We start from the raw sequence: 230,686 nt of genomic DNA on the forward strand, positions 1-230,686 counted from the left end.
TTGCCTGTACAGAAAGAGCTGCCATTAAATAGAGCCACCATTACAGGGATGTTTGCCTGCCTACCGTGGATAGGGGCTTTGATGGGTGCAACTGTAGCCGTTGTTCTTTACGGTCTAACACAGTGGACGGCAAGCAGTGATATACTGCTAGCCTTTATTGTGCTGGGGCTCTTTGCCTTATGGACAGGTGGCTTGCATTTAGATGGCTTTATTGATATGGGGGATGCTTATTTTTCGTATCGGGATCGTGAGAAGCGGCTGGAAATTTTAGATGACCCACGGGTGGGGGCATTTGGTGTATTAGCTGTGCTATTTTTATTATTAGGGAAGTTTGTTATTTTGCATGAGCTTTTTGTCCAACAGCAATTTGCTCTATGGATGGCTGTATTCGTACCTTTTTTAACAAGGATTGGGATGAGCCTTTATTTTTTATCGCTGAAATGTGCGAAGGATAAAGGGCTTGCCTATTATTTTCAATCACATATTCATGCAAAGGCATTAACAGGCTGGATGCTAGTATCTCTTATACTGGGGCTAGCGCTTGTACTCGTGATCACAAAGCTGTCAATCGTGCCTGTTATACTTGTAGTGGTGCTAGCGCTGGCCTTGCTGCTATTTCGCCAGTTTACTGTGCGTAATTTTGGCGGTGTATCAGGTGATTTACTGGGCGCTTCAATTGAAGGAATGGAGGTTGTGCTATGGGTGACATTGTTACTGTGCGCTTAATTCGGCATGCACCAACAACTGCCAATATAGAAAAACGCTATCTTGGCTGGACGGATGCACCATTGGCTAATCCAATGGCACTCACTGTAATTGATGATACCGTTCAACAAGTGTATGGCAGTGATTTACAGCGCTGTCAAACAACAGCGTCGTATTATTTTCCAAATGCCAGCTATTGTGCAGATGCAAGATTGCGAGAAATGCATTTTGGGGCATTTGAAGGCAAGACCTATACGGATTTACAGGCACAGCCCCAGTATCGTGCATGGCTCGATGACCCTGACCAGACGCCACCGCCGCAGGGCGAGCGCTTTAAGGCATTTACCGCGCGTGTACTAGATGGCTTTTATGCTTTGCCAAAGGATGAGGATCACTATTATCTTGTCGTTCATGGTGGAGTGATTCGTGCCTTGCTTGTAGCATTTGCTCCAACGGAACAGCCCTTTTGGTCGTATCAGGTGTCGCATGACCAGCAATTTATTTTAACATTTACGCGTAAGGCTTGGGAGGAGGGAGCAAGATGCATATCTTTATTGGTGGAGCCTATAATGGCAAAACCGACTATGTAATGCGTTACTATCAACAGCAGCACGTTGTACTGGTGGATGGTGCAATACCAAAGGAAGCGCCAGCGTGTGACGTGCTGGTGCTGAAAAATTTAGAAAAATGGCTGGTAACACAGTCGTTAGAGGATGATTCGCCACTTATTCAAACGATGCTGACAGAGCTACGGCAGCTAGCGCAGCAATGTACATTGGCGGTGATTGTGACAGATATGGGGCGTGGCGTTGTGCCAATGGACAAGCAGGCACGGCTATTACGGGATACCTGTGGTCGCTTCTATCAGGCTTTATTTGCGGAAGCGGAGCAGGTTGTTCGCATTTGGTATGGCATTGGTGAGTCTATTAAGGAAAAGAGGGAATGACATGGAGCGACAAAAGCTGGTGAAATGGGTACTGGCAGCAATGGTTGCAGCAATTTGTGCGGTGGGGGCAATGATTAAAATTCCATTATTTATCATGCCAACGGTTGCGCTTGACTCAGCGCCTGCCTTTTTAAGTGTTGTTTTTTTATCGCCTGTGCTAGCGGGAGCGGCAGGACTAATTGGGCATTTTATAACAGCATTAACAGCAGGCTTTCCACTAGGTCCGTTGCATCTTATTATTGCTGCTGAAATGTTTGGTGTTGTGTGGCTTTTTGGGGTGATGCATAGAAGGGGGATGCATGTTTGGAAATGGCCTGTTGCCTTTCTGCTAAACGGTGTAGCTGCACCATTGCCGTTTTACTTTATCATTAGCCCAGCATTTTTCTGGGGAGCGCTTGCCAGCATTTGTGCGGCAACAGCGATTAATTTAGTGATAGCTGCTATCGTTATGCCTGTATTAACAAAGGTTTTAGTGCGCAAGGAAGGTAGCCTATTATGAGAAATGCCATACAGGTAGGAAGCCTTATTGCGACAATGGATAATGCGGCAGCCATCGGGCAAAAGCCACAGGATATTGTAGCAGCATCAGATACATTGACAGCCTATATGACAGCGCGTGTTACCTTTTTAGAGCAGCTTGCCGCACAGGCTTTGCCTACGCATATTTTGCTGGCGAATTTTTCGGGAGATGCCGCATGGTCACGTTATCTAGCAGGGATACAGCAAGTTTTTGAGGAAGCAGGGCTTGCCTGCCCTACCATTGCTGGGAGCACAGAATCCAATATGCCAACTAGTCAATCAGGCTTAGCTATTACAATGCTTGGGGAGCCACAGCAGCGTGCAGCCTTTCAGCGTGAACGGCTGAGCTGGTATACATATGGCTTACCGCTTGTGGGGGCAGAGGTACTAGCACAGCCTGAGGATGTTGCACAGCTTCAGCCGATTTTTCAAGCATGGCAGTCAGAAATTGTGCAGCAAGTATGGCCTGTTGGGTCAAAGGGGCTACAGGGGGAATATAGCCGTCTTTTTGGACAGATGGTTGTGGACAGTCCGTTGGATGCAACTAAATCAGCAGGCCCATGCACCGTTCTTTTACTTGGTATAGACCCAGCAAAAGAGCAGCAGGCACAAAAATTTTTCCCTAGAAATTTTGCAAAACTGCATTGCCATCGGGCTTGAGTTGAGCCAAAGCATAACAAGGGGCAAAACACCTATTGCAACCCTAAACACAATATGTTAGATTTGTTTAGGAATCAAAACACTATATATAGTATGTTGGACAAACGGTACCAAGATGGTTTAAAAGGGAATTCGGAGCAAGTATGCTTGTAAGCCGAAGCTGTCCCCGCAACTGTACGTGCTGACAAATAATCAAGGAGCCACTGTTTTTTTAATGGGAAGGCGATTATTTGGAGGAAGCATAAGCCAGGAGACCTGCCGCATTGTTCAAGACAGCAACACATTCTTCGGGGATTGAGAAGTGGAGGCGAGAGATTTGCACACGGCTTTTGTGTGCTTGTCCTTCATTTCCATTTCCGATTGTACAGCGATTATGCAGCCGATTAATGTTGCGTAATCGCTTTTTTATGTTGCTGGAGGAAAGGGAGAGAATAGATGACAACGCAAATTGAACAGCAAATAGCTAAGCTACAACAACGTTACACGGAGGATGAACTGGAAAGCTTTGTGAGATTATCGGATCGCTGGCTACGCAAAAATGATAATGCTACATTTGACGCATGGGCGGATGCAATGATTTTACAGGCGCTTAGCTTGATAGATGAGGAGGAGCCCTACTGGACATTTGTGGCTGCACATCTTTACTTAGAAAAATTATACAATCAATTTGCAGCACAGCGTGGTGTTGCACCAACGGATGTGTATCAAGCATTCCCAGCACAGCTTGCACGATATACAGAGGCTGGCTTGTATCATAACAGCTTAACAGCTAAATATAGTGCACAGGAGCTACAGCAATTAACAAGCTATTTAGACGCTAGTCGTGACGAGCTATTTACATATATCGGCTTAAAAACATTAATGGATCGCTATGTTGTGCGTGATTATACGAAAACGCCTGTGGAGCTTCCTCAGGAGCGCTGGATGGTCATTGCCATGACATTAATGCAGGATGAAACAGAGGACCGTTTAGCAAAGGTGCAAGAGGCTTATTGGGCGATGAGTAATTTATATATGACAGTCGCAACACCAACATTATCGAATGCTGGGAAAACACATGGTCAGCTTTCTAGCTGCTTTATTGACACAGTCGATGATAGCCTGCAAAGCATTTATGATACTAATACCGATGTGGCGACATTATCAAAATATGGCGGTGGTATCGGTGTTTATATGGGAAAAATTCGTAGCCGTGGCTCAGCCATTAAAGGCTTTAAGGGCGCATCCAGTGGTGTGCTACCGTGGATTAAGCAGCTCAATAATACAGCCGTTTCAGTTGACCAGCTTGGACAACGCCAAGGAGCTATCGCTGTTTATTTAGATGTTTGGCATAAGGATGTTTTTACATTTTTAGATTTACGCCTAAACAATGGGGATGAGCGTTTACGTGCCCATGATATTTTTACAGGGCTATGCATACCAGATATTTTTATGGAAGCAGTGGAGGCACGTGAGGATTGGCATTTATTTGACCCGCATGAAGTACGTGAGGTGATGGGCTTCTCCTTAGAGGATTCCTACGATGAAGCAAAGGGAAATGGCTCCTTCCGCACGAACTATGCTGCATGTGTGGCAAATCCATTATTAAGCCGTGAAGTCGTACCAGCCATTGATATTATGAAGCGAATTATGCGCTCACAGCTCGAAACAGGTGTGCCGTTTATGTTCTACCGTGATGAAGTGAACCGCATGAATCCGAATCAGCATGAAGGCATGATTTACAGTTCGAATTTGTGTTAATTGTAGCACCTTCAATCAGAAATGGTTGTCGAAAACTCCGTTAAACGGGGAAAGTCACTCAGTGATAACCCACCGTGCTAAATCTTTTGATTAAATATTTGGAGTTTTATATAATAGAACAAATATTCTGTTTTAGGAGTGATTGATATTTCTAAAGAATATGGGTTCATATATGTAACAACAAATAAATTAAATGGTAAAAAATATATTGGGAAATGTATTTATGATCGAGTAAATAACTGGGAAAATTACTTAGGATCAGGAGTATATTTGAAAAGAGCCATAAAAAAATACGGTAAAGAAAATTTTGAGAGAGAAATTATTTGTAATGCTTATTCTGAAGAAGAATTAAATCAATTAGAAGAGTTTTACTTGAATTACTTTGATGTTGTTAATTCTACTGAATATTATAATATTAAACTTACTTCAATTGGTGGAGATATCTTTACTTTTAACCCAAATAAGGAAGCTATAAGAAAGCAAAGAACTGAGCAAATGACTGGCAAAGGCAATCATCAATTTGGCAAGCCTAAAACAAAAAAAATGATTGAATCAGTGAAAAAGGCCAACTCAAAGTGTGTCATAATTGATAGTGTTGAATATGAATCAGTCACACTGGCTTCACACCAATTAGGAATAGGTATTAGTACAATTAATTACAGATTAAATTCGGATAATTTTCCATCATATACACGAGTAATGCCAAAAAGGGAAGTTAAAATTAATGGCTATCCGTGTAAAGTTGGTAATCAGGTATTTGATTCAATAACAGAAGCAGCTAAGTTTTATGGTATTTCAACACATGCCATGAGATATAGAATGAATTCTCAAAATTTCCCTGACCATATTTTACTTAATCAAAAGTAAATGCCTAACGACTATCGAAAGTATAGCTCATTGAAAAACATGGGTGAAGAAGCGAGTAGAGTACCCCTCAAGCGAGGCCCTATTAAGGGATAATTCATAAAGGGAAAAGCGGAGCATCCTACAGGTAGAGCTGAGGATGATGATATAGTCTCCTCTGCATAGTGATATGCAGCAGTTCATAAAAGAACGGATTAGGCTTAGCGAACCTAATTGAAGAAAAGGACTGAAATTTTTCAAAATATGTCACCAACTGAATTTGAATCGATTACACTTGAGGACGATGTGATTGTCACGCGTCGTAAGCCTGGCGATTTTGTTGTTTGTAACTTGTCTTCTATTAATCTAGGAAGAGCTGTACCTGCTAACGTCTTAGAGCGTTTAATTCCGATTCAGGTACGTATGCTTGATAATGTTATTGCGTTAAATACGATTCCTGTAAAGCAGGCAGAGCGCACCAATTTACGCTACCGCGGCATTGGACTTGGCACATTTGGCTGGCATCATTTATTAGCGCTGAAGGAAATTCAATGGGAGTCCGAGGAAGCAGTCGAATACGCGGATAAGCTGTATGAGGACATTGCCTATTTAACAATTCGTGCCTCCAATGCGTTAGCAAGTGAAAAAGGAGCGTATCCATTATTCGAGGGCTCTGATTGGCAAACAGGAGCCTACTTTGACAAGCGTGACTATAATAGCGACAAATGGAATGCTTTACGCAAGGCAGTGGCGAAAGAAGGAATGCGCAATGGCTATGTGATGGCGATTGCTCCGAATTCCTCGACATCCATTTTAGCAGGCAGTACAGCAACAATTGACCCGATTTTCCAAAAGAGCTACTCAGAGGAGAAGAAGGACTATAAAATCCCTGTGACTGTGCCTGATTTATCGCCAGTAACAACTTGGTACTATAAATCTGCTTATTTCATCGATCAAAATTGGACAATTAAGCAAAATGCAGCCCGTGCCCGCCATATCGACCAAGGCATTTCATTGAATTTATATGTTCAAAATACTATTAAGGCGAAGGATTTACTGGCACTGCATATGAACGCTTGGGCAAGTGGTGTGAAAACAACCTATTATGTACGCTCCACATCTGTCGAATTATTAGAATGTGAGTCTTGTGCAAGCTAGGAGGAATAAAACGATGACAACAATTACGAAACGACAAATTATGGATAAGGAAGCACCTAACCGCTCTACAGGTATTGTGAACGGGCGCTCCTCTAATATTTTAAATTGGGATGACGTGCGCTTTAGCTGGGCGTATCCTAAGTATAAAAAAATGCTTGGCAACTTCTGGACACCCTTTGAAATTAATATGAGCAATGATGTTAAGCAGTTTCCAGAGCTAACAAAGGATGAACAAGAATCATTTTTAAAAATTATTGGCTTATTGGCACTATTGGATAGTGTGCAAACGGATTTTGCTGGCAAGGTGGCAGACTATTTAACCGATTCGAGCTTAAATGCGTTAATGATTATTCTAGCACAGCAGGAGGTTATTCATAATCACTCCTATTCCTATGTGCTGTCAAGTATTGTTAATAAAGCTGAGCAGGATCGTACCTTTGATTTTTGGCGTACGGAGCCCGTGCTAGAGCGTCGCAATGATTTTGTCATTAAAGGCTACCATGCTTTTTCCGAGGAGCCAACGGTTGAAAATATGCTAGAAGCCATTATTTATGATGTCATTTTAGAGGGCTTATTTTTCTATTCGGGCTTTGCCTTCTTCTATCATTTAGCGCGCAATCAAAAAATGGTCGCTACGTCTACGATGATCAATTATATTAATCGCGATGAGCAGCTCCATGTCGATTTATTTGTGAAAATTTATCAGGAGCTATTAGCGGAATATCCAGAGTACGATACACCTGAGCGTAAAGAGAAGGTGCAGGATATCTTCCGCGAAGCCGTTCAACTGGAAATCGATTGGGCAAATGAAGTGATCGGCGATAAAATTGAAGGGCTTGATGTTGAGGATGTCCATGATTATGTCCACTTCTATGCCAATGTGCGCTGTAATCAGCTTGGCGTTGACCGCCCATTTGACGGCTATCGCAAAAATCCATTGAAATGGATTAAGGCATATGAGGATGTGGACCAAGGCAAAACAGACTTCTTTGAGCAGCGTTCCCGCCAATATGTCAAAGTGAATGTAGAAGATAATGGTTTTGATGATTTATAATATTTGCTTGCTTTGTTCGCGGGTATTGCCTTTGCCTCCGCGGGTATTTACTCCAGCTTCGCGGATAGCCCTGATAAAACACTCCACTATGTGAAGTGACCCTTAAAAGTTAGACATGGTTATTTCATTAGGCAGCGGTTTGGGCATGGGTTCGATACTGTATCGGACTCATGCCTTTTATTTTGCCTTAATTCATTTTGTATTGTAATACGTAATGTAGGTTTCTAACTCGATTTTAAAATGCTCTATACTTTCAAACTCTTTATGGTTAAATCAATATTTTTTAAGACCTGTGTTTTACCATAAGATTTTGATAGATTTTTTGTTTCAATAATAATTGTCATATAGTTGACCTCCTTTACCACCATACTAGACAGGAACAGCCTCGCCAACCATAGATGTAACATGATTTAATGTGACATTTTTGTCATCCTTGTGCAACCAACTATTACGTGACTCGAAAAACATTGCCAATTGCGAATGATTTTCAGTTATAATGGAAAGCGAATGGGATTTGAACAGAACGGAGCGACAGTATGCAAGCAATTAAACAATTAGGGCAGTATTTAGCGCCCTACAAATTTTTAACCATTATTGCACCACTGCTAATGGTGCTAGAGGTGACAATGGATTTGCTACAGCCAACCATTATGCAGCATATGATTGATACAGGCATTGCCAATGAAGATCATCCATATGTGCTGAAAATGTTTGGCTGGATGCTGATAAGCGCGGTGCTTGGGCTAGTAGGCGGTATCGGCTGCTCGTATTACAGCTCAAAGGCAGCGATTCATTTTGCCTCAGATATTCGGCAGGCACTTTATGAAAAAATGATGAGCTATTCAGCAAGAGAGCGTGATGCCTTGACAACAGGCAAGCTGATTACGATTTTAACAAGTGATGTAGAAAGCATTCAGCGCGCATTTATGATGACATTACGTATTTTTGTGCGTGGGCCATTGCTATTTATTGGAGCAGTTATTATTGTTTTTATCACAGCGCGGGAGCTTTTTTCCATTCTGCTGATTATCGTACCCATTTTAATTATTGCCATGTACTTTTTTACAAAGTATTCAGGCATGCTTTATCGCCGTGTGCAGGAGGCAATTGATGCGGTCAATACAAAGCTACAGGAAAATCTTGCTGGAATTCGCGTGGTGAAGGCCTTTCGACGTGAACAGCAGCAAATTTCGCAATTTAGTAGCTTGAATCATGCGCTGACAAAGCGTTTTATGACCGCCGAGCAAATTGTTGGGGTGCTTGTGCCTTTTACCATGTTTGTGGTTAATCTTGGCATTGTGGCAGCGCTCTGGCTTGGCGCGATCAAGGTGGAGGCAGGCACTTTACAGGTTGGGGTTATTCTTGCCTTTATTAACTATTTAACAATGATTTTAAATGGCTTAATGTCCTCCAGCATGGTGCTGATGCAAATTGCGCGCGCACTGCCCTCAGGAGAACGTATTGTCGATGTATTACATAAGGATGTTGCGGTGAAGGAAGCCGCCAATGCGCTTGCTGAGCCGCTAGCAGGAGCAATTGATTTTGACCATGTAAGCTATCGCTACTACGATACCGCAGAGGATGTCTTGAAAAATATTTCATTTTCGGTGCAGCCTGGGCAAACGGTGGGCATTATTGGGAAAACAGGCAGCGGTAAATCGACGCTCGTCAAGCTATTGCCACGTCTATTTGACCCAACAGGCGGGGAAATCCGTGTAGATGGCAAGCCACTTAAATCCTATGCATTGGCTACATTACGAGCATATATTGGCTTTACACCACAAAGAGCATTGCTATTTTCAGGGACAATTGACAGCAATGTTCGTCTTGGCAAGGACGAGGCAAGCGCAGAGGAGCTACAGCAGGCTTTAGATGCGGCTTGTGCCAGTGAATTTGTGGAGCGGCTTGAGCAGGGCTTGGCATATCCATTAGCACAGGGGGCTACCAATCTTTCCGGTGGGCAAAAGCAGCGGCTTGCGTTAAGTCGAGCGCTTATTCGCAAGCCTGCCATTTTAGTGCTGGATGATACAACCTCGGCACTTGATAGTGGCTCTGAGAAGCATGTACAGCAGGCGATTGCTGCAAATTATGCGGATACAACAACATTTATCGTAGCATCGAAAATTACCTCGATTCAGCAGGCGGATATGATTCTTGTCTTAGCGGATGGTGAAATTGTTGGGCAGGGCACACATCAGGAGCTTCTACAAACAAATCCGCACTATCAAGCAATTTATGCATCACAGCAAAAGGCTGGTGAACAAGCATGAGTCAACAGCAGCAACCAAAGCAAATAAATTTTGGACGTGGGCCTCGTGTGGCAGGACCCGCTGAAAAAGCGAAAAATCAGCAAGCCACACTCATTAGAATAGGGCACTATGTGAAGCAGCAAAAAATCGGGCTGTTTTTTGCCATCTTTTTTGTGCTAGCATCGACCTTTTTAAGCTTGGCAGGCCCCTATATGATTGGGCATATCATTGATGAATATATTTTAACAAAGGATATTGCAGGAGCAATTCGCCAAAGCATTGTGCTCGCTATTATTTTTAGTGCGGCATCCATTTTTACATGGCTGCAAACCTATGTCATGATTCGTGTGGCCATGACAACGATTCGCACATTGCGCTTAGCGCTCTTTCAAAAGCTGCAAGCATTAACATTACGCTTTTTTGACCAGCGTGCATTGGGCGATTTAATGAGTCGTGTAACGAATGATATTGATAACCTCAATACAGCACTTGCCCAAAGCGTGACACAAATTGTATCGTCCATTTTAACGGTGATTGGTGTCAGCATTGCGATGTTTGCCTTAAGCTGGCAATTGGCGCTTGTGACACTCATTATTATTCCGCTTATTGTTTTCTCAACAAAGCAAATTGTCAAGCGCAGCAGTAAAAATTATGCGGCACGTCAGCGTGATCTTGGTAAGCTAAACGGCTATATTGAGGAGATGATTACAGGCGCGGAGGTAGTAACGCTTTTTGGTAAGGAGCAGCAAACAATTGCTATGTTCCGTCAGCAAAATGAAGCGTTGCGTCACTCTGCCCAGCGCGCAGAAATTACCTCTGGCTTATTAGGACCGATTAATAACTTTATGAATAACCTTGGCTTAGCCATTGTGATTGGCACAGGGGCATTGCTGGCGGTGAACGGCATTGTATCTGTCGGTATTATTGCAGCCTTTGTAACATACACACGCCAATTTTTCCGTCCGCTTAACCAGCTCTCGAATTTGCTGAATACATTTCAATCCGCTATTGCTGGTGCGGAGCGTGTGTTTGAAATACTTGATGAGCCATCAGAGGTAGCTGACCGACCACATGCCATTGCTGTCCCCGCATTCCGAGGAGATGTGGCTTTTAACAATGTATCATTTAGCTATACACCCGATAAGCCTGTGCTTAAAAACATTTGCTTCCATGCTAAGGCAGGGGAAACCATTGCCCTTGTTGGTCCAACAGGCTCAGGCAAAACAACGATTATTAATTTACTAACACGTTTTTATGATGTTGACCAAGGAACAATTCTAATTGATGGGCAGCCGATTGAGCATTATCAAATGGCAACCATTCGGCAAAAAGTTGGCGTTGTATTGCAGGATACGTATTTGTTCTCTGGCACAGTTCGAGAAAATATTCGCTTCGGTCGGCTCGATGCAACAGATGCAGAGGTCGAGGAGGCGGCAAAAATTGCTAATGCCCATCACTTTATTAAATATTTGCCAGCCCAGTACGATACACATGTGCAGGCTGGTGGTGCTAACTTAAGTCAGGGACAACGCCAGCTAATTGCCATTGCTCGTGCCATTTTAGAAAATGCGGATATTTTAATTTTAGATGAAGCAACATCAAGCGTGGATACACAAACAGAGGTCGATATTCAAAAGGGCCTACAGCATTTAATGCAGGGGCGCACAAGCTTTGTGATTGCCCATCGCTTAAAAACGATTGAAAATGCCGATAAAATCCTTGTGATTCAGCAGGGGGAAATTGTGGAGCAAGGCAATCATCAAGCATTAATGCAGCAGCAGGGCATTTATTACGAACTGCAACAAAAGCTATTGTTAGAGCAGGTAGAATAGGGAATAATAGATATACATCTTTCAGAAGGCGAGGGGTTTATATGTATGAATTAAAAACAACAGAAACGGATGCCAGTGTTATTGAATTTATTGAAAGCGTAGACCATCCAAAAAAGCGCGAGGATGCATATCAGCTTGTTGATATTTTTACGGAAGTGTCAGGCTATGAGGCAAAAATGTGGGGTCCAAGCATTATTGGTTTTGGGAAATACCATTATAAATATCAAACAGGGCATGAAGGGGATGCACCGCTTGTAAGCTTTTCCCCTCGCAAAGCAAAAATTAGTCTATACTTTGCACCGGGCGATCCAGAGCGTGAGCAGCTACTCCAGCAATTTGGCAAGCATACAACTGGAAAAGCGTGTGTCTATATTAATAAGCTAGCGGATATTGATATTGACGTGTTAAAGGCTCTGATCCAGCAATCTATAGCCTTTCTACAAAAAACCTATCCATCAGAAGAGGCATAAGACATTTGGCTGTTGAGAATATTGTTCTCGGCAGCCTTTTCTCTATGTAACACTTTCAGCTATCATACGTCTAAGCGGTTAGAAGGAGGATGACAATGAGGCAAATACTTACGCTATGCATAGTTATACTAGCTACGCTATTGATTGGAAGCGAAGCACTAGCTATAGATGACCAAGCAAAAATTGAAGGACGCAAAGCATATGGCTTATCAACAGACCCTGAGCTTATCCAGTCATTGCCATACTCGGCAGTGTACAATATGTACTTATCACCAGAGGAGGAGGCTGTACTAGAGCAGCGGTTTCAAACACAAAGCAGCGTCATTCCTCAAATCCAGCAGACGCTAGCAATGATGCTAGATGCTAAGGATTATCTAGGGATGTATATTGATCAGGCAAATGGTGGTGTGGTGAATATTGGCATACGACACGGGGCAGCGGTAACAGAGGTAGAGCAAGCTATTTTAGCAGCCTATGGTGAGGCATTGCCGATTCAATTTTATCAAGCCCATTATTCTGAGGCAGATTTGAATAAGGTTATGGCAACGATTCATGCCAATCAGGCAGCACTCAATATCCAATATGCAAGCGTTGATTTTAGCCATCAAAAAATCATGGTAGGTATAACGAGAAAACACTCAATAGCGGAAGCATCGACCAACCTACGTAATCTAACAAAGCAAGATGCAGCATTATTTCAAATCCATTATGTAGATAAAGCAGCAGAGGCTTTAGCCATAAAAGCGTCAGGCTGTGCCACAGGGCTTTCTGCTATAACATTTTATACCATGCCGTATCCCATTGGCACTGCCCAGTGCTGGAGCGCTCTAACAATGGGGATGTTTTATGCAGATCACACGGCGGATGCAGAGGGAATTGTTATTGACAAAACAGTTAAAACGCTAACGATTATTTGGAATGTGTCAGCACAAGACATTGCGGCGAAAACAAAACAAGAAATTTTAGCAATCGCCAAGCCAAATGCGTTAACAGTATCCTATCCAGATACAAGCCCCTTTGCGGTTGGTGATCGAGTGGCTATATGGACAACAGGCGCTTACAATGAATCCTACCCCGCTCAGGGCGTTGCTACAAATATTAGGCATCGTGAAAAGTAGAAACTACTAAAAGAAGTTTTATAATTTACTATTTTAGGATAATTAAATCCTAGAATAATAAAAAATTGGCTATTTCTTATTTAAATATTTGCGATTATGCAATGTATGATCTATTAATTTCTATAAATACCATAATAATTGAGTAATCCATCTATAAAGGTCATAGTAGCAAATTAGCCATCAATTACGAGCTATGGTAAAAAGTCAACTTTAGAAAAAACGATAAAGAATTCACCTTCACTTATACAGTCGAATAGCTTGTTTTTATAGATAATCAACAGCTATATCGAAAAAATATAGATAATATAGAGATAAATAGCGAAATTAGTAAATATTTTTCTAAAATTATTAATTACCTTAAATAGCATAAACAAAATATTACAAGGAGGAACACAATGAAGAAAACCATTATGGCACTATTGATAGTTGTGTTATTCTTTGGAGCTACTAACTATACAGCATCTGCGGAAAATCTTACAGACTACTATACGGATGTGACAGAGAAAGACTTGAAAAATAGTATGATTCTATCACCTGATAGCAAAAAGGCATTTATCAATGGAGAGCTAACAACTGCGGTACAACCAATCATTAAAGATGGCAGAACACTTGTACCACTGCGTTTTATTGCAGAAGGCTTTGGAGCAAAGGTGGATTACAATGCTAAAAACCAGATGATTACGATTAAATATGTGAACCAAACGATCACACTAAAAATAGGAAATAAGGCGCTCACTGTTAATGGCAAAACAATGCAAATGGATGTTGCTGCCAATATTGATAACAATACAACCTATATTCCTTTACGTGCTATTGGTGAGGCATTGCATAAAAAGGTTGTCTATTTAGATTATACAGTCCTTCGAAACGCTCGCTTTATGGTTATTCGGGATGCTGATGGGACAGCGCTAGAAAATACGAATCTAATCCGCACTTGTGAATTGCTATATGGCGGAAAGTCTGTTGTCTACAGTGACCGTTTTATGGTTATGGTCAAAGAAAATGGTCGATTATTCTCGAGTGATAATTTCTATGATTTCGAGCCTTTTCACTATCAAGAATTTGCGGAGGATAAAAATACAGTCCGACTAGGGGATATATGGTTTAAGACGGCTATGGGTAATTTCTATCTACATTATGCCCATGCCACAACACAGGAATTTATTTTATACCATGTTGATGGTGAAAAGCTGACAAGGGTAGCGATTGAACAAGCACCTATTAAAGCTGTAAAAACGTATGGCAACAATGTTTATTATGTAACGCAATATATGCGTGGCATTGTAAATGCTCATGAAACAAGCAACCTAAAAGTAGCAACGTTGAAAGATGGACAATGGGTATCAGATTATTTAGGTAAGCATGGCTTCTATTATGTCTTTGATACAGAGGGCAATGCACATGATTGGACAATTAGCGAGCAGGGTATCAAAACATTTGGCTATCAACGCTTTGGCGATAGTGCAGAGGAGCGAAAAGCAACATTTGGGCATTATCGAATTGATTTGAATGGACATAGCCATGAACTTATACAGCATGAAAATTAAATCTATCAAAGTCGTATCGAATTTCGCTCAAGACAAACGATAAAATCGACATGAAACTCACATTTTAATATGTGGGTTTCGTTTTTTGTTTATTTTTCATAAGTTCGGTAAAATAATGGAAACTGATAAGTGGAGGGATTGTGTGTGACGAGTTCGATTTGGATTGATGCAGCGATTGAGCAGGTATGGCAGGCAATGACAGAGGAGGAGCCATTATCAAAATGGTATGCGCCGGGGTCTACTTGGGCGATTCCACGCTTGGCAGCGGGCGAAAAGATGATATTTACATTAATGCCAAGCGAGCATAATCAGCTAACAGAGCCACTGCCCATGGAGCTAACGATTGAGCGTGTTAGTAAACATCAGGAATTTGCATTTTACTTGGAGGTTCCCGAAACCGTAATTGCCATATCGATAGCAGAGGAGCCGCAGGGTGGTACAATGGTTCGCTTTAATATGGCTGGTTATGATGTTTCCCTTGCTTATTTAAAGGCATTACTAGAGGGTGCTACGTCTTAGGTCTGAGAGAATTTTCAAACGTAGGGACGTATTGGTGATAGCAGTGTTCCTGCTATACTATATTTATTAGATAGCGGGAGGAATTCAATTATGAAAAAAGTAGCGGGTTTAGCGGCTGTGATGGGGACGTCAGCATTGCTGTTAGCGGGGTGCTTTTCCTTTATTCCGAGCAAAATGCAGGAGGAAGCCATTGTGGTGGAGAAGGATCAGGCAAAAGCTTTAGCGGTAGATATTGATTTTGGCATTGGCGAAATGTCGCTTACAGGTGGTGCAGAGGAATGGGTAGAGGGCAGCGCTAGCTATAATATGGAAAGGCTTGCACCACAAGTCAGCTACAATGTAAGGAAGGATAAAGGAGAAATTGTCATTGAGCATAAAAATGGCTCAAAGCCAAAGCTATCCAAGGTGAAAAATAGTTGGACGATGCAGCTTAATAATGATGTACCAATGGATTTAACGGTTGAAACAGGTGCTTCGAAAGCACATCTTGATTTACAAGGGTTACAGCTTGAAAATTTAGAGATTGAAACGGGTGTAGGCGATGTAACAGTCGATTTAGGTGGCGATTGGCATAACAGCTTTACAACAACGCTTGAAACAGGTGTTGGGCAAACAACGGTGATTTTACCCTCTGCAGTTGGGGTGAAGCTAACGCTGGAAAAGGGCATTGGCTCCTCCACTATTGAAGGCTTTACCGCACAGGGCGATGGTGTCTATGTCAATGAAGCCTATGAAAGCGCAGATGTTGTAGTAGAGGTGAACGCTGAAATGGGCATCGGGGAAATTACATTTACAGTAGATCAATAACTAAAAAAGTTGAAAGACAGATGACGTCTTTCAACTTTTTTTATATGGCAACTCTTTTGGAATCGGTCCAAAGGCAATCCAATGATAGTTAACATATTTTCCAATGATATAGACCACCAACCAAGTGCCAAATAAGGCAATCACAAAGCCACCTACACTCCATAAATGGAATACTAGACTATTGCCGCTAATAGGAAGTTGTCGATAAAGGAACAGGAAAAATGGATGCAATAGATAAATACCAAAGGATAGTGCTCCTAGATTAATCAAGCTATTGACAATGGCTCTATGCCACTGGTGATAAATCCAGAACGACAGCTGTAATAGCACAATGCTTGCTGTAATGGCTTGCAGCTCAAAAGCAAGCTCAAAGACAATGCTGTTTGCTAAATAGGTTTGTGCTGAAAACACAAAATAATATAAATAAATATTATAGCAAGTAGCAAATAGCCATAGCAGCCAAATGAGCACAATAGCAAGTGAGAAATTTCCCTTTTTTAGCTGAAGCCACTTTTTATATTTTTCAAAATAAATACCTAAAAATCCGCCTGCTAGAAAATAAAAAAGATACGAGAATGCAATACTTCCTCGATAGGGATATTGCCAAAACTCAGCATTCAATACAATAAATGCCCACTGTAGGACGAAGCCAATCCAAATAAGGTGGGGCAATACGGCTGGTTTTTTCTTCATAATATAGAGCATAAGCGGGAACATTACATAAAATTGCACCATAATAAAAATATAATATAAATGCGTATAGGCTTTGCCAATTAATAGCTTTTCCAAAAATTCGGTGCTAAATAATGCCTGCCATGTAAGGGCTAGATCATGCGTCAGAAAAAGTCGCGTGGCGGCATAATAAAAGATGGAAAAAAAGAGATATGGAATAACAATTTGCGTGACTCTTTTTTGGTAAAAGCGAGCGATTAGCTCTTTTGTCAAATCCTTTTGTATATAGTTGTAAAATAACACAAAGCCACTTAAAAAAATAAACACAGGCACAGCAAATTTTGGGAAAATATTTAACACAACATATAGCGGATAGAGCTTTGAGTCACTGGTTAGCACGGTTACAGGTGTACTCGTTGCATGGATCAGCAGCACCGCTAAAATAGCCAATGCACGTGTAACATCCAATTCATAAATATGGGCTCGTTTCATACAATCATCTCCAAAAATAATTTCGCTAGCTTAGTATAAAAAACTTTTATGTCAGCTAGATGTCAGTTTATGATTAGAAGAGCTTCCAGTAAATTTAAAATATTATAACATATTGTACGAATCATAGAGGGAAAATAAACAAAAGGCTTATGGGGATGTTCATAAACGGACATTCCTTGCTCTTGTTATGTCTTTATTCTTCTTCAAACATGAGCGGCTAGTGCAAGGGAGCACCTTGGCTAGTCTATTTTTATGGTAGTATGATAATGGAAGGAAAGTGATGGTACGAAGGAGCGAGGGTCGTGAAAATATATACATACAAGCAGCCAGCAGCAATCGAGTCAACAGAGGTGATTGCTATCTTGAATGAAGCGGGGCAGGTGTCGTCCACGGTGCAGCGTGTTTATAGTAATGCGCTGAAAAAAGCATTTGACCGTACAATGGACTATCGTTATTTTGTGCGCTTTGATGTCAAGGATAGGCAAGAGCAGCCTCTTTTTACGTGTAAAAAAGTGACGCGCCGTGGTCGTGTGCATTTTCAAGGGAAGGACTTTGTGACAGGCAAGGACTATACGATTGCCTATGATGGCTGGCAAATTATGATTCCTGATTTATTGATTACAGATGGGGAGCAGCAAATTCAGCTGAATAAGGAAATGAAGGGCTGGTCTGTTTTTTCCATAAATGACGAGCCGATTGCACGCTGGCAGGCGACTTTTTATGAAACCTATTTTGCGATTACACTCGAAATCGAGGATTATAGCCCAATTCAACACGAGGCATTTTTTATTGCGATTGGACAGGCTGTGCTATTTATTGGGGCATAGCTCAATAATAACCTTATTCAATACTAAAACAGCCACCTCCAACAAGCAGAGGCGGCTGTTTTTATTAGATTTCTATCATTTCCTTCGTTAACTTTTGACGGCTAATCCAGTAGCCTTGTAAGGTAAAGACCATCAGTGTCGCTCCGAGAAAGACGATGCTGGTGATGCCTAATGTCAGGAAGTCATAGGATATTGGGGAGCCTTCATCAATAAAGCTTAGCATCCTCGTCAAAACTAATCCTAAAAATATGCCGACAGCAAGGCTATAGAGTACAAATGATAGGACTTGCGTCAGGATAAGCTTGATTAAGCCGTTTGGTGATAGACCAATCAATCGTTGAATGGCATAATCGGCACGCTTGCCATAAATAGCATGTAGCAATGTTTGCAAAACACCAAGGCAGGTTGCCGCGATTAATATAACAAAGACGCCAACAAATAGGCTCCAGCGCTGGAAGAACATTTCATTGGATTGCTCAAGCATCGTTGCTTTATCTGTCAACTTCAGGGCTGGCCAGCGCTCCTCTAAAAAAGCTAAATCAGCTAATGCTTTATCAGGGCTAGCTGTTTCAACCATAATGTCCTCGATGATTGTGTGATCCTGAGCCGTGAGGAAGGATGACCAATCAACAATTAAATCCGCACGGTGAATAGGTGCATCAATAATGCCGATAATTTGTAATTCACCAGTAGGTCTATCCTGCTGTGCAGCCACATCATAGGAGCCAACCGTGACACGATCACCAACCGATAAATGATAACGCTCTGCAAAGCTCTGGGTCACTAAAAGCCCATTCTGCAAATTGCCCTCAACTTTTGACAGCTTCCCCATTTGTACTAATTTCTCAATATTGGTAGTTGTATAATTCTCTGGTAGCCACTCTTGACCGAGCTGTAGCGCAATATACGCATTATTGCCCTGTGCATAAGCATACTGCACGCTTGGTAACGCTTCAATTTCCGCTAACACTGCGGGCGTAAAGGTTGGATCATTTAATTCATTATTGATTTTTATAGCTGTTTCGTATTGTGCTGCGGTGTAGGCAAGGTCGTTGTGCTGTAAGGTTTTCATTAATGAGCTGCCAAAGGTTAAAATGACCATTAAGCCAATAATACTGAGCACAATCGGCATGTTTTTGCGTACCTGTGGCATAAGCTGCTGGCACGCTAAATAGGCTTCTTTGCCAAGCACCTTCCGAATCGGCTTTAAAGCCATATGAAGGATGGCTGTAAACAGATAGGGAATCAATAGCAGTAAAATCCCGCAAACGAGTAGTGTACCGATTAAAATAAATAAAGCGCCTTGCCCATCTCCTGTGCCTACTAGCTGTGCCTGCAGGAATAATAGGAGGGCAATCACACCTGCTATACTGACCACGATTGTTTTCCATTTTGTCCAACGTAGCTGTAAATTTTCGTTATCTGACGTGATTTGTAATGGCAATAGTCTGGAGCTTTTGGCTACTTGCCATTGTGTCATCACCTGAAGAATCAAGAAGCTCGACAGTGCAATTAATAGTATAACTAGAATGGGAAGCTCTGTGTTAGCATCTGGTAAATGTAGCAGGCTAATTAATTGTGGTAGCCAAAGCTTGATAATTAGAAGGCTCAGTGTCGTCCCCAGCATAACGCCAAAGGCAATCATACATGATAATTGGAGCCTAACAATACGCCCAACTTGCTTCACGGATGCTCCGAGCGCACGTAAAATCATTAGCTGCTCTTTGATTTTATAGAATAAGAGCTGGAAGGTGGACAGCAACAGAACACTTGAAATAAGTAAAATAAAGACCGATAGTACAATCATAAAAACCATTAAGCTTTGTAAATTTCTTTTAAACACATCATAATCACTCATAATATCTACACGCAATGTGTGATCGAGCTGCTTCAGCTCTGCGCCTACTAGCTTGGCACGGTCCTCATCTGTTTTAATAAGCGCAAACATTCCTGCTGTTTGAGGCTGACTATCCTTCATCCATGCTTTGACAATATCATTGGGCAATAGGATGAAACTCGGACTATCAGTGCCTTTGATCGCCGGTAAAATTTCTCGAACGATAAAATCCTGCCCTTGAATATGAATAGGGTCCCCAACTTGCTTATTGAAAATACGGGCAACATTTTCCGAAAGAATAGCATCATTCGAGCCAAGATTCACCTCAAAATGGTAGCGGCTTTTTACAAGGTCGTCATTTTCGACACCAACAGTATAAAAGGCTGTGTTTGTTGCTTGCTCAACCGTTGTATAAGCTAACGATATACTGGACACTTGTGTAACACCTGCTAGGGTGGAAAATGCCTCAATTTGCTGTGTTGTTAATAGCTTAGCTTGATTAGGATTATAGCCAACCATGACATCCATTTCCCCATATAATGCTTGAATATCAGCCTTCATTTGCCCATGGGCATTCCAAATATAGACGGTCATGGTCAGCACAAGGCAGATTGAGATCGTAATAATACTAATACTTGTCAGGACATTTGCCCAAGCAGCACGAAAAAGCTTCAGGGCAATGTTGCGCATTGTAAACATTAGCGATCCCCCCTCGTAATATGCTTGAATTTCGTTAAAATACAATCTAAATCCTCTTCATTTTGCTGATTTTGATAGGAATCCACAATCGCACCATCATGGAAGAACAATACCCGATTGGCATAGGTCGCTACATAAGGGTCGTGGGTAACAAGCAAAATCGTTTGCTGGTTCTTTTTTTGTAAATCGACGAGCAGCGCTAAAATTTCATCTGTTGTTTGAACATCTAGCGCACCTGTTGGCTCATCTGCCAGTAAAATAGGCGGGTTCGCAATAATGGCACGCGCAATGGCGACACGCTGCTTTTGCCCGCCAGATAGCTCATGTGGTCGATGCTTTGCCCAAGCGGCGATGTTTAATGCTTCCATCATGTGCTGCACACGCACCTTAATGTCCTTGCTCGGCACATCATTTAAAATAAGAGGCAGCGCAATATTATCCTCCACGGATAAATCCTTTAATAAGTGAAACGATTGAAAAATAAAGCCGATATTTTCTTTGCGAAATTGCGATGCTTTTGGCTCCTGATAAATATCGTAGGCTTCCTTACCAAATAAAAATAATGCCCCGTCCGTTGGCTCATCAATGGCGCTAATCATATTAAGCAGGGTGCTTTTCCCTGAGCCGCTTGTCCCCATAATCGCCACCATTTCCCCCTGATAAATGGTGCAATGGATATTTTTTAAGGCGTTTACAGTATGCTGCTTTTGCTGATAAATTTTGGACATCCCTTCCACACGTAAAACCTCCGTTAAACGTCCTTCAGGGATGGGTATTGCATTAATGACTTCTTTCAATGGATTGAACCCATTCATCGAGATATGCCCCCTTTAACTGTTGTCGCAATGCTTGTAAACCACGGCGAATATGCGTTTTGACAGTGCCCTCAGGACATTGCAAAATAGCTGCAATATCCTTAACGGAATAATCCTGATAAAAGCGTAGCAGCAGCACCGTCTTATACTTTTCCTCAAGCTGACAAAGTGCCTGCCATAAATCTAGCTCTTCCTCGATATATGTAGGGGATGTACTGTTTAAATCTACTAAAGCCTGTGGTTCAACAGGCTGCACCCGCTTGTTCTTCGCAATATACGTTTTACAGCAATTAATAATAATGCGCGTAAGCCATGTTGAAAAATAGTGTGGCTCCTTGAGCTGTGGCAGCCCCTCATAGGCGCGAATAATGGTTTGCTGAAAAACTTCTACGGCGTCGTTTTCATTTTGTACATAGACATATGCCATGCGATAGAGCTTATGCTGCTCCTGCTCAATGAGCTGATAAAATGCTTGTTCATCGCCATGCTGAGCAAGAATTACTAATGATTGCTGCGCTGTCGTAATGAAAATCGCCTCCTTTACAACTATTAGACTTAGCAAGCTGTTATTTCGATTCAAGTTTTTTTAAATGGCTGGCAAAATCGTCGAAATTTTATTTACTGTTATAGTGGAGTTTTAGGATATTTTTGATTGATTTAGGCTGATAGTTATACGTGGTTTCCGCTTTTGATTAATAACTAAGAAGCTCCGTCAGTATTGTTACTGACAGAGCTTCTTCTAGTTTTCATATTTTCATAATATCAATTGGATTTTCGATCCACGCAGTTGAACCTGCGACTTTTTAATAATAACATACATCTAATTGATTTGAAAATTCAGAAAATATATTTTAAAATAAAATTAAGAAATTTTAGTGTGCTAAATAATTATAAAGATTCTCCAAATGATAATATAAAGAGGAGTTGAAATTGAATGTGTAAAAAAGAATATATTATTTATCAAGCTTTTAAATCAGGAAAATCTATTAAATTCCTGAGCAAGAAATATAATGTACCAAAAAATGAGATTGAGAAGATAATACGCTACCATTTAATTGTCCCTTTTAGTTATAAGATATTTATTTTTTTATTAATCTTCTTCTATTTTAACTGCCTTTAAAAAACTCTGGGATTTTTAAAGGAAATTTACTAGTATTATGTTAATTTATTCTAAAAATACATTGCTTTCCTAAAATAGCTATAGTATTCTAAAGAAAAGGAGTGGAACATATGTTTTTAGCACATATTCGAGAGGCGGATTATGCTGAGCAAACAGTGCAACATCATTTAGAGGAAGTGGCACTTTTAGCCAGAGCATATGGAGAGCCAGCAGGTGTAGGAGCACATGCAGAGCTTGCTGGGCTTTTACATGACTTAGGGAAGTTTACCGAGGAATTTACTATTTATTTAAAGAATGCTGTTTTACATAATGAAGTGGCTAGCAAGAAAATTGATCATTCTACAGCTGGTGCAAAATATTTATATGAACGATTTTATACTGGTGATGGTCCGCAAAAGCTTGTTGTGGAAACGGTGGGAATGGCTATTTTATCACACCATTCAGGGTTACAAAACTTTGCCCAGTTAGATTTAGAAATATCTGATTATATAAAACGAGTCGTAAAAAAAGATTTACCTTATTATAATAACGTCGTTCAAAATTTTGAAGCGATTGAGGGCAATAAGGAGCGTGTACAACGTTTAGTAAACGAAGCAACAGAGGAATGTCGTACGTTTTTTGAAAAAATAAAAACGAAAGCGCATTATAGTATTTATTTTAGCTATTTACAAAAGCTTGTTTTTAGTTGTTTGATTGATGCTGACCGCACAAATACTAGGTGTTTTGAAGAAAATACATCGACAACAGTAGCAGATTATACAAGCGTATTTTTAAAAGGTTATGAACACCTCATGGAGCAAGTTAAAGAATGGAAAAAGAATAAGGAGCCGATTAATCAACTACGCACCTTGATGTCTGAAAATTGCGACTTATTAGCGATGCAACCCTCGTCAATTTATACTCTTTCGATTCCAACAGGTGGTGGCAAAACATTTGCTAGTTTGCGCTATGCTTTAAAACATGCCAAACAATATCAAAAAGCACGAATTATTTATATTGTACCTTACACAACGATTTTAGAGCAGAATGCACAAGCAGTGAAAAAAATCATCCAACAGCCACAAGCAGTTTTAGAACATCATGCAAATGTAGTAGATGATAAGGATATTAATGAAAAACTTGATAAGGAGCAAGATTTTTATGGAGTCCCTTATCACAAAAAAATGCAATTAGGGCGAGATAATTGGGATTATCCTATTATATTTACAACAATGGTACAGTTTTTAGATACTTTCTTTCAAAAAGGAACAAGGAAATCAAGAAGATTACATAATTTAACGAATGCCGTCATTATTTTTGATGAAGTACAATCGGTTCCATATAAACATTTTAGTTTATTTAATACAGCACTGAATTTTTTGCATCATATCGGAAATAGCAGTGTAGTTTTATGTACAGCTACACAGCCAACTGTTGGCACAATGAAATATGCTATTGAATTGCGGGACAATGCTGAAATGGTTCCACAACTTACAGATACAGTAAAAGCCTTTGAACGTGTGACCATCCATAATCATGTTACAACTGAGGGATATGACTCAAAAGAGCTGGCAATGTTTGTACAAAATATAATGGAAAAAAGACAATCTACATTAATCATTTTGAACACAAAAACTGCTGTACGTAAATTATATGAGGAACTAACATGTATACAAGAATATAAAGTGTATCACTTGAGCACATCCATGTGTCCTGCACATAGAAGCAAAATATTAAAAGAAATTAATGATTGTTTAGGGAAGGAACGAGTGATTTGTGTTAGTAGTCAATTGATTGAGGCTGGAGTAGATATTAGCTTTGAGGCAGTTGTTCGCTCTTTAGCAGGTTTAGATTCTATTGCACAGGCAGCGGGACGTTGTAATCGTCATAATGAGCAAGAAAGGGGCGATGTATATATTGTACGAGCCAAAGATGAAAGCTTAAAAAATCTCCCTGAAATCGCAGTAGGTGGGGAAGTGACAGCAAACTATATTTTGCGAAACGACGAGTATGCTACAGATATACTTAGTCCACAAGCAATCTCTCATTATTTTAGCCATTACGATAATTATGTAAAAACTAAAATAACATTAACCCCACCTAAATTAAAATATGAATTGATTAAGTTACTTGAAAAAGATATACAATCGCCAGCAAGAGAGAATTTATCTTATGCATTATTTAAGACGTTAGAGCAACATTTTCAAGCGATTGATTCACCTACAAAGGCTGTTATTGTGCCTTTTGAGAAAGGGAATGATGTGATAGCTGCTTTAAATGAACCACAACTGAATTTAGTCAAATTTAATGAATTGTTGAAGGAAGCACAGCAGTTTACTGTGAATTTATATGACACAGAATACAAATTGCTTCATCAACAAGGCTTATTAAAACCGCTATATTATGATTCGTTTTATTATTTAGATGATAAGGCATATAGCACAGCTTTCGGCGTTTCAATTAAAGGAGAAGAAAAAATGGAAGATTATTCAGTTTATTAAAGAGGTGAGAGGATGCGCAATCAAATTGAATTTAAAGTATATGGTAAATATGCTTTATTTACAGACCCTGTTACACGTATTGGCGGTGAGAAATTTACCTATCAGATTCCAACATATCAAGCATTAAAGGGAATTACAGAATCTATATATTGGAAGCCAACAATTACTTGGTATATTGATGAAGTACGTGTTATGAATGCGATTCAAACAGAAGTAAAAGGGGTTCGCCCAATAAAGTATCAAGATGATTCCAATGATTTAGCTTACTATACGTATTTAAGAGAGCCAGTATATCATGTACGAGCTCACTTTGAATTCAATGAAAACCGCCCTGATTTAGCATATGATCGAAACGAAGAGAAGCATCATAATATTGCTAAACGCTGTGTAAAACGAGGGGGGCGGCGTGATATTTACTTGGGAACGCGTGAATGTCAAGGTTATGTAGAATATTGCGAGTTTGACAGTGGTAGCGGGTTTTATGATAACTATGGGGAAATTAGCTTTGGACCAATGTTCCATGGCTTTACATACCCTGATGAAAATAGTACGGAAGAGCTTCAAGCTAGAATTTGGAGTCCTACAATGAGAGATGGGAAAGTTCAGTTTGTTCGACCAGAAGATTGTGAAATTATACGTTTGATTAGAAAAGGCTCTGTGAAGCCTTTTGAGGAAAATGTCAACCTTAAAAGTGTCGATGATGAATATGAAGAGATTTTTAAGGAGGTGAATCGATGAACTGGATGCAACAATTAGAACAAGTCTATAGTAATAACGAAAAATATGTTGGGGAATTTGAAGAAAGATACCAACAACGTATTACATTATTACCTGTATCTCATATGATGCAAAACGCACAAATTGAAATTCTTCTTAGTCCAGAAGGTAACTTTATTGAGGCAAAGGTTGTTCATAAAGAGCATGCAAGAACAATAGTCCCCGTTACACTAGCCTCTGCTAATCGAACAAGCGCGAGTGCACCGCATTTCTTACATGATAAGTTAGCTTATGTTGCTGGAGATTATGTAGCATTTGGCGGCAATGAGAAGCGTGCTGCTTATTACAACGATTATATTAATCAAATGCAGCTATGGGTGAATGATAGGCATGTGCCACAGCGTGTACAAGCAATTTATGATTATGTGAAAAAGGGCACAGTAATAGCAGACTTAGTACGAGAAAAAGTATTGCTTGTAGATAATCAAAATAAAATTATGACGAAATGGACAGATAAAGAAAAGCCATTAATTTTTCAAGTAGTGGCTGGTGATGTACTTGATGCCTTTGTTCGTTTTGATGTGCTACATACAACATATGATGAGCCTGCTGTATGGGAAGATAAAAAGCTTTTTGATGCCTATATTGCATTTTTCAATCAACATTATTTAGAAGAACAAGACGTTTGTTATATTACTGGTCGACAAGTAGCTTTAACCTCTCAACATGGCGCACGTATAAGAAATGCAGGAGATATGTCAAAATTAATATCTTCTAATGACAGTGTAGGGTACACATATAGGGGTCGTTTTGCGAAACCAAGTGAAGCTGTTCAAATAGGTTATGAGGTTTCTCAAAAGGCACATCATGCATTACGATGGTTGATGCAAAGGCAGAGCATGTATATAGATTCGCGCTATTTCATCACTTTTGGTATTGAAAATCCTACTATTATTGATCCGTTTGAAAGTTCAATTGGTTTAATTTCATCTAGTACAAATAAAAAATATACCGCTGAAATAGAAGCGGATGCCCTACATCAAGCCATTAAGGGTTACAAAAATCAATTAACGAAAGACAAGGTAAAAAATATTATTGTAATAGCAATGGACGCCGCTACATCAGGACGTTTAGCGATTGTTTATTACCAACAGTTTCATACAGATTTATTTTTAGACAATATAGAGCATTGGCACAACACATGCAAATGGCTTCAGTTTATAAAAGATGAAGAAACAAAGAAGGTATTGCGCATTGAAGGAACGCCCTCTACTTACCGAATTGTAGAGGCTGTTTATGGAAGTAAAGCAGATCCGAGAATTAAAAAACAACTGTATACACGTTTATTGCCATGTATTGTAGAAAAAAAGCCTATACCTATGGATATAATTCGATTGATTTTTAATCGCATTAAAAATCCTGCTAGCTTTAAAAATTTAACAGAATCTTGGGAAGGGGTACTTAATGTTGCCTGTGCATTAGTATTGAAATTACATGAAGGGGAGGGATACACAATGGCATTACAAAAGGACAATGTAACACGTGACTATTTATTCGGTCGCCTATTAGGAGTAGCAGAAGTGATGGAGAAGCGAATTTTAGAAGATCGTGAGAAAGGCAAAAAAGATAAGGATAGAAGATCTACGAATGCAACGCGTTATTTCAATGCATTTATACAAAATCCTGCTCGCACTTGGTTGGTAATACGTCGCCAGCTACAACCTTATTTTATGAGACAAGCAATTGATGTCGAGTATTATGCCATGTTACTCCAACAAATTGAAGATCAAATTACACCTGAGCGAATGAATAATCAACAACTAAGTCCATTATTTATACTTGGCTATAGCAGTCAAATCCAAGATATGTACAAAAAAAAGGAGGATGTATCAAATGACAATATTGAAGAATAAAATTGATTTTGCAGTGGTATTTACAGTAAATAAAGCAAATCCAAATGGCGATCCTTTAAATGGAAACCAGCCAAGACAGGATTTTAACGGTCACGGTGAAGTATCAGATGTTGCCATTAAGCGAAAGTTACGTAATCGCTTACAGGATGAAGAGGAATCTATTCTGGTACAATCGGATGAACGACGAACAGATAATCATCGTAGTATCCGTGATCGAGTAGCTGCAGTGGAAGAGTTAAATAAAATCTTAACAAAAGGGAAGGGAACAAGTGAAGAAGAAGCATCTGCTGAAAAACTTGCTTGTGAACATTGGTATGATGTGCGCGCATTTGGACAAGTATTTGCATTCAAAGGCGATAAGCTGTCCTTAAGCGTTCGGGGTCCTGTATCTATTCATGCTGCAACAAGCATTGAACCAGTAGATATTACAAGCATGCAGATTACAAAAAGCGTAAACTCCATTACCAATACAAAAGATCCAAGTCAAAAAACTTCTGACACAATGGGTATGAAACATCGAGTTGACTTTGGTGTATATGTATTTTATGGCAGCATTAATCCACAATTAGCAGAGCGTACAGGCTTTACATATGAGGATGCACAAAAATTGAAAGAAGCGCTTCGAACCCTGTTTGCAAATGACGCTTCTTCTGCACGTCCAGATGGTAGTATGGAAGTAAATAAATTATTTTGGTGGGAGCACAATTGTAAACTAGGACAATATTCATCTGCTAAGGTACATCGATCCGTGAAAATTGAGCGCATACAAGATAGTGATAAACCTTCGATTAAGGATTACTCAATTAAGGCTGACGACACTGAGTTATCAGGGCTAGTTGCAGAAGAGTATGATGGCTTATAATGAAGAACAATTTTTAATGTTGTCAGGCTTACAACATTTTGTCTTTTGTCGAAGACAATGGGCACTGATTCATATTGAACAAGTATGGGAAGATAATGTGCTTACTGTTGAAGGTAATACTTTACATGAAAAAGCAGATGATCCTTTTGTACGTGAGAAACGTGGGGATACAATCTATGTTCGAGCACTACCTATTCACTCATACACGTTAGGCATCAATGGTATTTGTGATATGGTAGAGTTTACAAAAACAACAAAAGGTATTACTTTAGCCAATGAAGATGGGCAATTTGCGGTGAAGCCGATTGAATATAAGAGGGGAGCGCCAAAAAAGCATGATGCTGATATTGCGCAGCTCGTGGCTCAAGTGCTTTGTCTGGAGGAGATGCTTCAAACAACGATAGATGAAGCTGCACTATACTATCATGAAACAAGACGACGAGAAATAGTGGAAATTACTGAAGAATGGCGTGATAAAGTAACAGCGATGATAAAAGAGATGCATCAATATTATGAACGCAAGTACACACCACGTGTAAAGACAGGAAAGCATTGTAAAAGTTGTTCTTTACAGCATATTTGTTTACCAGAGCTATTAAATAAAGAATCTGTACTTGCCTATATAGATAGGATGACACGAGAATGAAGCGATTATTAAATATAGTTTATGTATCTCAGTCTGATGTATACCTTGCACTAAATGGAAAAAATCTTGTTTTACTAAAAGAAGGAGAAGAGCTTGGAAAAATACCAATACTAAATCTTGAGGGTATTTGTACGTTTGGTCATCAAGGTGCGAGTCCTGCTTTAATGGCTACATGTATGGAACAAAATATAAGTCTAACTTTCTTTTCAAGTAGTGGACGTTTTCGTGGAAGATTGACAGGTGCTATTAATGGCAATGTAACATTACGTAAAAAACAGTATGAAGTATCAATGGACGAGTTAGAAAGTGCAGCAATAGCACGTCATATGATTGTTGGAAAGATTTATAATGCTGAGCAAAATTTGAAGCGTACGATACGTGACCATGCTTTACGTGTAAATACTGAACGTCTAACGCAAGTTGTTGAACGTTTAAAGCAGGCAAGAAAGTTGGCTTTTTCAATAACTAGTTTAGAAGAATTACGCGGTATAGAAGGTAATGCTGCTAGTGCCTATTTTAGTGTTTTTGATGAATGTATTTTACAACAAAAAGAGGACTTTTATTACAAAGGTAGAAGTAGACGCCCTCCTCTGGATCGAGTAAATGCATTGTTATCATTAGCGTATTCTTTGCTTGCCTCTGAAACGGCTGCTGCGCTGGAAGGTGTAGGCTTAGATGCCTATGTAGGATTTTTACATCGAGATCGCCCAGGACGAACATCACTTGCTTTAGATATAATGGAGGAATTGCGCCCTGTTATTGCTGAACGCTTTGTTTTAAAGCTTATTAATCGTAAACAAATACAAGCTAGCGATTTTATTGTGAAAGAAAATGGTGCGGTTTTACTAAAGGATGATGCAAGAAGAAGCTTTTTTAAATTATGGCAAGAGGCTAAACAAGAACAGGTAACACATCCTTATTTAAAAGAAAAAATCCAATGGGGACTAGTCCCACATGTACAAGCCCTGTTGTTAGCCCGTTTTTTACGAGGGGATTTAGATGCATACCCTCCATTTTTAATAAGGTAGGTAGATTTCTATGTTAGTTTTAGTAACTTATGATGTGCAAACAAGCACATCTGGTGGAGCAAAGCGTTTACGTCAAGTTGCCAAAAAATGTGGGGAATATGGCATACGTGTTCAAAATTCTGTGTTCGAGTGTGTTGTTGATGCTACGCAATACAAGCAACTTCAGCTTGCACTTGAAGACATTATTGACCCAGAACGAGATAGTCTTCGATTCTATAACCTAGGCAATAAATATAACTCAAAGGTCATCCATATAGGTGCAAAAGAAACAATAGATGTAGCAGCACCACTTATATTTTAATTACGCGAACCTCTAGTGCCCATAAAAACACTAAGAGGTTCGCGCAAAATTTTAGTACATTCAATGGATTTTAGGATAAACTCTTCCTAAGATTTTTGTAATATGTTTTAATAATATCAATATATAGTTTGTAAAAAGATACTTTTAACTATATATTGCGGTCTTTCTCTGTATAGAGAAAGTGGATTGAAATTTGATATTTACATCGCTTAATACATACTCATAAAGTCTTTCTCTGTATAGAGAAAGTGGATTGAAATGAATCAAAGTTATCCACCTAATAAACAGGGACAGTCTTTCTCTGTATAGAGAAAGTGGATTGAAATCGTGCGCTTATACGCCCCAATCGGTGGTCCATCTGTCTTTCTCTGTATAGAGAAAGTGGATTGAAATAACAAAAAGATGATATTGATGAAGTTATATTGTTGTCTTTCTCTGTATAGAGAAAGTGGATTGAAATCAAAGGTGAAACACGAGGAAGCGCTAAGGTTTATGTCTTTCTCTGTATAGAGAAAGTGGATTGAAATACCTTTATCTAAATCATCTAAAATTTCATCAATGTCTTTCTCTGTATAGAGAAAGTGGATTGAAATACAACCAACTTTTCGTATTACCTAGCCAATCATTGTCTTTCTCTGTATAGAGAAAGTGGATTGAAATACTCATAGCGTCTCCGGTAGCCTTAGAACCATCGTCTTTCTCTGTATAGAGAAAGTGGATTGAAATCGCTTTTTAATGCAGCAATAACACCCGCCATCCCACGTCTTTCTCTGTATAGAGAAAGTGGATTGAAATTTGAACGGGAAAGACATGCCGACAATTGTAATGGTCTTTCTCTGTATAGAGAAAGTGGATTGAAATCCAAGCTTTGAAATTAGTTAAAATTTGATCAGTGTCTTTCTCTGTATAGAGAAAGTGGATTGAAATAAGTTCTTCTAAGCCCTTACCACCATTTGCTTTTAGTCTTTCTCTGTATAGAGAAAGTGGATTGAAATCTTTATTATCGATATGCAAGAACTCTTCTTCTACTGTCTTTCTCTGTATAGAGAAAGTGGATTGAAATAAGACCAGGTACCGCAAGACAATCTGACATGGGGTGCTCGTGTCTTTCTCTGTATAGAGAAAGTGGATTGAAATAGTAGGTTGCTCCGCTTGGTCTAGTAAACTTTGAGTCTTTCTCTGTATAGAGAAAGTGGATTGAAATGAATTAATGAGTGAACAATCGAAAGAAGAAGCGGAACGTCTTTCTCTGTATAGAGAAAGTGGATTGAAATGAATTACCGACATCCATTGTACCTCCGGTAGTATCGTCTTTCTCTGTATAGAGAAAGTGGATTGAAATTTGGTGGTCACATTGAGTTCGTAGAAGAAGAAAGTCTTTCTCTGTATAGAGAAAGTGGATTGAAATGTAACGAAGTCACACCAGCGAGTAACAGGTTTCAGTCTTTCTCTGTATAGAGAAAGTGGATTGAAATATTTTCTGCGTCAATTAAGTTTGCTAAACTCGCGTCTTTCTCTGTATAGAGAAAGTGGATTGAAATACCCCTCACTCCCACTCGAAGTTGCGCTTTATTGTCTTTCTCTGTATAGAGAAAGTGGATTGAAATTTTTAATTGGTCTAATTTCAATGCCATAAACATTGTCTTTCTCTGTATAGAGAAAGTGGATTGAAATAAGAGGAAGGAGATGAGTGATAAATGACGGAAATGTCTTTCTCTGTATAGAGAAAGTGGATTGAAATAAGCAACTTCAAGCAATGGAAGAAGGCGAAAAGTGTCTTTCTCTGTATAGAGAAAGTGGATTGAAATGCCTTTAATACAGCTGCAACTAACGGGTTAGTCGTCTTTCTCTGTATAGAGAAAGTGGATTGAAATAAATACCTTTTGTTTTTTACTTTTCATAGCATCGTCTTTCTCTGTATAGAGAAAGTGGATTGAAATGCTTTCCAAATATGACCGGTTCGAATAGTAGGCGTCGTCTTTCTCTGTATAGAGAAAGTGGATTGAAATTAGTAAGCGACATACAAGATTTCTTAAAAACCAGGTCTTTCTCTGTATAGAGAAAGTGGATTGAAATCAGTGGATCTAGTTTCATATTTTGAGCATTTATTTGTCTTTCTCTGTATAGAGAAAGTGGATTGAAATTCTACTGACATACCGACACGTAATGCCAATCCGTGTCTTTCTCTGTATAGAGAAAGTGGATTGAAATCATATTTTGAGCATTTATTTCGAAGGTTTCTCTTGTCTTTCTCTGTATAGAGAAAGTGGATTGAAATCCTACTAAAAACGGGGTGAATGCGTACGGCTTCAGTCTTTCTCTGTATAGAGAAAGTGGATTGAAATTCTTCGATAGCCTTGGCAATGAATTTGCAATGTTGTCTTTCTCTGTATAGAGAAAGTGGATTGAAATTAGTCGAGTTGGTAGGTCCTGCTCTACCTCGTCGGTCTTTCTCTGTATAGAGAAAGTGGATTGAAATCTCCTCCATAGTTTCCCCCGACTCGGGGAAAGCTGTCTTTCTCTGTATAGAGAAAGTGGATTGAAATGAAGCATATTCCGGCAGAAACGCTCGAACTTATGGTCTTTCTCTGTATAGAGAAAGTGGATTGAAATAAGACGAGCGATTTACCGAAGTTCAAAACTTAAGTCTTTCTCTGTATAGAGAAAGTGGATTGAAATCACAATGTCAATAAGCGGTTGCTCCTCCTCGTTGTCTTTCTCTGTATAGAGAAAGTGGATTGAAATATGCTCGCTCCTTTACTCTTGGAATGCACCGGAGTCTTTCTCTGTATAGAGAAAGTGGATTGAAATCGAAACGTCTTGAGTCGGACTGTTGCCAACTCATGTCTTTCTCTGTATAGAGAAAGTGGATTGAAATACCTTTACGGCAAGCGTAATTGTCGTAAATTAAGTCTTTCTCTGTATAGAGAAAGTGGATTGAAATGTTGCAGCATAAGCTCGATATAAATTACCAAAAGTCTTTCTCTGTATAGAGAAAGTGGATTGAAATTGGAGGTACAACTTTCATACACCAATAGCAAGTTCGTCTTTCTCTGTATAGAGAAAGTGGATTGAAATAAAACAAGTGAAGAGGCTTATTTCAGAACAAAGTCTTTCTCTGTATAGAGAAAGTGGATTGAAATGCGGAATCATGGTTCATAGCACAGGTGCAAATAACGTCTTTCTCTGTATAGAGAAAGTGGATTGAAATAAGTGGGGCACCGCCAAATATTTCTGTTGTTAAGTCTTTCTCTGTATAGAGAAAGTGGATTGAAATCACTCTCTACCTGTAGGCGTTTTTGAAATTTTGTGTCTTTCTCTGTATAGAGAAAGTGGATTGAAATACGGCGTATGGATCATGGAAATGGGGGAGCTTGGTCTTTCTCTGTATAGAGAAAGTGGATTGAAATTAGCGTCAGTGTATTGCAATGCCACACAGTACCGTCTTTCTCTGTATAGAGAAAGTGGATTGAAATCGGTCGGCTCAATTAAAAAACTTGCCTCCGAAGGTAAGGTCTTTCTCTGTATAGAGAAAGTGGATTGAAATGTCAATAAAGAAATGCGAATACGTCCAATTATCCGGTCTTTCTCTGTATAGAGAAAGTGGATTGAAATATGGACGGAGAAGAAAAAATAATCGTTAAGGGAGGTCTTTCTCTGTATAGAGAAAGTGGATTGAAATAGCCATGCAATCGCTCCTTTACAAATACGTACATGTCTTTCTCTGTATAGAGAAAGTGGATTGAAATTAAGAAATCCTCAAACACTCGATGTATGTCATGGTCTTTCTCTGTATAGAGAAAGTGGATTGAAATTACGAAACGCTAGAAGATATCCACGATCAACTTGTCTTTCTCTGTATAGAGAAAGTGGATTGAAATATCACCAAAAACATACAAAACTTTGACGTCGATGTCTTTCTCTGTATAGAGAAAGTGGATTGAAATGCTACATTGGCTACATTGTTGTAAATGTAAGTGGTCTTTCTCTGTATAGAGAAAGTGGATTGAAATGTAAAGCGATCACTTGAATTTTGATAGTAACGGGTCTTTCTCTGTATAGAGAAAGTGGATTGAAATCCCTAGCAGCGAGTCAAGCATATTAGTTAGATACGTCTTTCTCTGTATAGAGAAAGTGGATTGAAATGACTTTCGTATATATAATATAGATTAGGCATATTGTCTTTCTCTGTATAGAGAAAGTGGATTGAAATCTCAACATACTGCGGTAAATGATTGGTCGGTACGCGTCTTTCTCTGTATAGAGAAAGTGGATTGAAATATTAAACAAGTAAGGCTTGAGAGGAGGCGAGTCGTCTTTCTCTGTATAGAGAAAGTGGATTGAAATGTGTCGCCGGCAGAAGTAACAGTAATTAGCGAAAGTCTTTCTCTGTATAGAGAAAGTGGATTGAAATATCTTTAGCAGGTCTTACGGAAGTCGACTCTATCGTCTTTCTCTGTATAGAGAAAGTGGATTGAAATGTCCTCATTATCCGCAAGCTCGCAAAACTGTTTGTCTTTCTCTGTATAGAGAAAGTGGATTGAAATAAGAAAAACTCTGAAATAGAAGTAGCGCCGATGGTCTTTCTCTGTATAGAGAAAGTGGATTGAAATTCAAGTTTACTAATGGGAAACTTTTAGACGAGGGTCTTTCTCTGTATAGAGAAAGTGGATTGAAATACTCCTGCTAAAAACCAAGACTTCCGCAAAGGTGTCGTAAGCCCGTAATCAAATAACGCATATAAATGACCTGGCACCTCCGGTACGATAAACGTATCATTCAAAGGAGGTGCCATTCCTATGCCAACGGACAAATTAACCATTGTTCCCGTCAAACTCGACCCTCTTCCAGTTGAAACTTCTTCGTTCCATTCTAGCCAATACACTACTGAGCCAAGTTGTGTAATTAAAACCGCTACGGCTGAAATTTCCCTCTTTAATGGCGTAGATGAGCGCATTATCCAAACCATTATGAAGGAGCTGAATGGTTGATGAAACAGGATTTTACGAGCGTGCAAAACATCTACATAATATGCGGTAAGACTGATATGCGTAAAGGCATTGACGGTCTCGCAACGCTCATTCAAGATTCTTTCGAATTGGATCCGTATAGTGATTCTATCTTTCTGTTTTCTGGATGGAGCAAGGACCGTTATAAATGTTTGTATTTCGATGGAGATGGCTTCGCTATGCTTTATAAACGATTAGATAATGGAAAATTACAATGGCCAAAAGATGAAAATGAAGTGCGTAACCTTTCGCAACAAGAACTTCGCTGGTTATTAGAAGGATTATCCCTACAACAGCCAAAGGCAATTGCAAAATCTGTAAAAGGTATCTTTTAATCGCAGTATAAAAAATGGTATAATCATCCACAACTTATACTGAACGAAACGTGGTGAATGATTTGGGAAACGCTTCAAATGAAAAAGTAATTCAATTATTGGAAGAACAACTATCCTACACGAAAGAACAAAATAAAAGTTTAAACAAACAAATTGAAGCATTAACTGAACAGGTTCGCCAATTAACAAAAGCTTTATATGGCTCTAAATCAGAGAAATCTAAGTATCAAGCGCCCGATGGACAAGGCTCTTTATTTGAAGACGATCCGTCTTTTAGCGAACCTGAGCAGACAGAAGAAAAAAGCACGGAAACGGTTAGTTATACTGTTACTCGTAAAAAGACAAATAAAAAACGAAATGATTCATTTCGTGAGGATATTGAAGTTGAAGAAATTCATCATCATCCAGCTAACTTAGCTTGTGATTGTTGTCTTGGTGAAATGGTAGAATTCAGTTCAACGATGGTACGTGAAGAAGCTAAATTTATTCCAGCGACGATGAAGCGTGTACAACATTTCGAACATACTTATGAGTGCAAAGCGTGTAAAAAAGATGCCCTACAAAAAGCACAAATCAAACGTGGTAAAGCACCACAAGGTGTTATCCAAAGAAGCATTGCTGGACCCACTGTTTTAGCAAAGCTTATCTACGATAAGTTTATCCAGTACTTGCCACTTTACCGTCAGGTAAATGAATGGGAGAGACATGGCCTACATACCAACGATAAGAATTTATCCAATTGGGTAATACGTGTATCAGAAGATTGGCTTCAGCCGCTTTATGATTTGATGAAGCAACTATTGACGGCGAAATCTGTGCTGCATGTGGATGAAACATATGCACAGATACTTAAACGTTCGGATGGAAAACCGGCTCAATCGAACGCCTATAATTGGGTATGTCGTAGTGTACAAAGTGAAGGTCCTATTATCGTTTTATTTAAGAGCGCACTCTCACGAGGGCGAGCTATATTAGAAAATTTACTTGCGGGATTCAATGGGACTGTGATTTGTGACGGCTATTCGGCTTATGGTCAATTGCCTAATGTTCAGTTCGCGAACTGTTGGGCGCACGTACGACGTTATTGGCTGAAAGCTGATAGTAAAAACGGACGAATAGGCGTTGAATATTGCGATCGTTTATTTTACATCGAACGTAAAATTAAACACCTTTCACCGGAAGAACGTGTACGAGTTCGTCAACAAGAAGCAAAGCCTATCATAGCTGAATTTTTCGATTGGATAGACCGTTCTCCTTTCTTTGGTAAAAACGCGATTGCGAAAGCAGCGGAATATACATTGAGCCGAGCGGATGAGTTAAAAGTCTTTCTTGAAAACGGCCACATCGCAATTGACAATAATCCCGCTGAAAATGCGATTCGCCCAAATGTGATTGGCCGAAAAAACTGGCTTTTCTCTGTGAGCGAAGCAGGTGCCAATGCGAATGCCATCTGTTTAAGTTTGGCTGAAACGGCCAAAGCAAACGGGATTGATTTTTATCAGTACCTGGTGAAGCTGATGACGGAGTTACCAAATTTACCGTTCCATCAACAACCTGAAATTTTACATAATTACATGCCTTGGTCAGATAATATTCAAGCCACATGTGCAAAATAGCCAACTATCCGAAAAAAATCTAGGATAGTTGGCCATTCGTCGTGCGTACCGTAAAGGTGCGCTATTTTTTATATTTCGGGCTTACAAGGTGTCTTTCTCTGTATAGAGAAAGTGGATTGAAATCAATTGGTCGGGCAAAGAGTTCTCAAAGCGTATTGTCTTTCTCTGTATAGAGAAAGTGGATTGAAATTCCATTGCAGGGACGAGCGTTATCGGTATGGAGGTCTTTCTCTGTATAGAGAAAGTGGATTGAAATCCGTCTTTAAAGTTAAGGATCACCGTATAGATACCGTCTTTCTCTGTATAGAGAAAGTGGATTGAAATTTCGTCCATTGGAAGTACGTCGAAGTCGTCCGTGTCTTTCTCTGTATAGAGAAAGTGGATTGAAATTTAATCGTACTTTCATAAGCTGCTCCTCCTTCTAGTCTTTCTCTGTATAGAGAAAGTGGATTGAAATTCAACTTGCTATTTTGGTTGGCAGACGCCGTTGGTCTTTCTCTGTATAGAGAAAGTGGATTGAAATTATGAAGCGGTATAGGTCCTCGTCCTCCCAAAGAGTCTTTCTCTGTATAGAGAAAGTGGATTGAAATGCAAGTAGTGGCTAAAGATTGGGAGAAAATCGACGTCTTTCTCTGTATAGAGAAAGTGGATTGAAATTCCAAGCTTAAAAAATTAGCTTTTTAAGCTTGGTCTTTCTCTGTATAGAGAAAGTGGATTGAAATTGCGGTCGTCGTATAAGTTGATATTGAGTCAAGTCGTCTTTCTCTGTATAGAGAAAGTGGATTGAAATGGCGCTGTCTATTGGGCTGTAGGTGCACAAGCAGTCTTTCTCTGTATAGAGAAAGTGGATTGAAATCATGTAACCGCACGTACAAAGACAGATCGGAGGGTCTTTCTCTGTATAGAGAAAGTGGATTGAAATTTCAAAAAGGCAAGGTCTGTAGGGGAGGGATATAAGTCTTTCTCTGTATAGAGAAAGTGGATTGAAATATAAAAAAAGACTTGTTCAAAATCTGTCGTTAGGTCTTTCTCTGTATAGAGAAAGTGGATTGAAATTTTAGCAGTAACTACAATTTCCTCTGCTTCTTCACGTCTTTCTCTGTATAGAGAAAGTGGATTGAAATTCCAGTTCGAACACTCGGAAAAGATGGAGCCATGTCTTTCTCTGTATAGAGAAAGTGGATTGAAATGTTGATACGATACGTCCTTTTTTATTTGTGCTTTGTCTTTCTCTGTATAGAGAAAGTGGATTGAAATTAGTAATCATTTTGATTTTCCTATCTATGAAAATGTCTTTCTCTGTATAGAGAAAGTGGATTGAAATCTGCAGAACTGGAACAACAAGAAACACAGAATCGGTCTTTCTCTGTATAGAGAAAGTGGATTGAAATCACCTTCAAGGTTTACCATACAAACACCCATTTCAGTCTTTCTCTGTATAGAGAAAGTGGATTGAAATATAAACGTTCAACTGTTGGCCATGCATCGCATAACGTCTTTCTCTGTATAGAGAAAGTGGATTGAAATATTGTGGATGATGTTGATTATACAGCTCGCTTAGTCTTTCTCTGTATAGAGAAAGTGGATTGAAATTACGTATTAAGTCGATAAATTGTAAGGCTCGAATAGTCTTTCTCTGTATAGAGAAAGTGGATTGAAATCCATGAAGTTTTAAAAGATACCGATAGCCGAGGGTCTTTCTCTGTATAGAGAAAGTGGATTGAAATCTTTTTATGTATTTTATTTTTTAAGGGGGTTAAGTCTTTCTCTGTATAGAGAAAGTGGATTGAAATTCTACGTTTTGTATCAGTCCATCTTTCACCATCAACGTCTTTCTCTGTATAGAGAAAGTGGATTGAAATTCATTTCAGTTTTTGTGTAAGAAGAACATAAAGGTCTTTCTCTGTATAGAGAAAGTGGATTGAAATTCCAAATGATGAAGGAGGAGAAAGTAAATCGCCGTCTTTCTCTGTATAGAGAAAGTGGATTGAAATGGTCCATCAATGACAGCAACCGAAAAAGCGATTAGTCTTTCTCTGTATAGAGAAAGTGGATTGAAATGCCAATCCTCGTACAGCTCTTTCCAGCCATTGAGGTCTTTCTCTGTATAGAGAAAGTGGATTGAAATAGCAATTGGTGCGTTAAATGATATAGGTATTTCAGTCTTTCTCTGTATAGAGAAAGTGGATTGAAATAACTTACCAATATGGCACTCCTAAAGAAGTTATGGTCTTTCTCTGTATAGAGAAAGTGGATTGAAATAACCATCATTTCGGGCTTAATGTGGGTCTGAAAGTCTTTCTCTGTATAGAGAAAGTGGATTGAAATTGTTAAGGCGTAGTCTTTTAAAGCTTTGACCCAGTCTTTCTCTGTATAGAGAAAGTGGATTGAAATACCTACCCATGCAAGTGTAGGAGCTGAAACCACGTCTTTCTCTGTATAGAGAAAGTGGATTGAAATATTGAAGGGCCTAAAATTAAGCCTGGTAAACGAGGTCTTTCTCTGTATAGAGAAAGTGGATTGAAATCCCTCCGACACGTTATGTATAACGCTGTTTTATGTCTTTCTCTGTATAGAGAAAGTGGATTGAAATCTCGAGGAGGTGCCGTTTGCTTCACTACTTGATTAGGTCTTTCTCTGTATAGAGAAAGTGGATTGAAATCTTCGTTCTTACGATCAACGCATTCAATAGGTCATCGTCTTTCTCTGTATAGAGAAAGTGGATTGAAATCTGCTTGTACTAATTGTGTTGTGTCAAAAAAAATGTCTTTCTCTGTATAGAGAAAGTGGATTGAAATCGCCACTTTATACCAATCTGTGTAATCTAGCATTGTCTTTCTCTGTATAGAGAAAGTGGATTGAAATATTAAAATATGTTTGCGAATCCATCGATAATTTTGTCTTTCTCTGTATAGAGAAAGTGGATTGAAATTTAGCTTACGTGTGTACATAGCAACCTCTGTAGGTCTTTCTCTGTATAGAGAAAGTGGATTGAAATTGGAATTAAAGTTTACTATAGTAAAGTAAATAGTAGTCTTTCTCTGTATAGAGAAAGTGGATTGAAATTCCAACCTGTAGACGCATTAATATCCCTCCAAACGTCTTTCTCTGTATAGAGAGAATGGATTGAAATCTTTATAACACGGGCAGGTATGTATATTGGGAGTTTCTCTCTGTATAGAGAAAGTGGATTGAAATGTATTAGTATTGGCTTGAGCATATGAGAATACGGTCTTTCCCTAGATAAAAACCATTGTAAATCCTATATTCGACTTTTCTGAAGCCTTACGCTGAAACAGGGAAAGATCGTGTGAATGTATTTTTAGTAATAACTAAATGAACGCTCTAGCTTACCATCAGGACTAAAAATGGTTCGGTAGGATGCGGTAGGTAGTAGGCGCTCGCAAAAGAGCTGCGCCGTATCCTCAACTGCCATTCCCCGCACTGCCCCGTATAAGCTGCTTTATAAGAAAACCTCCTCCGCAAGCAAACCTCCTCCGCAAGCAAACCTCCTCTAGCCATTTCTTTAAATCATCTTAATACTGCCTTTACATTTATTTTGTATGATACGAGAGATTACGTTATTTTAGTTGGAGGTTTACGATGAAATTTAAAAATTTAGCCGCATTCACAGCAGGAATGACCATTGCACTCACGAGCTTTCACACACCGTCAAGGGCTGAAGCATTGTTAAATATGGATGTTACGTCCCGCTATGATTCAGGTGTACAAAATGAGGATGGCGGTGCGACAGAGATTGTTGCTTATAATGCTGACAATCAAAAATACTATGTTATTAATGGTACAACGAAGCAAATTGAGGTAGTATCTTTCCCAAATAGCACAGCATACAGTGCCTTAAAGGCTGACAAAAGCATTAATCTTGAGGAAGGGCTGAAAAAAATGAACCCTGCCTTTACATATGGTGATGTAACAAGCATTAGCATCAACACAGAGCTTAAGACAATTGTAGCAGCAGTACAAGCTGCAGGTACAAACGACAATGGCTTAGCCGTATTTTTAACTTATGACGGTACGATTCAGCATGTCGTCGAAGCAGGTAAGCAGCCAGATATGATTACCTTTACATCTGATGGCAAAAAAGCGCTTGTCGCAAACGAGGGTGAGCCGCGTGAAGGCTATAACAATGCCATTGATCCAGAAGGAAGTATAACGGTCATTGATTTAGCAGATGGTGTCACAAATGCGACAGCCCAAACCGTAACATTTAAGGCGCTAGATGAGCAACGTGAGAAATTAGTAGCACAAGGGGTAATCATTAAGAAAAATACCCTTCCTTCCGTTGATTTTGAGCCAGAATATATTGCGGTCGATCAAGCAAGCGATAAAGCATATGTCACATTGCAGGAAGCAAATGCCATTGCGATATTTGATTTAACCACAAACGAATGGCTTGATGTAAAATCGCTTGGGGTAAAGGATCATAGCTTAGCTAAAAATGCACTAGATTTTAGAAAAGATAAGAAAATCGCTATTCAGCCTGAACATATATTTGGGCTTTATATGCCAGATGGAATTGCTAGCTATGAGGTAAATGGTCAAACGTATTTAGTAACCGCCAATGAAGGCGATTCACGTGATTGGGACGGCTATCTTAACGAAATTGAAACGGAATTAGATGGCAATGAAGTCGTTTTAGTTGACGCATCTGATTATGATGGTCTAGATACAACGAAAGCCTATAGCTTTGGTGCGCGTTCGTTTTCCATTTATGAGGCAGATACAATGAAGCAAGTATACGATAGCGGCAGTGATTTTGAAAAAATAACAGCAGAAGCTTTCCCGGAATATTTCAATGCCTCCAACAATAATACAAAGCTGGATAATCGCAGTGGCAAAAAGGGACCTGAGCCAGAGGATGTAAAGATTGGACAAATTGGCGACCGCTTCTATGCCTTTGTTGGGCTTGAACGTATCGGTGGCATAATGATGTATGATATTACAAACCCACATGCTCCAACATTTGTGCAATATGTCAATAAGCGTGATTTTAGTGAGGATATAAAGGGCGATGTATCACCAGAGGGGCTAGCATTTATTGCGGCAGAAAAAAGTCCAACAGGCTTGCCAACTTTACTGGCTGCACATGAAGTAAGCGGAACAGTAGCAACCTATACAATTGGTGTGCCAGTAACATTTACTGATATTCAAGGTCACTGGGCACAAGCAGCTATTGAGCAGGTAGCAAGAGCGGGGATGTTCAATGGTGTGACAAAGGAGCAATTTGCGCCAAACAAGCCAATAACAAAAGCCCAATTTATTACAGCTCTCAGTCGCACACAAGAGCTAGCACCATCTGCACAAGCACCGTTTACAGATGTAAAGGCAACACACTATTTTGCAGCTGCTGTTGCATGGGCATACAATAATAGATTGGTTGATACAACAAGCAAGCAATTCAAGCCAAGCAATGCCATTACACGTGAGGAAGCAGCACAAATACTCTATCGCTACCTACAGCATACAGGCTATGAATTGTCACAACAGCAAGCACAGCAAACTTATGCAGATGATCCAGCTATCTCACCAGCAGCAAAAGAAGCGATCTATGCATTACAGCAAGCTGGCATTATGACAGGCAATCAGCAGCAATTCAACCCACAAGCCACTTTAACAAGAGCGGAAGTAGCCAACATTTTACACATCCTATTTTCATAATGGATACATTCGTAAGCCCTGAAGTATTTTCGGGGCTTTTTACTATTTGGTAGGAAGCATTCAATAAATTTTTTATGTAGCTTGGAACTTAATGCAAATTGATGCAGTCTAATACTATAAAGTTTATGGTTTATCGATATAAACTTATTGATAAACAATAAATAGGTTGTCGATATTGAATGCTATCGTTTTGCACTAGATGAATAATGATAGCCGTACGATGAAAAGGAACTTTGAGGTGAAGCAATTTGGCAAATAGGATTGAACGTAACAGAATGCTAGCAGTATTGGGGAAGGCTCGTATCACAATGACGAGGGCGACAGCTATTAGAAGGTGGGGAATAAAATATGAAGCATAAGTTAAAGCAATTGCTCTATTTTGGGCGAGAGCAAGCATTATCCTGTCTTTTTCCAGTCGTTATTTTTGCGTCATTAGCCTTAACAAAATTTATTCCACTACCATTTCTTGCAAGATACGATTGGCTCCTTATGATATGCATTGTAATGCAATGGTGGATGGTGCGCTCTGGTCTTGAAACAAAGGATGAGCTCAAGGTAATTACATTATTTCATTTAATTGGGCTAGCTCTTGAAATTTTTAAAGTGCATATGGGCTCATGGGCATATCCAGAACACGGCTTTTTCAAAGTTTTCGGTGTACCACTCTACAGCGGCTTTATGTATGCTAGTGTCGCCAGCTATTTATGCCAAGCATGGCGTCGCTTACATGTCGAGCTTGTTAACTGGCCGCCATATTTTGCAGTTATGCCGCTTGCCTCAGCGATTTATCTAAACTTTTTCTGGCATCATTTTTGGCTGGATTTACGCTGGTGGCTAGGATTATGCGTTATTATCGTATTTTGGCGTGCCTCTGTTCGCTATAAAGTAAATGGTATTACCTATCGTATGCCGATTGTGCTTAGCTTCGCCTTGATTGGCTTCTTCATTTGGGTTGCAGAAAACATCGCCACCTTCTTTGGTGCATGGCAATATCCAAACCAAACACATACATGGAGCCTAGTGCATTTAGGAAAAATCAGCTCTTGGCTGCTCCTAGTCATTGTAAGCTTTTTAATTGTAGCAGAGCTGAAGAGAGTAAAGGGCCGAGAGGGAAATTACGTCCGTTAATCAACAAAGAGCCTACCTAATTCAGGTAGGTTCTTTGGTAGTTTGACTATACATAACCTATCGTAATTTGATAAGGATAGTATGCTTTATGTTGCTTTAGGAAAATTTATATTCCACTTAGTTAATAGAAAACAAGCATTATAATGTTATATAGATATATCACAAGAATACACAGAAACACAACGACTACAGATAACCCTAAAAGAAGCGGATAATAAAACAGCGTTGTCCAGTCCATTCAGGACGTGAAATCAAATTCAGGATCATCGAAAAACCTATACCGATCGTTATTTACTCTGGCATTAAACATAAAATTAAGTCCAAAACCAAAGAACAAAACAACAAGTAAAACACAAGCACTAATCATCCAAGCATTAATCATTTCTACTCCTCCCTTGTATAAAAGTCATCAAATCACTAATCCTAACGAATATAATCAGCTATTGTGATCATTGCTACTACAGAAAAGACTATTCCGATCATCATAACTGTCTTTAGAAGCACATCATAAAATTCATACTTATCCAATTTTCATCCCCACAATCTGTATACAAAAAGACAACCTCTATAAATATTTTAGAAGTTGTCCTTCAAGGATTAACTCGATATTAGTAAATACTATAAATCAATTTATGCTGACTCATTTTTAATTGTAGGTACGAATTCCTGATAGATAGATCAAGCCATTCTCGTAATTAAAGTATACAGAGAACGTCTTACCATCATAAACTTCACCAGTATCAATTGCCCAATTGATTGCTTCTACAAAAGTTTCATATGTTGCTTCAACTACTTCAGCTTTAGAACGCAACATAGCCTCAAATTCTTCAGGAGAAGAATAGTATGATGAGTTCGATTCGATTGTGAATGATGAAGTAAAACCGTGTTTGTTTTCTTCTATAATTCCTTTAACAATTTCAGCATTTTTCTTCTCGTGCTCTCCTGCTACATAGCCTTTTGGACGTGGAATTTTAGTCTTTATATCATCTCGACTCCAATCACTGTACTTAATCGGACTATCACTTGTTGGACTGGATGGTTCTGGCTTCGGTGTTGGCGTTGGCTTTGGATCAGGTTTTGGCGTTGGCGTAGGAATCGGCTCCGCTACAAAATCATTATCCAGGTTCATCGCTCGGTGCATAAACAGTACGTAATGAACGCGAGTTAGCGAATTATCCAACTTAAATGTGTAATCTTCATAGCCTGTCGTTACTCCGTTGGAGTAAAGGGCCTTTACATATTCCTCATACTCTGAACCTTTTACATCCTGGAATACGTAATCTGCCTTCACTTCAAGGTTAAAGGCCACGGCAAGGATCTTCGCCATTTCGCCACGCTTCAGCTCTACCTTCGGATTGATATTGCCCTTTGCGTCTGTTTTTAGTAGTCCCGCTTCGATCAACATCTTAATATCGTCATAGTAAGGACTTGAAGTGCTTAAATCCTTTGGTTGTTTGAATTCTACTTTCTTGTCGAGCGTTAAATCATTAATCGTTAATGCACGGCTCACAAGAGCCGCCGCGTGTTCACGACTGATCGTTGTGTTAGGACGGAAAGTGCCGTCCTCATAGCCACGAATAATACCGGCATCTCGCATTTCATGAATCATCTGATAATAAGGATTGCTAATCTTAACGTCTTTGAAGGCATCCGTAGCAATAACCACAGCTCCTTTAGATTGAGCAGCTTGAGCATGTTCTGCAGGAACCTGAGCTGTCATTACTGGAATAGCTACAGCAGCAGCCAGGACCGTTAAATATAGATTTCGTTTTTTAATTTTTTTCATCATAATTCCTCCCCATCACTATTTTTTATCGTCATAGTGGTCTTTTAATTAATTTACATTCTACACAGCTCTTGACAATCAGACAATTTAAATCCATCCACTCAGTTAATGTAAAACGATAAAGTAAAGGAATATTTCGGGGAGGCTCTTAAAAATTTATATTCCACTTAGTTAATGTAAAACTTTAAAGTGTGATTACTACCATTAAAATTTATATAATTTATATTCCACTTAGTTAATGTAAAACCCACCTTTATCATAATCAAAAACCCTTATTTTTCAATACTTGATCAACTTGTAACTCGTCATCTTTTGGGATGGTTTGCAGTGAATCGGGAGTTTGGTAATGGCGTTTTTACACCAATAGGCCTTACAGCTAGTGGTGGTATGCTTTGGAGGCATTGTGTGCTGTTAAATGATTCACTGCAATTTTGTTATCATACATAGTCGTGTTGTAGTTTTCTACCTACTTATGTGTACAAAAAACAAACCGTTATTTAGAGATTTATTAAAAATAGCAAATAATTTTGTTCCGAAGAGGAATGTAATGAAGTTTTAGATAAAAGTAAATAAAGTTAAAGAGCCTTCCTATACATCAAATGGTAGGAAGGCTCTTCTTTTACATGTTAAAAATTAAAATAGTTTGTGATTAAACATTCCACATAGTTAATAAAAAAAGATAATTTTCAAATCAATTAAAATTTACTTGGAAATATACATTTACATTCCACATAGTTAAGGTGAACAGTATTTTTCTATCTTATCAAAGTGAATAAAGAAAATAAATAAAAATAAAATATAATTTCTATAAGTTATAAAAGTATAACCAGTATAATTACATGTTAATTTAATTTTAAGAAAATTATTGACTAAGAATAAAATATTTATTACTATAGAGGTAAGCTTTTTAAGAAATTATCTACATTATTAACTTCAACTAAGCTTACATTTGATAGTAGGAGGTGAAACCATGAAATTACAAATTATCTTCGAAACTAAAAAAATCCCAAGGCACTATAATTTTTTAGGTGTCAGTGTTGTTAAAGCTGGTTTAACTGCTGCTAATTCGGAATTAAAAGAAAGTCTATATCACTTGGATGATAAACGAGCGAATAAGGCGATGCGTCCTTTTACAGGGGCAATTTATTTGAATGGTTACACGCTAGAAAATGATGAGTTTTTGATTCATCAAGATATCCGAATGACAATTTCCTCTCCTGATATTGGATTTATGCTCAACCTTTACAACGGCTTGCTTGAACAAGAACAAATCCAATACAAGACCTATACATTAATGATTAAAGACATTAAGTTTTTACCCGAAAAATTACCAACAAAATCCCAAGCTTTGTTTAAAACGAATAGCGCGATTGTTGTGAAGAATCGCAACAATCGATACTTAAATATTGGTGATTCGAACTATGAGAAAGAATTAAATTATGCAGCAAATGAATGCTTGAAATCTATAGCTGGACGACCATTATATCAATCGCTTGTATTTACGCCTGTAGCGATGAAGAAGAAAGTAGTACAGCTAAAGCATGAAAAATTTAAAAATTTAAATGCAAAAGGCTTACTCTATTTAAATGCATTTGAAGGAACATTTGTATTAGGTGGGCATCCTGAGGATTTAGCAATTCTAGCACAAGCAGGTTTGGGCTTTAGAAGATCACAAATGCTTGGCTGTATCGAGATGATAAATGAATAGGAGGTGAGAAAATGATTGAATTGCAATTGGAGGAAACGATTTACAATGCTAGTATACTTGGGCTTTGTCGTATTTTGGAATATGCAAATTTGGATTACGAAAAAGATGGTCAAACCATTCGCTTTCCAGAAAGTTATTTGGAAAACTTTCACGAACACTATTTTGCCTACTTAGCGAATGAGTATGGACATGAAACAAACTACTATCGAATGACGAATGGTGTTATAAGCGATTTTTTGCAAAAGGCAAGGAAAGATATTGTAGATGCTAAAAATTTAACGCGTTTAAATGACCATATTGACAAAGTAAAGTATTGGTTATCATCCAATAGCTATAAAAATGTGTATCCATTTTTATCTGCCATTCCTTTTGATTTTTTAGAAGCAGGGAAGAGTTTGAAAAAGGTGACACACAAAAAAAGTGAGACACTTGAGCAAATACAGCCACAAATTGTCAAGGCTGTAGATGCATTATTAGAAATTATGAAGCATTTAAAGCATGCGGATGCGAAACGCTATATTGTACCGCGCGTTCTTTCGTATCAAATTATTCAAAGTTTTTGGTCAAATGTTTCATTTTTGAATAGTACAGCGAGCAAAAAGGATTTATATGAGGAATATTTTAACTATTTCATCCAGCCCGCAAAAGATTTTTTAGCTGCGAAAGAGGATGTTAAAAAATATGAAAAGAACAAGCTGACATGTGCGTGTTGTGATCATAAAATGAAATCAGTTTCAAAGGCATTTGATTTGACATGGGTACAAAATTTAGGTGTCGATGGTGCAAGGAAATCTTCGCATTACTGGAATCACCAGCGTAATTTGTTTATCTGCCCAATCTGTAATATTGTGTACAGTTGCTTACCATTAGGGTTTACATTGAAAAATGGAGTAGGGCTATTTATTAACAGCAATCAATCCATTGAGAAATTAATAGCTTATAATAAGATTCAGCTGCGAGATGCTAAAGGAGAAGAATATTCGCGAGATAAGCTTGAGGCAATGGCCTATTCAAAGATTGTTGATGAAATGTACCAACATGTTGAAAATAAGAAAAACTTTGAAATCGACAATATTCAAATTGTTAAGTACGACCGAAATCATGCCACAAGACCATACACATTTAATATGTTATCACGTGAAAAAGCACAACAGCTTTATGATAGACGAAAAGATTTTCACTATTTAACGGGGAAATTTGCACAAGAGAGAGGCGAATATATCAGTCTGTATCAAGAAGTTCTTCGACGATTTTATAATGGACAAAGCTTGCATGATTTATTGTACTGTCTGCTTCGATTGAAAGTAGAAAAAGAGTATCAAGATATTTTTTCTATCTATAGAATTTTGAAAATTTCGAATTCAGGAGGGAAGCATAAGATGTCAGACCAAGAATTAAGAAACATTCGTATTAGTGGCTATAAGCTAAGAGAATTGTATAGGGGACAAGAACCAAAATTAAATGCGATTTCACACCGCTTGTTAAATGCTTTAAAAGTGAAAAATCCAAATAAATTTATGGAAACGATTGTACAAGCCTATAGCTATAAACGCCATGAAAAATTAGGTATACCGCTATTTTTTACAAAAGCATTAAATAATCCAGAAAAGTTTCAAACGATTGGCTATGCATTTTTAATTGGATTAAACGGGGCAGAATTTGAGCAAAAGGATAAAGTGAAGGAGGAGAAAGAAAATGAATAAAAAGGGACTAACAATTAGCATTATATTCGAAGCGGAAAGTGCGAACTATGGGGAAGGTGTAGGGAATGTGGCTTCGTTGAAAAAGATTTCGCGCGGAGATCATGAAGTTTACACGTACATTTCTCGACAAGCATTGCGCTATAACATTGTTGATCAAATGGGCGTGAATAATACGCCATTAGGAGTGGATGGCTCAGTTATTCAATTTCACCCAGAGGCAACAATTGTAGACTATCCAGAAATTGATTTATTTGGCTATATGAAAACAGTAAAGCCGACGAAAACACGTGCTGCAGTTGCACGTTTATCGAATGCAGTTGCGCTTGAAAGCTATAATACAGATTTAGAGTTTTTAACAAATAAAGGATTATTTGATCGCCATCAAAGTGCCACTACAGGGGAGGAATTAAGAGGAGGCAATATTGCACAAAGTGAAATTCATAAATCCTTCTATGCTTATACATTGACAATTGATTTAGATAAAGTGGGAATTGATGCGAACGATAACATTGAAATTCCATTGGAAGAACGAGCAAATCGCGTAATTTCATTGCTCCGTACATTGAAGTTCCTATATCGAGATATTAAAGGGCGTCGTGAAAACTTAGCACCGATTTTTGCGATTGGTGGCGTCTACGATTTGAAAAATCCATTCTTTGAAAATCGCTTAAAACTTCAGAATAATAGGCTTGCGGTATCGACGGTTGAAGGGATTTTAGCATTGGATGCTCATATTCAAGAAAATACACATGTTGGCTTAGTGAAAGGATTATTGGCGAACGACGATGAAATTGAGCATAATTTACAGGCAAAGCTAATGGCAGATTTTTTCGCACAGCTTGAGCAAGCAGTTGCAGACTATTATAAGTAGGTGAACATATGAAGGGGATTCGGATTGAGGCTTATCAAAATTTAGTGAACTATAAGAAGCCAACGAGTTTTCAATTAAAAGAATCGTATCCATTACCCCCATACTCGACTGTCATTGGCATGGTGCATGCGGCATGTGGCTTTACAAGCTATGTGCCAATGCAGGTGAGCATTCAGGGGAAATATCATTCAAAGGTCAATGATTTATGGACACGCTATGAGTTTGCGGGGAGTTCCTATGAGCAAGGACGTCACCAATTAAAGATCGAATTATCAGATGGTAAAGCACACGGGATTACACGAGGCGTTTCTACAACAGAGCTATTAGTCGATGTTGAGCTCATTTTGCATGTTGTGCCAGAGGACGAGCAGTATATTCCAATAATTGTCGAGGCACTAAAATCACCTGAGGAATATTTGTCTTTAGGTAGACGTGAGGATTTATTACAGGTGAATTTGGTGAAAGAGGTGGAGATAACATCAGAAAGAACAAAGCGACGGCAGCCAGTTCCTTACGATATATTTATGCCACATGCAATTGCGGAAGAGAAAGGTATCTATAAAAAGAATGGAACATCATATCGTTTAAATAAGACCTATGAGTTAATTGAAATTGCTAAAGGAAAGCAAATTCGCCAATGGGAAAAAGTGAATGTATTCCACGTTCCTGCGACATTAACAAATATAATGTATGGGCGTAAAGAATTAGAGTTTGACGAAGATGGTTTTACTGTATTGTTAGCATAAGAATGGAGAAGAATCTCCATTCTTTTTTGTAAAGGAGGATAGTATATGTTCAAAACATTATTAGCAAAATCAGCAAAAAAAGACAAGCCCGCACAAACAATTGCGGAGCATACAAGTGAGCTGATTAAACAATGGGATTTATTTTGTAAAATATACCCTCGTGCATTGTCCGAGAAAGATAAGGAAATTTTATTACTCGCAGTAAAGTATCATGATGTAGGAAAAGCAAACACTAAATTTCAAAATAAAGTACGTGATATAACAGAAAGGATTAAAGACTTGCTCCCTGAAATTGCTGAAATCCCTCATGGCTATTTAAGTTGTGCATTCATACCAATAGATGATTTATTGGAACAATATAGTGAAGAAGAGGTTACTATATTGATTTTAGCTGTTTATTATCATCATGAACGTGCAGAACAAAATTTTGATGATAGCCCTGAAGAGCTCGAAAAGGAATTAGAGCAATATATCCCGATGTTGATTAAGGATTTTGACACATTTAATACAACAAAGGATATCGTTATTCGTGAAGAGCCTGTATTTGATTATGAGGAATTCACTGAACGCGAGTATCTCGAAAATAGTAACCACCTCTACCATTTCGTACGAATCAAAGGGTTGTTAAACAAAATAGACTATGCAGCGAGTGGGGGCTATGAGGTTGAAATCCCACCTGGTAATTTGCCGAAAAAGATGGAAAAATATTTTGATGATAATAACCATACAAGGAATGAGCTACAGGAACATTTATATGCTCATCAACAGAAGAACCACATCGTTATTGCTTCGACAGGAATTGGAAAAACAGAAGCAGCTCTTTGGTGGCTCGGCGATGATAAAGGCATTTTCACACTACCACTAAAAGTGTCTATCAATGCGATTTATGACCGATTAATTGAGAAGATTGGCTGTGAGAAAAAGAATACAGGGTTACTTCACAGTGATATGCATGCGGAGTATGTGAAACGTGCAGATGACCAAGACTTAGATTTAATCACCGTCACACATGCCAAAAATTTATCAATGCCATTAACTGTAACGACTATTGACCAAATTATTGATTTTGTCGGTTTGTATCCAGGTTTTGAAATAAAGCTTGCTACATTGTCCTACAGTAAACTGATTATTGATGAAATTCAAATGTATAGTCCACGATTAGCTGCCTTTATTGTACTAGGGCTGAAATATATTACGGATATGGGTGGCAAGTTTTTAATTATGACGGCGACATTACCACCAATTTTTGTAGAAGCGTTGGAGGAGTTAAAAGTCCCGTTTGTTAAGCCAGAAAAACCATTTTTAAAATATAATAAAAATAATGAAATGATCAAACGCCACTATATGCAAATTGTCGAAAGGGATTTAACAATTGAGGAAATTGTTAAGCATTCATTGAATCGAAAAGTGCTGATTATTGTCAATACCGTTATGAAGGCACAGCAACTATATCAGGAGTTTCGACATGCCAAAATAAAAGCCTCTTTATTACACAGTCGCTTTATAAGCAAACATCGTCAGAAAAAAGAAAAAGAAATTTTGAGATTGGGAGATAGAGATTGCTCTGATACAGGTATATGGATTACGACACAGCTAGTAGAAGCCAGTGTTGATATTGATTTTGATATTTTGTTTACAGAGCTTTCAGATGCATCAGGATTATTTCAGCGAATGGGGCGTATTTATCGTGAACGGGATTACGTAGAAAATAGCCCGAATATTTATGTGTTTACAGGGGATGAGCTGCCATCGGGGATTGCCAATCATACCAAATCAGTTGTAGATTATGATATTTATATGCAATCAAAGAAAGTGCTATTGCAATATAACAATCAATTGATTGATGAGCAAACCAAAATGGATATTGTTGAGCAAGTGTATAACAGAGAAGCGCTAGGTGAAGAGTGCAAATATATGAAAATATTCGATGAAACATTAAAGTGGTATAAAGATTTAATCCCCTATCAAGAAGAGCAAAAGCCAACACTGCGCGATATTCAAAATCAATTAGTGATCCCTTATACAGTATATAAAGATAATGAAACTGAAATAGAAGATATAAAAGATAGACTGTCAGAAAAATTACAATTGGAAGAACGAACTAATGCATTAATCAAGCTACAAAAATTTACTGTACCCATTGCGACTTGGGCATACGAAAATGCTAGGAAACGAAAAAATGGAGAGATTTTTTCAACCATTAAAGTTGATTGCTATACAGAATATCCGATTATCACTTATAAATATACAGAGGAACTTGGTTTAATTTTTGAACATGATTACGATGCGCTGTTCCAATAACCATTCATGAAGGGGTGAAAGCATATGCAATTTGAAGATTTGAAGGCAACTGGCTTGCAAGTTCAATATTTAAAAGTATGCGAACGGAAGTTATGGTTACATGCCCATCAGCTCGGCTTTGAGGAGGAAGATGATCGTGTACAACAAGGGAAAGTGCTGCACGACACGTCCTATCAGCGTCAAAAATCGAAGGAAGTATTAATTGATAATTTGATTCGTATTGATATGATGGACAAGCATTATGTCGGAGAAGTGAAATCAAGCAGTAAAATGGAAGAGGCAGATAGGGCACAGCTTCTATACTATTTATTTGTTTTAGAACAAATGGGGATTTATCGAAAGGGGAAAATACACTATCCGAAAGAAAAGCGGGTAGACGAAATTGAATTAACAGATAAAAATCGAGAAGAAATTCCACAATGGTTAGCTCAAATTCAACAAATTATTCAGCTAGACAAGCCACCAAAGAAGAAAAAATTTAGGTATTGTACTAAATGTGCTTATTATTCTTTCTGTTGGGTAGGTGAAGAGGAATGAAAAATGTCTATTTATTTAATAATGGAAGAATCCAGAGAAAAGATTCTACGATTTCTTTAGTGCTAGAGGATGGCACAAAAAAAGCATTACCAATCGAAAATACAGAAAACCTTCATGTATTTGCGGAGATGGACTTTAATACCTCTTTCTTTAACTTGATGAATCAAAAAGATGTTAACATTCATTTTTATAATTACTATGGCTACTATTCTGGTAGCTATACACCTCGAAGAAAAAAAGTGGCGGGCTTTCTTGATGTCCAGCAGGCTGCACATGTGCTTGATTTGGATAAACGATTATATATCGCACAGCAGTTTATCTATAGTGGCGTTCACCATATATTGCGCAATGTTCGGCGATACAAAGAGGAAGTCGAGCCATTCATCAATGAAATTGAGCAATTAAAGAGCCAAGTCGCTGAGGCTTGTGACATCCAAACTTTAATGGGAATTGAGGGGAAAATTCGCTTTACTTATTACCAATGCTTTAATTCGGTTATTAAAAATCCTGATTTCCAATTTACAAAACGAGAAAAACGTCCACCAACCAACCCTATCAATGCACTTATTTCATTTGGTAATAGTTTGATGTATACAGCTGTACTATCTGAAATGTATAAAACACAACTTAATCCAACAATTAGCTATTTGCATGAGCCAGGTTCACGAAGATATTCGTTGTCACTAGACTTAGCAGAAATTTTCAAACCATTAATAATGGATAATTTGATTTTTATGTTAATTAATAAAAAGATGATTCGTGCGGAACATTTTGAATATGTTGAAGAGCATATTTGCCTGTTAAATGAAATGGGGCGTAAAATTTTTATCGCCGAATTTGAAAAACGCATGAACACAACAGTTAAACATCGAAAATTAAACAGACAAACGTCATATCGTTTTTTAATTCGATTAGAATGTTATAAGCTCATTAAGCATCTAATTGGAGATGAAGATTATAAAGCATTGAAGGCGTGGTGGTAGGATGTATGTACTAATCGCTTATGATGTGGATGTAAAGCGTGTAGGAAAAGTTCATAAAGTCTTGAAAAAGTATTTAACATGGACACAAAATTCCTTATTTGAAGGCGAAATTACAGAAGGGCTTTTAAAGCAATGCTTAGCTGAGCTCGCCACAAAAGCCAATCCCAATGTCGATTCTATTTATGTCTATCGAATTGCTAATCCAAAAAATATGAAAAAAACGGTCTACGGTGTAGAAAAAGATTTTGAAAGCATGTTTTTATAGAGAGTGCATAAGACATAGAGAATCTATTGGATTCAACCGATGCTTATCAAAGTGGAATCCAATAGATTCTCTTTTTTAGAAGATTGCAGTGAATCATTTTTTAACACAAAACCACTTCAAAGCACACCATATCTAGCTTTACGGCACATTAATGTCAAGGACGAATTTTTCAATTACCGATTGACTGCAAATTACTTAAATTCACGGCTACCCCCACCCCGCCAAACCATTGAAAAATAAGGGTTTTTTCATTATGATTAAGGTGGGTTTTCTATTAACTATGTGGAATGTAAATGGTAAAGTAAATCACGCAAAATGGCGCAAGAGTCATAGTTTTCTATTAACTATGTGGAATGTAAATTTTTTTTTGGGAACGCAAAAAAGCGCGTGCATCGTAGTTTTCTATTAACTATGTGGAATGTAAATAAATTCGTGCCCGTCAGGTCTGTCATAAAATTCTGTGTTTTCTATTAACTATGTGGAATGTAAATCTTCCTCAACTGTGGAGGGCAACGAGGAATTAATGCGTTTTCTATTAACTATGTGGAATGTAAATATTGCTACTGATAGTTGATATGCAGGATCAGATTCCGTTTTCTATTAACTATGTGGAATGTAAATGTTTATCTAAAGGAGTGCAATCGCACACCTGAAACAGTTTTCTATTAACTATGTGGAATGTAAATGTCGGTCTTGTTCATTGGCTGTATCAGCCATTTGGCGTTTTCTATTAACTATGTGGAATGTAAATCATTATTATGCATAACCGTACTCGGCGTGAGAAATGTTTTCTATTAACTATGTGGAATGTAAATCCTACGTCCGCGACTGTCGATAATCGCAACGTCTGTGTTTTCTATTAACTATGTGGAATGTAAATGCGGTAAAGATAAGGACGGAGAAAGCGAAGGCGACCGCGTTTTCTATTAACTATGTGGAATGTAAATTGGGATAAAGCCTGGAAGTGGCATAAAGACCAATCGCGTTTTCTATTAACTATGTGGAATGTAAATTTTCGAATCGTTCAACATCTAGCCCAAGCGCACGGCGTTTTCTATTAACTATGTGGAATGTAAATTTTGCTCGATGAATTGCGCTGCTAATTCTGCGCCTGTTTTCTATTAACTATGTGGAATGTAAATTTCTATTACAGGAAAGATGGTTTAGGAAATGTTTGGGTTTTCTATTAACTATGTGGAATGTAAATTGTAATGGCTCGATAATATCTAGTATTGGAAATTCGTTTTCTATTAACTATGTGGAATGTAAATCGTACGTTGCTTTGTCGCAAGCTTCATACGGTGCTGTTTTCTATTAACTATGTGGAATGTAAATTTTCGTTTAAATACGAGAACTGGCGCGCTAGTAATCGTTTTCTATTAACTATGTGGAATGTAAATAAAGCAAAGGAGAAAACTCATAACATTCCGTGGGGGTTTTCTATTAACTATGTGGAATGTAAATTGTAATAGGTTGGATCCACTACAACGAAATCTGCGTGTTTTCTATTAACTATGTGGAATGTAAATTTCGTCACGCGGTAATTAATAATCGTATGCAAGTCGGTTTTCTATTAACTATGTGGAATGTAAATTCGACCGGCATTGTTTCCGAATGTCTTGCCGATACAGTTTTCTATTAACTATGTGGAATGTAAATCACCATTAGGATTACTACCTGAGTTGCCCGCACGCCCGTTTTCTATTAACTATGTGGAATGTAAATAATCAAAAAGGTTGGTATGCTACTGATTCGGATTTAGGTTTTCTATTAACTATGTGGAATGTAAATACTTAGCACTCGCAGAGTTAGCGCGTGACTTTAGCGGTTTTCTATTAACTATGTGGAATGTAAATTATTATCCTTTGGCGTAATTCTATTAGATTGCGATTGTTTTCTATTAACTATGTGGAATGTAAATTTAGTCATTCCTTGTATGATACGGTTGCAGAACCAGTTTTCTATTAACTATGTGGAATGTAAATAATACAGAAAAACAAGCAGATGAATTTTGGGAAAAGTTTTCTATTAACTATGTGGAATGTAAATCGGCAACGGTGAAAGGCTCAAGTCAAAACGTTCATAAGTTTTCTATTAACTATGTGGAATGTAAATCTTGATGTTTTATCAGTAACCGCACCTGTCGTTGAGTTTTCTATTAACTATGTGGAATGTAAATCTCGTTTGAGTGACTTAATTGTTTATTGAATTTCTACGTTTTCTATTAACTATGTGGAATGTAAATATTTTTATGATAAAAAAGGCGAAGCGGGCTATATAGTTTTCTATTAACTATGTGGAATGTAAATGTAACAGTAATCCAAGCGCGATACCGCAACTCTTTGCGTTTTCTATTAACTATGTGGAATGTAAATATTACTTCCAAAATGTTAACATACCCCCCTATCCAGTTTTCTATTAACTATGTGGAATGTAAATCTAGGCAACGTAACCGTTAAAAAGTCCAATCCGTTTGTTTTCTATTAACTATATATACGGTGAAAGAAAATTAGAGTTTCAAGCACAGCCTATTCACCGTATTTTCAGGTGTTTGATTAATCATTTGGATAAAGCCTTGGACAGCACGTTGAATCTTTCCGACATTTGAGTAAAAGACATTGTGGATCACCGTTGTCTTCATCCATTTCCACAGTCCTTCGATTAAATTTAAATTGGGACTGTACGGCGGAAGGAACAGAAATTCAAAGAAATCTTGATACTTTTCTAAAAATGGTTGAATCAATTTCGCATGGTGTATGCGCGCATTGTCTAATACCATCACGATGCGTTCATTCGGATAACGAGCGATGACTTTTTCTAAAAAACTTAGGAATTCAACAGCGGTATATTGTTCTTCTTGCACGCAAAATACATCGCCCGTTTCGTAATCCAATGTACCAATTAGCTTAACCCCTTGATGTCGGCCATATGTTGGAATGATTTTTTGTTGACCTTTAAGAAACCACGTGTTGGAAATCGCTTGGTAATCACGGATCATTGACTCGTCTTCAAATAAAATACGATCAATTTGACCATGAATTAGTTTTTTTTCGCCTGTTCAAATTTTTCAAGGAAAACTGCTTGTTTGAGGGGGTCTGCTTTTTCCAATGTATACGTTGGTTTCGTATAACTTAAACCAAGACGGTACAATAAATCACGTGTCCCACGTACAGAAAAAGACACACCAAATGTTCGCTCAATCCAATCGCGAAGAAGAGGCGCTGTCCAGTTCATTTCAACGGGAAAACCAGCATCTTTAGGCGTTTGGTTGACAATTGTCGCGACGACTCGTGCTTCTTGTTCAGCCGTTAAATGACGCTTTCGACCAGGTTGTTTTTTACGTCCAAGTCCAGCGATCCCTTTTTCACAATAAGCTTTGCGATAATTGAACAGCGTCGCTAAAGAAAGACCTGTATAGTCGACAATTTTTTCATACGATTCGCCGGAAAGTAACATATAAATCACTTGGTAGCGAACGAACATTTTATGATTGTTTTCTTCTTTCATGACAAGCTTTAATTCTTCTAAAGCAGCAGGAATTTGTTCTTCAGGAATTAGGACAATTTTACGCATCATTTTTCTCCGTTTCATATCTATTAAGAATAGTATACAGGAAAACGAAGAAAAAGAGTGTAAGTCTAAAAGTTAATCACCTTATATATATGTGGAATGTAAATACATTTATTGAAACGTGACCACTTGAAACCGTTTGAGTTTTCTATTAACTATGTGGAATGTAAATTTTTATCTTCATATTTATCGAACATTCCTAAACATTCGTTTTCTATTAACTATGTGGAATGTAAATCAATGCTATCAGCGTTATCCTTATCAATTAAGCTAGGTTTTCTATTAACTATGTGGAATGTAAATTTTAGGTAGCTCTTTTTATTGTGTTGATAAGATATGTTTTCTATTAACTATGTGGAATGTAAATCTAGTTACATTCGCTGAAAAGTGTATTAAGACAAATGTTTTCTATTAACTATGTGGAATGTAAATCTAAATTCTGCACCTTTACTCATGTCATCATTATCAGTTTTCTATTAACTATGTGGAATGTAAATAATCTTTTAGCTGTTTCGTCGATTAATGCGTTACGCGTTTTCTATTAACTATGTGGAATGTAAATATTTTTGCTCAACTTCATCTTCCGATTGTCCTAATTGTTTTCTATTAACTATGTGGAATGTAAATGCCTGAACCGCAGCCTGATCGTTCTTTATTGTAATTCGTTTTCTATTAACTATGTGGAATGTAAATGTGTCATTCAGTAACTCATTTCCTCTATCCATCATCCGTTTTCTATTAACTATGTGGAATGTAAATAATCAGAATTTAGACTTAAATACTGGTTCAATCATGTTTTCTATTAACTATGTGGAATGTAAATTCTTTTAATACTTCCACTGTTGATTTATGCCCTAGGTTTTCTATTAACTATGTGGAATGTAAATTGTTCTTACCTACTAAAATATTCTCAATGCTATAAGGTTTTCTATTAACTATGTGGAATGTAAATCTTAAAGATGACTTAGCATCACTTGCAGATGTAATTCGTTTTCTATTAACTATGTGGAATGTAAATCTTTTAATTTATGGAAAGCCACCCTTGTCCTAGAACGTTTTCTATTAACTATGTGGAATGTAAATTTTTCAATCTATTGACACATCATTATCATCAAGTGCAGTTTTCTATTAACTATGTGGAATGTAAATATAAATTATTTTTTTCAAATGCAGAAAGAGTATCAGTTTTCTATTAACTATGTGGAATGTAAATGATACTTATTGGTTACTTGTGCTGAATCATCCAAAGGTTTTCTATTAACTATGTGGAATGTAAATTCTTTGGGCTTGATTCATATAAAAATAATCTACATAGTTTTCTATTAACTATGTGGAATGTAAATGACAACATATGTGTCTGCCACTCCATATTCGCATAGGTTTTCTATTAACTATGTGGAATGTAAATCAAAATCGTGAGCGCTACTTCATGGTAGGGATACGCGTTTTCTATTAACTATGTGGAATGTAAATCATTAACAAAAATAGACAAGTTTTAGGGTTGGAACCAGTTTTCTATTAACTATGTGGAATGTAAATCGCTTAGGCTTATCTGTAGCATCTGCGCCCGGTACGTTTTCTATTAACTATGTGGAATGTAAATTTTGAAAAACAACTTAATGAATATTTACGCATGGAGTTTTCTATTAACTATGTGGAATGTAAATTTTAATCGAAATGCTTGGCATTGTGGGGACGGTGGAGTTTTCTATTAACTATGTGGAATGTAAATAGCGTAATACTTGCGGGTATGCCTGTTTCTTTTTGTGTTTTCTATTAACTATGTGGAATGTAAATAATTGAGTTTCGCTTTCTTTAATACTCAGGTTCAATGTTTTCTATTAACTATGTGGAATGTAAATTAAGCATCTTTTAAGCGTTGTGCATTTCCAGTATCAGTTTTCTATTAACTATGTGGAATGTAAATCGAATATCACATTGTGGAAGGCAAATGCATATGCCGTTTTCTATTAACTATGTGGAATGTAAATCCTTTCTGAATCTATAATAACATTGTTTCGGAAGTGTTTTCTATTAACTATGTAGAATGTAATAGCGAGGCGGCAATTATTGTGTTTGAAGCTTCCAACGGTTTTAAAGGAAATGTAAATGCCAACGGGCGACACAGCGATGGTTATTGGTATGTGGTTTTCAATTATCCAAGTGGAATGTAAATCATTGAATAATTATCAGTGTGTTCGGTATATAAATAGGGTATGACTATTTTTATGCTGAAGGAGCGTGTGTATGGCAACACTTGTGGTGAAGAGGAGCATTATGCATCGGTATCAGAGTATCGGGCAGGCGATTGAAGAGGCAGCGCCGGGCGATACGATTGAAATTCGGGATGGTATTTATGAGGAAAGCTTGGATATTGCGAAGCGGCTGACGTTTTATGGGGTAGGCAATGTGACGATTAAAGGTGGCGTGTTTATTCGCTATCAAACACATGTCAGTATGCGTAATTTGCGTTTTCGTCAGGGGCAGGGTATCTATGTTAAAGGCGATTTACAGCTAGAAAATTGTGTGATTGAGGAGCAATTGATTCGCACACAAATTATGGTTAGCTATGGCAGCTTGTTAATGCGAAATTGTGCTGTGCTGGCAACACCGCTTAATCATTTTGGGCTAAAGGTGGCAAATGGCTCAAGCGTGATCTTGGTCGATACAACCTTTGAGCATCATGAGAAGGCACAGATTATTGCGCAAAACTGTGAGCTGACCTTAACGAATTGTATGCTGCTGGAGGGGAAAAAGCATGGAATTTTTGCGATACGTCATGTTCAGCTAACAATGAATGAATGTGAGCTTCATGGGCATCAGCAGGCACAGGTTATGGCAGCCTCCAGCCAGCTTACTATCACCAATAGTCTAATTCATCAAGGGCAAGGAGTGGGGATACAGCTTTTTGATAGTGCCACCTTGCGAATGGATGGCTGTGAGCTAAAGGAGCATCTTGACACCACGCTCATGGTGCATCGCAGTGAGCTGATGTTATCGGATTGTACATTTGCGGATGGGCAGGGGCACGGGCTATACCTTGGCGAAAAGGCAGAGGCAAAGCTTTATGATTGTCAGTTTTACCGTCATGTAAAGGCACAAATATTGGTGGAAAATAGTCAGGCTGAGCTGCGGAAATGTCGCGTGCAAAATGGCATGGCAGTGGGTGTGATGATTGTGGAGGAGTCGGATGTGACGATGACGGAATGCCAAATTCAACATCATCAGCAATTCCATATCATTGTGGATGCAAGCGGGCTTCAGCTACAGCGATCCACCCTACAATTTGGACAGTCAGGTGGTATTTATGGCAATGAGCATGCTAAAATTACCTTGCAGCATACCGTGATGCGTGAGCTGAAAAGTCATCATGTTTACATTAATCAGGCACGCTTATTTACACAGCATTGCACCTTTGAGCAAATGCAAGAAAATGGGATTACGTGTATTGATGCTATTTTTGAGGTAGCCCATAGCCATTTCAAAAACGGGATAACAAGCCCCTATGCCATTGTCTGGTCTGATCGCTCAATGGGGCGAATTGAATATTGCCAGGTGGATCAGGCAGCACGTCCATTTTTAGCCTTGTCGAATCAATCATTATTGGAAATGCGCCATACGGATGTTCATGCGCTGAAAATACCCGCGGTTGTGCAGGAGCGTAGTCAATTATATGTGCAGGGCTGTGACAATACGGCGACATGGCAAAAGGATACAACCTCTCGTATAACAACAAAATATGTGCAATAAAAAGTAGTTTCAAATTTGAAATTACTTTTTTTATGGATATAATAGACGAAAAATACTAAAATTCGACATAGAATGGTATAGACAGCCTATTTAAAATGTAGGTAATATTCCGAAATATTATAAGAAAGTCAAAAAAATTATAATACAAATAATAAAATTTTTTAATGAATGTAAAAATTTTATTAAATAAACCTCCACCATCGATTGATTATTTTCCATGTTTTAGCCTATAATTAGTAAAAATGGTTCATAATTAAGGTGTTGTTTCGTTCGTTAAAAAGTATATGTCATGATTTTACAATAATAAACAACAAGAGAGGATGCGGTGACAAAATATGTTTGGGCTGACAAAAGAAGAAATTATGCTGCTATTGGAGGAAAGTGATTTAGCAGAAAAGCAAAAAAGTATCATTGCTGATATTTTTCATCTTAATAATATGCGCATCGAACAGCAGCTTGCATTTATCGTGCATGTAATTATGGAAGAACGCGAACAAAATATTTCTAATAATACATATTTAAATTAAATCTAGACATAATGAAAAATCACAAATGTGTCCATGTAAACATTTGTGATTTTTTGCTGTATAACGAAACAAAATTCCTGTAAAAACGTACAAACTAGTAAGGGCTGATTGGCAAAAAAATGCATATCTCACATTACTTTTTAAAGCGAGGGAATTTTATCATGTCATTATTACAAACATTTATTGAGCAGGCAAAAACCCCCACTGGCAAGGTAGGTGCATGGATGCTGCGTATCATGAATCGGGCACATCAAGGTATGTATGCTTGGTTTATGAGGCAGGGGGCAATCAATAATGGTGATTGTGTATTAGATATTGGCTGTGGTGGAGGGAGGATGCTGCAAATTTTATCGAACCTAAACCCAAATGGTATAATTTATGGGATTGATATTTCCGAGCAGGCTGTCAAGGAATCGCTAAGGCTGAACAGGGGGAATGAACGTATTATCGTGACAAAGGCATGTGCGTCCCATATCCCATATCAGGATCACTTTTTCGATACAATTACAGCGATTCAAACACATTATTTTTGGCCGTCACTCGAGCAAGCAATGAAAGAAATTAAGCGCGTGCTGAAAAATGGCGGGAAATTGATTGTAATGGCAGAGCATTATAAAATGCAAACGCATATGGAAGTCTATCAAACACCTGATGCTGTCAAGCAATTATTGGAGCAACTAGGCTTTCGAACCGTATATATTACTGAAAAAGCTAGTAAAGGATGGCTATGTATTACAGCCATTAAATAATGGGAGGAATCACAATGACAAGATGTGCATGGGTAAAGCTGGATGAGCCATTATATGTCGAATACCACGATAAGGAATGGGGTGTGCCTGTTTATGATGACCAGCAGCTATTTGAAATGCTTTGCTTAGAGGGGGCACAGGCTGGCTTAAGCTGGTGGACAATTTTACAAAAGCGTGAGGGCTACCGAGAGGCCTTTGACCAATTTGATGCTGAAAAGGTTGTTAACTATACAGAGGATAAGCTCGCAGCATTACAGCAGGATACACGCATTGTCCGCAATAAATTAAAAATTGCGAGCGTGGTGTCAAATGCTAAAGCCTTTTTACATATACAAGAAAAGCATGGCTCTTTCTCCGATTATATTTGGGCATTTGTTGAGCATCAGCCGATAATTAATGAATGGTCATCCATTGTGGAAGTGCCTGCTACCACAGCACTTAGCGAGCGTATGAGTAAGCAGCTAAAGAAGGATGGCTTTAAATTTGTGGGGAGCACTATTTGCTATTCATTTATGCAGGCTGTAGGGATGGTAAACGATCATACAATGGATTGCTGCTGCCGTCGCACGGAGGCTACAGATGACCATTAAGAGCATCCAGACACAGCTTGCTAAGCAGGCGACGATTTTTCAAACAGGTGGTATACGACCAACACACCAGCTCTTGGAAAGCTGGCTTGGCTATGTCGGTTGGTCCTTACCAGAGGAGCAGCAGCCAGCAGCGTTTCAGCCGCTTGCCACCTTCTTTTTAAAGGATTTACCCTATCGCCCTCAAGCGTTACAGTCACTGGAATTAATAACGCTATTTGTGCATAAGGATATTGTTGATTATTTAGTGGAGGATGATTTAAGCGCTTATTTTGTGATTCGTGCATATCCAGCATTGGATGGCTTAGTGAGGCGTGAATGGCAGCACCCCGCTATCCGTGCCTTTCCACTTGTACCGCAAAAAGTGACAAATGATTATCCAGTATGGGGTGGAGGCGGTATACCATCACAGCTGGAGGATAAGATTTTACAACTGGAGCAGGAGGGCAAGCTCGATTATTTTGATGATATTGTCGAGTCGCTCTATCCACTGCATAAAATCGGTGGCTATCCAACCTTCTGCCAAAGTGGCTATGATTTTGGTGAGGATTATCCGTTTGTGCTGCAGGTTGCCTCAGATGCTAAGGCAAATTTCAATATTGTTGATCATGGCAATTTTTATTTTTTCTACAATCCAAACAAGCGGCTGTGGCGTGTGCATTGCGATTTTTACTAGAACTAGCGCTGTTTGGAGCGACAAGGAACAGGGTATAGAGCAGTAGCGTTCATAATTTTAGAGCGATTAGCATAAATAACAAAGTGCTCTTTTCACAAGAAGTATGAACGTAGAAGAAAGGTTGATAGAATGACACATCAAGTAACTGCTTTAAATTATGTAAATGGCAATGCTACAGGCGTGGATGGTATTTTGCAAAATGTAGCATTTATTTTATCGACATTTGCCCTACCTTGTTATAGCATGAGAAAAATTAATACTAAACGCCTCATTGAATGTATTCAGCGCTTTGAGCCAAGAGCCATTGTGGTGGAGGTTGCTTATTTGGGTGACATGTATAGAGGAAAGCTAGAGCCGACTGTAAAAGTAATTGTCAATGAATCTTAAAAAGGAAATGGAGCGTATGGATGAAGAAGATGATGCAAGGCTTCTTCCTGCTGTTATGCTTATTGATGGTTATCTTTGTGTGGACGGGACAGCAACAGCCAACAGCCGCACCGAAAAATACACACACATCTGCTCTCTATGCCGAGGAGCTAAGTAAAAAATTACAGGCAACCAATTTTACCCAGCAAGTGATAGAGGCATTGCGAGAAGCGGGCTATTCTCCTGACAGTACGATTGGCTATTTAATTGATTCACCAAACTATCAAATTATTACAATTCAACTGCACGATGGCGCAGAAATTGATAAAAGCACGGAAGGCAAAATTCAATCCATTATTAATAAACTAACAGCTACACATCACATGCATCCATTTATTGTGAATATAGAATTACTAGAAATCAATTAAACAACGGGGCTGTGTAAAAAGGGATCATCTTTTTGCACAGCCTCTTTCCAAGAGGTGGCAATCATGAATATTTTAATAGTAGGGGCTACAGGACGTGTTGGCAGGCAGCTTGTCACACGAGCCTTAAAGGAGCAGCACCATGTCACAGCCCTTGTGCGTAACCCAAGCCAGATGCCAGTCCATCATCCACAGTTACGCATTGTTCAAGGCAATGTATTAGATAAACAGGCACTTGAGCAGGCGATGCTGCACATAGATGTAGTGGTAAGCGCACTTAATACCGATGGCAGCACAACACTATCCGCCAGCATCCCACTTATTCTAGAGGCAATGACTGAGCATAATGTGACACGCATTATTACAATTGGTACAGCAGGCATATTGCAAAGCCGTGTAACACCAACGCTGCTGCGCTATCAATCCAGTGAATCAAAGCGCAAATCTACCTTTGCCGCGCAGGAGCATCAATATGTGTTTGAGCAATTACAGCAATCAACAATGAATTGGACAATTGTTTGCCCCACTTATTTACCTGATGGCGACCTCACAGGTAGCTACCGCGTTGAACGCAACTTTTTGCCAGAGGGCGGCACACATATTTCAGTCGCCGACACAGCCGACTTTGCCTACGAGCAAATTTTTAGTAAGAAATTCCTTAATACGCGTGTAGGTATTGCGTATTAAAAAGAAGGGGATATGGCAATTATGTGAACTTAATTACCTAATTTAAACACTATATTCATAAGAGTGAAAAATATATAGAAATTTTCCTTTTTATAGAAGGTTTGCTATACTTTACGTTGAATATAGTATGTAGAGGTGATTGTATGGACAAAGAGATCATAAATAATTGCCAATATCCTCACCACCTAACAAGTCACCATGAAAATGACACAACAGAGTTATATACGATAAAAATTACAAAGGAGCATGTGGATCGGTTAATTGAGGATATTGATCAAACATTAAAGGCGTCAACGTGACGTCTTTTTTTTCTGGAAAAAAGGCCACTTTCTCTATTGGAAAGTGACCTCAAAACAGGAGTGTTTCAGTAAAGCTAGATTCACTTTACATTACTATATATATGACAATATAGTTTATTACGCTAGCCATTTGTCTACAGGCTAGATAAAAATTTCTTATTGATTCTATTAAGCTTTTATGTACAGCTACTAGTCCCTTTGACATGAAAAGGAGTAATTCAGTGCCAAGTAATCTCTAATAATGGTTGGCTGTCCTCCATGTTCCAGACATAGCTTGCTAGCAATTTGTATTTCCTTTTGATTGTAGTACGATTGCATCCCAATTAAAAACATGCCAGACAGTATCAATAAAGCACCGATTGCGATGCCCCGCTTCAATCACCTTACCTCCCTTATCCTTAAAATCCTTACACTCCTATTCTATGTTTCACTATAAAAGCAATATGTTTGATTGACAAAATGTATACCTTTGTATACAATTATCTTAATTAATGTATGCGTATGTATACAAAAGGAGGAGTTTTATAATGAGAGGCGAAGGATTTAGAGAAGGGCATCATCGCAGAGGTCGTCATCGAGGCATGGAGGGCGGCGCTCCACAACGCGGTGCTAAAACATTCCGTCGTGGCAAAGCAATTACTTTTTTAGAAATGCTGCATGTCAAGCGTGCCACAATTAAACAGCAATTAGAGCAACCAGAGTTTCAAGCCATTCAGCAGCTTCTAGTCGGTGAATTAAAAGCCATTGATATGGTTATTCAGGAATTTAGCCAGCTCTTTGATATTCAAGAAAATGAAATCGAAGAACAGCAAGCACATGAACCAACCGAATAATGTTCTATCCGTCAATTCGAGCATCCTATCCGCCAGTTCAAGCGTTCTATCCACTTAAAGAAAGAATTTTGTGGTAGAATAAGGGTATAACGGGAGGAGATGGCTATGAAATATGCAGTGATTGGCACGATTGTGGCGGTGTTAAGTGTTGTCGTTTCGATGATGCTATTGGGTGCAGAAAGAGCTTATTTTCTGCCAGGTATACTAGGCTTTATATTCCTTGCCGTATCGATGCTCTTGTCTGGTACGCTAGTAAGCGGAGATCGAATGCGTGCGAACTTTGCCACAGAAACAACAGCAAGCCGATATACACGTCATGGCGTGATGACAAGTGCATTACTGCTTGCTATGCCGAATCTTATCGTTGCTATAATTGCGTATACGCTCTATCCATGAAAATCATGTAAAAGGGTCACATCTAACTAGGTGTGTCCTTTTTAGTTGCATTTACTAACAATAAGTACATTTGCAATAGAGAGGTGGTACAATGCAACTAACAGATGGCACATGGCTATTTGATACAGAGGCGATTGATGAAGCAGCGAAAAAAGTACAGCGTGATGAGCAGGAGCGGGAAATGCTTAATGCGTTTGCACGCTATGCCTATACGCGCTATAAGCAAATTCGAGATAAGGTCAATCCGCGGAAATGCAAATATATGTTTATCCATCAAGTACGCCAGCAATTAGCCTCACCCGCTAGATTACAGCGTGTTTGTAGGCTATTAACGATGACGGAGGAAGAAGTTTTATATATTGTGGAATTTGTACGCAAATATTTAAAGTACGTGAAATAAAGGTGATTATTTTTCAACGACCCACGCTTATAGTATGATAGATGTGGATAAAGGAGTGTGAGCCGTTGAGAATACTAAAATTTCTAGTTGTTTTGGTGATTTTTCTTGGTATTGCTGGCTATGGCGTACTTCATTTCGGTACAAAATTTGCCTCTGAAAAAATCGTGGATACGCTCTCAACAGAATTAGAGAATAGCGGGCAAATGGAAGAGATTAAGCAAACGATTGAAAATGATCCAGAGCTAAAGGCATTTATGGAGGAGGCTCAAACGGTCGATAGCAGCACATTGCCATTTACGACAAAGGAAGAGGCAACGAAGGTCTTAATTCAAAAGGTAGGCATTACAGAGCTAAATGATATTCGTGTGAAATTGCAGGATGGCTCGATGACCAAAGAGGAAGCGCTGCAGCAAGTACAAGGAAAATTATCAGCAGAAGAAATCGCTGCGTTAAAAGTGATTGTCTATAAGGAACTTTATGAGTAAGGACATACTGCCAAGGTATGTCTTTTTTTATGCCCTTAAAATGTCCTTTTTCCTGCATTTTTTTGTATATAACAAATAAAGCGGAAAGAGGGAATGGCGATGGCTATTTATCGAGTGCCGAAAAAGGGCAATTTTGTTGTGTTAGATAAGGGCTTTTTAAATGATCCACGCTTAAGCTGGAAGGCAAAGGGGCTGCTTGCGTATATGCTGTCATTGCCCGATGATTGGTCATTTTGCATGGCAGATTTAGCAACGCGCAGTAAATGCGGACGGGAGGCAACCACCAATATTGTGAAAGAGCTTATGCAGGCAGGCTATTTGCAAAAGGAGCAGTCAAGGACGGCGAAGGGAAAGTTTAGCAGGGTGGAGCTTTTTGTGTTTGAAGCACCGCCTCATGCTGCCATTCCGTTAACGGGAAAACCATCCACGGCATTACCACCAATGGAAAAGCCGCCACTACTAAATAATCAATTACTAACTAACCAGTTACTAAAAAAGATAGATAATCAGCAAGCACCTACTGCTGTTTATCAATTTTATGAGCAGCAGGGCTTTGGCTTTCGTTCAGCCCATATTACAACCCAAATGCATCACTGGCTAACGATTTTTTCAGAGGAGATCATGATCTATGCGATGCAGCTTGCTGTGGAAAATAATGTGCTACGCTGGCGCTATGTCGAAAAAATTTTGCAAAACTGGCATGCGAAAAAGCTAAAAAATATGGCGGACATTCAAGCAGATAGACAGCAATTTCAAGCATCTAGGAGAGGGCAAAGGCGTGAGGTGGTGCCAGAGTGGTTTTACCAGCGTCATCAGCAGCAGGAGGAACAGCCATCCACCATTGATTTTGCAGCAGAGCGTCAAAAAATATTGGCGATGCTAGAGGATGTAAAAGAAAGGAGCGAAAGCACAATTAACTAGAAAATATAGATTTACGTGCATTTATTAAAAGTAAGTGAATAGCTTTGTATTCACGAAAAATAAAGGAAAGGAGGGACGGAGATTGAGCTATATTATTGAAAAGCAGTTGATGTCTGGCTTGCCGAATCTACCGCTCACCGCGATTAAATATATTGTCGCCCATGAATCAGGCAATCCTAGTAATACAGGGCCAAATGCATTAGAAAATGAGATTGCGTATATGAGGCGCAATAAAGCGAATGCCTTTGTGTCCCACTGGGTTGGCGATGGTGGGCGGATTGTCCAAGTCGCACCTGTTAATCGCGTGCAATATGGCTGTGGTCCAAAGGGAAATCCTTATAGCTATGCACAGGTGGAACTGGCACGAACATCTGACAAGGAGCAGTTTCAAAAGGATTATGCGGCATATATTTGGCTCTTACGCAAGCTGGCGATAGAGGCAGGCGTTCCGACGATATTAGATGGCAATGGGAATGGCATTAAATCACATCGCTGGATTACTGACAATTTAGGTGGTACAACGCACCGTGATCCATTTAGTTACTTAGGGAGCATGGGGATTTCTGAGGCGCAGTTCCGACAAGATATTCAATATGGACTTGAGGGGGGATTAACATTGTCACAGTACAATGAGCTAAAGCAGGAAATCGCAGCCTTAAAAAGCTTACTTGTAGAAAAAGCGAGCATCCAGTCAAATCAAAATGTAGGTGCATCGCATAAAGAGGCATGGGAATGGGCAGTGAAGGAAGGATTGATTCGAGGAGATGGTAGTAAAAATATGAATCCAGCAGGCGTGTTAACGCGCGAACAAATGGCAACGATTCTTAAACGTTATTACGATAAATTTATTGCCGATTAATCGAAGAAGGATAAAGCTTGTTAGAATCGTAAGCTTTATCCTTTTTTTAATAAATAAAGGTCTTTGAAAATTTTTGTCGAATAAGGTATAAGAGAGGAGATGTTTCGATGTTAACCAAAATTAAAAAGGTAAAGTTGGAACAAGCAAGAAAAAAACCATTATATCAAGTTGTGATGGAGTGTCCCAATGGCAAACAGCTTTATGTAAAGTTTGATTACACGTATGCAACAAAAAATTTCTGGCCGCTAAAGGTGAATTATAATCGCAAAAACTACGGAGCTAAGCTAGCATGGTATACCAATGAAGTTGAAAATATGACAGTCGCCCTATTTTTAGAAACAATCGCGCAAAAAATTAATAAGCAATACCAATTTGACTTAAAGCAGCATCCATAAAAGGACGCTGCTTTTTTTGATCGCGGGTAAGGCTATTTTGTTGCAATATGAACTGTTAATGTTGCTTCATCAAATGTGACATTTGCACCGAGTGCTTGGCTGACAAAGCGTAGTGGCACCATTGTTGTTCCTTGATAAATTTCAGCAGGATGATTAAGTGTAATGGTAGATGTTGCGCCATTTGTATCAACATATGCGACTTTATTGCCAACGCCAATGACAATTTTTTTATTGTCCTTGATGGCAGTTACTTTTTTTGTTGCATTTTCATAAGAAACTGTTGCGCCAAGTGATTGAAAAATAGCTTTCATTGGTACTAATGTTGTGCCATTTTTCATATAAGCGCCAGGTGCATAGTTTTGCTTTGTGTTATTTAGGTAAACGGCAACCTTTGTAAGTGCTGGAGCTGGCGTCGCCTTTGGTGGCTGCGGATTGTGGCTATGACTATTTCCAGCATCACCGTTATGGTAATGGTAGCCAGAGCAAAGCCCCTTTGCCTTGGATTTGTCGGAGCAGTTGTGACCGCCATTGCTGTCTAAACGTCCTGGATGCGCCTCAGCAATAGAGGCTGTTGTCAAAAATACTGTAAGCATTGCCATCAATAAAACCAATTTTTTCATAGTTATCCTCCAATTTTTAAAATATGTAAGCATTATACTATTAAAAAATGGAATTTGATATATTTTTATTGTAAATAAATGAATATGCAGCTATCTAGACAATAAATTGATTGTCAATGGTTTGTTGGAATAGCCGCTGAAGCACCGTGGCAAAGGCTGCGACAATGCTTGTTGCCAAAATGCTGATAAGCGCCAGCATCACAATAGCTGTCATATCTTCTTTGCCATAAAAGACAATGAGCGATGTCACAATGCCTGCTACAAGAAGTAGCACGATGCTGAGTGCACAATGTTTAATTTTGACTAAAGCCTTTATAGAGGAGGCAGAAAATGTTTGATTGCGACTAATATTTGTGAATAGCAGATAGACTTGATACAGTGCTATCAAAAATGGCACACAGAGCATATATGCATACAGTAAAAAAAGATAGGATATATAGGTTGTATCAGGATGTGCTGCGGCATCTTTCCTTGCTATTTCTGGTAATCCAAATAGCGCTACAGCCAAAGCAGCCACACCTAGCATGATCACAACACCCTTTAAGAACAGAAGCGCTCCTTGTTGACGTTTCATCATAACACCTCGTTTATTTTGTGATAGATTGATTTTAAAACAAAATTTATCGTTTATCAATAAAAAAATATTGCAAAACAAAAAGGCATCAATCCATTACGGATCAATGCCTGTCGTTTAACATCTTACATATTTGCGTTTAAAGCCAACTCTGCCTCGTTCTATATCCTTTTGAATCGTTTCATAGGCATGGAGAGTGGCATTTTTTTTATTGTCACGCTTCATTTCCACTGGTCCGATTGCTTGTGCTGTTGCGACAGCCTGCTTATGAAGCGGCACATAGGAAATAGCAACCGTATAGAGGAACGTATTCATGGCTGACTGTGTACGTGGAGGCGCCTCAGTAATCGTATTTTTCACCGTTTCCAGCATAGCGGCAAGCTTGCTTTCGGAAAATTCATGGTCTTTGCGATTGCCAATTAGCCAGCAGTAGCAGCTCCAGCCCGCTGACATGCGCAGCTCATCACCGCTTGCAATCCATGCATCCGCAACCTCCTGTGCAATAGGTGCTTCCGCCAATGTAACGGCTACCACATAGTCCGACAGCATATAAAAATAAGCCCCGTCCATCCAACGGTCAAAATCTGCCGCTGTCATTGCCTTCGGGTCTGCAATTACCCCTGCAAAGTACATAGCATCATAATTGCCTGTTGCATAAAGCTCCTCTGCTAAAGCTTGATTAATCTTTATTTGCTTTGCGAGAGGCTTCATTGCACCTGTTGCTACACCAAATAATGGCTCCTGCGCCCATTTGATAGATACATTTTTTTCGTGCGCTCCTTGCCCAGAGCCTCTAGCTCCTGCATCACTGTTGCTGCGTCCATTGATTCACACATCCTTTTTATTATTACTACTAATTATCCTATAAGAAGTACCTATTTGTCATGGCTTGCGCTTTATTTGAATAGTAAGCTTATGGTAGTGTTAGAGAAAAAGCAGAAGGAGTGATAGTATGACAATTCCATCAATTACATTAAATGATGGGCTACAAATTCCGAGTATAGGACTCGGCACATATGCATTAAATGGCGCACAAGGTGTAGCGGCTATCCAAAGTGCCTTAGACAATGGCTATCGCCTGCTTGATACGGCCTTTAATTATGAAAATGAAGGAGCAGTTGGTGAGGCGATTCGCAGAAGCTCTGTTGCTAGAGAGGAAATTATTGTAACATCTAAGCTGCCTGGCAGACATCATCGCTATGATCGGGCATTAAAAACCATTCAGGAATCATTGTATCGCTTACATGTCGATTATGTAGATATGTATTTAATTCATTGGCCAAATCCAAAGCAGGATTTGTATGTCGAGGCTTGGCAAGCATTGATTGACGCCAAAAAATGGGGCTTAGTGCGCTCCATCGGCGTCTGTAATTTTAATGCGGAGCATATTGATCGTTTAGTACAGGAAACAGGTGTCGCCCCAAGCATCAATCAAATTGAATTACATCCGCGCTTTTCGCAGGTCGAGCAGCTTGCCTATAACCAATCACACGGCATTGTGACAGAGGCATGGAGCCCGCTGGAGCGCTCAGGCACTGTGCTACAAGACGAAAAACTACTCCAGCTTGCCCATCAACACGGCAAAACACCTGGTCAAATTATTTTACGCTGGCATATTCAACTAGGCACTGTGCCATTACCAAAATCAGCTTCACCAAAACGCCAGCTTGAAAATCTCCAAGTTTTTGATTTTGCATTAAATGAACAGGAGATGCAAGTAATCTCCTCCCTGACAAGCGCAGCAGGTCGCATTAACAATCAAGACCCTGCCGAATACGAGGAGTTTTAAAAACAGCCTTCTCACTCAATAGCTTTGAGTGGGGAGGCTGCTTACTTAATATTATCTATATAATAATATATTCAGAAAATAAAATATATTTTAAATATTATATATCAACACTTTTGTTTTTTTAGAAAATACAGTTGTATTATTGTGATATACATTGTATGATTATTTTACAATAAAATAATTATACATCTAAGGATTGTGGAGGAAGGAAATGAAGGCATTATTTCAAACATGGAACCGTATCAATCTCGTTAGTCGCATTGTGGTGGGGATTATTGTCGGTATACTTTTAGCAGTAACGGTTCCAGAGGCAGTAAGTGGCGTGTCCATTTTAGGAACGCTATTTGTAGGGGCATTAAAGGCTGTTGCGCCTGTCCTTGTATTTATTTTAGTGATTAATGCACTGGCATCCCATGTGAGTGGCAAGGCAACAAATATGAAGATGGTGATTGCGCTCTATTTAGCAAGTACATTTTTAGCAGGATTAGTAGCGGTTATTGTCAGCTTTTTATTCCCAACAACGCTCACATTAAAAACAGGTGCGGAGGAAGTTGCTCCACCAAGTGGGATTACAGAAGTATTAGAGTCACTTTTATTTAATATTGTATCCAACCCTGTTAGTGCCATTATGGATGCGAATTATCTTGGTATTTTAGCATGGGCAGTGTTATTTGGGATTGCATTAAAGGCAGCTAGTGACACAACCAAAACAATGCTTAGCAATGTATCAGATGCTGTAACAAAAATTGTGCAATGGATTATTAGCTTAGCACCTATTGGGGTTATGGGAATTGTTTTTGATATTATTTCATCAACAGGCTTATCGGCATTGGCAGAGTATGGACGATTAATTATTATTTTAGTGGCAACAATGTTCTTTATCGCTTTAGTGGTCAATCCATTGATGGTTTTTGTGGTGGCACGTCGCAACCCATATCCACTTGTATTAACATGCTTAAAGGAAAGCGGCACAATGGCATTCTTTACACGTAGCTCGGCTGCCAATATTCCAGTCAATATGGCGTTAGCTGAAAAGCTAAAGCTCAATAAAGATACATATGCAGTATCCATTCCATTAGGCGCAACAATTAATATGGCGGGAGCGGCTGTGACGATTTCGATGTTAACAATGGCAACAGCACATACGCTCGGCATTGAAGTAGATATTTTAACAGCGGTAATTTTAATGGTACTAGCAGCGGTATCAGCGGCTGGTGCATCAGGTGTGCCGGGCGGCTCCTTATTATTAATTCCGCTTGCTTGTAGCTTATTAGGCATTTCGGATGATATTGCGATGCAGGTTGTAGCAATTGGCTTTATTATCGGCGTTGTACAGGATTCCTGTGAAACAGCGTTGAACTCATCATCAGACATTGTCTTTACAGCGGCTGCGGAGTATGCAAAGGAACGACAACAATAATATAATGACAAACATCTTTGCTGATGGTAGCTAAAAGGAATTGAGAAGTTCTCAATTCCTTTTAGCATTTTTTCTCCTTTTATAAAGAAAAAAGCCCACAGACAAACACTACACTAAAATAGTTGCAACAGCAATCCATTATAGCATTTTACTGTAATGTTAAATTTTACTTGAAATGGATAGTTTATCGCAGTAAGCAGGCTGACAGAGCGTTGACAAACGAAATTCGCAAAGCAACCCAATGTAACAACGAAAATTGGGAATAGATGAGCGCAAATCGGGCAAGGTAATACTACTTGGAGGTGATGATGTGACAAAGGGAAAGCAATATAAGCGTGAGTCGGAGCTGGCAGAATTGGCGATGGATTTAAGTCCAGATGATCTAGATGTGCGTGAAGATAATGCGTTAACACAGGAGCAAAAGAACAATGCAGATAACCATAACGATTCGAAAAAATCCTCAGCACGTAAAAAATAAATATAACGTAAAAGGCTATGGAGAACGTCGCAACCTTCTCGATAGCCTAATTTTATTGAGCGAGTAGCCAAAAATCAGCTATCATGACATTTTCCTCATCATGTGGCTAGCGATTCTGATGCCAGCAATCCATACATACACAAAGCCTATCATAGCAAAAAGAATCGATATTTGCTGACAGATAGCGTAAGATGAAAAAATAGAGAGAAATGCTGGAGGGAATAACGATGATACGATTTGATAATGATTATGCAGAGGGCGCACACCCACAAATTTTACAGCGTTTAGTTGCCACAAATGAGGAGCAATCACCAGGCTATGGTATGGATGAGCATAGCGAAAAAGCGAGAGCCTATATTCAGCAAGCAATTGGGGCAGAGCATGCGGCTGTTCATTTTTTAGTTGGAGGCACACAAACTAATACGACTGTGATTGCCTCAATTTTGCGACCTTATCAGGGGGTGATCGCTGCTAATACAGGTCATATTGCCGTGCATGAAACAGGGGCTATTGAAGCAGCAGGTCATAAGGTTTTAACCATTGCTAGCGATGATGGCAAAATTACCGCTGCACAGGTAAAAGCCCTTTATGATGGGCATTGGCAGGACAGCACACATGAGCATATGGTACAGCCAGGCTTAGTCTATATATCGCATCCTACAGAAAATGGCACAACCTATAGCAAGGCAGAGCTAACAGCCCTTAGCGAAATGTGTCGTGCTTGCGGCTTGCCATTATTTTTAGATGGCGCACGCTTGGGCTACGGGCTTGTTGCGCAGGGAAATGATTTATCTTTAGCGGATATTGCTCGGCTTTGTGATGTTTTTTATATTGGAGGCACAAAGCTGGGCGCAATGTTTGGTGAGGCTGTTGTGATTATGAATCCTACCTATCAAGCACATTTTCGCTATATGATGAAGCAACGAGGCGGGCTGCTTGCCAAAGGTCGCCTGCTAGGCATTCAATTTGAAGCATTATTTGAAGATACGCTATATTTGGATATTGCTCATCATGCTGTAGCAATGGCCATGCAAATACGTCAGGCATTTGTTGCTAAAGGCTTTACATTGCGCTATGATTCCAAGACAAATCAGCAATTTCCGATTTTGCCAAAGCCGATTTTAGAAAAATTAAGTGAAGCATACTCCTTCGCAATATGGGAGCCGTATAGTGATACACATACTGTTGTGCGCTTTTGTACAAGCTGGGCAACAAAGCAGGAGCATGTGGATCAGCTTATCGCGGAGATTGAGCAGCTATGACTACATATATCGCACTGTTAAGAGGCATTAATGTAGGTGGGCATAATAAAATAAAAATGGCTGCATTACGAGAGGCATTGCAAACATTGGCACTCCATAATATTCAAACCTATATACAAAGCGGCAATATACTGTTTGAATCAAGCGAAAGTGAAGCTGTGCTGCAACAGCAAATTCACGCTACGATTCAGGAGGTGTTTGCTATTACAAGCACCGTCATTATTAGAACGGCTGAGGAATTTCAAGCAATTGTGAAGGAATGTCCTTTTTCAGCGGAGGAAATAGCAGCGGCAGGTGCTACCGCTATAGGAGAGTGCCTTCATGTTGCATTCCTGCCAGCGCCGCCAACAGCGGTAAGTGCTGAAACCTTTTTAGCCTATGCCAATGATAAGGAACGCTGCGTGATAGCGGGAAGAAATATTTATTTATTATTTTATGAAAGCGTCCGCAATGCCAAACTCAGTCAAAAGCTCCATCAGCTAGAGCTTCCAGCAACTGTTCGTAATTGGAAGACAATCACAAAGCTGGCGGCGATGGCTGATGGCATTTAAGTAGCAAGTGAAGCGCGGGTATTTGACATCAAAGTGCGGGTATTTACTATTCAAACGCGGGTAACAGTTCAACAATCGCGGGTAACGATAGCCACTAGTTCATATAGAAAAAAGCTGTAGCGTCAACATAGACACTACAGCTTCAGAATTGGTTGATGCCCTTTGAGGTTCTCAAATGCATTATAACATATTAACAATGGTTCTACCAAGGTGCTGCCCATTTTTGATAGCATCAATTGTTTGAGGTACTTCTTCCAGTGTAATTTCCTCTGTTAAGGCATTGTGAGCAATATTCCAATCGTTTGCCATTTTTGCCCACACATCTGCTCGTTGTTCAATTGGTACATTAACCGAATCAATGCCTAGAAGCTGAATGCCTCGTAAAATAAATGGTAAGACATTCGTTGATAACTGAATCCCACCAGCATTGCCACACATGCTAATGCTACCGCCATAAGCAATTTGTGGAATAACTGTAGCAGCAACATCTCCGCCTACTGTATCCAATACATAATCATATTTTTGCTGTTGTAATGGCTTTTTCAGATCACCAAGCTCACTAGCAAAAATAATATCCGTTGCGCCTAAAGACTGTGCCACAGCCACTTGATGCTCTTTTCTCACCAATGCCGCAATATTGCTATAGCCGATTGTTGTCAGCATCTGCACAGCAAGGCTACCAACACCGCCTGTTGAGCCTGTTACAAGGATGCGTGGATTATCCTCTACCTTCATGCCATGCTGCTCTAGGGCGATAATCGACAATGCCGCCGTATAGCCTGCTGTGCCAAAAACCATCGCCTCTCGTAAATCTAAATTCGCTGGTAACGGCACAATCCACTCAGCAGGCACACGCGCATATTTGGCAAATCCACCTGTATGCGTCATACCCATCGCAAAGCCTGTAACAATTACTTGCTGACCTGCTGTAAAGCGCCCATCTGCCGATTGAACGACTGTCCCACTTAAATCAATACCGGGAATCATTGGGTAGTTGCGAATCACACCGCCATTTTTCTGAACCGCCAGCATATCCTTGTAGTTAATGGAGGAGTATGCCACTTGAATTAGCACATCACCTGCTGATAAATCGTCCAAAGTAACAGTATCTACCTCATATATAATTTGCTCGTCCTGCTCTTTGACAACTAGTGCTTGAAAAGAATCCATAGTAATCGTCTCCTTTAATTTTAGTGCAAAATAGTTTTGATGCAGAAATATTTCCAATCAAAAGTTATCATGATAAGATAGGTATTGTCAAGATGGAGGAGATTACATGGAATTACAGGAATGTATAAACTTTTTATTAAGCACAAGTCAAAATAAGGTGTTTAAACATTTTAGCAAGCTATTAGAGGCGTATGAGGTAACACCAGCCCAGTACGGTGTATTAAATTGCTTATGGCATGAGGGGCAGCTGCTTCCTAAGCAAATTGGGGAAATGCTGTATTTAGAAGCGCCAACGGTTTCTGGTATTTTAGATAAAATGCAAAAGGCGGGCTTCATTGAGCGCTCGGTTGACCCTGAAAACCGCCGAACGGTATTAGTCGTTGCCACACCAAAGGCAAACGAGCTAAAGGAAAAAATCGACAAGGCAACAGAGGCATTGAATGCAACAGCTTTCCAGCATTTATCAAGCCATGAGCAGGAGGTGCTAAAAAAGGCTTTAGTAACAATGATTAATACGGAATTTTAATTGAAGATATTTAATTTATACTGCAGAGTGATTGTTTATAATATATTTTAGAAATTTTCAATAAATAAATAGATAATCAGTTCTCATTAAATCAGTGTTATAATTATGGTGCATAGTAAATGTACAGAAGGAGTTATACTGATGTTAAAAATTGAAGAACGTGGTAGAGGTAGATTTAAACCAGCCCCAAATTATAATATTGATGATGTAAAAAAAATACTCTTGGAAAAAATAGAAGAAGAAGTGCGAAACCAGTCTACGATAAATGATTATGATGCAGGTGAATTAGTTTACAAAACAGATAAAGTTAACGTTATTGGTTTATTTGCTGGTGCTGGGGGATTAGATTTAGGTGTGGAGCTAGCTGGATTAGATGTAGTTATAGGCAAAAATAAAACAGACTCTGTTCTATCAAATTATGCTGATTTTAACAGAGTAAGAGAAAAAAGTATTTTCCATCATCTTTATGTTAACGATATTTTTAAGGAAGCGTTAGAAACATACAGACATAACTTTCCTAATGGTGTATTAATACATTTACAAGATATTCGCAAGGTAAAAGATTTTCCAACTGCTGATGTTGTATTAGGGGGACCACCTTGCCCTGGATTTAGTGAGGCAGGACCAAGATTAGTAGATGACCCAAGGAATTTTTTATACATTCACTATATTCGTTGTTTAATGCAAGTACAGCCTAAATTCTTCATTATGGAGAATGTAAAAGGCATGCTGACACTTGGAAAAGGTGAAGTGTTTAGACAAATCAAACAAGACTTTGAGGCAGCAGGATATCGTGTGTATCATAAATTAGTTAATGCAAGAGATTATGGGGCACCACAAATACGTGAGAGAGTTTTTTTAGTTGGGGTGCGTAATGATATTAACTATGAATATGAATTTCCTGAAGCGACTCATGGAGAGGGATTAAAGCCGTTCGTGACCTTAAAAGAAGCCATTGGTGACTTAGAATCTAACCCAGGACCTTACTTTACAGGTTCTTATTCCACTATTTTTCTAAGTCGTAACCGTAAAAAGAAGTGGCATGAACAAAGCTTTACTATTCAAGCTAGTGGTCGACAAGCACCTATTCATCCAGCAGGCTTACCAATGGAGAAAGTAAAAAAAGATAAATGGATTTTTTCAGATGGAGAAGAAAATAATCGTCGGTTATCAATTAAAGAAATTTCTCGAATCCAAACATTCCCTGACTGGTTTACTTTTAGTGATGGGGATAACCTGAAAATGTCTGAAAATGGTAGATTGGATAAAATCTATAAACAAATAGGGAATGCTGTACCTGTTGTATTGGCAAGAGCAATTGCAACTCCAATAGCGGAGTGGTTTTACCAACAAGATAAAGGAGAGAACAAATGTCATTCAGACCAACTACAAATGTTTTAATTGCATTAGCTAATATTTTAAAAAGACAACAAAATACAATGCCGATTGTTCTTGACCACGTTAATCAAAATCGAATTAACAGTACAGGAGATCTGCTTGAATATTATGTAAAAGATGCGTTTTGTAATGAAGCTGCAGAAACAGAATTAACGAATGAAAAGTTAAAAGCTTATCAAAATACATTTAGTTATCTTGGAAATTCAAACAATCCTCCTGACTTTGTGGTAAGGTATGGACCAGCTATAGAGGTAAAAAAATTTGAAGGTAAAGGAACAAATGGGATTGCCTTAAACAGTTCTTTTCCTAAAGATTATTTATATGCGAATGATATTAGAATAAAAAAAGAATGTGTGAGTTGTGAGGATGAATTTGGCGGCTGGAAAAAGAAGGATATGATTTATGCTATTGGTAATGTTAGCAAAAATCATTTACATAGCTTGTGGTTAATCTATGGAGATTGTTATGCAGCTAGCAAAGATACTTATGAGCGAATCACTAATACAATTAAAGAAGGCGTATCTAGTATTCCAGGTGTCGAGTTTGGGATAACAAAAGAACTTGGTAGAGTTAATCGTGTAGATCCATTAGGCATTACTTATTTACGTATAAGAGGTATGTGGGGCATAGAACATCCATCTGCTGTGTACCGTCCGTATATCAAAACAGATACAGAAAAAACAAATATCTATGTATTGATGAACAAAGAAACATATAGAGAAATACATGATAAACCTAATTTAGAACCATATTTATCGAAAAATATTTTAACAATGGAAGGTATACAAATTCCTAATCCAAATAATCCAGCTAAAAATATAGATGCAATCCTATTTTCAGCATCATTCTAAAGGCATGTGTATAAAGAGAATGAAAAAATAGTTTTATTAAAAGGAAAGCCGAACCATCTGAAAAAATTCTCTAATGAAGAGTCCATGATAGTTCGGTTTTTTCTTGTTTTGTTTATGCATAGAAATGTTTATAAAAATACTTACTCACAACCAACCCCATCACCATCTCGGTCAAGATGACGAGCATAGCCCGGTTCACCGCTGTAAATAGGAGCGGCTCCTGCTGCACGCACTTGGCTACAGTTTTTATAGAAGACATGTTGGGAAGAGCTTGAGGATACTTCCTCTGTTTGGCTTGTTGTTGATGTGCTGCTATTTGTATTGGCTGCTTGAGCACTTGCAAGCTGTGTAGTAAGTGCTTCGTTATCTTTTTGTAATGCTGTCACCTGCTCTTGGAGTTGCTGTTGCTTCTCCTGCAACATTTTTTTCTCTTCCTCGAATGCTTGAAGCTGCATGTCTTCCGCTTCCTTTATTTTTTGACTAGCTGTGGAAGCCTGCGCTAGCTCCTCTTTAACACCCTTCAGTTCACTCGTTAATGTATCCACCTGTGCTTGTAAATCTTTATTTAAACCGGGTATTCGGATTATCGTGTGGAATACCATAATGGTTAGATAATTTTTATCATATTATAAAACGGATAATAGTGTGGAATTTAAAAACTATCATAATTATATTGTATGGCATAAAACCAAGTAGTCCTTTTTAGTAAAACTTATTTACTTTAAAATACTATTGTATTATACTCTGTTATGCAGAGTACTCTGGAGGAGGGAATTATATTGGGAAAAAATCAAAATGATAAAGAAGAAATTATAGAAAATTTATCCCATATAAAAACTTTAATAAATCACAAACAAGATTATGGAAAACAAGCAGCACCATACTTTATTGTTTGGGGCTGTGTATGGATTATTGGCTTTTTAATTAGTTCTACTGGATCAATATCGGTAATTAATATGACTTGGATTTTACTTGCAATAGTTGGTTGGTTGTTCTCTGGCATAACCTTTTTAAGACAAAAAAGGAACTATCCTATGCCCAAATTCCTGAACAATCAATTCAAAATGTTATGGATTGGATTCTTGTTTATCTTTTATATATTTGTCTTTCTTATTGGCTCTAAATTATTGCCACTTTCATTTCATCATCTTGCATTGTACAGTTTTTTATTAATTTCTATTTTGTATATATTATTGGGTATTGTTTTAACAAGGACAATCTTCTTTATGGGCTTATGGTTGATTGTCCTTGGAACAGCTACTTACTCATTTTTATCAGATTATATGTATATAATCTTTGCAATATTAGGTGGAGGATGCCTACTATTAACTGGAATTTTGCTGAATAGAAAAGGGATTAAAAATGAGTAAGCCAAAACATTTGAATGATTTAATTCATGCAAAAGTAAGGCTTGGAATTATGAGTCTTCTGATGACATATGGAGAGTGCAATTTTACTTTTCTAAAGAAAACATTAGAAATCACTGATGGCAATTTAGGTTCTCATTTACAAAAGTTAGAAGACGCAAATTATATAGAAATCAAAAAAACATTCGTAAAGAAAAAACCTAAAACAATTGTAACCGTTACAGACATAGGTACAGACGCTTATAGAGAATATATTAAATCACTGGAATCAATTTTATATATAGATAAGTAGCATGGGAGTTGTTATATATGTATAACCGAAAAGATGAAAGAATTACAGGTTTGTTTTTAGGGATTCCATCCATTGCTTTAACCGTGCATGTTTTCTTTTGGTATTTAGGGAACCCTCAACAATTTATCGAGCATAGATTAGGAATTAATTCCGATGCGTTTAATAACCCTATAGTTTGGATATTTACTTTTGTAATTGCAATTGGCTATATTATGTACACTGCTAAAGTTATTCCCTTTGTTCGTAAGCACTTGTTTACATTTTCGTGGCTTAAAGTGATTGGTATATGGGCTGCATTAATTTTTAGTACTTTAGAAGAGGTTTTATTCAGGCAAATACTAATGGATTGGCTAATGAGTTTAGACTATTCAATAACCATACAAGTGTTAGCCTCAGCCATTATCTTCGGTTTAGCACATGGTGCATGGGTTCTTCTTAGAGGGGAGTTTAAAATTGGTCTTCCAGTGATATTGTCAACTACAGTTCTTGGTGGGTTACTTGCCGTTTTGTACATTATAGCTGATCGTAATATACTTGCACCAATTGTGGCTCATATATTAATTAATTTATTTATTGAACCATGGCTTATACTTTCCGCCATATCAGGAAAGTGGAATAGCGGAGTAAAAGAAAGCGGAAATCATGACAACTAATATGCTCAATCTGCCAAACATTAAGATTCTGGATATGAAAGAAAGTGAACATGATTATAGATTCTTAGTTGAGTCTACTACTCTATCTCCTTCTCATTGTCCAAAATGTGGTACCGTTGCAAATTTATATAAACATGGTAAGAAACAACAGCTATTTTTCGACTTGCCAATGCATGCAAAACGTGTCGGAATTTATGTCAATCGCCAACGATATAAATGTAGGGAATGTAATGAAACGTTTTTTGAAAATTTACCAGATATGGATGTCAATCGTTCTGTTACTAATAGACTAATAAATTGGATTCAAGAAGCAAGTCTCGAAAAAACGTTTACCAGTGTTGCGGAGGAGATTGGCGTTGATGAAAAGACTGTACGAAACATCTTTAATGACTACGTTGCTAAACTTGAGGTTCAAACTGATTTTAGAACTCCTAAATGGCTTGGAATTGATGAAGTCCACTTGCTTAAAAGCTATCGTTGTGTCATCACAGATGTTGAAAACAAGTCAGTAATTGATATTTTACGAAAACGTAATAAGGATATGGTTATCAGTTACCTATCAAAACTTCAAGATATTGATAAAATTGAACTTGTAGCAATGGATATGTGGAGGCCTTACAAAGATGCAGTTAACATAGTAGCTCCACACGCCAAAATAATTATCGACAAGTTTCACGTTGTTAAATTGGCAAATGAAGCCTTAGAGAAGATACGAAAGGCTAATCGTCAAAATGTATCAGCCAAAGAACGTAGGCAACTTATGAGAGACCGTTATGTGCTTCTGACAAGGCGTAAAGACCTTAACGACTTTGATGACCAAATAAAACTGCAAGTATGGACTGATATGTTCCCATTGCTTGGTCAAGCCTATGAACTCAAAGAACAGTTCTTTGACATTTATGAAGCTAAAACAGTCGATGAAGCATATAAACTTTATCAAGAATGGCTTTCAAATGTACCTAAAGAGTTAATGACCTACTTCGAGGATCTCATTAAGGCTATGACCAATTGGGAAGAAGAGATATTCAACTATTTTACTTCACCTATCACAAATGCCTATACAGAATCCTTAAATCGCTTAATTAAGACCATAAATCATATTGGTCGTGGTTACTCTTTTGAAGCCCTCAGAGCCAAGATTTTGTTTACACAGGGTTATCGTAAAGTCAAAAGGAAAAAGAAATTCAAAGAAGTTGAAGTTACTTTCGGAAAAATGTTGCCTGATCAAATGCCAAATTGGTTAAAACCAGAATATGAATGGGTGTATGAAGAAATCTATGGTGCTGACTTTTCCACACTGATCAAGGCTATAGATGAGGGTTCTTTTTAACCCTCTTTCCACACTATTTTCCGATTACCCTTTAAACCTACTTGCTCCTGATATTGTGCACCAGAAACAGTATCAAACTGCATGGAAATTGCTATTAATACTAAACTACCAACAAATGTTGAGAAAAAGAGCTTTTTTGAAAAAGTACGATGCTTTTTAAGCACCCTCATCATCATAAAATAAATAAGATAGCCTATCGCAAAAAGCAGTGCAAGGCTTCCTAATACATCTAAGACAACCATTTTACATTTCTCCTTTTTATAAAGATGACCTATTTACATTGTCCTGCGTCAATATAACTACAAGTGAGGTAAAAAAATTTACCTATTAAAAATATTTTAACAATGAAAATATAAAATAGGCTCTTTCTTATAGTAGGATGGAAATAGAGGATTGTCCATACATGATAGGGAAATTTTTCATAATTAAAAAGAGCTTTTTTATTGATGGCATTAAATTACTATGATATTTAGTGATTTATTAATAAAAACAATTAAATGTAAAAGCTATTACATCGTAGGTGGTATGTAGAGATTTAAGAAGGTTAAGACCGTTAGATTCCCGATATCTACAATAAAGTGAGATAAAATAATAGCCCGTAAGCTTTGCGTTTTGAGATAAGTTATTGCCCAGACAATACCTGCTACTGATAAATAAATATATAAATGATAGGATCGACTTGCATACGAAAATACGCCCCACATCAATGGATGGCTGATAACAAAAAGTGCGGTTGTATAGAAAATAACAAACCATTTTGGATATTTCGTTAATAAGCGATCAAACAAAACCCCGCGCCAATAGTATTCCTCAAACCAAGGATTAATAAGGGCAAATACGAGCCAATAAAAAATTAACCAAGCCGACTCAAACAAATGATAATTCATCATAAGAATCGTTAAGGGAAACATACCAATAAGCATAGTAATGGTTATCCAAAATGGAGATTTCCTTGATTTTTGAAACCAATCGCCTAGATTTCTTGTATCCTTGAAAAAATAAATAGCGAATCCTAATAAACTCCAATAAACAATGGCTAATGGAATCCAAGCCCATCCACCAATAAAAGAATGACAAACTGTAGCGGTTAAAAAACCTAGTAGTATAATAAGAAATGGGGAGGCGAATAAACACCAAAATTTCACGTTTGGATGATGGCTTGTCATAATAGACCTCTTTTCCTCGGCATTATTTAAAAATTTTCATAATAGATGCAGCTTCTGGAAGGGGACATTGCGCCCACTGTAGCTTATTAATCGCAAAGCCTTGAATAAAGGCATAGTAACTAACCGCTAGCTGCAATGGATTTTCTGAAATAATGTCATGGTGTTGCTGACCTTCCATAATTAAGGGTATTAAGCAATGGACAGGTGATTTAAATTCCTTAGAAGTGAACAACTGCTTTACTTCTTCAGGTACAGCATCCGATGTGCTTGCTTGAATCATAATTAAAAATAATAAAATTTGCTGTCCCTCTGCTAAGCTATGGAGGATTTGCTCTGTCATCCATGTAATTTTTTCAAAAGGTGTACCTGCTTGAAGATAGGCTTGTTCGATAATTTGTACAGAGCTATCCGCAGCACGTTGCACTAAGAGGGTAAAAATTTCTTCTTTTGATTGAAAATAGTGATACACTAAGCCATGACTTAAATTTGCTTCCTTTGCGATATCACTAATCTTTGTCGCCACCATTCCTCGTCTAGCAAATACTTTTAGAGCAGCCTGTAATATTTCTTCCCGTCGTTGTTCTCGTAAAGCTAAGTTTTGAATATCTGTCCTTGGCATAAGCTCAACTCCTTTTCGGTTGACTAATCAGTCAATATAAAAATAAAATAAAAAACAGATATTGTCAAATTATTTGGTAATTTTAATCGTATTGCTATCAGTGTGGTATTAACATTAGAGATAGCAAAATTTAACATCTTATTTATACTTTCAGCATTTTCACCATGGTAAAATAAATTAGATAGCCACAAGCGTAGGGCCTCTTAAAAAATCAAGATTGTCCATACATATTAGGGGCATATTCCTTTGTAAATTAGCAACATGAGATATTTAGTTGTATAATGAAACGTTAGCAAATGTGCAAATTAGAAAGAAGGTCCTTAGATTGTTAGAAAAACTGAATCGCTTTTTCCAAAAATGGATGCCTGTATTAACGCCATTAAGCTTAGTCATAGGTGTGCTTCTTGAACAGATAGGCGAGCATTTATTATTTATGGTATCCTGGCTATTTGCCTTTATGACATTGGTGAGTAGCTTAAGCATGAATCTAAAAGACGTCAAAGTATTTGTGAAATACCCAAAAACCATCCTTTTTAGCATTGCTTTTTTACATATTATTATGCCTGTTTGGGTTTATTTTTTATCCACGATTATTTTTCATGATCATCTCTTAACGATTGGTTTTATTCTCGCTGTTGCTGTGCCAACAGGGGTGACGAGCGTCATTTGGATTACCATTTCAAAGGGGAATTTACCGCTTGGTTTATCCATTATTTTAATTGATACATTCATTGCGCCCATTGTTATGCCTGCATTGCTACATGTCATTGTCGGTGAATCCATCACGATTGATAGCACCGCACTGATTTTAGATTTAGTATGGATGATTGTATTGCCATCAATTGTAGGAATCATCTGCAATGAACTGTCGAAGGGTGCGATTCATCAAAAGTATGGTAAGAAGCTTGCACCTTTTTCCAAGCTTAGCCTTTTTGGCATTGTGATGATTAATAGTAGTGCCATTGCACCATATTTACGAAATATCACATGGGAATTAGTCGGCGTCATTGCGCTTGTCTTTTTCATTGCTGTTTCAGGCTATATGTTTACGATGCTATTAGGGCGGCTGATTTGGAAAGACCAAAGCATCACGACGACATTTGTTTTTATTGGGGGCATGCGCAATATTGCGGTAGGCGTAATTATTGCTACCACGTATTTCCCATCGAAAGTAGCGATGCCTGTTGTGTTCGGGATGCTCTTCCAGCAAGTATTAGCATCTGTCTTTAGTAAAATCATCGAGAAAAAACAGGAGAAGGAGAGTGTGTATTGTTAAAAATTTTATTTTGGTTTAGTAGAGTTCAAACGCTCACTGAATCAAAATAAAAGCCTCGGCAGATGTTGAGGAGCTTTTCGAGGGAGCTCGAAAAATCCGAACGCATTAGCGTCAGGGACAATTACGCTGGAGTGTAATGGATATATGATATTTGTGATCATCAGCAGGCTATTGCTTGGTGATGAAGGACTTCCAGTTGAATTTTTTAATGCTTCTCTTTATGGGACTGGCACTGCTTGTTTTAGCAATTAGAGAATTTCAACAACAACGTAAATTGTATGTTTATTTTCAATATTTGTTGCCATTCAAAGTCTTGCCCTAACATGAAACAGTATGTAGAGGGCATTCTTTGAAAAAGTAATGATAGAATTTCCGCTATGCGCCATGTATAGTTAAGGAGAAGGGAGATTTATCGATGAAAAAAATTTTACTAGTATTACTAACAGTTATGCTAGGGGTTATACTTGCTGCATGTAGTGAAGATAAAAAATCTGATGAGCTGGCAGAGGTTACGATTCCTGCAACATTCTTTGAAGGACAGGATATTGATGCGGCGATTGCAAGTGCCAAACAAAGCGGCATAAAAGAGGTTAGCAAGAACGATGATGGTTCTGTCACATATAAAATGACGACAGCTGAACATGAGGAAATGCTCAATGGTATTAAGGAAGGCATTAAAGCAACGATTGAGGATATGAAAACGGGTGAGGATTTTCAATCTATTAAAGATGTAACCTATAATGATACCTTCTCAGAGTTTACGCTAGCGGTAAATAAAGAAGAGTTTGACAAGGGTCTTGATTCCATTGCATCCTTTGGGCTTGGGATAGCAGGCATGTACTACCAATTATTTAATGGTGTTGCTGTCGAGGATTATCAAGTAACAGTGAGCTTTACAGACGAAGCAACAGATGAAGTCATTAAAAAAATCGTTTATCCAGATGAATATAAAGAGTAATAAATGTAATGGGGCTATGCAAAAGGCGAAAATCTTTTTGCGTAGCCCTTTCTTTTATTTATAGCTAATTGGTAAATTTGTTTATTAGTGGCCCAGTTGCACAATCGTCAATGAACGATTGGTATAGCCAGCAAGTGGTGAGTTTGAGGATACACTAACGCCCACTTGATCACCCGCAGCCAATTCTGCCTGTACAACAAATGTGGAACTACTTCTATTGAGAACGTTAAAAAGCGCTAAGCCTTGGAGAAAAATAGGTGCGCCATTCACGGTAATACTAGCTGTAAAAAAAGATTGCGTTGGGTCAGGCTCGGATGTAGCGACGGCATTCAGTGATACTGTAATTTGATAGACACCGCTTTCCATCACGACTAATTCATTACCTGTACCGCTAACGCTCACATTACGCAAAGGTCCAGCGACTGAAAATGGTACAGGTGTTGCTGTAGGAAAAACAATTTCAGCCGTTTCACCTCTTAATGAACCAAAGCCAAGAACATCAGCAGCAGGAGGCATCTCAGGATTGGACGTCGCAATAATTTTTGCATAATAATTTTTCGCACCGTCACAGCAACATTCATTTTTACGGGTAAATGACATATGTCAACCCTCCTTCCTATCATCTATAGTATGTATAGGCATAGAAAGAGGAAATGGTTATTCACCCTACACTTGTTACTTTTATTATGGAAATAACATTACTATTGCAATAAATAACAAAATAGGGGTGATGCTTGTGAAAGGTATAAATTTTCACTACTATTCGTGCTGCTTCTTGGGACAATTAGATAAAAGATTTCATCTTCAACCAGCTACAGAAATTCTTGGAGGTGTTGTTCAACTCAATTGAAGAGGCAGCTATTTATTTCGAATGAAGGCATAGTGCTGCTAATGGTCAAGCTTCACCATGAGCAATTACTAGAACAGCTAACTGTAGAACAACAAAAGAGGACAGTCACTGCCTTTGTAAAATTACCGAATAGCTCTTCATGTATCAGCTCGTATTGCTGGAAATGCGTCTTAGGGTTGGTCGCATAACTCTTATACAATGAAAAGACTAGATAGGGTAGAGCATTAGGGAGCTATATGAAAGAAACGTTAAGCAATAGCATTATTCTGGAAATATGTATGTTGACATTTAAAGCACTCTAAGCTAAGCCGAAAGCTCTTGTGACCGTAAAATATGTTAAAATAGGCTATAGTATAAATAGGGAGGAATGGTTTTGGTAACCGAAAAAAGCTTAAGAACTTGTGACAAAGGTCATCAGTATTATAAAAGCACGGACTGTCCAAGCTGTCCTGTTTGCGACAAAGAAAATAAACCAAAAGATGGCTTTCTATCAAAGCTTAGTGCACCTGCAAGAAATGCACTGCTCCATGAGGGGATTGCTACCTTGGAAAAGCTATCCACGTATACAGAAAAGGCTATTTTACAATTGCATGGGATTGGTCCAGCTTCCTTACCCGTGATGAGGGCGTCACTAGAAGCAGAAGGATTATCATTTCAACCAGCTACTGCAAGGAGGAAAAACAAGATGACAAACAGCAAAGAGCTATCAGCACAGCAGCACGAGCAATTACTGCAAACCTTACAGGCACGCTTTGAGAAACATACAAGCCGTCATGAGGGGCTTGAGTGGGCAAAGGTGCAGGCAAAGCTTGAGGCGAATGAGGACAAGCTAAGGTCGCTTTATCAAATGGAGGAAACGGGCGGCGAGCCTGATGTTATCGGCTATGATGAGGGAGCGGATGCTTATATTTTTTATGATTGTGCAGCAGAAAGCCCTAAAGGTCGCCGCAGTGTTTGTTATGACCATAAAGCATTGGAGGCACGCAAAAAGCATAAGCCTGAAAACAGCGCAGTTAGCATGGCAGCCGATATGGGCATCGAGCTATTAACAGAGGAGCAATACCGAGCATTACAGCAGCTTGGTGAGTTCGATTTAAAAACATCAAGCTGGGTGCAAACACCTGATTCGATTCGAAAGCACGGAGGAGCTATCTTTTGTGATCGCCGCTATGATACGGTTTTTGTTTATCACAATGGCGCAGATTCCTACTATGCTGCACGAGGCTTCCGCGGCTCACTCTACGTATAGCAATAGTTTGGTGGCATTTTAATGGAACCACGGCAGGAGCTACAAGGATGGCTATAGAAGTAAGGGCTGTCTGTCTATTCAGACAGCCTCTTTTAAGTGCTATGCTGCAAGTATGAAATATGAATTTGCGATGAAAGAGGAGTTACGATGAATGTAAAGTTCGAATTTAAGGATTTTCCTACATTAGCAACAGAACGTCTTATCCTACGAAAAGGAATAGTTGATGATTGCCAAGATATTTTGGCGCTTTATGCTGATGAAAATGTAGTAAAGTATCTTCCATTAACATTATTTACTGCAACGGAAGATGCAATAGCTGAGTTAAACTGGTATGATAAAATTTTTCGGGAGCAGACTGGTTTAAGGTGGGTCATTGAAGAGGCTAAGACCAAAAAGGTTATTGGGACATGTGGCTATTTGAATTATGAAAAAGTGCATAACCGTATAGAAATCGGCTATGATTTAAACCCTGAATACTGGGGGAAAGGGCTAATGCAAGAGGCTTTAAGCAATATTATACATTTTGCCTTTACAGCAATGGAAATAAATAAAATCGAAGCAAAAATAGAGCCAGAAAATATAGCATCGATAAAATTATTGGAAAAGTTAAGGTTTGCTAAAGAGGGTGTTTTAAGACAGCATGAATTTGAAAAAGGGAAATATGTAGACCTCGCCATCTTTTCAATATTGAAAAATGAATACTAGAAGGCTTATCAAAAAATTCTCCCAGCAATAAAAACAGCGGTCGCTATGGGCTACACGAAATAATTGTTGTAGGCTTCTAGACATATACATAAGAGCATTTTCGCACACAACTACTTTTTCAAAATCCTGAAACTACTGAAAATCGAAACATTATACTTTCATACAAAACCTTGCTATAATAGGCGTTGCGAATACATATGAAAGAGGGCGAAGAGATGAACGCTTATGATGAATATATGAAGCAGGTCGTGAAGCCGATGCGTGAGGAGCTGGTGGAGGCTGGATTTACGGAGCTAACAACGGCTGATGCGGTGAATGACTTTATGGCGGAGGCAAAGGGTACGGCGTTAGTGGTGATTAACTCGGTGTGTGGCTGTGCGGCAGGGCTTGCGCGTCCAGCAGCGCGTGAGGCGATTGCGGCGGTAAAGCCAGATCATCTTGTGACAGTGTTTGCGGGGCAGGACCCTGAGGCAACGGCGGCAATGCGTGGTTATTTTGAGGATGTGCCACCAAGCTCACCATCGATGGCGATTTTAAAGGATGGGGAGTTAGCGTACTTTATTCCACGCGAGCAAATTGAAGGATTCCCTGTGGAGCAAATTGTGGCGCATTTAACAGGTGTGCTAGAGCAAACATGCGCGAAATAATAACGATTGTGACGACAGCGGGCAGACCAGACGAGGAATCAATGGCGCTCGCTGCTTTTGCATGCAAAGAATTAGGTGCTGCGTTTGAGCCACGCAAAAAGCGCTCCATTCGTAAGATGTCGCAGGAATTACAGGCACATGTAATCGTTGCGGGAAAAAATCGCTATGATTACTATGCCTATGGTGCACAGGAGCCGTTTTTCTTTCATCCTAATTCGGCTGCGTTTCGCTTAAAGCGAGTAGCGCGTGGGGAGCGTGAGCCATTTTTAGCGGCGGCACAGCTTCAGCAGGGTGATACGGTGCTGGATTGCACGCTGGGACTAGCAGCGGATGCCATGCTGGCAGCTTATGCGGTTGGTGCAGCGGGGCGTGTTGTCGGGCTAGAGGCAAATGCAAATGTGGCGTTTATCGTCAAGCAGGGGATGCAAAGCTATGATATTTCGGAGTTGCCATTAACTGCCTGTATGCGACGGATTGAAGTTGTGCAAAAAGAGGCAGTGCATTATTTACAAGCATTGCCTGATCAATCGTTTGACGTTGTTTATATGGATCCGATGTTTGAGGAAACGATTGAAGAGGCGAATAATTTTCAGGCATTACGACAGGCTGGGGAGCATGTTACATTGACGGATAAATGGGTTGCGGAAGCGAGGCGTGTAGCGAGAAAGCGTGTAGTATTAAAGGCACATTTTCGCTCGGAATGGTTTGCGAACTATCATTTTCGGCAATATAAACGAGCAACGGCGAAATTTCATTACGGTGTTTTAGAACTTTCGAGGGGGAATTAGATGGCAAAGCATGAGATAAGAACCTCTTTTGAGCTGGGCTTACTTGCGAAAGCACAGTCATTAAACTGTACGAAGCCCCCTAGTCCTTGGGTGTATGAAACGATTATTCCAGCCGCTGGGGTATTTGCCTGTGGATGGGATCAGGATGAAAATGTAGTGTTAATTAGTGGGTCAGGCTATAGTGTGACAGCGCCAATAACAGGTAAACGTCTTGATCGGGAGCGGGATGCAGATTTCACCAATAGCTGCATTAGTAACGATTATTTATTTTTTCAGCTACCATCATCACAGCAACGAATTTCAATTTTTGGCTTTGAGGCAGGAGATGGCATTCATCTAACGGCAGATGGCTGGCAGGTTGAGGTGATTTACCCTTGGTGGCCGCGTGCAACAGTTGTGCTTGATTATCTTTTTACAACGCATTATCAATATTTACAGCAGGCAACAGCGATTGACCTTCAGCGCTTGGATGGAGCCATTAAATGTGGCTTTTCGCCATCAGGCAATCACCTTATGCTGATGGGTTCAGGAGGAGCCTTGATTTATTCGAGAAAGGAATGAGGCGATGTATTATAACAAGGATGGCTATGTGTCCATATGGGCGGGCAAGGTTCATAGTGAAGTACAGCTTTATACATATTTAACAACTGTTTATCAGGGCAGGGAGGAAACAGATCAGGCTTTTGCTGAAAAGCTTGGGCAGCTTTTTTTGCCTGAACATCAATGTCGGGCTTACGAGAGCGACTTGAAAGCTCTTTTTGATGACTATTATCATCAATTTACCTATGATTTTGGCATAGTATTTGATGAAGATTTTTGTGAGGCACTCTATTATAAAGCGCCCTCCAATGAGCTTTCACAATTAATTCATCCTGATTTTTCCTATGTCGAGCACTTTACAGCTAATTTCATCGCTAAAATGGGCAATAAGCTACCTGAGTCATATAATGCGGTGATTATCTTATACGATTGTCACTATGATGGGCATATTGCATCTGTTCGACATGAAGCCTATCAAATTGATTTTCTTGGTGCTGTGGAAATGTCTTTACCTTTATAAAAAATAATGCTATAATAACAAACGTGCTATTTTAGGTAGCATATTTCCGTAATCTGGCATTCTGCTTTTTGTTTTTGTAGATACTTATTCACACTGGCGCATGCTTTGGGGCTGCAAGGACGCAAAAGAAGGTAGGGTTTGCGTTGCTTAAGTTAGAAGGCATACAGTGGAATTTTACCGCGGTGATGAAACAAGGTTGTTTCAAGATAATATTCCCCAGACGATTGGGTTGAGACGTTAATAATTTACGAAAATGTTACCTATTAAATACTAAAGGGGTGGCTTCGCAATAGCGAGGCTACCCCTTGTCTAATATGAGGGCTTCCAATATTTAGTTGGTATGCATTGCCGTTTACGCCACTCGTTAAATACGTAATAATAAAGACAAACAATGAAAAGGCGAGGGATTTTTATGGCAACAACTATTTTGACACAATTAACGGCAATGGCGGAGGCACAGCAAAAAAGCTTAACACAATTGCTGACAGCCTATTGTCAGGAGAGGCTGCTATATCGTTTATCAGTATCCTCCTACAATGACCAATTTTATTTAGAGAACATAGCCTTACAAGAGATTGCATTATTAACAACCGCAAATGCCCAGCAAGCTACGATTGCCAAGCATGCTTTTCAGGAAATATGTGCAATGGAAGGCTTAGAGGATGAACTTATATTTTTAGGAAGCGAATTAGCAAGTAGTGTTACGGCTAACTGTATACGGCTGAAGATTCCAGCCAAAATCGCTGACAAAACCATATACATAGAAGTAATGATTTATTGTCAGGAACGCACTCGCATCACACCAAAGCTTAGCAGTGTGCCAGCCTTACTTGACATGGAACCTGCTATGCTGTATACATATCCAGTAGAATTTGTGCTAGCACAAAAAATCGTAGCACAGGATGATAGAGCCATTGTTCAGCTTATGGCAGCTCATCCTATCGAGGGGCGTGCATTGCAGGGCTATGTTGAGGAGCTGCTTGATCAGCAACGACTGACAATGGAAGCCTGCCAATCACTTACCGTTCATCGGCAACTACAGCCATTTTTGGCAGCCATCTTAACAGAAAATGAATATTTCCAGCAGTGGTACGCTAATAATCAGGCTTGGCAATAGAGTGAACTAACAGTAAGCTGCTTTAATAAGATTATCTCGATTGAGGTAATCTTATTTTTTGTCTAGAGCATTGGATAATCTCTTTAAAATAATCGAAAAACTACGAACTGCATATGCCCTTTTGCCCCAAAATCATGTCCTCCATCATTATCACCTGAGTTACGCTTTGAAGTATAAATAAAATCGAAATGGATAATTTAATATTTAGAGATAGCAGTAACTTTAGGCGTTATAGCTTGCGCGATAGCGTTAAAGATTATGGATGAAAGAAGGTAGAGGATGGACAAGAATTTGCATTATGGTGAAGATTATAAATTTATTCCTGCTACTTCTGTTCGGAGTGGTGTAGGCATAGAAGTGTTGCCTGATTTATATCAATATACGATTCAAATTGTAAACATTGTGCTTTATGGCGACCCAAGCACGAAGGAATTTGTGCTTATTGATGCAGGGATGCCAAAAAGTGCAGAGGCCATTATTTCAGTAGTTGAAGACCGCTTTGGACGTGATTCTCGACCGAAAGCAATTATTTTAACTCATGGTCATTTTGATCATGTTGGAGGCATTATTGAATTACTGGAGCATTGGAATGTTCCTGCCTATGCCCATCCTTTGGAAATGCCGTATTTAACAGGAAAAGAAAGCTATCCACAACCTGATCCTACTGTAAGTGCTGGCATGGTGGCAAAAATGTCACCTATTTTTCCAAATGAGGCGATCAATTTAGGTGAGCGTATTACAGCAATTCCTTCGGATGGGAGCATCCCATATATGCCAGACTTTCGCTGGATTCACACCCCAGGACATACCCCAGGACATATATCTTTGTTTCGTGAGCAGGATCGGGCACTGATTGCAGGAGATGCATTTGTGACGGTTAAACAGGAATCTCTTTATAAAGTTTTTACCCAAACAAAGGAAATCAGTGGTCCCCCTCAATATTTAACAACGAATTGGCAAGCTGCTCAAGCATCTATTGAAAAATTAGCTGCATTAAAACCGTCCGCTGCTATCACGGGGCACGGATTACCAATGCAAGGTGAAGAGCTTACAAGGGAACTGAGGAAGCTTGTCGATCATTTTGAACAGATCGCTTTACCAAAGCAAGGCAAATATTTAAACTAAAGTATCGAACAGTTGCCTAGAACTCGAAAACGTATGATTCTAGCCTGCGAAAAAATATTTGATATTGCTAGTGATGTAGTCAGAAATCATAAAGGGTCACTCTGGCACAGTGACCCTAAGCCCCACAATAGTAGGAATCAGCTATTTGTTGACCAGCATTAAACTTGTGTTACTAATTCTACAGCCTCTACTACTAATGGTGTTCCTGCTGTGATTGTACCAGTCACATCGTTAAATGTTAACTCCGTTGCAGAGATTGTATAGGACCCCCCTTCCTGTAAGACGCCATTAATATAGAAATTATAATAACCATTTGCTACTACAGGAAAAGCGGTTGCGGCATTGCCACTGTCATCTAAAAAGGCAGTTGCAGCAATGGTAGTCCCGTCTGTGACAGCTAAATTGGCTGCTAAAATATTAAAGAATCTAGTCGAAGAGCCTGTAACATTTACATGAATATTGATAATCGAAAGCGCCATTTTCTTCACCTCCTTTCAAGAACAGCAATATTTATTGGAAGCCTAAGGATTCGATAATAATTGGCGTTCCAGCAAAAATAGTGGCATTAAATGGGTTAAGGGTTAATGCATCTGGGGTTACATTATAGGCGCCGCCCTCTTGCATAACGGCATTAATATAAAGATTGACGTAGCCGTTAGGGTGAAAAAGCGTAAATTCGGTGATAGGAGCGCCATGATCATCTGTAAATAAATGAGCTAGAAGGGTTGCTCCATTTGTTAAATTAATAGCCTCTGTCACAATATAGAAATATCGATTGATAATGGGCATAATCGTTCCTGCAGGGATAACGGCTGGAGGAGGTTGAATAGCACCTATGTCAATAGCCTTTATACGGGACCAAAAAACGCGATTATTGTCACAGCAACTGTCACAAGCCAACTTTTGGAGGTCCAATTTCTTCATGATTTTTCTCACCTCTCTTTTCAATATGTTTTTGCCCCCGAAAGTGATAGGCATTTGTTACAGAAAAAGATGTTTAAAGAATCTATCTTACTGTTACTAATAGTCTATGAATTAAAATGGGAGGGTGATTGGTACTATGTCTATTTAATCGAGAGTATTTATAAAGAAGTAGCGTAGCCATTGTTATTGTGCAGTAGCTAGTAAAAGGTTCCGATATATTCCGTATCGTAAATATCGAGTAAACCATCATTTTTATCGCTAAGATGTAGTTGTAAAGGAGGGAAATGAATGCTACAACAATTTAATCATTTAATGGACTACATTGAAAACCATTTAACGGAAGAAATCTCTGGCAAAGAAATATCAAAAATTGTAGGGTTATCTGATTATCATTTTAAAAGAATGTTTTCGTATATGGCGGGCATGTCATTGAATGACTATATCAAAAACAGAAGATTATCAGTTGCCAATGTTGAATTAATTAACGGTGCAAAAGTAACCGATATTGCCTATAAATATGGCTATCAATCGATCGAAGGGTTTTCAAGAGCCTTTCGTGAATGGAGCGGTTTTTTACCGTCAGAAGTAGCGAAAAATAAAATTCAAAAATCATTTCCCAAATTTTCATTTTTTATCGATATAAGAGGAGGGATATCAATGGAATTTAAAATTGAGAGGAAAGAGAAGTTTCATATCGTAGGTGTATCGAAAAGAGTACCCATTCAATTCGAGGGTGAAAATAAGGCTATCATAGAGCTAGCCCAGTCCATTACCGAACAGCAAAGACATGAAATGCATCAATTAGCTGATGTATATCCACATCAAGTCTTGAATGTATCCTATGATTTTGATGATGGTTTCTTAGAAGAAAAAGGATATTTAACGCATATGATTGGTTTTGCAACGACAAAAGAAAACCGATTCGATGATTTAGAGCAGCTTTCGATTGAAGAAAGCTTATGGGCAATTTTCCCTAATCGAGGGCCATTTCCTGCTACACTGCAAGAAACTCATGCTAAAATCTATGCTGAATGGCTACCTTCGTCCGATTATGAGGTAGTGGATATGCCTGGGATTTCCTTTACAGAGCACAATGGTACTTCGGAAAATGTCTATAGCGAAATTTGGATGCCTGTGAAGGAAAAAAATAGCGGGCGATAAACGCGAATAATTATTATAGGGCAATACTAGACCAGTGAGGAAAAACCCTGCTGGTCTTGTTGAAATGGTTGTGTAATCGAAAAGCTTATTACTGACACGGAATTCTCAATACACATCCTAGTTCGTTGAAGTTTGACTTGTGTTCAGCAGTTAGCTCATAATATGGAATCATAAAGCTCTATTTACTTGGAATGAAGGGGGGGAATGTCAAGATGGAGGTAGTATATTTTGCAGGTGGATGTTTATGGGGCGTACAAGCCTTTATAAAAACCTTACCTGGCGTTCAGCTTACAGAAGCAGGAAGAGCGAATGGCACAAGCCAGACACTGGAGGGGGATTATGATGGGTACGCCGAATGTGTAAAAACAGAATTTGACCCAACCGTTGTCACAATCAAGGAATTAATGGGCTATTTCTTTGAAATCATTGATCCATACAGCTTGAACAAACAAGGACAGGATGTTGGGGAGAAATACAGAACAGGCGTCTATAGTGAAAACCCTAAGCACTTACAGGAGGCGAGGGCATTTATTGATAAGCGAAATGATGCCAACCTTATCGTTGTTGAAGTATTACCACTGACAAACTACATAAGAAGCGCAGAGGAGCATCAAGACAGACTAACTAGATGTCCAAATGATTACTGTCATATTCCAGAAGAACTATTAAATAAGTATAAGTAGGAGAAATTGCTGAAAAATAAGTTGACATAGCGAATTCAAAGGTAACTGTCCTTGTTGCAAAAAAGGTCAAATGATTGATCGTAAAACGTTCATTGGCTGTAGTGAGTACAAAAATGGCTGTAAGTTTTCTATTAATAAAACAGTTGCATTTAAAAAGCTCACTGAGAAAAACATCCTAAAGCAAGGGGTTACAGCTGTCATTAACGGTTTTAAATCCAAAGCGGGTAAATCGTTTGATGCAAGATTGAAAATTTTGGATGGAAAAGTGACTTTTGATTTTTCCGAATAAATTGTTTTGAGGATTCACCAAAATATGTTTCAATAAGTAAATATAATTCTCCTTATTTAAGCAAGGAACGTAACCTAAGATAAGTATAATTGTCGTATGTTAATAAATTTGATATGATTATTTCGTTGTAAATGAAAGGAGCATTAGATATGTGTTGCTCATGTTGTCCAGTGGTAGATATGCAAAAGTTTCTATAATTTTAAAAAATATAGGAGGTTATTTTGTATATGCTATTACAGGAAAAATTAATTAATATAATTAAAGAGAAGTGTGAAAAGGATCCTCGTATTTCTGCGTGTATGATGTATGGATCGTTTACAAAAGGTGAAGGGGATCAATATTCGGATGTTGAGTTCTACATCTTTTTAAAGACTACAGAAATTGAACAATTTGAGTCTTCTGACTGGATTAGAGATATTGCTCCATATGATCTACACTTCATTAACGAATATGGGTCAGAAGTTGTCGTGTTTTCCAATTTAATTAGAGGAGAGTTTCATTTTCTGTCTGAATCTGAGATTGAAGTTATTAAGACATTTAAAGAAACAGGTGTTTTCCCTGACACAGAATCCATGTTTATTTATGATATAACAGGTAAATTAAAAGTATGTTTAGATTATCTAAAGGGTGAAGGACCAGAAAGAATGACAAATGATAATGTCAATTCTGCCTTTAATAACTTTGTTAACGCATGGATAATGGGTATAAATGTTTTGAAAAGAGGGGAAATTGCACGTTCGTTGGAATGTCTAACATATGTTCAAAAATACGTTTTACAATTGATTAGAATTCGTGAAAAAAGCGTAGAACGTTGGCTAAATGCTACAAAAAATTTGGAAGATGATCTTTCAGAAAAGGCATACAGTGAATATACTTCAATTACGTCAAAGTTGGATAAAGAAGAATTATATCATGCTTATTCAAATGCACTGCATGTAGTTGAGGGATTGGCTTGTTTACTTGTTGATGATTATAAATTTGACATTAATTTAGCATTTCTAAAGAAATTACATTCTTATTTAACGAATCGTCCTTAAATTGTAAAGGGATAGTTAATAAATAGGAGAGGGTACCAAAAATTTGGATACCCTCTCTATTTTTTGATTAGGTATGTGAAAAGCAGGTGGTCGGATATTCCTTTATCTTTAAAAGCTCAAGCTTTATTGAGTACAATAGAAGAAGAGTACCTTGATAGTAATGGAGTTTGTCTAACAAATGAAATTGTTGGAACAGGTGTATTTATATATGGCAATACAATGTTATCTCCATCACCTTTAATAACAGAAGTATCCTTCTAAAGGTAAGCCATTCAAGAGCATTACTTTAGACAGCCATTAATGGGTAGGTGGCTATGTGAAAAAACATTGATAGATAGTTTAGTTTTCGATTAAACTTTATTCCAAAGCTACAAATGTTATATAAAGTATTTTGCAATTAACACCGTAGTTCACATATGCAATATATATGGATTTTTATAGTGAAAAGATTCGCCAAAGCCAAAGCTGGCGAATCCTTTTTATTTTATATTATAAATACTATTCTGCATTTTCAATAATACAGCAATGTGTATAGGTGGAAAAGATAAGTCGAAAACTATTTTATGAAATGTCTAACTATTAATGTACATTCAAAGACTTCGTGCATTGTTGCACTAAGTTCTCATACATATATATAATCTCGTTGGTTAATTTCTTCATCAGTTTTTTTCATTCTGTTTTTAACACCCTCTATCTTTTCTGATAATTGTCGTTGGCGCTGTTCTAGTTTGTGTAAAGCCGTTCTTTATTCAGTTTTTCTCGTAAAGCTACTTTTAGTTCTGATCGGTATAGATACTCAATCGGGTTTATGTCTTTCTTATGGTGAAAGGCTCTCTTAATCTTATATTCTAATTGTTGTATGTCCAACTCTAATTGATATTGTCGTTGTTTAAGTAGATGTAAAGCTTGTTCTATATCAGCCATGTTATGCCTCCTTTTTAATGGAGTTAATACTCATGATTAATGATGCAGGTAATTTTAAGTTAGCTTTTCAAAATTTTTTAAAACTCAATCGCTGGTACTAAGTTTGTTAATACCATCTGTTCAGTTTTAATTCTATAACTTACACGCTGCCAAGCAATTTTTTTAGCCCCAACTCCGTGCATTGTTTTGCACTAAAATGCAATGTAAAGAAAAATGGAAAAACCCCAGAAAACCTTTCAGATCAAGGTAACTGGGGCATAAAAGAGTGTTTATTGCAAAATAATAAAATTAGTCCGTGAAGCATAAAGATGATAAGTAACCTAACATTAATAAAAGACCAATACCGATTGCGATATCCATGCTTGTACCTCCTTTAAAAAACCGACACATTATTCATAAATATTGTACAATGAATTATAGAAATATGAAACCTTTTAATGGCGAGAACGTATATAATAATAAGGAGAATTACCAATTTGTACATAAAGAGTAGGTGTGAGTAAATGAAAACGTGGGTGAAAAAAAGTATTGTTATCATGGTGGCGTTTTTAACATTTGGTTTAATTACGCCGACACATGAAATTTGGGATGCATTTGATCAAGGCTCTTCTAACCGCGCATCTATCGGTTCTGCATCGGGGACAGGCACGGCGGTTGCAGCAGAAACAGCGACTAGCTGGGAAGAAGAGAGCCAAATACAGGAGGAAGCGGTTGATTATAACGCCCTGCTTCTCGATGCAGCAAGGGAGCAATCGTACATAAAGTTTGGTACAAAAATCGGTCCGAAAATTAGCCATGAATTCGATAATATTATCTTCCCAAAAATCGAAGAAGCTATTGCAATGACCGTAGCTAGCTTGGACGAGCAATCACTAGCATCCTTAACAATCTCTGAAAAGCCAAGCGGTCATTATGGTGAAAAAATTTTTAATGTGATCAATCATGCAACAGGCACAGATGTCATTCGCTTCCATGTACGTACGGAAAAAAGACCGTTGGAAGGCTACTACTACAACTTCCATTACCACAGTGCCGAGGACAACTTTATGGCACATCACAACCTAGGCGATATCTATTGGAACAAAAACACACCACCGAAATGGTTATCATAAACGACCAAAAACACTCGTTGAACATGCGAGTGTTTTTATTTTGATAAACATTACTTGGAAGAGTGACGGATAGAAGTCCAAATGTGGTGGATAGAAATGCAACTATGACGGATAGAAGCCAAAATTTGCAGGATAGCTTGTAATAAAGGCTCCCAGTTAAACAGAAAAGGCAGAGGTGTTGTTTTTACACAACATCTCTGCCTTTTTGATTGATTATTTTTGTGTAATGCGCTCGAAAAATGCGATGGTTTTATCTATGTCTGTTACATGAGCATTGCACGTTTGGCTATCTGCACAAATGTAATTGCTGTGGTTGGTATAGGTCCCTACAGCTTGCCCTTTAACGGAAGTGGTAAAGAGCCCTACATCTGAATGGCGATTACAGACAGCACAAATCCCACGAATTGTATTGTTGGAGAATGTGCCTTTAATGGCTTTAAACTGTCCATCCTGCTCAAGCACCACATATTTACGATGTGTGCCAGGGTCATCCCAAGCTAAATAGCAAATTTGAGAGAAGTCAAGCTCCTCCAGCTTTGGTAGCTTGAGCTTTTTCTCTTTTTTAAATAAGCTTTTTAGCGTGCTGACTGTAAGAGGCGTGAACGGCATAACGTAGGGCTTAATCTGCGCTAAAAATGCCTCACCTTGTGCGCGATCTGTCACGGTAAATAGCTGTTCAATAAGCTTTGTTTCCTCTGTGGAAAGGGCTAATTTTGTCGTAATTTCATGGTCCACAAGACCACGTACAGCTAAAATTACGTTTTGATCCTTTGTCGTTGTTAATGCATGTAAAATTTTATTTAATTGCTGCTCAAGTAAATGATAGTTAGCAACCGTTAAGAACGGCTGAATTGTTTGGTTGTCCATTTGAAATCTCTCCTGTAATGTAGGCTTTTTTGTGCATTTGGCCTAAAGAGATCCTTCAATGTATATTTTATAGACCTCTTTGACCAGAAGAGGTAGTTCTAGAGCAGGCATTACAAGTGAATGCGTTCAAATTGATTCCTCCTTAAAAGAAAACGATTGGTATAGATACCTATAGATATATTAACATGAAAAAAACGATGCTGTGCGGAAAAAGACATAAAAAAATATATCTAAGCAAAGTAAATTCTAGCTTGCTTATTTTTTTATGAATTTTAATAACTGAAAATAACAAATATGAAGGCTTATTCTAATAAATAGGTCTTATTATTTTAGTTAATTTGTAATAAAAGTAATTATATAGTATTATAATACTGGTTTATTTTTTGAATTTTATGTGAAAGGTTTGATAATATTGCCATTTGTTGAAACGGAGTATTTAGGAAAACCAGGAGAATCTGGTGAAAAAAAAGTTTGGGATTCAATTAAACAAGCTTATCGTGAGAAAGAAAAGGTTGATAAATGTCTAGCTTACTGGCGCTATCCTTTATTCACAAATGTTGGTCAAACACGTAAAGAGCCTGATATCTTGATTGCAGATAAAGATAATGGAATTATAATTATTGAGGTAAAATCAATAACTATTCATCAACTTGTGGCAGTTAACGGTCATTTATGGGAATATAAAGATTTTTATGAACATACAGGAAATCCTTATCAGCAAGCAGAAAATCAATTATTTTCCCTTCTTGGTATCTTTGATCGTGAAGCAGCGATTCGTAGGAAAATTAGTGGTAAAGTTTTGATTGCACTGCCTAATATTTCTGAAGAGGAATGGATTTCTCATGGTTTTGACCGTCTGCCTAGTGTGCCTCCTATTATTTTTAATAATGACTTAGGGCGTGCTACACTTCTAGCAAAAATAGAAAATACTATTAATATTCAAAAAGGTGAAGAAATTAATGATGAGCACTGGAAAATGATACTATCCATTTTAAGTGGCTCACCAATTTATAGAAAAGAAATTACTGTAGCACAAAGTGATATTACAACTCGTTTGGGTGTTGTGAATTCACTTAGTGAAAAACTTTCTGAAATGGATATTCAACAAGAAAATATTGGGAAAACTATTCCGTCTGGACCACAACGTATCCGTGGAATTGCAGGGTCTGGTAAATCCGTTCTACTTTGTCAAAAAGCAGCGCATATGCATTTAAAGCATCCAGATTGGGATATTGCACTTGTATTCTATTCAAGAAGTTTATACGAAGAAGTTGTGAGTCAAGTGGATAAGTGGTTAAGACACTTTAGTAATGGTGATGTATGTTATAACAAAGAAGTAGGAAAAAAATTGAAAATTCTTCATTCGTGGGGAGGAAAAAGTAAACAGGGGTTCTATAGTTATATTTGCGACGTGCACGGTGAAAGAAAATTAACTGTAAACGATGCTAAGGATCAGGGAATCAGAGGAACGGGAGATTCCTTAGGCTATATATGTACACAATTTTTAAAAAGTGTGCCAGAAGTTACACCTTTATTTGATGCAGTTTTAATTGACGAAGGTCAAGATTTTATGGTGAGCGATGCCTATAAGTTTGAAGATAAACAACCATTCTATTGGCTTGCATATCAAGTATTACGTCCAGTTGATAAAACTGATCCTACCAATCGTAGACTTATTTGGGCATATGACGAAAGTCAAAGTCTTGATAATCTAGTTGTTCCAACAGCTCGTGAGCTCTTTGGAAATGCTCCTGAGTTTAAGCAGTTTGTTTCTGGTATACATAAAGGTGGTATTAGAAAAAGTGAAATTATGCATCGCTGCTATCGTACACCGGGACCTATTCTAACAGCTGCACATGCTATTGGTATGGGTCTATTACGTCCAGATGGTATGCTGCGAGGTATTACAAATAAAGATGATTGGAAAAATATTGGTTATGAAGTATTAGAAGGGAACTTCCGTCAAGGAGAAAAAATAGTGTTACAACGCCCTAGTAAAAACTCTCCTAATCTTGTTCCAAAGGTTTGGAATAATCCGGTATTGGAATTTAAAACGTATATCTCAAGAAATGAAGAACTTCAAGCTCTTGCGACAGAAATTAAAAATAATTTACAAAAAGATTATTTAAAGGCTTCAAAAAATATTTTAGTCATTGTATTAGGCGAAGCTTGGGAAGCATCTGATCTCCAAAAAGAGGTAGCAAAAGTATTAATGCAACATCAAATTGATATTTATATACCTGCTGAAAGTGGTAAAAATATTTTGGACACTTTGAATTGGAAGAATAAAAAGCCAGATCAATTTTGGGAAGAAGGGGCTGTAACGATTTCACTTGTCCCACGTGCTAAAGGAAATGAAGCACATATGGTTTATGTAGTAGGTGCTGATTTAGTGGCTAGTAATGAAGGAAATATACAATTACGCAATCAACTGTTTGTTGGCTTGACACGCTCAAAAGGTTGGGCTAAATTATCGGGTATTAGTCATTATGATATGTATGATGAAATAAATCATGTAATCGACAGCGGTGATACATTTGAATTTACCTTTAAACGTGCACCGTTACAAAATATTAATGAAGATATTGAGGAAACTGTATTTGCATAAAAACCGTAACAGTGACCTTTAAATACAATAGAAACAGGTTTTAGCAAGCAAAATATGCAATGTTATTGCGAACTAGCAGCTTGAAAAAATTTAACGAACCTACTCTTAAAGAAGCTTTAACGAGTAGGTTCTTTTAGTTACCTAAAAATAAAGGCTTTAAATATATCGTTATTTACGATATAATCGCTTGGAGCGATATATTAAAGGAGCTAAAGCGATGATTAATGAGATTAATAGTTATTTTACGACGATATTTTATCATCTCCATACAACACATGAGGATGTGATTTCCCACCAAAGTGTGCGTATTTTACAGATGATTCAAAAGGAAGATGAGGTGACGGTGCGTGCGATTGCGGGGTTATTAAATATTTCACACAATACAGCGTCTGAGCATGTCAAAAAGCTAGAGCGTCATGGCTGGGTGCAGAAGGAGCGCGCCGCCGAGGACCAACGCAAGGTGCTGCTTTATTTAACAGCAGAGGGGCAGCGGGTGCTGAAGAAAAATACTGAATTGGATGATACGAAGCTACAGGCTGCTCTTGATCGTTTAACGGAGCAGGAGCAACAGGCAATTTTGCAGGCATTTCAGCGTCTAAGCGAGGTGGCAAAATAATGTATATGCTAGTGAAAATTATCAGCTCGGCAGCCATTATTGGGGTTGTAACAGAGATTGCGCGTAGATTTCCGACCTACGGAGGCATTATTGCTGCATTGCCATTAGTGAGTATTTTAAGTATTATTTGGCTGACGGTGCAAAGTGAGTCGAGCGAGCATATTCAACGCTTTACAGTAGGCGTTATTGTTGGTTTACCAGCTACGATGTTTATGCTGTTTGTAATCTATATGGCAATGAAGTCCTCCATGCATCTTGTGTTCGCCATTGGCTTAGGTATTTTATCGTGGGCAGTGTTTTTAGGCATTCAAAAAGTGATTGCAGGGGTTTTTCATATTTCAATGTAAGGAGCTAACGGATGACAATACAAACAATTCAACAAGTTCCTCAGCAAAAGGTGCTACAGTTTTTTACAACCCATTGGGGAAGTAGTGAAATGGTTATTTCTACGGGCATCTATGACTGTAGTCAGCTTGAGGGCTTTATTTATAGTAATGAACAGCAAGAGATTATTGGCTTAGTCACGTATAGCATTTGCGAAAAGGATTGTGAGATTATTTCGCTGGATAGTGTAGAAGCGGGTAAGGGAATTGGTGCTATGCTTGTGCAGGCTGTTGAGCGACAGGCGTTAAAGCAGGGCTGTACAAGCGTATCACTTATTACAACGAATGATAATTTACATGCGCTAAAATTTTATCAAAAGCGTGGCTATTATCTTGTCGAAATTTTGCCGAATGCAGTCGAGCGGGCAAGAGCCAATAAGCCCTCCATCCCGCTTATTGGCAATGATGGTATTCCGATACGAGATGAACTACGTTTACAAAAACAGCTTGACTTGCGATAAGTTGGGCTGTTTTTTTGTTATACTGAACAAGAGGAGGTTGCTATGAAAAAAATAGTATTTGCATTATTATTAAGTGTGCTTATCGCTGGGGTGTTATTTTTATTTTATTTAAAAAGTAATCCACCGCTGAAGCTGGAAAGCTATATGACAAGGCAGGACAATGAGGCAGTCACGATTATTGCGCTAGATAATAAAGGCTTGCGTGATATTCAACTGAAGCAGGTGCTTGTTAATGATAAGCCACCTGAACGCGTGGAGCTTGTGATTAGTAAGGCTGAGCCATTTGAGGTCGAAACAAAGCTGGAGGGGAATCAACATATCTCCTTTCGGAAATTAACGCAAGTTGCGCTATTGCCGCGACAATACATAGACCCCAAAGCTCTTGGTCAACAGCCACAGCATTATGCGATTCAAGTCACAGCTTCGCATATGAAGAAAATCACTATTCAATATGAGTATTTACATATACCATTTACATTAACAGCCGAGCTTCAACCTGCCCAGCAGGATTGAAAGTAATGATACAAGATTAGGAGGGACTATCCAATGAAAAAATGGATTTTTCCAATTGTGCTGCTGCTGATGCTAGCAGCTTGCCAAAGCCCTCAGCAGGAAGTGCATTATATCGCTAAAAGCAAACATTGGAAGGCGGTATACCATAGTAATACAGAGGAAGGCTTACGCTTATTTTATCTTGGCGATCACCATAATTTAGGTCCTTTAGTGATTACGGTGGAAGGAACGAAGGAAGCGATCAATGTGGCGGATGTTCAAGTAAATCAAGAGGGCTATTATGCTTTTACGAAAAAGGAAAGTGCTAAGCTGTTTAAACATGATGCCAAGCCAACGATTGAGATCGAGTGGCAATCCAATCGTGAAACATTAGAAGTGAAAAATCAATCGTAAAAAAAGAAAGCTTGCTTTGAACAATTAATTGTCAAGGCAAGCTTTTTAAGTTATTAAAAATACAGCTACTAAAATGAATGACATACACATACAGTAAATTAAGATGCCTTTGAATATTTATTTAATAGGACATCCAGTTCCTGGCTATAATCTACCACAGTAGGGTGGGTGAAACCAAGGTCTTTTGCTTTTTTATACATAATTCTTCGTTTGATTTCGATTTCTGCCTTCAAGAATTTTTTTAGTAATAAGTTTACCACAATATTTTCCTCCTATATTTTCCCGATACTCTTGCACGAAATTCCCTTGACCTCGATTCAACTTTTTCATTGTATCTCAATGTTCGTGAAAAAAATGTCACATTGTGTACGGCAGGTGAATTTCGTCATATAGTCTTAGATAAGAATATAGACCCTTATTAGGCATAAGGAGGAAAGTGAATAATAGCGCAAGATACAGCCATATTTTGACTATTTTGAGTATGTAGAATAGTCAAAAAAATTGTATCTTTTTTACTATGAAGAAAATAGTTAGGAATGATTAGAATTATGAATCGCGCTAGTGTTTTGTCATATTTTATCAAATTAGCTTCGATTATGTTTAGAAATAGAGGATTTTATTTGCTAAAGTATAAGAAATCGAAAGTTTACGAGAAGGGGAGAGGCTAATGCGTACAACCTATTTTCAGCAATTACAACAGCACTTACCAGAAGAGGAGCAGCTACAATTACAGCGAGCGCTTGGGGCAACAGCTCAACAACTTCAAAGCTTGCTTGCTATTTTTCCAAATTGCCCACAATCCTTGCTGGAGCTGTTACAGGATGTGAACGGTACATACTATTGCAAGCATGGCGACGAAACGCTTTGTGTCCTTGTGCTAGGCTCTGACTTAGGGGACTATCCGTATTATTTAAAGTCAGTTGAGCAAATCGTGGCAGATTATCATAATGAGCATGAAAGCATTGCTGAGCGCTATCAAGATTATTTAGAATATGTGGAAGTAGATGATAAAATCGCTATGGATGTGCCATTGAATAAGCGCTTATGCTTTGCGGACTGCATGAATAATGGTGGCACGTCGAGCCTGTATATTGATTTTTCGCCGAATAAAGGTGGGCAAATGGGGCAAGTCATACGCTATGTCCATGACCCTGATAGCTTTGAGGTCATTGCTTCGTCCTTTGAAGAATACTTACAGCAGCTAATGGCAGAGGATTATGAATTTGCAGCTATTTACGAGGAGGAATTCGAATGACCATGCTGCTCATGTTCTATAACCTCCAGCTTGTTGGGGCATAACGGTATGTTATTTGTGCGCACTATGATTGTCCCATGGTAGCGCAAAAAGAAATAGACTTTTATTGAAATTTTTAGTAGGATGTAGGTAGAGGCATGTCAAAATGCACTTTATGCAACAATCACAATCCACATCTATGCAAAAAAGACATTCTGCAATGAGAATGTCTTTTAATGTTGCACGTCTATGTTAGGTAAAGATTATAGTTTCACTACATTCGTTGCTTGAGGTCCACGGCTACCTTCTTCTACACCGAATTCAACCTTTTGGCCTTCTTCTAATGTTTTGAAGCCATCTGCTTGGATTGCTGAGAAATGTACGAATACATCGTTGCCACCTTCCACTGCGATGAAGCCGAAGCCTTTTTCTGCGTTAAACCATTTTACTGTTCCTTGTGTCATTTGTAAACACCCTCCCAAAAAAATTCAACAATCAATTACTTCAATAGCAATTTGAATCTGTGTTTCTTCATCGTAGCACTTGAAGGAATATAATCATTTCCTCTATTATAATACATCTTCACTAATATATCCAGTAAATTCCGCTTTTAGTAAGAAAAATATATACTGCTACATGCTGACTAGTGAATCCAAGCCTTTTCCTTCGCGACAATAACAGCCTCTGCACGTGATTCCACATTCAGCTTAATAAAGAGCTTCGATAAATAGTTTTCCACCGTGCGCTGTGTAACGCCTAGTGCTGAGGCAATGGCTTTATTTGTACAGCCTTGCGCAACAAGCTGTAAAATTTCCTGCTCCTTATCGCTTAATAGCACCTCCTGCTGCACATTTGGTAAATGCGTGCGCCGCTGGATAAAATCTAAAAAATCGGCTGATAGTAAAATTTCACCACGAAAGGCTGCCTGAATCGTTTGAATAACCTGCTCCTTTGTGGCAAGCTTGGACAATAAGCCATCAATTTTTTTCTCAATTAATAGCTCATAATAATCCGATAGCTCATAGCCTGTATAAAGGATAATTAATGCCTCTGGCTGCTTTTTCTTAATCATTTCGGATAGCTGGATGCCATTGATTGGCTTCATATTAATATCAATTAAAAATAGCTGAAAGGCTTCTGATTCCATTCTTGTTAGCACCGCACCGCTATCCTGCTCCGTCTTAATATGGACATTTGTTAAATCCTGTAACAATGTTTTTGTACCATCTAACACGACAGGATGGTCATCGATAATCAGTATATTCATCATATAAATCCTCGTCCTCCTGTATTTGAATAAAAATATGCATTCCTTCATTGCGATTGGATTCAATCGTGATCGTCCCGTTAAAAGCACGAACACGCTCCCGAATACCGTTAATGCCCATTGAGGCAGAGGATTGCATTAAATGCTCAATATCGCAGCCAACACCATTATCATCATACTGCAATGTAAAGCCATGTGGGATTGCTTGTAATTGCAAGGACACCTCTGTTGCTTCGGCATGCTTAATCGCATTATTAAGTAGCTCCTGCACAAGTCGGTAAACAACTAAATGCAATGTGGCATCCTGAAAGTGTACACGCTCTATTTGCGTAGTTAATAAAAAATCAGCACGTATTTTTACTTTTTGAATTAATTTTTTTAATGCCATTTGTAGCCCAAATGTATCCAAAAGAGGGGGGCTTAAGTTTTCACAATACTCCCGCAAGTCCTTCGAGGCATTTAATAGCTGCTCCCGAATTGCCAGCACGCGTTCCTTTTTAATGGTAGCGGATTCTGCCAGCATATCTAGCTCTCTTGCCAAATGAAGCTGCTCCTGCAAAATGGTATCGTGTAATTCCTGTGCCAAAATGCTTTTTTCCTTCTCAATAATATTCCATAGCAATTTATCAAGCCAAGGCAGTGTAGTGTCATTGGTATTTTTCATATGCTGAATTTCACGCACTAAATCTTCAATTAACTGTAAATTATTAATAAACATAGATACATACAGTGCCAGCAGCTCTAACCATAGCAGCTCTTCTCTTTGTAATGTGTGCCGAATTTCAAGCACAATTTTTTCGTCGCCTGCATCATGTAGCAGTATCTGTGTATAGTTGTCTAGCTGCTGGAAAGAGGCATTGCCCTCTGTAACGGTTAAAATATGAAAGGCGGTTGTGCCAAGCTTTTCGGTGATTTCATATTGAAAGCATTCCAGTAGCTCTTGCTGCGTTTTTGCCTTGCCCATCCGCTGCACGGCTGCATATAAATTATGTACATAATTGCCAGTAGAGGAGAAAATAATTTTCCGATATTTAAAATCAATGCGTTCCTTCATATAAAAGCTTGCCAATATCACCATAAACACTAGCAAAAAAATACTTGTGAGATGGACAATGGATAGCTGCCCCATAAATAAGAGCGCAATGCCCGCTGTAAGCAACAATGCACTAAAAAATGCCAATGTCGAATAATAGCGCAAGCGAGATAATTGGTATTCAATATCAAACAGTCGCTCATTCACCTGAATAAACAAAAAGGAGAAAGGAATAAACAATAAAAACAATGCTGCCACCTCTGCATGTAGCCATGGCTTATGCCCTAAAATTTCAGGTGTCACAAAGAATAATAGAAATGGTAAAAAAGGAACAATAAAGGCAATGGCAATTAAACGCAGCTTTGCCAATTTAGTGCGTAAATAGCTTGTCACTAAAATATAAGTAGCGTAGAGCACAAGCACGGCAAATAAACTTAAGTTTAACAGTGGTATGACTTCTCGCAATGCAGGTATAAATGCTTCTATCAAGTAACAGCAAGGAATAATAGGTGTTAGGAAATAGAGCCATTTACTATGGATAGCCCGCCATTGGATGTTTTGATAACGGAAAAAATGCTGTAAAAAGTGGATAAAAAGCACCATACATAACACAATGCAAATGCCAATAACAAAGCCCCCAACTAAATTGCCTCTGGCTGAAGCACCTGTACTAATATAGGCTAACGAGCATGTTAATAAAAACAAGGTCAATAAAAACATTGGCACATTATTTTTATTGCGCGCATCTAAATACACAGCTACAGCAAAAGCTAAAAGAAAATAAAAGATGGGGAATAAAATTTGTAAATACAATTCTTCTGGAATATCGCGATGCCTTGCTGTCACAGTATGTGTTGTGCCATCAGCCTTTTGAATGGTTAAGGTACGTGCCCCTCGAATAACGCTAGAAAGCTGCACAGATTGATTTTCTAAGGCTGGCTTACCATCAATCATCACCACAATATCGCCTTGTTCAATACGCTGCTGCTGTGCCCATTGTGAATAGTAGGTGTTCTCAATAACAGGCTGTCCACTTGTGGTATCAAGCAGAATACTAACAAAAGGTGTGTGAATCGTAATGCCTAATACATAGATGCCCAGCACTAAATAGAGCGTAAAAATACTATATTTCAATGTTTTCATTGCTAAATCCCCATTTCATTGCCTAACTTATTTCTATTATCGCTAATTCTTGCTAATTTTGGAATACCGAAATGGCGAGTTTCGGAAAACCACTATTGCTTTTTCGGAATAACGAAATAGTTTTTTCGGACAAGGCTATGATAGTGTAAAACAAAGAGCTGTGACGAAAAGGAGGAGTATTGCGTGAAAAATGGCAGTTTAACACTTATTTTGTTATGCTTCATCGCCATTATTGCCAGTCCATTGACCGCAATCGCTAGCACTACAGATCAGGAGAAGGTAAAAGTCGAAATTTGTATGATTGGTAGTGATAATTATTTTGTCTATAAAATCCCAAAGCAGTTACATAAAGATGTGCCCTATCACGAAATGAGCAACAGTATTCAGGCAACCTTAGCCAGCCAGTGGCATATTAAGGATGCACATTATAAAGCAGAGCAGTCAGATGTTGCCTATACGTTTTATATTCAGGATTTATTTCAAAAAAAGCAGGATGGTCAGTTAAAGGTTGCGATTCCCTATCGCATTTTAGTAGGAATGTTTGGCGAGCAGGACCCGATTCAATTGCGAATTTTAGCGAGCAAGCTATCCGATTGGACGGTCAATACGAAGGATTGGGCAACGCTTGGCTTTACGGAGCCGCTCACATCTTTTAGTGAACGTGAATATATTTATGAGGGAGCTGTGCATGAGCTGCTACATCAACGTGTCGGTCATTTTGATGGGAAAATTCAAAAACAGCAATTTCTCACATATAGTTTTCTATACTTTAGCTTTATAGGGCTACAGCTATTAGCCTGCTTTTTCTTATCGAGAAAATTAAAGCACAAGGTGATTCATAATCCAGAAACAATGCATCATTTCCGCAGGCTGAATTATATGTATCAAATTGTGCCTATCATTATTATTGTAGGACAGGTGATTTTTCTTGTCTTTTCAGGCTTGATTACCGCCTTTAGCCTTTATTTTAGCGCAGGCGTTGATTTACTAATGATGGTTGGGCCGATCTTACTGAATATTATTTTACTGCCAACCTTTTTCGTCACAGCAGAGAGTGAGATTTCACGAGAGCTGAATAATCTTTAACAATGACGTACGAAAAAACGCAATGAAATGGTATAATGGTCAACAGCAAACTTGAGGGAGCTGTTGACAAACAATGACACATCCAGAAATGGCGTACTTACATTTACTACAACATATATTGGAGCATGGTACAAAAAAAGAGGATCGTACAGGCACAGGCACGTACAGCATCTTCGGCTATCAAATGCGCTTTGATTTAAGCAAGGGCTTTCCACTCTTAACAACAAAGCGCGTGCCCTTTAAGCTTGTTGCCAGTGAATTATTATGGTTTATTAAAGGCGATACAAATATTCGTTATTTATTGCAGCATAATAATCATATATGGGACGAATGGGCGTTTAAAAAATGGGTGGAATCTGACGAATATTCAGGGCCTGATATGACGGATTTTGGTCGTCGCTGTTTAGTGGACGAGTCCTTTAATGCCTTATATCAGCAAGAGCTTGCAGCATTTTGTGAGCGCATTTTAACAGACGATGCTTTTGCCGAAAAATATGGTGATCTTGGCAATGTCTATGGCAAGCAATGGCGTCGTTGGACAGATTCAGAGGGGCAGGAAATTGACCAATTACAAGATGTGATTAACCAAATCAAAACAAATCCCGACTCTCGTAGATTAATTGTAAATGCATGGAATCCTGAGGATGTTATCAATGCAGGTGCAAAGGGCAGCAAAGCAGCGCTACCACCATGTCATGTGATGTTCCAATTTTATGTGGCAGATGGTAAGCTAAGCTGTCAATTAATGCAACGTAGCTTAGATACACTTTTAGGTTGTCCGTTTAATATTGCCTCTTATGCCTTATTAACACATCTTATTGCCCACGAATGTGGCTTAGAGGTGGGCGAGTTTATTCATAGCATTGGGGATGCACATATTTATGCCAATCATCTAGAGCAAGTGAAGGAGCAGCTTTCACGCACGCCGAAAGATTTCCCAACATTGCATATTAATCCAGCAAAAACATCTATTTTTGAAATGGAGCTGGAGGATTTATCGATTGAGGGCTATGATCCGCATCCTGCGATTAAAGCACCCATCGCCGTTTAACAGAAGCAGCAGCCAAAGCGGTTGCTGTTTTTTCAAAAATGCCAAGCCATCAGTAATTGACATAAAAAGTAATAAATGCTTAGATGGATAGTGGGGTTATTTGGAATAATAATAGAGGTGAGAGCTGTGAAAAAAACAATCGTATCTCAGGTAGATCAGCATACAAAACAGCCTTGTCAGCAAATGATTGACCAACGGCAAACGCTTTCTGCCAATACATTCAAATTGTCGCAACAGCAAATTCACGAAATGATGCAAGTGATTGAGGAAATTCGATTAAAAGGCTTTAAAGAAACACTATAAATGAAAGCGCCTTCTAAGCTATAATAGCTGAGGAGGTGTTTTTGGTGAACGTTGTTTTTGTGGATTCTCTTTCTGGACAGGAGCTGCTGCAAATGGTATCACAAGATGTAGCAGGCATTTTAGCGGCAGTTCAAGGGGAAAGTATAACCTTCCCTGTAGGTCATTTTAAATATGAATTTCATAATGTAGATTTTTATGAGGAGGAAGGGCAAATCTGCCAAGAGTTAGTCATTTATGTGAAGCAAATATAACAGGATGGTCGCACTGTAAGGCGACCATCCTGTTCACTTTATTATGGCTGAACGAGTAGTTGCTCGCTTTTTTCTGTGCCGATATAAAGAGCTTGCTTGCTAAAGGATGCGCTTGGGAAATGCAGTATACCTGAGCCATCATCCTCATGTGTGGCGGAATCCCAAGTGTAGCGCTCACCATTTTTGTCAAATAGCGCGAAATCAGGCTTTTGCGAAGCGTTGCTATAGTAGATGGTTGTTGAAATAGGGGTTGTAACGATGCGTTCAACTGTCAAGCTTTGTCCATCAGCTAGTGTTATAGGCTGCTGAATTGGGTATTCTTTTGTTTGCTGTTGAACGGCTGCCTGTGTTGCCACAACATTGAATGTCCAAGGCTCCTCCAATAGCTGTCCAAACGGCTGTGTACCATTTGGCAACAGCATACGGTTATAGCTTAATTGTATAGATACTTGTGCGGCGTCTACTGGCTGCGGCAGCTTGATTTCACTATAGATGGTAAACATCGCATCATTTTGCTCAATGGACTGTGCGCTATAGCCTACATCGTCAATTGGCTGTCCATCGATAGAAATCGTTGGCAAAAGCTGATGGCGATAGGAAAATGCTTGCTTATCAGCTGGCTGTAATGTTGCGCTGACAAGGATTTTATCGTAGTCAAGCAGTACCTCATTGACCGTTAAAGCACCAAATTGTGTTGTGACGGTTTGACCTACAACATTTTTATAGTCACCCCAATCGACGGCTTTGTCCTGTTTCCATTCCTCCAATAAACTAGCGACAAATGGCATATTGGCAATGGTTTGATGCTGAAAGATAACAATACTAAGCGCTAAAATAGCGACAGTGCCAATGCGATAGCCAAGACGGCGGCGCTTTTTAGGCAATTGCTTAATAATACGGCGCTTTAGTCTTTTGTGCTCTAGCTTTGTCAGGGACTGCTCCTCAAATTCAGTGACATCTATTGTTATATCATTAAAATCCTTATACATACTCATTGCTACACCTCGTCCCTTAAAAATAATGTGCGTAATTTATGACGACTACGTGATAATTTATTATGCACCCATGATGCTTTAGTCTGATAATGCTGGGCAATTTCCTTCGCTGCTAATCCTTCAAAATAGTATTTGTGAAAAATTTCCTGCTCCTTTTGTGGCAATTGCTGAAGGATAGCTTGCCAATCTAGCTCCATGTTTTGCGTTGTTGCAAGCTGCTCAGGTAATTCAACGGTTGGCTGCTGTCGTTCAATTTTTCGTAAGGCATCAATCGCTTTAAATTTAGCAATGACCGCAATCCAGTTTTTAAAGGAATTTTTCGTTGCATCAAAATCGTCAATATGATACCAAATGGCAACAACAATATCAGCCAAACATTCCTCAATTTCCTGTGGTCTGCCGCCAATATATTTGCGTACAATGGCATTTAATAAGCCACCATATTGCTCCAGCAACAATGTCACACCTTGCTCTTGCTTTTGCTGAATTGCTTGAAGTATTTGTTTGTCCATGCTCCACCTCTCTAAACGTTTTCACGAAAATTCCGTTCATAGTTATATTCGTTGCGTGTGCCGAAATCTATCATACTTTCTTTAAAAATAAATAAAGCGTGTTGTCCCAATTTTCTGAAATATCCTCATTTTTTAGCAGATTTCTCACCTTTTCAAGAAAGAATATAAAATGACTGTTTACAATACCTCATTAATTAGCTACTATCAAGGGTGAGTATTACATAAAAGGAGACGACATAATGTCAACACAACGTATAGAAAAAGATTTTTTAGGTGAACGCGTATTACCAGCAGAGGCGTATTATGGGATTCAAACATTACGTGCAACAGAAAACTTCCCAATTACAGGCTACACAATCCATCCAGCATTAATTAAAGCAATGGGTATTGTAAAGAAGGCGGCTGCGCTGAGTAATATGGAGGTTCATCTATTATCAAAGGATATTGGTGAGGCAATTGTCGAAGCAGCACAAGAAGTAATTGATGGCAAATGGAATGCCCAATTTATTGTAGACCCAATCCAAGGTGGGGCAGGCACGTCCATTAATATGAATGCTAATGAAGTGATTGCAAATCGCGCGCTAGAAATTTTAGGGAAAGAAAAGGGCGACTATCAGGCAATTAGCCCAAATAGTCATGTCAATATGTCCCAATCGACAAACGATGCATTTCCAACAGCTATTCATATCGCTGTCTTACATTTAATAGATGAATTACTAGTAACGATGGAAACAATGCAAGCGGTGTTCCATCAAAAAGCAGAGCAATTTGCCCATGTCATTAAAATGGGACGTACCCATTTACAGGATGCTGTGCCTATTCGCCTAGGGCAAGAGTTTGAAGCATATTGCCGTGTGATTAACCGCGATATTGTACGTATTCGTCAAACACGTCCAAACTTATATGATGTGAATATGGGAGCAACGGCTGTTGGTACAGGCTTAAATGCCTTCCCAGATTATATTAAAACAGTGGATGAGCACCTTGCGGAAATTTCTGATTTACCATTAAAAGGGGCGACACATTTAGTGGATGCCACACAAAATACCGATGCCTATACAGAGGTATCAGGGGCATTAAAAATTTGTATGATTAATATGTCTAAAATCGCTAATGACTTACGCTTAATGGCTTCAGGTCCACGCGCAGGCTTGGCAGAAATTATTTTACCAGCACGTCAGCCAGGCTCATCCATTATGCCAGGGAAGGTTAACCCTGTAATGCCAGAGGTGCTGAACCAAGTAGCATTCCAAGTGATTGGCAATGACCATACAATTTCCCTAGCCTCTGAGGCTGGTCAACTAGAGCTAAATGTGATGGAGCCTGTCTTAGTCTTTAATCTTATTCAATCCATTAGCATTATGAACAATGTGTTCCATGCGTTTACAGAAAATTGCTTAAAGGATATTGAGGCAAATGAAGAGCGCATGAAGGAATATGTTGAGAAAAGTGTAGGGGTGCTCACAGCCGTTAACCCACATATCGGCTATGAGGTGGCTGCTCGTCTTGCACGTGAGGCAATTTTAACAGGTCGCTCTATTCGTGAGCTTTGTATTGAAGCAAATGTGTTAACGAGCGAGCAACTGGACTTAATTTTAGACCCATATGAAATGACACACCCAGGCATTGCGGGTTCTAGCATGATGCAACTTAAATAATTTAGCTAGACTGTAGATAGGTCTTTTAGACAATCTACAGTCTTTTTTCTAGCCTATAAATTTTGTCCAGTAGTTTCTTTTGTTTCCTGAGAAAGCAGTGTACGTAGTGATACTGCGGCTTCTTCTGTAAGGGTATAGAGCGTATGTGTATCTGCTGCCGCCATTAAGCTACCTTTTTGCCCCTCTTGCCCTAACCATAGATAATAATGGGATTTCTGCCCCTTTGCCTTGACAAGCTGTAAATCAAATTCAGGTTCCGCAACATCCACAACTCCCTCCTGCTGCACCGCAGTTGTGATGGCATGTTGGAAGACATCCAATGCTGCTTTGTCTGTATAGATTGCAAAAAAATCATCATTCATTTCGCCAAATCCTTGGCTTTTTGAAATGCTCACTTTAGTAAGCTGTCCCTGACCGCAGCCCGTAACGATCACTAGAAGCAGTAATAATAAAAGGATACGCCCCATTGTAGTCATCACCTCACCTTATTATACAATAAACCAGCTGATGCTGTCGTAGGCTTCGTTCCTTTGTAATATAGTAGAAAAAAGGAGGGGACAGATGGGGTTATTTGATAGATTAATCGGCAATGCCAGTGAGGTAAACCTGGAGAAATTACAGGGAGAGGTGGGGGAGCTATTAATCACCAACGAAACAATTCAAAATGCCTATAAAATTATTCGAGATATTTTTATTTTTACAAATAAGCGCTTGATTTTAATTGATAAGCAGGGCGTAACAGGCAAAAAAATTGAATACCATTCGATTCCCTATAAAAACATTCTGCATTTTTCTGTGGAAACAGCAGGCACATTCGATGTAGATGCAGAGCTAAAAATTTGGATTTCAGGCAGCCCACAGCCGCTACAGCGTAGCTTTAATAAGTCCACAAATATTTACAAAGTCCAAAGCGTTTTAGCAGAGTATGTGCTAGGATAGCCTTCTCATAAGTTTAGAAGAGGGCGTTATGGAAAAATTGACTTCTAAATTCCACTCCTCTACAATAAATGCTAATAGGACGAGAATTCCTTCACAACTAAATAGCGTGTAGTAATAGGTGTAAATTGTGTGCAATTTGCTTAAAAGGGAAGTCGGTGTGAGTCCGACACTGTCCCGCAACTGTAAATGTGAGCAACCTTTCAGCAACCACTGTCCTTGGACGGGAAGGAGAAAGGGAGCGATGACCATAAGTCGGGAGACCTGCCTATTACGAGTACACACCGGTAGCCTATGTAGAAAAAGAGCTAGACATGAGCCTGCTCTTTTCCCGTTTTAATGCTTAACGTTAAGCATTAATAATCAATACCAAAAATACAGTTGTCATATGTCCAACGGATGATTTTTTCATCATTGTTCGTTTCATAGAATTGTGATAAAAGTTCATTCCATTTTTCTAGTTTGCTTTCTTCGATGTGCAATACACCGTTGCCATTTAGTAGCATAATATAGTTTGCGGAAATAAGTGCTGTGCGTTTGTTGCCATCCCAGAAAATTTGTGTACGCATAGCATAATACATATACTTTAATGCACGATAAGTAGTAGTCGAAACGCTATCATCCGCTAAAATAGTTTGAATATGTGCTGCCACTTCATCCTCTACAGGGATACTAGGCTGATAATTCACACCATGGATACCTACGTTCCCGTTTCGTACAACTCCCCACGCGAGAGATTCATTGTAAGAAACAAAAGAATTAATCTTTTTTGCCACCTCTAATGTAAAGGGAGCTGTTTCTTTTAAGATGTATTGATAGGCGTTTTTGAGATTTAAAATGACTTGAATGTCGTCTATGCTTACACCGCTAACACTCATACCTTCCACAATGGTCTTTGTTTGGGGGAACGTTGTATTTACTTTTTCTAATCGTGAATTTGCATGTATCAGTTCAACTAACGATTTCTTTAATAGAAACCTTGACTCACGTTCATTTAGATTATATTTGTTATCTATTGAATGCATTATTTTCTATTCAACCCCTTCCTATTTCTGATAGATTTTTTTAGCCTGTTTCGTGCTTTTGTGAGGCTGATAACATTCTTGCTTTTTTCTCGTCTATTAATTCCTGCCGTATAAGAGCCAGTTCTTTGTCTACTTCTGCTTCAATAGATTCCTCCACTGTAACAGCCGTTTCAGCGTGCTTTGCAAAAAGCTGCTGTGCTGTTTCGAGGATAGCTTGACGTACATCCTTATTCAAATCCATATAGCTTTTAATGATGTCCAGCTCCAATTCGGTGAGCTGGTTTTTTTGTGCGTATTCATCAAGTGAAAAAGTAGCAGGCTTAATAAACATTTCACCTTCACCAGTGCGTAGCCAGTTTTCATTGACATTAAAGGCATTAACAAGAAGTCTAATATGTTGTTCCGTGACATTACGAAGCCCCTTTTCAATGTTTGAAACACTAGATTTCGTTAGACCAATACGTTCTCCGAAATCTTCTTGATTTAAGGATAATATCTTTCGTAATTCCTTAATTCGTTCGTTGCTATTCATCTATTTCCCTCCTCTCGTACTTAATATAGCACATCTAAGTTGTGTATGAAAACTTTTTCGTTAGAAAATGATTGACTAAGTTATGTATATATACTGTTGTATATTCATAAGAAACTTATTGAAGCGGAAGGAGTGAGAAGTTGGAGGTAAGAAAAACCATCATCTTTAATCCGATGATGGTATGAGTGATTGGATAAAGGATTGAAGGGTAAGGCGATTTTCTGGTGGGAGCTTGATAAATTTCTCAATGAAGGTTTTATCAAAGTCGATTAGTTTGTATTCGATAGTAAGTTGTTCTAATAGGCTATCATCGCTTTCCACGAACATTTCGCCTGTACGCAACCATTGTTCATTAACATCGAATTCTCGACAAATATCAGAAATTATTCTATCTGTTGCCTCCCTAGCTCCATTTTCTAAAGAAGAATAGGAGGTGGCATGTTGACAAAACAGAATGCTCTGTTCGTCACAGTACGTCAAACGCCCAAAGAAAATGAGAGATTATTCATTTTTAAACGGGATTTTTTGGCGTTGTGTGAACAAGGACGATAAAGCAAAGGATTTCCTCGATATGTAGGGAATCCTTTTTGTTTTGCAAATATGTACGCAAAGGGGATAAAGTATTATATGGATATAGAAATTTGTAAGCAGCCACGGACAGAAACAACTAAAAAGGTGAAAACACGAATGGCTGTAGAGTCGCTGATTGATCAATTATTAGCAACAAAGCTTATTCGCAATGACCGATTTTTTGAGCAAATTTTATATAATAAAGAAATTATATGGCTGCAGAATGGCGATGTGGATGGACATCTTTTTGCAAAGGCAGCGCTAGCAGACCAGCTAAAAACAAAGACAAACGGCTTTATGATGTATATGCCAACAAATCCAATTGTTTATAAGGTGAATGGAGAGCCGTACCATTTACTGACACGCATTGATTCAACGCGCGCCAAGCCGAATCTTGCGCGCCTTTCGCAGGAGCCAAAGCCAGTGCTAAGTGCCGCGCGTGTTAATGATTTATTATGCACGATTGTCATGCGCTTTTATGAAACCTATATTCATGATTTAGCGACAATTCCTTATACCGATCAATTAGTTGCATTTGTGCAGCAGGAGTATAGAGGATTTTTACAAGCCGTTCAAGCGTTGAATGATGTTCATTTTAATTGGCATCCTCGTGGCAACGGCCATAACAAGCTGTTGCAATTAATTGCAGACCTACAAATGATTAAAAGTCATCCGGGCAAGCTCTTAATTGATTTTGCTAATACGCATGACTATGTTGTCGTCAAGCCTGCTTATTTGCCAGCAAAGCCAGCACAGCAAGCGCTATAAGCCCAAGCCCTCCAAAAAGCGGAGGGCTTGTTTTCCTATTAGGGAGCGCAGAGGCGAAATACCCGAGCAAGACTATAAAATACCCGCGGAGCAGGAGCGAATACCCGTGTAAGGAGTTAAAATACTCGCGACCAGATGAATATCCGCGAAATCAGAGCAAATACCCGCAGAGCAGGAGCGAATACCCGTGTAAGGAGTTAAAATACTCGCGACCAGATGAATACCCGCGAAATCAGAGCAAATACCTGCGCCAACAGCTAAAATACTTGCGAATCCAGAACAGTCGCCTGTACTACTGGCAATGCATGGCTGCTTGGGCTTGGTCCCATGGCACGGAATAGCCCTTGCCCTTGGCACAAAAAATGCTTGAGGATGTATAGTCAGGGTCAGCGTTTTTATCGTAGCCTATTTGAGCGATAACTTCCTCTGCATTATGGCAAACATCATAGCCATCAAACTGAAGCGACAAGGCTCCTTTGCCATTTGTATAGGCAGCAAAAGTAGTGCTATAGCCCATCAAGGTGGCAACGGGTGCACGTCCTGTTAAAATAGCATCTGTTTCTGTTAAAATAGGGTCATGAAATGTACCAGCCATTTGTTGGATATCTGTCATCATACGACCGATGAAATCCTTGGAAGCCTTCATTTTAAAGCGATAGTAAGGCTCCAGCAAAATATTGTGTGCTTGCTCTAGCCCTTGACGCAATGCCCGGAAGGTTGCCTCGCGAAAATCGCCACCAGATGTATGTTCATTGTGCCCGCGACCTGTTAACAGCGTGAAATGAATATCTGTAACAGGAAAGCCCGTTAATAAGCCGTGATGGTCACGCTCAAATAAATGCTTTTCTACAAGGCGCTGGTTGCCTACCGATAAAGCATCCGCATGGCAGGCATTGCTAAAGGTATTGCCTGTGCCACGCGCATTGGGCTCCATCAATACATGCACCTCTGCATAATGCTTTAATGGCTCAAAATGCCCATAGCCTGTTACTGTATTTGCAATGGTTTCCATATATAAAATTTGCGGAGCGCCAAAGGACACCTCCAGCGAGAAGCGCCTTATCAATACATCAACAAGCACCTCCAACTGAATAATGCCCATAATATGGACATGAATTTCTTGAAATTTTTCCTGCCACACAACACGTAAAGATGGCTCCTCAGCTTCCAGCAGACGAAAAATCTTTAGTACCTCCTTTATATGCTGATCGCCCTTATACTGAACCTTCGCCTGTAAAGTAGGCATAAGCTCATAAGGCTGTGTATATGCCGTACTGCCGATTTGCTCACCAATTGTAGCGGCACTCAGCCCTTTGACAGCGAAAATTTCGCCAGCCTCGACCTGCTGAACCGTATCAAAGCGACTGCCGTTATAAAGACGAATCTCCGTAATTTTTTCGGTAACCTCTCCAACTGTCAATTCATCACGAATATGTAGTGATCCCTGTAAAGCTTTTAGAAAGGTTAAACGCTGATGCCCGTCATGACGAATTTTAAAAACCTCTCCTTGAAACGGTGCATCCTGCTTAAAGTGAGTAGCCGTTAATAGCGGAAGCTGTGCCAATAATTCCTGAATGCCTCTATCCTTTAAGGCAGAGCCTATAAAGCACGGAAAGGCACACTCGTCTTGAATCATCGCCTGTAGCTGTACAAGGCATTGCTCACAATCCAGCGTGTCCTGTAAAAAGGCATCCAGCAATTGCTCATCACGCTCAGCAAGCCACTCCATTATGCTGCTTGATACATAATTGGCTTGCAGCGGTTCATCCACCAAGAGGACATGCTCAGAGCAATCCTTACGAAGCTGTGCCATTACTGCCGCTACATCTGCGCCTTCACGGTCAATTTTATTGATAAAAAAGAAGGTTGGCACATGGTACTTGCGCAGAAGCTGCCAGACGGTTTCGGTATGTCCCTGTACGCCCTCCACAGCGCTGACAATAATAATGGCATAGTCCATCACACGAATGGCACGCTCCATTTCAGGGGAAAAATCGACATGCCCTGGTGTATCAATGAGCGTATATGTATCCTCGCCTAGCGTGAAGCGACCTTGCTCAGCAAATATGGTAATACCGCGCTGTCGCTCCAGCTCGTGATTATCTAAAAAGGTGTCCTGATGATCGACACGCCCTCGTGCTTGAATACTATTTGTATGAAAAAGCACTTGCTCAGAAAGAGGGCACTGAAAAAGTCCCTCAGGCACAAGTGAGAGAGTACAGGAACGAATATTCGTTCCTGTACTCTCTTTTTCTTCGATGCCGTTGATTTCCATTGCGGCGGACGCGTTTCGCGGGCACGGCTCCAGCCTTCTCCCTCGCTTTGCTCAGTCCGGGTGCTTCCGCTCGTGCTGTTCCCGCAGAAGTCGCCGCCTCCATTCCAATCAACTGGGACCACTTTCATCACTAGAAGGGTTTTCCTCTCGTATAATCTCACAAATTTCCTGTATAATTAAAGGACTAATAAAAGGTGGTGCGACCATGATTTCTAAACAGGAAACATTCAATTTAAGCCCGTACATGGCGTTGTACGATTTAATTATTCCAAAGGACAATATGCTTCGCCAAATCAATGAACTTGTGGATTTCTCATTTATTCTAGACGAACTAAAATCGAAATACTGTTTAGTTAATGGCCGTAACGCGATTCCACCGATTCGCATGTTTAAATATTTACTGTTAAAAGCGATTCATGACCTGTCGGATGCCGACCTTATCGAACGTTCAAAATTCGATATGTCCTTTAAATATTTTTTAGATATGGCACCAGAAGAGGAAGTGATCGACCCCAGTTCCCTGACAAAATTCCGTCGACTCCGTCTTCAAGATATGAATTTATTAGATTTACTGATTCAGAAAACTGTTGAAATTGCTTTAGAGAAAGGACTACTCCTTAGTAAAATGGTGATTGTCGACGCTACCCATACAAAAGCGCGATATAACCAGAAAACGCCCAAAGAATTTTTACAGGAAAAATCCAAAAATGTACGTAAAGCCGTGTATCAACTAGACGAAAACATGGTCGGAAAATTCCCTGAGAAGCCTGCGTCAAATGAAGTCACAGAAGAATTAGATTACTGTCGTCAAGTAGTTGAAGCAGTCGAAACACAATCAAAGGTTGCACAAATCCCGGCTGTGAAAGAAAAATTAAATGTTTTAAAAGAAGTGATAGATGATTATGAGAATCATTTAAGCTATTCAAATGATCCGGATGCACGTGTTGGCCATAAGTCAGCAGATTCTTCTTTCTTTGGTTTTAAAACGCATATTGCGATGAGTGATGAACGTATTATTACAGCAGCGGTTGTGACGACGGGTGAAAAAAGTGATGGGCACTATTTACAAGAGTTGGTAGAGAAAAGTAGAACTGCCGGCATGGAAATTGACACGGTGATTGGTGATGCCGCCTATTCCTGGAAAGAGAATTTAGTGTATGCAAAATCGGAGCAGTTTCAGTTAATTTCAAAGTTAAATCCAGTAATCACAAATGGCAGCGGACAACGGAAAATTGAATTTGATTATAACAAGGATGCGGGTATGTTTGTTTGTCCAGCGGGGCACATGGCAACTCACAAAAGACGTACGGGCAGGAAAACCCTGAATCAAAGTTTAACGTTTCATTTTGATATTGAAAAATGTAAAGTTTGCCCGATGCGAGAGGGCTGTTATAAGGAAGGGGCGAAAAGTAAAACGTATAGTGTAACGATTCAATCCGATACACATCAAGAACAAGCAGCATTCCAGGAAACAGCCGAATTCAAAGCACTTGCCAGCAAACGCTATAAAATCGAAGCGAAAAATAGTGAATTAAAGAACCCACACGGCTTTAAAACAGCAAAATCGGCGGGTTTATTTGGCATGGAAATTCAAGGAGCCACGACGATCTTTGCGGTCAATCTGAAACGGATACTCAAACTACTGAGTGAAAAAGAGTAGGAAAAAAGAAAGAAATAAGGCACCTTCCATTCAAAAACGAATGGAAAGTGCCTTATTTTTGTTTGAAAAACTAATTCATCGTAAAAAATGTAAGTTTTTCAGTGCCCTAGCTCAGAAAAGGTAGTTTTCCCTGCATCTACATGTGCAAGCACGCCAATTGTTTTATACATGATAAATCCTCGTTTCCATTGCTTTTTTCGTTTTGTAATCAAATACTATCATATAATATTCTGCCCTTATGTCGAAATAGTGCTAAGATAAGTATGATTATTTATTTATGCATTGCCATAAAAATATTCTTCTGCTAGTCTATCAATAGTATGAATAATCATAAAACATATTGGTGCAAATAGCATTTGTTATTTGCTTAAAAGGGAAATCGGTGCAATTCCGATGCTGTCCCGCAACTGTAAATGGGGAGTCTATACAATATGCCACTGTAGCATTGAGCTATGGGAAGGCGTATAGATGATGAACCTAAGCCAGGATACCTGCCAATATGGATGGATGAACTACGAACCACGAGGATGGGGATAGTGATAAAGGTTGACGAACCATTTTTTCACTATGCTACTCTCTTGGTGACAAGAGGGGTTTTTTTATGCCTTCTTGCCATTTTTATAGCAAAGGAGAACAGGAACATGACAAAATGGAAAAGTAGTTGGCTTGTGTTAGTCATTGCCCTTGTAGCGATGTTAGCAGCATGTAATACGGAGTCAGCAGAGCAGGAAGAACAAACAGAGCCAGCAGAAGCAGCGGCAACGGAAGTAACGATTGACAATAATGATACAACGCAAACCTATAAGGAAGCACCAACAAAAGCGATTAGCTTAAATCAGCATGTGACAGAAATTATGCTAGCGCTAGGCTTAGAGGATGCTATGGTAGGTACGGCTTACTTAGATGATAAAATTTATGAGCCATTGCAGGAGGCATACGAGAAAGTGCCTGTTCTATCAGACCAATATCCAACAAAGGAGCAGGTCATTGATGCAGAGGCAGACTTTTTATATGGCGGCTGGAAAAGTGCCTTTGGCGAAAAGGGAGTTGGCACACCTGAGGAGCTGGAGGAGCTAGGCATTCATACGTATTTACATACATCTTCGAATATGACAAAGCCAACATTGGAGGATATTTTCACAGATATTCGCAATGTGGCGAAGATTTTCCGTGTGGAGGAGCGCGGAGAGGCATTGATTGAGCAAATGACGAAGGATGTAGATGCTGTTCGTGCGAAATTACCGCAGGAGGGCGAAAATTTACGTGTTTTAGTATTTGATAGTGGTGAAAAGGATGTGTTCACGGCTGGTCAAAACTTTATGAATGAGCTTGTAACCATTGCTGGCGGTCAAAATGTTTTTGGCGATGTGGAATCAGGCTGGACAACTGTATCGAAGGAGGATGCAGTAGACCGAAATCCGGAGGTGGTTGTTGTTATTGATTATGGTGAAACAACAGCCCAACAAAAAATAGACTTCTTAAAAAATGATCCAGCATTAAAGGAAATGGAGGCTGTTCAAAATGATCGTTTCGTTATCCTACCACTATCAGCAGCATCTGAGGGGGTACGTGCAGCAGAGGCGATTGAAATTTTAGCAAAGGGCTTCTACCCTGATAATTTTTAAGAAGGAGCCGCCAGACAAATGAATGCATTTCAGAAAAATATACCTGACCAAACCTTTGAAACATTGAACCGTCAAGGTGACTTTACACGTTTAGTTATTAGCCCAGGTATTATTAATAAGCATTATACACCTGCACAATTTCAAACGATTGCAGAGGTTGTTGGGGAGCAGGGTGCGATTAAGTATTCGACATCCTATAGCCTATTATTAGCCATTCCAACAAGCGATGTAGAGGAAGCGATTCATACGTTACAGCAGGCAGGGCTGTATAGTATGCCTGCGGGAGCAATTGTAGCGATGAAGGCCTGTGATTTTTGCGATGGCGACAAAATGGAGGCAGCGCCAATTACAGAGCAGCTCTATCATACATTGGAGGGCATGACAGTGCCTGCAAGAGTGCGTGTCAATATCAACGGCTGTGCATCTGCCTGCTATAATGCGGTCTATGATGATATTGGACTTGTTTACCAGCAGGAAAGCTTTGATGTCTATTTAGGCGCAGTGCCAATGGGCGCAAAGGCACAGGCAGGCACATTATTTGCCAAAAGGGTAGCAGTGACAAGGATTGAAGCGTTTTTACAGCAGATTATTCAGCTTTATCAGAAGCATGCACGCCCAAATGAGCCCTTTTATAAATTTTACCGCCGAACAAAGTCGGACGATTTTTGGCAGAGCCTAAGCAGGAATAATAATTAGCCTGTCGAAATATTATAAGTGAATACTTATGATAAAGGGGCAAAAAGATGACAGCAAAACAAGGCATTCAACCACAAGACCTATATCACTTAAAATCGGTATCTGCTCCACAGCTATCGCCTGATGGTACAGAGGTTATCTATATAGAAACAGTGATGGATGAAAAGAGCAACGACTATATATCTCATTTATATTATCTTAATTTACAAGCTAAACAGCCACAGCAATGGACATTTGGCGAGGCGAAAACAAGCGCTCCAGCATGGTCACCAGATGGCAGTCATATTGCATTTGTATCTACAAGAACAGGCAAGCCACAAATTTTTGTATTGGCAAAGACAGGCGGGGAGGCAAGGCAAATAACCCATTGTAAGCATGGAGCTACCTCACCTGTCTGGTCGCCATGCAGCAAAAAAATTGCGTTCTCGGTTAAGCTTGGTCAAGAGGATAGCATTCACGATCAGCCTGAAACAGATAAACAGCAGCAGGAGCTAAAGCCGCTGGAAGTGAGTGCTATGAAATATAAATCAGATGCGGCAGGCTTGTTAGATATGGAGCAATTTACGCATATTGCTGTTGCTCATCTTGAAACAGGTGAGCTGGAGCAGCTAACAGCAGGAAACCATCATTTCCACCTTGATACATGGTCGCCAAATGGGCAATACTTGACATATATCGCTGATTTATCAGAGGATCAAGATTTTTCATTTAACAATGATATTTTCTTATTGGATGTAGCGACAAAGCAGACTCAGCAGCTAACAGCAGAAATAGGCACATTTTATCAAACTTCATGGTCACCGAACAGTCGCTATCTTACGTTTCTTGGTAGCAAACGCGAATTTCAAAATGCTACACAAGCAAAGCTATGGCTATATGATGTAGCACAGCAGCAACTGACATGTATAACAAGTGACTTTGATGCGCCGATTGGTGACTTAATGATTGGCGATTTTCTACAGGGCGTTGTAGCCCCTCGTGTGCAATGGCTGGAAGATAATCACAGCTTTTATTTCCAAGTGACAGACCAAGGCAGCACAGCGATTTATTTTGGTAATCTTGCAGGCGAATTATATCCAGCTATTTTGGATGACCAATATGTTTATGGCTTTTCACTGGATGCTAAGCGCGATAAAGCCGTTGTCGCCATTAGCACGCCAACAAATCCCGGCGATTTATTTTATATTAATTTACAAACGGGCGAAAAGGAGCAGCTTACGGCGGTAAATCAGGAGTTTTTACAAGCAAGAGCCTTAGCTGTGCCTGAAGCAATTGAATTTGAAGGGGCAGAGGGCTGGAGCGTTCATGGCTGGCTGATGAAGCCGATTGGCTATCAAGAGGGCAATAAATATCCACTTATTCTAGAAATTCATGGCGGCCCACATGCGATGTATGGCAACAGTTATTTCAATGAATTTCAGATTTTAGCTGCACAGGGCTTTGCTGTGCTATATACAAACCCGCGTGGTAGTCATGGCTATGGGCAAGCATTTGTTGATGCTGTGCGTGGTGATTATGGCGGCAATGATTATCAGGACTTAATGGCAGCGGTGGATTATGCACTGGCACACTTTGATTTTATTGATCCAGCTCGTCTTGGCGTGACAGGTGGTAGCTATGGTGGCTTTATGACGAACTGGATTGTTGGACATACGAAGCGCTTTAAAGCTGCTGTTACCCAACGCTCAATTGCAAACTGGATTAGCTTTTATGGTGTGAGTGATATCGGCTATTATTTTACAGACTGGCAAATTTTTGCGGGGCTAGAGGATATTGATAAGCTATGGCATCATTCACCATTGAAGTATGTAAATGCGATAGAAACACCGTTATTGATTTTACATGGGGAAAACGACTATCGCTGTCCAATTGAGCAGGCAGAGCAATTATTTATTGCCTTAAAGCAGCGCAAAAAAGAAACCAAATTTATTCGCTTCCCAGCAGCTAATCATGAGCTATCGAGAAGTGGTAAACCATCACTAAGAATCCAGCGCCTCACGTATATCCGTGATTGGTTTGTGGATTATTTATAAACAAAAAGGACGTGTTTCAAATGGCTTTTGAAACACGTCCTTTTCTAGTTAGCTAAGCTTTTGAATAAAAACAACCTTTAAGTAATTAAATTCAGGGTATTCACGCGGGACGCGGAAATCCTTTGGCAAACTATGCTCTTCCATGATTTTATAGCGCGTATTGGTCGCTTGAAAGGCTTGGTCAATAAAGCCTTTAAACTTTTTCATACCAAAGCTGGCATTATTCGTTGAGGCAACAATAATGCCATTTTTCGCTGTAATGGCAATGGCATCCTTGAGTAATTTAGGATAGTCCTTTGCAGTGGAAAACGTCATTTGCTTTGTACGAGCAAAGCTTGGTGGGTCTAGCACGACAAGGTCAAATTGTAGCTCGTGGCGCTGTGCATATTTAAAATAATGAAAAACATCCATTACCTTTATATCCTGCGCCTCATAATCGATATTATTGACACTAAATTGCTCAATCGTTTTCGCTAAACTGCGCTTCGCTACATCGACACTCGTTGTTTGAAGCGCGCCTCCTAGTGCCGCCGCTACTGAAAATGCGCCTGTATAGGAGAAGGTATTGAGCATATTTGTCTGCTTCGCATAGCGCTCACGAATCGCCAATCGTACATCACGCTGATCAAGAAAAATTCCTGTCATTGCGCCATCGTTTAAATGCACAGCATAGGTCATACCATTTTCCTTCACCATAATAGGGAATTCACCCGGTATGCCCATAACAAAATCATCCTGCTCCATATACTGTCCCTTGCCATCAAAGCGCTTTTTCTCATAAATCGCCTCGTACTGAACCGTTTCAGCCAGCGCCGCATAAATCATGTCCTTAAAGCAATAAATTCCCTCGCTATACCAGCTTACCATATAGTAGCCATTAAAAAAGTCAATGGTCAAGCCGCCAATGCTATCTCCCTCACCATTAAACACACGAAAGGCTGTTGTGTCGTCATTGTTGAAAAATGCTGCACGATTCTCAATTGCCTTTTTCAATTTTTGGCTAAAAAAAGCTTGATCAATCGCTTCATTGGCATCTGTTGTCAGTACCCAGCCAATGCCTTTATTTTGGATACCGTAGTACCCTGTCCCAATAAAGCGCTGATGCTGGTCAACGAGCCTTAGCAATGCACCCTGCTGCGCTGGGAGCTGGCGTACATCCACGGCATCCTTTGTAAGAAGTGGGTAGCCCTTTTTTAATGGATTAGCAAAGGGCTGTTTAATTTGTAAAGTGATTGTTTGTGTCATCATGTCATCCTTTAAAAAGCATTTTGCCTTATTATCGCATTGTTTGAGCAGGATGGCTAAAGTTATTTCAGAAACTGGGCAATTTTTTCAACCGTATCAATTGTCGCTTCCTCAAAATAGGTCATTTTACTAAAATAGCTATGGATTAAGCCGTGCATCGTGATATGCTCAACGGCAACACCTGCCTGTGCCAGCTTTTGTGCATAGGCATGCCCTTCATCGTAGAGTACATCCGCATCCGCCGCAATAATCAGTGTTTTAGGAAAAATGCTTGCATCCTCAATTAATAAAGGCGAAATTAGCGGGTCTGTAAAGTTTTGCACATCTGTATAATGGTGGGCAAACCATTCCATCCCTTGCTTATCCAAGCCATAGTTTTCACCATAGGCAGCATAAGAGGCTGTGGAAAAATCCAGATGAACAACAGGATAAATCAGTGCCTGTGCATGGATAGCTGGTCCATTTAATACAGCAGCTAAATAAGTAACAACCGTTGCCAGATTCCCCCCAGCACTATCACCAGCAATCGTAATTTTCGTCGCATCACCACCCAGTGCCTCCAGCTGCTCCTGCACCCATAATAAGCTATCATAGGCATCATAAAGTGGGATTGGGAAAGGATACTCAGGTGCTAGACGATAATCGACGGATACAACAAGTGCCTGTGCTTTCTCGGCTAATAATTGACAGCCTGCATCGACAGAATCCAAATTGCCATAAACCCAGCCGCCTCCGTGGTAAAACACAATCACAGGGAGCTTTTTGCCAACAACAGGCGTATAAATGCGTGCAGAAATTTGTGCGCCATCACGCACGGTAATCGTTTTATCCTCAATAGCTGCAAGCTGTGGCTTCTGTGCGGATTGCCACGGTGCAACGGTGCGCATCGCTCTTGCTTGCTGTGGGGTGCACTGATAATAAGGTGTATTCGTATTATTTGCTTGAATGAATTGGACTGCTTCATCTCTTAATTTTGTCATGGTCATCCATCCTTTATTTCCATTGTTTGTTTCTATTATAAACTAATCTTATAAAATTACTAGGATTTAAATTAAAAAAATTTTAGTATCACGCAAAAATATGGTTATAATAGAGTTTGACTGGAGGGATAGCATGATTTCTTTAATTGTAGCGCACGACCAACATTATGTTATTGGCTATAACAATGATATGCCATGGCATTTACCCGGTGATTTGCAATATTTTAAACAGAAAACGATGGGCAAGCCAATGATTATGGGGCGCAAAACATTTGAATCCATTGGACGTCCACTGCCCGGTCGCCGCAATATTGTCATTACACGCGACTCGAACTACTCGGCAGAGGGCATTGAAATCGCGACAAGCTTAGAGGCAGCACTTGCGCTTGCAGGAGATGTGCCTGAAATTATGATTATTGGCGGCGAGCAAATTTTTAGCTTATCCATGGCGCTTGCTGACCGCTTATACATTACCAAAATCAATCATTCGTTTCAGGGAGATACGTATTTCCCGAGCTACGAGCAGGATTTTGTACAAGTTTCATCAGAAGCACCTGAAACAGCGCCAGAAGGCTACACATTCCAATACCAAATTTTTGAACGAAAACCCGCGGATAAGAGATAAATACCCGTGAAACCAGAGCGAATACTCGCAAAGCAGGAGCAAACATCTCTATGTAAAAAGTAAAAATCCTCTCGCTGCACAATGGTGAGAGGATTTAGATGTTTTATTATAAGTAAAAATAGACACAGGCGTACATGGAGCCACAGCCAGCTAGTACAAAGAGATGCCAAATTGCATGATTGTAGGGCAGGGTGCGCCATGCATAAAAAATTGCACCAATTGTATAAAATAGCCCACCCGCTAGAAGCAATGCAAAGCCGTGAAAGCCTAAGTATATATAAACAGGCTTAATGGCAAAAATAATGAGCCAGCCCATCCCGATATAAAAAATTAATGACAGCAGCTCAAAACGATTAATAAAGAAGCATTTAAAAAGTACTCCAAGAATTGCTAATGACCAAATAATACATAGTAGTGCTAAGCCTGTTGCGCCACCAACAGCGATTAATAAAAACGGCGTATACGTACCAGCGATTAAAATATAAATAGATGAGTGGTCAAGAATGGCGAAGAAGCGCTTATATTTTTCTGGCATGCTATGTAGCAATGTCGACATTAAAAATAAAATAATGACCGAAGCGCCAAAAATACTAAAAGTTGTCACATGGAGGGCATTTCCTGTTTGCACCGCTGTCAACAGTAAGACAACAAGCGCTGGAATACTGATAATAAAGCCAATACCGTGTGTAATGGCATTCCACAGCTCTTCCTTCCATGATTTATAGTCAAATGAATCCACCATTTGCAACACTCCTTTCGTTGATATATTTACTATACCCCAATAACATCTAAACAACCATTTACATTTGTCATATCTTTTCTATCTAAAATGTCATATGCCTTGATGGGCTTTTATTATTGTCATTTTAAGAGAGCGCTTACAATAAGCTTTGGCTTAATGACAAATGTCATGTTTACATAATGATTCATTCATCTATATAATAAATGCTAATGAAGTAAAAGGATGTGTCGAAGTGGGACGAATTCATATAGTGACGGACTCAACTTGTGATTTAACAAAAGAAGAGGTAGCACAGCATAATATACATATTGTGCCTTTAACAATTCAAATTGACGGTAAGACGTATATAGATGGTGTAGATTTGGAGCCCCAGTCTTTTTTAGGGCTTATGAAAAATGCAAAGGATTTACCGAAAAGCTCGCAGCCTGCACCGGGAAAATTTAAAGAATTATACGATGAGCTTGGTAAAGATGGTGACCACATTATTTCCATCCATATGACAGGCGGCATGAGCGGCACGGTTGAGTCTGCACGTCAGGCGGCACAAATGACGGATGCCCATGTTACGGTGATTGACTCCCGCTTTATCGCTATTGGGCTTGCTATCCAGCTTCGAGAAGCCATTAAGCTGCGTGATGCAGGCGCAACGGTGGAGGATATTGTAGCTCGTCTTGATACGGTACGTGCCAACACGCATTTGTATGTGATTGTGGATACGCTGGAAAACCTTATAAAAGGCGGTCGAATTGGGAAAGGAACGGGCTTTATCGGTTCATTGCTCAATATTAAAGTGATTGCTAATTTAGAGGGTGGCGTCTATAATCCTGTGTCAAAGGTGCGTAGTCATAAGCAGGTCGTCAATTATTTATTTAAGCAATTCCAAGCAGATACGGCTGGCAAAACCGTGAAGGCAGTAGGCATTTCACATGCAGATGGTCTTGCTACAATGGGCAATCCATTAAAAGAGCTGGTTGAGGGTACAGGCTTTCAGGATGTCGAAATCGCCTTTACTTCTCCCATTATTTCAACCCACACAGGGCCGGGAGCCATTGGGTTTATTTATTACGCAGAATAATCAACAGAAGCTACTACATTTGTGAGTGTAGTGGCTTTTTTGTATAGTGAGGATTGAGCGCTTTCAGCAAGGAATTGAGCGAAATCCTAGACAATCCATCAAAATTATCAAGAACAAAAGGGAAGTCACTTTTCATAGAGGTATGACTATTCTATAATAGAACTAATAGAAAGGGATGGAAGGTGGTCAAATCGACATGTGGCGATTTCTATTGTCATGTTTGACCGTCTTTGTACTAAGTGGTTGTGCAATATCAATCGATGAACCGAATCCGCAAGCAGAGCCAGATGGTGAGCAGGCAGAAACGGAGCAAGAGATGACGCAGGATGAGCAACAAACAGAGGACGAGGAAAAACCCTCTAAGAATATGTTGACGCAAATTTTTGAACATTTTTTTGAGCCATCAGAAGAGGATTTATCGCAAATTGATGAAGAAAACGCAAAGCAACTGCATTACTTGGCACTGGGAGATTCCTTAACAGATGGTGTCGGTGATGAGTATAGTCAAGACGGTTATGTAGGAAGGTTGGCAGATTCATTGTTAACATGGCCCTCTGTAGCAGAGGTAGAGGTTGATAATCGTGGAAAACGCGGAAGACGTAGCGATCAACTACTAAAATTAGTGAAAAAGGGGCATTATGATGAAGAGCTGCAGCAGGCACAGCTCGTTTCTCTAACAATGGGTGGCAATGATGTCATGAAGGTCGTGAAGCAGGATTTATTTAATTTAAAGCGTGATGCTTTTGATAAAGAATTACTTGCCTATAAGGAGCGCTACAGTAAAATTATCGAAGGTATTCGAGCAAAGAATCCAACAGTGCCTTTATTGCTTATTGGCTTTTACAACCCATTCTCCATTGTTACAAATGAGGCGAATGAATTCGATACAATTATTACAGAATGGAACAAGGTGATTGAAGAAGTAGCAAGTGAGGATTCAAATGCTTGCTATATATCGGTGGAAGATTTATTTGATTCAAACGAGGAACTTGTCTATCATACAGACTTTTTCCACCCCAATGCAAAGGGCTATGACAAAATGACAGAGCGTATACTCACAACAATGGAGCAGTGTAATATGGAAAAAAAGATTAACAAGGCAATAGGCTTCGAGGAGTGACAAAATGAATAAATGGAAAATCGCATTTTTTGCCTTAGCGGGCACAGTGCTTTTTGCAATCCTCCTCGTTGTTTTTTTAGCAACTAGACCAGTAGATGGTGTTGATGTCGCAAAGAATGCAGTAGGTACAAGTGAAGGCAAAGAGAATGTTCTCGTTGTGCAAACAACAGCAAAAGAGTTAGAATCAATATCCAAAAAATATGTAAGGGATGCTGTAGAGGGCTCTCCTTTACCGATTGATTATACGATTGGGGATGATATTCAATTAAAAAGCACGCTCACAGTGTTCTATACGGATATTCCGATTTCCATGAATTTTGACCCAATTGTCGATGAGAGCGGTAATATTATTTTAAAGCAAACAGGCATGAATGTGGGGCTACTGAATATTCCACCAGAAACAACGATGAAAATTATGCGTGATTCGGTGGAATTCCCCTCATGGATTACCATTAATCCAAATGAAGCGGAAATCTATATTGATTTATCGCGTATTAATATTGCGTCAGGTTCACGTGTTCGTGCAAAGGAATTGGATTTAGCCAATGATAAAATTTTATTGGAAATACTTGTACCTGGTGAATAAGGAGTGAAAGTTATGGCAAGGCAATATGCAACATTTGCAGGTGGCTGTTTTTGGTGTATGGTTAAGCCCTTTGATGAAATGCCCGGCATTGAATCCGTACTATCAGGCTATACAGGTGGACATGTTGAAAATCCAACCTATGAGCAAGTATGCTCTGAAACAACAGGGCATGTAGAGGCTGTACAAATCACCTTTGATGATGAGCTTTATAGCTATGAGCAATTGCTCGCAACATTTTGGACATTAATTGATCCAACAGATGCAGGCGGTCAATTTTATGATCGTGGAGAATCCTATACAACGGCGATTTTTTACCATGATGAGGAGCAGCGTGAGCTAGCCGAGCGCTCGAAGGCAGATTTAGCGGCATCAGGCAAGTTTGATAAACCGATTATGGTGAAAATTTTACCAGCGAGCACGTTTTATCCAGCTGAGGACTATCATCAACATTATTATAAGAAAAATCCAATGCACTATGAACGCTATTCGATTGGATCAGGTCGTAGGGCATTTCAGGAGCAACACTGGGGGGCTAAGGATGAATAAAGAGCAACGTTTAAAAGAGCTGACAGATATGCAATATTATGTAACACAGGAAAATGGCACAGAGCCACCATTTCGCAATGAATATGATGACCATTTTGAAGAGGGCATTTATGTAGACATCGTATCTGGAAAGCCTTTATTTAGTTCATTGGATAAATTTAATTCAGGCTGTGGCTGGCCAGCCTTTGCCAAGCCAATTGAAAAAGAAGAAGTAACAGAGCATTTCGATACATCTCATGGTATGCGCCGTGTAGAGGTGCGCAGCAAAGAGGCAGACTCTCATTTAGGACATGTCTTTCCAGATGGGCCAAATGAGCTAGGAGGCATGCGTTATTGCATTAACTCCGCCGCCCTGCGCTTTATCGCAAAAGAAGACTTAGAAAAAGAAGGCTACGGCGACTATCTAGCACTGTTTAAATAAAACAATCCTAGCAAGGTGTGAACTACGACACACTTGCTAGGATTTTTTGTATTGCGCTGTTCGCAAGTATTATAGATTCAATTGCATGTAAAAGCTTAGAAATTCTGAGTGTTCACCTGAACGCGAGTATTGTATATCTGAGCGCGTGTAAATGCTCAAGATTCGCGTGTATTGCATGTCCAAGCGCGTGTATTCGCCTGAACGCAGGTATCGCTATACTTTAAATTCGCTGACAAGGTGGCGTAGGCTATCTGCTTGCTGTGCTAGCTCTGTAGCGGCTGCATTGATTTCCTGCATGGATGCGGAGCCTTGTGTTGCCGCTGCGGCAGATGTTACGGTGTTGGCAGCAGATTGCTCGGCATAGGCATTGACATGCACAAAATCGCTTGCTACAGCATTGCTATAGACAATCGTTGTGCCAATTGTATCAACCATTTCGGCAATAATGGCGGTTGTTTCCTGTGTATGCGCTAAAATATTTGCCAGTGATTGGTTTGTTTTATTCGTCACTTCCACGCCTTGAATAACCGATGTAACCCCCTCATGATTTTGCGCGACAATGGATGTCACCTCATCTTGAATGGATGTCACAATCGTCGTTACTTCCTTTGCTGCACTTTGCGATTGCTCAGCTAATTTACGCACTTCATCCGCCACCACCGCAAAGCCTCGTCCATGCTCACCAGCTCGTGCCGCTTCAATCGCCGCATTTAAGGCAAGTAAATTTGTTTGCTCAGCAATCGCAGTAATCGTGCCAATAATGGAGGTAATATCGGCTGATTTACGTCCTAATGCTTCGACAGTGGTTGTTGTAGAAGCCATCGTTTCCTCAATCGACTGCATAACAAGCGATGATTGCTCCACGGAACGGCTGCCCTCATCCGCTGCCTGCTGCATTGCAAGTGAGGCACGCTGTACAGCACTTGCTTGTTCATTTAATTGATGCATGGAGTGCTCTAAATCGCTCATTTTTTGCTGGGCACTATTCATGCTGGCAATCGTCTGGTCACTGTCACTGGCAATATCGGCTGTTGCATCGGCAATAGCTTGAATGGTACGTGCATTTTCATCAGCTAAGGACATTAGCTCCTGACTGCTGCTTGATACGTGATCAGCCAGCTCACTGACACGTCTAATTAAATTAGAAATCGACTCGATTAATGTATTAGTAGAAGCAGCAATAATCGAAAATTCATCGCGATTACGCACTTTGACACGCCTTGTTAAATCGCCGCCAGCCTGTGCAATATCAAGGATAGAATCATTAATCTTTTGCGTATTGCGCTTAAGCGATTGAAACAGCATATAACCAAAAATAACAATCGCTAAAAAGCCAATAACAGATACAAGGAAGAATGTCACAATGGATAGATTGACGCGCTGATTCAGCTTGTTCAATTTTGCTTTATTCGACTCATCCATTACAGCATTAATCGTTTCAATATTATCGTCAATATGATTTTTCATTGTTTCCCCAGTGGCATTCAGCATTAATTTACGTGCCTGTTCAAGCCCTAGCTCATCACGCATCGTCATTACTTTTTCTGAATAATCTAGGTAATTTCGATAATATTGTTCAATGGCTTGAATATGTGCAAGCTCTATTGGATGATTTTCAAATTGCTTTTTTAATGATGTGAGCTTTTTTTGAATCGTATCCAGCTTCATATGATAAGAAGTAAAATAATTGCCATCACCTGTAATTAAATACGTCTGCTCCAAATTTGTTAAGCGTGCAATCTCATAAGCAAGCTGATTGACCGTTAATTGCTCCTGCACATTTTTCTTTGTAAAATCCTCCATTTGCTGCTGGAGGTTTTGGATATTGACATACGATAAAACCCCCATAATACCGTTAATCACAATAAGAAGTGCGAACATTAAAAGCACCTTGCCTCGAATCAAATGATAAAAACGTGGCTGTTTTTCTTTAATAGGAGGGGAATTAGTCCCGTTTTTCTCTTTTGTTGCTTTTTTCTTTCTTAAAAAATGAAAAGCAGAGAGAGAAGGGCGCTGTTTCGCTGTATTACGGTCTTTTTTAGTCTTATTCATCGCCATCACCTTCCTATTTTTTTATCATCGATTTCAATTTTAGCTTATTTTACTAGATATTTCTATTAGAATTTCTAAAAATAGAAATTTTCTGATAAAGATTGGTGCGACAAAAGTCTGTGCTATGCAAGAAAATAGGGCTATATTCATGACTAGGTAAAAATCCTTAGCAATAGAGGCTATGACGAATGTTTATTTTTTTGGTACACTAACGAAAAAGCAGTTGTGGTAAAAGGGGATATTGTACAATGAAAAAAAGTTTTTATCTATATGTACTAGCTTTTCGTGGTGGCGATTGGTCAGACCCGAAAGTACGCTTTGCGGAAGAAATGTTTCATGAGCATAATTTTCCAAAGCAAAGCACAGACTTTAATGAGCTATCTAGCTATATCGAATCCTATGCAACAGAAAATTTAACAACAGAAGCATTTGATGCGCTATGGGCGTTGTATGAGGAGCAGGCATAAGAAATGAATAAATTTTCAGTTGCTAGACGTCTAGCATTGCGAAAATAATCAAAAAACAGTATGATGGATATGATAACTGACAGAAAAGAGGGATTGCAGTATGAGTATTCATATTAATGCAAAAAAAGGTGAAATTGCCGATACAATTTTACTTCCAGGTGACCCATTACGTGCAAAGTATATTGCTGAAACATTTTTAGAGGATGTAACTTGCTATAACGAAGTACGTAATATGTTTGGCTACACAGGAACATATAAGGGCAAACGTATTTCTGTACAAGGAACAGGTATGGGTGTGCCATCGATTTCAATTTATGTAACAGAATTAATGCAAGAATATGATGTTCAAAAATTAATCCGTGTAGGTACTTGTGGTGCGATTCAAAAGGATGTAAAAGTGCGTGATGTTATTCTAGCACAGGGCGCAACATCGGATACACGTATGAATCAAATTATTTGGGGCGGTGCTATCGACTTCGCACCAATCGCTGACTTTGATTTACTTTTAAAAGCTTACAATGCTGGTAAAGCAGCAGGGCTAAACTTGCAGGTGGGCAATATCTTCACAGCAGATATGTTCTATTCGGACGAGCACCAAAATGAAAAATTAGCACAATATGGTGTACTTGCTGTAGAAATGGAATCCGCAGCACTTTACACATTAGCAGCTAAATTTGGTCGCCAAGCACTATCTGTTCTAACAGTAAGTGACCACATTTTAACAGGCGAAGTAACAACTGCAGAAGAACGTCAAACAACATTCAATGACATGATCGTGGTAGCTTTAGACGCAGCGATTCAAGAATAGTTGATAACTCAACACATTTAAACTTAATTTTAAAAAGGCAACCGACTAAACGTCCCATTTTATCAAATGGCGTGAAAGTAGTCGGTTGTTTTTTGTTAATAAATAAAGAGGAGGACAGTAGTTTTATTAGGAGTGATAAAGCTAAAATTTAGCTTTTCTTTTTGATAAAAATTCCAATAAGAAGCGTCACAAGCCCAATAATAAATAGAAGAGGAAACAGCACTATCATTACGGCGACTGCAGCAAACCCACTACCTCCCCATATCATAGCAATAATCCATGATAATAAAGGTGCTATGACTAGCATAATGGTTATTCCCCAAATGATCCATTTTGTTTTAGTTGATTTACCAATACTGAAAATAAAAGGTATAACCAATATCAAAGCTAGTAGCAAAATAATTAATCCAATCATCAATGGAAACCCTCCATCCTTTCAAAAGGTGCATTCAATTTAGTGTAACATATTTCAAAATGTAGGATTATTGGATGCACGTAAGTATAAACAGCTATTGACATACCTAAGCTCACCAGTAATCTTAATTCATTGATGCTCATTGCACTTTGAGATTAAATTGGGCAATGTTTAAAGGATACAAGTGAGAAGAACATATAAAATTATTAAAAATGAACACAGCTAATATAACAAAACTGGTTTTGAGTGTTGAGTATCTTAAGCGGAAAAATAATAAAATTAATTATTTGCGATTATAAAGAATGCTAAATAAATATACCTAGTTTGGAGGAGCATCGAGTGTAGTTGTAAATAGCAATAAATGGGCTTATTTTCAATTATTGAATCATAATATTGACAAACCTATAAATTGTAGTCGTCTTTACAGATTTATCGAACGGGAAAGCCCATCGTCTTTAGACATGAGATGATAGTGAGGTCGGTCAAGGGATAGCTTTTGCTATCTCAATTGACCGAAATTTTCACTACCTATATTTTTATACATTTGTTGCAGTTTGTTTTGTTAATTGATACAATTTTGTTATGGAAGAATACAGAAGAACAAATACAACCGTCTCATTGATTAATTATCATTTTGTGTTTTGCCCTCGATACAGAAGAAAGATATTTCTTGATGACAAAATAGAACAGAGATTTAAAGAAATGGTACACGAAATATGTGAATCTTTAAAAATAAAAGTGGTAGCCTTAGAATGTGACAAAGACCATGCCCACCTATTTCTAAATGCACTACCTACATTAAGTCCTGCAAACATCATGGCAAAAATCAAAGGAGTGACATCTAAACAGTTGCGTGAAGAATTTCCTCACCTACAACACTTGCCGAGTTTATGGACACGTTCTTATTTTGTTTCCACCGCTGGAAATGTATCGAGGCAAACCATCAAACGCTATGTTGAGCAACAGAAAACAAGAGGGTGAAATCATGTCGCAACCAATCACTGTCAAAATAAAATTGTTGCCTACAAAAGAACAGGCTTTGACTTTAACTGAAATGAGTAAAATATACATTTCAACAATCAATGACCTTGTATTTGAAATGGTAAAAGAAAAGAAAAGCACTAAGAAAACAAGTAAAAACCTTCATGTATCTTTGCCAAGTGCAGTAAAAAACCAAGTAATTAAAGAGGCAAAAAGTGTTTTCAGGAAGGCGAAAAAAACAAAATTCGAAACAGTTCCAGTTCTAAAGAAGCCTATGTGCATCTGGAACAATCAAAACTACTCTTTTGATTCCACTCATATCTCCTTGCCTATCATGGTTGACGGCAAAACCAAGAAAACGCCTATTCGTGCTTTATTGGTTGATAAAGGTCACCGAAATCTTGATTTGCTTAAACATAAGTTAGGCACACTGCGTATCACAAAAAAGTCGGATAAATGGATAGCACAAATTTCTGTGACCATTCCTACTGTTCAAAAAACAGGAGTAAGAGTAATGGGTGTTGATTTAGGACTAAAAGTACCTGCTGTTGCTGTAACAGACGATGAGAAGGTACGATTTTTTGGTAATGGCAGACAAAACAAATTCAAGAAAAGAAAATTCCGTTCAGTTCGTAAAGAATTAGGGGAAAAGAAAAAGTTAACTGCTATTCGTAAGTTGAACAACAAGGAACAACGTTGGATGCAAGACCAGGACCATAAAGCGAGTCGTGCAATTGTTGATTTTGCGAAAGAGAATAAAATTTCTGTCATTCGTTTAGAACAATTAGCGAATATTAGACAGACGACAAGAACCAGTCGTAAAAACGAAAAGAATTTGCATACATGGTCATTCTATCGACTATCTCAATTTATTGAATACAAAGCAAGGTTAGAAGGAATTAAAGTTGAATACGTAAAACCTGCATATACAAGTCAAACATGCCCTAAATGTTCAGAGAAGAACAAGGCGCAAGATAGAAAATACAAGTGTAAATGTGGATTCGAGAAGCATAGAGATATAATTGGTGCTATGAATATTCGCTATGCACCTGTGGTTGATGGTAAAAGTCAATCAGCATAGAGAACTAGATGTTCTGCCCTATGAGGGGTAATGAGATACCCTCATCTTGAGGACTGTTTAAAACAGAAATGGACTGCGAACGCTTAGTCACTCAAGAATCCCATTGCTTTAGCTGTGGGAGTCTCAATAGTGATTTTTCTAGTACCGCTCTTGATGGGACTGCTACTGTTATGGATTCGGCTTATTCGCCAGCATGCTCTGACAAAGCGTACCCTCCAAATCGGCTTGGTTGTTACAATTCTTTATAGTATTGCGGCTATTGTTTATCAAAGAATCGTCTTAGCTAATTATTGAGAGGTTATAAAAGAGGCATTGCTCCAGCAAAATGGCACTGCTGATCTGCATTATATTAACGCGATCACAACTGGCTTAACGATTCATGTGAACAATCAATATTTTAACCTTTATACATTTTTTCTATTGATAAGTGTATCCGTTTTGCTTGCCTGTCTATGGTGTTTAATGGATAAGCAGGATGCGCTGTGAAAAATAAAAAACTTTTTATGTTTTTGTGTAACCTTTTTTGTAATGAAACGACTACTCTAATAGTAGAATACAAAACACTAAAGCAAGTTAGTAGCATTCACTTTTCACAAAATGACCAGGGCTCAGCAAGATTGAGTACCTGGTTGTTTTGTTTTTTCGGGAACTGGCACATTAAAAGCTACTAAAACTCCGAACGATAATAAAGCTATTCCATCGTTCGGAGTTGTTGTTATTTTAACATCGCCTGTAATGTTCGTTTTTGCCAGCCTAGCTTAAAGTACGCATACTGCATAATAAAGTGGACGCAGAAGGTAATCGGGTAGGCTAACCAGACACCGTTTAGAGCAAGTGCTGTGTGGTGGGATAGGAAGTAGGCGAGTGGTACTTGCACAACCCAAATGGTGATAATTAAAAAGACAGTCGGCCAAAGCACAACACCTGTTGCGCGCATTGTTGCTGATACGGTTTGCGTATGCCCAAAAATTAAATAGCTCCAAAAGGCGATATATAAATAATTTTTAGCAATATGCAAGGTTTCCTGTGTATCAATAAATAACGCAAGAATTGGCTCTGCAAATAAATACATGACTAAAATAATTGCGCCACCTAAAAGGTAATTAATTTGTACCCCCATTAGACGGATTTTTTTAATCATTTCGGTCGAGTTTGCGCCTAATGCCTGTGCAACAAAGACAGAGGTAGCAATAGCAATACTCATAGCTGGCACTTGGGCATAGCTTGCCACCTGATTGACAACACCATAGGCAGCCGTCGCATTTGAGCCATGCAGATTGACAAAGCCAATCACAGCAATTTCTGCAACAGAGATGGCGACCATACTAATGCTTGAAGGGATGGCGAGCTTTAGTAGGGACGTTAAAATATCCTTTTTCAGCTTAAAGTGCTGTAAAATAGTTTTGTCTAAACGTAGTAAATGCTTTGTTTTATGCAGGTAAACAAATAATACGAGCATCGTCACAAGGTTTGATAAGACAGATGCATAGGCAGCGCCATTTAAGCCAAACGCAGGCAGCCCAAACCAGCCAAATACTAATGGCGGCAGAAAGGCGATATTTAAAATAACACTAACGACTAAAAATAAAAAAGGTGTTTTGGAATCGCCCACGCCACGCATAAATGTTGTATAGACCAAGTACCAAAACATAATTGGCAGCGTGAAAAATAAAATTTGTGCATAGCTAATACTCATCTCTAAAATATTAGCGGGTGTTTGCATAAAGCGTAAAATCCATTCAATAAAAAAGCCGCCAAAAATCGCAACGGCAATGGATAAAATGGTTGTAAAGGCAAGCGTTACCCCAACAACCTCCTTCATTTTCTCATGGTTGCCAGCACCAAATGTTTGCCCAACTAAAATCGAGCTACCTGAGCCAATGCCAATCGCAAAAGCCATTAAAAAGAAGAAAAATGGAAAGAATGCCGAGATAGCAGCGAGTGCATCGACACCTAAATTGCGTCCCACGATAAACATCGCAAATACTTGCCCAACGGATTGCAGGACATTAGCGAGCATCACGGGAATTAAAAAATTAAAAAAAGCCTTTCGTAGTTGTTTGTCATCCTGTAGTAAATGTTCATTCATCATTTGATCCTCTTGAGTATTAATAACCCATTTCTTTTAAAATTCGTGATAATGTACGCAGGCGTTCGCCAATTAATTCACCATCATTGTTTAATGCCTGCTGAAAAAGCTGAATATCCTCTTTAATTTGCTCATTGTCTGTGCAAACCTCTACAGTCATGGCATCTCCCTGCAAGCCGACACGCTTAATAAGCGGATTTTCCTCGTCATATAAATGCTCGTGACGGTACGCCTCCTTGAAATAAAGCTCTGTTTCACATACTAAAATAGCGAGGTCAAGCACACGGTGAAGGGGTAGCTCCTCTGATTGACGCGACCATTTGCCACCAGTATGTCGCCAAACCTTTGCCGAAATATCAACCTTTCCGCGATCATTCCATTGTGCTAAGCCAAGTGATAGCCCCTGTGCATCTGTTTCGTATGCTGTGCGTCCATCGATATTGGCATAGTTTTCTGCCACAATGACAGGCTTATGCTTTAAATGTGTTGGTATTTTCATTGTTAACACTCCTTCCAATTTAGTAATTTACTAAATTACTGCTTTAGTAAATTTAACATTGCATCTATGAGAAGTCAATCCTTATGCTAAAAATTGTATTTTTTCTCAAATAGGGGGCTCTATGGCTCAGTGAAAGCTTTGGAAATGTAGATATTGGAGAGAATATGAGGATTACACCTATTGAAGTGAGAAGTTTATGATGGTCTGTTCATAAAAGTATTGTTGAGAAATAGTAGAGATGAGGCTGATAATGTATGAGTATATCTGGACGGGCATAGACAAATGCTAACCCTTTTAATGGTTAAACATGTAGTAATAATATTTCTTTATTTACATAATTTCCAGTATAGAGTAGAATAGTGCTGGCAATCATACAATATATTCATTTTCTATTTTTGAAATATATTAAGTGAATATACCTAATTTTATAGAAAGGTGATTAAACATTTATGATTATAGTGTGTATACATCGGATTTTTGTAATCGATACATAATAATATGATTGGATAAGTATCGAAAAAATAATATATAAGACATCTTAGATATACATAATGGTAATAATTGTTTTGAAAGATGGAGGTTATATGGTAATGAAGTTTAAGTCAATACGAAGTAAAATTTTATTTGGTTTTTCCATCATTCTCATAGGGATAATGGTGCAAAGTAGCTATATCATTTATTCAAATATCACCATGAATAAAGAAATGGAGAAAATGGTGAATAGGGACCTAGAGCTATCGATTCTTCAACAGCATCTAGCTAGCTCGATGTCTGTGAGAATAGGAGCTGCACGAGGCTATGTACTGACAGGTGAGCAATCTTATAAAGATACATTTAATGAATATATTCAACAATCTTTAGAAAATGAAAAGCTTGTTCGCCAGCTTATTGAGTCGGAGGAATTTGAGGACTATGCAGCAAGAGCAAAGGCTTGGCGTCAATATATTGAAAAAAATGTCTTTCCGGCTTATGAGGCTGGGAATACGGCATTAGCCATTCAAAATTTAGTGAGTCAGGAACAAGAAGTGCAAGCGATTCGGGAAGGCTTTGAGTCATTAGCAGCTAAAGGTGAAGACATTATTCGCGAGGCTGGTGACAACTTAAGAGATGATAATGCTCATGTTAATAATATAAACATTATTGTATCTATACTTGTTACAATATTGGCGATTGCTACAGCCTTCTATAGCGCCATATCCATTTCTAAACCTGTCCAACGAATTTCACAGCGCGTGAAAGTAATTGCAGAGGGTGATTTAAGCCAAGAGGCACTTGTTAATGATGCACGCGATGAGGTTGGCGAGCTTACAGAGTCAACAAATACGATGAATCTTAAAATAAAGGATATGCTACAGCAAATTCAACATGTATCGACTGAAGTGGCTACGCAAAGTGAAGAATTGCTACAGTCCTCCGTAGAGGTAAAAGCAGGGGCAGAGCAGGTAGCACTGACGATGAATGATATTGCAGAGGGCACGGAAGTACAGGCAAGCAATGCAAGTGATTTATCACATTTAATGAGTGATTTTGTGAAGCGTATGAATGAGGCTAGTCAAAATGGGCAGCATGTTGAAAGTGATGCGAATCAGGTGCTAACATTAACGGATTCAGGTCAAACATTAATTAAAGCATCGACAGATCAAATGTTAAAGATTGATAATATTGTTCATCAGGTGGTTGAGCGAGTGGAGGGCTTAAACCATAAATCACAGGATATTTCCAAGCTTGTTGTGGTGATTAATGATATTGCTAAGCAAACGAATTTATTGGCACTCAATGCAGCAATTGAAGCGGCACGTGCAGGGGAGCAAGGACAGGGCTTTGCTGTTGTGGCGGAAGAGGTACGCAAATTGGCAGAGCAGGTTTCAGTATCAGTTGTTGATATTGAGCATATTGTAGAGGAAATTGTGGTGGAAACCAATGATGTGACCAACGCCTTACAATCAAGCTATAAGGAAGTGCAGCAAGGCTCAGAGCAAATTTCTTTAACGAATCAAACCTTTGTTGAAATTGGGACGGCTGTCAATGCGATGGCACATAATATTGCAAATGTGTCGCAAAACCTTGACCAGCTAGTAGAAAATTCTGTACGTATCGACCAAGCGATTGAAGAAATTGCTGCCATTTCAGAGGAATCGGCTGCAGGCATTGAACAAACATCTGCCACAATGCAGCAAACGTCTAGCTCGATGGAGGAAATTTCCAATAGTTCTAATCAACTGGCAAAAATGGCAGAGCAATTAAATCAGCAAGTAGGACAATTTACATTAAGGTAATATCACATAACAAGAGGACCAAAAAGATCAGGATGCCAAGGCCTTCTGGTCTTTTTGTATTAAAAAAATTTGATTATTTATTCTTCTAACAATACTTGCTAAAATAGGAGTAACAGATAGAATTCTTTTATAAAAAAATGGTAAAAACATCTAATGTTAATAGATTAAAGGAGTCAATAAATGCAGAGAAAAACAATAGGTTTAATGGCTTCAGCACTGATAATTGTTGTTTTACTTATCGTCATGCTAAAAAATAACTGGGGGCAAGAGCAAGTATCTTCTTCTATGGTAGAGTTAGCAGATGGTACAGCACAGCTTGATTTTACCACCGTGTTAACGCCATTGAACCAACCTGCAACAACCTTTGAAACGTATAAGGGAAAAGTGCTAGTGGTCAATTTTTGGGCATCATGGTGTGGGCCCTGTCAACAAGAAGCCCCTGCATTAAACGACTTTTATCAGCAAAAACCGCAGCAAGTGGAGCTATTAGCCATCAACGCCACCAAGTATGATAGCTATGAACAAGCAGTCACATTTCAGGAAAACCATCAATTAGCATTCCCTATCTTTTTAGATAAAGAAGGAACGCTTCAGCAAGCATTTCAAGTGCTCGGATACCCAACAACCTTTATTTTTGATATGGAAGGAATTTTACAGTATACGATTAAAGGCGAAATTAATCAACAGGAATTAAATAAGCTAGTAGCAACTATCAATAGTTAGACGAGTTGAAACCTTTTATAGAGAAACTGCGTAAAATAGTAAACTTATTACAGGTATTATTCCACCAGTAAATGGATAAGATATTAGATATTTCAAAGAGATATAGTGCTATATTTTACATATACAGCAAGCGTGTTGATGATCTAAATATTGGCTATTCATTTGCGTGTTGTTAGAAGGAAAACGCTTTGTCTAAAGCATTCTCTCGTTGATTGGCGTGAAAGGTGGCGACTCTAGCGGAAAAAGTGCGAGCTGAAAATCCATTTATTTCGGCATTTGCCGAAATAAATGAGTTGAAGCCGCACCCGCAGAAAGCGTCCACCTGTAACAGAAATCAACGAATTCTAAGCAATTCTCTGTAAAATAAAGGTTAATCAACACGCCTGCATATACAGTTATGTAAAGGAGATAAATATTATCGTGCCTATTTATTATAAAAACCAACTTTATCAACAGTTCTCGGAGGAAGTTTTTCATATAGAAGCAAGTATCGAAACCTACATTAAGGATTCTTTTCAACATATTAATGCAGATGAATTACATCAGTTAATGGAGATGCTAAAAAGTATTAAACGCCTTAAAACCGTCCATGCTTTAACTGTAGCTAAATAAGCATTATCAAAAGATCAAGTCAGTATTCCTTGCTGGCTCGATCTTTTTTTGTAGAGAATTTGTAGAGGTCTACGTGTTAGAATCTAATGATGCATTAGTCAGGGAGGTGAAAATAGTAAAAGGTACATCCATATTAACCCTTTTACATGATCTTTCATGAACACAAAAAAGATTATTATGATTATCGTGCTATTTATTGTATCGCTCACAGCTTTACGTCTATTATGGCTTGAATTATTTAAGCAGCCAGAGCAGCTCTATGCCGAAAAAGGTCAACTAGATGTACGAGATTTCGACTTCCAAGATAGCACGCTCACATTGGATGGTGAGTGGTTATTTTATCCATCTCAATGGTTAATGGATAAAGAGCAGCCAGCACAGCCTATAAATATCAAAATTCCGGGTGGCTGGGATACGGCCTTCCCAGAGCATGAGCGGAGTCCTTATGGCTACGGCTCTTATCGACTTACACTACTCGTCGATCCAGCAGAAACAACTACATATAGTATTAGAGTAGCAAGCGTTCGTAGTGCATCTGAAATTTATGTGAATGGACGATTACTGAAGAAATCAGGTGAGATAGGTAAAAATCTTGCAGAAACAGTCGCAGAAAATGTACCATTTACCGTTTCTTTTGAGGCACAGGGACAAAGCGAAATTGAGATCGTTATCCAAGCAGCTAACTTTCACGACCCTCGTATGGGTGGTATTGTGCGTTCCATTAAATTTGGGCAAGAGGATGTTATTTACCGTGAAACATTGCTGTCTATTGTGATGCAGCTACTCGTTGCTATTGTTTTACTGATTCATGCTGGCTATGCAATCATTCTGTATTTGGTTGGCAGCAAGGATAAACGTTTACTCTATTTTTCACTATTAATGGTTAGTATGATGTTTTATTATTTGCTGAGTAATGAAGACAAGCTGTTGACCTTTTGGTTTTCCATTAATTATGAATGGAGCTTTATACTTGTTCATCTTACGGCTATTAGCATGGGCTACTCAATGCTTCGATGTATTGACCAGTGGCTACCACCACATTTCAAGCCGTATAAAAAAGCCTTTGCGATTATTTGTGCTATAGCTGTGTTGGTGGCGATTCTATTGCCAACCTATTATCTTATTACCATACAAATTATATATATTCTTATTTTTGCTATTGCTATTATGATGACAATGATGGTTGTACTAAGCAACTCCATAAAGGATATTCGAAACAATATTTTTGTTTTACTCGCCATCATCGCATTTATGAATAGTATAATTTGGGCTGGTCTGTTGATGATTATGGGAAATAAGGTGGTCTTTTATCCCTTTGACTTGATTATTACCATTGCTTGTTTAGCGATTGTCTGGTTTCAAGGTTTTGCAAAGGTGCATGCCGATACAAAAGCCTTTGCCTTACAACTGCAAAAAGCTGATAAACAAAAGGATGAATTTTTGGCAAGCACCTCACATGAATTACGCAACCCGCTTCATAGCATTATTAATATTTCAAGAGCGGTATTGGAGCGTGAAACACATGCATTGAGCAATGCCAGTGTGAATGATTTAGAAACGGTATTATCTGTAGGCAAGCGAATGTCCCTGCTATTAGATGATTTGCTGGATGTTAGGAGCTTGCAGGAAAATACACAAAAATTACAGCTCGGAAATGTTTCGATTCATACAGTTGTATCAGGTGTACTAGAGATGCTGCGTTATACAGTGGAAGGGAAGCCTGTGCAATTTATTCATCGAATTCCAGCCGATTTTCAGCAAGTATGGGCGGATGAAAACCGTGTAACGCAAATTGTGTTGAATTTAGTGCATAATGCGGTGAAATTTACGAATGAGGGCTATGTTAGTATTTCAGGCTATACGAAAGATGGGATGGCAAAAATTGTAGTAGAGGATACAGGCATTGGGATGGATCGAGAAACAATGCAGCGTATCTTTAAGCCATATGAGCAAGGAGCAGCAGGTAAAAATATTGTTGAAGGTGGCTTTGGGCTAGGACTAAGTGTTAGTAAGCGATTAATTGAGCTGCAAGGTGGGACATTGGAAGTACAGTCTGTGTTAGGCAAAGGGTCCACCTTTACGTTTACATTGCCATTGTCTAATGACATACAGGACGATGTAGTGACACAAAGCAACAATTACAAACAGGAAGATATGCAAATAAAGTCATCTATAATGGCTACTGGCATTGTAGATTGGAGCCGACCTCGTATTTTAGTGGTGGATGATGAGCCGATTAACCTAAGAGTGATTGAAACCATTTTAACGAATGATAAGTATGATGTTGTCACGGTGACAAGCGGTATCAAGGCTTTGGAATGCATTCAATCACAAGAATGGGATTTAGTCATTTCAGATGTGATGATGCCAAAAATGTCTGGCTATGAATTGGTACGGCTGATTCGCAAGCAATTCTCACTCACCGATTTGCCTGTATTATTGCTGACAGCACGTAGTCAGCCTCAGTATATTGAAAAGGGCTTTTTAGCAGGGGCGAATGATTATGTGATTAAGCCCGTAGATGCTTTAGAGTTAAAATCTCGTGCAGAGGCATTGACAAAGGTAAAACGCTCTGTGCAGGAGCGCCATCGTATGGAGGCTGCTTGGCTTCAGGCACAAATTGAACCGCACTTTTTATTTAATACATTAAATGCCCTTTTAACATTAAGTGAAACGGATAGTGCGCGAACAAGTAAATTAGTAGAGGCATTAAGCGATTTTTTAAGAGAATCTTATAATTTCCAAAACGTTGAAGCTCTTGTGCCGTTAGAAAATGAATTGCGATTAATTCAAGCCTATCTCTATATTCAGCAGGAACGCTTTGGCAACCGCATTCAAGTAGTATGGGAGATAGATGCACAGCAAGATATACTTATTCCACCGCTGATTATACAGCCTATCGTGGAAAATGCGTTGGAGCATGGTATTTTAAAACGTGCAGAGGGTGGAACAGTTCGTATTTGCGTGATGAGTCATGATGACCAGTTGGACATCTCGGTTTCGGATGATGGTGTTGGTATGAATGAACAAAAAGTAGCACAACTATTGCAACGAACAACGCATAAATCCAAAAGCATTGGCTTATTAAATACGCACCTTCGCTTGCAGCAGCATTACGGGCAAGGTCTGCAAATTTCAAGTAAGCCAAACCAAGGAACCACTGTATCATTTATGGTCTTGGCAAAGAAAGCGACATAAAGCGCGCCATCCAAAGAGAATAGGCATTATACTTCGCGTATAATGCCTATTTTTGTTTATTTACTTCATCTATATAGCGATATAAAGTGGATTTACTAATGCCTGTTTGATTTTTAATATCGAGCAATGAATAGTTCTTGCTTTGATACATCTCCAACGCTTGGCGTAAATACTTATCAGATTTTTTCGGGCGTCCAATGGTTTTGCCAGCTTTTTTTGCCTCAGCAAGCCCAAATGTTGTGGCATGGCTTTTAAATTGTGTTTGTAAATGGGCAAAAAATAGTGCGTTATCTAATAAGGACATCGGCATCTGTGTGGTATTAGTCATTTGCTCCTGCCGAAAGGTAATGGTTACATGATCCTTTGCTAAAATATGCAAGACATCCACTAATTGATGTAAGGAGTCGGCAAGCACCATGATATTTTCAACAATAATTTCATCCCCAGCCTGTATCACCATTAATAATTCCTCTAAGGCATGACGTTTTTTAGCATAAGGGTGTGCCTCCACAAATAATTGCTCAACCTGTATATCCAGTAGTTGCTGTTCACCTAATTCATCGCCAATAATCGGGCGCTTATAGCCATAAATCATTATTTTTCCTCCCAAAACCATTCCTTTTTGGGAATGATTATGCTATGCTACTTGTTGTCGTTCCAAAAAGGTATCTTTTGGTACGATTACTTATACTATAACTAAGGGAGTTTATTTATGCAAACATTAAAAGAACAATGGTTTGGCAATGTTCGTGCAGATATATTATCAGGAATTGTTGTGGCTCTCGCACTAATTCCTGAAGCTATTGCCTTTTCAATTATTGCAGGCGTTGACCCAATGGTTGGACTCTATGCCTCATTTTGTATTGCAACGATTATTGCCTTTGTCGGAGGGCGACCAGCGATGATTTCCGCTGCTACGGGAGCGATGGCATTGGTCATGACAAGCCTTGTTAAGGAGCATGGGCTGCAATATTTACTGGCAGCTACAATTTTAACAGGCGTATTGCAGTTGCTATTTGGCGTATTAGGTATTGCCAAGCTTATGCGCTTTGTGCCAAATGCTGTCATGATTGGCTTTGTCAATGCATTGGCGATTTTAATTTTTATGGCACAGGTTCCGCATTTTTTCAAGGAGGGGCTTTGGACATATCTATTTATCGCAATTACCTTGCTTATTGTGTATGTTGTGCCTCGATTTTTTAAGGCAATTCCTGCACCGTTAATTGCAATTGTTGTGTTAACGATTGTAGCCTTTACAACAGAGGTAGATTTAAAAACAATTGGTGACTTAGGTGCAATTGAACGTGCATTGCCTACATTTTTTATACCGAATGTGCCATTTACCCTTGAAACCTTGCTAATTATTTTGCCCTATTCCTTAGCTTTATCTATTGTTGGGCTATTAGAGTCATTATTAACGGCTCAAATTGTCGATGACATGACTAGCACAAAAAGCGATAAAAATCGTGAAGCACGTGGACAGGGCATTGCCAATGTAATCAATGGCTTTTTCGGTGGAATGGCTGGCTGTGCCATGATTGGTCAATCGGTGATTAATGTAAAATCAGGTGGGCGAGGACGTCTATCAACATTGGTGGCAGGCGTATTTTTAATGTTTTTAATTATTGTGCTGGGTGATCTAGTGGTGGATATTCCAATGCCTGTGCTTGTTGGGATTATGATTATGGTAAGTATTGGCACATTTGATTGGGGCTCTTTCCGTTATATTGCCACGGCTCCCCGCACGGATGCCTTTGTCATGATTGCCACCGTGTTAATTGTTATCTATACCGATAATTTAGCGATTGGCGTTGTCATTGGTGTGATTGTCAGTGCATTATTTTTTGTAGCAAAAATATCAAAGGTGACGATTCAGCAAGTAGGCACAACCTATATTATTGAGGGACCATTATTTTTTGCCTCTACGAAAAGCTTTATACAAGCATTTGACCAGATTGAAGCGTCTAGCATTACGATTGATTTATCTAGCAGCCATTTATGGGATGAATCAGCAGTAGGAGCGCTTGTTAAAGTGCGTCAGCGTTTAGCGGCACAGCATATTCATGTAGAGATAATTGGCTTAAATCCTGCAAGCCAAGCGTTATACAGTCAATTAAGTGGGTTAAATTAGGAGGGATGCTATGTATTCGCATATTTTAGTAGCAGTGGATGGCTCTGATAATGCATTCCGTGCAGCACAGGAAGCCATGAAAATCGCCAAGCTGTCAAAGAGTACCATGGTGGATATTGTTTATGTGGTTAATGTAGAAAAAGTAAAAAATGAATTATTACGAGCTGGCTCTCCTGAAACAATGGAGCTGGCACGTCAGCGTAAAATTGCCCCCGTGGAGCAAGCATTAAGAGCAGCACAAATTCCTTATCAAACAACGATTTTAAAAGGAGAACCGGGGTCAGAAATTGTGCGCTATGCCAATGAGAAGCAAGTGGATTTAGTTGTTATCGGCAGCCGTGGCTTAAACAGCTTTCAAGAAATGGTGCTCGGCAGCGTCAGCCATAAAGTAATGAAACGTGTGCAATGCCCTGCTTTGATTGTGAAGTAGGAGGATAGAACCGTAAAAGTGACGGATAGAGAGGCTGCTTTGACGGATAGAACAGCTTCAGTGACGGATAGCCCTGTAAAACCAAGGAAGAGCAAATTTTGACCTATCATCAAAATTTGCTCTTTTTAATTGACTTATTTCGTTGTAAAGCCGTTGTTTGTGGCATTGTCGAGAATTTGCTGGATCGCCTTCAGCTCTTTTTCCGTAAATACATACCAAACATTCTTGTTGAAATCGTGGAGAAGGAATGTTGGATACGGTGCCAATTCCTCAGCAGGGAATGATTGATTTAATTCATAGATGTCATACTGCTCCACACTAGTATTGTCTTGGTTTAAAAAGTCATACTGTGCAAGCTTCGTATAAGAGCCAACTGTTTCTAAATTAAAGCGCCAATAGTAGTCTTTAGGAGCCTCTACTTGTTCACCCTTTTGCTCTTGAAGCACTTTATAAATGGCTTGGTGATAAGCATGTCCTTTAATGAACTGCATCTCTCCACCCTTTGCCATGTTGTATTCATAGCGAAGCGTTTTGATTTGCTCGTTGTCAAGCAGCAATGGTGTTGATGTGATGCTGATGCTCCCTTGACTGTACTCTACCTGACTGCCAAATGTTTCCGCAATAAAGCGAAGTGGTACAAAGGTACGGTTGCTTTTTACATATGGCTGCACATCTAATTGTTCCACATTGCCATTTTTAATGACTGTCTTGTTTTTTACATTTAAAATAACGGTTGCCTCATCCGTTGAAAGGGTAATTTGGGCATCCTTCCATTGTACTTGTGCGCCTAAATTTTCACTAATCACGCGCAAAGGCACCATTGTTCGATTATTTTTGATTTCGGGTGCTACATCGGATTTTACGACAACCTGATCAATTTGAACATGCGTTGTCGCGGCATCAGTGGGGGAAGCCATCAAAAATATAGATGCTACAATAATCCCCGTGAAAAACTTCTTCATTGCAAAAAAACCTCCTTTAATTCAAAACACATACTAACCTCGCAATTTTACCATAATATTCTTTGGTATATACGAAAAATTTTGCTATTTTTATAAATTTAAAGTGACGGATAGCGCTCCTCCCTAGACGGATAGAACCTTAAGCTACTGTATTACTAATAACTGTGCTAAAGCCGTTGTTTATAGCATTATGAATAAGTTGATCGATTGCATCCATGCCTTTTTCTGTGAATATATACCATTTATCTGCTGTTACATCATGCAGTAATACGGTAGGGTAGCCCTCTAATAGTTCAATAGGGAACCCTCGATTTAACAAATATATATCAAACTGCTGAACATTTTGACCATCAACGCCTCTAAAATTATATTGACCCTGTTTGGAATAGGAACCGAGTTGATCCGTATTTGGCTGCCAAGAATAGTGAGCAGGTGCTTCTACTTGAGTGCCTCTTTGTACTTGGAAGATGCTAGAAAGCTCTTTAACATAGGCATTGCCTTGAATATCCTGTACAACGCCGCCCATTGTCATATGGTATTCATAACGAAGGGCTTGAATTTTTATATTGTTAAGCAACAAGGGCTCGTTTGTAATGCTAACAATGCCATTGCTATAATGAACTTGACTGCCAAATGTTTCAGCGATAAAACGAAGAGGTACAAAGGTACGGTTATTTTTTATATATGGTTGCACATCTAACTGTGCTGTTTGACCATTTTTGATAATGGTATGACTGTTAGGCTGTAATTGAATGACTGTCTTATCCGATGTAAGGATGATTTTTGCGTCTTGCCAGTGAACTTGTGCGCCTAGGTTTTCACTAATTACGCGAAGAGGAACCATTGTGCGATTATTTGTCATTTCAGGTGCTACATCCGATTTGACTAACACATGATCAATTTTGATTTGAATAGCTGCGGCATCGGCGGGAGATGCCCACAATAGCAGCATGCATACTGTAAAAATACCTATGAATGGTTTTTTCATTGCGTTAAACCTCCTTTTTAAAAATTATACTATAAAGGGATGATATTGGATGGTAATTGTTTATGATAAAGCAAAATATCATATTGAAGGTGATTTTCCAGCTAATTTAGCGATCAAGCAAGCATATGTACATACAGGGATGTTTGTGGGCTGGCTAATAGATAACCAGCTATATAGTGAAGAATTAGAGGAAGACGGTTGGGAAGAAATTGTTCATTTTCAAGCAAGGCGCTTAACAGGCACTGAGCTTTATCAGGCATGGGATGGTGTTTTAACGGATGATATGCTAAATCGTGAGGGAAATGCATTTGCTGCGAGTTACTTTGATTTTGAACAAGGCTGTTATTTGCAAGATTACGAGGAAACATTTGCTAGCTATGATTCCCTGTATGCTGTAGAGGATACATGGGAAAATTATTGGACATTAAAGGCAGTGATTGATCAGCGCTATCAGGAATGGCAGCACAGCAAATAAAAGCAAAAATCCGCGGATTTTTGCTTTTTATTTACTTTGTGTTTGCAATGCTAAGCGGACGCCTAAGCCAATATAGACAAAGCCCACTGTTTTTTCGAGCCATTTGGAGCTACCGCTTGTTTTTGTAAACATTTTTTCACCAATAAAGCTAGTCATAATTGCTAGTAAAATGGTATATAATGCGCTCATCACAACAAATGTAATGCCTAATGTAAGCAACTGTGTAGTAATGGATTGTCCATTTGGCTGGACAAACTGCGGTAAAAAGGCAAGGAAAAAGAGCGCTGTTTTAGGATTTAAAATTTCTGCTAAAAAGCCTTGGCGGAAGGAGGTGCTTGTTGCGCTTTGTTCGACAGTGGGCTTTTCGAGCTTTTTCGGTTTTGTAAGAAGCATTTGAATGCCTAAATAAACAAGGTACGCAACCCCGATATATTTGACAACTTCAAATGCTGTCGCTGATTTCATTAAAATAGCGGATAGCCCTAGAACAGCCGCTAATGTATGCACAAAATCGCCAAGTCCAATCCCTAAAGCGGTATAAATGCCATTCATTTTACCACCTTTTAATGTTTGGGTAACAGTAATAATGACCGCAGGACCCGGAATTAAAAATAATAAAAGAACAATTGCCATAAACGATAACATACGTAACCATCCTATTCTAATTATCTTGGTGGAATGCCTCAAATATTATAGTATAATAGTGAGGGCTCTGTCGATAAAAAATAAGAGGGTATAACCAACCTTTATGTGTTCATATATTATAAGGAAATGATCGTGAAAGGATGGGGAGGCTTGATTACTAGCATAGACAACGAACATAAATTGCTACGACCTGAGCAAGCATTGGATAAAGATTTCTGTGATCAATTTATTAAAAAAATGCATAAAAATATTTTGGATAAAAAGCTTCACCATGATGTGTATACATCTTATTTTGTGATTTTACAGCAGCGCTATACCGTAAAGGAGCTAGATTATATTGTTGGTCGCCTGAAGCAGCAAGCTAATGAATTGCTGCGCTTAAAGCCTATGTTTATTTTATTAAGCGGTATGATTTTAGCTATCTTTACCCTGCTTGCTGCTGTGATGAGTATGCTGATTGTTGAGATTTCACTGCTACAAATAGTGGCATTGGCTGTTGTTAGCTTAAGCATCGCCATTCTTGCCATTTCCTATAAAATCGAAAAAGAATATAAAAGAGCGCAGGCTGTCATTAATTTACTAACCTATTATAGGACCATTGAACAGGCCACGAAAATGTAGGCATTTTTTTAGTAAATCTTCAAATAATAAAGGACAACAATTATTTGGGGATGTGAAACTGTGAAAAAATTTCTGCTGTTTTTCTTGCCGATCTGCTTAATGGTGACATTGTTTTCTTATCATAAAGCTAGCTCTTCTGAAAATAAAGGAAGAAAGTATTATGAGGAAGCGGGGCAAATTTTATGGGAAATCCAAACAAATGAAAAAATTATTGCCTTGACCTTTGATGATGGACCACATCGTACCTATACCCCAGCGATTCTTGATTTACTGCAAAAGTATCATGCGAAAGCGACCTTTTTTATTGTAGGTCAACATGCACAAAAAAATCCTGAAGTAATTACCCGTATGTATGATGAAGGGCATGAATTAGCCAATCATACCTTTACACATCCTTTAAAAGCAACTGTACCCCATTTAATGAAGGAAATTAAGCAAACAGATGAAGTCATTGCTGAAATTAGTGGCTATCAACCAACATTGTTTCGACCAGTTGAAGGCTATTATACAGATGCGATGATTGAGGCCATTACAAAAGAGGGCTATCAAGTAATAATGTGGTCATGGCATTTAGATACACTTGATTGGAAAAGCCCGGGTGTACAGCGAATTGTGCAAACAGTGCTACAAGGTGTAAAGGCTGGTAATATTGTCCTGTTTCATGATGGTGGCGGCAATCGAACGCAAACGGTGCAGGCGCTGGCACAAATTTTGCCAGAGCTAGCAAAGCAGGGCTATCAATTTGTGACGGTTTCGGAATTGCTGGAGATACAAAATACCCATAAAAAAGTGAAGAAGCAATAATGGTGTTGAAGGCATCTTCCTTCAACACTATTTTTTATTGGCAACTTTTAGTCAGCGTTATACGTTCTATAATAGATAGATTGATATTTTAGTTGACTGCTACTAGGAAACGGGTAAAATAAAAAGGCAGTACCATTATATGCCTATGTTTGAGTGGAAGTGTGATAAGACAAGGTCTGTCATGAAATTGTGACAGTCTTTTCTTTTCGTCTTCTAGATAACCTGTTAAGATGGTAGTAGTGTGACAACAAGTTAGTGTAAATGAGAGTGGTGACAATCAAGATGGATGAACAGAAAAAAGATAGTACAGAGCAACAGCAAGAGCCAACACAGGTTGATGTAAAACCAGCGGGGCAATTTATACAATTAAAGCCGTTTAAATTTATTATGCTGATGTTCTTTACAATTCTGATTACCGCAGGGTTAACGATTTTTGCGTTAACATTTGGTGATAAAAAAGTAGTAGAAGTAAAGGTTCCTGTTGAACGTGCGGAATTTACCAAATTATATGAAGCATTTGATTTACTAAAAAATAAATACTATCAAGATATTGATGATGAAAAAGTCGTTGACGGTGCGATTAATGGAATGTTTGATGCACTAGGCGATCCGTACTCTGATTTTATGGTGAAGGAAGAAGCAGATCAATTTAACACAGGCTTATCCTCTAGCTTCCAAGGAATTGGTGCGGAAATTCAAGAGCGTAATGGCTTTATTACAGTTGTGTCACCTATTAAAAATTCTCCTGCTGAAAAGGCAGGCTTACTACCAAAAGATATTATCTTAACGGTGGATGGCAAAAGCATTCAAGGCTTAAGTGCAACAGAAGCCGTGGCACTTATTCGCGGGGAAAAGGGCACACCTGTAAAATTAACGGTGAAACGCGGAGAAAATACAGAGCCAATTCAAATGACGATTATTCGTGACGATATTCCAGTAGAAACTGTTTATGGTGAACTGCTTGACGGCAATATTGCCCATATCCAAATTACATCATTTAGTGAGGATACAGCAAAAGAGCTTGAAACAATGCTGGCGGAGTATGAAGGAAAAGGCATGAAGGGCATTGTGTTAGATTTACGTCAAAACCCTGGTGGCTACTTAAATGCAGCTGAGGATATTTCGAATTTATTTGTACCAGAAGGCAAAGCAATTGTTCAGGTACAAGAAAAAGGAGAAGAGCCTCAAGTGGTCAATGCAACTGGTGGGAAAAAATATAACCTACCAGTAACCGTTCTTGTGGATGGTGGTAGTGCTTCTGCCTCTGAAATTTTAGCAGGTGCGTTAAAGGAATCTGTTGGAGCAAAAGTTGTTGGAGAAACATCCTTTGGTAAAGGAACTGTCCAAAATGTAACACCATTAAGAGATGGCTCGAATTTGAAGTTTACAACAGGTAAATGGTTAACACCAAATGGCAACTGGATTAATGAAAAAGGAATTGAGCCTGATGTCAAAGTGGCGTATCCATCCTATGCTTCCTTACCATACTTAAATGCTTCTTTAGAGATGAAGGAAGGTATGCAGTCCGAATCCATCAAGGCAGCAGAGGAAATGCTGCAGGTGCTAGGGTACGAGCCTGGTGAAGTAGATGGCGTGTTTGATAACCAAACAGAGCAGGCTGTCGAGCAATTACAGGCAGCAAATAACCTTGAACAAACAGGAATTTTAACAGGAAATACAACGTATGCATTAATGGATGCTTTACGTGCAAAAATTAAAGCAGATGACCCTCAGCTATTAAAAGCAAAAGAGCTGCTTTTAGAAACAGCAGAAAAGGCTGAGGAAACTACAAATTAAACCGTACAGCTGTCGCAATCGTCGTCTTTCACGGCATCTGCGACAGCTTTTTTTATTGGAGGATGATGGAGATGAAGGACGTATATTTATTTAGTGGCTTTTTAGGCAGTGGTAAAACATCACTGCTAACGGATGTAATTCGTCAGCTGAAGGACAAGCATTTAAAGCCTGCTGTAATCATGAATGAGCTTGGCAAGCTGCCATTTGACTCACAGGCAGTCGATAAGGATATTCCGCTAAAAGAAATGCTAGAGGGCTGTATTTGCTGCTCAGGCGCTGAAAAAACAGAGGCACAAATTCAATCACTGCTATTCGATAGCAATTTTGATGTTTTAATTATCGAAACAACGGGTGCTGCCCATCCTGTAGAAGCATTAGATGCTGTTTATTCGCCGCTTTTTGCCGATCAATTAAATGTAAAAGGAATTGTGACCGTCGTGGATACAAAGCTGTGGCTGCATCGCGATACGCTGACACCACAAGTACGCTCATTGTTTATGGAACAAATCCGTCATGCCCATTTATTAGTAGCAAATAAAACGGATTTATTAACAGAGGCAGAGCAAGGGCAGGCGATTTACGAGCTACAGGGCTTAAATCCACATGCCTTTATTTTGCAAACAACGAATGGGCGTGTACCGTTGCATTTATTAGAAGGCTTAAAGGCAACAGCACAGGTCGATAAACAAAATATTGTGCAAGCCCCAATAAGCACGCTACAGCTTGGCTCTCGTTTAGTTAACTTTACAAGCATGGAATTTACACAGGAGCAGTTTGAGGATTGGGTGCGCTCATTGCCTGATACGGTTTATCGAATGAAGGGCTATGTGCCGATTCAGGGCATTCAGCAACCAATGTTATTCCAATACGCATATGGTATGGTGCAATGGCTGCCTGAATATATAAAAATGCCAGCGAAGCTTGTAATCATTGGTGAAAATATAAGCGATATACCTGTTATTGGCTTTAATTGAAGAAATACCTAATCTGCGTATGTACATTTACGCAGATTTTTTTATATTTATGTAATATAAATGTAACATAACTGTAATATTAGCGCGATATAGATGAATAAAATATGCATTTTATCATAAGCTATTTGCTAGTTTAGGAGAGGTGTCAACACTCTTTTAAACGTAAGTATTTCATAGATTGGTGAAACCTGCTAAAAAATAGGGCGGAAAAATCCCTTTATTGCGCGTCTGGCTTTACGAGCTGGTGTAGCTGGTAGATGTTGGTGAGATTTTAAAGGAAATTATCCTTTACGATTAGTGGCAGAGAAGGAGGAATTGCAAACATGAAAAAAACACTTACTGCAATTTGTGCAACATTTCTTTTAGCAGCTCCAATTCAATTCGCATCAGCTGCTGCCAATACATCAGAGGAGAATTCCGTACAGCCATCAACAAACTGCAACGTTTACAATTATAAATGGTCTAATCATCATAAATGGTCGGTGAAACAGCCACAGCCAACGACACCATCTAAAGAGGTGTCAAATCCAGCTCAGCCACAACCAACACCGCCAGCAACATCTACACCATCAACAGATGTCAATGCATTTGAGCAAGAGGTTGTCACATTAACAAATGCTGAGCGTACAAAAGCTGGTTTAGCGCCACTTCAAACAGATGCACCATTGATGGCAGCAGCTCGTGAAAAATCACAAGATATGCAAAAAAATAAGTATTTCTCTCATACAAGCCCAACATTTGGTTCACCATTTGATCGTATGAAAGCTTTAGGCATTAAGTATAAAGCTGCTGGTGAAAACATTGCCCAAGGTCAACGTTCACCGCAAGAAGTCGTACAAGCGTGGATGGACTCACCGGGTCACCGTGCTAATATTTTAAATGCGAAATTTACACATATCGGTGTCGGCTACGTGCAATCAGGCAACTACTGGACACAACAATTTATTCAAAAATAATCATATCCTTGTGGAGGATGCCTCGCTTATTGAGCGGGGCATCTTTTTATGGCTATCCGTCAAAATAGGGGCTCAATCCGTCACTTAGAACGTTCTATCCGTCACTTTCACAAATCTATCCATCTACCCTCGCAGAAAAAATAGAAAATAGTAGTTTTTAATCGCTATTTTTGGGGAATTACTAAATTAGTAGTGGGTAAAAAGTACGGAGGGGTGAGAGGGATGAAAAAGCCGAATCGATTAAAGCAGTTTTTTTCAAAAGAAGTGGTGGCACAGCCAGTGGCAGTAGAGGCGGTGCAGGATTCTCAGTTATTTGCGTATGCCTTATCCTTTGCAAAATACCATCCTGATATGATGATTGTCTTTGCGGCAGACGGTGAAATTATTTATGTCAATCAAGAGGCACTCTATCAACTTTTACAATACGAGCCAAACCATGCTGAAGACTTTAAGCAAATTTTTACAGCAGCAGATTATAAGCGTTTAAAACGAGCATTTAATCAAACATTACGGGGGAAATCAACAAAGCTTGATATTGAAAGCCTTCAGCATCAAGGGCATAATCTTAGCCTGATCCTAACATTTATTCCGATTAAAAATGAGGAGGGACAAGCAGAGGGAATTTATTTAATTGTGGAGGATATATCGACCTATGCAGCAATGAAGCATCAGCTACTGCTACATGAAAAGCACTTAAACTATGCGCAGCAAATTGCCGCGGTTGGTAGCTGGGAGTATTTTATCCAGCATGATAAGCTGTATTGCTCAGATCATTTTTATCATATTTTCGGCTTTGAGCGTTCGGAAAATGTGAGCATTGACCAGCCATTTCAACTAATTCATCCAGAGGATTATGAAAGAACCTATCAGGCATTTGAGGCTGCTTGCAAGGGCATGAATTTTGACAGTGAATTTCGCATTTATCATGGTCAAACAAATGAATTGTGCTATTTACAGGCTGCCGCAGAAATAATTTGGAAGGATCATCAGCCATTTAAAATGATTGGTGTTGTCAAAGATCATACATCCTTTAAGCTAATGGAGCAAACGCTGAATGATACACTTGCAAACTATCACGATATTTTTAACAACCTAGATGCAGGCGTTTGGATGAGGGATTCTATTCGTGGGAATATGCTTTTTGCGTCAAAAGGACTAGAGGGCATTTTAGGTATTCCATTAGAGCAGCTTTATAAAGATTCAGAAGCATGGCTTAATCTGATTCATCCTGCCCATCGTGAGGAGGTATTAGCGTATACAGACCATCTCGCATTAGGGGAAAGCTATCAAGTGATTTACCGAATTATCACAGGCGATCAACAAATCAAATGGCTGCTGGAGCAAATTGTGCCACGATTGGATCAGCAGGGGGATGTTAATCATATTTTTGGCTTAGTAACAGATATTACAGCGGAAATTGAGCGTGAGGAGCGGCTAAATTATTTAGTGTACTATGATGAGCTGACAGGCTTGCCGAATCAGCTAAGCCTCTATAGTAAGCTGGATGCTTTATGTACAACAAGTGAGCCATTTGCGCTTTTATATCTATCCATTAACCGCTTCCATATCGTACACCATGGACTAGGTATTCACATCGGCGATGAGCTGCTACGTGTTGTCACTAATTATTGTGCAACAGTATTGGACGATCATAGCTATATAGCGCGACTAGACCATCAGCATTTTGTGATTATTGTTAAAAAATATAGTAATAAACAAAAAATCTATGCGCTTGCCAATCGTTTATTAAAATTCTTTCATTCAGCCCTTACCGTGAAGGATTATCAGCTTCATGTATCGGCAAATATTGGGATTGTTTTTTATCCAGAGGACGGTTTAACGAGAACGATTTTATTGGAAAATGGTTATGCGGCTTTATGCTATGCACAGCAGCAAGGACGCAATAATTTTTATATACATGCCGTGACAGGGGATATTACCTCCTATAAGCAATCTGTGCTCAATCGAGATATGCGACAGGCTTTGCTTAATGAGGAGTTTGAGCTTTATTTTCAGCCGTTGGTGGAGCCGCAAAAAGGTATTATTTATGGAGCAGAGGCATTAATTCGCTGGCATCATAAAGAATGGGGGCTTGTATCACCAGGTGAGTTTATTCCGTTAGCGGAAGAAAATCATATGATTCATATTATTACAGATTGGGTCATTAAAAAGGTATGCACATTATTGCAAGAGTGGAAGCAGCAGGGCCATGTATTACGCACCATTAGCATCAATATTTCACCTATTCACCTAGTGAAAAAAGGGTTTGTGAAATTTGTGCAGGAGCAAATCCAAACACATGGAATAAAGGCAGACTATTTGGAGTTTGTTGTATCAGAAAGTGCGATGCTCAAAAATAGTAAAAGTGTACGCAATGTGCTGCAGGAGCTGCGAACGCTTGGTGTGAAAATTGCCATTGGTGATTTTGGCACAGGCTATTCCTCCCTCGAATCTTTACGCACATTTCGCCCAACAACGATTCATATTTATGAGGCTTTTATTCGGCAAATTCGCCATGACCATCCGATCGAAAATGGGCTAATTTCTACAACCATTTATTTAACGAAAATGCTCGGCATTCAAGTAGTGGCAAAGGGTGTGGAGAGCTATGACCAATTTATTTTCTTGAAGCAGCAAGAATGCAGCTATATCCAAGGCGACATTTACACAAAGGCAGTGCCTGCAAAAACATTTGCCACAATGCTAGCACGAGGCTTTTTAACACCGCAAAAAGTTAGATCGAATAAGAAGCCTGCTGTTGAACGGCGCAAGTATTATCGCTTCCGCTTTCCAGCCTATGTTCAAGGCTCTATGACGATAGTTGAAATGAATCAGCAAAAAATCAATATTGGGCGTACACCGATTTTAATCGAAAATATTAGCTTAGGTGGCATGAAAATTTGCTCATCACTTAAACTACCTATTAATCAAACCATGAAATTTCAATTTAGCTTTACGTTAATGGATCAGCCCTTCCATATCGAAGGAACATTTAGATGGACATTAGAGGAACACTATCAAATCTATTCCTATGGTGTGGCATTTCAGCTAAAGGCTGAGGATGAAGGAAAGCTAGCACCGATTATTCATCGAATGACAGCCCTGCATCATCAGCATGAAAAAATTACAGGAACACCATTTATTTATGAAGATATGGAAGCATTTTTTAAAAAAGAATAAACAAAATCGCCTGCTCCTGATAATGGAGCGAGGCGATTTTTAGCTTGTTAAAATAGCAATCGCTCGGACAGGCGCACCATCTGCATCCTGATACTTCATTGGTAACGCACAAAATGTAAAGAGGTCATAACCGATTTGTCCAAGATTCGTTAAATTTTCTACAATAATAAAATCCGTATCCGCTAACACTTTTTTATGAATGGTTAGGTTTGCATCTGTCAGGGCATCAATGCTGATGACATCAAGCCCAACACCCTTTTTCTTACTTTGAATAAGGTAGTCCGCCACTTCCTCAGTGATGGCTGGATAGTTCCCAAAATAGTGCGCTGAGCCCCAATAGCGCTCCCAGCCAGTATAAAATAATAGAAAATCTGCTTGATCGGCTCGCTCCTTGACGGGATGAATATTGTCCATTGTAATGCGCTGTCCCTCCTGTACATGCTGACAGTCAATTACCAAGCCTTTGCCTATAAATTGCTCTGCTGGAATGGCATCCAATGTTGTTCTATCGGCAAATATATGGTTAGGCGCATCCATATGTGTACCAGTGTGGGAGGTGATGGTTAGAGAGGTTTCTTTAAAGCCATCTGTTTGGTGCTGGCAAATAACATGGAATGCTGGCTGAGCTGTACCAGGGAAAACGGGCATATGCTCTGTTAGCGTATGCGTTAAGTCAATAATCTTCATAAAAATACCTCACCATGATTGATTTAAGCTGCTATTATTGTACCATTTCAAGTGCGAAAGGCTGAAATTTTCGTGCTTCATCTATATCTTTTCTTTGGCATATAGTAAAATAGAAGATTGAAAGTAGTATTCACTACGATGGCTTTTAAGGAATAGGAGAATTTATGTGAAACAACAAACAATCATTTTAACCGGTGGAGGGACAGCGGGCCATGTATCATTAAATCAAGCGATCATTCCGTCTTTACTTGAATTAGGTTATGATGTCCATTATATTGGCTCAGATGAAGGTATTGAAAAAGAATTGATTGGCGAGGCATTTCCGCATGTGCCGTTTTATGGCATTGCAAGCGGGAAGCTCCGTCGTTATTTCTCTATGAAAAATTTTACAGACCCCTTTAAAGTGTTAGCGGGCGTGATGCAAGCGTTTCGTATTATAAAAAAGGTGCAGCCGCAAGTAATCTTTTCAAAGGGTGGCTTTGTTTCGGTTCCTGTTGTCATGGCTGCTAAGCTTGCAGGTGTGCCAGTAGTCATTCATGAATCAGATGTAACACCCGGCTTGGCAAATAAAATCGCATTACCCTTTGCCTCGCATATTTTCACCATTTTTGAGGAAACATTACAGCATGTACCGCAGGACAAAGCAACATGCACAGGCTCTATTATTCGCCCAGAGCTATTTCAAGGAGATAGAGCAAGAGGGCTGGCATTGTGTGGCTTTACGACATTAAAGCCAGTGTTATTAGTAATGGGAGGAAGCTTAGGCTCTGTTGTGTTAAATGAGGCATTACGTAAAAATTTACCAGAGCTATTAAAGCAGTTTTATATTATTCATCTATGCGGCAAAGGGCATGCTGATCAAGCATTAGCTGCAATGCCCGGCTACAAGCAGTTTGAATATGTGACAACAGAGCTGCCTGATTTATTGCATGCAGCAGACTATATTGTATCGCGTGCAGGCTCTAATTCGATTTTTGAGTTTTTAGCGCTACATAAGCCGATGCTATTAGTGCCGCTTTCTGCACAAAAAAGCCGTGGCGACCAAATTTTAAATGCGAATTTATTTAAAAAACAAGGCTATGCAGAGGTGCTACAGGAAGAGGAGCTGACAAAGGAATCCTTTTTGAAATCGGTTCGTACACTAACGGAGCGTAAGGAAGATATGGTGGCAGTGATGGAGAAAACACTAAAGCCGAAAACACCCGATGAAATGGCAGCGCTTATTTTGCGCTATAAAAAATAATGATTGTCAAAATAAAAGAAGCTATATGGCAGTAACACCTATAGCTTCTTACGATTGCTTACATTGCTTGTTCTTCACCATCCTGCATTTCATGTGCAGTTGTTAGATAGAATAAATCTTTTGGAATTTTAAATAAATTAAATTGCGCTTCGCCGCTATTGACCTGTGCTAGTAATGTTGGATGACTGTCATTCGCCTCTACTACATAAGGTAGCTTTAACGCAGCGCGCTGTGATTTTATATTTTCAACTCGAATTCGAAGAAATACCGTATGGAAATGATAGTCAAAAAATAATTCATTCAAAAAAAGTAACTTGGCTTTCTGATTATAGCCTTTTCCTTGATATGGAAGCCCAATCCATGTACCTAAGAAGCCAGCACCGTCTTCAATATCATGAATACTAATCGTGCCGATTGGTTGGCCCCAGTCATCTGTAATGGTTCTGGAGATAGTAAGACCTCTTGCTTCCTCCTCAATCAGTTGTTTTGTCATAAACCAATACTCATCCGCAGATGTGGCTTTTTGACGGACAAAGGGAAATACAGAAGGGTGTGATAATAGTTCATAAAGCTCTGTGCATTCATGCAGGTCTCGATGTTTAAGCATACGAAACGCCTCCTTTACTAGGGTAGTTCAAACAATTCCTTAAAAGCATAAAGAAGAAAACTAATATTCGTACTGGAATTAAAACCCAAAGAACTAGACGTTATAACTATGATATTCCATAATCTCCCGCTGTCTTACTGATTTTACCATACCGAAAAAAAGGTAGTTTTTTAAATATAATATATCATAAAAACTGCTTAATGCAATCTTTTTGCTCGTAAAAACAAAAATTTAAGTTTAATAGTCAGTAAATTCTGATAAAACAGCGAATATTGCAGCGATCTATTATGCTTTACCCTGTTTTTGCATGTTTTAGACATTATTTTGACGAATTTATGCAAAAAAATAGTTTTTTGTCATAAATTATTAGAGAAGCATAGAGCGCTAACCGTTGAAAATCGCGTATTGCATGAAAAATACATGAATATTTTTATAGAACACTCAGCAAGGAGGCGTTTCAAACATGACTTTTCAGACGCTTCCTTCTATTGAAGTCAAGCCGTACTCCGACACATCTACTATGCTATTGTTGGCTGACTGTGCATATAATGATTCTAGTAAGGTGAATGTATTTCTTTAGTAGGATATTATTTTGTAATAATGGGGAATATAGCAAAAAATACCCTTAAAGGATTTAATTTCTCTAATTCTTGAAAGGTAATTTTTAAATTTTATGTTATAATAGTAGTATTCATTTTGAGATAAATAAGCCAAATAGTAGCATATTGATTTTGATAGCACTGGTTTTTCTGGGGGTGACAGTATGGAGTATCTTTTAAGCGAAGATTTTTTTAATGAATTATTTATCGGTAAAGATTTTGTTTTTCTGATGAAAAAGGTAGGGGACGATTATCAATATATTCGCTTAAACCAAGCAGCTCAAGAACTGTTATCAAATGAGGCAATTGGAAAAATGCTATCAAGCGTTATGTCCAGCCGCTACGCTTCAACTATTCAGAAAAGCTACCATCAAGCAATAACAGAGCGCAGTCAGGTCGACTATGTAGATTATGCATATGTGCAGTCAGAGGTTCGTAAATATGAAACTTCTGTTAGACCATTGCGCTATAAAAACGAGGATTATATTTTAGCAATTACGAAGGAAATTCAATATGATCGTAGCATTGAAGATAAATTTTTATTTATGCAGTCGATGCTTGACCACGCTTTTTTCTCAACGCTTATGCTATCAGCAGAGGGCATGATTTATGAGGCAAACGCAAGGTTTATGGAGGACTTCCAATTAAATCATGACAGCATAAAACAACAGCTACTTATTGATTTGCCGATTATTCCAAAGGATGAGGCATATAAAATTAAGCGCTATCTACAAAAGGCAGCAACGGGTAAAAATGTGAGCGAAAAGCTTATTAAACTGCATACATTAGATGGGCAGGAGCGCATGTATTTATTATCGTTATCGCCTGTGATGCAGGTTGATCATTCATTTGCCATTTTTTTGATGATGCAAGATTGCACACAAAATGCTCAACAGAAGGCAGAGCTACGCTCAAAGTCGCATGGACTGGAAGTGTTTAAGGCTGCCTTAAATTCGGCAACAGCCATTGCGTTATTAGATCATGAAGGCACGGTTATCGAAGCCAGTGAAATGTTTTTACATGCTTCTGGTTATACAGCAGAGGAATTAATCGGCCAGCCGTATGATATTATTGAGCCGCGTCATCATTCTCTTAACTTTTTACAAACGATTGCTGAGAAGCTTGAGGCAGGAGAGATGTGGCAAGGAGAGCTATGCTACCGCACCAAGTACCATGCTGATTATTGGGTGGAGGCAACGATTGTTCCGTTGAAAAATGAGTTTGGTGAGCTGGAGCAAATTTTAAGCATTAACTATAATATTACAGATAAGAAAAGAATGTTCACCGAATTAAAAAATATTGAGCGTACATTCCGATTAATTACGGAAAATACCAATGATTTAATTGTGATTACAAATGAGGATGGCATTATTATTTATGCATCACCATCGTATCGCATGTATTTAGGCTATGAAAATGTTGAATTGCAAGGGCAATTTTACAGCGATATTGTAGATGATGAAAGCAAGGCTGCATGGCAAACCTTTTTAAATAATTATACAGGTCAGACGGATGCGCGCTTTGAGCTATTATTGAAGGCAAAGGATGGCACACCGATTTGGACAGAAAGTAATGTAACCGTTGTCCATGACCCTGAGCGTGAAAAGGTATCACAAATTATGATGGTTTCTAGGGAGATTACACACCGCAAAGAACGAGAAAATGATTTGCTATACCTAGCCTACCATGATTCATTAACACAGCTACCAAATCGACGCTTTCTTCAAAAGGAGTTTCCGAAAATTTTGGCTGAGGCACAGGCTAATCAAACATGTGTGGCAATGCTCTTTATAGATGGCGATGATTTTAAAGAGGTTAATGATCGCTATGGTCATGAAACAGGGGATGCTTTTATTCAACGATTTGGTTATACATTAAGTAAAACAGTGCGTAGCCATGATTTGGTCATTCGTGTGGGTGGCGATGAGTTTATTGTCCTGTTAACAGGCTTAACAACAGAACAGGACAAAAGGCATGAGCAAATGATGCATATTATTGACCGTATTCGCCATGAGCTAGCGGAGGGCTGGGTGATTGATGACTGTCATTTCACACCAACAGCCTCGATGGGTATCGCCTATTATCCAGACCACGCTGAAACATTAGAGGCATTAATGGATTTAGCGGACCAAGCATTATATAAATCAAAGGAATCAGGCAAAAATAATCTATCTATATATAAGGTGATTAACTTTTAGACTTACACTCTTTTTCTTCGTTTTCCTGTATACTATTCTTAATAGATATGAAACGGAGAAAAATGATGCGTAAAATTGTCCTAATTCCTGAAGAACAAATTCCTGCTGCTTTAGAAGAATTAAAGCTTGTCATGAAAGAAGAAAACAATCATAAAATGTTCGTTCGCTACCAAGTGATTTATATGTTACTTTCCGGCGAATCGTATGAAAAAATTGTCGACTATACAGGTCTTTCTTTAGCGACGCTGTTCAATTATCGCAAAGCTTATTGTGAAAAAGGGATCGCTGGACTTGGACGTAAAAAACAACCTGGTCGAAAGCGTCATTTAACGGCTGAACAAGAAGCACGAGTCGTCGCGACAATTGTCAACCAAACGCCTAAAGATGCTGGTTTTCCCGTTGAAATGAACTGGACAGCGCCTCTTCTTCGCGATTGGATTGAGCGAACATTTGGTGTGTCTTTTTCTGTACGTGGGACACGTGATTTATTGTACCGTCTTGGTTTAAGTTATACGAAACCAACGTATACATTGGAAAAAGCAGACCCCCTCAAACAAGCAGTTTTCCTTGAAAAATTTGAACAGGCGAAAAAAAACTAATTCATGGTCAAATTGATCGTATTTTATTTGAAGACGAGTCAATGATCCGTGATTACCAAGCGATTTCCAACACGTGGTTTCTTAAAGGTCAACAAAAAATCATTCCAACATATGGCCGACATCAAGGGGTTAAGCTAATTGGTACATTGGATTACGAAACGGGCGATGTATTTTGCGTGCAAGAAGAACAATATACCGCTGTTGAATTCCTAAGTTTTTTAGAAAAAGTCATCGCTCGTTATCCGAATGAACGCATCGTGATGGTATTAGACAATGCGCGCATACACCATGCGAAATTGATTCAACCATTTTTAGAAAAGTATCAAGATTTCTTTGAATTTCTGTTCCTTCCGCCGTACAGTCCCAATTTAAATTTAATCGAAGGACTGTGGAAATGGATGAAGACAACGGTGATCCACAATGTCTTTTACTCAAATGTCGGAAAGATTCAACGTGCTGTCCAAGGCTTTATCCAAATGATTAATCAAACACCTGAAAATACGGTGAATAGGCTGTGCTTGAAACTCTAATTTTCTTTCACCGTATATATATTTCAGAAATTCACTAAAAGTCTGTCTTGCAAGGCAGACTTTTTATATTGTTCTATTTTAACAATCGCATAACGGACTTTTTATTTCATAATATGCTATAACAATAAGAGGGATATTATTTTGAAATAGAAGGTGATCAGATGCCTAAAAAAATATTATTGGTCGAAGATGAAAAACATATTGCGCGCTTTGTGGAGCTAGAATTGCAGCATGAGGGCTATGAGGTCACTGTTGCCTATGATGGTCGTGAGGGGCTTGCCTTGGCAACGGCTAAAAGCTTCGATGTACTGCTACTCGATGTGATGTTGCCGGGGCTTAATGGCATTGAAATTTGTCGGCGTATTCGCACACAATCACAAGTGCCGATTTTGCTATTAACTGCAAGAGATGCTGTGATGGATCGTGTGGCAGGCTTAGACGCAGGAGCGGATGACTATATCGTGAAGCCTTTTGCTATCGAGGAGCTGCTGGCTCGCATCCGTACAATTTTACGCCGTGTAACACCAGAGCCATCCACTGGTGAATCCTTGCATTTCCGTGATATTCACATGGATACAGCCGCCTATGAAGTTTTTGTACAGGGGAATAAACTTGACCTAACAAAGACAGAATATGATTTACTCAAACTATTAATTGAGCATAAGAATCGGGTGTGTACACGTGAGCAAATTTTAACCTCTGTGTGGGGCTATGACACAGATATTGAAACAAATGTAGTAGACGTCTATATCAGACATTTACGCACAAAGCTGCCAGGTGATATGAATGCCTATATTGAAACCGTTCGTGGGGTTGGGTACGTGATGCGCGAATGACAAGCTTAAAAAACTATTTGCGTCGCCAATCATTGCAAAAGAAATGGATGCTTACATCAAGCAGCGTCATTTTTATTAGCTATACGATTATTTGTGTTGTTGTCTATGTGTTCCTTCATACATGGCTGTTACATGAGGAGGAGAGTAAAGTCATACGCACAAGTAAGGACATTAGCTCTTTTTTAGAATCTCAAGGTCCGAATATTACAATTCAGCAAATCCAACAAAATACAGGCTTGCTAGAATCCATTGTTGATCGCGATGAAACGGTCAGAATGTTTAATAGAGATGGCGTTGAAATATTGCGTATTAACAATGCATCCTCTGCTGCACCATTAACTACCATGCAGGAAATAGTGGAGATGACCATTGATAAGCAGGATGCTCTTGTGGTGAATGAACCGATCCAGCTCGGCTTTTTCCAGGGCTATATTCAGGTGATTCATCCATTAACAAGCTTTCAATCGCTGATGCATTATTTGCTGACAGCCATGCTGATCGCAGGGCTAGGGGCATTGATTGTATCAGGCTCGATTGGCTATTACCTTGCTAATTACTTAATGAAGCCGCTCCATGCCTTGCGTGCCTCTATGAAAACAGTGATGGATCAAGGCTTTAAGGAGCCCATTCAATTAACCTATACATCACATGATGAAATAGGCGATTTATTGAAAATGTATAATGCGATGATGAATGAGCTGCAAATTTCCTTTACACAGCAGCAGCAATTTGTGGCAGATGCTTCCCACGAGCTACGCACGCCGATTCAAGCGATTGAAGGGCATCTATCCTTGTTAAAGCGCTGGGGGAAGAATGATCCAGCTATATTAGAGGAATCCATTGATACTTCGCTGACAGAAATTGCTCGTATGCGTAAAATGATAGAGGAATTATTAGAGCTGGCACGGCGAGAAGAAAAGGATGAGGCAAGTGCAGCAGATGCGCCAGCCGTTATTGAGGCAGTCATTGAGGAGATGGCATTGCTATACCCAAAGGCGCGCATGACGCTGTCGAAAAAGGACGAAATCGGTCCATTATTTATAACGGAAAATGCACTTAGTCAAATCGTTCGCAATATCATTGAGAACGCAATTCGTTATTGTGAAAAAATACCTGAGATTCAGCTTTCGCTGTCAATGGCTGGTAATTATGCGTGTTTAGAAATTGCGGATAATGGTATAGGAATAGCAGAAGAGAATATCCCATTTATCTTTGATCGTTTTTACCGAGTGGATGAAGCCCGAAATCGGCAAATTGGTGGGACAGGCTTAGGGCTGAGTATTTCGAAGATGTTGCTTGAAAAGTATAATGCCTCAGTAGAAGTCAAGAGTGAAGTAAATGTTGGAACCGTTTTCTCATTAAAAATTCCGCTAAAATATTAAGAAAAATCTATGCTTTATTTCGGAATTCTATCCTTCGCGAAAAAAATTGCTTAATTTGCTAAAAAGAGTTGTATTTTTTGTGAAGAGTAGTAAGATTGAAGTGGAAAAAATGTTCTTTAAATTATGGAAAAACAATGAACAACAACCTTTTAAAGAACAGTGAAATATTATATAATTAATTGCAATTTAATTAATGCAACTGCCAAAAGGCAAAATTTGGAGGTCATTTTTCATGTCGAACAACGTTACAACTGTAAGTTCTCCATGGTCAGCTTTCTCTGGTCCTAACTTAGGATATGTGATGGAGCAATACGACTTATTCTTACAGGCTCCTGAAGAAGTAGAACCAGAGTTAGTTTCTTTATTTCAACAATTTGGTGCACCAGTAGTAGTGGAAGGTGAAGTAGCTGTAGCTAGTCATACAGCAGCGGCTCCTGCTGGCGATTATAAAAAAGTGTTAGCCGCTGTCAAATTAGCAAAAGCAATTCGTTCACAAGGGCATTTAGCAGCAGATATTTATCCGCTGAAAAATCGTGAACTGCAAACAGCTCCAATCGAAGAAAGTGCGTTCAACTTAAGCGCTGCCGATTTAGCAGCCATTCCTGCAGCAATCTTCTTCAAAGATGTGCCAGCAAACGTGAAAAATGGTAAGGATGCAATCGACTATTTAAAAGCTGTATATACAGATAAAGTAGCTTTTGAATATAGTCATGTAACAGCAACAGAAGAGCGTGAATGGATTCAAGCACAAATTGAATCAGGTGCTTTCCAGCAAGCATTAACAGCTGATGAGAAAAAAGCACTATTAGATCGTTTAACACATGTTGAAAATTTTGAAAAATTTATTCATAAGACATTTGTAGGACAAAAGCGTTTCTCTGGTGAGGGCTTAGATACGCAAATCGTTCTATTTGATGAAATTTTAAAAACTGTAGAGGCAGATAATGTCGAAAATGTTCGCATTGGGATGGCACACCGTGGTCGTTTAAATGTCTTAACACATATTTTAAATAAACCATATGATATGATGTTCGCTGATTTTGCACATGTTTCCAATGATTTATTTATGCCAGAGCATGGCCGCCTTGCTATTACAAAAGGCTGGACAGGTGATGTAAAGTATCACATGGGTGCGTCTTATCAACGTGAATCAGGGATGAATGTGAAGCTTGCTTATAACCCATCACACTTAGAGGTTGGGAATCCAGTGGTACTTGGGGCTACACGTGCTACACAGGATGATACGTCAAAACCAGGTCAAGCTACTCATGACCGTACAAAGGGCTTAGGTATTCTTGTGCATGGTGATGCGGCATTCCCAGGTCAAGGGATTGTAACAGAAGTATTAAACTTTGCGAAAACAGAAGGCTTTACAACAGGTGGGACAATCCATATTATTGCCAACAATATGATTGGCTTCACAACAGAACAGCAAGACTCACGTTCATCTATTTATTCTTCTGACCCAGCAAAAGGCTACGAAGTACCAGTTGTCCATGTCAATGCAGATAGCCCAGAGGCAGTTGTCCTTGTTGGTCGCTTTGCCGCTAGCTACCGTCAAAAATTCGGTAAAGATATCGTAGTTGACTTAATTGGCTATCGTCGTCATGGTCATAATGAAACAGATGATCCAACAGTAACAAACCCAGAAACATATAAATTGGTTGCGAAGCATGAAACAGTACGTGCATTATATGGTCAGCAATTAGTAGCAGAAGGTCTTGTATCAGCTGAAGAGGTTGCTGCATTAGATACAGCCGTTTATGCTGAAATGCAAGCTGCATATGACCATGTGAAAGAAATGGCTGCAAAAGATGCACACGACCCATTAGAAATGCCAGAAGAACTAAAAATAGAGTTCCCACAACTGGATACAGCGGTAGGAGCAGAGCGTTTAGAAAAAATTAATGAAGAGCTTTTAGTGTTTGAAGACAACTTCGAACCACAGAAAAAGCTCGGCAAAATTTTAGAAAAACGTCGTGATACTTTTGCTTCTGCTAAAATCGATTGGGGACATGCAGAAACATTAGCATATGCAACAATTATTCAAGATGGCACACCAGTGCGCTTTACTGGTCAGGATGCACAGCGTGGTACATTCTCACAACGCCACTTAGTATTACACGATAAAAACAATGGCAATGTCTTTACACCATTGCATCATATTTCAGGTGCAAATGCATCATTCTCAGTGTATAACTCACCGTTAACTGAAGCGGGTGTAGTTGGCTTTGAATATGGCTATAACTTAGAAAACAACCATGTGCTAACAGTGTGGGAAGCACAATTCGGTGACTTCGCGAACATGGCTCAAGTGATGTTTGATAACTTTATTTCAGGGGCACGTGCGAAATGGGGTCAAAAGTCTGGTCTAGTTATTTTATTACCACATGGGTATGAAGGCCAAGGTCCAGAGCACTCATCAAGCCGTATGGAACGTTATTTACAAATGTCAGCGGAAAATAACTGGTTTGTAGCAAACTGCTCAAATGCAGGAAACTACTACCACTTATTGCGCCGCCAAGCAGCATTATTAGGCACAGAAGGGGTACGTCCACTTGTGGTTGTATCACCAAAATCATTACTGCGCCATCCATTAGCTGCAGCTAGTGCTGAGCAATTAGCAAATGGCTCATTCCAAGAAGTAATTGAACAGCCAGGCTTAGGAACAAAACCAGAGGCTGTAGAGCGCATTGTTTTAGGTACAGGTAAAGTAATGATCGACTTAGCAGAACGCGTGAAGGACGGGGAAGGCTTCGACCACCTACACATTATTCGTGTGGAACAACTTTACCCATTCCCAAAAGAGCAAGTTGCTGGTATTATTGCTAAGTATCCTAATGTGAAGGAAATCGTATGGGTACAAGAAGAACCTAAAAACCAAGGTACATGGAATTATGCACTCGAAACATTACATGAACTTTCAGCAGGTAAACAGCTTCGTTATGTAGGACGTCCTGCAATGAGCTCTACTTCTGAAGGCGATGCAGATTCCCATAAAGCAGCACAAGCAGCCGTTATTGAAGCGGCAGTTGCTGAGCCAGTAAAGGTTAAATAACATCACAGATCAATTTTTGACAGCTGGGCTACTTGCCTAGAGCAGTAGCCTTTTTATGTGCATAAGGCACGTTAATCAAAGGAGGAAATAAAAGTGGCTGAAATTAAAGTCCCTGAATTAGCAGAATCGATTACAGAAGGTAGTATCGCACAATGGGTAAAAAAAGTGGGCGATCGCGTTGAAAAAGGTGAATTCATCGTTGAACTTGAAACAGATAAAGTAAACGCTGAAATCATTTCTGAAGAAGCAGGTGTATTAACACAAATTTTAGCTGAAGAAGGCGATACTGTATTAGTTGGTCAAGTTATCGCAGTAGTAGAAGCAGGCGAAGGCGCAGCACCTGCACCAGCAGCAGCGGCTCCAACTGAAGCACAAGCAGCACCAACGCCAGCAGCGGCAGCTCCAGTAGTAGAAGAAGCATCTAACGAGCGTGTGATTGCATCACCAGCAGCACGTAAGCTAGCACGTGAAAAAGGTATTGACCTTTCAGCGGTATCTCCAGTAGACCCACAAGGTCGTGTACGTGTACAAGATGTAGCAGCACATGGTACAGCACCAGCAGCTCCTGCTGTAGCAGCACCAATCACTACTACAAACGGTCCTGTTGTATTTGCACCAGCAGAAGAAACAAACCGTGTAACAATCGAAAAAATGTCTCGTCGTCGTCAAACAATTGCCAAACGCTTATTAGAAGTAAAGCAATCAACAGCAATGTTAACAACATTCAACGAAATTGACATGACAAACATTATGGCATTACGTAAACGCAAGCAAGAGCAATTTGTGAAAGATAACGACATTAAATTAGGCTTTATGTCATTCTTCACAAAAGCGGTTGTAGCAGCACTTAAAAAATACCCTTATGTAAATGCACAAATCAATGGGGACGAAATTCACTTAAACAATTTCTTCGATATCGGTATCGCTGTATCAACAGAAGAAGGCTTAGTTGTACCAGTTGTACGTGATGCAAACAGCAAAAACTTTGCAGAAATCGAAAAGGATATCGCAGAGTTAGCGAAAAAAGCACGCGACAAAAAATTAGGCTTAAACGACATGGCAGGCGGTTCATTCACGATTACTAATGGTGGTGTATTCGGTTCATTAATGTCAACACCAATTATGAACGGTACACAAGCTGGTATTTTAGGTATGCACTCAATTGTTCAACGCCCAGTAGTAGTGAACAACGAGATCGAAATCCGTCCAATGATGTACGTGGCATTATCATATGACCATCGTATTATTGATGGTAAAGATTCAGTAGGCTTCTTAAAAACAGTAAAAGAATTAATCGAGAACCCTGAAGACTTATTATTAAATTCATAATTATAACCTCCTTTGCAACCACTGCAGGATTTTAGCCAAGGGCTGTCTGAAAAGAGTGATCTTTCCAGACAGCCCTTTTCTGTTTTTACAGACAAAGCTCTGCCGTCTATGCTCTATAAAGAAATTACCTCTCTCTATCTTTTTACATATAAATAATTGTTTTATAATAAATATTTGTTGAATATAGTGTGTTTATTGTTAAAATAGCATGCTTGACAATGGATAGAGCAAGTATAATCCCCTAATATTGTCATTAGTCAGAAAAGTGATAAAATGAGCTTGACGAATCTATTCATTATATAGTAGTATCTAAGTATCAATTAAATAGACAAACCTCACTCGTATCAATAGGTGAGGTAGAGGCGCGATATTTATTAGTTCATTGTTGAGTATAAGCAAGCGAGGACACAGTGAAGAAGGAACTATCGCCGAAGTATAAAAGGAGCTCGTACTTTTATGCTGGGTCTGCAGTGAATAAGTGCAGGACTGTCCTAGTAAATTGCTTTCCAGGTTTACTAGGTTGTGCTATCTCGGAAATATGGAAAGTATAGTGAGGATTTGGGCAACTGTTATAAAAGGCAAGACCTAAGTTCAGAAACTTAGGTCTTTTTTCATACAGTTGTTTTATTTTTTGACAGAAAAGGGGCGTTTTTTATGAAAAGAAAATGGTTGTTAGTAATGCTGTCGATCATGACGGCAATTGTGCTAGCGGCATGTGGCACAAGCGACAAAAATGAAGGTAGCACAGGCGATGCTGAAGGCGACACAGAAGAAAGTGGCGGTGAATTCCGTATTGGCATGGAGGCTGGTTATCCACCTTTTAACTGGACACAGCAGGGTGATGCCAATGGCGCAGTAAAAATTGCCGATAATGCAGAATATGCAGGCGGCTATGATGTACAAATGGCGAAAAAAATCGCTGAAGGCTTAGGCAAAGAGCTAGTGATTGTGAAATTAGAATGGGATGGACTAGTACCAGCATTACAATCCAATAAAATTGATGCCATTATCGCAGGTATGTCACCAACAGCAGAGCGTAAGAAAACAATTGATTTTACAGAAAACTATTACACATCTGATTTTGTCATCGTTGTGAAAAAAGGCAGCGAATTTGAAAAGGCAACATCGATTCAAGATTTCTCAGGCGCGAAAATTACATCACAATTAAATACATCGAACTATGATGTAATCGATCAAATTGACGGTGTAGAAAAGCAAACAGCGATGGAAAACTTCCCAGCAATGCGTGTGGCATTAGAGGCTGGCAAAATTGACGGCTATGTAGCCGAGCGTCCAGAAGGTATCTCAGCAGCAGCGGCGAACGATAAATTCACATATGTTTCATTTGAAGAAGGTCAAGGCTTTGATACAGACCTTTCTAACACATCTATTGCTGTAGGCTTACGTAAAGATGATGCAAATCTTGAGAAAATCAATGAAATTTTAAAGGGTATTTCAGAAGATGAGCGTCAACAAATTATGGAAGAGGCAATTGCCCAACAACCAGCAGCACAATAATAACATTGCACGGGCTAGTTGCTAGTCCGTGCATGATTATTTCATCATTATTAAAATGAGAACCTCTCTACATAATGATACGATGCTAGTAAACATAGAACTACACAGGCAACATGATATTGTGAGGAGGAGCTTCATGAGTCTTGAATGGATACTTTCAATTATTGAAAACAACTGGCAAATGTTTTTACGAGGTGCGTATTATACGTTACTGATTTCGATTATTAGTACAATTATTGGTGCATTTATCGGATTTTTCATCGGAATTATGCATACGATTCCTGTTCGTAAAAAAGGTGTGAAATTTTATAGCTTAAAGCTTATTAATTTTATACTAACATGCTATGTTGAATTTTTCCGTGGTACACCAATGATTGTACAAGCAATGGTTGTTTACTACGGATTAGATATTGCATTTGGCATTGATATGCACTTTATTACAGCGGGGATTGTCGTTGTGTCGCTGAATACAGGTGCTTATATGGCAGAAATTGTACGTGGTGGAATTGTGTCCATCGATAAAGGTCAATATGAGGCGGCATCAGCGATTGGGATGAACCATGTTAAAATCATGTTCCATGTGGTATTGCCACAAGTTGCACGCAATATACTGCCAGCAACAGGCAACCAATTAATTATGAATATTAAAGATACAGCCGTATTAAATGTTATTGGTGTAACGGAGCTATTCTTCCAAACAAAATCAATTGCGGGCAACAACTTCCGTTATTTTGAGTCATTCTTTGTGGCATGTGTGCTTTATTTCATCATGACATTTACCGCATCGCGCATTCTGCTCTATGTTGAAAAACGTTTGGATGGGCCTGATGCCTATCAAAAAGAACAAAAGGAAGCTGTATAGGGGGGCGCACAAATGACAGTCATTAAAATCGAGCATTTAAGTAAATCATTTGGACGTAACCAAGTGTTAAAAGATGTGAATTTTCAAGTGGAAAAGGGTGAGGTTGTCTGTTTAATCGGCTCCTCTGGCTCTGGTAAATCAACATTGCTGCGCTGCATTAATTTATTAGAAACGCCAAGTGGTGGTCAGATTATTTATAAAGGGGAAGATATCCTCAATGACAAGCATAATATCGATGAATATCGTACACATTTAGGAATGGTGTTTCAGCAATTTAATTTATTTAATAACCACAATGTGTTAAGTAACTGTACAGTAGGACAAATGAAGGTACTAAAGCGCTCTAAAAAGGATGCAGAGGAAATCGCGCTGAAATATTTAAAAATCGTTGGCATGGATCAATATGTCAATGCCAAGCCTCGCCAGCTATCAGGTGGACAAAAACAGCGTGTAGCGATTGCACGTGCCTTATCAATGAACCCTGATGTGATGCTGTTTGATGAGCCTACATCAGCCCTTGACCCTGAAATGGTTGGGGAAGTGTTAAAGGTCATGCGTCAGCTTGCCGATGAGGGGAATACGATGTTGATTGTCACGCACGAGATGGAGTTTGCGAAAGAAGTGGCAGATCGTGTTGTCTTTATGGATAAAGGCGTGATTGTTGAGGAGGGTCCTCCTCAACAAGTATTAGTCAATCCGCAGCATGAGCGTACAAAAGAGTTTTTAAAACGTACATTAAAATAAAACGTGTAAATCCGTGTAGCTTTCTGTGGAAGGTGAAGCGGATTTTAGCGTTTTTCTAGCAGACCGAATAAGAAACGTCATTACACATTGTTAGGAGGGAAGCGATGTCTAATTTATCGGGAAAGGTTATTCTTATCACAGGCGCAAGTTCGGGTATTGGACTTGCCACAGCTGAGCTAATGGCATCTAAAGGGGCTAAGGTTATTATTAATTATCATTCAAATGTAAAGGGTGCGATGGAAGCCGCTCAACGTATTCAAGAAAAAGATGGACATGCCCTTGCCATTCAAGCAGATGTTAGGAAGAAAGAAGAAGTGAACGCAATGGTTGAACAAGCTATTGCTACATTTGGCACAATTGACGTGCTAGTAAATAACGCAGGTGGTGGCATTCGCCAAAGCACATTTATGGATATGTGTGAAGAGCTATGGGAAGAAACGTTCATATTAAATGTCAAGAGTGTTCTCCTATGCTCACAAGCTGTATTAAAATATATGATTCCGAAAAAAAGCGGAAAAATTATTAATATATCTTCAGCGGCTGCACGTATTGGCGGAGCAGGTGAAAGTATTCACTATGCATCTGCTAAAGGAGCAATCAATACAATGACAATTGGCATGTCTAGAGAGCTAATTCAATATGGAATTATCGTAAATGGGGTAGCACCGGGAATGGTAGAAACACCTTTTCATCATAAATTTGCGCCTGGTGATAATCGACTTGAGCGTATGGTTTCATCTGTACCGATTAATCGGGCTGCAACACCTATGGAAATAGCAGAGGTCATTGCCTTTCTTTCCTGCGATGCTTCCAATTATATCCTTGGAGAAATTATTACTGTGAGCGGTGGACGATAAATGCTGGATTTGAATAGGGAAAAAGCCTTGCTTCAATAAAATATAGCAAGACTCTTCTATTTTTTTATCATCACTCAGCAAAATCACTATTTTCTCGAATTCCACTCTGCATAAAGAACAAAGCAGATGGCAAATGCTACGGCAATAATAAAAAACCATTGTGGTACACCGCCAAAGCTCATATTAACACCTCAATTATTAAAAGTTTTTTGAATTCAGTAGGTCTTCTACAGCTTTTTTCTCCACAAAGCCCCAAAAATATTATAAAATAAGCAATAGACATTAGCTTTGCGCTAGTAAAGAGAGGTAGAGAGAGAATATGTTACATTTAAAATGGAAAGATGCGCCAACATTACGAACAGTAACTTGTAAACATACAAATGCATCCAAATACTTAGTATCCAACGTATTAACAGTAGGAAAACAATACGAAGTGAAAAATGAAACAGAGGAGTTCATTTTTATCATCGATAATACAGGTAAAATCGGTGGCTATTATAAAGATTATTTTGAATAAATAAGCATAGGGTGGTTCAGAACATGACTGAGCCACCCTTTTTAGCTGCTGCTAGAGCTTGCGAGCATTTGCTACATCCTGCAATTGCTGTTTTTCCTGCTCTGTTGCCGTATGTAGCGCAAAAACATCCTTAATGGCTGTTTGTAGCTCCTGCTGCGTTTCCTTAAACTTTGATACTTGCTGCTCAAACGAAGAGCTTGCAAAGCGATCTTGTGCGCGGGATAAGCGTTCCTCTAGCTGTGCATAGTGCTGATCCATATGCATCGAGAGCATCATTGCAAGCTGATTTTTCCATAGTGGAATTAACGTAACAATGGAAAACTCTATTTTTTCAGCCAATGTTTGATTTGCCTGTTGAATCATACGAATTTGCGGAGCTGTTTGAAGTGCTACTTGCTGTGACACCTGTAAATCATAAATGCGCTGATCCAGCCGTTCGATTTGTGCGGCAAAGTCATTGAGCTGTTGAATGGCTAATGGCTGCTTTGTAGCTTGGACGCTTGCTACCTTTGCGGGTAGCTCCTCCTCAATAGCCTGCTGCTTTTTCATTTGACCAGCTACAATGGCTGTTGCGAGCTCCTCAAAAAATCCCCGATTATGTGCATAAAGAGCTTCTAAATTTTCAACATCTTTCATAAGCTGAAGCTGAGCACGTTCTAGCTGCACCCCAATACGCTCCACCTGTATACTAATACGCTCAAATTCTGTTAATGTTTGCTTCACAGTTGGCTCTGTTTTGCCAAAGATTTTTTTCAAAAAGGTTTGCTTCTTCGGCTCCAAGGCTGTTGGGTCTACGCGGTCTAATGTTTGCATAAGTGAATCAAGCATTTGTCCAATTTTCGTGACATCCTTTTGCTTGACCTGTGCAAGCATACGATCTGCAAATTGAGAGAGGGCTCGCTGTGAATCCTGACCGAGCGATAGCAATGATTCAAAATCAGTCAGGTCAATTTGGCTTGCATAGAGCAATGCACGACTTTGTGCAAGAGGCGATAGCGTTTCATATGTCGCCATCGCCTCTTGCTGTGGAGCCGCTTCTAAGTAGGATTGCACGAGCGGAGAAAGACCGGGTATTGTATGGAGCTGAAATGCATGATTATTTGCTGTCATTTTTCATCGCCTCGCCAGTCCAATTGTTCTCTGCGTCTAAGGTTGGAGCGATTGGCAAATTCAATTTCCATTTGGAGATGGTCAATATCATTGGCAAGCGCATCCTTTAAATCGATTTGAATCGTATCGTTTAAATCGGTTAACGTTTCACGCGTTTTCGATAATGTTAATTGAATATCCTTATCCTTCACAGGCTGCTTTGATAGCATTGTATATTTCTCTGTTAGCTCGACAGCAGAAGGTAAGTGTGCATAGAAAAATTGCTCAACATTATAAAACTTCCGTGGATCAGTTTTGACGATTTTCACAATATTTTTCGAGATACGTGTCATTTCGAGCAGTTGCTTAAAGGCTGCAACAGAGCGGACACGTAAATAGTTTTGACTTAATGTTTGAATTTGCTTATTAGCTGTTGATAGCTGTGTTTCAATATGTTTGTATTCTTCTTTTGTGATACCTGCTAGTTGCATGACTTTTCTTTTTTGTCTATATTTCAACAATGCTGTACTCGTCGCATATGAACCCCCAAACAGTAAACCACCAAGGAAGAATCCAGGATTTGCCGCAATGGTTGCGATAGAAACAGTTGTGAGCGAAATAAAGAAGCTAGCAGCATGTCTAGAAAAAAACTGTCCAACACTAAGCATTGTTCCTTCCTCCTTGCTTTTCAATATACCTATCTTCTTATACGAAATAATCGACAGAAAGTTTCATTGAAAAAAGAAACCTTACATAAATTTTACTGCGAATCGCTAACTTTCTCAATGATAACCAACTTAAAATACGCAGTTTCGCCATAGAGCCCTGTGATCAAGCAAAATTTCCAAGCATTGCGTAACCTAAAAAAGAGCCAGACTAAACAATGTCTGACTCCATGCGTACATATCCTTTTAAATCATCGTATAGCTCTAGTGAAAATGAATTGGAATCGGCTTGTGGGCTTACACCTTTTTGTACAAAAAGCAGGAATTCATTGATAGCTTTTTCGGAGCCTTCCACCTCTACCTCAATTTGGTCTGCATCATTTAGCTTACAATAGCCCTTTAAGCCTAATTCAATCGCTTTTTGTTTAATAAAGAAACGATAGCCTGTTCCATACACATCGCCAAAAAATTTAATTTTTGCTCGTTTATTCAAGCGAATACCTCCTACGAATGTGGGAGAGGGGATGACCTCTCCAGTTATTGCATCACACGATCTTTTTCTACATAGGCAATTAAGTTATTAATATAATAAAGAACTTGCTCAGATGCTTTGTTAATCTCTGTTAAATGAACCTCAGCCTGTTCGATATTGCCCGCTTTATGAGCCTCTGCTGCAAGCTTCGCTGATTCATGTACTTGTAAATGATAGCTATCTAATTCACGGTAATCCTGTAAATGACCAAAGCGCTCGACTGTGCGAGGAGCTGTATACCATTTACCAAGACGACAATCTCGATGAGAGGAAACATCGCTTGGTTCAACATGCTCCAAGCCAAGGAACATATTATAAATGCGCCACTTCCATAAAATATGATCTGCCTTTGATAATTGTAGCAGAGCAATCGATGATAGCTGGACATTGTTATTGGTAATAATATCATTGCGGAAGCGATTAATTTCCTGCCCTAATAAATGAATATCATTTGAGGTTTGATGACTATAGTCACGTATCTCTTCCTGCAAGTTTGAAATTTCAATCATTCTTGTAGATACTTCATCAATTGCGGCTGCCTGCTCCTGCGAGATGGCTGCTGTATTTGTGACATCCAGATTAATACGCTCAATTGCCTCAACAATCGCGTTTAATAATGGTAATGAATCCTTTGCCTCAATCGTTGCTTCTTTAATAATGGTAGTTGTATCTGTAATAGAGCTGGCTACATCATTGGAATAGCTTTTTAAATGATGGACATTTGACGATACTTCACTTAGCGCAGAAACCGTGCTTTCAGCGAGCTTTCGTACCTCCTGTGCAACAACCGCAAAGCCCTTGCCATGCTCACCCGCACGTGCCGCTTCAATCGAGGCATTTAAGGCAAGCAAATTTGTTTGGTCAGCAATTTGATTAATTAATGTAACAACCTGCTCAATATCATTTACCCGTTTTTGCAATTCTGAAAATGATTGTACAATCGAGGCAAACGTTTCTTCTGTTTTAAAGATTTCCGATAAGGCATGCTCAATCGCATTTTTCCCCTTTGTTGCATAATCAACAGATTCCGTTGTTTTTTCGGATATATGTGAGGACATGCGTGCGACTTCATTAATTGAAGCGGCAATTTCCTCTGTGGCAGCCGTAGAGGATTGAATTTCCTCATGCTGCTTATCTAAGCTAAATACTAAATCCTTCATATACATAATTTTTGCATTTACATCCATTAAAGAGGATATTTCACTGACAACGTTTTCAATAATACGCTCTGTTAATACCTCCACAAGCAATTCCTGATCGACATTGACAGCGGCCTGGAAGGATTTCATATATTGAAAGGCTTTGTTTGGCTTGAGGCCGAAATTGTGTAAAATATATGTAGTAATATAAAATGCAAATTGATTAAAGACAACGATTAATTGCCCTGGTTGATATCGATGCTGACGCAGTAAATTAAAAAACTTAATCGTTTCATCCACATAAGCATCATCACGCGTTGCAAGGAAAAACTGTGATAAATATCGTTCAATCTGCTCTTCACGAATCGTTATTTGAGAGGTAGGGGATATCTCACGTAAATACTGCTGAAAAATGGCATTCATAGAAGGTGAAATATCTTTTAGCTTGTCATAGAGTGCTTTGAGATGTGCTTCATCCTCTGATTGAAAATGATTGAATGTTAATGTTTGGTGAAATCGACCTGTTGCATGTAAATCTGTGCCGCGTTTAAGTAACTCATCTAGCTCTGCCTTAGGACGAATGCTTGAAAACATAAAAAATACCTCCCAATAGTATGTATAATAAGGTAATAATAGCATAATACAGGTGGTTTTAATAGACATTTCAGATGGCTTTGCTAAAATGAACATATCTTATGACAGCAAGGAATGGACAAATATGTATACAATTATTTACATGAAAGCAGACTATGAGCCTTGGTGGAAATTTGAAGGCTGGGAAGCGTTTATTCAAACACAGGATACATTTGAAACAAAGGAGCTATTTGAGCTTGCCTTACAACAAAAATTAGCGCACTTTCGCTCCATTTATCAGCATGAGGCTACAAAGGAGGGGCAGTATTGGGCTTTTTGGTCAGAGGATGAAAGCTTTTACTGTGAGGCTTGTGATGATGATGCACAGGTTTATCATGGCATTATTGCTTGTAAGCGAGAAGTGCTGTAAAATAATTTCGAAAAAAACGTAAAAAAGCTCTTTTCTTTATTTGACAAAATTATGAATAGCGGTTATACTTAGGTTAACAATTTAATTGCTTCACCGGAAACATGAATTCACATATTACAAAAAGTGATCGCGTTAGTTCGGTACTCTTTGTAATATGTGAATTTTTTTCATTCGCTGAAGAAATTACATATTGTTCACTTTTATTTTTTGGAGGTTTTCTTAAATGAAACAAGGTACAGTAAAATGGTTTAACTCAGAAAAAGGTTTTGGATTTATCGAAGTTGAAGGTGAAAACGACGTATTCGTACACTTCTCAGCTATCCAAGGCGAAGGTTTCAAAACTCTTGACGAAGGTCAAAAAGTGGAATTCGAAGTTGTAGATGGCAACCGCGGACCACAAGCTGCTAACGTAACTAAACTTTAATTCATAACAATTAAAATTACTTTCGTTAAACAAAGACACTCTATGCATATAGAGTGTCTTTTTTCATACTGCTATGGAATCGTAATCGTTAAGCCATCTATTGCATACAACACAATGATCACTCCAACAATACACATCATCCAAGACAGGGTGGAATGCGTGCTAGTGGATAGCTTATCCCGCAGCTTTACCAAGGCTGTGTGCATATATTTGCCCATGAACGAATACCCAGCAAAGAGAAGAAGGGCAGGCGCAATCATGATTAGATTATAGGCGGCAATAATAAGCAGACGATAGAGGAGGGAAATATCCATTGTGGCGACTAAGCCAATAGCCGCAAAATAAGGAAATGCGGTTCCTGCTTCCATAAAAAATGTCATTATCCCTACAAGCACCATAGACAATAGCCCCTGCGTTTGCGGTGTCGGCAAAGCATTCTTCTTGGCAGGCACATAGTAGCTGCCGATAAATAAGCCCACTCCTATAATGAAAAGAACCCATCGAAAGAATTGACTTTGAAAAAAGCTTGCAAATGCTCCCACGATATAATCGAAGCCAAACATTAGCATAACTCCTAATAAAAAATACAGAATGACAACGGTTAATAAATATGCTCCTAATCGGACAATGCGATTGTTACGATCAGCTAGTATCAAATATATTGTTACGCCAATAATGGTAGGGCTTAATGTATCTAATAATGCGAATCCACCTAAAGACATCCATAGAGCCACTGCTCAAAAGCCTCCCTTCATAGCCTTATATACGATTAAACATACAGAATGTTTCATTATTTTTCTAACAATAATATTATTATGTAAACTAATAGTTAAACCTGTTTATCACAGGTTTATGGGTAGACGTGCTCTGATTGAATAGAATGAAGCTGCTGCACAGGGACAAATAATCCTACACGTCCATAGCTATCATGCTTCATTGTAGCGAAAACAATGCCAATGACCTCTCCTTGCTCATTGATCACAGGGCTACCACTATTGCCACGATAAACAGGTGCTTGTAGCATCATAACAGGTTCCTGCCATCCCTCCAATTGAATGGATGTTAGCAATGTTCCTTCATTTGCAATACCTGTAAAGTAAAGCGGATTGCCAATAAAGGTAATATGCTCATCAGGCTGAAATATTGGATTATCAGCAAGCGGTAGGTGAGGGAGCTGCTCTGCCTCCACCTGCAATAAGGCTAAATCAACCTCTGGGTAGCTTTGCAGAAGTGTTGCCTCCATCAAGCCCTCCTCAGGAAAGACAACCGCAAGCGTAGTGGCATCCTCAACAACATGGGCATTCGTAACAATTAAGCCATCAGCGGAAATGGCAAATCCAGTACCTTTACTTGTTCCTGCAGAAACTTCCACAACTGCCTTTTTATAGGTTTGAATATGCTCTTCGCTCGATAGGCGTGTCGATACTTGAATAAATTCAATAGCAGGAATGGAGTAAATTTGAAAAATTAAGGCAAACGTATTAAAAACTAACACCAATGCCATCGCCCAAACGATCCAGCGAATAAGCGGTCGTTGCTGTCGTGGCTGTTGCCCAGCAAGTCGTTCTTGGTGCTCTTGTGCCAATGCTTTTTGCTGCTCAGCCAGTACAAGCTCAATGAATTCCTCTTCTGTTAATTCTTCCTGCTCTGTTGGTGATGGCTGTTGCTTGCTCATTGAATCCCCCCTTCACGACAACAGCAGACGCCCAAGCTGGACGCCTGTTTCTAACAATACTATTCTATTTTTTGTAAGGTTGATGTGACGACAAATGGCTCATCTTCTGCTGTTTGCATCGTATGCTCTGTGCGAATAAGACCGATGCCTGCTACAAAAAATTTGGTTGTCGTCATGCCATCCTCTAAGCGTGTTAGCTGGATAACATCGTGATAGACTGTTGTCCCTGTATCAACCGTAGCGTTTGTCGATTCAATTGTCCAGCCTTGAAAGCTTGTGCCCACCTGTAATGGCTGCTGAAGAATTGTTTCGAGCACAGGGTAAGCAGCCGCCTCTGCTGCACTTGGCAATGCTGGCTCACTATCAACAGGCTCTTGGAAGACAAGGTCAATCGTTGTATTTGTAATGCGGTAGATTTTTAAGAGAACAACACCACCATTATCCTCTAGCTGTGCAATATGCTCGGCATCTAGAAAGGTTGTACGCAATGTATAGCCTGCGAATTCATTGCCTTCCCCTTGAAAATAAGCAGTAGACCCATCTGGTGGGAAAAAGGATCGCAAAGCTCCTTGCTCTTGTTGAGCGGGTGTTTTGTCTTCTACCGTAGGCGTAGTGACTGGTACAACAGGCTCTGCTGTACAGCCAGCAAATAATGTAGCAAGAGAAAGAACTAGTATAGTACGTTTCATACAACAAACCCCTTCGCTCTTTTCTTTTAGTATACGTAAATAATGTGCATTAGACGAATAATATGTTAATAATACTAGTAATATTATTATGTAAACTATTAGTTGAAAAACTTGTCACAGCTATAAAAATTCACTATGATAGAATGGAAGTTAAAAAATAGGGGGTTACAGGATGTATCGACAAGTAGATGATTTTGTTCATGAATGGTCAAATGCTGCACAAGGGACATTACAAGTATTACAGGCAATGACAGATGATAAGCTTGGACAAAGTATTGTAGAAGGGCATAGTACACTTGGCTGGCTTGGCTGGCATTTAGTAGGCGCAGCAGGTTACTTTAGTTATCTTGCAGGCTTAAAGGTTCCATCCATTCGTCAGGAAGACCCAGTGCCAGCAACGGCTGCTGAGATTGTAACTGCCTATGAAAAGGTAGCCAATGCCATTAAGGAAGAGGTAGCAAAGCTATCTGATCAAGATTTACTAGAGGAAGTAACGGGCTTTACTAGACCAATGCCAAAGGGTGCTTTATTACGCGTATTAGTGGATCACCAAACACACCACCGTGGGCAAATGACGGTATTACTGCGTCAAGCAGGCTTACCAGTACCAGGTGTTATGGGACCAACAAAGGAAATGCAATAATAGTGGATGCAGCAAATCAGCCGTAGATTTGCTGCTTTTTTTATGGTATAACGGTGAGAAATCATTATTTTAACTATTTATTGAAAATCAAGGCTATACACCACCAAGCTATGTAGTGGAGGTTTATCAAACGGAAACAACGCAACTTGATACCATTGTATCAGGGTCTTTTCAAGGCTTTGAGCAACATTATTTATTAAAAGCCTTACAGCAGCTTGGTCCTGCATTTGGTGGGGTGACGCAATTGCCTTATAGCGTGACGGATGATGAAATCCTTCATTTACATAGCAATGGGGTGCATGCATTACGCTTTAATATTCAACGAGATGGCTCAGAAGATTTATCGAAGCTAGCTAGCTTTGCAAGAAGGGTGTACGATTTAGTTGGCTGGCATCGTGAGCTGTATATAGACGCTAAAGCATTACCTGAAATTGCAGCAACGCTTGAAAAATTGCCTGCTATATCGATTGACCATTTAGGGCTATCGGAAGAAGGGCTTCCGCATTTATTAAAGCTAGTGGACAAAGGGGTGCGTGTCAAGGCTTTGGGCGTGTAGCGCTAGATGTGAAAAATGCTCTAACATCTATTGAGGCGATCAATCCAGATGCGCTTATGTTTGGCACTGATTTGCCATCAACAAGAGCAAAAAGACCTTTTGATGTGACAGATATCGCATTGATTCAGCAGCTATTTGCTGAACAGGCTGCTGCGAAAATACTCTATCTAAATGCTATGCAATGGTATTTTAAGTGAAAAAATCCTCTGCCTAAAAATTGTTGGCAGAGGATTTGTGATAGCCATTAGCTTAAGCCTTGGCTATCTTTCCATTCTAAAAATTCATCATATGTTAGTTGCTTATCTAAAATGGAGCCATCTTCACGGATTTCAATGACACGGTTAGCAATTGTTTGGATAAACTGATGGTCATGGGATGTGAAAATCATCGCACCTTTAAAGCGAATTAAGCCTTCATTCAATGCTTGAATGGATTCAAGGTCAAGATGGTTTGTTGGCTCATCAAGTAAAATAACGTTCGCTGTTGCAAGCATCATTTTCGATAGCATACAGCGTACCTTTTCGCCCCCTGATAATACAGCAGGGGATTTTTTCACTTCTTCACCAGAGAATAGCATACGTCCTAGGAAGCCGCGTAAGAAGCTTTCTGTTTCATCTTCTGGTGAGTATTGACGTAGCCATTCCACCAATGTTTTTTCAGAGCCTTCAAAGTATTTATCATGGTCGTTTTCGAAGTAGCTGCGAGATGTTGTGACACCCCACTTAAATGTACCAGCATCCGCTTCCTTTTCTTCCATTAAAATATCAAGAAGGGCTGTCTTCGCTAGCGGGCTACCAAGTAACACGACTTTATCCTCTTTGTTCATCGAGAAGCGAATATCCTTAAATAGTGTTTCGCCTTCATGACTCGCAGTTAAGCCGTCCACTGTTAGCACATCATTCCCGATTTCACGTCCGATTTGGAAGTTGATAAATGGATATTTACGGCTTGATGGCTTAATATCATCCAGCTCAATTTTATCCAGCATTTTTTTACGAGATGTTGCTTGCTTCGATTTAGAAGCATTCGCAGAGAAGCGGGCGATAAATGCTTGTAGCTCTTTAATTTTCTCTTCTTTTTTCGCGTTTTGGTCTTGTGCCATTTTTTGTGCTAATTGAGAAGATTCATACCAGAAATCATAGTTCCCCACATATAATTGAATTTTAGAGAAGTCCAAATCCGCAATATGTGTACATACTTTATTTAAGAAGTGGCGGTCATGGGATACCACAATAACTGTGTTCTCAAAGTTAATGAGGAATTCCTCTAACCATTGAATTGCCTTTAAGTCAAGGTGGTTGGTAGGCTCGTCAAGCAATAGTACGTCAGGCTGACCGAATAATGCCTGTGCCAGTAATACTTTGACTTTATCAGAGCCTTCAAGATCACCCATTAGCATATAATGCAGGTCATCTGTAATACCTAAGCCATTTAATAATGTTGCAGCCTCTGAGTCCGCTTCCCAACCGTTTAGCTCTGCAAATTCGCCTTCTAGCTCTGCTGCACGCATACCATCCTCATCTGAGAAATCTTCCTTTGCATAGATGGCATCTTTTTCTGTTTTTACATCATACAGACGCTTATTCCCCATAATAACTGTATCAAGCACTGTATGCTCATCGTATTCAAAGTGGTTTTGCTTTAGGACAGATAGACGCTCATCCTTGCCCATCGATACATGACCTTCCTGTGCCTCAATTTCACCAGAAAGGATTTTTAAAAATGTGGATTTCCCGGCACCATTTGCCCCAATTAAACCGTAGCAATTTCCCGGTGTGAATTTTATATTTACGTCTTCAAATAGTTTACGATCGCCATAGCGAAGACCTACATTACTAACTTGAATCATGCAAGTTCCTCCTTTTTTCACAATGGCTCTAGTATAGCATGAAAGATGTTCCAGCGTCTATAAACATTATTAAATCAAGGTTTGGCGTTCTTTCCAAGGGGGGAGGGGAATGAAGGAAATGGCATCTACAAAAAATGGAAGTTGAAATTATATTTATTTAAACGTTTTTAAGGAAAAGAACAGGTAAGTAAATGAAATTGATTTATCCCTAATTTATTACCTTTTAATATTTCATTGAAAGGAAGATGCTAAATGTCTAGAAAAGTAAAAGAATTGAGAATGGACGATGTTGTTTTTAAGCCTAGCTTACAACCTAAGCAATCGAGAGATAATACTACCAAACGTAAATCCGATTCACTCCCAATAAATCAAGCACTTGAAATAGTAAACCGACAGATGCAATTACAAGGACTAAGGCATAAAACTTTGTTGACCTATAACCAGACAATGCAAAAATTTGTAGAGTTTTTAAATCTTGAAACAGTGGAGGATATTAATAAAGATGGATTCATGAATTGGTTGGAATCACTTAATTATTTAGATAAAACAACATCAAGCTAACAGATTTAGGTTTGTATCGGCAATTTTAACTAGGTTTTATGATAACGGTTGGCTAAAAGAGCAAGGGAAGTTTTGGAAGGATATTAAAATTAAAGTTGATAAAAAAGTTAAAAAAGCAGCCGATGAAAAGGAACTTGAAATATTATTATCACTGATTGATACTACTTCATGGATTGGTTGGAGAGATGTAACGGTTTTAGTTTTACTTTATAGAACAGGGATCAGAATAAATACCTTGGCAAGTTTAAAAGAAAAGCATATCAATTTTAATGAAAAGATGTTAGTACTTTCAGGAGACATCATGAAGAATGGAAAAGTATTGAAGCTGCCGTTGGATGATGAATTGTTAGCATTATTAAAAAGATTAATTCAACAAAATGAAGAAGTACGAAAACGTTACAAAGAGAAGAATGACTACGTGTTTATCACGAAATCAGGAAAAACAACTTTAAATTCCTATGCTCATAATAACGCAATATCTAAACGCCTTTATCATTACGCTAAAAAATATGGTCTTAAATCGGTAAAACCACACAATATTCGAAGAACTTATGCAACGAATTTAAATCGTAAAGGGGTAAATATAGCGGTTATAAGTAAGGCTTTGGGGCATAGTTCCTTAGTAGTTACCGAGCGTTACCTAGAAGTAAATGTTGATGAAGTAGCGGATACTTTACGTAAATATTTATGATTTTAAGCAAAATAAAAAGAGGGGAAGTGTTCCAGCACTAACCCTCCAACTCATTTAGCAATAACCAATACAACTAAATATGAGCGATATTACGCCTTCATTTTACTTGAAAAAAAGTGAAAATGCAAAGGTCTAGTTTCCTATTTTCAAAAATAGGTTCGTTCCGTCTTGGTTGCCCACTAACAGGACGTTAAACAAAACTGGACAGGTTTGTCGTACCGATGCACAAAAACGACTAGGATACTGCAAAACTCTTTTCTTGTTTAGAGTGTATCTAAAATAGTGAGAGCGACTATTAACGGCTAGGGGGATTACAGGCATGTTACGGCATGGGTAATCATAATCACGCTAGAATCAATTGCAAATAGCACATAATGGACTGTAATGTTATGAGATTATGAAAAGTGAAAACTTTCTACAAAACAAGACGATACAGAAACCTCAGACACGACATGACGGTGTAATCGGTAGTTACTTATTATCTATTACTCTAATTTGAGTTTTTAGATAGTAGGTAACAACTTTGCGAATATTTCCTAGAGCATCAGCCATTCTGGTGTAATGGGGGTTCAGTTGTCAAGCTAAATCGTTACATGGATTACTATTTTACTCTATCAAAGCTATAACACGCTCTATTCAGCTTAAAACACGCTTATACGATGCATTTGGAATATAAATAATATTCATTATGCCAAGGCATAGCAGACAAGGGTGTAAAAATTGTTTACTACCTTCTCTTTATCGTCTGTGTTACGCAGTGTCCCAGAGCAGGTCACGTTGAAAGTGAGTCACTCTGTGTGGCTGAGAGCAACACTATCAGGTTATATAACCTTCCCCTCAAATATAAAGGGTTACGAAAACGATGCGTATGCAATACTCAAAAGGTTAAGTGAGTCCATGAAAAGGACTGAAAAGGACTGAGAAGGACTAGCTATTTGCTAATCCTCATTTTAAATGATGATGAGATGCAGGAGGCAATTGACAAAGGTTTAATTGGAGAACCGAAAAGAACTATTACAAATTGTAATAGTTAAAAATGACTTTTTTCCTCACCGTCTACCAAACGAAAGAAGAATAGTCGTTGTTACGCTCAGGAACCTGAAAAAGGGGGACGGAATTTAACCCTCCCGTTTATCTCATAATTTTTACTATGATCCAAATTACCGATGATGGGTAATTAGCTTTAAAGTATTAAAAGGGTCTAAGCAGTGTGAATATTGTGGAATTAGGATTGAAGTTGTAAATAATAAAGTTAAGTATTGTAACAAATGTGATGTGATCGTAGATAGACTTAAGGCTAAAGAGAGAATGAATAAGATAAGAAAAAAAAACGTTCGAAATAGAAACGTTCTTAACCGTTGATGCACCAACAACATACTCATATTTGAAAGAGTACAATGTCATGCAAACAGCGTTATATCAACGTTTGTTAGCATTTTTCAAGAATATTCGTTAAAGGAACAAAAATTAAGAACACTTAGAACTTATTTATCACAGTGGATACAAGTTAGGAAAATAGAAACTCTCTTAACTATTGATATATCAACAACATGTTCAAATTTGAATGAGTATTAAGTGTTATAAATAGCGCCACATCAACGTTTGTGAGTGTTTTTCAAAAATATTCGTTAAAGGAATAAAAATAAATAAACTTTACCGTTTTAGAAACGCCACGAACCCTTGGTACATCAACATTCTTCTAAAATTTCATTTTCATGAAACCATTATAGATAGCGTCCTATCAACGTTCATAGACGTTTTTCAAGAATGTTCTCTAAAGGAATAAAAAACGTCATTTTTGCATGAAAACCTTCGCAAAAGTATCTATAAACGTTGATATATTAGCATTTCGAGAGTTCCCTATAGGAAGGGTTAAAATGAGAAGTAAGAAGTTATCATTCTAAATGGTATTTATCACAGTGGATACAAGTTGAACATTTGTCAAATCTAAAAAGTAGACAAGCTAACAAACGCTTAAACCTTACTCGCTCTAAGTGTTCGAGATTATGCGTCTAATTACATATATGAAGAAAATGAGAAGTAAGAAGTTATCATTCTAAATGGTATTTATCACAGTGGATACAAGTTGAACATATGTCAATATGAAATTTACAAGGATAAAAAGGATGATAATAATGAATAATGTGTATATTCAGAAGTGTAGCGCAATCGTTACTCTCCCAACGGTTTCAAGATTCGATGACAAATCGTATATATGATAGAGAGTATAAAATAAAGCACTTGATCTTATAGATTGAGTGTTTTTATTATGCTTTTAATTGTCTAAGCCATTTGGCAATTTCCTTTAATTTAGAGGGTAGATTAATTTCTACTCTCTATTTTTTTAAGCAAATATTTAACTTAAAATTTAATTCATACGAATTGATTTAAGCGTGTTTAGCATTAAAATGATAAATACTATTAGATTATATTTAAAACGTCTGTACGATTACGCTAGCTATCTTAAAATGTATGCTAGTGTGATTTTACATATAAAAACTTAAAAAGAAAGAAGGCGAAGTAATGCAAGAGGAAGTAGAAGTAATGCAAGAGGAAGTCGAAAAAGTAGATGCAGAAGGTTCGGAGGAAACAGAATCCCTCGAAGAACGAGTTGCTAAGATGCAAGAAGAAAATCAGAAGTTACTTGAGCGATTAGAAGAACAGCAAGTCCAAGCAGAAAAGAATAATCTTATTGCAACATTAAATGCGGAAGGATTATCTCATTTTGTCGGTTTATTTGATTTAACAACTACAGAGGAACGTGTAGCATTCCTTAAAAATGCAGTTAACTCTATTTTAGTAGCCAATGCATACCAACCTAAGCAACAAGCCAAGCAAGAGGCATACGAGCAAGCCATTAACGATGGTGATGTTAATTCAGCAATTAAATTTAAATTATCAAAGTTTTTCGGTAAGTAACGGACAAAAATGTCCATAACTTAACCACAAAAATTGTTGTCATTAAAAGTAGTAACACTCCCCAAAATTGGGAAATCAAATACATAAAAAACTATAAAAACAGAAAGTAGGAATTTATTTATGATCACAAGTCAAAACGGATTTACAGCAACAGAAAGTATTTCACTGTCACAAGAGTTAGCATTACTAGGAGTACAAGACACTCCTCTTTCATCTTTGTTACTATCAAAAGGTGTCGAAAAAGCAATGTCAACTGTCTACACTTGGAAGGAAAAAACACTTGCTACAGATGGTGAAACAGATGCTGTTGAAGGTGCTGATACAGTTACGTTCCAACAATCTTCAACACGAGAATTGAGCAACTGCCTTCAAATTTTTAAACGTGCTGTAAGCGTGAGTGGTACAGCAGAAGCAATGCAATCAACGAAATTCAACGAGGAAATTGCAGACCGCCTATTAGAATTAAAAATCAAGTTAGAATCAATTCTAATTAATGGACTTAAAAAGGATGGCTCTAAAACACCATTCATTCGTCAAATGTCAGGTTTAATTGAATTTGCTGATAATGGTAACGCTAAGTCTAATACAGATGTAGAAGCACTAATTAAAGATGGTATGCGTCAACTTTGGAATAACAAACTAACAGGTGGCACATATTATGCATTTGTTAATGCTGATGTTAAAGACAAAATTGACGGTATTTACAAAGATAAATATAGCTATCAACACCAAACAACAAACTTTGGTCTAATGGTTGAGACAATCAATACAAACTATGGTGTAGTCAACGTTGTATTAAGTCGTGATATTCCAGCGGATAAAATTGTTTTATTTAATGACGCATATGTAAATATGGCAGCACTACGTGAAGCACATTTTGAGGCACTTGCAAAAACAGGTGATAATACGAAAGGTCATGTTGTAGGTGAGTATACTCTAAAAGTAGGTAGTCCTAAAGCAGTAGCAGTTTTAACAGTTACAGAATAATACATAACTAATTGAGGTTTCCCCACTTCGGGGATTCCTCTTTTTTATTAATTTGAGGATATATAGGGGGAGCAATAAGGATGTCAAAGGATGATTTATATGTAATGCGTAAACGTAAAAAAATTAAATTAAAAGATTTATCAGCACATATGGGTATTAGTATCAGCTTACTAAGTCGATACGAGAATAATTTATACAACTTTACAAAACGTAATCAAAAAATGTATGAGGACTACATTATTAACAAAAAATTAAACTAAAAAATTTAAACGAAAGAGAGTTGAAAAGGTTGGTTATTAATTTAAACTACTTCTCCTTGATTCCGCTCTAATTGTTTTTAATAGGATTTTTACAATAAAAATAATAGAAAGTTAAAAAAACAATCAATAAATTGTTAATTTAACTGCAATGTATATTGTATTTAATACTAGATATACGTTGCTTTGAGGATATAAGGAGGAGATTTAATTATGATGAAACAAGAAGTAGAGGTGGTTGTTATTAACACAATCGCTATTAAATGGATAAAATTATTAAGGATATGTTCCCTGCATGGGTCAATCAAAAACAAGAAGGACACTACACAATATATGGAAATGATGTAGATAGTGCTTACAGTAACACACTTATACATAATTTATTTGGATATGAATCTAATGCTTACGTAGATAGAAATGGCTTCTATATTGCAGATACAACAAGTAAAAAAGAATATATAGGAATTGATTTAGCGGTTATCAGTAAGGATATGAAAACGTGGGATAATCATGTAACTATGCTTAATAGTAATAGTCACGTTAATCCTAATTCAGCAAATATCAATAGTATCTTACGTATCACTCATGATAGCTACTTTAAAAAGTGTGCTTTATCTACAGCATTACAGATGATTGCATATTATGATTTACCACTTCCATCTACTATTGAAGGGAAACGTGCGCTATTAGCAATTGATGGGGCACATGCAGGATTTTATAGTAAGAAGTTTAAAAATACATATATAAGTTACATGAAGATGCTGGGACTAGATGAACTATTAGACGTATTGGATCAATCAAAGGAAAGTGACTTCAAAAATGCTTTACCTTGTGAAAGTTTAACCTTTAAGAATAGTCTAGTGTCGTTCCCTACGTCAGAACATCAGGAAAAAATAGAACAATTATTAGAAACAAAGTTATACATACCGAAACAAGAATTTAAATTATCAGTTAAGTTTCATAATCACTATTTGGATAAAAGTAGATACAAACAACTTAAAACTGATATTACACGTACCAAAGCAGTATTCAGTATTGCAGCATTAAATAAAGATAAAATCAGTTTTAGTCAAATGACAAAAATACATAAGTAAGTAAGAAAGGGAAATTATAACATGAATAAATTAAACGATAAAAACTTTTATTATTGCTATGACGCAAAGATGTCTAGGTATTTATCAGACAATAATATCAATTACATTGTAAAGGCTAAATCATTGAAAGATAGTCGTATATTTACTATGTATGAACGAAATAAAGAGTTTTACGATGTGCTACATGCCTATTTATTAATTACAAAAGCACAATAAATTTGAATACATAAGGCATGATTCAGTTTTGAGTTGTGCCTTTCTATATAAAAATATTATAAAAAAGAAGGTAACTAAGAGATGGGATTAAAAGAGAATTTACAACAGTACAATTTATCAGTAGCTATGCCAAATGAATTATTTAAGCAACTATTGCAGATGAAAGAAGATAAGGAATTGAAGCCAGTACACATTGGATTTACATATTCTTATATCTATTTACAAACGTATATGTATCGCTATTCAACTTATGGTACTTATGTACCTAGTGTAGAGGAAATTAAAGAATTATTTGGTTTCAATGCTAATGAACAACGTGTAAATTACATAATCAAGAAGAATGGCTTACTCGAGCAAAAGGATATTCTTACAACTACAACTGAATTTCCTATAGTTTCTGATATGGAAGATGATGATTTCGGCAATCGAGTACCAAAGATCACTACAATTAAAGAGTTTTATAATGAATATGATTATGAAACAACAGATGATTGGAGAGATCAAATGGGAATCACTCGCAGAGCAACATGTAAATATCCAGTATTCGGATTTGAACGTGAATATGATGATGGATATGTAGAAGGTACATTCTTTGATATTTCAGATACAACTCTAATTGACATGAATACTTTCCTATTCTGCATGAACCATGAAGATTTAGGTGCAAATGGATTCTATGTATATGCTTATTTATTAGATAGAAGTAACAAATTTGATGATGATTTTAATGCTACATACAAACGTATTTCTCAAGAAACAGGAATTGGATTAAATAGTATTACAAATATAATGAATGCATTACGTTCACATAATCTAATTACAACAGTACATAATATGGAATATTTCAGTTTTGCAGTACCTAAAAAGGACATGAAAGCATCTACACATAAAGTAAATACGAGTGCTGACTTTTCAGCCGACAAGATTAAATATGAAAAACTTACATTTATATCTCCTAAGTGGTATGAAATAAGAACAGGAAAGAAATTAAGAGATGAATCTACAATTACACATGAAGGAATTGATATAGACTTTAGCGATTTACCATTTTAAACTTGTGTTTTTCTAAAACCATACACTTTTAACTATATATATAATATACTTTACCTTTTATATTAATACTCTACTATATATATATAAATAAGAAAGGGTATATATATTATATATATTATTAAAAACGTATGGTTTTAGAAATATAGATTGTTATATAGACAATTTTGTCGATTAGTTATCTTTCTCAAGTATAACAAAATTCGATATGTACTGAGTGGCAGAGCGAAAATATTAGTTCCTCAGAAGTACCGATATAGTACGACATGTCAAATTGGTATGTTGCGAGGTCTATTATGCACTTCGCAGATACATAATGTAACTATTACAGAGAGTGATAACGAATTTAATGTGTCGTGTTGTACGTCACTAGGGTAGTCAAATTTGAAGCTTCCCCTCAAATTTAAGGGGAAGGTTAGCGATAGTATCACTAGGGTTACCCATAATAGGTGATCCTTTTTTAATTAAGGAGGAAATTAAACATGAATATATATGAAGCATTAAACAAGTTGACATGGAAGAAAAAAGAATACTTTTTGTGGAAGCACAACCTATCTGTATTAAGGGAAGTTCCACTAACAGAAGAAGAATTATGCAAACGAATCCAATCCAAAAGTTTATCTTACATGAAGAAGTGGGAGAAAACAGAGCAATATCACAACTTAGTCAATATTATGATTGAGTCACAAGCTGGTAAAGATTTAGAGGATATTTACGCTATTGTAAAGGAAAAAGCCTTAACAGGTGATGAAAAGTCGATTAAATTGCTATTAGATTTACAGAAACAAGTACAGGCATATAACAAACAATCAACCAAGGTGAACAAGTCCACTAATACATATGATGATTTGGAGTTAGAGTAATATGGATGAGAAAATTAAAAAGGTTTTTGATAATTTCCCATTGTTTGCAAAGAATTTTATATACATAACAGATAACAACAATGATGTAGTTAAATTTGAATTGAACGATGCACAGTTAGAAATTGATGAATTAATGCAGCGTAACCGATTTATAATAGTTGGGAAAGCAAGGCAATCAGGTATTTCTACATTTACATTAGGTCGTGCATTATGGAGAGCATTGACTAAACCAAATGAGAATATCCTAATCGTTTCTTACAAATTAGATAGTGCAAAGGCTTTATTCGAGAAGTTGAAACAGATGAACGATTACATACCTAGAGAAAAGTATCCTAATTTATTCCCTAAAGTTAAACGTGATAATCGAGATGAATTAGTATTTACAAATGGTTCTAAGATTAAATCAGTCACAGCTGGTAATAAAGATATAGGTAGGGGATCAACATACAGTTACGTGCATTTAAGTGAGATGGCTTTTTATAGTAATCAAGAAAAGCAATTATTATCTGTAGAGCAATCTTTAGCAAAAGGTGAACATAGTCAATTAACAATTGAAACAACTTCTAATGGCACAGGCAATCATTTCTATCGCATGTATATGCAAGCCATGAAAAATAAATCTAAGTATATCGCTTATTTTGTACCTTTCTATCATAAGTTATATGCTAAACAATTTGCTCATGATTATATGGAAGCAGTTGAATGGTATAAGGCTAGTAATAATGGTAAGAAATTAACTAGAAATGATTTAGATGAAGAAGAACAAGCATTACATAAGTTAGGTGCTACATTGACATGTTTAACATGGAGACGTTGGAAAATGCTCGATATGGAATCAGAAAGTGATTTTTATCAAGAGTATCCATCCAATCCACTTGAGTCATTTATAAGCACTGGTAATAGTGTATTTAATCAAACTAAGGTATTAAACCGTTTAACTTACGCAAATGAGCCAATTGATAAAAGAGAAGTACGCTCAAACTTACCTGAGAAGGAAGGACAATGGGCAAGTAAGGGAATTGTATTGTTCGATTACCCTAAAGTAGGCAAAAAATATTACTTTGGAGTAGATACAGCCAGTGGATCAGGTGGAAATAATGACTCATCTACAATTGTAGGCTTTGATGATGATGGACAGCAAGTATTAACATTTGAATCAAATAAAATACCTGTATATGAATTTGCGGAGTTGATTGACGTTTTAGGACGTTGGTATAACTACGCTTTTTTAGTTGTCGAGAGAAATAGTTATGGCTTACCTGTAATTGAACGATTGAGAAAAGAGTGCGGATATGAAAATATGTACAAACAAAAAATGTTTGATGAGAGAGGTAAGAAGAAACTTCAACTAGGTTGGACTACTACTCAATCAAATAAAGCAATTTTCATTTCAGACTTCAAAGAAAATTTTGAGAAGAACCTAATCAATATCGAGTGTAAGCAACTATTACAACAGATGCAAATGTTTGTAGAGAATAGTGGGAAAATGGGCAATAAGCGAGGTAATACTGAAAAAAACCACGATGATTTAGTTATTGCTGCCGCATTATCTGTACAAGGTATGAAAGCAAGTAAATGGTATGTGTAGATATAGGAAAGGAAGGATATAAATGAATCTTGAGCAATATGTAAATGCAAAATATAAAGGGAAGAGTACATGGTTTGTCGATGAAACGACTACATATGAAAATCAGAGCCGTATACTGAATGTATCAGGTATTCGAGATTATTTGGATGGAAAGCATGAAATATTAAAACGTCCAAATTATAAATATAACGGTGAGAATGTAGAGCCAAGACGTATTGTAATTCAGTTGGCTAAAACGATTTTAAACTTTAAGGCACAATATTTACTTAAAAATCCTGTCAATTTGATTGGTGATGAGAGTATGGTTAAAGAATTTAATAAGGTAAATAAACTAGGTAGATTTGATGATGTAAATGTACAGATTTTATTACAACTACTCAAATTTGGTGAAGTATCAGAGTACTTATATATTGATGGTAAAGGTAGAATTAAGAGTAAATTAATTTCTGCTGATAATGGTATTCCAGTGTATAACAATTACAATGAAATGATAGCATTTATAGAGCATTATACCTTTGATGGAATCACTTATTATAATTTATATAATGATGTTAGTGTGCAAGAGTGGTCAAATGAAGGTGGGAAGATTGTTAAGGTTGGGGAGAGTCCAAGTTTGGGCGGTCTACCTATACATTATAAGACAGTAAATGAACTCAGTGATCGCATTGGTAGGTCAGAATTAGATGACTATCAAAACATCCTAGATAATATGGAAGATGTGCTTAGTAAGTACATTGATAGCATGTATAAGTTTATTAATCCAATTCCAGTCGTAACAGGTCAACAACTTACTAATGCATCTATTCCTTCTGAAATTGTTGGTGCAGGATTAACTTTAGACGATGGTTCGGACTTTAAATTAGTAAATGGATCATTAGATAGTAAGTCATTTGATTTAGTGTATAAGACGCTTATGCAAACCTTACTTGATGTATCGTCAACTCCTGCCGTATCAATGAATAAGACGGATATTAGTAACTTGTCAGAGGTCAGTATTAAACTTTTATTCTCATTAGCGGATACACAAGCTGGAGTAAATGAAACTTATCTAAGAGAAGGCTTCTATCAACGGTGGGAGAAGGTACAGCGTTTATTAAAATATAAAGGTATACATATTACAGATGATGAGATGATTTCGCTTGAGTTTAATTTTGTATACAATACTCCAAGTAACCATAAGGAAATTTTGGATAATATGAAAACTCAATTTGATATGAACGCTATTTCATTGGAGACGATTATTGAACAGAGCCCATACGTTAATGACAAGATGAGAGAGATGAGTCGTTTAAAAGGTGTAGAGTATGATGTACATAATAGTAATGATACAGTTGGTACAGTTTAGTTATAAATGAATAACACAGAATAACATAGAAGCGTAGTGTAGAAAAGTGGGAAATAGGTGTGTACGAGTTGAGTTAAAATGTAGTAGTGTCAAGGGATTATACTTTATAGTTGATATGCTACATTTCTCACACCCTGTTATATATGGTACGCCCCCCCACTACACTACCAATTATATTAATAGTGAAGGATGATAGATAAATATGACAATAGAACAATTATCACAAGTTGCACTATCCCCAGCAGTTTGGGCTATGTGCTGCATTGTATTAGTAGGATTTATTTTAAAGAAGGTATATGAACAGAACGATAAGCAAGAAGAACGACTAACTAACTTACATGATGAATATAGAGTAGAATCAAAAGAACGTGAAAATAAACTAATGGAACATTTAGCAGAGAGTAACGAGATACAGCGTAAAACAGCACAATCATTGGTACAAGTGGAAAAGTCCTTAGTGTCATTAGAACAAGGTTTAAATACATTAGACGACAGAGTGACGATTATTGAAAGAAATAATAATTAAATGATAAAAATAACAATGTATAAATGACCGTTATTTTATGCATTAAATCATACAACTGTTAAATAGTAATAGTAGCCAAAATGCTATTATATCAACGATGTATAAAAAATGAATAATAGTATTGTTAGGTGTAGAAGTAAGAATGTTGATATATCAATGTTTTACGACTACTTTTAGTTTACATAAGATAGGTTTTAGGAAGTTAATTGTGAATAAGGTATACATATAATATAAACAGTTAGAAAGGATGATTGAATGAATATTACTAATTTACAACGATTAAAATACGACATACAAGGCATTGAGTTAGATGATACACAACTATCTATATACCTTGCAGAGAACGGACTACAAGCAACTGATACATATAATACAAATGATACAACTAACTTGAAAGGTATCTATGCTACTGCTCTATCAGTGTTAGAAGGACTGGCTAATAACCCTACAATGATGAAGGCAATAAAACTGGATGATATGACGGTCAGTGAGTTCAGTGACAACATAATGAAACGTATAGACCAGCTAGACAATAAGATTAGACAGATTAAAGTAAGCAATAATAGTAGCAGCACATTCCTTTTATACAATTGAGAGGTGATTAAATGAAGTTATTAGATGATAAATTAATTAAAGATACGATAAAAGCTATCCAATCACCATACCAATTTAATATTTTTGAGAAAAATCCATTTACGATCAATGCAGTAATTAGTAACGCTACATTTTCACCTAACTCTACGTTTCATATTCATTCATTAGACGTTTTTAATTGCGGGGACTATACAACTATCAATAATCCTAATAACGTGTATATGGTTACGTCAGACGTTTTAACAATGCGTGGTGGCAAGTATAAGGCAACCTTAGAGTATTGCAACTATTCAATCGAGCAGTGGGAAGAAGTTAAAACATTAATAGGATATGACCATTTAGGGCGACCTGTGTATGAATACGTCAATACGTTGGTAGGGGAAATCCCTGCAATTCTAAAATATAAAGATTTTTCATTTTCAACTAATGAAGTGGTTAATCTGACTAAGCCAATTTATGAAATTACTGTTAGAGATAATGAAGCAGCACGAAAACATTTCAAATTAAATGAGAGTAAGTATGCAGATGTAACTATTTATGATGTGACTTATCGTATTATCAATGTAGATTACAGCAAACAAGGATTAATTAACTTAAGATTAGAAAAGTATTGACAAGAAGCGGATACCCCTAACTTTTTATTTTGCATGCTACCTTACCTATTTTCACACGCCCATAAATTTTTATTATTTCCTTATATGTAGGTATTTGGTAAGATATTACTATAAAATACATAGGGTGCTTTTAATTTTATTTTATATTGAAATTCAAACTATGAATGTGGTAAGAGTAATATGGCTATAGTACAAAGTATGAAACCATATTAATTAGAGGGGATAATTTCCCTCTTTTTTTATTGGTTAGAAACTTGAATCCTTAGCAATAAATAGTGTATAGTTGGAATATAAAAGGTAATTAAATTTAATTAGTAGATGTTTTTCTACCTTACAAACGAATTTAATCCATATAAACCTCTATATATCAACGTTTTTTCGCTAATGATTTAGTTAAACTAGACAGAAGTGAATTTTATATTTACGTCTTCAAATAGTTTACGATCGCCATAGCGAAGACCTACATTACTAACTTGAATCATGCAAGTTCCTCCTTTTTTCACAATGGCTCTAGTATAGCATGAAAGATGTTCCAGCGTCTATAAACATTATTAAATCAAGGTTTGGCGTTCTTTCCAAGGGGGGAGGGGAATGAAGGAAATGGCATCTACAAAAAATGGAAGTTGAAATTATATTTATTTAAACGTTTTTAAGGAAAAGAACAGGTAAGTAAATGAAATTGATTTATCCCTAATTTATTACCTTTTAATATTTCATTGAAAGGAAGATGCTAAATGTCTAGAAAAGTAAAAGAATTGAGAATGGACGATGTTGTTTTTAAGCCTAGCTTACAACCTAAGCAATCGAGAGATAATACTACCAAACGTAAATCCGATTCACTCCCAATAAATCAAGCACTTGAAATAGTAAACCGACAGATGCAATTACAAGGACTAAGGCATAAAACTTTGTTGACCTATAACCAGACAATGCAAAAATTTGTAGAGTTTTTAAATCTTGAAACAGTGGAGGATATTAATAAAGATGGATTCATGAATTGGTTGGAATCACTTAATTATTTAGATAAAACAACATCAAGCTAACAGATTTAGGTTTGTATCGGCAATTTTAACTAGGTTTTATGATAACGGTTGGCTAAAAGAGCAAGGGAAGTTTTGGAAGGATATTAAAATTAAAGTTGATAAAAAAGTTAAAAAAGCAGCCGATGAAAAGGAACTTGAAATATTATTATCACTGATTGATACTACTTCATGGATTGGTTGGAGAGATGTAACGGTTTTAGTTTTACTTTATAGGACAGGCATACGTATCCATACTTTAACAAGCCTAAAAGAGGAGCATATCAATTTTAATGAAAAGATGTTAGTACTTTCAGGAGACATCATGAAGAATGGAAAAGTATTGAAGCTGCCGTTGGATGATGAATTGTTAATGTTGCTCGAACGTTTAATGAAACAAAATCACGAGGTAAGGAAACGTTATAAAGAGAAGAACGATTATATTTTTATCTCAAAAAGTGGAAAGCCGACTTTGAATAACTATTCCCATAACAACGCCATTTCAAAACGTATTAATGCTTACTCAAAAAAATATGGTCTTTCAATATCACCACACAAAATACGTAGGTTATATGCAACTAATCTTGTACGTAAAAAAGTGCCTTTAGCTATTATTTCAAATGCGCTCGGTCATTCTTCGTATGAGGTAACAAGGAATTATATAGAAATTGATGCGGACGAAGTGGTTGATACTTTACGTAAATATTTGTGATTAAAAAGAGTCAGCTATTCGTAGTAGCTAACTCCAAAAAATAAGATGTAATTATTAGGTGGGTAGCTCTTGTAGTTACTCACTTTTTTAACTTGGTATATGATATAACATTACTGCAACTTTAATTTCTTTATTTTTGTCTCCGTTTAAGTGGAAAATATAATTAAACCAACTTTCATCCTTTTGATCAACAAATTTAATAAAGTTTTCATGAGTCAGTATAGATTCTTTTGCTGTCTGAATAACACTTGTAAAATCTTTATTTCTGACAAACATGATCACAGATGTTTTAGAATCTCTCCAAGTTAAGTAACCTAATAATTGATCTATTGTCTTTAGAAAACCCTTTGCGCCTGTCCAGAATTTACACTCTCCAACAAAAACATTTCCTCCATCATACCTAAGTAAAATATCTGTCTTCCCACTTTTATTAAATGTTTCTCCTGTTGCGCTACCATCAAAATGAGGTTCTAGAAGCATCAAAAAATGGTCACGTAAATCCTCTTCACCTTTATCATTGTATACAGATGGTTTACGTTCAAACTCCTTACCCATATCATTAATCATAGTTAGTATATCAATATAAGTACCATTTTCAAGTGTTGGATCAGGGATGAAATTGCTTTCCGTTTCAGTTGGTTTTATATTAATTTTCTTTTTTACTTGAGGACTAGGTATAGAGAAGGTTTTTGGTGTATCGTTATTCTTTTTTATAGGTATAGTTAGTCCTGACTTCAAAGCTCTTCTTTTTAAAAGTTCCTCTTTTCTACTTCCAAAAACTGAAATAATAAAAGGTCTAAGGTTTGAATTATAAGATTCAATATCTGCATTCAAATTACGAATATAATTCGTAAGAGTATCTTTGAAATTGTGGAATTCTTTTTCACACTCTTGATAATTATCATTAAAAACAATAAACCTTTTAATTATTTTATTATTTGTTATATATGCTCTTGGGAAAACGCTATAGAAGGATGAAGGTCGGTAGTGTAGCATTCCTTTATCACCTTCAATTGGTATAGTGTAATAAAGAACAGGTTTTTGGAAACTTTGCTTACCAAAAACATTAAAGTGTCTAGGAAGTGAGTCTGATGAAATTGCCTCCTCTTTTTCTTCTGCATATATTTCATTTTCTAAAATATTTACAGTGTTCACCTTATTTTTGTCAAATAAATAATCAATGTATTGCTCTTGACCTACATTTAAAATATAGTCTTCTTTCTCTTTTTGAATAAAGTCTCGTATACTCTCTTTCTGGACGCTGAAATAATTGAATAAATCCTTCGTGTAAAACAATAAGTCTTCATTATAATACAAAGATAACACCTAACCTTTTATAATTTTATACTTATTATACCAAATTATGATTATTTCTACAGACTTTAAAACTATCATAAAAACTTTATGTATTTTTTTATAGATTGGTAGCAACATGTCAATAGCATTAAACAAAATAATACTATTAATAGTAAATATTTCTTGTAGTATAATATAAGAAATACAATGAAAATGAAAGGAAAATAACTCTAGTAAAATACATTAAATAAAAATCAAAATAGAAAAGAGTGTTTATTAATGAATGAACAATATGTAGTAACGTATCATGATTTACAAATTGGAAAAGAGCGAATTCATTATTTCGACTCAAAAGAAGAAGCTAAAGATTTCTTTGAAAATATCATAACAGATGACAACTGTATTTCAGAATTTTTGATGACTAAAGAGGAATACGAACGTGTGTTAGATTTTATAGAAATGGATGATTCGGAGGAAGACGATGTTGAAGGAGACTATGAAGCAGCTAAGTTCGAAAAGTACGATAGGGTTGAATTGAATGCAGACTTGGATGATCTTGATTTATTAGAAGGTGAATCTGGAATGATAATGAGTGGTTTACTGAAAAATGGCTGCTATGCAGTTTCGTTTGATTTTGATGATGTTGATGAGGATACCCTTCATGATTGTAATGGTTTAGTCCCAAATGGTAAAGGTTTGTATATAGCTGAAGAATACTTGAGAAAAATTTAAGCTATTCCTATTATTTGGATTTAGCAAAAAGGAATTTGTTTGAAGAGGATATACCAGAGTTTTAAGTGAGTTAAAAGATTAAGGGAGTTGTTTATTATAGATGTTCTAGAGTGGATGAATGATAATAATGGTACAATAATGGCTCTCTTAACACTTGTGTATGTTGGTGCCACTATTCTAATTTTAAAAGCCAACAAGGATATGGTAAAAGAGAGTGTAAAACTCAGAGAAGCTGAGTCTAGACCATATGTTATAGCTTATTTAGAGGAGAGAAGTACAGGAAGTGTATTTTTAACAATAGAAAATATAGGGAAATCAATAGCAGACAATGTTAAAATTTCCTCAAATCGAAAGATTGAATATCCAGAGTTCTATCATATTTCTGACAGTTACATTTTTAGAAATCCTTTTATGTTGGCACCAAATCAAAAAATTGACTTCTTTATTCATCAAACTACATCAGGAAGTGTGAAAGTTAAAAAAGATTCAAATGGATTGTATCCAATATATTTGCTTAATATCAGTTATGAAAGCGACAATAATAGATACGAAGAAAAGAACGTAATTGATTTAAATATTGTAAAACATAGAGTATATGAGGAGAATAAAGATAGAATTAAATACATCGTTGAAGAATTAAAGGATATTAAAGTTCTTTTGAAAAATAAAACCTAAATTATTATTTAAATGGGAATTACCATGACTAATACTGATCAATAGAAAGAAACTGAAACAAAATTACCTAAATGAAAATGTAGTGAGTGTGATTTTGAGTTCTATGGAATTTCTATCGTATGTCCATCATGTCATGGGAATGGTAGATGTTGAGAAATTAGAAGTTAACAAACTTAAGTTTAGTTAGGACTAAAAAAGTATGAATAAAAAAATTAAAGTGTTGTCATTATTCTTAATTCTTGGACTAAGTGCATGTAGTGATACTGAGAAAGTTCAAGATTCAGAAGTTAGTGAAAAACAAGAATCTATTTCTTTAGATGTCCAAAAGGAAGAGAAAAAAGAAATAAAAGCTGAAACGAGTATTTCAAACAATTTTTCTGTTGAAGAGCAAGAATATTACAATGAATATATTAATCGAATGATTAGCATCGAAAAATCTATAGATGCACTTGGAAATAACGTTGCTGAAATGATTGATTCAATTGGTGTTGAAATATATGAAAATAAAGAAGCAATCACTCGATTGAAAGAATCTAAAGATGCTTTTTCAGATGTTGCTGTACTTTTAGAAACCAATGAAACTACAGAACAACTCGAGGACTATCATAATGCAATGTTTATTACTGCATTATCTTATTCAAAAGCAATGTCGGACATTGTTGATGCTTTAGAAAGCAGAAATATAGAAATGTTTAGAAGTGGTGTACAATCTTATAGGGATGCAAAATCAAATTTAGAGGTTGCAGTTTCTATGCGAGAGGAAGCTACGAAAGGTATGTTCTTTTTAAAAATAGAAGATAGTCAATAATTTGAGCTATTTATAAAAAAATAACTTACAATGAAACTCTGAAATTATTTCTGAAATAAAATTGTGAATGTTAAACAGGCTGAAAGAAGTTGGGAAAACCTTCTGCTCAGCCTGTTTTTAATTATAAGAGAGGGGTACTAGCATCAGTGGAATTTTTTCTTAGCTAATTGTTTGGCTAATAGCAACGAATTCTCTAATGATGCGATTAATAATTCTTTATCTTCCTCATCTAGTTCATTTAAGATTTCCAGCAGTTTTTTGTCAGCATCACTCTTGTCGTTAGCTTCCAAGGTAAAATAATTTTTTTGACCACTACGTCCTAAAAGATAATCAGTCGATACATTAAAGTGATCGGCTACCCTTTCTAAGTTTTCTGCCTTAGGAGAAGAATTGTCCCAACGACGTATTTGACCATTAGAGATTCCTATTCTTCTTTCAACTTCTGCAAAATTAGTGCTTTTTTCATCACAAAGATTTTTGATTCGATTAACTAAACTCATTTATATCAACCTTTCTAGAGCTTACAAAAGACAGAAATAGCTTTTTTGCTATATTTATATTGACAGATAGCTTTTATGCTAGTAAACTGTGTTTATAAGCTAACTTAATTGCTAAAAATATGTATAAAGAATATGACCTAATATAATACATTTTGACGTTGGGGAACGGACTAAATGCAATGTTTCAGGCTTTTTTAAAGTCTTATTTAGCTATGTCTATATAATAGCATTTAAGTTATTATTGGTCAAATGATTTTAGCGAAGTAGCTAATTTGTATTGTCGTAAATTTTAATCATTACTATCAAATAACGCACAAAAAAGGAGAGTTTATATGAGCAGTCAATATAGCGTTTTACATCCTAAGTATCGAGGGACTAAAAAACTTAATGTTTTGGTATCAGCGCAAATTTTAGTTGAGTCTGACTTCACGGAATATAAGAGAAATAAATTATTAAATCGTAATGCGTATATAAAATATGGAGATCAGTTTAATAGGTTAATGGTACAGCTAGATGGGGAGGAAACCTTATTAGAGGTTAAAGAAGTTACTTATTTAGTGCCAAAAAATAATTATAATATCGGAGTTATTGATGTGTTACTTGCATTTGACGTATTTGCAAATAGTGCCGAAGAAGCTGCTGAAAAGATGAGAAGAACCTTAGAAGGGGATATACCAATCAATAACTTTACATTAATCGATGCTGATACATCAAGAATGGGTTTTGATTGTGAAGTCTTATCGTATCAATTTTATGAAGAGTATCTAATTAAGGAGATCACTCACTATGATGAAGCACCAAAAAAATATGAGCAACTTGCTTCATTAAAAGTAATTGTGAAGGGTGATATACCTGAAGTACCAGAATGTTTTGGGAAGTGGGGTGTTCCGTACATGTGTATTGCATAATAAAAGTGCAGACTAGTGCAGCGAATTTGTACAGAGTCTAGCACTTTTTTAGTGCAAAAAAATAGACTTGCCAGCCACCCCAAGTCACTCTACTGTTAAAGTGTCGAATTTTACCAGTGGAGGTTTGAAAGGATGCTAGCAATGTCTGAAGTTAATTGTATCAAAACATTACGAAATGAAAAAGGATTATCGATTACTGAAATCGCCAATACAATGCAAGTCAATTGGCGTACTGCCAAGAAATACGGTGATGGGGATCAGTTGCCGCAGGAGAAAACTCACCTGAAAAAAGGCATGATGTACGACGAAAAATGGGGAGAAATCGTAGTTGATTGGTTAGAAGAGGATTTAAAACTAAAGAAAAAATTACGCCGTACAAACAAGAAAATGCTTGAGGATCTAGTAAAGATGGGATTCAAAGGTTCTTACAGAACGCTTTGTAATTTTATTCAAGAATGGAAAGCAACAGAAGAAGAGGAAGCAGATAAAGGGCATGAACGTTTAAATCATCCAGGAGGAGAAGCACAGGTAGACTTCGGTGTAATGGAGGCTGTTCAAGATGGGGAAATTATTGATGTTCACGCATTAGTCATGTCATTCCCTGCAAGTAATACAGCATTTGCGGTGCCGATGCCTGGTGAAAACTTAGAATGTTTTTTAGGTGGACTTCAAATGTTGTTTAAACAGGCTGGTGGTATTCCTTTGAGCATTCGAATTGATAACCTAACACCTGCGGTGAAAAAAGTAAGAAAAGGAGATTCAGAGGCCCAATTAACCGAAGCCTTCCGACATTTCCAACAATATTACGGCTTTAAAGTGCAAGTGTGTAACCCACGCAAAGGAAATGAAAAAGGTCATGTAGAAAGAAAGGTTGGCTATGTACGCTATAATTTCTTTAGCTTGCCACCTGTCATTAAAGACCTTGAGGATTTAGGAAATCAATTAGAACAGCAGTTAGCAAATGATCGTCAACGAATTCATTATAAAAAGGAAGTACTGATTGATGAGCTATGGCAGCTTGAACAAAAGCAATTGATCAAATTACCTGAAGAACCATATCCGATATTTAAGCAGTTTCTGATAAAGTTTAATAAGTATAATGAATTCAAGCTTGATGGACATTTGATTCATGTACCAAGAGCAAGGAACTACGTCCAACTTTCTTGTGTGACATATTGGGATTCGTATAAAGTCATCACAAATGACGGTGAAATTCTATTATCTGATGCCCGTCCTTATATGAGAAAACGCCGTTTTATTCCTTGGAAGGAGATTTTAAAAGATTGGTTGAAAAAACCACGTGTTGTAGGGCATTCTCGTTATTCAAACTATTTACCAGCGCGTATTAAAGAGTATTTAACAGTGCCTTCGCTTGCCTTAAGAAAACAACGGATTAATGAATTACTGACGCTTTTACTCACACATGATATGAATGACATTGATCAAAACTTTTATAGTTATATTGGACGTGAGGTAGAAGAGACAGAACACCCTTACGGTGTGAATTGGACAGAATATGATGCCTTATCGCCAAAAGGAACGGAGGCGTTGAATCATGAATGAAGCGATTTTAACGCTCTGTAAGCAATTGAGATTGGCTTATGTGGCAGAAGCCATTAAAGTGGTACCTTTTACCGATCCAGAAGAATATATTTATCAAATTTTATTAAAAGAGCAGCTTGGCAGAGAACAAGCAAAAATAGCGCGTAATTTGAAGCAGGCACGTTTTATCGATACGAAGACGCTTGAAAGTTACCAGTGGCATAAAGATATTTGTTTACCTAGCCATTTAACAAAAGATGAATTAGAGCGACTAGATTTCATTCGAAGAAAAGAGAATATCATTTTAGTTGGAGCACCTGGAACAGGTAAAACTCATTTAGCTTCTGCACTTGGACGAAAAGCTTGTGAACAAGGATTTGAAGTGCGTTTTTATCGCGTTTCACATTTGGTTGAAGAATTAGAGCAAGCACTCCTTGTAGGGAAATTAAAGCAATTTAGAAGTAAATTAGAGAAAGTTGATTTAATGATTTTAGATGAAATGGGTTATTTGCCTTTTGGTAAAGAAGGAGCAGAATTACTGTTTCAAATTATTTCAGAGTTCTATGAACAAAAGAGCTTGATTATCACATCAAATTTAGAATTTAGTCAGTGGAACCGCATTTTCTCGGATTCACGTTTAACGGCAGCTCTGGTGGATCGTTTGATTCACCACGCCCATATTATTTCATACACGGGTCAGAGCTTCCGTTTAACCAATGCGTTGTCGAGAAAATAGAGAAAATATTGGGTGGCAATGCTCTGTATTTTTCGTTGCAATTCTCTGCACTTTTCTCTTGCAAAATACAGTACAAATCGGATGACTTATCAAATGATTATATTTACAAGTTTGAAGGCATTAATTTGACAATTAACGGCATAAAAAATATTGATTATGGACTAATTCCAGTATCCTTTAAAGTGTTAGAGAAAAGTTTAGCTGAATTTAACTTAGCTTTCAATTTTCGTGTATACGGCTATAGTGCTGATCATGCAAGCGACTTATTTGAAAGTATTTTCACTCCTGATAACACTACAATTAGTGGTTTTACATTTATTGATGATGAAAATTTTATTACAACAGAATTTGAAGTAATCGAAATTATCGACACAGTAGTAGAAGAGGTTGCAGAAGAATATGGACAATAGACTTGAAGATATCGAACAATGTTACTCTAGTTTTTTGGATACAGAAACTAAAGAAGAATTTGAAAAGGCTATAAGCGACTTATACAGCGAGTTGCGATCACTGGATGCTTATAACCTTCTCGTTTAAATTAAATTTTTCTTCCCCACCGTCTACCAAACGAAAGAAGAATAGTTGCACATAACAATGAGGGGTTAACACCCCTCTCCTATCTAGTATAGTATCACAATCCATTACTTTATGCAAAAAAAGGTAGAGTTAAAAAAATTTGACCTCCACTAGCTACTTACTAAAATTACTATTATTATCTGGTTGAGTATAAGATTAGCAAATAAATATATGTACTTAGTTTTAGGGTTGATGTAAAAAAGTTTATAGGCTCGACTGTCAGTTTCTAAAATTTTGCAATATCATATTTTATAGGCATAAAATCTTTAGAAGGAGAGGGAGGAAATATAGTAAAAAAATTCAAAAGTAATACTTATTTAACTGATGTCATCACAACCAAAGAAATTAATCAATGGAAAGGAAATGTAATAATTGATGCAGGTACTGGGACAGCTAAAACAAGTTTAATTTTAGATAAGTTAGCGCACATATGCTTAGATCCATTTAAAACAATATTGATTTTATCTAGTCGTGATGCATTGACAAAAGAAATAAGGAAGAAAGTAGATGACGGAGTGTTATTTAATGTCACTGTCAACTCCTACCAACATATTGAGTCGTGTATCAAAAATAAGGTTACTGACTTGAGTCCGATTTTTGCGAATAAATATGATTATATTGTTTTGGATGAATGCCAACACTTTACCGAGGGGATCAGCAAATACACTGATTTAAGTTTTAAGTGGATTATGCAACATTCTGCACAGAAGATATTTATGAGTGCTACAGCCAAAACTTTATTCAAATACTTAATAGATGAAAGGGAGGTAATTTTAGATAACTATTACTACATTCCAAAGTCATACGACTATGTAGATGACATTTACTTTTTTAATAAGAAAGTTGACATAGAATACATAGTCGATGATTTGATGCGAAACACAAACGATAAAATAATAGTATTTATTAATTCACTGGATCAATGTAAAAAACTTTATTTTAAATATGAAGATGATGCCGTATTTTATTGCTCTAAATTTAGTAAAGATAAAGAGGCGCTAGGTATTTTAAACAGTCAATCTTATAAAATAGACGATGAAACATTTCCTTCAAGATTGCTAATCTCAACCACAGCGTTAGATGTAGGTATAACACTTAAAGACTATTCAATAAAACATATAGTAGCCTCAATTTTCAATCATAATCAACTAGCTCAATGTCTAGGAAGAAAAAGGAAAATAACTAAATCGGACAAGCAATACATAAAAGGTTTAAATGACACTTGTACATATTATATTAGGAAATTTAACAGACGTGAGATGAATCTAATTGATAAATCTAAAGATTTGAAGGAAATGGATTTATTTCAATTCAATTATAACCAATACGTTATTAAATATGGCTCAAATCGAGAACACATCAATAAATACATATTTTACGACTTTGATAAAAAGAAATGGGAATTAAATGAACTAGGTTACATGACAGTAAAACAGTTACAAATGGATTTGTTTGATATGAAAGAGAAGGTGATTGGGATAGATAGAAATAAAAACGAAGTTAAAGGTATAGGTTATAAACGTTTTGTGATTGATAAATTAAAACTTCCTGTTGAAAAGGTGAAGGAATATGAACTTATCAAACAGGAAACGCAAGAACATTCATTGAAGGATTATCTTGAATCTGTTGTTGGTGAAAGGTTAATGAAAGAGCAGCAAGCTAAATTAAAAGAAGTATTTAAAAAGAACGGTTTGAATGCTCGTACACTAGGTATAAATACATTAAATGGGAATTTGAAAGACCGAAAATTACCTTATAGCATCCTTTCAAAAAGAAGTGATAAATGGTTGGATGGTAAAACTATAACTATACGATATTGGGAAATAGTTAATAACATAGAACACTAAATCCTCGTCAAAACATACATTTTTCTATTATATAGATAATTACATAATTTGACGAGGATTATAGCAAGAGAAAATACATAAAAGTAATACGACTGTTCAATTTTAGAATGTGAACGAATAGTGAGCATTTTAAAATTGATAAAGGCGAAGGCAATAGTTTTTAGTTATTAGAATCACTTCGATTTGCTGAAAGCGAATTGTTAGTGATACTTACTACTCAAAAGTGTTGACTATTCTTTACCTCATTAAATAAAAAAATACATAAAATAAAAGGATGATTACATGGAACAATCAGAAAACAAAGGTATACATATTCGCACTATTCAAGCATCAAAGACCGAATAAGTATCACGATATTAATGTGATTGGTTGTTGTGCAAATAAGGAATGTCAGCACGAAATAACTAGAGAAGATGAATACCTTATTGATGGGTATAATTTATATTGTGATTCAATTTGTTATGCAAAGTACATGTTAGGTATCGGTGTTATTAAAACACATTAAATGACATTGAAAAGAGGTTATTCTTTATGGATAGCTTCTTTTTTTGTTTACTTTTTAGATAAAACAATTGTAACACGCACATTAAAATAATTCTCCCCTTTAATGTATTTAATTGGTATAATTGTACTATTAATGTATGAGGGGGAGAATTAATTGAAAAAGTTAAGATTTATTATTCCATTGTTGTTTTGTTTATTATTAGGGTTAGGCAGTAATAACGTTAGTGCATCACAAGGAGTATCAATTTACATAAATGGTGAGAAACAATCATTTAGTAATCAAGCGATAATTGAAAACGGTAGTACATTAGTTCCTTTAAGAGGTATTTTTGAATCACTTGGTGCTGATGTTCAGTGGAATCAACCTACTCAAACAATTGACGCTTCAAAGGGTAATACAAAAGTATGGCTGAAAATAGGTTCGAAAAATGCTAAAGTAAATGATAATGCTATAAATTTATCAGTTCCAGCACAAGTTAAGAGTGGAAAAACACTTGTTCCACTTAGATTTATTAGTGAGTCATTAGGGGCAAATGTCCAATGGAATCAAAAAACTCAAACGGTAACAATTACTGGAGATTCAAATAGTGGAAAAACGGGAAATGAAGAAAAGAAAGTTCCAACTTTAAAAATTGGCGAGACTTTTTCAGATGATCAAATAGAAGTTACACTTAAAAAAGTGGAATATGTAGATGGTGTTGATAAGGGATTTAATGTTTATTTATCTGTAACTAATAAATCTGAAAAGCCATTAATTTATCCCGGTGGATTGCGATTTAAAATTAATGAGTCTAAATATGAAAAAGAAATAAATGACATTGGATATGTAAATCATTTTGATTCAAAAGGATATATTTACAAAGGGGAAACAACGGAAGGACATTATCAGTATCTTTTTGACAAAGATATAGTAATTAAAGAAATAGAATATAACACAGGGATTGTTAATTATCCTAAAGCAAAGTGGATTGTTGAATAAATAATTAAGTAGGGTGTACTTTTTGGTACGCTCTTTTTTATTTATTGTAGTAATTCAGTAGGTTAAATAAACATTCACAATTCAATAAAAAGACATTTCCTTACGTTGTTTATTTTGGTAATATATAGGTAAAAATTGTATCGGAGGTTTAGAGCATGAAAATAAATATTATTTGTGAAAAGTGTGAAACTGAAGTTGAATTAACTCCAAAAACTGTAGGTAGACATGCTAGCTTGAATGATTTAGGTGATAAGTTTAGAATTAGTGAAATTAAACTTGATGAAAACTTTGATGAAGATGAGCCGCCAAAAGAGTTTAGCGATTTAGACATTAGAGTAGAGGAATTAAGAATTGATTGTAAAAAATGTGGAGAATATATTGTTTTAACTGATTTTCCTACATATGTTTATAGATAATTGAGGTAACTTAGAGGGGGTAATTTCCCTCTTTTTTATTTGCCTTCCTTTTCGATTAAGCACTTGATGAAAAATAGGTGGGTAGTGTATAGTTTTGTTAAAGAAGGTAATAGAATTTTATTCTTACTTTTTCATTTACCTAAAACGTTTTAAATATAGTTTTAAACCACGATTCATCTACATTTCTTCGTAAAATGGTTTAAGTAAACAAAGGTTTTGGAATTTTATATTTACGTCTTCAAATAGTTTACGATCGCCATAGCGAAGACCTACATTACTAACTTGAATCATGCAAGTTCCTCCTTTTTTCACAATGGCTCTAGTATAGCATGAAAGATGTTCCAGCGTCTATAAACATTATTAAATCAAGGTTTCTCGTTCTTTTTCTTATTTTTCTCCCACTAAAATCGTTCCTCCCTGTAACTTTCTGCGAAACGAAAACGTCTATTATGTCAGATGATTGGCTGTTCTTGAAAAAAGAATAGAAATATTGCATCATTTTCCATTGCCTATTGAGTGAACTATCGACTAGAATGGAAGCTGACTGTTTTTTGCTTCAGCTCAATTACCCCTCACTTTTAGCTCAATAACGAAACAGCCATCAAACCCGTTCAAGGCTTACTCACAATCAACTATATACAGCAGTGGAAATGGCGATAATATGCGCTTATTCATGGAAATATTAACTATCAGAGGTGTTTTATGGGCAAAAAATTATTGCTGGCAGCGATGACTGTCATGATTTTATTACTAGGGATTGGAGGTTATTTTTGGCTAAAGGAGCTGCTTAGCACACGAGCATATAATCAATTAGTGGAAGAATATCAAAAGCCAGAGCCTCTTCAGACGCTAGAGGAAAACTATGATGTAATTGTTATTGGCGGTGAACCAGAGGGAGTTGCGGCTGCGGTTGCCTCCGCACGAAATGGCGCTAAAACATTATTGGTGGAGGAACGACAGGAATTAGGTGGGTTATTTACATACGGTATGCTTAATTTTTTAGATATTCCACGGGATGGTCGCAACAACTCCATTAGTAAAGGGATTTTTCAGGAATGGCATAAGCTTGTGAAAGGCAAAGATGCGTTTGGCATTGTAGGCGCAAAGGCTGCCTTTAAAAAGCTTGTCGATCAAGAGCCAAACCTAACATTATCGGTTCAAACAGAAGTTGTGCAAGCATATCTCGATCAGCAGCAACTGACCGCTGTGGAATTAAAAAATGAATTTGGTACATATAAGGTAGCGGGTAAGTCATTTATTGATGCAACACAGGATGCGGATTTTGCGGCAATGGCGGGTGTTCCTTATTTTGTTGGTGGTGAGGATATTGGGATTAAGGATAAGCGCATGGCTGTGACCTTAATGCTGCATTTAAAAAATGTCGATTGGGATCAGGTAAAAAAAGCGGCTCGCTCGGATGTATTTGGTGGTGCAAATTTAAACGATACCGTGATGTGGGGCTTTACAAAGCTTCATGATGAATACAAGCCTGCGCAAGAGGGCGTGCGCTTACGTGGCTTGAATTTAGCACGAGTGGATGATGAATACTTTATTAATGCCCTGCAAATTTTCGGTGTGGATGGCTTAAATGAGCATTCTAAGCAGGCAGCGATTAACGCAGGAAAAAAAGAAACAGCGCATATTTTGCAATATTTACAGGAAAACTTCCCAGGGTTTGAACAGGCGGAAGTTGTGAGCTATCCAGAGGAGCTATATGTGAGGGAAACACGACATATTTGGGCTGAGTATCAATTACCAATGGCTGATATTTGGACGAATCGTGACCATTGGGATAGCATTGGCATTGCCTCCTATCCAGTGGATGTACAAGCACAAACGCCGCATGATTACGGCTATGTGATTGCTGCGCCAAAGCAGTATGCCATTCCGTTCCGTTCACTTGTGCCAAAGGATATTGATGGCTTACTTGTGGTAGGACGCTCTGCAGGCTATTCCTCACTTGCTGCGGGAAGTGCGCGCATTGTACCAACAGGTATGGTGACAGGTGAAGCGGCAGGAACAGCAGCGGCACTTGCCCTTGAGCATTCTATCAGCTTTAGAGCAATGAGTCAGGATAACAAGCTAATTGCTTCCTTGCGTAAGCAGCTCGATAAGCAAGGAGCATATGTGGATGCATTTTCTGAGGACTATCCATATCAAGGAAAATGGTATGATAAGGCTATTCAAACATTAATCAATTATGGTCTTGTGGTAGGTGGCTATGATAATGATTTAAACGTAGACAGTAAAGCAACAAAACTAAAATTCGCGAAAACGTTCAAAGAAAGCATGTTACGTGCCTATCCAGAAAAGGCTACAACTATGCGTGATCAGCTTGAAATTGTGATTAATAAAGTGTATAGCACAGGTGATGAGGCGATTACACGTGATGAAGTGGCACAGTATATAGCAGATGTACTGCTTGGCGAATCGGATGCCACAAGCTGGGATGCGTTGATTGATCAAGGTATTGTGACTAAAAAAGTAGCCGATAAAATAACAGACAATCAAACACTAAAATTAAAAGAGCTGTATGCCATTATGGCTGATGTGATTCACTATGTAGAACAAGAGCGCTCCTCCTGATGAGGAGCGTTTTTTTCATGATATGAAGATAGTTAAATTATTCATAATATTATTATGTAAACTTGAAACATAACGATACGTTGTTTATGATAGCAATAGAGAATGCTAAAATAGAAAGATTTGGTGAAGGTATGAATAAAAAGTGGCTGCTGCTAGGAGCGGCAATAGGTTTGCTAGCAGGCTGTGACAAGGATGTGTTTCAACTTTCTAAGTCAGAGGTGCAAACAGCCGTCACAGCAAAGCAAGCACAAAAAATTGTGCCAGAGGTTAAAGTAGTTGGTGAGCATGGTATTGGTGCAGGCATTATTATCAGGCAGGAGGGTGAACAGCTTTATATCGTAACAAATGGCGCGCTTGTTGCCTCAAAGCCAACAGCCCTTGTGCAATTAAGTCATGGAGAATGGGCTGCAGCCAATGTGCATGTTATATCAACAGCCTATAATACCGCCTTGTTACAAGTATCCACAAAGGCTGTAGTGCAAGTACCGAATATATATGAAGGCGAGCTCCAGCAGCTAGCAGTCTATGTCAACGGCTCACCCTATACAATTCAGCAGTATGAGGATAAGGTCGCTGCTTATTATATAGATGTGCAAGAAGCTTTGCCTGTTGGAAGCCCTGTGATGGAGGCTGCACAGGGGGCGATTGTTGGGCTCTATTTTCAACGCCAGCAAAAGGGCGAATCCCAGCCATACATATTACCTTTGCAAGCGATTGAGCCATTTATAGAGGAATGGCTTACAGAGGGGATGGAGCCAAGTGTCCGTCTGGCGCAATCGAAAAATCTTTATCCTTATATAGAGCAAGGCGATCAAGCAGCAGTGCAGCAAGCGATTGAGCAATATGGGGAAAATGTATTTGCGTATAATACGGATGAAATTATGTTATTTTTAGATACATTTCATAACTACTTAAAAGGTGCTGTCACAGTTCAGGATGCCCGTGTTATGCAGCCTGTTGTTGGCAGCGAGGCGCTACAAGACACATTGGCACAGATGGTTAGCTATTATGCTGCTAAACAGGCGAAGATCCATTTTTCCGATACAGTGATTCAAAGCATTCGTGTAGAGGGAGAGCATCTTCTTGTAGAGGCGCAAACGGAATATTTATTGACCAATGCGGCTGGGCAAGAGGCAGTCGCCTATTCGACAGTCCTATATAAGCTATGGAAAAATGAGCAAGGCACGTATCAATTAGTAAATTTAACAATCAAGGAGTGATATTGCATGGAGCGAGCAAGGCAAATGCTACAGCATCACTTTGGCTATGAAATCTTTCGTCAAGGGCAAGCACAAATTATTGAGCAAACCTTACACGGACAATCAAGCCTTTGTGTGATGCCAACGGGTGGAGGAAAGTCCATTTGCTATCAAATTCCAGCCTTAATGCTAGAGGGGCTAACAATTGTGATTTCCCCGTTAATTTCATTAATGCAGGATCAGGTGGAGGCTTTACGCGCAGCCAATATTCCTGCTGCCTATATTAATAGTACATTGACGGCGCAGGAGGTGGATGCAACAATGCAGCTTGCAAGTGCAGGCTATTTAAAGCTGCTCTATATTGCACCAGAGCGATTGGATAGTACCGCCTTTTTACAGGCATTAGCACATGTACCAGTGCCGCTTATCGCAGTAGATGAGGCGCATTGTATTTCACAATGGGGGCATGATTTTCGACCAAGCTATCGCTCGATTCAAAAGCTTTTTACTTTATGGCAGCACAAGCCCACTATTTTAGCGCTAACAGCCACAGCTACGCCAACGGTTTGCGCAGATATTCGACAACTGTTAGACATTGATGAGCAGGCAACGGTAATTACAGGCTTTGCACGCGATAATTTGGCGTTTTCAGTGCTAATTGGTGAGCATAAGGATCGCTATTTGAAGCAATATTTACAGAAAAATAAGCAGGAGGTCGGCATTATTTATGCTGCTACACGCAAAGCGGTCGATGCTATTTATGATATGCTTGAGCGCTCAGGGGAAGCGGTTGCGAAATATCATGCAGGGCTGCCAGAGGCGATGCGGATGGCAGAGCAGGATCGTTTTTTAAAGGATGAGGCACGGATTATGGTGGCTACAAATGCCTTTGGAATGGGCATTGATAAAAGCAATGTGCGCTTTGTCTTGCACTATCAAATGCCGCGCAATATGGAAAGCTATTATCAGGAGGCAGGCAGAGCGGGGCGCGATGGCTTGCCAAGTGCCTGTATTTTGCTGTATGCCTCAGGCGATGTGCAAACACAGCGTTTTTTAATTGAGCAAGCACAGGATGAAACACGTATTCCGCAGGAGCTGGCAAAGCTGCAAACAATGGTCGATTATTGCCATACGGAAGGCTGCCTGCAAAATGCCATTTTAGCCTATTTTGGAGAGGAGCAGAAGGAGCCTTGTGGCCGCTGTAGTAATTGCAATGATGGACGAGCCGTGGCAGATGTGACAGAGGACGCGCAAAAGGTGCTCGCCTGTGTGGTACGCATGGGGCAAAAATTTGGCAAGACGATGGTGGCACAGGTGTTAATCGGCTCGAAAAATCAAAAAATAACGGACTTTGGCTTTGTACGCTTATCCACGTATGGCTTATTAAAAGGGCGCTATTCGTTAAAGGATGTATCCAATTTTATTGAATTTTTAATTGCAGAAGGGCTATTAGCTGTCAAGCATGGCACATACCCAACGATTTATGTATCAGAGGAGGGCAAGGAGGTACTGCTTGGTCGTCAAAAGGTGATGCGTAAGGAGGCGGTAGTGGTGCGTCAAATTGCTACGGATGACCCGCTATTCGAGCATTTACGTGTCCTGCGCAAGCAGATTGCAGATGAGGAAGGCGTACCACCATTTGTTGTATTCTCGGATAAAACATTGCGGGAGTTCTGTGAGCAAAAGCCAGCCAACTTAGAAGCTGTTCGCTCTATTAGCGGTATTGGCGAGGTGAAATTTGAGAAATATGGCAGGCGCTTTTTCAAGGCATTGCAAGCTTTTGTAGCTGTAGCAGGGAAGGAGAGCTAGCTCTTTTCCTGCTCCTCCACCTGAATATCGAATATATGTGAATATTGGCTATCCACTGATTGTCCCAGAACTTCATAAATATAGTAGCCTGCGTTTTGAGGGCTATCAATGTGTGATCCTTTAAGGTAACTTGTGAAGACGTACCATCTTCATGCCATTGCTTCACAGTAATAGTAGATGTATCTTCAATGTTCACCTTAATTTTACTGTTTTCTTAACGGTTACGGTAGGGAATTGTGCGAATTCTGGCATTCGTGGGTCCAGTTGTTTTTCAATTTTTACATAACCATCATTCAAGTAATAGTCCCCATGCATGTACAAGCTGATAGGAGGTAGCATCCACAATTATTTTACCTTCAGACGTACCTTTTTGCTTGGGACTACATGCGATTAAATTTTTCATTTACCTAACATCTCGATAATCGATGTATACTGTCAAAGAAGGAGGTGCTTCGCCATAAATAGAAGCACCTCCTTCTTTAGCACTTATTGTTCCCAATGCTTGGCGATAAAGGCATCGCGACCTGAAATGGCACGATCCTGCTGATAATGTTCAGCTTCCTTTTGATAATAATCCTGATGGTAGTCCTCTGCTGGATAGAAGCGTTCAGCATCACGAATTTTGGTTACAATAGGTTTATCAAAGCGTCCACTATTCGCCAGCTTTTCTTTTGAGGCTTCCGCAAGACGCCTTTGCTCATCTGTATAGGTAAAGATGGCTGTTGTATACGATTCACCGCGGTCATGGAATTGGCCGTAAGCATCGGTTGGGTCAATTTGCATCCAATAAATATCAAGTAGCTGCTCATAGCTAAAAATCGCTGGATCAAATTCAATTTCAACGACCTCTAAATGACCAGACGTTCCTTTTTTGACATCCTCATAGGTTGGATTGTCAAGATGACCACCCATATAGCCAGATGTCACCTTATGTATGCCATCCCATTCAACGAACGGCTTGACCATGCACCAAAAACAACCGCCCGCAAATGCAGCTTTTTCTATCATTTGAATCATCCTTTCTTTATGTGACCACTATTATAGCATCTGAAAAATAAATGAGATAGTGCGAAGGTTAGTCATCAGGACCTAGCAGCCATGTAAAGAGCGCGTACGAGTAAATGTGGGAATGAGAGGGTTTCTTTTTCGAATTAGTATTTATGATATTCTCATTTTGCATGTATCTTGTGAAATATTGATATGATAGGGTTTCTATTACTGTAATTTGGACAATGTATGACAGCACCTGTAAAATAAAAAGGAAGATGAAACTTTCCAGTGACTCATTCGTTACATTAATTATTATAAAATAGAGGAGAAGACAGTATGGAAGAGCAAGAATATACAAGACGCTCACAACGTCCCCCAAAACGTCGATTGCGTAAAGGGAGAGCTTTTTTTACATTGTTAGTACTTTGTGTCATTGTGCTAGCCGCCTATTCGGTCATGCAATATCGCAGCGGATTAAAGCTTGCCAATGCCACAAATATAGCGCAGGAGGATTTTACAGGTGATACAGTAGCAGGAGATATTGAAAACTATTTAATATTAGGCGTGGATACACGTGGAGAGGAAAAATCACGCACAGATACCATGATGGTATTATCGTGGAATAAAGCAAACAATGATATGAAGCTTGTTTCCTTTATGCGTGATATTTATGCAGATATTCCCGGCTATCAGTCGTATAAGCTCAATACAGCCTATTACTTAGATGGAGTGCAATTATTAAAAGATACACTCACACATATGTTTGGGCTACCGATTCATCACTATGCCCTGATTGATTTTAAAAACTTTGAAGCATTGGTCGATATTTTAGCACCAAATGGGGTGGAGATGGATGTAGAGAAGGATATGTCTGAGCATATTGATGTGGAGCTGAAGCAGGGTGTCCATCATCTAAACGGGAAGGAGCTATTAGGGTATGCACGTTTCCGTCAGGATGAGGAAGGGGATTTTGGCCGTGTTGCACGTCAGCAGAAGGTTATTGAAGCATTAAAAACAGAGCTATTAACCCCAACCAATATGCTACATTTACCAAAATTTATTGGCGCAGCACAGGGCTATATTACAACAGATTATTCACCTGCTGAGGAAATGCAGCAAGTACTAAAATTATTATCAAAAGGTAAGGTCAATATTGAGAAAGCAACGATTCCGATTGAAGGCAGCTACCAATTCCAAAACTTTAGCCATGCCGGGGACTCCATTGTGATTGATATTGAACAAAATAAAGACTTTTTACGTGATTTTTTAGGTATTCCGTTAGAGTGATGCTTCGCAAAAACCAATAAAATCCTGTACTATAAAAGTAGAACATTGTGGATTGGGGTGGAGATATGGACAAAGGGCAACCAAAAGAACGCTCAGGCTTGTTTGCAACAAAGTTTATTCGTTTTTTAGGTGGAAAGAACCTATTATTTACACTAGTTGTTTTATTATTAGTGGCATGTGTTATTTTTATGTTTCATGAAGTTTCCTTTATCTTTACCCCGCTTCAAGTATTATTTGAAGTTGTCATTTTACCAGGGGTACTAGCTGTAATTGGCTACTATTTACTGCGACCA

218 protein-coding genes, 7 pseudogenes, 4 CRISPR repeat arrays and 4 riboswitches (2 of these 233 cut by a window edge) are annotated in these 230,686 nt (G+C 38.2%); of the genes and pseudogenes, 170 read left to right on the forward strand and 55 right to left on the reverse strand.

Annotation, left to right across the window (positions count from 1 at the left end; all coding sequences use genetic code 11):
• The 9 genes and pseudogenes from cobS to MHB42_RS08800 all read left to right on the forward strand — a co-directional run.
• Window positions 1-726: the 3' portion of an adenosylcobinamide-GDP ribazoletransferase gene (cobS, locus tag MHB42_RS08760; protein ID WP_340805546.1), read on the forward strand. The gene continues 51 nt to the left of window position 1, outside the view; 726 of the gene's 777 nt are visible here — the last part of the coding sequence; its start codon lies beyond the left edge, outside the window; the stop codon is at window positions 724-726.
• The gene (locus MHB42_RS08765; protein WP_340805547.1) at window positions 699-1,295 is read left to right on the forward strand and encodes a histidine phosphatase family protein; all 597 of its coding nucleotides are present in this window, start codon (window positions 699-701) and stop codon (window positions 1,293-1,295) included. Before cobS ends, MHB42_RS08765 begins: the two co-directional genes overlap by 28 nt.
• Window positions 1,247-1,651 carry a bifunctional adenosylcobinamide kinase/adenosylcobinamide-phosphate guanylyltransferase gene (locus MHB42_RS08770; protein WP_340805548.1) on the forward strand — a complete coding sequence of 135 codons (405 nt, stop codon included), beginning with the start codon at window positions 1,247-1,249 and terminating at the stop codon, window positions 1,649-1,651. The genes MHB42_RS08765 and MHB42_RS08770 overlap by 49 nt, the downstream gene beginning before the upstream one ends.
• A gap of 1 nt (window position 1,652) precedes the next feature.
• Window positions 1,653-2,150, forward strand: coding sequence for an ECF transporter S component (locus MHB42_RS08775; RefSeq protein ID WP_340805549.1), 498 nt, complete (start codon window positions 1,653-1,655; stop codon window positions 2,148-2,150).
• Window positions 2,147-2,830 (forward strand): hypothetical protein, encoded by a 684-nt coding sequence (locus MHB42_RS08780; RefSeq protein WP_340805550.1) that lies wholly within the window; start codon window positions 2,147-2,149, stop codon window positions 2,828-2,830. Before MHB42_RS08775 ends, MHB42_RS08780 begins: the two co-directional genes overlap by 4 nt.
• An 88-nt stretch (window positions 2,831-2,918) precedes the next feature.
• Window positions 2,919-3,108, forward strand: a riboswitch (cobalamin riboswitch).
• Between the two features lie 157 nt (window positions 3,109-3,265).
• Window positions 3,266-4,567: pseudogene (locus tag MHB42_RS08785) on the forward strand (ribonucleotide reductase N-terminal alpha domain-containing protein); the annotation flags it as partial.
• 141 nt (window positions 4,568-4,708) lie between these two features.
• Entirely contained in the window at window positions 4,709-5,437 is a 729-nt protein-coding gene (locus MHB42_RS08790; RefSeq protein WP_340805551.1) for a hypothetical protein, read from the forward strand.
• A 222-nt stretch (window positions 5,438-5,659) separates the two neighbouring features.
• Window positions 5,660-6,571 (forward strand): annotated as a pseudogene (locus MHB42_RS08795) (ribonucleoside-diphosphate reductase subunit alpha); the annotation flags it as partial.
• A gap of 13 nt (window positions 6,572-6,584) precedes the next feature.
• The gene (locus MHB42_RS08800; protein WP_340805552.1) at window positions 6,585-7,625 is read left to right on the forward strand and encodes a ribonucleotide-diphosphate reductase subunit beta; all 1,041 of its coding nucleotides are present in this window, start codon (window positions 6,585-6,587) and stop codon (window positions 7,623-7,625) included.
• Between the two features lie 127 nt (window positions 7,626-7,752).
• Here MHB42_RS08800 and MHB42_RS08805 read toward each other — a convergent pair.
• Window positions 7,753-7,889 (reverse strand): annotated as a pseudogene (locus tag MHB42_RS08805) (IS3 family transposase); the annotation flags it as partial.
• A 272-nt stretch (window positions 7,890-8,161) separates the two neighbouring features.
• On the opposite strand from MHB42_RS08805, the gene MHB42_RS08810 reads away from it, so the two are divergent.
• The 7 genes from MHB42_RS08810 to MHB42_RS08840 all read left to right on the forward strand — a co-directional run bounded on the left by MHB42_RS08810 (window position 8,162) and on the right by MHB42_RS08840 (window position 16,167).
• The gene (locus tag MHB42_RS08810) at window positions 8,162-9,895 is read left to right on the forward strand and encodes an ABC transporter ATP-binding protein (protein WP_340805553.1); all 1,734 of its coding nucleotides are present in this window, start codon (window positions 8,162-8,164) and stop codon (window positions 9,893-9,895) included.
• The gene (locus MHB42_RS08815; RefSeq protein ID WP_340805554.1) at window positions 9,892-11,706 is read left to right on the forward strand and encodes an ABC transporter ATP-binding protein; all 1,815 of its coding nucleotides are present in this window, start codon (window positions 9,892-9,894) and stop codon (window positions 11,704-11,706) included. The genes MHB42_RS08810 and MHB42_RS08815 overlap by 4 nt, the downstream gene beginning before the upstream one ends.
• 41 nt (window positions 11,707-11,747) lie before the next feature.
• Complete coding sequence (locus MHB42_RS08820; RefSeq protein WP_053995766.1) at window positions 11,748-12,176, forward strand: DUF1801 domain-containing protein; 429 nt, start codon at window positions 11,748-11,750, stop codon at window positions 12,174-12,176.
• A 95-nt stretch (window positions 12,177-12,271) separates the two neighbouring features.
• Complete coding sequence (locus MHB42_RS08825; protein WP_340805555.1) at window positions 12,272-13,294, forward strand: DUF3221 domain-containing protein; 1,023 nt, start codon at window positions 12,272-12,274, stop codon at window positions 13,292-13,294.
• Window positions 13,295-13,689: 395 nt separating this feature from the next.
• On the forward strand, window positions 13,690-14,841 hold the full coding sequence (locus MHB42_RS08830) for a copper amine oxidase N-terminal domain-containing protein (protein ID WP_340805556.1): 1,152 nt from the start codon (window positions 13,690-13,692) through the stop codon (window positions 14,839-14,841).
• Window positions 14,842-14,985: 144 nt separating this feature from the next.
• Window positions 14,986-15,360 (forward strand): SRPBCC domain-containing protein, encoded by a 375-nt coding sequence (locus MHB42_RS08835; protein ID WP_340805557.1) that lies wholly within the window; start codon window positions 14,986-14,988, stop codon window positions 15,358-15,360.
• A 90-nt stretch (window positions 15,361-15,450) separates the two neighbouring features.
• Window positions 15,451-16,167, forward strand: coding sequence for a toast rack family protein (locus MHB42_RS08840; RefSeq protein WP_340805558.1), 717 nt, complete (start codon window positions 15,451-15,453; stop codon window positions 16,165-16,167).
• A gap of 30 nt (window positions 16,168-16,197) precedes the next feature.
• On the opposite strand, the gene MHB42_RS08845 is transcribed toward MHB42_RS08840, so the two are convergent.
• Window positions 16,198-17,331 carry an acyltransferase gene (locus MHB42_RS08845; RefSeq protein WP_340805559.1) on the reverse strand — a complete coding sequence of 378 codons (1,134 nt, stop codon included), beginning with the start codon at window positions 17,329-17,331 and terminating at the stop codon, window positions 16,198-16,200.
• 302 nt (window positions 17,332-17,633) lie between these two features.
• Here MHB42_RS08845 and MHB42_RS08850 point away from each other — a divergent pair, with 302 nt between their 5' ends.
• A complete protein-coding gene (locus MHB42_RS08850) occupies window positions 17,634-18,158 on the forward strand; it encodes a tubby C-terminal domain-like protein (RefSeq protein ID WP_340805560.1) in 525 nt (174 codons plus the stop codon).
• 64 nt (window positions 18,159-18,222) lie between these two features.
• Here the strand turns inward: MHB42_RS08850 and MHB42_RS08855 are convergent, their stop codons facing one another.
• From MHB42_RS08855 to MHB42_RS08865, 3 genes are read right to left on the reverse strand one after another with little or no spacing between them, the layout of a single operon-like run.
• Complete coding sequence (locus MHB42_RS08855; RefSeq protein WP_340805561.1) at window positions 18,223-20,694, reverse strand: ABC transporter permease; 2,472 nt, start codon at window positions 20,692-20,694, stop codon at window positions 18,223-18,225.
• The gene (locus tag MHB42_RS08860) at window positions 20,694-21,422 is read right to left on the reverse strand and encodes an ABC transporter ATP-binding protein (RefSeq protein WP_402895147.1); all 729 of its coding nucleotides are present in this window, start codon (window positions 21,420-21,422) and stop codon (window positions 20,694-20,696) included. Before MHB42_RS08860 ends, MHB42_RS08855 begins: the two co-directional genes overlap by 1 nt.
• A 52-nt stretch (window positions 21,423-21,474) precedes the next feature.
• On the reverse strand, window positions 21,475-22,071 hold the full coding sequence (locus tag MHB42_RS08865; protein WP_340805563.1) for a sigma-70 family RNA polymerase sigma factor: 597 nt from the start codon (window positions 22,069-22,071) through the stop codon (window positions 21,475-21,477).
• A gap of 668 nt (window positions 22,072-22,739) precedes the next feature.
• Between MHB42_RS08865 and cas3 (MHB42_RS08870) the strand changes: the two genes are divergently transcribed.
• The 12 genes from cas3 (MHB42_RS08870) (at window position 22,740) to MHB42_RS08925 (ending at window position 44,343) form a co-directional block, all read left to right on the forward strand.
• Window positions 22,740-25,109 (forward strand): CRISPR-associated helicase Cas3', encoded by a 2,370-nt coding sequence (cas3, locus tag MHB42_RS08870; RefSeq protein WP_340805564.1) that lies wholly within the window; start codon window positions 22,740-22,742, stop codon window positions 25,107-25,109.
• A gap of 12 nt (window positions 25,110-25,121) precedes the next feature.
• Window positions 25,122-25,847: a type I-C CRISPR-associated protein Cas5c gene (cas5c, locus tag MHB42_RS08875; protein WP_340805565.1), complete on the forward strand. Its 726-nt coding sequence runs from the start codon at window positions 25,122-25,124 to the stop codon at window positions 25,845-25,847.
• Window positions 25,844-27,739: a type I-C CRISPR-associated protein Cas8c/Csd1 gene (cas8c, locus tag MHB42_RS08880; protein WP_340805566.1), complete on the forward strand. Its 1,896-nt coding sequence runs from the start codon at window positions 25,844-25,846 to the stop codon at window positions 27,737-27,739. The genes cas5c and cas8c overlap by 4 nt, the downstream gene beginning before the upstream one ends.
• Complete coding sequence (gene cas7c / locus MHB42_RS08885; RefSeq protein WP_340805567.1) at window positions 27,720-28,601, forward strand: type I-C CRISPR-associated protein Cas7/Csd2; 882 nt, start codon at window positions 27,720-27,722, stop codon at window positions 28,599-28,601. Before cas8c ends, cas7c begins: the two co-directional genes overlap by 20 nt.
• Window positions 28,588-29,247 carry a CRISPR-associated protein Cas4 gene (gene cas4 / locus MHB42_RS08890; RefSeq protein ID WP_340805568.1) on the forward strand — a complete coding sequence of 220 codons (660 nt, stop codon included), beginning with the start codon at window positions 28,588-28,590 and terminating at the stop codon, window positions 29,245-29,247. The genes cas7c and cas4 (MHB42_RS08890) overlap by 14 nt, the downstream gene beginning before the upstream one ends.
• Window positions 29,244-30,275, forward strand: coding sequence for a type I-C CRISPR-associated endonuclease Cas1c (gene cas1c, locus MHB42_RS08895; RefSeq protein ID WP_340805569.1), 1,032 nt, complete (start codon window positions 29,244-29,246; stop codon window positions 30,273-30,275). The genes cas4 (MHB42_RS08890) and cas1c overlap by 4 nt, the downstream gene beginning before the upstream one ends.
• Before the next feature lie 10 nt (window positions 30,276-30,285).
• Window positions 30,286-30,576: a CRISPR-associated endonuclease Cas2 gene (gene cas2, locus MHB42_RS08900; RefSeq protein WP_340805570.1), complete on the forward strand. Its 291-nt coding sequence runs from the start codon at window positions 30,286-30,288 to the stop codon at window positions 30,574-30,576.
• A gap of 160 nt (window positions 30,577-30,736) precedes the next feature.
• A CRISPR array of direct repeats spans window positions 30,737-35,255; the repeat unit is 33 nt; unit sequence GTCTTTCTCTGTATAGAGAAAGTGGATTGAAAT.
• Between the two features lie 120 nt (window positions 35,256-35,375).
• Window positions 35,376-35,567: a hypothetical protein gene (locus tag MHB42_RS08905; RefSeq protein WP_340805401.1), complete on the forward strand. Its 192-nt coding sequence runs from the start codon at window positions 35,376-35,378 to the stop codon at window positions 35,565-35,567.
• A complete protein-coding gene (gene tnpB, locus MHB42_RS08910) occupies window positions 35,567-35,920 on the forward strand; it encodes an IS66 family insertion sequence element accessory protein TnpB (protein ID WP_340808560.1) in 354 nt (117 codons plus the stop codon). The genes MHB42_RS08905 and tnpB overlap by 1 nt, the downstream gene beginning before the upstream one ends.
• 53 nt (window positions 35,921-35,973) lie before the next feature.
• On the forward strand, window positions 35,974-37,536 hold the full coding sequence (gene tnpC / locus MHB42_RS08915; protein WP_340805400.1) for an IS66 family transposase: 1,563 nt from the start codon (window positions 35,974-35,976) through the stop codon (window positions 37,534-37,536).
• 90 nt (window positions 37,537-37,626) lie between these two features.
• Window positions 37,627-40,734: direct repeats of the CRISPR family, unit length 33 nt; unit sequence GTCTTTCTCTGTATAGAGAAAGTGGATTGAAAT.
• Between the two features lie 405 nt (window positions 40,735-41,139).
• Entirely contained in the window at window positions 41,140-43,215 is a 2,076-nt protein-coding gene (locus tag MHB42_RS08920; protein WP_340805571.1) for a choice-of-anchor I family protein, read from the forward strand.
• Between the two features lie 348 nt (window positions 43,216-43,563).
• Window positions 43,564-44,343: a DUF817 domain-containing protein gene (locus tag MHB42_RS08925; RefSeq protein WP_340805572.1), complete on the forward strand. Its 780-nt coding sequence runs from the start codon at window positions 43,564-43,566 to the stop codon at window positions 44,341-44,343.
• Window positions 44,344-44,989: 646 nt separating this feature from the next.
• Here MHB42_RS08925 and MHB42_RS08930 read toward each other — a convergent pair.
• The gene (locus tag MHB42_RS08930) at window positions 44,990-46,132 is read right to left on the reverse strand and encodes an S-layer homology domain-containing protein (RefSeq protein ID WP_340805573.1); all 1,143 of its coding nucleotides are present in this window, start codon (window positions 46,130-46,132) and stop codon (window positions 44,990-44,992) included.
• A 967-nt stretch (window positions 46,133-47,099) separates the two neighbouring features.
• Here MHB42_RS08930 and cas6 point away from each other — a divergent pair.
• The 8 genes from cas6 to cas2 (MHB42_RS08970) are packed head-to-tail and all read left to right on the forward strand — an operon-like array spanning window position 47,100 to window position 55,243.
• Window positions 47,100-47,837 (forward strand): CRISPR-associated endoribonuclease Cas6, encoded by a 738-nt coding sequence (gene cas6, locus MHB42_RS08935; protein WP_340805574.1) that lies wholly within the window; start codon window positions 47,100-47,102, stop codon window positions 47,835-47,837.
• 11 nt (window positions 47,838-47,848) lie between these two features.
• On the forward strand, window positions 47,849-49,540 hold the full coding sequence (locus MHB42_RS08940) for a Cas8a1 family CRISPR/Cas system-associated protein (RefSeq protein WP_340805575.1): 1,692 nt from the start codon (window positions 47,849-47,851) through the stop codon (window positions 49,538-49,540).
• Window positions 49,533-50,411, forward strand: a complete 879-nt coding sequence (gene cas7i / locus MHB42_RS08945; protein ID WP_340805576.1) for a type I-B CRISPR-associated protein Cas7/Cst2/DevR — start codon at window positions 49,533-49,535, stop codon at window positions 50,409-50,411. The genes MHB42_RS08940 and cas7i overlap by 8 nt, the downstream gene beginning before the upstream one ends.
• A gap of 8 nt (window positions 50,412-50,419) precedes the next feature.
• The gene (cas5b, locus tag MHB42_RS08950; protein ID WP_340805577.1) at window positions 50,420-51,157 is read left to right on the forward strand and encodes a type I-B CRISPR-associated protein Cas5b; all 738 of its coding nucleotides are present in this window, start codon (window positions 50,420-50,422) and stop codon (window positions 51,155-51,157) included.
• 45 nt (window positions 51,158-51,202) lie between these two features.
• The gene (gene cas3, locus MHB42_RS08955) at window positions 51,203-53,458 is read left to right on the forward strand and encodes a CRISPR-associated helicase Cas3' (RefSeq protein WP_340805578.1); all 2,256 of its coding nucleotides are present in this window, start codon (window positions 51,203-51,205) and stop codon (window positions 53,456-53,458) included.
• Window positions 53,459-53,482: 24 nt separating this feature from the next.
• Entirely contained in the window at window positions 53,483-53,995 is a 513-nt protein-coding gene (cas4, locus tag MHB42_RS08960) for a CRISPR-associated protein Cas4 (RefSeq protein WP_340805579.1), read from the forward strand.
• Window positions 53,992-54,978 (forward strand): type I-B CRISPR-associated endonuclease Cas1b, encoded by a 987-nt coding sequence (cas1b, locus tag MHB42_RS08965; protein WP_340805580.1) that lies wholly within the window; start codon window positions 53,992-53,994, stop codon window positions 54,976-54,978. Before cas4 (MHB42_RS08960) ends, cas1b begins: the two co-directional genes overlap by 4 nt.
• A gap of 1 nt (window position 54,979) precedes the next feature.
• Entirely contained in the window at window positions 54,980-55,243 is a 264-nt protein-coding gene (cas2, locus tag MHB42_RS08970; protein ID WP_340805581.1) for a CRISPR-associated endonuclease Cas2, read from the forward strand.
• A 266-nt stretch (window positions 55,244-55,509) separates the two neighbouring features.
• Window positions 55,510-57,683: direct repeats of the CRISPR family, unit length 29 nt; unit sequence GTTTTCTATTAACTATGTGGAATGTAAAT.
• Window positions 57,684-57,752: 69 nt separating this feature from the next.
• On the opposite strand, the gene MHB42_RS08975 is transcribed toward cas2 (MHB42_RS08970), so the two are convergent.
• A protein-coding gene (locus MHB42_RS08975; RefSeq protein WP_340808510.1) for an IS630 family transposase occupies window positions 57,753-58,816 on the reverse strand; the annotation gives its coding sequence in 2 pieces (ribosomal slippage) (window positions 57,753-58,292 and window positions 58,295-58,816; 1,062 coding nt in all).
• Between the two features lie 140 nt (window positions 58,817-58,956).
• A CRISPR array of direct repeats spans window positions 58,957-60,868; the repeat unit is 29 nt; unit sequence GTTTTCTATTAACTATGTGGAATGTAAAT.
• A gap of 222 nt (window positions 60,869-61,090) precedes the next feature.
• Here MHB42_RS08975 and MHB42_RS08980 point away from each other — a divergent pair.
• The 9 genes from MHB42_RS08980 (at window position 61,091) to MHB42_RS09020 (ending at window position 66,879) form a co-directional block, all read left to right on the forward strand.
• The gene (locus MHB42_RS08980) at window positions 61,091-62,563 is read left to right on the forward strand and encodes a right-handed parallel beta-helix repeat-containing protein (RefSeq protein WP_340805582.1); all 1,473 of its coding nucleotides are present in this window, start codon (window positions 61,091-61,093) and stop codon (window positions 62,561-62,563) included.
• Window positions 62,564-62,898: 335 nt separating this feature from the next.
• A complete protein-coding gene (locus MHB42_RS08985) occupies window positions 62,899-63,090 on the forward strand; it encodes a hypothetical protein (protein ID WP_340805583.1) in 192 nt (63 codons plus the stop codon).
• 161 nt (window positions 63,091-63,251) lie between these two features.
• Window positions 63,252-63,839, forward strand: coding sequence for a class I SAM-dependent methyltransferase (locus MHB42_RS08990; RefSeq protein ID WP_340805584.1), 588 nt, complete (start codon window positions 63,252-63,254; stop codon window positions 63,837-63,839).
• A 14-nt stretch (window positions 63,840-63,853) separates the two neighbouring features.
• Entirely contained in the window at window positions 63,854-64,429 is a 576-nt protein-coding gene (locus MHB42_RS08995; protein ID WP_340805585.1) for a DNA-3-methyladenine glycosylase I, read from the forward strand.
• A complete protein-coding gene (locus tag MHB42_RS09000) occupies window positions 64,419-65,102 on the forward strand; it encodes a DUF1963 domain-containing protein (RefSeq protein ID WP_340805587.1) in 684 nt (227 codons plus the stop codon). The genes MHB42_RS08995 and MHB42_RS09000 overlap by 11 nt, the downstream gene beginning before the upstream one ends.
• A 129-nt stretch (window positions 65,103-65,231) precedes the next feature.
• Complete coding sequence (locus tag MHB42_RS09005) at window positions 65,232-65,489, forward strand: hypothetical protein (protein ID WP_340805588.1); 258 nt, start codon at window positions 65,232-65,234, stop codon at window positions 65,487-65,489.
• Window positions 65,490-65,509: 20 nt separating this feature from the next.
• Window positions 65,510-65,896 (forward strand): hypothetical protein, encoded by a 387-nt coding sequence (locus MHB42_RS09010; protein ID WP_340805589.1) that lies wholly within the window; start codon window positions 65,510-65,512, stop codon window positions 65,894-65,896.
• A 63-nt stretch (window positions 65,897-65,959) separates the two neighbouring features.
• Window positions 65,960-66,580, forward strand: a complete 621-nt coding sequence (locus MHB42_RS09015) for an NAD(P)-dependent oxidoreductase (protein WP_340805590.1) — start codon at window positions 65,960-65,962, stop codon at window positions 66,578-66,580.
• Window positions 66,581-66,723: 143 nt separating this feature from the next.
• Window positions 66,724-66,879: a hypothetical protein gene (locus MHB42_RS09020; RefSeq protein WP_340805591.1), complete on the forward strand. Its 156-nt coding sequence runs from the start codon at window positions 66,724-66,726 to the stop codon at window positions 66,877-66,879.
• 189 nt (window positions 66,880-67,068) lie between these two features.
• Here the strand turns inward: MHB42_RS09020 and MHB42_RS09025 are convergent, their stop codons facing one another.
• Window positions 67,069-67,257, reverse strand: coding sequence for a hypothetical protein (locus MHB42_RS09025; RefSeq protein WP_340805592.1), 189 nt, complete (start codon window positions 67,255-67,257; stop codon window positions 67,069-67,071).
• Window positions 67,258-67,406: 149 nt separating this feature from the next.
• Between MHB42_RS09025 and MHB42_RS09030 the strand changes: the two genes are divergently transcribed.
• The 7 genes from MHB42_RS09030 (at window position 67,407) to MHB42_RS09060 (ending at window position 71,168) form a co-directional block, all read left to right on the forward strand.
• Window positions 67,407-67,712, forward strand: a complete 306-nt coding sequence (locus MHB42_RS09030) for a hypothetical protein (RefSeq protein ID WP_340805593.1) — start codon at window positions 67,407-67,409, stop codon at window positions 67,710-67,712.
• A 105-nt stretch (window positions 67,713-67,817) separates the two neighbouring features.
• The gene (locus tag MHB42_RS09035) at window positions 67,818-68,108 is read left to right on the forward strand and encodes a DUF5316 domain-containing protein (protein WP_340805594.1); all 291 of its coding nucleotides are present in this window, start codon (window positions 67,818-67,820) and stop codon (window positions 68,106-68,108) included.
• Window positions 68,109-68,199: 91 nt separating this feature from the next.
• Window positions 68,200-68,508, forward strand: coding sequence for a hypothetical protein (locus MHB42_RS09040; protein WP_340805595.1), 309 nt, complete (start codon window positions 68,200-68,202; stop codon window positions 68,506-68,508).
• A 65-nt stretch (window positions 68,509-68,573) separates the two neighbouring features.
• Complete coding sequence (locus MHB42_RS09045; RefSeq protein WP_340805597.1) at window positions 68,574-68,993, forward strand: hypothetical protein; 420 nt, start codon at window positions 68,574-68,576, stop codon at window positions 68,991-68,993.
• Window positions 68,994-69,092: 99 nt separating this feature from the next.
• On the forward strand, window positions 69,093-69,914 hold the full coding sequence (locus MHB42_RS09050) for a DnaD domain protein (RefSeq protein WP_340805599.1): 822 nt from the start codon (window positions 69,093-69,095) through the stop codon (window positions 69,912-69,914).
• An 82-nt stretch (window positions 69,915-69,996) separates the two neighbouring features.
• Window positions 69,997-70,773, forward strand: a complete 777-nt coding sequence (locus MHB42_RS09055; RefSeq protein WP_340805601.1) for an N-acetylmuramoyl-L-alanine amidase — start codon at window positions 69,997-69,999, stop codon at window positions 70,771-70,773.
• A gap of 107 nt (window positions 70,774-70,880) precedes the next feature.
• Window positions 70,881-71,168, forward strand: a complete 288-nt coding sequence (locus tag MHB42_RS09060) for a hypothetical protein (protein WP_340805602.1) — start codon at window positions 70,881-70,883, stop codon at window positions 71,166-71,168.
• 32 nt (window positions 71,169-71,200) lie between these two features.
• Here MHB42_RS09060 and MHB42_RS09065 read toward each other — a convergent pair whose 3' ends face one another.
• The 3 genes and pseudogenes from MHB42_RS09065 to MHB42_RS09075 all read right to left on the reverse strand — a co-directional run bounded on the left by MHB42_RS09065 (window position 71,201) and on the right by MHB42_RS09075 (window position 73,186).
• Window positions 71,201-71,788, reverse strand: coding sequence for a copper amine oxidase N-terminal domain-containing protein (locus tag MHB42_RS09065; protein WP_340805603.1), 588 nt, complete (start codon window positions 71,786-71,788; stop codon window positions 71,201-71,203).
• 94 nt (window positions 71,789-71,882) lie between these two features.
• Window positions 71,883-72,365 (reverse strand): DUF2975 domain-containing protein, encoded by a 483-nt coding sequence (locus tag MHB42_RS09070; protein ID WP_340805604.1) that lies wholly within the window; start codon window positions 72,363-72,365, stop codon window positions 71,883-71,885.
• 114 nt (window positions 72,366-72,479) lie between these two features.
• Window positions 72,480-73,186, reverse strand: a pseudogene (locus tag MHB42_RS09075) (DNA alkylation repair protein).
• 128 nt (window positions 73,187-73,314) lie between these two features.
• On the opposite strand from MHB42_RS09075, the gene MHB42_RS09080 reads away from it, so the two are divergent.
• The 5 genes from MHB42_RS09080 (at window position 73,315) to MHB42_RS09100 (ending at window position 77,862) form a co-directional block, all read left to right on the forward strand.
• On the forward strand, window positions 73,315-74,151 hold the full coding sequence (locus MHB42_RS09080; RefSeq protein ID WP_340805606.1) for an aldo/keto reductase: 837 nt from the start codon (window positions 73,315-73,317) through the stop codon (window positions 74,149-74,151).
• Window positions 74,152-74,362: 211 nt separating this feature from the next.
• On the forward strand, window positions 74,363-75,571 hold the full coding sequence (gene sstT, locus MHB42_RS09085; RefSeq protein ID WP_340805608.1) for a serine/threonine transporter SstT: 1,209 nt from the start codon (window positions 74,363-74,365) through the stop codon (window positions 75,569-75,571).
• A 310-nt stretch (window positions 75,572-75,881) separates the two neighbouring features.
• Window positions 75,882-76,049 carry a hypothetical protein gene (locus MHB42_RS09090; RefSeq protein ID WP_340805609.1) on the forward strand — a complete coding sequence of 56 codons (168 nt, stop codon included), beginning with the start codon at window positions 75,882-75,884 and terminating at the stop codon, window positions 76,047-76,049.
• 227 nt (window positions 76,050-76,276) lie between these two features.
• Entirely contained in the window at window positions 76,277-77,311 is a 1,035-nt protein-coding gene (locus MHB42_RS09095) for a threonine aldolase family protein (RefSeq protein ID WP_340805610.1), read from the forward strand.
• Window positions 77,308-77,862: a DUF1697 domain-containing protein gene (locus tag MHB42_RS09100; protein ID WP_340805612.1), complete on the forward strand. Its 555-nt coding sequence runs from the start codon at window positions 77,308-77,310 to the stop codon at window positions 77,860-77,862. The genes MHB42_RS09095 and MHB42_RS09100 overlap by 4 nt, the downstream gene beginning before the upstream one ends.
• A 180-nt stretch (window positions 77,863-78,042) precedes the next feature.
• Here the strand turns inward: MHB42_RS09100 and MHB42_RS09105 are convergent, their stop codons facing one another.
• Window positions 78,043-79,032 (reverse strand): YhdH/YhfP family quinone oxidoreductase, encoded by a 990-nt coding sequence (locus MHB42_RS09105; RefSeq protein ID WP_340805613.1) that lies wholly within the window; start codon window positions 79,030-79,032, stop codon window positions 78,043-78,045.
• Window positions 79,033-79,138: 106 nt separating this feature from the next.
• Between MHB42_RS09105 and MHB42_RS09110 the strand changes: the two genes are divergently transcribed.
• The 3 genes from MHB42_RS09110 to MHB42_RS09120 all read left to right on the forward strand — a co-directional run bounded on the left by MHB42_RS09110 (window position 79,139) and on the right by MHB42_RS09120 (window position 81,807).
• Window positions 79,139-79,558, forward strand: a complete 420-nt coding sequence (locus MHB42_RS09110; protein WP_340805615.1) for a MarR family winged helix-turn-helix transcriptional regulator — start codon at window positions 79,139-79,141, stop codon at window positions 79,556-79,558.
• Window positions 79,559-79,699: 141 nt separating this feature from the next.
• On the forward strand, window positions 79,700-80,959 hold the full coding sequence (locus tag MHB42_RS09115; RefSeq protein ID WP_340805616.1) for a DNA cytosine methyltransferase: 1,260 nt from the start codon (window positions 79,700-79,702) through the stop codon (window positions 80,957-80,959).
• Window positions 80,929-81,807 carry an NgoPII family restriction endonuclease gene (locus MHB42_RS09120; RefSeq protein ID WP_340805617.1) on the forward strand — a complete coding sequence of 293 codons (879 nt, stop codon included), beginning with the start codon at window positions 80,929-80,931 and terminating at the stop codon, window positions 81,805-81,807. Before MHB42_RS09115 ends, MHB42_RS09120 begins: the two co-directional genes overlap by 31 nt.
• A gap of 140 nt (window positions 81,808-81,947) precedes the next feature.
• Here the strand turns inward: MHB42_RS09120 and MHB42_RS20675 are convergent.
• Window positions 81,948-82,061, reverse strand: a pseudogene (locus MHB42_RS20675) (excalibur calcium-binding domain-containing protein); the annotation flags it as partial.
• A gap of 525 nt (window positions 82,062-82,586) precedes the next feature.
• Between MHB42_RS20675 and MHB42_RS09130 the strand changes: the two are divergent.
• From MHB42_RS09130 to MHB42_RS09145, 4 genes are read left to right on the forward strand one after another with little or no spacing between them, the layout of a single operon-like run.
• The gene (locus tag MHB42_RS09130) at window positions 82,587-83,177 is read left to right on the forward strand and encodes a hypothetical protein (RefSeq protein WP_231867620.1); all 591 of its coding nucleotides are present in this window, start codon (window positions 82,587-82,589) and stop codon (window positions 83,175-83,177) included.
• On the forward strand, window positions 83,170-83,466 hold the full coding sequence (locus MHB42_RS09135) for a transcriptional regulator (RefSeq protein WP_063442839.1): 297 nt from the start codon (window positions 83,170-83,172) through the stop codon (window positions 83,464-83,466). Before MHB42_RS09130 ends, MHB42_RS09135 begins: the two co-directional genes overlap by 8 nt.
• A gap of 17 nt (window positions 83,467-83,483) precedes the next feature.
• The gene (locus tag MHB42_RS09140; RefSeq protein WP_063442832.1) at window positions 83,484-84,119 is read left to right on the forward strand and encodes a CPBP family intramembrane glutamic endopeptidase; all 636 of its coding nucleotides are present in this window, start codon (window positions 83,484-83,486) and stop codon (window positions 84,117-84,119) included.
• Window positions 84,109-85,449 (forward strand): ISL3 family transposase, encoded by a 1,341-nt coding sequence (locus tag MHB42_RS09145; protein ID WP_063442827.1) that lies wholly within the window; start codon window positions 84,109-84,111, stop codon window positions 85,447-85,449. The genes MHB42_RS09140 and MHB42_RS09145 overlap by 11 nt, the downstream gene beginning before the upstream one ends.
• Here MHB42_RS09145 and MHB42_RS09150 read toward each other — a convergent pair.
• The 3 genes from MHB42_RS09150 to MHB42_RS09160 form a co-directional block, all read right to left on the reverse strand.
• A complete protein-coding gene (locus tag MHB42_RS09150; RefSeq protein WP_340805622.1) occupies window positions 85,446-85,691 on the reverse strand; it encodes a hypothetical protein in 246 nt (81 codons plus the stop codon). The genes MHB42_RS09145 and MHB42_RS09150 overlap by 4 nt on opposite strands.
• Window positions 85,692-85,958: 267 nt before the next feature.
• On the reverse strand, window positions 85,959-86,615 hold the full coding sequence (locus MHB42_RS09155) for a CPBP family intramembrane glutamic endopeptidase (protein ID WP_340805624.1): 657 nt from the start codon (window positions 86,613-86,615) through the stop codon (window positions 85,959-85,961).
• 22 nt (window positions 86,616-86,637) lie between these two features.
• The gene (locus MHB42_RS09160) at window positions 86,638-87,234 is read right to left on the reverse strand and encodes a TetR/AcrR family transcriptional regulator (protein ID WP_340805625.1); all 597 of its coding nucleotides are present in this window, start codon (window positions 87,232-87,234) and stop codon (window positions 86,638-86,640) included.
• Window positions 87,235-87,559: 325 nt separating this feature from the next.
• Here MHB42_RS09160 and MHB42_RS09165 point away from each other — a divergent pair, with 325 nt between their 5' ends.
• Together MHB42_RS09165 and MHB42_RS09170 are read left to right on the forward strand one after the other, a co-directional pair.
• Window positions 87,560-88,510, forward strand: a complete 951-nt coding sequence (locus MHB42_RS09165) for a bile acid:sodium symporter family protein (RefSeq protein ID WP_340805626.1) — start codon at window positions 87,560-87,562, stop codon at window positions 88,508-88,510.
• A gap of 415 nt (window positions 88,511-88,925) precedes the next feature.
• Window positions 88,926-89,468 (forward strand): hypothetical protein, encoded by a 543-nt coding sequence (locus MHB42_RS09170; RefSeq protein WP_340805627.1) that lies wholly within the window; start codon window positions 88,926-88,928, stop codon window positions 89,466-89,468.
• 84 nt (window positions 89,469-89,552) lie between these two features.
• Here MHB42_RS09170 and MHB42_RS09175 read toward each other — a convergent pair whose 3' ends face one another.
• A complete protein-coding gene (locus tag MHB42_RS09175) occupies window positions 89,553-90,068 on the reverse strand; it encodes a hypothetical protein (protein WP_340805629.1) in 516 nt (171 codons plus the stop codon).
• A 617-nt stretch (window positions 90,069-90,685) separates the two neighbouring features.
• On the opposite strand from MHB42_RS09175, the pseudogene MHB42_RS09180 reads away from it, so the two are divergent.
• From MHB42_RS09180 to MHB42_RS09220, 9 genes and pseudogenes are all read left to right on the forward strand, one after another.
• A pseudogene (locus tag MHB42_RS09180) lies at window positions 90,686-90,964 on the forward strand (RNA polymerase alpha subunit C-terminal domain-containing protein); the annotation flags it as partial.
• Window positions 90,965-91,003: 39 nt separating this feature from the next.
• Window positions 91,004-91,567: a DUF4256 domain-containing protein gene (locus MHB42_RS09185; protein ID WP_340808567.1), complete on the forward strand. Its 564-nt coding sequence runs from the start codon at window positions 91,004-91,006 to the stop codon at window positions 91,565-91,567.
• Between the two features lie 147 nt (window positions 91,568-91,714).
• Window positions 91,715-92,272 (forward strand): GNAT family N-acetyltransferase, encoded by a 558-nt coding sequence (locus MHB42_RS09190; RefSeq protein WP_340805631.1) that lies wholly within the window; start codon window positions 91,715-91,717, stop codon window positions 92,270-92,272.
• Window positions 92,273-92,487: 215 nt separating this feature from the next.
• Window positions 92,488-92,919, forward strand: a complete 432-nt coding sequence (locus MHB42_RS09195; protein ID WP_340805632.1) for a BrxA/BrxB family bacilliredoxin — start codon at window positions 92,488-92,490, stop codon at window positions 92,917-92,919.
• Complete coding sequence (locus MHB42_RS09200) at window positions 92,907-93,707, forward strand: class I SAM-dependent methyltransferase (RefSeq protein ID WP_340805633.1); 801 nt, start codon at window positions 92,907-92,909, stop codon at window positions 93,705-93,707. The genes MHB42_RS09195 and MHB42_RS09200 overlap by 13 nt, the downstream gene beginning before the upstream one ends.
• Entirely contained in the window at window positions 93,708-94,268 is a 561-nt protein-coding gene (locus MHB42_RS09205; protein ID WP_340805634.1) for a hypothetical protein, read from the forward strand.
• A gap of 4 nt (window positions 94,269-94,272) precedes the next feature.
• On the forward strand, window positions 94,273-94,767 hold the full coding sequence (locus MHB42_RS09210; protein ID WP_340805635.1) for an immunity 22 family protein: 495 nt from the start codon (window positions 94,273-94,275) through the stop codon (window positions 94,765-94,767).
• Between the two features lie 412 nt (window positions 94,768-95,179).
• Window positions 95,180-95,884: a nucleotidyl transferase AbiEii/AbiGii toxin family protein gene (locus MHB42_RS09215; protein WP_340805636.1), complete on the forward strand. Its 705-nt coding sequence runs from the start codon at window positions 95,180-95,182 to the stop codon at window positions 95,882-95,884.
• Between the two features lie 279 nt (window positions 95,885-96,163).
• Window positions 96,164-97,009, forward strand: a complete 846-nt coding sequence (locus MHB42_RS09220) for an MBL fold metallo-hydrolase (protein WP_340805637.1) — start codon at window positions 96,164-96,166, stop codon at window positions 97,007-97,009.
• Between the two features lie 158 nt (window positions 97,010-97,167).
• On the opposite strand, the gene MHB42_RS09225 is transcribed toward MHB42_RS09220, so the two are convergent.
• Window positions 97,168-97,488 (reverse strand): DUF4183 domain-containing protein, encoded by a 321-nt coding sequence (locus tag MHB42_RS09225; RefSeq protein WP_340805639.1) that lies wholly within the window; start codon window positions 97,486-97,488, stop codon window positions 97,168-97,170.
• 31 nt (window positions 97,489-97,519) lie between these two features.
• Window positions 97,520-97,933, reverse strand: a complete 414-nt coding sequence (locus tag MHB42_RS09230) for a DUF4183 domain-containing protein (RefSeq protein WP_340805641.1) — start codon at window positions 97,931-97,933, stop codon at window positions 97,520-97,522.
• Window positions 97,934-98,221: 288 nt separating this feature from the next.
• On the opposite strand from MHB42_RS09230, the gene MHB42_RS09235 reads away from it, so the two are divergent.
• The 4 genes from MHB42_RS09235 (at window position 98,222) to MHB42_RS09250 (ending at window position 101,103) form a co-directional block, all read left to right on the forward strand.
• Window positions 98,222-99,094 carry an AraC family transcriptional regulator gene (locus tag MHB42_RS09235; protein ID WP_340805642.1) on the forward strand — a complete coding sequence of 291 codons (873 nt, stop codon included), beginning with the start codon at window positions 98,222-98,224 and terminating at the stop codon, window positions 99,092-99,094.
• A 212-nt stretch (window positions 99,095-99,306) separates the two neighbouring features.
• On the forward strand, window positions 99,307-99,777 hold the full coding sequence (locus tag MHB42_RS09240; protein WP_340805643.1) for a peptide-methionine (S)-S-oxide reductase: 471 nt from the start codon (window positions 99,307-99,309) through the stop codon (window positions 99,775-99,777).
• A 70-nt stretch (window positions 99,778-99,847) separates the two neighbouring features.
• On the forward strand, window positions 99,848-100,066 hold the full coding sequence (locus MHB42_RS09245; protein ID WP_340805645.1) for a topoisomerase C-terminal repeat-containing protein: 219 nt from the start codon (window positions 99,848-99,850) through the stop codon (window positions 100,064-100,066).
• A gap of 227 nt (window positions 100,067-100,293) precedes the next feature.
• Window positions 100,294-101,103, forward strand: coding sequence for a nucleotidyltransferase (locus MHB42_RS09250; RefSeq protein WP_340805647.1), 810 nt, complete (start codon window positions 100,294-100,296; stop codon window positions 101,101-101,103).
• A 723-nt stretch (window positions 101,104-101,826) separates the two neighbouring features.
• On the opposite strand, the gene MHB42_RS09255 is transcribed toward MHB42_RS09250, so the two are convergent.
• Window positions 101,827-102,027, reverse strand: a complete 201-nt coding sequence (locus MHB42_RS09255; protein WP_340805649.1) for a hypothetical protein — start codon at window positions 102,025-102,027, stop codon at window positions 101,827-101,829.
• Between the two features lie 503 nt (window positions 102,028-102,530).
• Here MHB42_RS09255 and MHB42_RS09260 point away from each other — a divergent pair.
• Window positions 102,531-103,139, forward strand: a complete 609-nt coding sequence (locus MHB42_RS09260) for a YpjP family protein (RefSeq protein WP_340805651.1) — start codon at window positions 102,531-102,533, stop codon at window positions 103,137-103,139.
• A 213-nt stretch (window positions 103,140-103,352) separates the two neighbouring features.
• On the opposite strand, the gene MHB42_RS09265 is transcribed toward MHB42_RS09260, so the two are convergent.
• On the reverse strand, window positions 103,353-104,006 hold the full coding sequence (locus MHB42_RS09265) for a FusB/FusC family EF-G-binding protein (protein ID WP_340805652.1): 654 nt from the start codon (window positions 104,004-104,006) through the stop codon (window positions 103,353-103,355).
• Between the two features lie 412 nt (window positions 104,007-104,418).
• Here MHB42_RS09265 and MHB42_RS09270 point away from each other — a divergent pair, with 412 nt between their 5' ends.
• The 6 genes from MHB42_RS09270 to MHB42_RS09295 all read left to right on the forward strand — a co-directional run bounded on the left by MHB42_RS09270 (window position 104,419) and on the right by MHB42_RS09295 (window position 108,980).
• The gene (locus tag MHB42_RS09270) at window positions 104,419-106,614 is read left to right on the forward strand and encodes a DEAD/DEAH box helicase (protein ID WP_340805654.1); all 2,196 of its coding nucleotides are present in this window, start codon (window positions 104,419-104,421) and stop codon (window positions 106,612-106,614) included.
• Between the two features lie 217 nt (window positions 106,615-106,831).
• The gene (locus MHB42_RS09275) at window positions 106,832-107,230 is read left to right on the forward strand and encodes a MarR family winged helix-turn-helix transcriptional regulator (protein WP_340805656.1); all 399 of its coding nucleotides are present in this window, start codon (window positions 106,832-106,834) and stop codon (window positions 107,228-107,230) included.
• Complete coding sequence (locus MHB42_RS09280) at window positions 107,230-107,577, forward strand: DUF3147 family protein (protein ID WP_340805657.1); 348 nt, start codon at window positions 107,230-107,232, stop codon at window positions 107,575-107,577. Before MHB42_RS09275 ends, MHB42_RS09280 begins: the two co-directional genes overlap by 1 nt.
• An 11-nt stretch (window positions 107,578-107,588) precedes the next feature.
• Window positions 107,589-108,074, forward strand: a complete 486-nt coding sequence (locus tag MHB42_RS09285) for a GNAT family N-acetyltransferase (protein WP_340805658.1) — start codon at window positions 107,589-107,591, stop codon at window positions 108,072-108,074.
• Between the two features lie 42 nt (window positions 108,075-108,116).
• A complete protein-coding gene (locus tag MHB42_RS09290; RefSeq protein ID WP_340805659.1) occupies window positions 108,117-108,587 on the forward strand; it encodes a hypothetical protein in 471 nt (156 codons plus the stop codon).
• Between the two features lie 33 nt (window positions 108,588-108,620).
• Window positions 108,621-108,980 (forward strand): membrane lipoprotein lipid attachment site-containing protein, encoded by a 360-nt coding sequence (locus MHB42_RS09295; RefSeq protein ID WP_340805660.1) that lies wholly within the window; start codon window positions 108,621-108,623, stop codon window positions 108,978-108,980.
• A gap of 98 nt (window positions 108,981-109,078) precedes the next feature.
• Here MHB42_RS09295 and MHB42_RS09300 read toward each other — a convergent pair whose 3' ends face one another.
• Window positions 109,079-109,240 (reverse strand): aspartyl-phosphate phosphatase Spo0E family protein, encoded by a 162-nt coding sequence (locus MHB42_RS09300; protein WP_340805661.1) that lies wholly within the window; start codon window positions 109,238-109,240, stop codon window positions 109,079-109,081.
• A 407-nt stretch (window positions 109,241-109,647) separates the two neighbouring features.
• On the opposite strand from MHB42_RS09300, the gene MHB42_RS09305 reads away from it, so the two are divergent.
• Window positions 109,648-110,235 (forward strand): SMI1/KNR4 family protein, encoded by a 588-nt coding sequence (locus MHB42_RS09305; protein ID WP_340805663.1) that lies wholly within the window; start codon window positions 109,648-109,650, stop codon window positions 110,233-110,235.
• A gap of 242 nt (window positions 110,236-110,477) precedes the next feature.
• Here MHB42_RS09305 and MHB42_RS09310 read toward each other — a convergent pair whose 3' ends face one another.
• From MHB42_RS09310 to MHB42_RS09320, 3 genes are all read right to left on the reverse strand, one after another.
• Window positions 110,478-110,678 (reverse strand): cold-shock protein, encoded by a 201-nt coding sequence (locus tag MHB42_RS09310; RefSeq protein ID WP_274797030.1) that lies wholly within the window; start codon window positions 110,676-110,678, stop codon window positions 110,478-110,480.
• Window positions 110,679-110,857: 179 nt separating this feature from the next.
• The gene (locus tag MHB42_RS09315) at window positions 110,858-111,484 is read right to left on the reverse strand and encodes a response regulator transcription factor (protein WP_340805665.1); all 627 of its coding nucleotides are present in this window, start codon (window positions 111,482-111,484) and stop codon (window positions 110,858-110,860) included.
• The gene (locus MHB42_RS09320) at window positions 111,459-113,657 is read right to left on the reverse strand and encodes an ATP-binding protein (protein WP_340805666.1); all 2,199 of its coding nucleotides are present in this window, start codon (window positions 113,655-113,657) and stop codon (window positions 111,459-111,461) included. The genes MHB42_RS09315 and MHB42_RS09320 overlap by 26 nt, the downstream gene beginning before the upstream one ends.
• Before the next feature lie 183 nt (window positions 113,658-113,840).
• On the opposite strand from MHB42_RS09320, the gene MHB42_RS09325 reads away from it, so the two are divergent.
• The 4 genes from MHB42_RS09325 (at window position 113,841) to MHB42_RS09340 (ending at window position 116,348) form a co-directional block, all read left to right on the forward strand.
• Entirely contained in the window at window positions 113,841-114,743 is a 903-nt protein-coding gene (locus tag MHB42_RS09325) for a hypothetical protein (protein WP_340805668.1), read from the forward strand.
• Window positions 114,744-114,816: 73 nt separating this feature from the next.
• Window positions 114,817-115,794 (forward strand): thymidylate synthase, encoded by a 978-nt coding sequence (locus MHB42_RS09330; RefSeq protein ID WP_340805669.1) that lies wholly within the window; start codon window positions 114,817-114,819, stop codon window positions 115,792-115,794.
• Window positions 115,795-115,920: 126 nt separating this feature from the next.
• The gene (locus tag MHB42_RS09335) at window positions 115,921-116,097 is read left to right on the forward strand and encodes a hypothetical protein (RefSeq protein ID WP_340805671.1); all 177 of its coding nucleotides are present in this window, start codon (window positions 115,921-115,923) and stop codon (window positions 116,095-116,097) included.
• Window positions 116,098-116,141: 44 nt separating this feature from the next.
• The gene (locus MHB42_RS09340) at window positions 116,142-116,348 is read left to right on the forward strand and encodes a thymidylate synthase (protein WP_340805672.1); all 207 of its coding nucleotides are present in this window, start codon (window positions 116,142-116,144) and stop codon (window positions 116,346-116,348) included.
• Window positions 116,349-116,389: 41 nt separating this feature from the next.
• On the opposite strand, the gene MHB42_RS09345 is transcribed toward MHB42_RS09340, so the two are convergent.
• Both MHB42_RS09345 and MHB42_RS09350 read right to left on the reverse strand, forming a co-directional pair.
• Window positions 116,390-117,343, reverse strand: coding sequence for a DUF4179 domain-containing protein (locus MHB42_RS09345; RefSeq protein WP_340805674.1), 954 nt, complete (start codon window positions 117,341-117,343; stop codon window positions 116,390-116,392).
• Between the two features lie 2 nt (window positions 117,344-117,345).
• Window positions 117,346-117,855, reverse strand: a complete 510-nt coding sequence (locus tag MHB42_RS09350) for a sigma-70 family RNA polymerase sigma factor (RefSeq protein ID WP_340805676.1) — start codon at window positions 117,853-117,855, stop codon at window positions 117,346-117,348.
• A 239-nt stretch (window positions 117,856-118,094) separates the two neighbouring features.
• Between MHB42_RS09350 and aspA the strand changes: the two genes are divergently transcribed.
• Entirely contained in the window at window positions 118,095-119,513 is a 1,419-nt protein-coding gene (gene aspA, locus MHB42_RS09355; protein WP_340805677.1) for an aspartate ammonia-lyase, read from the forward strand.
• Between the two features lie 53 nt (window positions 119,514-119,566).
• Here the strand turns inward: aspA and MHB42_RS09360 are convergent, their stop codons facing one another.
• The gene (locus tag MHB42_RS09360; protein ID WP_340805678.1) at window positions 119,567-119,980 is read right to left on the reverse strand and encodes a hypothetical protein; all 414 of its coding nucleotides are present in this window, start codon (window positions 119,978-119,980) and stop codon (window positions 119,567-119,569) included.
• 94 nt (window positions 119,981-120,074) lie between these two features.
• Here MHB42_RS09360 and MHB42_RS09365 point away from each other — a divergent pair, with 94 nt between their 5' ends.
• Complete coding sequence (locus MHB42_RS09365) at window positions 120,075-120,452, forward strand: PH domain-containing protein (protein ID WP_340805679.1); 378 nt, start codon at window positions 120,075-120,077, stop codon at window positions 120,450-120,452.
• A 99-nt stretch (window positions 120,453-120,551) separates the two neighbouring features.
• A riboswitch (cobalamin riboswitch) is annotated at window positions 120,552-120,735 on the forward strand.
• A 70-nt stretch (window positions 120,736-120,805) separates the two neighbouring features.
• Here the strand turns inward: MHB42_RS09365 and MHB42_RS09370 are convergent.
• Both MHB42_RS09370 and MHB42_RS09375 read right to left on the reverse strand, forming a co-directional pair.
• Window positions 120,806-121,474 carry a Fic family protein gene (locus MHB42_RS09370; protein ID WP_340805680.1) on the reverse strand — a complete coding sequence of 223 codons (669 nt, stop codon included), beginning with the start codon at window positions 121,472-121,474 and terminating at the stop codon, window positions 120,806-120,808.
• A gap of 40 nt (window positions 121,475-121,514) precedes the next feature.
• Window positions 121,515-122,006 carry a helix-turn-helix domain-containing protein gene (locus MHB42_RS09375; RefSeq protein WP_340805682.1) on the reverse strand — a complete coding sequence of 164 codons (492 nt, stop codon included), beginning with the start codon at window positions 122,004-122,006 and terminating at the stop codon, window positions 121,515-121,517.
• A 627-nt stretch (window positions 122,007-122,633) separates the two neighbouring features.
• On the opposite strand from MHB42_RS09375, the gene MHB42_RS09380 reads away from it, so the two are divergent.
• On the forward strand, window positions 122,634-123,344 hold the full coding sequence (locus tag MHB42_RS09380) for a hypothetical protein (protein WP_340805683.1): 711 nt from the start codon (window positions 122,634-122,636) through the stop codon (window positions 123,342-123,344).
• A 292-nt stretch (window positions 123,345-123,636) separates the two neighbouring features.
• Here MHB42_RS09380 and MHB42_RS09385 read toward each other — a convergent pair whose 3' ends face one another.
• Window positions 123,637-125,619 carry a translation factor GTPase family protein gene (locus tag MHB42_RS09385; protein ID WP_340805684.1) on the reverse strand — a complete coding sequence of 661 codons (1,983 nt, stop codon included), beginning with the start codon at window positions 125,617-125,619 and terminating at the stop codon, window positions 123,637-123,639.
• A gap of 205 nt (window positions 125,620-125,824) precedes the next feature.
• Here MHB42_RS09385 and MHB42_RS09390 point away from each other — a divergent pair, with 205 nt between their 5' ends.
• The 4 genes from MHB42_RS09390 (at window position 125,825) to MHB42_RS09405 (ending at window position 131,633) form a co-directional block, all read left to right on the forward strand.
• A complete protein-coding gene (locus tag MHB42_RS09390) occupies window positions 125,825-127,279 on the forward strand; it encodes an IS1182 family transposase (protein WP_340805685.1) in 1,455 nt (484 codons plus the stop codon).
• A 324-nt stretch (window positions 127,280-127,603) separates the two neighbouring features.
• Window positions 127,604-127,792: riboswitch (cobalamin riboswitch) on the forward strand.
• 128 nt (window positions 127,793-127,920) lie between these two features.
• Window positions 127,921-128,904: an ABC transporter substrate-binding protein gene (locus tag MHB42_RS09395; RefSeq protein WP_340805686.1), complete on the forward strand. Its 984-nt coding sequence runs from the start codon at window positions 127,921-127,923 to the stop codon at window positions 128,902-128,904.
• 18 nt (window positions 128,905-128,922) lie between these two features.
• Window positions 128,923-129,600, forward strand: coding sequence for a precorrin-3B methylase (locus tag MHB42_RS09400; protein WP_340805687.1), 678 nt, complete (start codon window positions 128,923-128,925; stop codon window positions 129,598-129,600).
• A 47-nt stretch (window positions 129,601-129,647) separates the two neighbouring features.
• Window positions 129,648-131,633: a S9 family peptidase gene (locus tag MHB42_RS09405; protein WP_340805688.1), complete on the forward strand. Its 1,986-nt coding sequence runs from the start codon at window positions 129,648-129,650 to the stop codon at window positions 131,631-131,633.
• Window positions 131,634-131,681: 48 nt separating this feature from the next.
• Here the strand turns inward: MHB42_RS09405 and MHB42_RS09410 are convergent, their stop codons facing one another.
• Together MHB42_RS09410 and MHB42_RS09415 are read right to left on the reverse strand one after the other, a co-directional pair.
• On the reverse strand, window positions 131,682-132,878 hold the full coding sequence (locus MHB42_RS09410; RefSeq protein WP_340808568.1) for a class I SAM-dependent rRNA methyltransferase: 1,197 nt from the start codon (window positions 132,876-132,878) through the stop codon (window positions 131,682-131,684).
• Between the two features lie 62 nt (window positions 132,879-132,940).
• Window positions 132,941-133,858, reverse strand: coding sequence for an alpha/beta hydrolase (locus tag MHB42_RS09415; RefSeq protein ID WP_340805689.1), 918 nt, complete (start codon window positions 133,856-133,858; stop codon window positions 132,941-132,943).
• A gap of 133 nt (window positions 133,859-133,991) precedes the next feature.
• Between MHB42_RS09415 and MHB42_RS09420 the strand changes: the two genes are divergently transcribed.
• Window positions 133,992-134,483, forward strand: coding sequence for a dihydrofolate reductase (locus MHB42_RS09420; RefSeq protein WP_340805690.1), 492 nt, complete (start codon window positions 133,992-133,994; stop codon window positions 134,481-134,483).
• A gap of 106 nt (window positions 134,484-134,589) precedes the next feature.
• Here the strand turns inward: MHB42_RS09420 and trhA are convergent, their stop codons facing one another.
• The gene (trhA, locus tag MHB42_RS09425; RefSeq protein ID WP_340805691.1) at window positions 134,590-135,225 is read right to left on the reverse strand and encodes a PAQR family membrane homeostasis protein TrhA; all 636 of its coding nucleotides are present in this window, start codon (window positions 135,223-135,225) and stop codon (window positions 134,590-134,592) included.
• Window positions 135,226-135,457: 232 nt separating this feature from the next.
• On the opposite strand from trhA, the gene MHB42_RS09430 reads away from it, so the two are divergent.
• The 5 genes from MHB42_RS09430 (at window position 135,458) to msrB (ending at window position 138,973) form a co-directional block, all read left to right on the forward strand.
• Window positions 135,458-136,300: a DegV family protein gene (locus tag MHB42_RS09430; RefSeq protein WP_340805692.1), complete on the forward strand. Its 843-nt coding sequence runs from the start codon at window positions 135,458-135,460 to the stop codon at window positions 136,298-136,300.
• Window positions 136,301-136,520: 220 nt separating this feature from the next.
• Window positions 136,521-137,420, forward strand: coding sequence for a GDSL-type esterase/lipase family protein (locus MHB42_RS09435; protein WP_340805693.1), 900 nt, complete (start codon window positions 136,521-136,523; stop codon window positions 137,418-137,420).
• A 4-nt stretch (window positions 137,421-137,424) separates the two neighbouring features.
• Window positions 137,425-138,006 carry a YpmS family protein gene (locus tag MHB42_RS09440; protein ID WP_340805696.1) on the forward strand — a complete coding sequence of 194 codons (582 nt, stop codon included), beginning with the start codon at window positions 137,425-137,427 and terminating at the stop codon, window positions 138,004-138,006.
• Window positions 138,007-138,018: 12 nt separating this feature from the next.
• Window positions 138,019-138,552 carry a peptide-methionine (S)-S-oxide reductase MsrA gene (gene msrA / locus MHB42_RS09445; RefSeq protein ID WP_340805697.1) on the forward strand — a complete coding sequence of 178 codons (534 nt, stop codon included), beginning with the start codon at window positions 138,019-138,021 and terminating at the stop codon, window positions 138,550-138,552.
• Entirely contained in the window at window positions 138,545-138,973 is a 429-nt protein-coding gene (gene msrB, locus MHB42_RS09450; protein WP_340805698.1) for a peptide-methionine (R)-S-oxide reductase MsrB, read from the forward strand. Before msrA (MHB42_RS09445) ends, msrB begins: the two co-directional genes overlap by 8 nt.
• 213 nt (window positions 138,974-139,186) lie before the next feature.
• On the opposite strand, the gene MHB42_RS09455 is transcribed toward msrB, so the two are convergent.
• On the reverse strand, window positions 139,187-141,025 hold the full coding sequence (locus MHB42_RS09455; RefSeq protein ID WP_340805699.1) for a methyl-accepting chemotaxis protein: 1,839 nt from the start codon (window positions 141,023-141,025) through the stop codon (window positions 139,187-139,189).
• A gap of 248 nt (window positions 141,026-141,273) precedes the next feature.
• On the opposite strand from MHB42_RS09455, the gene MHB42_RS09460 reads away from it, so the two are divergent.
• Window positions 141,274-141,492, forward strand: a complete 219-nt coding sequence (locus MHB42_RS09460) for a YozE family protein (RefSeq protein WP_340805700.1) — start codon at window positions 141,274-141,276, stop codon at window positions 141,490-141,492.
• 100 nt (window positions 141,493-141,592) lie between these two features.
• Complete coding sequence (deoD, locus tag MHB42_RS09465; RefSeq protein WP_340805701.1) at window positions 141,593-142,300, forward strand: purine-nucleoside phosphorylase; 708 nt, start codon at window positions 141,593-141,595, stop codon at window positions 142,298-142,300.
• Between the two features lie 148 nt (window positions 142,301-142,448).
• Here the strand turns inward: deoD and MHB42_RS09470 are convergent, their stop codons facing one another.
• Window positions 142,449-142,715 carry a hypothetical protein gene (locus MHB42_RS09470; protein ID WP_340808569.1) on the reverse strand — a complete coding sequence of 89 codons (267 nt, stop codon included), beginning with the start codon at window positions 142,713-142,715 and terminating at the stop codon, window positions 142,449-142,451.
• 582 nt (window positions 142,716-143,297) lie between these two features.
• Between MHB42_RS09470 and tnpA the strand changes: the two genes are divergently transcribed.
• The 4 genes from tnpA to MHB42_RS09490 all read left to right on the forward strand — a co-directional run bounded on the left by tnpA (window position 143,298) and on the right by MHB42_RS09490 (window position 145,263).
• Window positions 143,298-143,696 (forward strand): IS200/IS605 family transposase, encoded by a 399-nt coding sequence (gene tnpA, locus MHB42_RS09475; protein WP_340805703.1) that lies wholly within the window; start codon window positions 143,298-143,300, stop codon window positions 143,694-143,696.
• A 4-nt stretch (window positions 143,697-143,700) separates the two neighbouring features.
• On the forward strand, window positions 143,701-144,777 hold the full coding sequence (locus MHB42_RS09480; protein WP_340805705.1) for an RNA-guided endonuclease InsQ/TnpB family protein: 1,077 nt from the start codon (window positions 143,701-143,703) through the stop codon (window positions 144,775-144,777).
• A gap of 129 nt (window positions 144,778-144,906) precedes the next feature.
• Window positions 144,907-145,071 (forward strand): hypothetical protein, encoded by a 165-nt coding sequence (locus MHB42_RS09485; protein WP_340805706.1) that lies wholly within the window; start codon window positions 144,907-144,909, stop codon window positions 145,069-145,071.
• Window positions 145,072-145,089: 18 nt separating this feature from the next.
• On the forward strand, window positions 145,090-145,263 hold the full coding sequence (locus MHB42_RS09490) for a hypothetical protein (RefSeq protein ID WP_340805707.1): 174 nt from the start codon (window positions 145,090-145,092) through the stop codon (window positions 145,261-145,263).
• Between the two features lie 229 nt (window positions 145,264-145,492).
• Here MHB42_RS09490 and MHB42_RS09495 read toward each other — a convergent pair whose 3' ends face one another.
• The gene (locus MHB42_RS09495; RefSeq protein WP_340805708.1) at window positions 145,493-146,869 is read right to left on the reverse strand and encodes an MATE family efflux transporter; all 1,377 of its coding nucleotides are present in this window, start codon (window positions 146,867-146,869) and stop codon (window positions 145,493-145,495) included.
• Between the two features lie 16 nt (window positions 146,870-146,885).
• Window positions 146,886-147,365 (reverse strand): DUF6530 family protein, encoded by a 480-nt coding sequence (locus MHB42_RS09500; protein ID WP_340805709.1) that lies wholly within the window; start codon window positions 147,363-147,365, stop codon window positions 146,886-146,888.
• Between the two features lie 692 nt (window positions 147,366-148,057).
• Between MHB42_RS09500 and MHB42_RS09505 the strand changes: the two genes are divergently transcribed.
• From MHB42_RS09505 to MHB42_RS09520, 4 genes are all read left to right on the forward strand, one after another.
• Complete coding sequence (locus MHB42_RS09505) at window positions 148,058-149,641, forward strand: methyl-accepting chemotaxis protein (RefSeq protein WP_340805710.1); 1,584 nt, start codon at window positions 148,058-148,060, stop codon at window positions 149,639-149,641.
• Window positions 149,642-149,821: 180 nt separating this feature from the next.
• Window positions 149,822-150,364, forward strand: coding sequence for a TlpA family protein disulfide reductase (locus MHB42_RS09510; RefSeq protein ID WP_340805711.1), 543 nt, complete (start codon window positions 149,822-149,824; stop codon window positions 150,362-150,364).
• Window positions 150,365-150,784: 420 nt separating this feature from the next.
• Window positions 150,785-150,976, forward strand: a complete 192-nt coding sequence (locus MHB42_RS09515) for a hypothetical protein (RefSeq protein ID WP_340805712.1) — start codon at window positions 150,785-150,787, stop codon at window positions 150,974-150,976.
• 156 nt (window positions 150,977-151,132) lie between these two features.
• Window positions 151,133-154,174 (forward strand): hybrid sensor histidine kinase/response regulator, encoded by a 3,042-nt coding sequence (locus MHB42_RS09520; RefSeq protein WP_340805713.1) that lies wholly within the window; start codon window positions 151,133-151,135, stop codon window positions 154,172-154,174.
• A 46-nt stretch (window positions 154,175-154,220) separates the two neighbouring features.
• On the opposite strand, the gene MHB42_RS09525 is transcribed toward MHB42_RS09520, so the two are convergent.
• The gene (locus tag MHB42_RS09525; RefSeq protein ID WP_340805714.1) at window positions 154,221-154,769 is read right to left on the reverse strand and encodes a recombinase family protein; all 549 of its coding nucleotides are present in this window, start codon (window positions 154,767-154,769) and stop codon (window positions 154,221-154,223) included.
• 117 nt (window positions 154,770-154,886) lie between these two features.
• On the opposite strand from MHB42_RS09525, the gene MHB42_RS09530 reads away from it, so the two are divergent.
• Complete coding sequence (locus MHB42_RS09530; protein WP_340805716.1) at window positions 154,887-156,305, forward strand: SulP family inorganic anion transporter; 1,419 nt, start codon at window positions 154,887-154,889, stop codon at window positions 156,303-156,305.
• Between the two features lie 10 nt (window positions 156,306-156,315).
• Complete coding sequence (locus MHB42_RS09535) at window positions 156,316-156,735, forward strand: universal stress protein (protein WP_340805717.1); 420 nt, start codon at window positions 156,316-156,318, stop codon at window positions 156,733-156,735.
• Between the two features lie 134 nt (window positions 156,736-156,869).
• On the opposite strand, the gene MHB42_RS09540 is transcribed toward MHB42_RS09535, so the two are convergent.
• Window positions 156,870-157,697 (reverse strand): copper amine oxidase N-terminal domain-containing protein, encoded by an 828-nt coding sequence (locus MHB42_RS09540; RefSeq protein WP_340805719.1) that lies wholly within the window; start codon window positions 157,695-157,697, stop codon window positions 156,870-156,872.
• Between the two features lie 139 nt (window positions 157,698-157,836).
• Complete coding sequence (locus MHB42_RS09545; protein ID WP_340805720.1) at window positions 157,837-158,685, reverse strand: stalk domain-containing protein; 849 nt, start codon at window positions 158,683-158,685, stop codon at window positions 157,837-157,839.
• Between the two features lie 49 nt (window positions 158,686-158,734).
• Here MHB42_RS09545 and MHB42_RS09550 point away from each other — a divergent pair, with 49 nt between their 5' ends.
• Entirely contained in the window at window positions 158,735-159,160 is a 426-nt protein-coding gene (locus tag MHB42_RS09550; RefSeq protein WP_340805721.1) for a DUF7832 domain-containing protein, read from the forward strand.
• A 27-nt stretch (window positions 159,161-159,187) separates the two neighbouring features.
• On the opposite strand, the gene MHB42_RS09555 is transcribed toward MHB42_RS09550, so the two are convergent.
• Window positions 159,188-159,805, reverse strand: a complete 618-nt coding sequence (locus MHB42_RS09555) for a LysE family translocator (RefSeq protein ID WP_340805722.1) — start codon at window positions 159,803-159,805, stop codon at window positions 159,188-159,190.
• Window positions 159,806-159,955: 150 nt separating this feature from the next.
• Between MHB42_RS09555 and MHB42_RS09560 the strand changes: the two genes are divergently transcribed.
• From MHB42_RS09560 to MHB42_RS09585, 6 genes are all read left to right on the forward strand, one after another.
• Window positions 159,956-160,426 carry a hydroxymyristoyl-ACP dehydratase gene (locus MHB42_RS09560; protein ID WP_340805724.1) on the forward strand — a complete coding sequence of 157 codons (471 nt, stop codon included), beginning with the start codon at window positions 159,956-159,958 and terminating at the stop codon, window positions 160,424-160,426.
• 60 nt (window positions 160,427-160,486) lie between these two features.
• A complete protein-coding gene (locus MHB42_RS09565) occupies window positions 160,487-161,230 on the forward strand; it encodes a polysaccharide deacetylase family protein (RefSeq protein WP_340805725.1) in 744 nt (247 codons plus the stop codon).
• A 282-nt stretch (window positions 161,231-161,512) separates the two neighbouring features.
• The gene (locus tag MHB42_RS09570) at window positions 161,513-163,027 is read left to right on the forward strand and encodes a lmo1851 family serine protease (RefSeq protein WP_340805726.1); all 1,515 of its coding nucleotides are present in this window, start codon (window positions 161,513-161,515) and stop codon (window positions 163,025-163,027) included.
• Window positions 163,028-163,098: 71 nt separating this feature from the next.
• Window positions 163,099-164,001: a CobW family GTP-binding protein gene (locus tag MHB42_RS09575; RefSeq protein WP_340805727.1), complete on the forward strand. Its 903-nt coding sequence runs from the start codon at window positions 163,099-163,101 to the stop codon at window positions 163,999-164,001.
• A gap of 323 nt (window positions 164,002-164,324) precedes the next feature.
• Window positions 164,325-164,957 carry a CAP domain-containing protein gene (locus tag MHB42_RS09580; RefSeq protein WP_340805728.1) on the forward strand — a complete coding sequence of 211 codons (633 nt, stop codon included), beginning with the start codon at window positions 164,325-164,327 and terminating at the stop codon, window positions 164,955-164,957.
• A gap of 222 nt (window positions 164,958-165,179) precedes the next feature.
• Entirely contained in the window at window positions 165,180-168,137 is a 2,958-nt protein-coding gene (locus MHB42_RS09585; RefSeq protein ID WP_340805730.1) for an EAL domain-containing protein, read from the forward strand.
• 39 nt (window positions 168,138-168,176) lie between these two features.
• Here the strand turns inward: MHB42_RS09585 and MHB42_RS09590 are convergent, their stop codons facing one another.
• Complete coding sequence (locus tag MHB42_RS09590; protein WP_340805732.1) at window positions 168,177-168,824, reverse strand: cyclase family protein; 648 nt, start codon at window positions 168,822-168,824, stop codon at window positions 168,177-168,179.
• A 166-nt stretch (window positions 168,825-168,990) separates the two neighbouring features.
• Here MHB42_RS09590 and MHB42_RS09595 point away from each other — a divergent pair, with 166 nt between their 5' ends.
• Window positions 168,991-170,067, forward strand: a complete 1,077-nt coding sequence (locus MHB42_RS09595; protein ID WP_340805733.1) for an undecaprenyldiphospho-muramoylpentapeptide beta-N-acetylglucosaminyltransferase — start codon at window positions 168,991-168,993, stop codon at window positions 170,065-170,067.
• Window positions 170,068-170,125: 58 nt separating this feature from the next.
• Here MHB42_RS09595 and MHB42_RS09600 read toward each other — a convergent pair whose 3' ends face one another.
• The gene (locus MHB42_RS09600; protein ID WP_340805735.1) at window positions 170,126-170,674 is read right to left on the reverse strand and encodes a GNAT family N-acetyltransferase; all 549 of its coding nucleotides are present in this window, start codon (window positions 170,672-170,674) and stop codon (window positions 170,126-170,128) included.
• A 763-nt stretch (window positions 170,675-171,437) separates the two neighbouring features.
• On the opposite strand from MHB42_RS09600, the gene MHB42_RS09605 reads away from it, so the two are divergent.
• From MHB42_RS09605 to MHB42_RS09655, 11 genes are all read left to right on the forward strand, one after another.
• Window positions 171,438-173,471 (forward strand): sensor domain-containing protein, encoded by a 2,034-nt coding sequence (locus MHB42_RS09605; RefSeq protein WP_340805736.1) that lies wholly within the window; start codon window positions 171,438-171,440, stop codon window positions 173,469-173,471.
• Window positions 173,472-173,536: 65 nt separating this feature from the next.
• Window positions 173,537-174,600 (forward strand): IS630 family transposase gene (locus MHB42_RS09610; RefSeq protein ID WP_340808510.1). Its coding sequence is split into 2 segments (ribosomal slippage): window positions 173,537-174,058 and window positions 174,061-174,600, totalling 1,062 coding nucleotides; the frame shifts between segments, so codons are not numbered across the junction.
• A 161-nt stretch (window positions 174,601-174,761) separates the two neighbouring features.
• Complete coding sequence (locus MHB42_RS09615) at window positions 174,762-175,436, forward strand: response regulator transcription factor (RefSeq protein WP_340805737.1); 675 nt, start codon at window positions 174,762-174,764, stop codon at window positions 175,434-175,436.
• Window positions 175,433-176,818, forward strand: coding sequence for a sensor histidine kinase (locus MHB42_RS09620; protein ID WP_340805738.1), 1,386 nt, complete (start codon window positions 175,433-175,435; stop codon window positions 176,816-176,818). The genes MHB42_RS09615 and MHB42_RS09620 overlap by 4 nt, the downstream gene beginning before the upstream one ends.
• Before the next feature lie 232 nt (window positions 176,819-177,050).
• Window positions 177,051-179,876, forward strand: a complete 2,826-nt coding sequence (locus MHB42_RS09625) for a 2-oxoglutarate dehydrogenase E1 component (protein ID WP_340805739.1) — start codon at window positions 177,051-177,053, stop codon at window positions 179,874-179,876.
• Window positions 179,877-179,969: 93 nt separating this feature from the next.
• Window positions 179,970-181,205 (forward strand): 2-oxoglutarate dehydrogenase complex dihydrolipoyllysine-residue succinyltransferase, encoded by a 1,236-nt coding sequence (odhB, locus tag MHB42_RS09630; protein ID WP_340805741.1) that lies wholly within the window; start codon window positions 179,970-179,972, stop codon window positions 181,203-181,205.
• A gap of 349 nt (window positions 181,206-181,554) precedes the next feature.
• A riboswitch (Lysine riboswitch) is annotated at window positions 181,555-181,741 on the forward strand.
• 118 nt (window positions 181,742-181,859) lie between these two features.
• On the forward strand, window positions 181,860-182,723 hold the full coding sequence (locus tag MHB42_RS09635; RefSeq protein ID WP_340805743.1) for a transporter substrate-binding domain-containing protein: 864 nt from the start codon (window positions 181,860-181,862) through the stop codon (window positions 182,721-182,723).
• A gap of 136 nt (window positions 182,724-182,859) precedes the next feature.
• The gene (locus tag MHB42_RS09640) at window positions 182,860-183,585 is read left to right on the forward strand and encodes an amino acid ABC transporter permease (protein WP_340805745.1); all 726 of its coding nucleotides are present in this window, start codon (window positions 182,860-182,862) and stop codon (window positions 183,583-183,585) included.
• Window positions 183,586-183,597: 12 nt separating this feature from the next.
• The gene (locus MHB42_RS09645) at window positions 183,598-184,329 is read left to right on the forward strand and encodes an amino acid ABC transporter ATP-binding protein (RefSeq protein WP_340805746.1); all 732 of its coding nucleotides are present in this window, start codon (window positions 183,598-183,600) and stop codon (window positions 184,327-184,329) included.
• 104 nt (window positions 184,330-184,433) lie between these two features.
• A complete protein-coding gene (locus MHB42_RS09650; protein ID WP_340805747.1) occupies window positions 184,434-185,186 on the forward strand; it encodes an SDR family NAD(P)-dependent oxidoreductase in 753 nt (250 codons plus the stop codon).
• Window positions 185,187-185,505: 319 nt separating this feature from the next.
• On the forward strand, window positions 185,506-185,703 hold the full coding sequence (locus MHB42_RS09655; RefSeq protein ID WP_340805748.1) for a DUF6501 family protein: 198 nt from the start codon (window positions 185,506-185,508) through the stop codon (window positions 185,701-185,703).
• A gap of 51 nt (window positions 185,704-185,754) precedes the next feature.
• Here the strand turns inward: MHB42_RS09655 and MHB42_RS09660 are convergent, their stop codons facing one another.
• The 4 genes from MHB42_RS09660 to MHB42_RS09675 form a co-directional block, all read right to left on the reverse strand.
• Complete coding sequence (locus MHB42_RS09660) at window positions 185,755-186,813, reverse strand: toxic anion resistance protein (RefSeq protein WP_340805750.1); 1,059 nt, start codon at window positions 186,811-186,813, stop codon at window positions 185,755-185,757.
• Complete coding sequence (locus tag MHB42_RS09665) at window positions 186,810-187,460, reverse strand: 5-bromo-4-chloroindolyl phosphate hydrolysis family protein (RefSeq protein WP_340805751.1); 651 nt, start codon at window positions 187,458-187,460, stop codon at window positions 186,810-186,812. Before MHB42_RS09665 ends, MHB42_RS09660 begins: the two co-directional genes overlap by 4 nt.
• Window positions 187,461-187,668: 208 nt before the next feature.
• Complete coding sequence (locus MHB42_RS09670; protein WP_340805753.1) at window positions 187,669-187,950, reverse strand: acylphosphatase; 282 nt, start codon at window positions 187,948-187,950, stop codon at window positions 187,669-187,671.
• 44 nt (window positions 187,951-187,994) lie between these two features.
• Complete coding sequence (locus MHB42_RS09675) at window positions 187,995-189,722, reverse strand: globin-coupled sensor protein (RefSeq protein WP_340805754.1); 1,728 nt, start codon at window positions 189,720-189,722, stop codon at window positions 187,995-187,997.
• A gap of 88 nt (window positions 189,723-189,810) precedes the next feature.
• Here MHB42_RS09675 and MHB42_RS09680 point away from each other — a divergent pair, with 88 nt between their 5' ends.
• On the forward strand, window positions 189,811-190,131 hold the full coding sequence (locus MHB42_RS09680) for a DUF1033 family protein (protein WP_340805756.1): 321 nt from the start codon (window positions 189,811-189,813) through the stop codon (window positions 190,129-190,131).
• A 223-nt stretch (window positions 190,132-190,354) separates the two neighbouring features.
• Window positions 190,355-190,555, forward strand: a complete 201-nt coding sequence (locus MHB42_RS09685) for a cold-shock protein (RefSeq protein ID WP_004230088.1) — start codon at window positions 190,355-190,357, stop codon at window positions 190,553-190,555.
• Window positions 190,556-190,626: 71 nt separating this feature from the next.
• On the opposite strand, the gene MHB42_RS09690 is transcribed toward MHB42_RS09685, so the two are convergent.
• The 3 genes from MHB42_RS09690 to MHB42_RS09700 all read right to left on the reverse strand — a co-directional run bounded on the left by MHB42_RS09690 (window position 190,627) and on the right by MHB42_RS09700 (window position 192,919).
• Window positions 190,627-191,289: a GAP family protein gene (locus tag MHB42_RS09690; RefSeq protein WP_340805782.1), complete on the reverse strand. Its 663-nt coding sequence runs from the start codon at window positions 191,287-191,289 to the stop codon at window positions 190,627-190,629.
• Between the two features lie 116 nt (window positions 191,290-191,405).
• Complete coding sequence (locus MHB42_RS09695) at window positions 191,406-192,230, reverse strand: S1C family serine protease (protein WP_340805784.1); 825 nt, start codon at window positions 192,228-192,230, stop codon at window positions 191,406-191,408.
• Between the two features lie 59 nt (window positions 192,231-192,289).
• Entirely contained in the window at window positions 192,290-192,919 is a 630-nt protein-coding gene (locus MHB42_RS09700; RefSeq protein WP_340805785.1) for a hypothetical protein, read from the reverse strand.
• A gap of 172 nt (window positions 192,920-193,091) precedes the next feature.
• Between MHB42_RS09700 and MHB42_RS09705 the strand changes: the two genes are divergently transcribed.
• Window positions 193,092-193,562: a DinB family protein gene (locus MHB42_RS09705; protein ID WP_340805786.1), complete on the forward strand. Its 471-nt coding sequence runs from the start codon at window positions 193,092-193,094 to the stop codon at window positions 193,560-193,562.
• A gap of 79 nt (window positions 193,563-193,641) precedes the next feature.
• Window positions 193,642-194,315 (forward strand): annotated as a pseudogene (locus MHB42_RS09710) (amidohydrolase family protein).
• A 47-nt stretch (window positions 194,316-194,362) separates the two neighbouring features.
• Here the strand turns inward: MHB42_RS09710 and MHB42_RS09715 are convergent.
• On the reverse strand, window positions 194,363-195,967 hold the full coding sequence (locus MHB42_RS09715; RefSeq protein ID WP_340805787.1) for an ABC-F family ATP-binding cassette domain-containing protein: 1,605 nt from the start codon (window positions 195,965-195,967) through the stop codon (window positions 194,363-194,365).
• A gap of 252 nt (window positions 195,968-196,219) precedes the next feature.
• On the opposite strand from MHB42_RS09715, the gene MHB42_RS09720 reads away from it, so the two are divergent.
• From MHB42_RS09720 to MHB42_RS09790, 15 genes are all read left to right on the forward strand, one after another.
• Complete coding sequence (locus MHB42_RS09720; protein ID WP_340805788.1) at window positions 196,220-196,528, forward strand: hypothetical protein; 309 nt, start codon at window positions 196,220-196,222, stop codon at window positions 196,526-196,528.
• Window positions 196,529-196,616: 88 nt separating this feature from the next.
• Complete coding sequence (locus MHB42_RS09725) at window positions 196,617-197,219, forward strand: tyrosine-type recombinase/integrase (RefSeq protein ID WP_340808570.1); 603 nt, start codon at window positions 196,617-196,619, stop codon at window positions 197,217-197,219.
• A gap of 2,523 nt (window positions 197,220-199,742) precedes the next feature.
• Entirely contained in the window at window positions 199,743-200,138 is a 396-nt protein-coding gene (locus tag MHB42_RS09730) for a hypothetical protein (RefSeq protein ID WP_340805789.1), read from the forward strand.
• A gap of 120 nt (window positions 200,139-200,258) precedes the next feature.
• The gene (locus MHB42_RS09735) at window positions 200,259-201,125 is read left to right on the forward strand and encodes an SU10 major capsid protein (RefSeq protein ID WP_340805790.1); all 867 of its coding nucleotides are present in this window, start codon (window positions 200,259-200,261) and stop codon (window positions 201,123-201,125) included.
• A gap of 80 nt (window positions 201,126-201,205) precedes the next feature.
• Window positions 201,206-201,385 carry a helix-turn-helix domain-containing protein gene (locus tag MHB42_RS09740; RefSeq protein WP_340805792.1) on the forward strand — a complete coding sequence of 60 codons (180 nt, stop codon included), beginning with the start codon at window positions 201,206-201,208 and terminating at the stop codon, window positions 201,383-201,385.
• Between the two features lie 260 nt (window positions 201,386-201,645).
• Entirely contained in the window at window positions 201,646-202,476 is an 831-nt protein-coding gene (locus tag MHB42_RS09745; RefSeq protein ID WP_340805794.1) for a hypothetical protein, read from the forward strand.
• Window positions 202,477-202,773: 297 nt separating this feature from the next.
• On the forward strand, window positions 202,774-203,745 hold the full coding sequence (locus MHB42_RS09750; protein WP_340805795.1) for a hypothetical protein: 972 nt from the start codon (window positions 202,774-202,776) through the stop codon (window positions 203,743-203,745).
• A 479-nt stretch (window positions 203,746-204,224) separates the two neighbouring features.
• Window positions 204,225-204,605: a hypothetical protein gene (locus MHB42_RS09755; protein ID WP_340805796.1), complete on the forward strand. Its 381-nt coding sequence runs from the start codon at window positions 204,225-204,227 to the stop codon at window positions 204,603-204,605.
• Window position 204,606: 1 nt separating this feature from the next.
• Entirely contained in the window at window positions 204,607-206,193 is a 1,587-nt protein-coding gene (locus MHB42_RS09760) for a terminase large subunit domain-containing protein (protein ID WP_340805797.1), read from the forward strand.
• Between the two features lie 22 nt (window positions 206,194-206,215).
• The gene (locus tag MHB42_RS09765; protein WP_340805798.1) at window positions 206,216-207,538 is read left to right on the forward strand and encodes a phage portal protein; all 1,323 of its coding nucleotides are present in this window, start codon (window positions 206,216-206,218) and stop codon (window positions 207,536-207,538) included.
• 202 nt (window positions 207,539-207,740) lie between these two features.
• Window positions 207,741-208,064: a hypothetical protein gene (locus tag MHB42_RS09770; protein ID WP_340805800.1), complete on the forward strand. Its 324-nt coding sequence runs from the start codon at window positions 207,741-207,743 to the stop codon at window positions 208,062-208,064.
• Window positions 208,065-208,319: 255 nt separating this feature from the next.
• Window positions 208,320-208,658: a hypothetical protein gene (locus MHB42_RS09775; protein WP_340805802.1), complete on the forward strand. Its 339-nt coding sequence runs from the start codon at window positions 208,320-208,322 to the stop codon at window positions 208,656-208,658.
• 11 nt (window positions 208,659-208,669) lie between these two features.
• On the forward strand, window positions 208,670-209,272 hold the full coding sequence (locus tag MHB42_RS09780) for a hypothetical protein (protein ID WP_340805803.1): 603 nt from the start codon (window positions 208,670-208,672) through the stop codon (window positions 209,270-209,272).
• A gap of 734 nt (window positions 209,273-210,006) precedes the next feature.
• Window positions 210,007-210,315 (forward strand): hypothetical protein, encoded by a 309-nt coding sequence (locus MHB42_RS09785; protein ID WP_340805788.1) that lies wholly within the window; start codon window positions 210,007-210,009, stop codon window positions 210,313-210,315.
• A gap of 88 nt (window positions 210,316-210,403) precedes the next feature.
• A complete protein-coding gene (locus tag MHB42_RS09790) occupies window positions 210,404-211,003 on the forward strand; it encodes a tyrosine-type recombinase/integrase (protein ID WP_340808571.1) in 600 nt (199 codons plus the stop codon).
• An 87-nt stretch (window positions 211,004-211,090) separates the two neighbouring features.
• On the opposite strand, the gene MHB42_RS09795 is transcribed toward MHB42_RS09790, so the two are convergent.
• The gene (locus MHB42_RS09795) at window positions 211,091-212,320 is read right to left on the reverse strand and encodes a hypothetical protein (protein ID WP_340805804.1); all 1,230 of its coding nucleotides are present in this window, start codon (window positions 212,318-212,320) and stop codon (window positions 211,091-211,093) included.
• Between the two features lie 258 nt (window positions 212,321-212,578).
• On the opposite strand from MHB42_RS09795, the gene MHB42_RS09800 reads away from it, so the two are divergent.
• The 3 genes from MHB42_RS09800 to MHB42_RS09810 all read left to right on the forward strand — a co-directional run bounded on the left by MHB42_RS09800 (window position 212,579) and on the right by MHB42_RS09810 (window position 214,514).
• Window positions 212,579-213,031 (forward strand): hypothetical protein, encoded by a 453-nt coding sequence (locus tag MHB42_RS09800; protein ID WP_340805807.1) that lies wholly within the window; start codon window positions 212,579-212,581, stop codon window positions 213,029-213,031.
• Between the two features lie 114 nt (window positions 213,032-213,145).
• A complete protein-coding gene (locus MHB42_RS09805) occupies window positions 213,146-213,706 on the forward strand; it encodes a hypothetical protein (RefSeq protein WP_340805809.1) in 561 nt (186 codons plus the stop codon).
• Window positions 213,707-213,905: 199 nt separating this feature from the next.
• Entirely contained in the window at window positions 213,906-214,514 is a 609-nt protein-coding gene (locus MHB42_RS09810; protein ID WP_340805811.1) for a hypothetical protein, read from the forward strand.
• Between the two features lie 143 nt (window positions 214,515-214,657).
• Here MHB42_RS09810 and MHB42_RS09815 read toward each other — a convergent pair whose 3' ends face one another.
• Window positions 214,658-215,014, reverse strand: a complete 357-nt coding sequence (locus MHB42_RS09815; protein WP_340805813.1) for a helix-turn-helix domain-containing protein — start codon at window positions 215,012-215,014, stop codon at window positions 214,658-214,660.
• Between the two features lie 332 nt (window positions 215,015-215,346).
• Here MHB42_RS09815 and MHB42_RS09820 point away from each other — a divergent pair, with 332 nt between their 5' ends.
• From MHB42_RS09820 to recQ, 10 genes are all read left to right on the forward strand, one after another.
• On the forward strand, window positions 215,347-215,922 hold the full coding sequence (locus MHB42_RS09820) for a hypothetical protein (RefSeq protein WP_340805815.1): 576 nt from the start codon (window positions 215,347-215,349) through the stop codon (window positions 215,920-215,922).
• A 132-nt stretch (window positions 215,923-216,054) separates the two neighbouring features.
• The gene (gene istA, locus MHB42_RS09825; RefSeq protein ID WP_258860958.1) at window positions 216,055-217,485 is read left to right on the forward strand and encodes an IS21 family transposase; all 1,431 of its coding nucleotides are present in this window, start codon (window positions 216,055-216,057) and stop codon (window positions 217,483-217,485) included.
• Window positions 217,478-218,200, forward strand: a complete 723-nt coding sequence (istB, locus tag MHB42_RS09830; protein WP_258860959.1) for an IS21-like element helper ATPase IstB — start codon at window positions 217,478-217,480, stop codon at window positions 218,198-218,200. Before istA ends, istB begins: the two co-directional genes overlap by 8 nt.
• A 125-nt stretch (window positions 218,201-218,325) precedes the next feature.
• Window positions 218,326-218,610 (forward strand): hypothetical protein, encoded by a 285-nt coding sequence (locus tag MHB42_RS09835; RefSeq protein ID WP_340805817.1) that lies wholly within the window; start codon window positions 218,326-218,328, stop codon window positions 218,608-218,610.
• Between the two features lie 621 nt (window positions 218,611-219,231).
• Entirely contained in the window at window positions 219,232-220,623 is a 1,392-nt protein-coding gene (locus MHB42_RS09840; protein WP_340805819.1) for a DEAD/DEAH box helicase family protein, read from the forward strand.
• Window positions 220,624-221,281: 658 nt separating this feature from the next.
• Entirely contained in the window at window positions 221,282-222,106 is an 825-nt protein-coding gene (locus MHB42_RS09845) for a stalk domain-containing protein (protein WP_340805821.1), read from the forward strand.
• Between the two features lie 155 nt (window positions 222,107-222,261).
• Window positions 222,262-222,522: a hypothetical protein gene (locus MHB42_RS09850; RefSeq protein ID WP_340805822.1), complete on the forward strand. Its 261-nt coding sequence runs from the start codon at window positions 222,262-222,264 to the stop codon at window positions 222,520-222,522.
• A gap of 702 nt (window positions 222,523-223,224) precedes the next feature.
• Window positions 223,225-225,108 carry an FAD-dependent oxidoreductase gene (locus tag MHB42_RS09855; protein WP_340805824.1) on the forward strand — a complete coding sequence of 628 codons (1,884 nt, stop codon included), beginning with the start codon at window positions 223,225-223,227 and terminating at the stop codon, window positions 225,106-225,108.
• Between the two features lie 86 nt (window positions 225,109-225,194).
• The gene (locus MHB42_RS09860) at window positions 225,195-226,328 is read left to right on the forward strand and encodes a TcaA NTF2-like domain-containing protein (protein WP_340805825.1); all 1,134 of its coding nucleotides are present in this window, start codon (window positions 225,195-225,197) and stop codon (window positions 226,326-226,328) included.
• A gap of 6 nt (window positions 226,329-226,334) precedes the next feature.
• Window positions 226,335-228,116 carry a DNA helicase RecQ gene (gene recQ, locus MHB42_RS09865; RefSeq protein ID WP_340805826.1) on the forward strand — a complete coding sequence of 594 codons (1,782 nt, stop codon included), beginning with the start codon at window positions 226,335-226,337 and terminating at the stop codon, window positions 228,114-228,116.
• A 486-nt stretch (window positions 228,117-228,602) separates the two neighbouring features.
• Here the strand turns inward: recQ and msrA (MHB42_RS09870) are convergent, their stop codons facing one another.
• Window positions 228,603-229,124: a peptide-methionine (S)-S-oxide reductase MsrA gene (gene msrA, locus MHB42_RS09870; protein WP_340805828.1), complete on the reverse strand. Its 522-nt coding sequence runs from the start codon at window positions 229,122-229,124 to the stop codon at window positions 228,603-228,605.
• A gap of 318 nt (window positions 229,125-229,442) precedes the next feature.
• Between msrA (MHB42_RS09870) and MHB42_RS09875 the strand changes: the two genes are divergently transcribed.
• Both MHB42_RS09875 and MHB42_RS09880 read left to right on the forward strand, forming a co-directional pair.
• Window positions 229,443-230,393, forward strand: a complete 951-nt coding sequence (locus MHB42_RS09875) for an LCP family protein (protein ID WP_340805829.1) — start codon at window positions 229,443-229,445, stop codon at window positions 230,391-230,393.
• 65 nt (window positions 230,394-230,458) lie between these two features.
• Window positions 230,459-230,686: the start of an AI-2E family transporter gene (locus tag MHB42_RS09880; RefSeq protein ID WP_340805831.1), read on the forward strand. It continues 972 nt past the right edge of the window; 228 of the gene's 1,200 nt are visible here — the first part of the coding sequence; its start codon is at window positions 230,459-230,461; the stop codon falls past the right edge of the window.

This window comes from Lysinibacillus sp. FSL K6-0232, from assembly GCF_038008325.1.
GTDB lineage: Bacteria > Bacillota > Bacilli > Bacillales_A > Planococcaceae > Lysinibacillus.

Bases quoted from the DNA above. Each gene is read 5' to 3' on its own strand.
- MHB42_RS08765 (WP_340805547.1), top strand. From the start codon at position 699: ATGGGTGACATTGTTACTGTGCGCTTAATTCGGCATGCACCAACAACT.
- MHB42_RS08770 (WP_340805548.1), top strand. From the start codon at position 1,247: ATGCATATCTTTATTGGTGGAGCCTATAATGGCAAAACCGACTATGTA.
- MHB42_RS08775 (WP_340805549.1), top strand. From the start codon at position 1,653: ATGGAGCGACAAAAGCTGGTGAAATGGGTACTGGCAGCAATGGTTGCA.
- MHB42_RS08780 (WP_340805550.1), top strand. From the start codon at position 2,147: ATGAGAAATGCCATACAGGTAGGAAGCCTTATTGCGACAATGGATAAT.
- MHB42_RS08800 (WP_340805552.1), top strand. From the start codon at position 6,585: ATGACAACAATTACGAAACGACAAATTATGGATAAGGAAGCACCTAAC.
- MHB42_RS08810 (WP_340805553.1), top strand. From the start codon at position 8,162: ATGCAAGCAATTAAACAATTAGGGCAGTATTTAGCGCCCTACAAATTT.
- MHB42_RS08815 (WP_340805554.1), top strand. From the start codon at position 9,892: ATGAGTCAACAGCAGCAACCAAAGCAAATAAATTTTGGACGTGGGCCT.
- MHB42_RS08820 (WP_053995766.1), top strand. From the start codon at position 11,748: ATGTATGAATTAAAAACAACAGAAACGGATGCCAGTGTTATTGAATTT.
- MHB42_RS08825 (WP_340805555.1), top strand. From the start codon at position 12,272: ATGAGGCAAATACTTACGCTATGCATAGTTATACTAGCTACGCTATTG.
- MHB42_RS08830 (WP_340805556.1), top strand. From the start codon at position 13,690: ATGAAGAAAACCATTATGGCACTATTGATAGTTGTGTTATTCTTTGGA.
- MHB42_RS08840 (WP_340805558.1), top strand. From the start codon at position 15,451: ATGAAAAAAGTAGCGGGTTTAGCGGCTGTGATGGGGACGTCAGCATTG.
- MHB42_RS08845 (WP_340805559.1), bottom strand. From the start codon at position 17,331: ATGAAACGAGCCCATATTTATGAATTGGATGTTACACGTGCATTGGCT.
- MHB42_RS08855 (WP_340805561.1), bottom strand. From the start codon at position 20,694: ATGTTTACAATGCGCAACATTGCCCTGAAGCTTTTTCGTGCTGCTTGG.
- MHB42_RS08860 (WP_402895147.1), bottom strand. From the start codon at position 21,422: ATGTCCAAAATTTATCAGCAAAAGCAGCATACTGTAAACGCCTTAAAA.
- cas3 (WP_340805564.1), top strand. From the start codon at position 22,740: ATGTTTTTAGCACATATTCGAGAGGCGGATTATGCTGAGCAAACAGTG.
- cas5c (WP_340805565.1), top strand. From the start codon at position 25,122: ATGCGCAATCAAATTGAATTTAAAGTATATGGTAAATATGCTTTATTT.
- cas8c (WP_340805566.1), top strand. From the start codon at position 25,844: ATGAACTGGATGCAACAATTAGAACAAGTCTATAGTAATAACGAAAAA.
- cas7c (WP_340805567.1), top strand. From the start codon at position 27,720: ATGACAATATTGAAGAATAAAATTGATTTTGCAGTGGTATTTACAGTA.
- cas4 (WP_340805568.1), top strand. From the start codon at position 28,588: ATGATGGCTTATAATGAAGAACAATTTTTAATGTTGTCAGGCTTACAA.
- cas1c (WP_340805569.1), top strand. From the start codon at position 29,244: ATGAAGCGATTATTAAATATAGTTTATGTATCTCAGTCTGATGTATAC.
- cas2 (WP_340805570.1), top strand. From the start codon at position 30,286: ATGTTAGTTTTAGTAACTTATGATGTGCAAACAAGCACATCTGGTGGA.
- MHB42_RS08905 (WP_340805401.1), top strand. From the start codon at position 35,376: ATGCCAACGGACAAATTAACCATTGTTCCCGTCAAACTCGACCCTCTT.
- tnpB (WP_340808560.1), top strand. From the start codon at position 35,567: ATGAAACAGGATTTTACGAGCGTGCAAAACATCTACATAATATGCGGT.
- MHB42_RS08920 (WP_340805571.1), top strand. From the start codon at position 41,140: ATGAAATTTAAAAATTTAGCCGCATTCACAGCAGGAATGACCATTGCA.
- MHB42_RS08925 (WP_340805572.1), top strand. From the start codon at position 43,564: ATGAAGCATAAGTTAAAGCAATTGCTCTATTTTGGGCGAGAGCAAGCA.
- MHB42_RS08930 (WP_340805573.1), bottom strand. From the start codon at position 46,132: ATGATGAAAAAAATTAAAAAACGAAATCTATATTTAACGGTCCTGGCT.
- cas6 (WP_340805574.1), top strand. From the start codon at position 47,100: ATGAAATTACAAATTATCTTCGAAACTAAAAAAATCCCAAGGCACTAT.
- MHB42_RS08940 (WP_340805575.1), top strand. From the start codon at position 47,849: ATGATTGAATTGCAATTGGAGGAAACGATTTACAATGCTAGTATACTT.
- cas7i (WP_340805576.1), top strand. From the start codon at position 49,533: ATGAATAAAAAGGGACTAACAATTAGCATTATATTCGAAGCGGAAAGT.
- cas5b (WP_340805577.1), top strand. From the start codon at position 50,420: ATGAAGGGGATTCGGATTGAGGCTTATCAAAATTTAGTGAACTATAAG.
- cas3 (WP_340805578.1), top strand. From the start codon at position 51,203: ATGTTCAAAACATTATTAGCAAAATCAGCAAAAAAAGACAAGCCCGCA.
- cas4 (WP_340805579.1), top strand. From the start codon at position 53,483: ATGCAATTTGAAGATTTGAAGGCAACTGGCTTGCAAGTTCAATATTTA.
- cas1b (WP_340805580.1), top strand. From the start codon at position 53,992: ATGAAAAATGTCTATTTATTTAATAATGGAAGAATCCAGAGAAAAGAT.
- cas2 (WP_340805581.1), top strand. From the start codon at position 54,980: ATGTATGTACTAATCGCTTATGATGTGGATGTAAAGCGTGTAGGAAAA.
- MHB42_RS08980 (WP_340805582.1), top strand. From the start codon at position 61,091: ATGCATCGGTATCAGAGTATCGGGCAGGCGATTGAAGAGGCAGCGCCG.
- MHB42_RS08985 (WP_340805583.1), top strand. From the start codon at position 62,899: ATGTTTGGGCTGACAAAAGAAGAAATTATGCTGCTATTGGAGGAAAGT.
- MHB42_RS08990 (WP_340805584.1), top strand. From the start codon at position 63,252: ATGTCATTATTACAAACATTTATTGAGCAGGCAAAAACCCCCACTGGC.
- MHB42_RS08995 (WP_340805585.1), top strand. From the start codon at position 63,854: ATGACAAGATGTGCATGGGTAAAGCTGGATGAGCCATTATATGTCGAA.
- MHB42_RS09000 (WP_340805587.1), top strand. From the start codon at position 64,419: ATGACCATTAAGAGCATCCAGACACAGCTTGCTAAGCAGGCGACGATT.
- MHB42_RS09005 (WP_340805588.1), top strand. From the start codon at position 65,232: ATGACACATCAAGTAACTGCTTTAAATTATGTAAATGGCAATGCTACA.
- MHB42_RS09010 (WP_340805589.1), top strand. From the start codon at position 65,510: ATGAAGAAGATGATGCAAGGCTTCTTCCTGCTGTTATGCTTATTGATG.
- MHB42_RS09015 (WP_340805590.1), top strand. From the start codon at position 65,960: ATGAATATTTTAATAGTAGGGGCTACAGGACGTGTTGGCAGGCAGCTT.
- MHB42_RS09020 (WP_340805591.1), top strand. From the start codon at position 66,724: ATGGACAAAGAGATCATAAATAATTGCCAATATCCTCACCACCTAACA.
- MHB42_RS09030 (WP_340805593.1), top strand. From the start codon at position 67,407: ATGAGAGGCGAAGGATTTAGAGAAGGGCATCATCGCAGAGGTCGTCAT.
- MHB42_RS09035 (WP_340805594.1), top strand. From the start codon at position 67,818: ATGAAATATGCAGTGATTGGCACGATTGTGGCGGTGTTAAGTGTTGTC.
- MHB42_RS09040 (WP_340805595.1), top strand. From the start codon at position 68,200: ATGCAACTAACAGATGGCACATGGCTATTTGATACAGAGGCGATTGAT.
- MHB42_RS09050 (WP_340805599.1), top strand. From the start codon at position 69,093: ATGGCTATTTATCGAGTGCCGAAAAAGGGCAATTTTGTTGTGTTAGAT.
- MHB42_RS09060 (WP_340805602.1), top strand. From the start codon at position 70,881: ATGTTAACCAAAATTAAAAAGGTAAAGTTGGAACAAGCAAGAAAAAAA.
- MHB42_RS09065 (WP_340805603.1), bottom strand. From the start codon at position 71,788: ATGAAAAAATTGGTTTTATTGATGGCAATGCTTACAGTATTTTTGACA.
- MHB42_RS09070 (WP_340805604.1), bottom strand. From the start codon at position 72,365: ATGATGAAACGTCAACAAGGAGCGCTTCTGTTCTTAAAGGGTGTTGTG.
- MHB42_RS09080 (WP_340805606.1), top strand. From the start codon at position 73,315: ATGACAATTCCATCAATTACATTAAATGATGGGCTACAAATTCCGAGT.
- sstT (WP_340805608.1), top strand. From the start codon at position 74,363: ATGAAGGCATTATTTCAAACATGGAACCGTATCAATCTCGTTAGTCGC.
- MHB42_RS09095 (WP_340805610.1), top strand. From the start codon at position 76,277: ATGATACGATTTGATAATGATTATGCAGAGGGCGCACACCCACAAATT.
- MHB42_RS09100 (WP_340805612.1), top strand. From the start codon at position 77,308: ATGACTACATATATCGCACTGTTAAGAGGCATTAATGTAGGTGGGCAT.
- MHB42_RS09105 (WP_340805613.1), bottom strand. From the start codon at position 79,032: ATGGATTCTTTTCAAGCACTAGTTGTCAAAGAGCAGGACGAGCAAATT.
- MHB42_RS09110 (WP_340805615.1), top strand. From the start codon at position 79,139: ATGGAATTACAGGAATGTATAAACTTTTTATTAAGCACAAGTCAAAAT.
- MHB42_RS09115 (WP_340805616.1), top strand. From the start codon at position 79,700: ATGTTAAAAATTGAAGAACGTGGTAGAGGTAGATTTAAACCAGCCCCA.
- MHB42_RS09120 (WP_340805617.1), top strand. From the start codon at position 80,929: ATGTCATTCAGACCAACTACAAATGTTTTAATTGCATTAGCTAATATT.
- MHB42_RS09135 (WP_063442839.1), top strand. From the start codon at position 83,170: ATGAGTAAGCCAAAACATTTGAATGATTTAATTCATGCAAAAGTAAGG.
- MHB42_RS09140 (WP_063442832.1), top strand. From the start codon at position 83,484: ATGTATAACCGAAAAGATGAAAGAATTACAGGTTTGTTTTTAGGGATT.
- MHB42_RS09145 (WP_063442827.1), top strand. From the start codon at position 84,109: ATGACAACTAATATGCTCAATCTGCCAAACATTAAGATTCTGGATATG.
- MHB42_RS09150 (WP_340805622.1), bottom strand. From the start codon at position 85,691: ATGGTTGTCTTAGATGTATTAGGAAGCCTTGCACTGCTTTTTGCGATA.
- MHB42_RS09155 (WP_340805624.1), bottom strand. From the start codon at position 86,615: ATGACAAGCCATCATCCAAACGTGAAATTTTGGTGTTTATTCGCCTCC.
- MHB42_RS09160 (WP_340805625.1), bottom strand. From the start codon at position 87,234: ATGCCAAGGACAGATATTCAAAACTTAGCTTTACGAGAACAACGACGG.
- MHB42_RS09170 (WP_340805627.1), top strand. From the start codon at position 88,926: ATGAAAAAAATTTTACTAGTATTACTAACAGTTATGCTAGGGGTTATA.
- MHB42_RS09175 (WP_340805629.1), bottom strand. From the start codon at position 90,068: ATGTCATTTACCCGTAAAAATGAATGTTGCTGTGACGGTGCGAAAAAT.
- MHB42_RS09185 (WP_340808567.1), top strand. From the start codon at position 91,004: ATGACAAACAGCAAAGAGCTATCAGCACAGCAGCACGAGCAATTACTG.
- MHB42_RS09190 (WP_340805631.1), top strand. From the start codon at position 91,715: ATGAATGTAAAGTTCGAATTTAAGGATTTTCCTACATTAGCAACAGAA.
- MHB42_RS09195 (WP_340805632.1), top strand. From the start codon at position 92,488: ATGAACGCTTATGATGAATATATGAAGCAGGTCGTGAAGCCGATGCGT.
- MHB42_RS09200 (WP_340805633.1), top strand. From the start codon at position 92,907: ATGCGCGAAATAATAACGATTGTGACGACAGCGGGCAGACCAGACGAG.
- MHB42_RS09205 (WP_340805634.1), top strand. From the start codon at position 93,708: ATGGCAAAGCATGAGATAAGAACCTCTTTTGAGCTGGGCTTACTTGCG.
- MHB42_RS09210 (WP_340805635.1), top strand. From the start codon at position 94,273: ATGTATTATAACAAGGATGGCTATGTGTCCATATGGGCGGGCAAGGTT.
- MHB42_RS09215 (WP_340805636.1), top strand. From the start codon at position 95,180: ATGGCAACAACTATTTTGACACAATTAACGGCAATGGCGGAGGCACAG.
- MHB42_RS09220 (WP_340805637.1), top strand. From the start codon at position 96,164: ATGGACAAGAATTTGCATTATGGTGAAGATTATAAATTTATTCCTGCT.
- MHB42_RS09225 (WP_340805639.1), bottom strand. From the start codon at position 97,488: ATGGCGCTTTCGATTATCAATATTCATGTAAATGTTACAGGCTCTTCG.
- MHB42_RS09230 (WP_340805641.1), bottom strand. From the start codon at position 97,933: ATGAAGAAATTGGACCTCCAAAAGTTGGCTTGTGACAGTTGCTGTGAC.
- MHB42_RS09235 (WP_340805642.1), top strand. From the start codon at position 98,222: ATGCTACAACAATTTAATCATTTAATGGACTACATTGAAAACCATTTA.
- MHB42_RS09240 (WP_340805643.1), top strand. From the start codon at position 99,307: ATGGAGGTAGTATATTTTGCAGGTGGATGTTTATGGGGCGTACAAGCC.
- MHB42_RS09245 (WP_340805645.1), top strand. From the start codon at position 99,848: ATGATTGATCGTAAAACGTTCATTGGCTGTAGTGAGTACAAAAATGGC.
- MHB42_RS09250 (WP_340805647.1), top strand. From the start codon at position 100,294: ATGCTATTACAGGAAAAATTAATTAATATAATTAAAGAGAAGTGTGAA.
- MHB42_RS09255 (WP_340805649.1), bottom strand. From the start codon at position 102,027: ATGGCTGATATAGAACAAGCTTTACATCTACTTAAACAACGACAATAT.
- MHB42_RS09260 (WP_340805651.1), top strand. From the start codon at position 102,531: ATGAAAACGTGGGTGAAAAAAAGTATTGTTATCATGGTGGCGTTTTTA.
- MHB42_RS09265 (WP_340805652.1), bottom strand. From the start codon at position 104,006: ATGGACAACCAAACAATTCAGCCGTTCTTAACGGTTGCTAACTATCAT.
- MHB42_RS09275 (WP_340805656.1), top strand. From the start codon at position 106,832: ATGATTAATGAGATTAATAGTTATTTTACGACGATATTTTATCATCTC.
- MHB42_RS09280 (WP_340805657.1), top strand. From the start codon at position 107,230: ATGTATATGCTAGTGAAAATTATCAGCTCGGCAGCCATTATTGGGGTT.
- MHB42_RS09285 (WP_340805658.1), top strand. From the start codon at position 107,589: ATGACAATACAAACAATTCAACAAGTTCCTCAGCAAAAGGTGCTACAG.
- MHB42_RS09290 (WP_340805659.1), top strand. From the start codon at position 108,117: ATGAAAAAAATAGTATTTGCATTATTATTAAGTGTGCTTATCGCTGGG.
- MHB42_RS09295 (WP_340805660.1), top strand. From the start codon at position 108,621: ATGAAAAAATGGATTTTTCCAATTGTGCTGCTGCTGATGCTAGCAGCT.
- MHB42_RS09305 (WP_340805663.1), top strand. From the start codon at position 109,648: ATGCGTACAACCTATTTTCAGCAATTACAACAGCACTTACCAGAAGAG.
- MHB42_RS09310 (WP_274797030.1), bottom strand. From the start codon at position 110,678: ATGACACAAGGAACAGTAAAATGGTTTAACGCAGAAAAAGGCTTCGGC.
- MHB42_RS09315 (WP_340805665.1), bottom strand. From the start codon at position 111,484: ATGATGAATATACTGATTATCGATGACCATCCTGTCGTGTTAGATGGT.
- MHB42_RS09320 (WP_340805666.1), bottom strand. From the start codon at position 113,657: ATGAAAACATTGAAATATAGTATTTTTACGCTCTATTTAGTGCTGGGC.
- MHB42_RS09330 (WP_340805669.1), top strand. From the start codon at position 114,817: ATGACACATCCAGAAATGGCGTACTTACATTTACTACAACATATATTG.
- MHB42_RS09345 (WP_340805674.1), bottom strand. From the start codon at position 117,343: ATGAGTATGTATAAGGATTTTAATGATATAACAATAGATGTCACTGAA.
- MHB42_RS09350 (WP_340805676.1), bottom strand. From the start codon at position 117,855: ATGGACAAACAAATACTTCAAGCAATTCAGCAAAAGCAAGAGCAAGGT.
- aspA (WP_340805677.1), top strand. From the start codon at position 118,095: ATGTCAACACAACGTATAGAAAAAGATTTTTTAGGTGAACGCGTATTA.
- MHB42_RS09360 (WP_340805678.1), bottom strand. From the start codon at position 119,980: ATGGGGCGTATCCTTTTATTATTACTGCTTCTAGTGATCGTTACGGGC.
- MHB42_RS09365 (WP_340805679.1), top strand. From the start codon at position 120,075: ATGGGGTTATTTGATAGATTAATCGGCAATGCCAGTGAGGTAAACCTG.
- MHB42_RS09370 (WP_340805680.1), bottom strand. From the start codon at position 121,474: ATGCATTCAATAGATAACAAATATAATCTAAATGAACGTGAGTCAAGG.
- MHB42_RS09375 (WP_340805682.1), bottom strand. From the start codon at position 122,006: ATGAATAGCAACGAACGAATTAAGGAATTACGAAAGATATTATCCTTA.
- MHB42_RS09380 (WP_340805683.1), top strand. From the start codon at position 122,634: ATGGATATAGAAATTTGTAAGCAGCCACGGACAGAAACAACTAAAAAG.
- MHB42_RS09385 (WP_340805684.1), bottom strand. From the start codon at position 125,619: ATGGAAATCAACGGCATCGAAGAAAAAGAGAGTACAGGAACGAATATT.
- MHB42_RS09390 (WP_340805685.1), top strand. From the start codon at position 125,825: ATGATTTCTAAACAGGAAACATTCAATTTAAGCCCGTACATGGCGTTG.
- MHB42_RS09395 (WP_340805686.1), top strand. From the start codon at position 127,921: ATGACAAAATGGAAAAGTAGTTGGCTTGTGTTAGTCATTGCCCTTGTA.
- MHB42_RS09400 (WP_340805687.1), top strand. From the start codon at position 128,923: ATGAATGCATTTCAGAAAAATATACCTGACCAAACCTTTGAAACATTG.
- MHB42_RS09405 (WP_340805688.1), top strand. From the start codon at position 129,648: ATGACAGCAAAACAAGGCATTCAACCACAAGACCTATATCACTTAAAA.
- MHB42_RS09410 (WP_340808568.1), bottom strand. From the start codon at position 132,878: ATGACACAAACAATCACTTTACAAATTAAACAGCCCTTTGCTAATCCA.
- MHB42_RS09415 (WP_340805689.1), bottom strand. From the start codon at position 133,858: ATGACAAAATTAAGAGATGAAGCAGTCCAATTCATTCAAGCAAATAAT.
- MHB42_RS09420 (WP_340805690.1), top strand. From the start codon at position 133,992: ATGATTTCTTTAATTGTAGCGCACGACCAACATTATGTTATTGGCTAT.
- trhA (WP_340805691.1), bottom strand. From the start codon at position 135,225: ATGGTGGATTCATTTGACTATAAATCATGGAAGGAAGAGCTGTGGAAT.
- MHB42_RS09440 (WP_340805696.1), top strand. From the start codon at position 137,425: ATGAATAAATGGAAAATCGCATTTTTTGCCTTAGCGGGCACAGTGCTT.
- msrA (WP_340805697.1), top strand. From the start codon at position 138,019: ATGGCAAGGCAATATGCAACATTTGCAGGTGGCTGTTTTTGGTGTATG.
- msrB (WP_340805698.1), top strand. From the start codon at position 138,545: ATGAATAAAGAGCAACGTTTAAAAGAGCTGACAGATATGCAATATTAT.
- MHB42_RS09455 (WP_340805699.1), bottom strand. From the start codon at position 141,025: ATGAATAAGACTAAAAAAGACCGTAATACAGCGAAACAGCGCCCTTCT.
- MHB42_RS09460 (WP_340805700.1), top strand. From the start codon at position 141,274: ATGAAAAAAAGTTTTTATCTATATGTACTAGCTTTTCGTGGTGGCGAT.
- deoD (WP_340805701.1), top strand. From the start codon at position 141,593: ATGAGTATTCATATTAATGCAAAAAAAGGTGAAATTGCCGATACAATT.
- MHB42_RS09470 (WP_340808569.1), bottom strand. From the start codon at position 142,715: ATGATTGGATTAATTATTTTGCTACTAGCTTTGATATTGGTTATACCT.
- tnpA (WP_340805703.1), top strand. From the start codon at position 143,298: ATGGAAGAATACAGAAGAACAAATACAACCGTCTCATTGATTAATTAT.
- MHB42_RS09480 (WP_340805705.1), top strand. From the start codon at position 143,701: ATGTCGCAACCAATCACTGTCAAAATAAAATTGTTGCCTACAAAAGAA.
- MHB42_RS09495 (WP_340805708.1), bottom strand. From the start codon at position 146,869: ATGATGAATGAACATTTACTACAGGATGACAAACAACTACGAAAGGCT.
- MHB42_RS09500 (WP_340805709.1), bottom strand. From the start codon at position 147,365: ATGAAAATACCAACACATTTAAAGCATAAGCCTGTCATTGTGGCAGAA.
- MHB42_RS09505 (WP_340805710.1), top strand. From the start codon at position 148,058: ATGAATAAAGAAATGGAGAAAATGGTGAATAGGGACCTAGAGCTATCG.
- MHB42_RS09510 (WP_340805711.1), top strand. From the start codon at position 149,822: ATGCAGAGAAAAACAATAGGTTTAATGGCTTCAGCACTGATAATTGTT.
- MHB42_RS09520 (WP_340805713.1), top strand. From the start codon at position 151,133: ATGAACACAAAAAAGATTATTATGATTATCGTGCTATTTATTGTATCG.
- MHB42_RS09525 (WP_340805714.1), bottom strand. From the start codon at position 154,769: ATGATTTATGGCTATAAGCGCCCGATTATTGGCGATGAATTAGGTGAA.
- MHB42_RS09530 (WP_340805716.1), top strand. From the start codon at position 154,887: ATGCAAACATTAAAAGAACAATGGTTTGGCAATGTTCGTGCAGATATA.
- MHB42_RS09535 (WP_340805717.1), top strand. From the start codon at position 156,316: ATGTATTCGCATATTTTAGTAGCAGTGGATGGCTCTGATAATGCATTC.
- MHB42_RS09540 (WP_340805719.1), bottom strand. From the start codon at position 157,697: ATGAAGAAGTTTTTCACGGGGATTATTGTAGCATCTATATTTTTGATG.
- MHB42_RS09545 (WP_340805720.1), bottom strand. From the start codon at position 158,685: ATGAAAAAACCATTCATAGGTATTTTTACAGTATGCATGCTGCTATTG.
- MHB42_RS09550 (WP_340805721.1), top strand. From the start codon at position 158,735: ATGGTAATTGTTTATGATAAAGCAAAATATCATATTGAAGGTGATTTT.
- MHB42_RS09555 (WP_340805722.1), bottom strand. From the start codon at position 159,805: ATGTTATCGTTTATGGCAATTGTTCTTTTATTATTTTTAATTCCGGGT.
- MHB42_RS09570 (WP_340805726.1), top strand. From the start codon at position 161,513: ATGGATGAACAGAAAAAAGATAGTACAGAGCAACAGCAAGAGCCAACA.
- MHB42_RS09575 (WP_340805727.1), top strand. From the start codon at position 163,099: ATGAAGGACGTATATTTATTTAGTGGCTTTTTAGGCAGTGGTAAAACA.
- MHB42_RS09580 (WP_340805728.1), top strand. From the start codon at position 164,325: ATGAAAAAAACACTTACTGCAATTTGTGCAACATTTCTTTTAGCAGCT.
- MHB42_RS09585 (WP_340805730.1), top strand. From the start codon at position 165,180: ATGAAAAAGCCGAATCGATTAAAGCAGTTTTTTTCAAAAGAAGTGGTG.
- MHB42_RS09590 (WP_340805732.1), bottom strand. From the start codon at position 168,824: ATGAAGATTATTGACTTAACGCATACGCTAACAGAGCATATGCCCGTT.
- MHB42_RS09600 (WP_340805735.1), bottom strand. From the start codon at position 170,674: ATGCTTAAACATCGAGACCTGCATGAATGCACAGAGCTTTATGAACTA.
- MHB42_RS09605 (WP_340805736.1), top strand. From the start codon at position 171,438: ATGGAGTATCTTTTAAGCGAAGATTTTTTTAATGAATTATTTATCGGT.
- MHB42_RS09615 (WP_340805737.1), top strand. From the start codon at position 174,762: ATGCCTAAAAAAATATTATTGGTCGAAGATGAAAAACATATTGCGCGC.
- MHB42_RS09620 (WP_340805738.1), top strand. From the start codon at position 175,433: ATGACAAGCTTAAAAAACTATTTGCGTCGCCAATCATTGCAAAAGAAA.
- MHB42_RS09625 (WP_340805739.1), top strand. From the start codon at position 177,051: ATGTCGAACAACGTTACAACTGTAAGTTCTCCATGGTCAGCTTTCTCT.
- MHB42_RS09635 (WP_340805743.1), top strand. From the start codon at position 181,860: ATGAAAAGAAAATGGTTGTTAGTAATGCTGTCGATCATGACGGCAATT.
- MHB42_RS09640 (WP_340805745.1), top strand. From the start codon at position 182,860: ATGAGTCTTGAATGGATACTTTCAATTATTGAAAACAACTGGCAAATG.
- MHB42_RS09645 (WP_340805746.1), top strand. From the start codon at position 183,598: ATGACAGTCATTAAAATCGAGCATTTAAGTAAATCATTTGGACGTAAC.
- MHB42_RS09650 (WP_340805747.1), top strand. From the start codon at position 184,434: ATGTCTAATTTATCGGGAAAGGTTATTCTTATCACAGGCGCAAGTTCG.
- MHB42_RS09655 (WP_340805748.1), top strand. From the start codon at position 185,506: ATGTTACATTTAAAATGGAAAGATGCGCCAACATTACGAACAGTAACT.
- MHB42_RS09660 (WP_340805750.1), bottom strand. From the start codon at position 186,813: ATGACAGCAAATAATCATGCATTTCAGCTCCATACAATACCCGGTCTT.
- MHB42_RS09665 (WP_340805751.1), bottom strand. From the start codon at position 187,460: ATGCTTAGTGTTGGACAGTTTTTTTCTAGACATGCTGCTAGCTTCTTT.
- MHB42_RS09675 (WP_340805754.1), bottom strand. From the start codon at position 189,722: ATGTTTTCAAGCATTCGTCCTAAGGCAGAGCTAGATGAGTTACTTAAA.
- MHB42_RS09680 (WP_340805756.1), top strand. From the start codon at position 189,811: ATGAACATATCTTATGACAGCAAGGAATGGACAAATATGTATACAATT.
- MHB42_RS09685 (WP_004230088.1), top strand. From the start codon at position 190,355: ATGAAACAAGGTACAGTAAAATGGTTTAACTCAGAAAAAGGTTTTGGA.
- MHB42_RS09695 (WP_340805784.1), bottom strand. From the start codon at position 192,230: ATGAGCAAGCAACAGCCATCACCAACAGAGCAGGAAGAATTAACAGAA.
- MHB42_RS09700 (WP_340805785.1), bottom strand. From the start codon at position 192,919: ATGAAACGTACTATACTAGTTCTTTCTCTTGCTACATTATTTGCTGGC.
- MHB42_RS09705 (WP_340805786.1), top strand. From the start codon at position 193,092: ATGTATCGACAAGTAGATGATTTTGTTCATGAATGGTCAAATGCTGCA.
- MHB42_RS09715 (WP_340805787.1), bottom strand. From the start codon at position 195,967: ATGATTCAAGTTAGTAATGTAGGTCTTCGCTATGGCGATCGTAAACTA.
- MHB42_RS09720 (WP_340805788.1), top strand. From the start codon at position 196,220: ATGTCTAGAAAAGTAAAAGAATTGAGAATGGACGATGTTGTTTTTAAG.
- MHB42_RS09730 (WP_340805789.1), top strand. From the start codon at position 199,743: ATGCAAGAGGAAGTAGAAGTAATGCAAGAGGAAGTCGAAAAAGTAGAT.
- MHB42_RS09735 (WP_340805790.1), top strand. From the start codon at position 200,259: ATGATCACAAGTCAAAACGGATTTACAGCAACAGAAAGTATTTCACTG.
- MHB42_RS09740 (WP_340805792.1), top strand. From the start codon at position 201,206: ATGTCAAAGGATGATTTATATGTAATGCGTAAACGTAAAAAAATTAAA.
- MHB42_RS09745 (WP_340805794.1), top strand. From the start codon at position 201,646: ATGGATAAAATTATTAAGGATATGTTCCCTGCATGGGTCAATCAAAAA.
- MHB42_RS09750 (WP_340805795.1), top strand. From the start codon at position 202,774: ATGGGATTAAAAGAGAATTTACAACAGTACAATTTATCAGTAGCTATG.
- MHB42_RS09755 (WP_340805796.1), top strand. From the start codon at position 204,225: ATGAATATATATGAAGCATTAAACAAGTTGACATGGAAGAAAAAAGAA.
- MHB42_RS09760 (WP_340805797.1), top strand. From the start codon at position 204,607: ATGGATGAGAAAATTAAAAAGGTTTTTGATAATTTCCCATTGTTTGCA.
- MHB42_RS09765 (WP_340805798.1), top strand. From the start codon at position 206,216: ATGAATCTTGAGCAATATGTAAATGCAAAATATAAAGGGAAGAGTACA.
- MHB42_RS09770 (WP_340805800.1), top strand. From the start codon at position 207,741: ATGACAATAGAACAATTATCACAAGTTGCACTATCCCCAGCAGTTTGG.
- MHB42_RS09775 (WP_340805802.1), top strand. From the start codon at position 208,320: ATGAATATTACTAATTTACAACGATTAAAATACGACATACAAGGCATT.
- MHB42_RS09780 (WP_340805803.1), top strand. From the start codon at position 208,670: ATGAAGTTATTAGATGATAAATTAATTAAAGATACGATAAAAGCTATC.
- MHB42_RS09785 (WP_340805788.1), top strand. From the start codon at position 210,007: ATGTCTAGAAAAGTAAAAGAATTGAGAATGGACGATGTTGTTTTTAAG.
- MHB42_RS09800 (WP_340805807.1), top strand. From the start codon at position 212,579: ATGAATGAACAATATGTAGTAACGTATCATGATTTACAAATTGGAAAA.
- MHB42_RS09805 (WP_340805809.1), top strand. From the start codon at position 213,146: ATGAATGATAATAATGGTACAATAATGGCTCTCTTAACACTTGTGTAT.
- MHB42_RS09810 (WP_340805811.1), top strand. From the start codon at position 213,906: ATGAATAAAAAAATTAAAGTGTTGTCATTATTCTTAATTCTTGGACTA.
- MHB42_RS09815 (WP_340805813.1), bottom strand. From the start codon at position 215,014: ATGAGTTTAGTTAATCGAATCAAAAATCTTTGTGATGAAAAAAGCACT.
- MHB42_RS09820 (WP_340805815.1), top strand. From the start codon at position 215,347: ATGAGCAGTCAATATAGCGTTTTACATCCTAAGTATCGAGGGACTAAA.
- istA (WP_258860958.1), top strand. From the start codon at position 216,055: ATGCTAGCAATGTCTGAAGTTAATTGTATCAAAACATTACGAAATGAA.
- istB (WP_258860959.1), top strand. From the start codon at position 217,478: ATGAATGAAGCGATTTTAACGCTCTGTAAGCAATTGAGATTGGCTTAT.
- MHB42_RS09850 (WP_340805822.1), top strand. From the start codon at position 222,262: ATGAAAATAAATATTATTTGTGAAAAGTGTGAAACTGAAGTTGAATTA.
- MHB42_RS09855 (WP_340805824.1), top strand. From the start codon at position 223,225: ATGGGCAAAAAATTATTGCTGGCAGCGATGACTGTCATGATTTTATTA.
- MHB42_RS09860 (WP_340805825.1), top strand. From the start codon at position 225,195: ATGATAGCAATAGAGAATGCTAAAATAGAAAGATTTGGTGAAGGTATG.
- recQ (WP_340805826.1), top strand. From the start codon at position 226,335: ATGGAGCGAGCAAGGCAAATGCTACAGCATCACTTTGGCTATGAAATC.
- msrA (WP_340805828.1), bottom strand. From the start codon at position 229,124: ATGATAGAAAAAGCTGCATTTGCGGGCGGTTGTTTTTGGTGCATGGTC.
- MHB42_RS09875 (WP_340805829.1), top strand. From the start codon at position 229,443: ATGGAAGAGCAAGAATATACAAGACGCTCACAACGTCCCCCAAAACGT.